Origin of the sequence: Stenotrophomonas sp. GD03794 (assembly GCF_029842145.1) — a bacterium.
Classification (GTDB): Bacteria; Pseudomonadota; Gammaproteobacteria; order Xanthomonadales; family Xanthomonadaceae; genus Stenotrophomonas; species Stenotrophomonas riyadhensis.
Map to the genome: position 1 here is coordinate 1 of NZ_JAOCFV010000001.1, position 224,678 is coordinate 224,678.

Sequence of the window (224,678 nt, forward strand, 5' to 3'; positions counted from 1 at the left end):
CGAGCATGGGCTCGGCTCTACAGGGGCTACAGGGGCTTGCCCGCGCGACGTGGACAAAGTTTCACCACACTTCGAAACGCCTGCGTGGCAACACTCCCACCCACTTGTCCACATCAAATCCCAACCACTCTCCACGACGGGTGTGGAAAACCTCTAACGGGCATGGACAAAAAACAGCCACGCCCTGAAACGCTTGCCACGTGCGGTTCGCAGGCACTTGTCCACATCAAACCCCCATCGCTTTCCACGCCGCGTGTGGAAAAAAGAACCCGGCACTCCCTTGCCGGGTTCTTCCCGCATCACCAGTTGTACGAAAGACCCAGCTGGGCACCGACATCGCGGAAGCCCATGCCACCGCTCTGCCGGCTCAGTTCACCCCAGCCGCGCCAGCCGCCGGACAGATCCACCTGCACGCCGGCCTTGGCTTCGTAGATGTCGCGCGGCAGCTGCCGCTGCAGCCGCTCGCCGTCCATTGCCAGGCCTGCGCCATTGCCACCGGACCACCAGTTCACCGCTACGTACGGGTGCACCTGGCCCTGCGCCGGGCTCAGCCCACGGCTGTAAAGGCGCAGGCCGAGGCGGGTACTGGTCTCGCCACCACCACGGTCCTCGACCACCGTGCCGTTGGCTTCGACCACGCGGTCGCTGTCATAGCGGCTGTGCACCACCTGCAGCTGGGGTTCCAGATAGACGCCGCGCTGCGCGCTGCGCTGAAGTGGCAGCACATAGCCAGCCTCGGCCGACGCACTCCAGCTGCGGGCGTCATAGCGCTCCTTCTGCAGGCCTTCGCCCTGCACGCTGTTGCGGAAGCGGCCGTATTGCAGCCAGCCATCCACATAGGCGCCGCCCTCCATGCGCGCATCCTGCAGCCAGGTGGCATAGGCACCCACGCTGGTGCCGGTGACCACGCCACGCGCGGTGTAGCCGGTCACCTGCGAGCGGCTGTCATTGCGCGCGCGGCCATGGCCGAGCATCGCACCTGCCTGCAGTTCGCCCGTGCCCCCCACCTCGAAGCGGCGTCCGCCGCCGACCAGCACGCTGCTGGTCTGGCCATCGACCTGGACCTGGCGGTTGCGGTCGTGGCTGTCGGGCTGCGCACTGCGAAGGTGCATCCAGGCCACGCCGTCACTGCTGGCACCGGCCTGGGTGGCGGGATCACCGGCGCGGTCGTGCAGGCTGTGCCGGAACATGCCCAGCGCGGAACTGCGGTTGGCCAGGTAGGCCGCCGGTTCCGGGCGTTCCACCTGCGGGCGCGGCGGATCGATTGGCGGCTCCGGCGGCAACGGCGGATCGATCGGCGGTTCCGGCGGAGCCGGTGGGTCGACCGGAGGCTCTGGCGGCTGTGGCGGGTCGACCGGGGGTTCCGGCGGATCGACCGGCGGCACGTATTCCGAGCGCAGGTACCAGTTGCCATCGTCCGGGGTCGACACGCCGCCCTTGAACAGGAAGTAGTCGTAGGCGCCGGCGACCGCGCGGCCCTGCAGGCTGAACTGTGCATCCGACTGGCCAGCCACGGTGATCAGGCGGATGCCCTCCTGGGTCAGCGCACCGGCGCCGCCGGCATTGCGCACGCTCACGCTGGCGGTGCCGCTGCTGTTGCCGTTGATCACCAGCTGGTCGCCCGCCGATGTGTCGTCGCCCAGCGCGCGGTTGAAGATCCACTGGCCCCCGTTGCCCACGTAGTCGCCGCTGACAGTGACGGTCTTGAAGCCGCCCGCCGCCGGCGCATCGAAGGCGATGGTGCCGGCGTGTTCGAGCGCGCCGACGCTGGAACTGTCACGCACGTTCCACTGGCTGCTGCCATCCAGCGCCAGCTGTGCGACCTGGTAGCCGGAATCGTCGCGCAGCGCACCGCTGAACTGCGTACCGTTGCGCAGCACCATGTGTACGTCAGCCGTTGCGCTGTCCACCACCACGTCGCCGCGCAGCGTACTGGCGTCGGCGCTGAAGTCGATGCGGCTGGTCGCCACGCTGCTGCCATCGGTGAACACGGTGTCGCTGACCCGCAGCAAACGGCCGCTGCCGTCGCCTGCGGTCACGTCGCTGCCATTGACGGTCAATGCGTGGTTGCTGCCCTGCAGCCAGAACGCGGCGCCACTGGCAGTCTCGATGTGGCTGTCATTGAAGGTGGCACGGTTCCAGTACGGGCCGAACGCGGTCAGGTAGGAGCGGTAGGCGCCGCTGTTGCTGCCGGTCATGCGGATGTCCAGGCGATCGGCCTGGGTCAGCCGCGCCGTGTTCATGTGCACGATGCCGAACACGTTCTCGCCGTCGCTGCGGATCGCAACGTTGTCGAGCAGCGCGGTGGCGGTGGAGCCGCCGATGAACACGCCGCCGCCGCCGTTGCCGCGCACGTCGATCACGCTGCCGTTCGCTTCGATGCGGCTGGCGGTGCTGCCGGTGGAACCGGTCACGCGCACGCCGTAGGTCGCATCACCGTGCGTGGTGATCCGGCCACCCTGCACGGTGGCGACGCCACCGGCGATCTCTACGCCGTAGCCGTAGGTGTCGGTCCAGGTATCGATGGTGCTGTTGGTCAGCTGCAGGCGCGACTCGTCGCTGGCCAGCCAGAATCCGGAATAGCCATCGCGTACATCGAACGCGGCGTCGCGGGCGGTCAGCTGGCCCCAGTTGTTGATGTTCACGCCATAGCCGCCGACGGTGTAGAAGCGGCCGCCGTTGATCACCGCGCTGGAATAGGTCTTGCTTGCACTGCTGCCGAGCAGGCGCATGCTGCCACCCACCGAGTGCGCTTCCACGTTCTCCAGCAGCACGCTGCCGCCGCTGCCGATGTCGAACCAGCCGCCGTCCATGTAGGTGTCGTACAGCTCGGCGCGGCTGCCCGCGCCATCGACCGCGATGCCGGCGAGGATGCCGCCGGGGGCGAGGGTGATCCGGCTGTTGCGGATGGTCAGCAGGCCGGCACTCTCGGCGCGCAGGCGCGCGCCGCTGTCGGCACTCATCTGCAGGTTGTCCAGATGCACTTCACTGCCCTTGCCGGAGGCGCCGACCAGAGTGCCGACGCCGCCGGTCATCGCAATGCGGCCACCGGTGTAGCGGATCACGCCTCCGTTGTAGGCCTGCACGCTGGCATAGCCGCTGCCGTTGCGGATGGTATCGATGTCGACATCGCGTGCGTCGATCACGCTGCCGGCACCATTGGCATACAACGCATAGAAGCCCGTGCCGGTTGCTGGTGCGATCGACAGTGTTGCGCCGCGCAGCTGTACCTGGCCGCCATTGGCGGCGGTCACAGCGCTGCCATTGCCGGTCACATTGATCCGGCTGCCGTCGATCAGTGCGTTGCTGCCGGTACCGGTGACGGTGAGTGCGAAACTGCCCGCGCTGTGATTGAGGACATCATCTGCGCCAAGCTGCAGGCTGTCACCGTCACTGACCTGCAGCGGGCCGGTGAGCTCTGTCGCATATGCAGGCAACGCCGCCCACAATGCGGTGGCCAGCAGGCTGGGGATGAGGGGCACGCGCGTGGCGCGCGCGCACCCGGACGCACGGCGCTGCCGTGTGGGGGAGGCATTCATGCTGATGGACTTCCTGTGGCAGGGCGCAGCGAGGCTGCGTGGACTGACGCGGCGACGCCGCGTCGCTGCGGAAGCCACATGTGACGGCGCCGGGAGGCGCCATCAGGCTTCCGTCCCCCAGGGTGATGCAGCGACAACCGGCAGGCGCACCATGGCGGGATGTGTCCAGCCTAGAAATCGGCGCTGTCCGATGGAATCAGGCGTTTCCTAAAGCCATTGCAGGCCCCCGTGCAGAGCCTGCGGGGTTCAGCCGGGAGTGGGCCTCAGGCGAACAGCGAGACCTGCAGGCAGTACTCGATCAGTGCCTGGTCGCTGTCCACGCCGAGCTTGCGCATCGCGCTGATCTTCTGCGTGCTGACCGTCTTGGCACTGCGCTGCAGCTGGCGCGCGATGTCGCGCACGCTCATGCCGCCGGTGAACAGCCGGATCACTTCCAGTTCGCGTGGCGACAGGCGTGCACGTACTCCATCGGCATCAGCGGGTTCGCTGGCGGCCACCGGGAGCAGTCCCGGGGGCCGGTAGATGCGGTCGGCCAGCACGACGCGCAGGGCCTGCACCAGGCTGCCCAGTCCATGGCTCTTGAGCACCACGCCGCCCGCGCCCGCTGCATACATCGCGGCCACCAGCGAGGGGTTGGAGACCATCGTCAGCACCAGCAGGCGCGTGTCCGGGTAGCTGCGGCGCAGGAACGAGATCAGCTTGATGCCATCACCGAGCTGGTCGCTACCGGGCATGCTGTAGTCGGTGATCACCGCCTGTGGCCGGGTCTGCGTCATCAGTTCGATCAGTCTGGCCGGGTCGGCGGCTTCGCCAACGATTTCCAGATCCAGTTCGCCGGCCAGCACATCGCGGATGCCGGCAAGCACGATCGGGTGGTCGTCGGCGATGAGGATCCGTGTGGTCATGGCAGGGTCGAGTCGTCAGGGAGGGAAGGGGGCGGGGCATCGGGCAGAAGATCCAACAGCCGCAGCAGCCTGCGCTGGAAACCGTTCAACGGTCCGGCCAGCTCGGCCAGCCCGTCGCCGCGTGCGATGCATTGCTCGATCTGCAGGCCACTGTCCACCAGCGCAGGCGCGCCAACGATGACCAGTGCGCCGCGGATGCGGTGCAGCACCTGTGCTACGTCTCCGGCGTCGGCTGCCGCGATGGTCTCACGCAGGCGGTCCAGATCGGCATGCATGGTCTGTACGAACAGTGCCCGCATCTTCGCGGGTACCTGCAGCGGAGGGTCGTGGTCGGTCGCTGTACTGGGTGCCGGGGCGTCCGCAGGTGGCGACGCTGCTGCGTCCCCGCTGCTGATCCGGCTCAGCAGGCGTTGCAGTGCTTCAAGCGTGATCGGCTTGACCAGCACACCCTGCATGCCGGCCTCCCTGCAGCGCTGTCGTTCGGCGGGATCGGCATTGGCAGTGGCGCCGTGGATCGGCACATCGGCCCCGCGCGCCCGAAGTGCGCGGGACAGCCCGTAGCCATCCAGCCCGGGCATGTTCAGATCGGTCAGCACCAGCCCGAACACACCCTGCTGCCAGTAGCCCAATGCTTCATTGCCATTGCTGGCGACCACGGCACGGCAACCCAGCTGTTCCAGCTGGTCGCGCAGGATCGCCTGGTTGATCGGATTGTCCTCGGCCACCAGGACCTGCAGGCCAAAGCGGCGCGTTGCCGGCAGTCGACCTTCGGCGCTGGCCGCCAACGGCTGGCCGCTGGCAGTCGCCAGTGCGGCCACAATGGCATCGAGGCGATGCAGGCCCACTTGCCAGCTGCCGTTGATCAGCTGCGCGCGCGCGCCTCCATCACGGCAGGCGAGCACGCGCGCACCGCCATTCCATGCCGGTGGTTCACCGTCCAGTACCAGGTCGAGCAGTACCGTCGCCGGTGGCAGGTGTAGCGTGATGTCCTCCCGGTAGACGCTGGCGGTCGCACCACGTTGCTGCAGTCGTTCGCACAGGGATTGCACCAGTTCACGCGCACTACCCCGGACCTGCACCTGCAGGTTTGCGGGCAGCCTTGGCTGGGGCGACTGCAGAGGGTCTGGCAGCGCCGGTGGCAGCGGCAGTTCAATACTGAAGCTGCTGCCCAGGCCACTCTCGCTCACCACGCGTAATTGACCTTCCATCAGTGCCGCGAGGTGGGCGCAGATGGCCAGTCCCAGCCCGGTTCCACGCATCGCATCGGTGCCTGGGTTGGCTTGGAAGAACGGTTCGAACAGATGGGACTGGTGCTCGCTGGCGATACCGATGCCGGTATCGGTCACCTGCCATTGCAACCAGCAGCGTTCCTCCTCCCAGCGTGCCGAGACGCGCACGACCACGCGGCCACTGTCGGTGAACTTCAGTGCATTGCTGATCAGGTTGTTGAGTATCTGGCGGATCCGAGCTGCATCGCCGCACACCGAAGTCGGTATGTCCGCATCGATGCAGGCATAGAACTGCAATCCCTTGTTCGCGGCCGCAGCGGCGTAGGAATCCAGCGCGTCTTCGCTCAGGCGCACTGGATCGAATGGGCTGGGCTCAAGGCTCAGTTGGCCGGCCTCGGCCTTGCTCACGTCAAGAATGTCGCTGATCAGTTGCATCAGCGTCGAGGACGAGCGCTGGATCGTGGCCAGGTAATCCTGCTGCTTCGCATCCAGTGGCGTCAGGCCCAGCAGTTCAAGCGTGCCGAGCACGCCGTACAGCGGGGTGCGGATCTCGTGGCTCATCGTCGCCAGGAACTGGCTCTTGGCCCGGTTGGCCTGGTCGGCGGCGCGCCGCGCCTGCTGCAGCACCTGCTCGGCTTCGTGCTGGCTGCTGAGATCGATGAACAGGCACAGTACTGCCGGCTCGCCGCGATAGCGTGCCGGTGTCGCCTTCACCAGCAGATGGCGGCCATCCGGTGTGGCGTAGGCCAGGCCATCGCCGAGCGTGGTGCCTCCTGCGGCGAGCACGCTGCGCCGCCATGGACCGTACCAGCCTCCCGCATGGTGATCTTCGCCCAGCCAGTTGCGGGCCAGGGCGTTGTCCAGCAAGACAGTCCCATCGGTGCGTCGCAGCAGGCACAGCCCGATCGGCGCGTTGTCCAGGATGGTGCGGCTGAAGGCTTCACTTTCCAGCAGGCGTGCATGGTTGCTGCGCAGTGGCTCGATGACCGAACGTCGATACGCACGCAGCACCAGCGTGCCACCCAGTGCCAGCAGCAGCGCAACCACCGTTGCCCCCAGCAATGGACCCTGTGGATGCTGCAGGACCTGCTGCCAGCTGACGTGGTAGACCGCCAGCCACCCTCGATCACTGCGCATGAGGAATTTCAGGCCGGCGATGCCGGCCTGCCAGGAGGTTCCCGCATTGCTGGCGTCGGTGGCATCGCCCAGCAGCGGTCGGCCATCGGGAGTGAACAACGACAGTTGCTGGAACACCGGCACACCCAGAACCTGCCGGTAGTCATCGACCCGCGCCGGATCGAGCAGGCAGGCCAGCGCCGCCAGTGAGCTGTCGCTGCTCTCGCCCCACAGGCGTGCATCCTGTGGGGCATGGGCGATGGCCAGCAGGCGGGTCTGTCCATCGCGCCACGGCACTGCGACCCAGGCGATACTGCCGCGCTGCAGGGCGGGCTGGCTGCGCATTGCCCGGTGGATTGCCGCGATCGCCGGGCGCAGGTGGTGCGGACTGTTCTGGCTCGCATCCGCACCGGACATCTGTACGGGTGCCAGCAGGCCGCGCGTGCCCTGTCCATCGACCAGCAGGCAGTGTGGTGGGGGATAGTGCGAAGCCGACCAGAACGTTCCGTAGAAGCGCAGGAAACGATCACCCAGCTCGGTCGGCGGTCGGGACGCCGCGCCGTCGCCCTCGTTGCCGATCAGCACGAAATTGGCGAACAAGGGTCCGCGCTGCAGTTCAACGCTGGCATCCGGCACCGGCTGGCCGCGCGCACCGACATCATGCAGTCGCCATTGGCGAAGGAACCTTTCCTGTTCGAGCAGGGTTCCATCCAGTCGGCGGAAGTGGTATTCGATCTTGCTGCGCTCTTCGTTCAACAGCTGGGTGCCGGTGGACAACAGCAATCCGGCCTGCAGGGTGGCCAGCACCACCACGCCGATCAGCAGTGCGTGGACGCGCAGGGAGCGGCGAGCGAGTCGGCGTACGGGAGCGGCCTCGGCCGGCATGGCAGGTCTCGGAGCAAGGGGCGGTCAGTGGCACTGTATGGCGCCCGGCGGGCGCCCGGTTCTGCTGCACAGACAGGATCGTCAATGCCACTTGATGGATCCGTGAAGCCGATGTGCAGCCGGCTTCAACGCAGGATGACCGGATGGACGTCGTCCATGCGCGGTGCCTCCTCGTCCAGCAGGCGAGTGAACTCATCTGACGGCAGCGCTTGCGAGATCAGGAATCCCTGCACCTGGCTGCAGCCGAGCCGGCGCAGTGCCGCCAGGTCGGCATCGCTTTCCACGCCTTCGGCCACGATGGTCAGGCCCAACTGGTTGGCCAGCGCGATGATGGTCGACAGCGTCAGATGCAGGGCCGGATCACGGGCACAACCGCTGACCAGTGCGCGATCGATCTTGACCTCGGTGAACGGCGTGTTGACCAGGTTGTGGACCGAACTCAGGCCCTGCCCGAAGTCGTCCTGTGCCAGGCCGAAGCCCTTCATGCGCAGGCGGCACGCCCCGGCATAGAAATCACTGACATGGCGTGTGGTGCTGTTCTCCATCAGCTCGAAACACAGTTCGCCAGGTGTGCCGCCCAGTGCCAGGGTCATCGCAAGCAGTTCATCGGGCAGGTCGGACTGCTCCAGCAGGTGCGGCGGCAGGTTGATGGAAACCGGTACCCGGAAGCCCTGCTTGCGCCAGCGGGCCTGCGCTTTGATGCTGGCCTTGAGCATCATCCGCAACAGTTCGCCCTCCAGCCCGTGGCGGCATATCGCTGGCAGGAAGCTGCCGGCGGCCAGCGTTCCCTGCAGCGGATGGCGCCAGCGCACCAGTGCTTCAGCCGCAACGACGCGCCCGGACTGCAGTGACTTCTTCGGCTGGAACCAGGCCGTGAGGCTGCCGTCGGCCATCGCCTGACGCAATTGCTGGACGTCGGGTTCGGCGAGTAGCGTACTGCGTGCCGGAGCGGCGTCCGCCGACGGACGTGACTGTGCCAGTGCTTCAAACAGAGCGTCGACGTCGGCGGCGGCAACCGGCTTGGACAGCAGGCCGATCACCTCCAGCCCGAGCGATTCGGCCATCAGGCGTGCCGAGGTCATCATGCGCCGGGACGCCGCGCTGACAACGGCAAGGCGTGGTGGGCGCGGTTGGGCGGCCAGCGCCTGGATGAACTGGATGCCGTCCTATCCCGGCATCAGCAGGTCGCTCACCACCAGATCGTAGGCTTGGCAGGCGCAGAGTGCGATCGCCGCTTCCACGTCCTCGCAGGCATCGACCTGCACCCCGTCGCTGCTGCCGAACAGATTGGCGAGGTAGCCTCGCTGGAAGGGCTGGTCTTCCAGGATCAGGATGCGCTGGGTCATGCGGGATCTCCTTGGCGCAGGACGGTGATCGCCTTGCGCAGGCGGGCGATGTCGATGGGCTTGCTCAGGTAGCCCTGCATGCCACTGGCCAGGCAGCGCTCGCGTTCTTCGGCCGTGGCATTTGCGGTGGCGCCGATCACCGGCACCCGGTTGCCGTCATCGCGCAGCTGTCGGGCCAATGCATGGCCATCCATACGCGGCATGTTGATGTCGGTCACCACCAGATCGAAGGCCTGCTCGCGGCACCGCTGCAGCGCGTCCATGCCGTCCTGGGCCAGTTCCACCTCGCAGCCGAGGGTGCGCAGCTGCTCGGCCAGGATCACCCGGTTGATTGGATTGTCTTCCACCGCCAGCACGCGCAGGTCCAACGGCATGTGCGGTGCCGCACTCCTGGTTTCCGGCAGTGCTGCCCGCTGTTGCTGGAGGCTGGCCAGAGCATTGCCGATCGCGGTCATGCCATGCAGGGTCACCACCAGGCTGCCATCGGCCGACACCATCGGCAGGTCACCGCCGTCGATGGAGGCCACGACCCGTGGGCCCGTCCATGCCAGTGGTGTGCTGGCTTCGCCGTCCATCAGGATCGCACCGTCATGGTCAAGCAGGGACGGATCACCCAGCAGGGGCTGGGCGTTGGCACCCCAGCGCTGCAGCCAGCCGCAGGCGCTGTCGACCAGTTCGCGGTCGCGGCCACGCACAAGGATCGGAGGTTCCGGCTGCAGCCGCGGACCATCGTCGGCCGCCGCCAGCACCGGCAGCGGCAGGCGAACGCTGAAGCTGCTGCCCAGCCCCGGTTCGCTGACCACCTGCAGTTCGCCGCTCATCAGGCGCACCAGCCGGTCGCTGATGGAAAGGCCGAGCCCGGTGCCCTGTGCACTGGCGGCGCCGCGGACCTGGCGGAACGGCTCGAACAGCCGCGCCTGTTCCTCGGCGGCGATACCTATGCCGGTGTCGGTGACCTGCCACGCCAGCACACTGGACTCACCTTCGCGCTGTACCTGGCGCACCCGCAGCACCACGCGGCCATGCTCGGTGAACTTGATCGCGTTGCTGAGCAGGTTGCCAAGGACCTGGCGGATGCGGTCGGCATCTCCCAGGACGCGCGTCGGCAGGCACGGGTCGGTGCAGACCAGGATCTGCAGGCCCTTGCAGGTGGCTGCTGCGGCAAAGCTGCGCAACACGCTTTCGGTCAGTTCGCGCGGCGAGAATGCGCTCGGCTCCAGGCTCAGCTGGCCCGACTCGATCTTGGAGACATCCAGCACATCGCTGATCAGCTGCAGCAGCACCGATGACGAACTTTCGATGGTACGCAGGTACTGCGACTGCCGCGCATCCAGCGTGGTATGGCCCAGCAGTTCCAGCGTGCCCAGCACGCCGTACAGTGGGGTGCGGATTTCATGGCTCATGGTGGCCAGGAACGCGCTCTTGGCCTGGTTGGCCGCATCGGCGGCCTGGCGTGCCGATGACAACGCTGCCTGCGCCTGGCGGTGCCGGGAAATGTCATGGAAGACGCACAGCAGCACGTCATCGCCCTGGTAGCGGCAAGCGGCGTGCAGCACCTGCAGCTGGCGACCATCGCGGGTGGTGAACTCCAGTCCACGTCCGCGCTCGCCAGCATGCCCGCGCCAGGGCGCCTGCCAGTCGCTGTGTTCACCTTCTTCGCCCAGCCAGTCGCGCAGCAGCTGGTTGGAGAGCAGCAACTGGCGGTCGCTGCGGCGCAGGACGCAGATGCCGACCGGCGCCATGTCGATCACCGTCGAGCTGAAATCCAGGTTCTCCAGCAGGCGACGGTGCTGCTGCAGTGCCGGCTGGATCAGCTGGCGGTCGACACGATGCCGCAGCAGGCGCAGTGCGAAGCCGGCCAGCAGCAGCAACAGCGTGCAGATCAGAAGAGGCACTGCCAGATCACCCAGCAGCAGCTGCGGCGGCAGGTGGTAGACCAGCCGCCAGCCGTCATTGCCGACACTCTTCACCAGCGCCACGCCGCGCGGCAGACCGCTGCTCCACAAGGTGCCGAAGCTGTCGTCCTGGCGTTCCCGAAGTGTCTTCCAGCCAGCGCTGTCCAGCCGGGGGGCCTGGCTCGACAGCGCAGGCTGTCCGCCACGATCGAGCAACGCATAGCCGCCGATGCCCTGGCCATCGATCATGCTTGCCGCTGCTGCACCATCGAGCAGCAGCAACAGCCACTGCGTCGGGTGGGGTCCGGCCTGCACCGGCCGGGCCAGTGCAACGCCGCTGTCCCCTGGGCGCAGCCAGTACACCGGGGCGTCGCCCTCAAGGCTGCCGCTGCGCGCCTGCAGCGCACGCAGCGAAGGCAGGTGCGCCAGGTCGACGTCGACCTCGCCGCCGGCCAGCCAATGCGCGCCCTCTGCATCGACCAGCATCAGGTACGTCTGCAGCGCCTGCAGCGTGTGTTCGGCGCGCGTCGACAGCAGCAGTCGCTGACCGGGCTGGCCGCCAGCACCATCCAGCGGCACCTGGCGCATGCCTTCGCTGTCTGCCGCAGGTGCATCCAGGTTACCGGTCAGCACCGAATCACCCAGGTACCGCAGCAGCGCTTCGCGCTGGTCGAAATAGATCTGTGCCTTGTAGGCCGCTGCATTCATCTCGCGGCGATGGGTCGAGATGTCCTCGGTGAACGCTGCGAGCAGGTAGAAGCCGGCCGCGGCGGCCAGGCAGATGAAAACACTCACGGTCAGGCAGCGCAGCAGCACCGACGCGGTGGTCGATGGCACGGCCTGCTGCAGCGAAGGGCGAGGGAAGCGGAACATGCAACGATGCTAGGGAGCGGTGCGGACGGCGCGGAATCAGCCGTTTCCTAAAATCTCCCGCGGGCCAGCCGCGCTGTCGCATGTGCGCGGGAACCGTTCAGGCGGCGGAAAAGAAGAACCCCCGCCGAAGCGGGGGTCTCCTGTATCGACGTTGGGCGGGAGCTTACAGCGCGCTGCCACCGAACTTGTGGGTGTACTGCAGGTTGATGGTGCGGCCGACGCTGTCGAACCAGGACACGTCGTAGTACGGATACGCGGTGTAGGTGGCGTCCTTCGGCGGCATCTTGTTGAACACGTTGACCACCGACAGCGACAGGCGCGAGTGGTCGTCGAAGCGGTACTGCAGCGACGCGTTGTAGCGGTAGGTTGCCTTGATGTACGGGCTGTCACCGCTGTCCCAGTCGAAGGTCTGGCCGTAGCTGTCATAGGTTGGCAGCTTGCCAAGTCGTGAACCGTAGACTGTCGCCGACCACGCAGCCTTCTCCCAGGTCACGCTCAGGCTGGTTTTGGTGCGTGGAATATCGAAACCGCTGTTGACCGCGAACTGATCTTCGATGGGGTCGCCGGGGTAGCGCTGGAAGTCGTGCTTCTTCACCCAGGTGTGGGTGCCGTTGAGGATGAAGTCGCCGATACCGGTCTGCAGGCGGTAACGCAAGCCGATGTCGATGCCGGAGGTGGATTCGCGGGCGACGTTGATCGGGGCGACACGCACGCCGTACAGGCGGCCATCACTGGTGCGGGTGATGCGGTCGAGCGCGTCCACGCAGGTCGGCGAGTTGATGTCGGCACTGCCGAGGCGGCAGTTCGCTTCGCTGGCCAGGATCGTGCGCACGTCCATGTCCTGCACCTGCTTGCGCATGTCGATGTCGAACCAGTCCACCGACAGATCCAGGCCGATTGCCGGCGACCAGACGAAGCCGGCACTCCACGAGGTGCTGGTTTCCGGGTCGAGCTGGCGATTGCCGGTGCGGCTGCGGATGATGCTGACGTCTTCGTCGCATTCGGTGCCATTGGCGCGACAGTCGTACAGATCCACTACGTCAGTCTCGTCGTTGCCCGGGCCGGCGAACACGTAGTGCAGGTCCGGTGCGCGGAACGCGGTGCCATACGAACCGCGGACCAGAAGCGTGTCGATCGGGCGCCATTCCAGGCCGCCGCTCCAGGTTGCCTTGCCGATGGTGTGGCCGGAATAACGGTACTGGTCGTAGCGGCCTGCCACGCTCAGGTTGACCGTCTCGTGCAGGGGCATGCGCAGTTCGGCCGCTGTGGCCCAGCGGTTGCGCGAACCGTTGCCGTCCGAATCCTTCCAGCTGTAGTAGTAGTACTGGGTCGCCAGCGGATCGGGATTGAGCGAGTACGCCTGCTGGCCCACTTCCACGGTCGCGGCGAAGCCGGCATCCCCCCCCGGCAGGCCGAACAGCGCGGAATTGGTCAGCGTTAACGCAGCCGTTTCGGTGCGCGACTTCGGGGTGTAGGTGGTGCGCGCTGCGATCGAATCGTACTCGGCGCGGGTCAGCGGCCGGTACAGGCGTGACGGGTCGGCATTGAAAATCGGGAATACGTTGCCTTCATCATCGGTGTAATCGCCCAACTGCGGGCCCAGGAACAGGTCATTGGCTTTGGCGGCGATGATCTTCGCCCAGCTGATCCGCGACTGGTACTGCGAATGGCTCAGCGCGGCCTCGTAGTCCCAGTTGCCGGTCAGATTGCCCTTGAAGCCAGTGGTCACGCTGAAGGTCTTCTGCGTGCTGCGCACCATGCCGTTGCGCAGACCGCCCATTTCCTCCGGCGAAAACTGGCGGTTCCAGGATTCGATCTGTTGATCGGCCTCCGTGCTGGCAATGTTTCTGAAATAGCCCGCTTCATTGCCGTCTGAGCTCATGTAGCCCCAGGACGTCACATCGCGCATCAGCGACATCGTGTGATAACCCAGCTGCACGTCGGCGAACCACTGCTGGCCGTTGTCGAAGTCGTAGCTCAGCGAGGCGTAGCCATTGGCGCCGCGGCGCTTGCTGAGGATGGTGCCGTAGCCGATTGACGTATCGCTGCCACAGTACCAGCCGGAGCGCGGCCGGTAGGCGTGGTAAGTACTGCCCTGGTTCTGCCCGGCGAGCGCTTCGCAGGTCGCTGCGCCTGGGTCCAGGTAGGCGTCGTTGTAGTCCGTGCGCAGATAGGCGCGACGAGCGGCACGCGTACGTTCAGTCGGTGCGTCCTGGGTCGAATCCTGGATGTCGCGCTCATAGGCCCACAGCGGGGTCTGCGACTGCAGCTCGACGCTGTACACGGCGTTGAAGTTGCCGCGGCTGAAGCCACTGGCCAGGCTCATGTCGAACGACTCGCCACCGCCTTCGCTGGTGGTGCCCATGCGCATGTCGACGGTGGTGCCGTCGGCCTTCTTCTTCAGGATGAAGTTGACCACGCCGGCGATCGCGTCCGAACCGTAGATGGCCGAGGCACTGCCGGTCAGCACTTCGATGCGCTCGATCATGCCCAGCGGGATGTTGGAGACGTCGGTGAAGTTGCTGCGGCCCTTGAACGGCATCGGGAAGTCGGCGATGCGGCGGCCATTGACCAGTACCAGCGTGTGGTTCGGGCCGAGGCCGCGCAGGTCCACCTGCTGGGCGCCCGGCGAGAAGTCGGCGCCGCTGGACGACTGCTGGCTCTGGGTCTCACCGCCGTTCTGGGTCATCGACCGCAGCACGTCGGGCACGGTGGTGAAGCCGCTGGAGCGGATCTGCTCGGCGCTGATCACCGTGATCGGGGCGGGACCTTCCACCTGGGCGCGCGGAATGCGCGAACCGGTGACCTGCACCGCGTCCAGTTGTTGAACCGAAGAGGAAGCCGGTGCCTGGGCCGCCGCGGAAGCAGCCACGCCCATCAACGCCAGCTGGATCGACCACGCCATCGCCTTTCTACGCATGAGGAATTCTCGGAAATGAAGCCGGCCCGCAGAGGAGGGGCCCTGTCCCCCATTCAGATTTCGGGAATGGGCGCGCGCATTTAACGCCTTTTTTATGTCCTTGACTACTGGGTCTCTATCTGGCAAAGAGTGAAAGCGCTTGCAAGTCGATTTTGTTCAGGGAGATCAAGATGCGACGCCTCCATCGGACCCTGCGTGCCCCCATCGCCTGGCTGGTGCTGCTGGTGTTGGCCGTGCCGTTGGCCGCCCCTGCGCAGGACCTGCAGGGCCCGGGCTTTGCCTACTACGAAGCCGGGGATCTCGACGCACCCCGCCCCGGCCCGCGCGCGCCAGCCATGATGTTGATGGGGGGCGGCGAATGGGTGCCGGAGGCCTTCCAGTGGTGGCTGAAGCAGGCCGGTAACGGCCGCGTGCTGATCCTGCGTGCTTCCGGCAGCGACGAACTGCAGGACCGGTTGTATCGCGAAATCGGCGGTACCACCGCGGTGCAGACCCTGGTGTTCGACAGTCGCCGCGGCGCCGACGATCCGGCCGTGCTGCGCGTGGTTGCCGCAGCCGACGCCATCTTCATTGCCGGCGGCGACCAGTCGCGCTACATCCGTTTCTGGAAGGGCACCGCGCTCAACCGCGCGCTCAACGCCCATGTGCGCGCCGGCAAGCCGATTGCCGGCACCAGCGCCGGGCTGGCCATCCTCGGCGGCTACGCCTATGGCGCCATGGATGGCGGCAGCATCACCTCCGCCGGTGCGCTGGCCGACCCGATGGGCAGTGCAGTGACCATGGACAGCGGCTTCCTGCAGATGCCCTATCTGCAGCGGGTGGTCACCGATACCCACTTCGACAAGCGCGACCGGCTCGGTCGCCTGATCGTGTTCGTGGCGCGTGCCGCACAGGACAGCGGCGACCCGGACATCGTCGGCATCGGCGTCGATGAAGACACCGCGCTGTGCGTGGAGCCGGATGGCCAGGCGCAGGTCTACAGCGCCGACGGCGAGGGCAAGGTCTGGGTGGTCAGCCCGGGCCGTGATGCCGATCGCCTGGTCAAAGGTGAGCCATTGCGCTTCCACGCGGTGCCGGTGACCGTGGTTGCCAGCGGCAGCCGCATGCGGTTGGACGACTTCCAGGCCGACGCGGACTATCAGGCGGTGGCCGACATCAGCGACGGCGAGATTGAAGTCGTCCGCCAATGATCGTCCTTCCCGGTAGTGCCGGCCGCTGGCCGGAAGCCGGTCTGCCCTGATGCAGCCCCTGCCGGCCAGCGGCCGGCACTACCCGTGCAAACCCTTCACTACACCTGCTGGAGACGTATCCGATGAAACTCCGCCTGGCGCTGTCCGCGCTGCTGTCCCTGCCATTGCTGGCCCAGGCCGCTCCGGCGACCTCGCCGTTGCTGGTCATCCACGGTGGCGCCGGCGTCGAGCGCAAGGACCTGTCGCCGGCCGAAGAGAAGGCTGCGCGCGATGCGTTGCGCGCAGCGCTGCTGAAGGGCCATGCCGAACTGGCGGCCGGTCGCCCGGCGCTTGCCGCGGTCACCGCGGCAATCACCGTGCTGGAGGACGATCCGACCTTCAACGCCGGCAAGGGCGCGGTGTTCACCCATGACGGCCACAACGAGCTGGATGCCGCAGTGATGGACGGGGCCACCCAGGCTGCGGGTGCGGTGGCCGGCGTGCAGCGGGTGCGCAATCCGATCCTGCTGGCACAGACCGTGATGCAGAAGTCCAGGCACGTGATGATGGTTGGGCAGGGCGCCGAAGCATTTGCGGTGGAGCAGGGCATTCCCCTGGTGGATCCGTCGTACTTCCGCACCGAGAAGCGCTGGCAGCAGCTGCAGCGCGCGCTGAAGGAAGAAGCCAGTGGCCAGGCGCATGCCGACCTGGAGACCGCAAAGCACTTTGGTACCGTGGGCGCGGTCGCCCTGGACGCACAGGGGCAGCTCGCCGCCGGCACCTCCACGGGCGGCATGACCAACAAGCGCTATGGTCGGGTGGGCGACTCCCCGATCATCGGCGCCGGAACCTGGGCCGACGCGCGCTGTGCGGTCTCGGGCACTGGCTGGGGCGAGTACTACATCCGCACCGCGGCCGCGCACGAGATCTGCGCGCGCATGCGCTACCAGGGGCAGACCCCGGCGCAGGCAGGCAGGGGCGTGATCAACGAGACGATTCCGAAGATGGGCGGCGACGGCGGTGCGATCGTGCTCGCCGCAGACGGCAAAATGGCCGCGCCGTTCAACACCCAGGGCATGTATCGAGGGTGGATTGGCGCCGACGGTGTCCCCCATGTCGCAATTTTCGCCAGCGAGACCCTGCCGGTCCCCGGTCAATAACCTTGCGTATCAATGGGTTTGCGACAACGTGTGAAAAAGATGGAAAAAAGCGTTGACAGCCCCCCGTCCCATCAGCAGAATAAGCGGCTCACCACCACACACCGCAACGCTTCGGCGGCAACGGAATGGGGTGGTAAGGAGGGATACCCAAGCGGCCAACGGGGGCAGACTGTAAATCTGCTGGCTTACGCCTTCGGTGGTTCGAATCCACCTCCCTCCACCAGTTTCACGTTGTGACATTCCCGGCGCGGGAGTAGTTCAATGGTAGAACCTCAGCCTTCCAAGCTGATGGTGCGGGTTCGATTCCCGTCTCCCGCTCCATTGGATGAACTTTGAATCTTATCGAGTTCATGTCATAATGCAAAACTCGGCTCACGTAGCTCAGTCGGTAGAGCACTTCCTTGGTAAGGAAGAGGTCGAAGGTTCGATTCCTTTCGTGAGCACCATCTTAAGCATCACCTCTCAGACGAATTCGAGATAAGCAGCCATGGCCAAGGGTAAGTTCGAGCGCACCAAGCCGCACGTCAACGTCGGCACCATCGGTCACGTCGATCACGGCAAGACCACGCTGACCGCCGCACTGACCAAGATCGGTGCCGAGCGCTTCGGTGGCGAGTTCAAGGATTACTCCTCGATCGACGCCGCGCCGGAAGAAAAGGCGCGTGGTATCACGATCTCGACCGCGCACGTCGAATACGAATCCCCGGTCCGTCACTACGCCCACGTCGATTGCCCGGGCCACGCTGACTACGTCAAGAACATGATTACCGGTGCCGCCCAGATGGACGGCGCGATCCTGGTGTGCTCGGCCGCTGACGGCCCGATGCCGCAGACCCGCGAGCACATCCTGCTGTCGCGTCAGGTCGGCGTGCCGTACATCGTCGTGTTCCTGAACAAGGCCGACATGGTTGACGACGCCGAGCTGCTCGAGCTGGTCGAGATGGAAGTGCGCGAGCTGCTGAGCAAGTACGACTTCCCGGGCGACGACACCCCGATCATCGCTGGTTCGGCCCGTCTGGCGCTGGAAGGCGACCAGAGCGACATCGGCGTGCCGGCCATCCTGAAGCTGGTCGACGCCCTGGACAGCTGGATTCCGGAGCCGGAGCGCGCGATCGACAAGCCGTTCCTGATGCCGGTGGAAGACGTGTTCTCGATCTCGGGTCGCGGCACCGTGGTGACCGGTCGTATCGAGCGCGGCGTGATCAAGGTTGGCGACGAAATCGAAATCGTCGGCATCCGTCCGGTGCAGAAGACCACCGTGACCGGCGTTGAAATGTTCCGCAAGCTGCTGGACCAGGGTCAGGCAGGCGACAACGCTGGCCTGCTGCTGCGCGGCACCAAGCGTGACGACGTCGAGCGTGGCCAGGTCCTGGCCAAGCCGGGTTCGATCAAGCCGCACACCAAGTTCGAAGGCGAAGTCTACGTCCTGTCGAAGGACGAGGGCGGCCGTCACACCCCGTTCTTCAACGGCTACCGTCCGCAGTTCTACTTCCGCACCACCGACATCACCGGCGCAGCTGCTCTGCCGGAAGGCGTCGAAATGGTGATGCCGGGTGACAACGTCAAGATGGTCGTCACCCTGATCAACCCGGTGGCAATGGACGAAGGCCTGCGCTTCGCCATCCGCGAAGGTGGCCGTACCGTCGGCGCCGGCGTGGTCTCGAAGATCATCGAGTAAGCCTGCAGTACCGGTGGTTGCATAGCGCCGCCGGTTACGCGAATGGCGGGCCGGGAACCTCGGTCCGCCTTCGCCGTCTAAGGGAAGGCAAGTTTTCAACGTACGCCAGTAGCTCAATTGGCAGAGCAGCGGTCTCCAAAACCGCAGGTTGGGGGTTCGAGTCCCTCCTGGCGTGCCATCTGCCCACCTTATCCAGCGGCCTGGGCCGCTAAAGCAGACACAGCCGGATGAATAGCAAGATCGAACACTCCAAGGACAACTCCGCCCACGGTGGAGATATCGTCAAGTATGTCGCCGCATCGCTGCTGGTGCTGGCCGGTCTGTTCGTCTGGTTCTGGTTCTCCGCCGACTCTGGTCGCGCCGCCCAGCTGGGTGCGTGGGCAGGTCAGCTGCGTGCGTTGGCGGTCGTGGTCGGTCTGGTTGGCGGTATCGGCGTGTTCATGCTGACCGGCAAGGGGCGCGACACCCGCGAATTCCTCTCCGAGTCGCGCTTTGAACTGCGCAAGGTGGTCTGGCCGACGCGCCAGGAAGCCATCCGCATGACCTGGGTCGTGATCGTCGTGGTGCTCATCCTCAGCCTGCTGCTGGGTGGCTTCGACTTCCTGATCCAGAAACTGACTCAGTGGTTCCTGAGCCGCTAAGGAGAATTGCATGAAGCGTTGGTACGTCGTTCACGCCTATTCGGGCTTCGAGAAGTCGGTGGCGCAGGCTCTGCGTGATCGCATCGTCCGTGACGGCATGGAAGAGCGCTTCGGCGACGTCCTGGTCCCGACCGAAGAAGTGGTCGAGATGCGCGCTGGCCAGAAGCGCCGTTCCGAGCGCAAGTTCTTCCCGGGTTACGTGCTGGTCCAGATCGAGACCCACGAAGAAGCCGGCATTCCGCGCATCGACAACGAAAGCTGGCACCTGGTCAAGGAAACCCCGCGCGTGATGGGCTTCATCGGCGGCACCGCCGATCGTCCGCTGCCGATCGCCGATTCCGAGGCCGAGGCCATCCTGAATCGCGTTCAGGAAGGTGTCGAGAAGCCGCGTCCGAAGGTGCTGTTCGAGCCGGGCCAGATGGTCCGCGTCACCGACGGCCCGTTCAACGATTTCAATGGCGTCGTCGAAGAAGTCAACTACGAGAAGAGCCGTCTGCGCGTCTCGGTGCTGATCTTCGGTCGTGCCACCCCGGTCGAACTCGAGTTCGGCCAGGTCGAAAAGGCCGTCTGACCGGTCTTGTAGAGTCGAGCCATGCTCGACTCCAGGCTCCGGATGGCGGTGCAGTCGAGCATGGCTCGACTCTACAAGGGGAACCGGGCTCTGCCCGGTTTCGTCCGTTTATGTGCCGCTTCAGGCATGTGAAGAAAAAACCTGTTATAGTGCGCGGCTCCCCGCTGGGAAGCCAGTGGGACGAGGCCGCCGCAAGGTGGCCTTCGGCATGATTTCAAAACGCGATGCCGGGACGCGTGATTCCCGGTCCGATGGGGAGCCTGTTGTCGAAAGGCGCTAGCACCCGGAGAGCATACTCATGGCAAAGAAAGTTGTCGGTTACATCAAGCTGCAGGTGAAGGCCGGTCAGGCCAACCCCTCGCCGCCGGTCGGTCCTGCGCTGGGTCAGCGCGGTCTGAACATCATGGAATTCTGCAAGGCGTTCAACGCTGCCACGCAGAAGCTCGAGCCGGGTCTGCCGGTTCCGGTGATCATCACGGCCTACTCGGACCGTACGTTCACCTTCATCACCAAGAGCACCCCGGCCACCACCCTGCTGAAGAAGGCCGCTGGCATCTCGTCGGGCTCCAAGCGCCCGAACACCGAGAAGGTCGGCAAGGTCACCCGTAAGCAGCTGGAAGAGATCGCCAAGGCGAAGGAACCGGATCTGACTGCCGCCGATCTGGACGCCGCCGTGCGTACCATCGCTGGCTCTGCCCGTTCCATGGGCCTCGTGGTGGAGGGTTAATAAGATGGCACAGACCAAGCGTGAGAAGGCCATCAAGGCCGCCGTCGTTCCGGGCAAGGCATACGCCTTCGAGGACGCGATCAACATCCTGAAGAGCGCCACCAAGGCCAAGTTCGTCGAGTCGATCGACGTCGCTGTGCGCCTGGGCGTCGATGCGAAGAAGTCCGACCAGCAGGTCCGTGGCTCCACCGTGCTGCCGGCCGGTACCGGCAAGTCGGTCCGCGTCGCCGTGTTCGCTCCGGCCGGTGCCAAGGCTGACGAAGCCCTGGCCGCTGGCGCCGAAGCCGTCGGTATGGACGATCTGGCCGAGAAGATGCAGGCCGGCGATCTGAACTACGACGTCGTCATCGCGACTCCGGACGCCATGCGCGTCGTCGGTAAGCTGGGCACCGTGCTGGGCCCGCGCGGCCTGATGCCGAACCCGAAGGTCGGCACTGTTTCCCCGAACCCGGGTGAAGCCGTGAAGAACGCCAAGTCGGGTCAGGTCCGTTACCGCACCGACAAGGCCGGCATCATCCACTGCACCATCGGCAAGGCCGACTTCGCCGAAGACGCGCTGAAGTCGAACCTGACCGCGCTGCTGCTGGATCTGATCAAGGCCAAGCCGGCCACCTCGAAGGGCACCTACCTGCAGAAGGTTTCGGTCAGCTCGACGATGGGCCCGGGCGTCACCGTCGACCAGTCGTCGCTGACCCTGAAGTAATTGTTTCAAGCGGTCACGGTACCTTCGGTGCCGTGACCGTGACATTTGAAGGCATCGCTGGCAGTGCATCGCCCGCGGTAGCCGTCAAAGACCGCAGGCGCGGTCGTGGCAATACCGGCGACGGGCACGGAAGCTCGATCTGGCAAGGAGTCGCCGCCGGAGCAGTCATGAGCGCTTAATCGATTCCCCGGAATCACCCTGCGTAGATGGTGCCCTTCTGGAGTTTTTCTGGTTCACGCACGTCTGGGTTTCCCAGGTTGGCCCACTCCAGGTCTAGAACGGCCCACCCCCGGAACATCATCCCGATGTTCCCGGCGTCCAGGACGGATGCCGCACAGGACCGCACACGGCAGGAGCCGTAAGCGGAGTTCAATAGGAGGAGTGCAATGGCTCTCAATCTGTCCCAGAAGCAAGAAGTAGTCGCCGAGCTGGCAGACGTCGCCGCCAAGGCCCACTCCTTGATCGCAGCCGAATACGCTGGCACCACGGTCGCCCAGATGACCGCGATGCGCAAGCAGGCTCGTGAAACCGGTGTTTTCTTGAAGGTTGTCAAGAACACCCTGGCTTCGCGCGCCGTTGAAGGCACCGAGTTCGCAGTCGCCCAGGACCAGATGGTTGGTCCGCTGCTGTACGCGTTCTCGCTCGAGGAGCCCGGCGCTGCCGGTCGCCTGATCAAGGAAGCCGCCAAGGGCAACGACAAGCTGAAGGCTAAGGTCGTCGCCATCGGTGGCGAAGTGTTCCCGGCAAGCCACGTCGACGTGCTGGCCTCGCTGCCGACCCGCGACCAGGCCCTGGCCATGCTGGCCCGCGTCCTGACCGAGCCGGTCACGATGTTTGCCCGCGCCATCAAGGCCGTTGGCGAGAAGCAGGGTGGTGGCGACGTCGCCGCCGACGCTGCCGAGCCGGCCGCCGAGACCGCCTGAGTTTCGACTTACCGTGGTTCCTGACGGAACCTCAACCCAGAAAATCATCCAAAGGTATTTATCATGTCCCTTACCAACGAACAGATCGTCGACGCCATCGCCGAGAAGTCCCTGATGGAAGTGATGGAGCTGGTCAAGGCCATCGAAGAGAAGTTCGGCGTCTCCGCCGCTGCTCCGGTTGCCGTGGCTGCTGCCGCTGGCCCGGCCGCTGCTGTTGAAGAGCAGACCGAGTTCACCGTCACCCTGAAGTCGGCCGGCGACAAGAAGGTCGAAGTCATCAAGGCCGTCCGCGCCATCACCGGCCTGGGCCTGAAGGAAGCGAAGGACCTGGCCGAAGCCGGTGGCGTCCTGAAGGAAGGCGCTTCGAAGGACGACGCCGAGAAGATGAAGAAGGACCTGGAAGCTGCTGGCGCGACTGTCGAAGTCAAGTAAGCAGTTACCTTGCATCGTCACCGATTCACGGCGATGCAGCCAAGGCTGGGGGCGTAAGCCCCCGGCCTTTGGTCGTTGTTGCAAGGTTGTAGATCCACGCCACGCGTGGATGTAACGAGCGGCAAAAAGCCCAACACGGGCTGCGGTCAGACCCCGGCAGGCCAGCGCAGAGCGCGGCAGCGGGGGAGTGGATGCAGACGAGTTGGCAGTTGGAAGTAGCGGGAGAAGGCGTGCTGGTGCCGGCAATACCAGCGACTTCCAACTGACAATTTCAAGTTCCCTTCGGATCGTGGGCGCACGATCCGCACAACAAGGTGGAAGACCTCATGACGTCCTATTCGTTCACCGAAAAAAAGCGTATCCGCAAGGATTTCGGCAAGCAGCGCTCGATTCTCGAAGTGCCGTTCCTGCTCGCCATCCAGGTGGATTCCTATCGTGAATTCCTGCAGGAAAACGTCGATCCGGCCAAGCGCACGGACCACGGCCTGCACGCTGCGCTGAAGTCGGTCTTCCCGATCGCCAGCTACAGCGGCAACGCTGCCCTGGAATACGTCGGCTACAAGCTGGGCGAACCGGTCTTCGACGAGCGTGAGTGCCGCCAGCGTGGCATGAGCTACGGCGCCCCGCTGCGCGTGACCGTGCGCCTGGTGATCTACGACCGTGAGTCGTCGACCAAGGCCATCAAGTACGTGAAGGAGCAGGAGGTCTATCTGGGCGAAATCCCGCTGATGACCGAGAACGGCACCTTCATCGTCAACGGCACCGAGCGCGTCATCGTCTCGCAGCTGCACCGCTCGCCGGGCGTGTTCTTCGATCACGACCGTGGCAAGACCCACAGCTCGGGCAAGCTGCTGTACAGCGCCCGCATCATTCCTTACCGCGGTTCCTGGCTGGACTTCGAGTTCGACCCGAAGGATGCGCTGTTCACCCGTATCGACCGTCGCCGCAAGCTGCCGGTGTCGATTCTGCTGCGCGCGCTCGGCTACAGCAACGAAGAGATGCTGGCCGAGTTCTTCGAGATCAACACCTTCCACATCAACCCGGATGAAGGCGTCCAGCTGGAGCTGGTGCCGGAGCGCCTGCGTGGCGAAACCCTGGGCTTCGACCTCGCCGACGGCGACAAGGTCATCGTGGAAGCCGGCAAGCGCATCACCGCGCGCCACATCAAGCAGCTGGAAGCCTCGGGCATCGCCGCCCTGGCCGTGCCGGACGACTACATCGTCGGCCGCATCCTGTCGCACGACGTGGTCGATGCTTCGACCGGCGAACTGCTGGCCCAGGCCAATGACGAGATCACCGACGAGCAGCTGCAGGCCTTCCGCAAGGCCGGTGTGGATGCCGTGGGCACCCTGTGGGTGAACGATCTGGATCGTGGCCCGTACCTGTCCAACACCCTGCGCATCGACCCGACCAAGACCCAGCTGGAAGCCCTGGTCGAGATCTACCGCATGATGCGTCCGGGCGAGCCGCCGACCAAGGACGCCGCGCAGAACCTGTTCCACAACCTGTTCTTCACCTTCGAGCGCTACGACCTGTCCGCGGTCGGCCGCATGAAGTTCAACCGTCGCGTGGGCCGCAAGGAAACCACCGGCGAAGCCGTGCTGTACGACCGCAAGTACTACGGTGAGCGCAACGACGAAGAGTCCAAGCGCCTGGTTGCCGCCCATGGCGACAGCTCCGACATCCTGGACGTGATCAAGGTCCTGACCGAGATCCGCAACGGTCGCGGCGTGGTCGATGACATCGATCACCTGGGCAACCGTCGCGTGCGTTCGGTCGGCGAAATGGCCGAGAACGTGTTCCGCGTGGGCCTGGTCCGCGTCGAGCGCGCGGTCAAGGAGCGCCTGTCGATGGCCGAGTCGGAAGGCCTGACCCCGCAGGAGCTGATCAACGCCAAGCCGGTCGCCGCTGCCATCAAGGAGTTCTTCGGCTCCTCGCAGCTGTCGCAGTTCATGGACCAGAACAACCCGCTGTCGGAAGTGACCCACAAGCGTCGCGTCTCGGCCCTGGGCCCGGGCGGTCTGACCCGTGAGCGCGCCGGCTTCGAAGTGCGCGACGTGCACCCGACCCATTACGGCCGCGTCTGCACCATCGAAACCCCGGAAGGCCCGAACATCGGCCTGATCAACTCGCTGGCCGTGTACGCCCGCACCAACCAGTACGGTTTCCTCGAGACCCCGTACCGCAAGGTCGTGGACGGCAAGGTCTATGACGAAGTCGAGTTCCTGTCGGCGATCGAAGAAAACGAGTACGTCATTGCGCAGGCCAACGCCCTGACCAATGCCGACAGCGTGCTGACCGAGCAGTTCGTTCCGTGCCGCTTCCAGGGCGAATCGCTGCTGAAGCCGCCGGCGGAAGTCCACTTCATGGACGTCTCGCCGATGCAGACCGTGTCGATCGCGGCCGCGCTGGTTCCGTTCCTGGAGCACGATGACGCCAACCGCGCACTGATGGGCGCCAACATGCAGCGTCAGGCCGTGCCGACCCTGCGTGCGCAGAAGCCGCTGGTCGGTACCGGCATCGAGCGCGCCGTGGCGCGTGACTCCGGTGTGACCGTGAACGCCCGTCGTGGTGGCGAGATCGTGCAGATCGACGCGGCCCGCATCGTGGTCAAGGTCAACGAGGATGAGATCGTTGGCGCCACCGACGCAGGCGTGGACATCTACAACCTGGTCAAGTACACCCGTTCGAACCAGAACACCTGCATCAACCAGCGTCCGCTGGTCCAGGTGGGTGACGTCATCGCCCGCGGCGACGTGCTGGCCGACGGTCCGTCCACCGACATCGGCGAACTGGCCCTGGGCCAGAACATGCTGATCGCGTTCATGCCGTGGAACGGCTACAACTTCGAAGACTCCATCCTGCTCTCCGAGCGTGTGGTGGAAGAGGATCGTTACACCACGATCCACATCGAAGAGCTGACCTGCGTCGCGCGTGACACCAAGCTGGGGCCGGAGGAAATCTCGGCCGACATCCCGAACGTCTCCGAGCAGGCGCTGAACCGCCTGGACGAGAGCGGCGTGGTGTACATCGGTGCGGAAGTCCGCGCCGGCGACATCATGGTCGGCAAGGTCACCCCGAAGGGCGAAAGCCAGCTGACCCCGGAAGAGAAGCTGCTGCGCGCGATCTTCGGCGAGAAGGCTTCGGACGTGAAGGACAGCTCGCTGCGCGTTCCGCCGGGCATGGACGGCACCGTCATCGACGTGCAGGTCTTCACCCGCGACGGCATCGAGAAGGACAAGCGCGCCCGCCAGATCGAAGAGTCTGAAATCAAGCGCGTCAAGAAGGACTTCGACGACCAGTTCCGCATCCTGGAAGCCGCCATCTACATGCGTCTGCGTTCGCAGATCGTGGGCAAGGTGGTCAACGGTGGCGCTGGCCTGAAGAAGGGTGACGTGATCACCGACGCCTTCCTCGACGGCCTGAAGAAGGCTGACTGGTTCGCCCTGCGCATGAAGGACGAGGACGCTTCGGAAGCCATCGAGCGCGCGCAGAAGCAGATCCAGGCGCACGAGAAGGAGTTCGAGCGTCGCTTCGCCGACAAGCGCGGCAAGATCACCGCCGGTGACGACCTCGCCCCGGGCGTGCTGAAGATGGTCAAGGTGTTCCTGGCCGTGAAGCGCCGCATCCAGCCGGGCGACAAGATGGCAGGCCGCCACGGCAACAAGGGTGTGGTCTCCAACGTGGTGCCGGTCGAGGACATGCCGTACATGGCCTCGGGCGAAACCGTGGACATCGTGCTGAACCCGCTGGGCGTGCCGTCGCGTATGAACATCGGCCAGATCCTGGAAGTGCATCTGGGCTGGGCTGCCAAGGGCCTGGGCCGCAAGATCCAGGCGATGATGGAAGCCCAGGCGGCGGTCGCCGACCTGCGCAAGTTCCTGGACGACATCTACAACCACGACGACACCAACGTGGCCAACCGTGTCGACCTGTCGCAGTTCAGCGACGAGGAACTGCTGCGTCTGGCCCGTAACCTCACCGACGGCGTGCCGATGGCCACCCCGGTGTTCGACGGCGCCACCGAAGCGGAAATCAAGCGCATGCTGGAACTGGCCGACCTGCCGAGCAGTGGCCAGACCCAGCTGTACGACGGTCGCACCGGTGAAGCGTTCGATCGCCACACCACCGTGGGTTACATGCACTACCTGAAGCTGAACCACCTGGTCGACGACAAGATGCACGCCCGTTCGACCGGTCCGTACTCGCTCGTCACCCAGCAGCCGCTGGGCGGCAAGGCGCAGTTCGGCGGCCAGCGCTTCGGTGAAATGGAAGTCTGGGCGCTGGAAGCCTACGGCGCGGCCTACACCCTGCAGGAAATGCTGACGGTGAAGTCCGATGACGTGCAGGGCCGCAACCAGATGTACAAGAACATCGTCGACGGTGAGCACGAGATGGTCGCGGGCATGCCGGAATCCTTCAACGTGCTCGTGAAGGAAATCCGCTCGCTGGCCATCAACATGGAACTGGAAGACAACTGATCCATGCCGGCGCGGCGGTCTCCGCCGCCGCGCCGCTGGCAGTCAACTGAAAGCCCATCGACACAGCATTCCTCCTTCTGGAGAACACCATGAAAGACCTGCTCAACCTCTTCAACCAGCAGCGCCAGACGCTGGACTTCGACGCGATCAAGATCGCGCTGGCCTCGCCGGACCTGATCCGTTCGTGGTCCTTCGGCGAAGTGAAGAAGCCGGAAACCATCAATTACCGTACCTTCAAGCCGGAACGCGACGGCCTGTTCTGCGCCGCCATCTTCGGCCCGGTGAAGGACTACGAGTGCCTGTGCGGCAAGTACAAGCGCATGAAGCACCGCGGCGTGGTCTGCGAAAAGTGCGGCACCGAAGTGACCCTGGCCAAGGTGCGTCGTGAGCGCATGGGCCACATCGACCTGGCCTCGCCGGTCGCGCACATCTGGTTCCTGAAGTCGCTGCCGTCGCGCATCGGCCTGATGCTGGACATGACCCTGCGCGACATCGAGCGCGTGCTGTACTTCGAAGCCTACGTGGTGACCGAGCCGGGCCTGACCGCCCTGGAACGCCGCCAGCTGCTGACCGAAGAACAGTACCTGCAGGCCCGCCAGGAGCACGGTGACGACTTCGACGCCGCGATGGGCGCCGAGGCCGTGTACGAACTGCTGCGCACCATCGACCTGCAGTCGGAAATGACCCGCCTGCGCGAGGAAATCGCTGCTACCGGTTCGGAAACCAAGCTCAAGCGCCTCACCAAGCGCATCAAGCTGATCGAAGCCTTCCTGGAATCGGGCAACCGTCCGGAGTGGATGGTCATGACCGTGCTGCCGGTGCTGCCGCCGGACCTGCGTCCGCTGGTTCCGCTGGATGGCGGCCGCTTCGCGACCTCCGACCTGAACGACCTGTACCGCCGCGTCATCAACCGTAACAACCGCCTGCGCCGCCTGCTCGAACTGAGCGCGCCGGACATCATCGTGCGCAATGAAAAGCGCATGCTGCAGGAATCGGTCGATGCGCTGCTGGACAACGGCCGTCGTGGCCGTGCCATCACCGGCACCAACAAGCGCCCGCTGAAGTCGCTGGCCGACATGATCAAGGGCAAGCAGGGTCGCTTCCGCCAGAACCTGCTCGGCAAGCGCGTCGACTACTCGGGCCGTTCGGTCATCGTGGTCGGTCCGTACCTGCGCCTGCACCAGTGCGGCCTGCCGAAGAAGATGGCGCTCGAGCTGTTCAAGCCGTTCGTCTTCGCCAAGCTGCAGCGTCGTGGCCTGGCCACCACCATCAAGGCCGCCAAGAAGCTGGTTGAGCGCGAAGAAGCCGAAGTCTGGGACATCCTGGAAGAGGTCATCCGCGAGCATCCGGTGATGCTGAACCGTGCGCCGACCCTGCACCGTCTGGGCATCCAGGCGTTCGAGCCGGTGCTGATCGAAGGCAAGGCCATCCAGCTGCACCCGCTGGTCTGCACCGCGTTCAACGCCGACTTCGACGGTGACCAGATGGCCGTCCACGTGCCGCTCTCGCTGGAAGCCCAGCTGGAAGCGCGTGCGCTGATGATGTCGACCAACAACATCCTGTCGCCGGCCAACGGCGAGCCGATCATCGTGCCGTCGCAGGACGTCGTGCTGGGTCTGTACTACATGACCCGCTCGCTGGAAAACAAGAAGGGCGAGGGCATGGCCTTCGCCAACATCGCAGAAGTGAAGCGTGCCTACGACAACCGCGTGGTGGAACTGCACGCGCGCGTCAAGGTCCGCATCACCGAGGTGGTGACCGACGAAGACGGCGTCAAGCAGAACAAGACCTCGATCGTGGACACCACGATCGGTCGCGCCCTGCTGGCTGAAATCCTGCCGGAAGGCCTGCCGTTCGCGCTGGCCAACACCGAGCTGACCAAGAAGAACATCAGCCGCCTGATCAACTCCAGCTACCGCCAGCTGGGTCTGAAGGACACGGTCGTGTTCGCCGACAAGCTGATGTACACCGGCTTCGCCTACGCGACCCGCGCCGGCGTCTCGATCGGCATCGACGACATGCTGATCCCGGACGAGAAGAAGGGCATCCTCACCGAGGCCGAAGCCGAAGTGCTGGAAATCCAGGAGCAGTACCAGTCGGGCCTGGTCACCGCCGGCGAGCGCTACAACAAGGTGGTCGACATCTGGTCGCGTACCAACGAGCGCATCGCCAAGGCGATGATGGACACCATCGGTACCGAGAAGGTGGTCAATGCCAAGGGCGAGACCATCGACCAGAAGTCGATGAACTCGCTGTACATCATGGCCGACTCCGGTGCGCGTGGTTCGCAGGCGCAGATCCGTCAGCTGGCCGGCATGCGTGGCCTGATGGCCCGCCCGGACGGCTCGATCATCGAGACGCCCATCAAGGCGAACTTCCGCGAAGGCCTGAACGTGCAGGAGTACTTCAACTCCACCCACGGTGCCCGTAAGGGTCTGGCCGATACCGCGCTGAAGACCGCGAACTCGGGTTACCTGACCCGTCGTCTGGTCGACGTGGCACAGGACGTGGTGATCACCGAGGTAGATTGCGGTACCACCGAAGGCCTGATCATGACCCCGATCGTGGAAGGCGGCGACGTGGTCGAGCCGCTGAAGGACCGCGTGCTGGGTCGCGTGGTTGCCGAGGACGTGTTCCTGCCGGGCAACGACGAAGATCCGATCGTCACCCGCAACACCCTGCTGGACGAAGCCTGGGTTGCCAAGCTGGAAGATGCCGGCGTGCAGACCATCAAGGTCCGCTCGACCATCTCCTGCGAATCGGCCTTCGGCGTCTGCTCGCGCTGCTACGGCCGCGACCTGGCCCGTGGCCACCTGGTCAACATCGGTGAAGCGGTCGGCGTCATCGCCGCCCAGTCCATCGGTGAGCCGGGTACCCAGCTGACCATGCGTACGTTCCACATCGGTGGTGCGGCGTCGCGAGCTGCTGCGGTCGACAACATCACCGTCAAGACCACCGGCTCGGTCAAGTTCAGCAACCTCAAGTCGGTCGAGCACGCCAATGGCTCGCTGGTGGCAGTGTCGCGCTCGGGCGAAATCTCGGTGCTCGATGCCCACGGCCGTGAGCGTGAGCGTTACAAGCTGCCGTACGGTGCGACCATCACGTCCAAGGACGGTGATGCGATCAAGGCTGGCCAGACCGTGGCCAACTGGGATCCGCACAACCACCCGATCGTGTCGGAAGTGGCCGGCTTCATCCGCTTCATCGACTTCGTCGACGGCATCACCGTCATCGAGAAGACCGACGAGCTGACGGGCCTCGCTTCGCGCGAAATCACCGATCCGAAGCGTCGTGGTACCCAGGCCAAGGACCTGCGCCCGATCGTGCGCATCGTTGATGCCAAGGGCAACGACCTGTCGATCCCGGGCACCGACCTGCCGGCGCAGTACCTGCTGCCGCCGCGTTCGATCGTCAACCTGCAGGATGGCGCCCCGGTGGGCGTGGGTGACGTCGTTGCCAAGATCCCGCAGGAAGCGTCGAAGACCCGCGACATCACTGGTGGTCTGCCGCGCGTGGCCGACCTGTTCGAAGCGCGCAAGCCGAAGGATCCGGCGGTGCTGGCCGAGCGTTCGGGCATCATCAGCTTCGGCAAGGACACCAAGGGCAAGCAGCGCCTGATCATCAAGGACACCGATGGTTCGGAGCACGAAGAGCTGATCCCGAAGTACCGCCAGGTCATCGTGTTCGAAGGCGAGCATGTCACCAAGGGTGAAACCATCGTGGACGGCGAGCCGAGCCCGCAGGACATCCTGCGCCTGCTGGGTGTCGAGCCGCTGGCGGCCTATCTGGTGAAGGAAATCCAGGACGTGTACCGCCTGCAGGGCGTGAAGATCAACGACAAGCACATCGAGGTGATCACCCGCCAGATGCTGCGCAAGGTCGAGATCACCGATCAGGGCAGCAGCAAGTTCCTGAACGGCGAACAGGTGGAGCGTCAGCGCGTTATCGAGGAAAATGCGCGCCTGTCGACCCGCAACGAGCTGCCGGCGCACTTCGATCCGGTCCTGCTGGGTATCACCAAGGCGTCGCTGGCGACCGAATCGTTCATCTCGGCCGCTTCGTTCCAGGAAACCACCCGCGTGCTGACCGAAGCGGCCGTCCGCGGCACCTCGGACAACCTGCGTGGCCTGAAGGAAAACGTCATCGTGGGTCGCCTGATTCCGGCCGGTACCGGTCTGGCGTACCACAGCAACCGCCGTCGCGGCGCTTCCGGTCTCACCGAGTCGGAAATGCAGACCCTGGCCGGTACCCCGGCTGCGGTCGAGGCGCCGGTGGTTGAAGCCGAAGCTGAACAGGCGTCGGGCGAAGAATGAGGTATCCGGTCCGGCCGCAAGGCCGGACCACCCCGTCGGTCCATCGATGGGAGTGGGAAAGGGCAGGGAGATCGTCCGCGATCGACCCTGTCAATCTGAACGGGGTACATGGAGGCCCCCCAGTAACGTTCCGGGATCAGGAACGGGCTTGACAGGAGGCGTTTGACTGCTTTCCTGGCAGGTTGCTACAATCGTCTGTCTCAGCAGGCCAGAATTTTGGCCTGCTTTAACATTTCCGCATCTCTGGCCGGATTTCCGGCCACCAATCAGAAGAACCTACTGATGGCGACGATCAACCAGCTGGTCCGCAAGCCGCGGCAAGCGACCACCTACAAGAGTGCCTCGCCGGCGCTCGACAAGTGCCCGCAGCGCCGTGGCGTCTGCACCCGTGTCTACACCACCACTCCGAAGAAGCCGAACTCGGCTCTGCGCAAGGTTGCCAAGGTCCGCCTGACCAACCAGGAAGAAGTGATTTCCTACATCGGTGGTGAAGGCCACAACCTGCAGGAGCACTCCGTGGTCCTGATCCGCGGCGGTCGCGTCAAGGACCTGCCGGGTGTGCGTTACCACACCGTTCGTGGCTCGCTCGACGCCGCCGGCGTTGCCAAGCGTCGCCAGGCCCGTTCCAAGTACGGCGCCAAGCGTCCGAAGGCATAAGGAGAGAGCACTATGTCGCGTAAGGGTAATACTCCGCAGCGTTCCGTCCTGCCCGATCCGAAGCACGGAAGCGAAACCATCGCCCGCTTCATCAACATGGTCATGCAGAGCGGCAAGAAGTCCGTCGCCGAAAAGATCGTGTACGGCGCCATGGACGTGATCACCGAGAAGAACAGCAGCGCCAACGCCATTGAACTGGTGCAGAAGGCTCTGGACAACGTCGCTCCGGCGGTCGAAGTCAAGTCGCGCCGCGTCGGTGGTGCCACCTACCAGGTGCCGGTCGAAGTGCGTTCGTCGCGCAAGATGGCCCTGGCCATGCGCTGGCTGATCGACTCCGCGCGCAAGCGTGGTGAGAACACCATGCCGAAGAAGCTGGCTGCTGAACTGATCGACGCCTCGGAAAACCGTGGCGGCGCCATCAAGAAGCGCGAAGAAACCCACCGCATGGCCGAAGCCAACAAGGCATTCGCCCACTACCGCTGGTGAGTTTGACGGCCTTGTAAAACAGGCAGGGCAGCACCACTTCGGTGCGTGCTGCCTCGCGGTCCCAGAAGGACTGCGCCAATCCGAAGGCCGCCGAAAGGCGGCGTTCGGCCATCCGAAATCCAAGAAATCTGAGAGGCTCCCGTGGCCCGTTCCACTCCCATCGAGCGTTACCGTAACTTCGGCATCATGGCTCACATCGATGCCGGCAAGACCACCACGTCCGAGCGCATCCTGTTCTACACCGGCAAGAGCCACAAGATCGGTGAAGTGCATGACGGCGCCGCCACCATGGACTGGATGGAGCAGGAGCAGGAGCGTGGCATCACGATCCAGTCCGCTGCCACCACCGCGTTCTGGAAGGGCATGGACAAGTCCCTGCCGGAGCACCGCTTCAACATCATCGACACCCCCGGGCACGTCGACTTCACCATCGAAGTGGAGCGCTCGCTGCGCGTGCTCGACGGTGCCGTCTTCGTCCTGTGCGCCGTCGGTGGCGTGCAGCCGCAGTCGGAAACCGTGTGGCGCCAGGCCAACAAGTACCACGTGCCGCGCATCGCGTTCGTCAACAAGATGGACCGCACCGGTGCCAACTTCCAGAAGGTCGTCGGCCAGCTGAAGGCCAAGCTGGGCGCGGTTGCCGTGCCGATGCAGCTGCCGATCGGCGCTGAAGACAACTTCAAGGGCGTTGTCGATCTGCTGAAGATGAAGGCCATCCATTGGGATGAGGCTTCGCAGGGCATGAAGTTCGAATACGGTGACATCCCGGCCGACCTGCAGGGCCCGGCTGAAGAGGCTCGCCAGTTCATGGTCGAGACCGCTGCCGAAGCCAGCGAAGAGCTGATGGAAAAGTACCTGGGCGGCGAAGAGCTGGCCGAGGCTGAAATCATCAACGCGCTGCGTACCCGCACCCTGGCCACCGAGATCGTGCCGATGTACTGCGGCTCGGCCTTCAAGAACAAGGGCGTGCAGGCCATGCTGGACGGCGTGATCCAGCTGCTGCCGTCGCCGGTCGACGTGCCGGACGTGAAGGGCGTGGACGTTGATGACGACACCGTCGAAATGACCCGCAAGTCGGACGACAAGGCTCCGTTCTCGTCGCTGGCCTTCAAGATCATCACCGACCCGTTCGTCGGCGCGCTGACCTTCTTCCGTGTCTACTCGGGCACCCTGAACGGCGGCGACACCGTGCTGAACTCGGTGAAGGGCAAGAAGGAGCGCATCGGCCGCATCCTGCAGATGCACTCGAACAACCGCGAGGAAATCAAGGAAGTTCTGGCCGGTGACATCGCCGCTGCCGTGGGCCTGAAGGACACCACCACCGGTGACACCCTGTGCGCTGTGGACGCCCCGATCATCCTGGAGCGCATGACGTTCCCGGAGCCGGTGATCTCGATGGCCGTCGAGCCGAAGACCAAGTCGGACCAGGAAAAGATGGGTCTGGCCCTGGGCCGTCTGGCGCAGGAAGATCCGTCGTTCCGCGTCAAGACCGACGAAGAATCCGGCCAGACCATCATCTCGGGCATGGGCGAGCTGCACCTGGACATCATCGTCGACCGCCTGAAGCGCGAGTTCAACGTTGAAGCCAACGTCGGCGCGCCGCAGGTGGCCTACCGCGAAACCATCACCCTGGCCGACGTCAAGTCGGACTACAAGCACGCCAAGCAGTCCGGTGGTAAGGGTCAGTACGGTCACGTCGTGATTGAACTGTCGCCGATCACCGCTGCCGACCGTGCCGATCCGAAGCTGGCTCCGGCCATCAAGGACGACTTCCTGTTCATCAACGACATCACCGGCGGCGTGATCCCGAAGGAATTCATTCCGTCGGTTGAAAAGGGTCTGCGCGAAACCATCACCAGCGGTCCGCTGGCTGGCTTCCCGGTCGTGGACGTCAAGGTGAAGCTGGTGTTCGGTTCGTACCACGACGTCGACTCCTCGGAAATGGCGTTCAAGCTGGCTTCGTCGATGGCCTTCAAGCAGGGCTTCGCCAAGGCCAAGCCGGTGCTGCTGGAGCCGATCATGAAGGTCGAGATCGTGACCCCGGAGGATTACCAGGGTGACGTGATGGGCGACGTCAGCCGTCGTCGCGGCGTGCTGCAGGGTTCCGACACCACCGGTGACGGCTCCGCTTCGATCATCAACGCGATGATCCCGCTGGGTGAAATGTTCGGCTACGCCACTGCGCTGCGTTCGCAGACCCAGGGCCGCGCCACCTTCACCATGGAATTCGATCACTACGAGCCGGCTCCGACCAACATCGCCGAAGCCGTCATGAAGAAGGGCTGAGCCTCGCTCAGCCTCTCTTGAAACCACTTACGAACAATCAAGGTATAGAACAATGGCAAAGGGTAAGTTCGAGCGCACCAAGCCGCACGTCAACGTCGGCACCATCGGTCACGTCGATCACGGCAAGACCACGCTGACCGCGGCACTGACCAAGATCGGTGCCGAGCGCTTCGGTGGCGAGTTCAAGGATTACTCCTCGATCGACGCCGCGCCGGAAGAAAAGGCGCGTGGTATCACGATCTCGACCGCGCACGTCGAATACGAATCCCCGGTCCGTCACTACGCCCACGTCGACTGCCCGGGCCATGCTGACTACGTCAAGAACATGATCACCGGTGCCGCCCAGATGGACGGCGCGATCCTGGTGTGCTCGGCCGCTGACGGCCCGATGCCGCAGACCCGCGAGCACATCCTGCTGTCGCGTCAGGTCGGCGTGCCGTACATCGTCGTGTTCCTGAACAAGGCCGACATGGTTGACGACGCCGAGCTGCTCGAGCTGGTCGAGATGGAAGTGCGCGAGCTGCTGAGCAAGTACGACTTCCCGGGCGACGACACCCCGATCATCGCCGGTTCGGCCCGTCTGGCGCTGGAAGGCGACCAGAGCGACATCGGCGTGCCGGCCATCCTGAAGCTGGTCGACGCCCTGGACAGCTGGATTCCGGAGCCGGAGCGCGCGATCGACAAGCCGTTCCTGATGCCGGTGGAAGACGTGTTCTCGATCTCGGGCCGCGGCACCGTGGTGACCGGTCGTATCGAGCGCGGCGTGATCAAGGTTGGCGACGAAATCGAAATCGTCGGCATCCGTCCGGTGCAGAAGACCACCGTGACCGGCGTTGAAATGTTCCGCAAGCTGCTGGACCAGGGTCAGGCAGGCGACAACGCTGGCCTGCTGCTGCGCGGCACCAAGCGCGACGACGTCGAGCGTGGCCAGGTCCTGGCCAAGCCGGGTTCGATCAAGCCGCACACCAAGTTCGAAGGCGAAGTGTACGTTCTGTCGAAGGACGAAGGTGGCCGCCACACCCCGTTCTTCAACGGCTACCGTCCGCAGTTCTACTTCCGTACCACCGACATCACCGGCGCAGCTGCTCTGCCGGAAGGCGTCGAAATGGTGATGCCGGGTGACAACGTCAAGATGGTCGTCACCCTGATCAACCCGGTGGCAATGGACGAAGGCCTGCGCTTCGCCATCCGCGAAGGCGGTCGTACCGTCGGCGCCGGCGTGGTCTCGAAGATCATCGAGTAATCTGGTAGTATCTGCGCCCCGATGTTGCCTGGGTAGGGCATCGGGGCGTATCAAATGGGAAAGCAGGCACAGGATGTGCCTTGTGTTCCCCGGACCAGGAAGGGTCAATGCCATTCAGGCGGCGTCAACAGGCGACTGTTGACAGCTGCCTTGCGTGCCATTATGCTTCTACGTCTGGGCAGGCCGGGTAACTGGTCTGCCTACGTTTTTGAGGTCTATGGAGTGACCTTGGCGGCCTGCAGGACTGTGGGTCGTCCGTATTCAGGAATTTCATGGGACAAAGCAACCCAGAGGCTTTGTCTGTCGCTCTTTTAACGAAGGAACCTACCGCCATGGCGGACCAAAAGATCCGGATCCGGCTGAAAGCGTTCGATCATCGTCTGATCGACCGTTCGGCCAGCGAGATCGTTGAAACGGCAAAGCGGACCGGCGCGCAAGTGCGTGGCCCGATCCCGCTGCCGACCAAGATCGAGCGTTACACCGTTCTCGTTTCCCCGCACGTCGACAAGGACGCGCGTGACCAGTACGAGACCCGCACGCACAAGCGCGTGCTCGATATCGTTGACCCGAATGACAAGACCGTGGACGCGCTGATGAAGCTCGAACTGGCTGCCGGCGTCGACGTTCAGATCAAGCTGACCTGAGGACTACGACCATGACGAAGAAGTATTCGTTGGGCTTCGTGGGCCGCAAGGCCGGCATGAGCCGCGTGTTCACTGAAGATGGCCGCTCCATCCCGGTGACCCTGATCGAAGCAACCCCGAACCGCATCGCGCAGATCAAGACCGTCGAAACCGACGGCTACAGCGCCGTGCAGGTGACCGTCGGCGCGCGTCGCGCTGCCCTGGTCAACAAGCCGGAAGCCGGCCACTTCGCCAAGGCGAAGGTGGAAGCGGGTCGTGGCCTGTGGGAATTCCGCGTTGAAGACGCGCAGCTCGGCGATTTCGCCGTTGGCGGCGAAGTCAAGGCGGACATCTTCGAAGTCGGCCAGATCGTCGACGTCCAGGGTGTCACCAAGGGTAAGGGCTTCCAGGGCACCATCAAGCGCCACAACTTCCGTATGGGCGATGCAACCCACGGTAACTCGCTGTCGCATCGCGCGCCGGGTTCGCTGGGTCAGCGCCAGACCCCGGGTCGCGTTTTCCCGGGCAAGAAGATGTCGGGCCACATGGGCGCGGTGCAGCAGAGCACCCAGAACCTGGAAGTGGTCAAGGTCGACGTCGAGCGCGGTCTGATCGCCGTTCGCGGCGCCGTTCCGGGCGCGGCGGGTGGCGACGTGATCGTCCGTCCGGCGAGCAAGGCATAAGGAGAGATGACGATGGAACTCGTTATCACGGGTAGCAACAACAAGGTCTCGGTCTCCGACGCCGTGTTCGGTCGCGATTTCAGCGAAGATCTGGTCCACCAGGTCGTCGTTGCCTACCGCAACGCCGGTCGCGCCGGCACCAAGGCACAGAAGACTCGCTCCGAAGTGGCTGGTACCACCAAGAAGTCGAAGAAGCAGAAGGGCGGCGGCGCGCGTCATGGCGCACTGACGGCTCCGATCTTCGTCGGCGGCGGTGTCACCTTCGCGGCCAAGCCGCGCAGCTTCGAGCAGAAGGTCAATCGTAAGCAGTACCGTGCCGCCATGTGCGCGATCCTGTCCGAGCTGAACCGTCAGGGCCGTCTGACCATCGTGGAGTCCTTCGACGTCGAAGTGACCAACACGAAGGGTCTGATCGCCAAGCTGGCCGGCCTGGAAGTGGGCAAGCGCCCGCTGATCGTCACCGAAGAAGCGTCCGAGCACCTGTACCTGTCCGCCCGCAATCTGCCGTACGTGCAGGTGCGTGACGTCCAGGGTCTGGATCCGGTCTCGCTGGTGGGTGCCGACACGGTCGTCATCACCGCTGACGCGGTCAAGAAGGTCGAGGAGTGGCTGGCATGAACAGCAACGAAAAAATCTTCAGCGTGCTGCGTGCCCCGCGTGTCTCCGAAAAGACCGCGCGCCTGCAGGAACTCTCCAACCAGTATGTCTTCGAAGTTTCGAACGAAGCCACCAAGGCCGATGTAAAGGCCGCGGTTGAGCAGCTGTTCGACGTCAAGGTCGAAGCCGTCAACGTGGTCAACGTCAAGGGCAAGAACAAGTCCTTCCGTAACCGTGCTGGCCGCCGCGGCGATTGGCGCAAGGCGTACGTTCGCCTGGCCGATGGCCAGTCGATCGATGTAACGGCCAAGGCCTGAGGTACATCCCATGCCATTGATGAAATTCAAGCCCACTTCCCCCGGCCGCCGTTCGGCCGTGCGCGTGGTCACTCCCGACCTGCACAAGGGTGCTCCGCACGCTGCGCTGGTCGAGTCGCAGAGCCGCTCGGGTGGTCGTAACCACCATGGCCGCATCACCGTGCGTCACGTCGGTGGTGGTGCCAAGCAGCACTACCGCATCATCGACTTCAAGCGCAACAAGCTGGGCATCCCGGCGCGCGTGGAACGCATCGAATACGATCCGAACCGCACCGCGCACATCGCTCTGCTGTGCTACGTCGACGGTGAGCGTCGCTACATCATCGCCCCGAAGGGCCTGAAGGCTGGTGATCAGGTGATCGCTGGTTCGGATGCCCCGATCAAGGCCGGCAACACCCTGCCGCTGCGCAACATCCCGGTCGGCACCACCATCCACTGCATCGAACTGAAGCCGGGCAAGGGCGCTCAGATCGCTCGCGCCGCTGGTGCGGCCGTGCAGCTGGTGGCTCGCGAAGGCATCTACGCCACCCTGCGCCTGCGCTCGGGTGAAATGCGTAAGGTTCCGGTCGAGTGCTGCGCCACCATCGGCGAAGTTGGCAACGACGAGCACAGCCTGGAAAAGCTGGGCAAGGCCGGTGCCAAGCGTTGGCGCGGCGTCCGCCCGACCGTTCGTGGTGCTGCCATGAACCCGGTTGACCACCCGCACGGTGGTGGTGAGGCCAAGGCCGGCCAGGGTAACCCGCATCCGGTCACCCCGTGGGGTGTCCCGACCAAGGGTTACAAGACGCGCCATAACAAGCGCACTCAGCAGTTCATCGTCCGCGATCGTAGGGGCTAATCGACCATGGCACGTTCACTCAAGAAGGGCCCGTTCGTCGATCACCACCTCGTCAAGAAGGTGGAGGCCGCTGCGGGCAGCAAGAAGCCGATCAAGACCTGGTCGCGCCGTTCGATGATCCTGCCTGACATGGTAGGCGTCACCATTGCCGTGCATAACGGCAAGAACCACATCCCGGTTCTCGTCAACGAGAACATGGTCGGCCACAAGCTCGGCGAATTTGCCATCACCCGGACCTTCAAGGGTCACGGTGGTGACAAGAAGTCGGGCAAGTAAGGAGAGATGACAATGGAAGCGAAAGCCATCCTGCGCACTGCGCGCATCTCCCCGCAGAAGGCTCGTCTGGTCGCTGACCAGGTGCGCGGTCTGCCGGCCGAGCGTGCGGTCAACCTGCTGAAGTTCTCGGACAAGAAGGCTGCCCACCTGATCAAGAAGGTGGTGGAGTCGGCAATTGCCAACGCCGAAAACAACCAGGGCGCCGACGTCGACGAGCTGAAGGTTCAGACCATCATGGTTGATGAAGGTCCGACCCTGAAGCGTTTCATGGCGCGGGCGAAAGGCCGCGGTACCCGCATCCTCAAGCGCACCAGCCACATCACTGTGGTTGTGGGCGCCGCCAAGTAAGCGGATAAGGAAAAGACCATGGGTCATAAAGTTCATCCGATTGGTATCCGCCTCGGCATTTCCAAGGACTGGAACTCCAAGTGGTACGCCAACAAGGCCGAGTTCGCTGGTTACCTGGCAGCCGACCTGAAAGTGCGCGAAATGCTGCGCAAGAAGCTGGCTCAGGCCGGCATCAGCAAGATCCTGATCGAGCGTCCGGCCAAGACCGCTCGCGTGACGATCCACACCGCCCGTCCGGGCGTGGTGATCGGCAAGCGCGGTGAGGACATCGAGAAGCTGCGCAAGGAAGTGAGCGAGATGATGGGCGTCCCGGCGCACATCAACGTCACCGAAGTGCGCAAGCCGGAACTGGACGCGCAGCTCGTTGCCGAGTCGATCGCCCAGCAGCTGGAGCGTCGCATCATGTTCCGCCGTGCAATGAAGCGCTCGGTCGGCAACGCGATGCGTCTGGGTGCCCTGGGCATCAAGGTCAACGTGGGTGGCCGCCTCAACGGTGCAGAAATCGCCCGTTCGGAGTGGTACCGCGAAGGCCGCGTGCCGCTGCACACCCTGCGTGCCGACATCGACTATGGCTTCGCTGAAGCCAAGACGACCTACGGCATCATCGGCATCAAGGTCTGGATCTACAAGGGCGAGGTCTTCGATTTCTCCCAGGTTGGCCAGGAAAAGCAGGACGACACCCCGTCGCGCAACGATCGTCACGATCGCGGCGACCGTGGTGACCGTCAGCGCCCGGCCCGTGAAGCGAGGTAACGACAATGTTGCAACCCAAGCGAACCAAGTACCGCAAGGTACACAAGGGCCGTAACGATGGCCTGAGCTGGAGCGCCAACGCTGTCAGCTTCGGCGAATTCGGCCTGAAGGCAACCGCACACGGTCAGCTGACCGCGCGCCAGATCGAAGCGGCCCGCCGCTCGATCAGCCGCTACGTCAAGCGCGGCGGCAAGATGTGGATCCGCGTGTTCCCCGACAAGCCCATCACCAAGAAGCCCATCGAAGTCCGAATGGGTTCTGGTAAGGGCAACGTGGAATACTGGGTGGCCCAGATCCAGCCCGGCCGCATGATCTATGAAATCGAGGGTGTTTCCGAGGAAGTGGCTCGCGAGGCGTTCCGCCTGGCCGCCGCCAAGCTCTCGGTCACCACCACTTTCGTGACCCGTACGGTGCGCTGATGGATATCAAAACTCTCCGTGAAAAGTCGGCTGACGAACTCAAGGCCCACCTGATCGACCTGCGTAAGGAACAGTTCTCTGTCCGTATGCAGCAGGTCACCGGCCAGCTGCCGAAGACCCACGACATTCGCCGGGTCCGTCGCGAGATTGCTCGCGTCAAGACCCTGCTCGGCAGCACGAAGTAAGGATGGCCGCTATGAGCGACAATACTGAAAAGAAGACGCTGCGCACGGTCGAAGGCCGTGTCGTCAGCAACAAGATGGACAAGACGGTTACCGTCCTGGTTGAGCGTCAGGTCAAGCACGCGCTGTACGGCAAGTACATCAAGCGCTCGACGAAGCTGCACGCCCACGATGCCGACAACGCCTGCAAGGAAGGCGATGTCGTCCGCGTGACCGAGATTGCTCCGATGTCCAAGACCAAGAACTGGCGCGTGGTGGAAGTCATCACGCGCGCGGCTGAATAAGGAGCTGAATCATGATCCAGATGCAGAGCTACCTTGACGTCGCGGACAATTCGGGTGCCAAGCAGGTGATGTGCTTCAAGGTGCTGGGTGGTTCCAAGCGCCGTTACGCCGGCATCGGCGACATCATCAAGGTCACCGTGAAGGATGCGATTCCGCGCGGCAAGGTCAAGAAGGGTGAGGTGTATGACGCCGTCGTGGTGCGTACCCGCAAGGGTGTGCGTCGCGCCGATGGCTCGCTGATCCGCTTCGACGGCAACGCTGCCGTTCTGCTGAACAGCAAGCAGGAGCCGATCGGTACCCGTATCTTCGGGCCGGTGACCCGTGAACTTCGTTCGGAGAAGTTCATGAAGATCGTCTCGCTCGCTCCCGAAGTGCTGTGAGCGACAGGAGATAATCATGGCTAACCGTATCAAGAAGGGCGACCAGGTTGTCGTCAACGCTGGCAAGGACAAGGGCAAGCAGGGCGAAGTCGTCCGCGTCGACGGCGACCGTGTGGTCGTCGCCAACGTGAACATCGTCAAGCGCCACACCAAGCCGAACCCGCAGGCAGGTGTTGCCGGCGGCGTGGTCGAGCGCGAAGCTTCGATCCATATCTCCAACGTGAATGTTCTGAACCCGGCTTCGGGCAAGGGCGAACGCGTTGGCTTCAAGGTGCTGGAGGATGGACGCAAACTGCGTGTGTTCCGCTCCAGCGGTGAGGCGCTCGACGCCTGAGGAATGAGAAGATGAGTTCCCGTCTCGAAAAGTTCTACAAGGACGAAGTGGTGCCGGCGCTGATGAAGCAGTTCGGCTACACCAATCCGATGGAAGTGCCGAAGCTGGTCAAGGTCACCCTGAACATGGGTGTCGGCGAAGCGGCCACCAACAAGAAGATCCTGGAAAACGCCGTCGGCGACATGACCAAGATTTCCGGCCAGAAGCCGGTTGTCACCAAGTCGCGTGTGTCGGTTGCGTCGTTCAAGATCCGCGATGGTTGGCCGATCGGCTGCAAGACCACGCTGCGTCGCCACAAGATGTACGAGTTCCTGGATCGCCTGATCAACATCTCGCTGCCGCGCGTGCGCGACTTCCGTGGTGTTTCCGGTCGTTCCTTCGACGGCCGCGGCAACTTCAACATGGGTGTGAAGGAGCAGATCATCTTCCCGGAAATCGACTTCGACGCCGTCGACGCGATCCGCGGTATGGATATCGCCATCACCACCACTGCGAAGACCGACGCGGAAGCGAAGGCGCTGCTGGCAGCGTTCAAGTTCCCGTTCCGTAACTGATCTGTCGAGGAAACCGAAATGGCAAAGACCTCCATGGTCAACCGCGACATCAAGCGGGAAAAGCTGGCAAAGAAGTACGCTGAAAAGCGTGCGGCTCTGAAGAAGATCGTGTCCTCCGTGGACGCGACCTACGAAGAGAAGATCGACGCCGCAACCAAGCTGGCCAAGCTGCCGCGCGATTCGTCGCCGAGCCGCCAGCGCAACCGTTGCGAGCTGTCGGGTCGTCCGCGTGGCGTCTACAGCAAGTTCGGCCTGGGCCGTAACAAGCTGCGCGAAGCCACCATGCGTGGCGACGTCCCGGGTCTGCGCAAGGCCAGCTGGTAATCCCAGCCGGCCCTGCGATCAGGAGCCCCTTCGGGGGTTCCTGAACCGGGCAGGGGAGGCGTTCAGCCTTCCCGACGCAAAAAAACCGAAGAGCCCGGCGCAAGCCGGGCTCTTTTGGCGTATACTCCCGCGTCTTGCCCTGTGCAAACAGGGTTGCAGGAGTGGGCTTCCGGCCCGCTGCATCAAGGGACCTGGCCCGTTTCCAGGAGACAACAGATTTTCGCGAAAGCGGATATCGGTGCACTCAAAGGTACTCATATGAGCATGACTGATCCCATCGCCGACCTGCTGGTCCGCATCAAGAATGCGGCCGCGGTTGGCAAGCAGACGGTGAAAGCCCCGTCGTCCAAGATCAAGGTTGCGATCGCCCAGGTCCTGAAGGACGAGGGTTACATCACCGACCTGCGCGTGACCCAGCTGGAAAACAACAAGTCCGAGCTGGAAATCGTGCTGAAGTATTTCGAAGGCAAGCCGGTCATCGCGACCCTGAAGCGCTTCTCGCGTTCGGGCCTGCGCCAGTACCGCGGCAAGAGCGAGCTGCCGAAGGTCATGAACGGCCTGGGTATCTCCATCATTTCCACCTCCAAGGGCATCATGACTGATGCGCAGGCGCGCCAGCTGGGCGTCGGCGGCGAAGTCCTGTGCTTCGTGGCCTAAGGCGAAAGGAGTAGAACTATGTCCCGCGTAGCCAAGAAGCCGATCGACCTGGGTAAGGTTGAACTGAACGTCCAGTCGGACAGCGTCACCGCCAAGGGCCCGAAGGGCTCCCTGTCGCTGGCCAAGCCGGCCGGTATTGCCATCAACGTCGACAACGGCGTTGCCACCCTGAGCACCGAGAACGCCGAGCTGGTCGCACTGACCGGTACCGTGCGTGCGATCCTGGCCAACATGGTCAAGGGCGTGTCCGAAGGCTTCGAGCGCAAGCTGGAGCTGGTCGGCGTGGGTTACCGCGCTGCCATGCAGGGCAAGGACCTGAGCCTGTCGCTGGGCTTCTCGCACCCGGTCGTGTTCGTGGCGCCGGAAGGCATCACCATCACCACCCCGACCCAGACCGAGATCCTGGTCCAGGGCGCTGACAAGCAGGTCGTCGGTGAAGTTGCCGCCAAGATCCGTGCGTTCCGCAAGCCGGAGCCGTACAAGGGCAAGGGCGTGAAGTACTCCGACGAAGTCATCATCCGTAAGGAAGCCAAGAAGGCGTAAGTGCGAGTCCCTCGCAAGAGCCCGCACATCCGTGTGCGGACTCCTCAGGGAAAAGCCCAACCTTCAGCTTTCAAGGAATAATCAAAATGAACAAGAACATCGCCCGCCTGCGTCGCGCCAAGTCGACCCGCGCCCACATCCGTGAGCTCGGCGTCGCCCGCCTGTCGGTGCTGCGCACCGGCCAGCACCTGTACGCCCAGGTCTTCACCGCCGACGGTTCCAAGGTGCTGGCTGCTGCCAACACCACCCAGACCGACGTCATGGAAGGCCTGAAGAACGGCAAGAACGCCGACGCCGCCGCCAAGGTCGGCCGTATCGTCGCTGAGCGCGCCAAGGCCGCCGGCGTCGAGAAGGTTGCCTTCGATCGTTCGGGCTACCGCTACCACGGCCGCATCAAGGCCCTGGCAGAAGCCGCCCGCGAAGCCGGCCTGCAGTTCTAAGGGATAAGGGCAGGGGACCTGTGGTCTCCTGCCCGCCTGCTCGCCAGCCTGAGTGAGGCTGGACGGCGCCACTCTTCTGCAGTGGCCCACCGGAACGACGCGTCACTCCACAACCATAAGCGGCCCCGAGCCGTACATACCCAAACAACCAAGGAATCAACATGGCAGAAGAGCGTCAGCAGCGGGGTCGCGATCGCGACCGCAACCGCGAAGAGAAGATCGACGACGGCATGATCGAAAAGCTGGTCGCGGTCAACCGCGTCAGCAAGACCGTCAAGGGTGGCCGCCAGTTCACCTTCACCGCCCTGACCGTTGTCGGCGACGGCGAAGGCAAGGTCGGTTTCGGTTATGGCAAGGCCCGCGAAGTGCCGGTCGCCATCCAGAAGTCGATGGAACAGGCCCGCAAGAACCTGGTCAGCGTTGACCTGAACAACGGCACCCTGTGGCACACCATCAAGGATGGTCACGGCGCAGCCCGCGTGTTCATGCAGCCGGCTTCGGAAGGTACCGGCGTCATCGCCGGCGGTGCCATGCGCGCCGTGCTGGAAGCGGTTGGCGTGAAGAACGTGCTGGCCAAGGCCACCGGTTCGCGCAACCCGATCAACCTGGTGCGTGCCACCGTGAAGGGCCTGTCTGCTGCGCAGTCGCCGGCCCGCATCGCGGCCAAGCGCGGCAAGAAGGTGGAGGAACTCAACCATGGCTAATGAGTCCAACAAGACTGTCAAGGTCCGCCTGGTGCGTGGCCTGCGTGGCACCCAGTCGCGTCACCGCCTGTCGGTGCGTGCCCTGGGCCTGAACAAGCTCAACGATGTGCGTGAACTGAAGGACAGCCCGCAGGTGCGCGGCCTGATCAACAAGGTTCAGTACCTCGTCCAGGTTGAGGAGTAATCGACCATGACTCTGCGTCTCAATGAACTGAGCCCGGCACCGGGCGCCCGCACCGAGCGTACCCGCGTCGGTCGCGGTATCGGCTCGGGCCTGGGCAAGACTGCCGGCCGCGGCCACAAGGGTTCGTTCGCCCGTAAGGGTGGCGGCAAGATCAAGGCTGGCTTCGAAGGCGGCCAGACCCCCATGCAGCGTCGTCTGCCGAAGATCGGCTTCCGTTCGCCGATCGCCAAGGACACCGCTGAAGTGCTGCTGTACGCGCTGGACAAGCTGCCGGCCGGTGAGATCGACTTCGCCGCCCTGCGTGCTGCCAAGCTGGTCCCGAGCACTGCAAAGAAGGCCAAGGTCGTCGTCAAGGGCGAAGTGACCAAGGCGTTCACCCTGAAGGGTGTTGCTGCCACGGCGGGTGCCAAGGCCGCGATCGAAGCTGCCGGCGGCAGCGTGACGGAGTAAGAAAATCATGGCGCAAGCTGGCATCGGTAACCTCGCGGGCGGAATGGGCAAGTTCACTGAACTTCGCCAACGTTTGCTGTTCGTCGTCGGGGCTTTGATCGTCTATCGCATTGGCTGCTACGTGCCGGTGCCGGGCGTCAATCCCGATGCCATGCTTGCCATGATGCAACAGCAGGGCGGCGGCATCGTGGACATGTTCAACATGTTCTCGGGCGGCGCCCTGCACCGTTTCAGCATCTTCGCGCTGAACGTGATGCCGTACATCTCGGCATCGATCGTGATGCAGCTGGCCGTGCACATCTTCCCCGCCCTGAAGGCGATGCAGAAGGAAGGTGAGTCCGGCCGCCGCAAGATCACCCAGTATTCGCGCATCGGCGCCGTGCTGCTGGCAGTGGTGCAGGGCGGTTCGATCGCACTGGCCCTGCAGGGCCAGGTCTCGCCGTCGGGCGCTCCGGTCGTGTACGCACCGGGCATGGGCTTCGTGCTCACCGCCGTGGTTGCGCTGACCGCCGGCACCATGTTCCTGATGTGGGTCGGTGAGCAGGTCACCGAGCGCGGCATCGGCAACGGCGTGTCGCTGATCATCTTCGCCGGTATCGTCGCCGGCCTGCCGGGTGCGGTCATCCACACCTTCGACGCATACCGCGACGGCAACATCCAGTTCATCCAGCTGCTGCTGATCGCCATCGTCGTGCTCGCCTTCACCTTCTTCGTGGTGTTCGTCGAGCGTGGCCAGCGCCGGATCACGGTCAACTACGCGCGCCGCCAGGGCGGTCGCAACGCGTACATGAACCAGACTTCGTTCCTGCCGCTGAAGCTCAACATGGCCGGCGTCATCCCGGCGATCTTCGCCTCGAGCCTGCTGGCCTTCCCGGCCACCCTGGCCATGTGGTCCGGCCAGGCCGCCAACCAGAGCAGCTTTGGCCAGATCCTGCAGAAGGTCGCCAATGCCCTGGGCCCGGGCGAGCCGCTGCACATGATCGTGTTCGCTGCGCTGATCACCGGTTTCGCGTTCTTCTATACCGCGCTGGTGTTCAACTCGCAGGAAACCGCCGACAACCTGAAGAAGTCGGGCGCGCTGATTCCGGGCATCCGTCCGGGCAAGGCCACCGCCGACTACATCGACGGCGTGCTGACCCGTCTGACCGCGGCCGGCTCGGCCTACCTGGTGATCGTCTGCCTGCTGCCGGAACTGATGCGCACGCAGCTGAACGCCTCGTTCTACTTCGGCGGTACTTCGCTGCTGATCGTGGTGGTGGTGGTGATGGACTTCATCGCCCAGGTGCAGGCGCACCTGATGTCCCACCAGTACGAGAGCCTGCTGAAGAAGGCCAACCTGAAGGGCGGCAACCGCGGCGGTTTTGCCCGCGGCTGATTGGCCTGTTATACTTTCGTCTTCCTGACGTGATGGTCCCTCCGCTTCGCGGACTCCGGCCACACAAACGAAGGGCGGCCCCCGCAGCGGTTCCGGGTGGGGGTGTGATGAGGTGGTCCCGCGCTGGAGTAGCGCGGGCGGCCCCGGGGGGAAACCCCAGGTCCAACCCCATCCGGCGCCGGAGCCTGGGCACACTCCCCAGGCCGGGTTCATGAAACCAATGGTTTCACGGGCTTCCATGTAAACCGGAACCTTGTTAGTATCGCTAGTTCACTTTTTTGATCCATCCTGCCGGATTGGCGTGCCCGAGGCGCGCTGTCGGCCATCACTCAGCTGGAGAACCGCGTCATGGCGCGTATTGCAGGCGTCAACCTGCCAGCCCAGAAGCATGTCTGGGTCGGGTTGCAAAGCATTTACGGCATCGGCCGTACCCGTTCGAAGAAGGTCTGCGAAGTCGCAGGCGTTGCTTCGACCACCAAGATCCGCGATCTGTCGGAGCCGGAAATCGAGCGCCTGCGCGCCGAAGTCGGCAAGTACATCGTGGAAGGCGATCTGCGCCGTGAGATCGGCATCGCGATCAAGCGCCTGATGGACCTGGGCTGCTACCGCGGCCTGCGTCACCGTCGTGGCCTCCCGCTGCGTGGCCAGCGCACCCGTACCAACGCCCGCACCCGCAAGGGTCCGCGCAAGGCGATCAAGAAGTAAGGGACTGAGAAATGGCTAAGCCCGCTGCTAAGACCAAGAAGAAGATCAAGCGCGTCGTCACCGACGGCGTTGCCCACGTCCACGCTTCGTTCAACAACACCATCGTCACCATCACCGACCGCCAGGGCAACGCTCTGTCGTGGGCGACCTCCGGTGGCGCTGGCTTCCGCGGTTCGCGCAAGTCGACCCCGTTCGCTGCCCAGGTGGCTGCTGAAAAGGCCGGTCGTGCTGCGCTGGACTACGGCGTGAAGTCGCTGGAAGTCCGCATCAAGGGCCCGGGTCCGGGCCGTGAGTCGGCCGTGCGTTCGTTGAACAACGTCGGCTACAAGATCACCAACATCATCGACGTGACGCCTATCCCGCACAACGGGTGCCGTCCGCCGAAGAAGCGTCGCGTCTAAAGGGAGCGATAAGAAATGGCTCGTTATATCGGTCCTACCTGTAAGCTCGCCCGTCGCGAAGGCGCCGACCTGTCCCTGAAGAGCCCGGCGCGTGCGCTGGACTCCAAGTGCAAGCTGGAGCAGAAGCCCGGCCAGCACGGCGCCACTGCCCGTAAGGGCAAGCTGTCCGACTACGCCACCCAGCTGCGTGAAAAGCAGAAGGTCAAGCGTATCTACGGCCTGCTGGAGCGTCAGTTCCGCAACTACTACAAGAAGGCCTCGACCAAGAAGGGCAACACCGGCGAGAACCTGCTGCAGCTGCTGGAAACCCGCCTGGACAACGTCGTCTACCGCATGGGCTTCGCCGTGACCCGTCCGGCTGCCCGTCAGCTGGTGTCGCACCGCGGCGTCACCGTGAATGGCAAGTCGGTCAACCTGGCTTCGTACCAGGTCAAGGCTGGCGACGCCATCGCCCTGTCTGAAAAGGCTGCCAAGCAGCTGCGCGTCCAGGAAGCCCTGACCGTCGCCGCCCAGCATGACCTGAGCCCGTCGTGGGTTGAAGTGGATTCCGGCAAGTTCACCGGCATCTTCAAGGCTGTTCCGGATCGTTCGGATCTGCCTGCGGACATCAACGAAGCGCTGATCGTCGAGCTGTATTCGAAGTAATTCACATTGGAGAGCCCCCGGCGACGGCCGGGGGTTCACTAGGAGAACCCGCAACATGACGGTTACCGCCAACCAGGTTCTGCGTCCTCGCGGTCCGCAGATCGAACGCCTTACCGACACCCGTGCAAAGGTCGTTATCGAACCTTTGGAGCGGGGTTACGGGCATACGCTGGGTAATGCCCTGCGTCGCGTGCTGCTGTCGTCCATCCCGGGCTTCGCCATCACGGAAGTCGAAATCGACGGCGTGTTGCATGAGTACACCACGGTCGAAGGTCTGCAGGAGGACGTGCTCGAAGTCCTGCTGAACCTGAAGGACGTGGCCATCCGTATGCACTCCGGCGACAGCGCCACCCTGTCCCTGTCCAAGCAGGGCCCGGGCGTTGTCACCGCTGCCGACATCAAGGTCGACCACAATGTGGAGATCCTGAACGGCGAACACGTGATCTGCCACCTGACCAAGGATACGGCGATCAACATGCGTCTGAAGATCGAACGTGGTTTCGGCTACCAGCCGGCTGCCGCGCGTCGTCGTCCGGACGAAGAAACCCGTGCCATCGGCCGTCTGGTCCTGGATGCCTCGTTCTCGCCGGTCCGCCGCGTCGCCTATGCCGTGGAAGCGGCCCGCGTCGAACAGCGTACCGACCTGGACAAGCTGGTCATCGATATCGAGACCAACGGCACCATCGATGCCGAGGAAGCCGTGCGCACCGCCGCCGACATCCTCAGCGACCAGCTGTCGGTGTTCGGTGACTTCACGCACCGCGACCGCGGTGCGGCCAAGCCGGCCAACAACGGCGTGGATCCGGTGCTGCTGCGCCCGATCGACGATCTGGAGCTGACCGTGCGTTCGGCCAACTGCCTGAAGGCTGAAAGCATCTACTACATCGGCGATCTGATCCAGAAGACCGAAGTGGAGCTGCTGAAGACCCCGAACCTGGGCAAGAAGTCGCTCACCGAGATCAAGGAAGTGCTGGCTCAGCGCGGCCTGTCGCTCGGCATGAAGCTGGAGAACTGGCCGCCGGCCGGTGTCGCCAGCCACGGCATGCTGGGCTGATATCGGTAATGCCTGAAGGCTCCACCGTTCGCGGTGGGGCCTTCAACGCAACACAACATGCCATGACGAACCCCAGGTTCGCGTGGCAGGTCGTCCAGGACGGGCGGCCAGGACCAACCGCAGTCCGCGCAGCAACGCCAGGATGGCGACAACGATCCGCACAGCCTCATCATTAACCAAGGAATATCACCATGCGTCACCAGAAGTCTGGCCGTAAGTTCAGCCGTACCAGCGCCCACCGCGAAGCAATGTTCAAGAACATGGCCGCCTCGCTGTTCAAGCACGAGCTGATCAAGACCACCCTGCCGAAGGCCAAGGAACTGCGCCGCGTTGCCGAGCCGCTGATCACCCTGGCCAAGGTCGACTCCGTCGCCAACCGCCGTCTGGCCTTCGCCCGCCTGCGCGACAACGAAGCCGTGGGCAACCTGTTCACCATCCTGGGCCCGCGCTACGCGAACCGTCCGGGCGGCTACCTGCGTCTGCTGAAGTGCGGCTTCCGCGCTGGCGACAACGCGCCGATGGCCTACGTCGAGCTGGTTGACCGTCCGGTCGTGGCCGAGGAAGTGGCCGAGTAATCGGACCGCTCCAATGCGACACAGCGAAAGCCCGGCCTCTGCCGGGCTTTTGCGTTTCCGGGGTCGGATCCCTTTCCGCAGGAGAGGGCTCTGACCCACACCGTTCCGACAGGCGTCACCTGTGGCGGTTCGAATGGCGCGCACTCTCGGTTACGCTTGGCGCCTGATCCATTCGAGCGTTGACGATGAATCCACTGCGCTGGCCCTTCCGCGCCCAGTTCTTCCTGGGCTTCCTGATCTGCGCGGGCCTGCTTGGCTACGCGATCTTCCTGCAGCTGAAGATGGGCCTGGAGCCGTGTCCGCTGTGCATCTTCCAACGCCTGGCGTTCGCCGCGCTTGGCCTGCTGTTCCTGATCGGTGCACTGCATGGTCCGTCCAACCGCCCGGGACGCGCGACCTATGGCGTGCTGGCGTTCATTGCCGCGGCCGTGGGTGTCGGCATCGCCGCGCGCCACGTCTACGTGCAGATGCTGCCGCCGGAAATGGGGTCCACCTGTGGCCCGCCGCTGGCCTTCCTGAGCGAGACCATGGGGCCGCTGGAAGTGTTCCGCACGGTGCTGACCGGCACTGGCAACTGCGGCAACATCGACTGGACCTTCCTCGGCCTGACCATGCCGATGTGGTCGGCCGTGTGGTTCGTGCTGCTGGCGCTGTGGGCGCTGGTGGTGTCGCTGCGCAAGATCAAGCGCTGAAAGCGAAACGGGGTCGGATCCCTTTGCATCGCAAAGGGCTCTGACCCCATTCCCGGTGCGGGGTCAGAGCCCTTTCCTGCGGAAAGGGATCCGACCCCTGTCTCCTCAGAAGTCCTGCTGCAGGCTCAGGTAGGCGCCGCGGCGCGGTCCCCATTGCGGGGCGAACACGCCGACTCCACCGCCATCGCGCAGCTGGTAGCTGCGGTCCAAAGCGTTGATCACCGCCAGCTGCACGTGCAGCGGATGGCCGCTGTCGACGTTGAAGTCGTGCCCGGCGCTGAGGTTCACCTGCAGGTAGGACGGCAGCTCGCCGCCGTTGGGCACGCCCTCGATGTCCGAACGCAGGCCGCTGCCGAACACGTAGTTGGCCCCGATCCGGTTGTGCCCGGCGAACGCGTAGCTGAGGCCTCCAGAGGAAGTGAGCTTCTGGTCGTGGTCGAGGTGGATCCAATGGTCGGCCACATAGGCCAGCGCATCCGGATCGAGGTTGTACTCGCTGGTGATGACCTGGGTGCCGATCGCCTTGTTGTAGGCCGCGTTGAAGTAGGCGCTGAACGGACCGTTGCTGTAGTCGGCACTGAACTCCAGGCCGCGGATATGGCCGCGGCGGTAGTTGAAGGTCGAGTAGATGTAGGCGGCGCCGAACTGGCCTTCGTCCTGCAGGCGCGCGACGCGGCGGTCGTAAGCGTCCAGGCCCAGGGTCAGGTGTTCACCCAGCTGCTGCGAGACGCCGATGTCGTAGTAGTCGCTGCGCTCCGCCAGTGGCGTGTTGTTGCCGCCACTGGGTTGCTGGTTGGTGGTGCCGTCATACAGGGCGATATCGCTGCTGGCGATCAGCTCACTGGCCGGTGGCGTGAAGTAACGCGAATAGCCGGCATGCACGGTGGTGCTGTCGCTGGCATTCCAGACCACCCCCAACCGCGGGCTGAGCTGACCCTCGGTGTGGCCGAAGGCCTTGTAGCGATCGCCGCGCAGGCCGTAGTTCACGGTCCAGTCGTCGCCGATCTTCCATTCGTCCTGCACGTACAGCGCCAGCGTACTGGCGTGGAAGGCGCTGCGATCCGGAATCAGCAGCGGCGTGGTGCTGGACTGCTGGCCGGCATCATCGACCGGAAACACCCAGCTGCTGTTGCTGGCCTGCGCGTTCTCGTAATTGCCGTACAAGCCGTAGCGCAGCGTGTGGTCGTTGCCCAGTGGTGTGGAGAAGTCGGCCTGCAGGGTGTTGGCACGGTTGCTGCGCTGCACCTGCGAGGCGACGCCACTGAACACCAGATCGCCGACGACGTCCGGGTTGAACGCTGCATCGCTGTAGCGCTGCCCGGCGGACAGTTGGTAGGCGGTGCTGCCCAGCGTGCCCTGCAGTACCAGCATGCCGAAGCGGGTGGTCTCGCGCTGGGTCTCATCCAGCTGGCTGGAATCGAAGGTGGTGGTGTCCAGGTAACCGAACTGCGGCGTCTGCCCCGGATTGACCGGAATCTGGAAACGGTTGTTGGCGAAACCGGCGAACACACTCAGGCGGGTGTTCTCGTTGACCAGGTAGGTCAGGTCGGCGAAGGCCTTGCCCTGGTGGGTATCGTCGTGCAGCGGCTTGCGCGAGTTGGTCGGATTCTCCAGGCCGACTTCGTTCTGGTCGTAGTTGCCGGTCAGGAACCAGCTCCAGCGTCCCTGGTTGCCCCACCAGGAGGCATTCGGGTTCACCTTGCCGAACGAGCCGGTGGTCAGTCCGGCGCTGCCACCGTTGCCCAGCTCGGCGCCATTGCGGGTGGTGATGTCGACCACCGCCGCGGTGCGCTCGCCGAACTGCGCTGGCAACGCGCCGTCCATCAGGCGGATGCTCTTGATGGTGCGCGCATCCAGGGTCTGGCCGAAGCCGGAAATCGACTCGGGCAGCAACACGCCGTTGATCCGGTACTGCAGGTTGGCGTGGTCGCCGCGCACGTGCACGCCGCCATAGGAATCCTGGACCACGCCGGGTGCCTGCAGCAGCACCTGGCTGAGCGGCGCGGAGGCGCCCAGCGGCTGCTTCTGGATGTCCTCGGCGGTGATCTGGTACTGGCTGCTGCCGATGTCCGGCGACAACGCGTTGCGGGCCTGGTCGAGCTGGGCGCTGACGGTGACCGTGTCCAGGTCCTTGACCGCAGGCCCGGCGCCATCGGCGGCGGCCGCGAAGGCGGGCAGGCTGGCCAGGGCCAGGGCGAAGGTGATGCCGGTAGCGAGGGGCGAGGGCTTCATGATGGGAAGAGTGATGGCAGGGCGTGGAAGGGGCCGGTCCATGACGTGGAAGTGTTACTCCGTAACAGATCATGCGCCTGCCTTGAGCGGCTGACCATGCTGGATCTGGCTGCTCGCATCGGCCTTTCCCTGCCGTTCAGGCGGCCTGGCCGAGCAGGTCGGCCCTTTGCGCCAGCGGCTGGCTCTGCGACCATGACCGCCCCCCATCCCGGAAGTCTGCAATGAGCCTGTCCGCCGTTCCGCCCGTGCCCGATCCCGCCGCAGCCGCCACTGGCGCCGCCTGGTCGCCGGAGAGCTGGCGTGGCAAGACCGCGCTGCAGATGCCGACCTACCCGGACCCGGTGGCGCTGGACGCCGCCCTGCACGAGCTGAAGCGGCTGCCGCCGCTGGTGACTTCCTGGGAGATCCTGGCGCTGAAGCAGCAGCTGGCCGAGGCGCAGGAAGGCAAGCGCTTCCTGCTGCAGGGCGGCGACTGCGCGGAGAACTTCAGCGACTGCGAATCGGGCACCATTTCCAACCGGCTGAAGGTGCTGCTGCAGATGAGCCTGGTGCTGGTGCATGGCCTGCGCCAGCCGGTGATCCGCGTCGGCCGTTTCGCCGGCCAGTACGCCAAGCCACGTTCGGCCGATACCGAGACCCGCGACGGCGTGACCCTGCCCAGCTACCGCGGTGATGTCATCAACGCGCCGGCCTTCACCGAAGCGGCACGGCTGCCGGATCCGAAGCGGATGCTGCAGGCCCACGCGCACTCGGCGATGACCATGAACTTCGTGCGTGCGCTGATCGACGGCGGTTTCGCCGACCTGCACCACCCCGAGTACTGGAACCTGGAATGGGTGAGCCATTCGCCGTTGGCCGCCGAGTACCAGAAGATGGTGGCCTCGATCGGCGATGCAGTGCATTTCATGGAGACCCTGGCCGGGGCCCGCGTGCACAACCTCAACCGCATCGACTTCTACACGTCGCACGAAGCGCTGCTGCTGCCCTACGAACAGGCGTTGACCCGGCAGGTGCCGCGCCAGCAGGGCTGGTTGAACCTGAGCACGCACTACCCGTGGATCGGCATGCGCACGGCCGCTCTCGATGGCGCGCACGTGGAATACCTGCGTGGCGTGCGCAACCCTATCGCGATCAAGGTCGGCCCATCGGTGACGCCGGACCAGCTGCTGCGCCTGATTGATGTGCTCAACCCGCATGACGAGCCGGGTCGACTGAGCTTCATTCACCGCATGGGTGCAGCGCAGATCGCCGAGAAGCTGCCGCCGCTGCTGGATGCGGTCAAGCGCGATGGCCGCCGCGTGCTGTGGGTGTGCGATGCGATGCATGGCAACACCGAAAGCACTGCCAATGGTTTCAAGACACGCCGCTTCGACAACGTGCGTGGCGAAGTGGAGATGTCGTTCGATCTGCACGCGGCCGCAGGTACGCGACTGGGCGGTGTGCACCTGGAGCTGACCGGCGAAGACGTGACCGAGTGCACCGGTGGCGCGCGCGAACTGACCGAACGTGACCTGGAGCGCGCCTACCGTTCGACGGTGGACCCGCGGTTGAACTACGAGCAGTCGCTGGAGATCGCGATGGCGATCGTGCGCAAGCAGGAGCAAGTGCGGTAAGGGGTTTTCGGCAGGGCTTGCAGCCCTGCGCCTGCTGTAGTGCCGGCCGCTGGCCGGCAACCTCAACAGCAACGGCAGAAGCGGATATTCCGTGGGATGGCGGGGCGGTGTGGGTAGTCAGGACACGCCGTAAACCCATCCATGGCGCCAACGGTCCTGCCTATCCACACCGCTCCGCCTCTGGCAGATTCCGGCGGCTGTTGGTAGGTGTCGACCTTGGTCGACACGGTAATCCACGCCATGCGTGGATGAATCACTATGGAAATCGAATGTTTCGATATCTGTGAGATTTGAGCCGAGCATGGCTCGGCTCTACAGAAGAGCGAACAGATCGCGGAAAACTGTCGAAGGCGGGGTGGGTCCGGTTGCGGGAGTTTCCGCGGCAGGGATGCCGCGGCCAAGCCCCCATGGGTGAGGGCGCTTTGCTTGCGAAGCACTGCTTCGCAAGCGCCCGAACGCACAGCCGCCAGCGGCTGGGCCGGACCGCGGAGCGGGGTCTACGGCGTCCCCCGCAACCGGACCCGCCCCGCCACCCCACAGGAAACCCGCTTCTGCTTCGGCTGTTGCTGTTGCTGTTGCTTCGGCTCGCAGCAGGTGCAGGGCTGCAAGCCCTGCCGACCAACACCCTTCTTACGAACGACTGACGTGACGCTCATGCGCCATGCGCGAGGCTGTCCGCTTGGCTGTTCGAGTGGAGGTGGCAACGGTGCACTGGCAAACCGCACAGGCCTACGCATGGCCGTTGGGATTGGCAGCAGTGGTGGGCGGCATCGGTGCGTGGCTGATCCTGTGGATCTATCACCGGCTGAAAGGGCGTGATCGGCGGCGCGCGCGCATCGGTCGCGTGCTTGGATTGCCGATGGCCACCGCATGGCCGCTGCTGCTGTTGATTCCAGCGCTGCAGGCCACGCCGCTGCAGGATCCCGTGCTGGGCAATCTGCAGCATGTGCTGCACATCGCGCTGACCGCCTGCTTCATCTGGTTGCTGGTACGCGCGGTGGCGGCGGGCGAGCGCGCGATCCTGCGCAGTCATCCCATCGATGTCTCCGACAATCTGGAAGCGCGCCGCATCCAGACCCAGACGCGGGTGCTCAGCCGCGTGCTGATGGGCGGCATCATCGTGCTGGGCGCATCGCTGGTGCTGTTGACCTTCCCGATGGTGCAGAAGATCGGCACCGCGCTGCTGGCATCGGCAGGCCTGATCGGCCTGGTGGCGGGTATCGCGGCCAAGCCGGTGTTCGGCAACCTGATCGCTGGCCTGCAGATTGCGGTGACGCAGCCGATCCGGCTGGATGACGTGGTGATCGTCGAGGGCGAGTGGGGCCGCATCGAGGAGATCGGCAGCAGCTATGTGGTGGTGCGCATCTGGGATGAGCGACGGATGGTGGTGCCGCTGACCTGGTTCATCGAAAACCCGTTCCAGAACTGGACGCGGCGCAGCGCCGATCTGCTCGGCACCGCCTTCCTGTGGTTGGACTACCGTGCGCCGATTGCCGCGATCCGCGCTGAGCTGGAACGCATCTGCCGTGGCGAAGCGCTGTGGGATGGCCGGGTCTGCGTGACCCAGGTGACCGAGACCAGCGAGCGTGCGATCCAGGTGCGCCTGCTGGTCAGCGCGCGCAGCTCGGGCGATGCCTTCGATCTGCGTTGCCTGGTGCGCGAGCGCATGCTCGATTTCCTGGCGCGCGAGCATCCGCAGTCGCTGCCGCAGGTGCGTGCGCGGCTGCAACACGAAGATGAGCTGGATATGCCGCGTGGTCCACGTGCACGCACCGCGGATGTGCGTTCGCCGGGTGCTGAAGATGGTGAGGCGGCGATCGTGCCGGTGGAGCCGGAACCCGGACGGTAGCGCCGGCCGCTGGCCGGCAACTCCGGATCTGCCGGCCAGCGGCCGGCACTACCGGATCACGGCTCGCCAGCGTCGATCAGTGCGTCGGTATCGAAGTGCGGTGGGCGCCGCGCGCGCGTGCGCTGTTCGTAGGCGTAGGCCATCTCGATCAGCTTCGGCTCGCTCCAGGCGGTGCCCATGAACAGCAGACCGACCGGCAGGCCATCGATCTGCCCCATCGGCACGGTGAGGCTGGGATAGCCGGCCACGGCGGCGGCGCTGTAGCTTTCACCGGGGAAGTCGTCGCCTTCGCTGCGGATCGGCCATGCCACGCCGGTGGTCGGCGCCACCAGCGCATCGAGCTGGTGGGCGGCGAGGGCAGCATCAATGCCTTCCGGGCCGGCCAGCCGGCGCGCATCGCTGCGGGCGCGGATATAGGCGGGGTCGGCCAGGCCGGCGGTGGCATCGGCCTCCACCAGCAGCTCCTGGCCGAACAGGCCCAGTTCCTGCTTGCTGTGCGCCTGGTTGAAGGCGATCAGTTCGGCCAGGCTGCGCAATGGTGCGCGGTGGGTGCTGAAATAGCGCTCCAGCCCGGCCTTGAATTCGTACAGCAGCAGCGTGCGCTCGGCCTCGGCCCAGGCGCCCTGGTTGGGCAGCTCCACCGGCACCACCACGGCGCCGGCGCGGCGCAGCTCGGTTGCCGCCTGTTCGATCAGTGGCGGCATGCCACGGTACTTCAGCAGCGGCGTCTGCAGCAGGCCGATGCGCTTGCCGCGCAGGCCCTGCGGGTCCAGTCGCGCGGTGTAGTCGTAGACCGCGCGGCCGGGCATGGTCGCGGTTGCCGGATCGGCATCGTCGCGGCCGGCGATCGCGGTCAGCACGGCGGCAGCGTCGGCGACGCTGCGTGCCATCGGCCCGGCAGTGTCCTGGCTGAAGGAGATCGGGATGATGCCGTCGCGGCTGACCAGGCCGACCGTCGGCTTCAGGCCGACCACGCCGTTGATCGCCGCCGGGCAGACGATGCTGCCGTCGGTTTCGGTGCCGATCGCCACGCTGGCCAGGTTGGCGGCCACGGCCACCGCGCTGCCGCTGCTGGAACCACACGGCGAATGGCTGATGCGATAGGGGTTGCGGGTCTGGCCGCCACGCGCGCTCCAGCCGGAGATCGAATCATTGCCGCGGAAGTTGGCCCATTCGCTGAGGTTGGTCTTGCCCAGCACCACCGCACCGGCGTCGCGCAGCCGGCGCACCAGGTAGGCATCGTCCGGACGGAAGCCCTGCAGGGCCAGCGAACCCGCACTGGTGGCCATCGGCGCGGCGTTGATGTTGTCCTTCAACAGCAGGGGAATGCCATGCAGCGGGCCGCGCAGGCGGCCGTCAAGGCGTTCGCGGTCGCGCGCGGCGGCTTCCTTCAAGGCATCGGGGTTGAGTTCGATCACCGCGCGCAGGCGCGGCCCGGTGCGGTCCAGCGCGGCGATGCGCTGCAGGTAGGCCTGGGTCAGGGTGGTGCTGTCCAGTTCCCCGGCGGTCATCCGCGCCTGCAGGTCGGCAACATCGGTTTCGGCGTACGGGAACGGCACGTTGCGGCTCGCAGGTTCGGCCGCATGCGCGCTGGGCGTGGCCGGGCTGCAGCCAGCCGAAAGCAGCGCCGGCAGCGCGGCGAGCAGGCAGGTCAGCAGAGGCGGCAAGGACGGGCGCATGGGGCGGCTTGGTCGGCTCCAATCCCCAGTGTAGCCGGTGCTCAGCGGTGGCGCTTGCGCAGGTCGCGGGCGAGCACGTAGACCACGATCAGGTTGATCGCCAGGATCGTCCACGACGGCCAGCCGGGGTGGCGGATGATCGCGAAGATGTCGAAGGGCAGGTACAGCGAGGCGGTCAGGCAACCCAGCCAGGAGGCCCAGGCCTTGGCGCGCCACAGGCCCCAGGCTTCGACCAGGTGCAGCAGGCCGTAGCCGATCATCCCCGCCGCGGCCAGGTGCACCGCGTCGGGGCTGATCATGTGCAGCAGCGAGGGCAGGGTGCCATGGTCCGGATCCAGGCTGAAACGCCGGATCAGGACCATGATGCCGTGCCGCAGCGGCTGCGGTCCGAGCACTTCCAGCCCGGTGGCAGCCAACAGCGCCAGCATCGCCTTGCTCGCTTCGAGCAGGGCGATGACATGGAGACCCGGATGCCGGTGTGGATCCGGGTTGTAGCCGCTCTGGTTCACGGGGTGCTGGCTCAGCCGCCGCGCGAAGCCTTCTTGCGGTCGCTTTCGGTCAGGAACTTCTTGCGCAGACGGATCTCCTTCGGGGTGATCTCGACCAGCTCGTCGTCTTCGATGAAGTCCAGGGCCTGTTCCAGCGAGTACTTGATCGCCGGGGTCAGCTGGATCGCATCGTCCTTGCCCGAAGCGCGCATGTTGGTCAGCGGCTTGGTCTTGATCGCGTTGACGGTCAGGTCGTTGTCCTTGGAGTGGATGCCGACCAGCTGACCTTCATACACGTTGTCGCCTTCAGCAGCGAACAGCTTGCCGCGTTCCTGCAGCGGGCCCAGCGAGTAGGCCGGCGTGGTGCCCGGCGCATTGGCGATCATCACGCCGTTGATGCGCTTGGCGATCGCGCCCTGTTCCTTCGGACCGTAGTGGTCGAACACGTGGAACAGCAGGCCCGAACCCTGGGTCAGGGTCTTGAACTCGTTCTGGAAGCCGATCAGGCCACGGGCCGGGATCGAGTACTCCAGGCGCACGCGGCCCTTGCCGTCCGATTCCATGTTCTTCAGCTGGCCCTTGCGGGTGCCCAGCTTTTCCATCACGCCGCCCTGGTGGATTTCTTCGATGTCCACCACCAGCTGCTCGATCGGCTCCATCATCTGGCCGTCGATTTCCTTGATGATCACTTCCGGACGCGACACGGCCAGCTCGTAGCCTTCGCGACGCATGTTCTCGATCAGCACCGACAGGTGCAGTTCGCCACGGCCGGAAACCAGGAACTTGTCAGCGTCTTCCAGCTGCTCGACCTTCAGGGCCACGTTGTGGACCTTTTCACGGTCCAGGCGGTCCTTGATCTGGCGGCTGGTCAGGAACTTGCCACCGGACAGGTCCTTGTTGCCGGCGAACGGCGAGTTGTTGACCTGGAAGGTCATCGAGATGGTCGGCTCGTCGACGGTCAGCGCCGGCAGGGCTTCCGGGGTGTCCGGGGCGCAGATGGTGTCGGAGATGGTCAGCTCCTGGATGCCGGAGATGGCCACGATGTCGCCGGCCTCGGCGGTATCCTGCTCGATGCGCTCCAGGCCCATGAAGCCCAGCACCTGCAGCACCTTGCCGTTGCGCTTCTTGCCTTCACGGTCGATGACCGCGACCTGCATGTTCTTCTTCAGGGTGCCGCGCTGGATGCGGCCGATGCCGATCACGCCGACGAAGTTGTTGTAGTCCAGCTGGCTGATGCGCATCTGGAACGGGCCTTCCGGGTCCACTTCCGGACGCGGCGCGTGCTGCATGATCGCTTCGTACAGCGGGGTCATGTCGCCATCGCGCACGGTGTCTTCCAGGCCGGCGTAGCCGTTCAGGCCCGAGGCGTAGACGATCGGGAAGTCCAGCTGCTCGTTGGTGGCGCCGAGCTTGTCGAACAGGTCGAAGACCTGGTCGATCACCCATTCCGGACGGGCGCCCGGACGGTCGACCTTGTTGACCACGACGATCGGCTTGAAGCCCATCGCGAAGGCCTTCTGGGTCACGAAGCGGGTCTGCGGCATCGGGCCGTCCATCGCATCGACCAGGATCAGCACGGTGTCGACCATCGACAGCACGCGCTCGACCTCACCACCGAAGTCGGCGTGGCCGGGGGTGTCGACGATGTTGATCCGGTTCTTGATACCGGTCTTCTTGTCTTCCCAGGTGATGGCGGTGTTCTTGGCCAGGATGGTGATGCCGCGTTCCTTTTCCTGGTCGTTGCTGTCCATCACGCGCTCGGCGAGGACGGTGCGCTCGGACAGGGTGCCGGACTGCTTCAGCAGCTGGTCGACCAGGGTGGTCTTGCCATGGTCGACGTGGGCGACGATGGCGATGTTGCGAAGATTTTCGATGGACATACGAAAGGGGGCCAGTCGGCGCCGGATTTGGAAAAAGAAGTCCAACATTATACGTCGAACTTGACGATTCGCGAAAAGGTGGATTTCACGCCCGTCACGGGGCCCATTCAGCTGGCGGTCCGCGGCGCCGGTCGAGGCCGCCTGGCCTGCACGGCGGGGCAGCCCGTCCCGTGGCTGAAGCCCGGATCTGCGCCCATGGTCGAAGCCGCCGCCGCCACGAGGCAGGTGTAAACTAGGTGGCTAGACGCGTTCCCCTCTGCATCAAGGATCTTCATGTCCCTCATCGCCACTTTCGACACCACCCAGGGCCCGATCAAGGTCGAGCTGTTCGCCGACAAGGCGCCGCTGACCGTGGCCAACTTCGTGAACCTGGTCAAGCACGGTTTCTATGACGGCCTGATCTTCCACCGCGTGATCGCCGACTTCATGATCCAGGGCGGCTGCCCGCAGGGTCGTGGCACCGGCGGCCCGGGCTACAAGTTCGAAGACGAGAAGAATGGCGTGAAGCACGAGGTCGGCTCGCTGTCGATGGCCAACGCCGGCCCGAACACCAACGGCAGCCAGTTCTTCATCACCCACATCAAGACCGACTGGCTGGACGGCCGCCACACCGTCTTCGGCAAGGTCCTGGAAGGCCAGGCCATCGTCGATTCGGTCAAGCAGGGCGACGTGATCCATTCGATCACCCTGGAAGGCGACGTCGACGCCGTGCTGGCCGCCCAGGCCGAGCGCGTCGCGGAGTGGAACAAGCACCTCGCCGCCTGATCCCCCTTCGAAACGGCCACCCACGGGTGGCCGTTTCCCTGTTCCCCGCCGCACGCCAGGCCTGCGTGGCCACGCCCGCGGCGTCCCATCAAACGCTTGCAAGCAAGAGGAAACCCCCATGAAAGCACCCGTTCGTGTTGCCGTGACCGGCGCCGCCGGCCAGATCGGTTATGCCCTGCTGTTCCGCATCGCCTCCGGCGAAATGCTGGGCAAGGACCAGCCGGTCATCCTGCAGCTGCTGGAACTGCCGGTCGACAAGGCCCAGGCCGCCCTGAAGGGCGTGATGATGGAACTGGAAGACTGCGCCTTCCCGCTGCTGGCCGGCATGGTCGGCACCGATGACGCCGAAGTCGCGTTCAAGGACGCCGACATCGCCCTGCTGGTCGGCGCGCGTCCGCGTGGCCCGGGCATGGAGCGCAAGGACCTGCTGCTGGAAAACGCCAAGATCTTCACCGCCCAGGGCGCGGCGCTGAACAAGGTCGCCAGCCGTGACGTGAAGGTGCTGGTGGTCGGCAACCCGGCCAACACCAACGCCTACATCGCGATGAAGTCGGCCCCGGACCTGAAGCCGGAGAACTTCACCGCCATGCTGCGCCTGGACCACAACCGCGCGCTGAGCCAGCTGTCGACCAAGCTTGGCAGGCCGGTCGGTGGCATGGAGAAGCTGGTCGTATGGGGCAACCACAGCCCGACCATGTACCCGGACTACCGTTTCGCCACCGCCGATGGTGCGTCGATCGCCGATGCGATCAACGACCAGGAGTGGAACGCCAACACCTTCATCCCGACCGTCGGCAAGCGCGGCGCGGCGATCATCGAAGCCCGCGGCTCGTCCTCGGCTGCCTCGGCCGCCAACGCAGCCATCGACCACGTGCGTGACTGGGTGCTGGGCAGCAACGGCAAGTGGGTCACCATGGGCGTGCCGTCCGACGGTTCCTACGGCATTCCGGAAGGCGTGATCTTCGGCTTCGCGGTGACCACCGAGAACGGCAAGTACACCCTGGTCAAGGATCTGCCGATCGACGACTTCAGCCAGAAGTACATCGACAAGACCCTGGCCGAGCTGGAAGAAGAGCGCGCCGGCGTCGCCCACCTGCTGGGCTGATGCAGGCGGTACCGGCCCTGGTCGGTACGCAGAAGACGGGGAAGCTTCGGCTTCCCCGTTTTTGTTTGGACGGATACGGAACCGCATGATCCACCTGCATTACATCGACGACGCGCTGCTGGTGGCCGAGAAGCCGGCCGGCCTGCTGTCCGTGCCTGGCCGAAGCGCCGAGAACCAGGACTGCGTGGTCGCGCGGCTGCAGGCGCTGTACCCGGATGCGTTGACCGTGCATCGCCTGGACCAGGTGACCTCCGGCCTGCTGCTGCATGCGCGTGGCAAGGACATGCAGGCAGCGTTGTCGATGCAGTTCGAGCAGCGCCAGGTTGGCAAACGGTATGAAGCGGTGGTGCAGGGGCTGCTCGAAGGCGATGCCGGCGAAGTGGACCTGCCGCTGATCGTGGACTGGCCGAACCGGCCGAAGCAGATGGTCGACCATGAGCGTGGCAAGCCGGCGTTGACCCGCTGGCGCGTACTGGCCCGTGATGTTGAGGCGAAGCACACCCGGGTGGCGTTGGAGCCGATCACTGGCCGCAGCCATCAGCTGCGCCTGCACATGGCCAGTCTCGGTCATCCCATCGTCGGTGACGTGCTGTACGGTGCAGCACCGGCGCTACGCGTGCACCTGCATGCGCGCAGCCTGCAGTTCACCCATCCAGTGACGGGCGAGGCGCTCGCGTTCGAGTCCGCGACTCCGTTCTAGGGGTTCGGCAGGGCTTGCAGCCCTGCACCTGCGGTAGTGCCGGCCGCTGGCCGGCAACAGCAACAGCAACAGCAACAGCATAAGCAACAGCGCGCATTCCGTGGGATGGCGGGGCACTGTGGGTGTGCGGGGACGCCGTAAACCCGTCCATGGGGGCTTGGTCGCGGCTTGCTCGTGTGCGCTGTCCTGCGCACACGGCAAGACCGGGGTTGGGCGTCCTGCCCAACCCGCCCGAGGCATGCCTCGGGCCCATGCCGCTCACACCCCGCAAACCCACAGTGCCCCGCCTTCGACAGGTTTCCGCGGCTGTTGGCAACTGCGGCCGTTGTTTCGCGCGGCTGTTGGTAGGTGTCGACCTTGGTCGACACGATTTTTCTGTCAGATATCGAGTGAATCATCCACGCATGGCGTGGATCTACCGTGTCGACCAAGGTCGACACCCACCAGAGCAATTTGCCGTTCCGGCAGATCGCGGAAAATTGTCGAAGGCGGGGTGGGTCCGGTTGCGGGAGTGTCCGCGGCATGGATGCCGCGGCCAAGCCCTCAAGGACGGGTTTACGGCGTCTCCCGCAACCGGACCCACCCCGCCATTCCCCAGGAAACCAGCTTCTGCTGTTGCTTGGGCTTCGGCCTCTGCAGGTGCAGGGCTGCAAGCCCTGCAGAACAAAACCCCACCCCCTACCAAGGTAGGGCGGCCCGCGCGGCAGCGCCGGACTATCCTCGAACCCATGACTTTGTCTGGGAGGGCTGCGTCATGAACTACGAGGAAACCTACCGTCGCTCGATCGACGAGCCGGAGGCCTTCTGGGGCGAGGAAGCCAAGCGCATCCATTGGCACAAACCGCCGCAGCAGGTGCTCGACTACAGCAACCCGCCGTTCCGGCGCTGGTTCGTCGGTGGTGAAACCAATCTCTGCTACAACGCCGTCGACCGCCACCTGGCCGAGCGCGCCGACCAGCTCGCGCTGGTCGCCATCTCCACCGAAACCAACAGCACCCGCGAGATCACCTATCGGCAGCTGTATCGCGAAGTGAACGACTTCGCCGCCGTGCTCAAGCATCTCGGCGTCGGTCACGGTGACCGCGTGGTGATCTACATGCCGAACATGGCCGAAGCGGTGTTCGCCATGCTCGCCTGTGCGCGCATCGGCGCCGTGCATTCGGTGGTGTTCGGTGGCTTCGCCGCGCACAACCTGGCGCTGCGCATCGACGATGCCAAGCCGAAGCTGCTGATCGCCGCCGATGCCGGCATGCGCGGTGGCAAGCTGATTCCGTACAAGCCGATGGTCGACGCCGCCTGCGCCGAAGCCACGTCACCGCCACCGCACGTGCTGATCGTGTCACGCGGGCTGGATGCGGCCCAGCCGCGGGTACCGGGCCGCGATGTGGACTACGCCACGCTGCGCGCGCAGATCGGTGAAGTCGATGTGCCGGTGCAGTGGCTGGAAGCGAGCGAACCGAGCTACCTGCTGTATACCTCCGGCACCACCGGCAAGCCGAAGGGCGTGCAGCGCGATGTGGGGGGCTATGCGGTGGCGATGGCACAGTCGATGGAAACGGTGTTCGACTGCAAGCCGGGCCAGGTGATGTTCTCCACCTCCGACGTCGGCTGGGCGGTCGGCCATTCCTACAATGTGTACGGCCCGCTGATCGGTGGCTGCACGTCGCTGCTGTACGAAGGGCTGCCGACCAACCCGGACCCGGGCATCTGGTGGGCGCTGTGCGAGCAGTACAACGTGCGCACGATGTTTTCATCGCCCACCGCCATCCGCGTGCTGAAGAAGCACGACGCCGATTTCATCCATCGCCACGACCTGGGGGCGCTGAAGTACCTGTTCCTGGCCGGCGAGCCGCTGGACGAACCGACCGCGCACTGGATCAGCGAAGCGCTCGGCAAGCCGATCATCGACAACTACTGGCAGACCGAAACCGGCTGGCCGGCATTGACCCTGCTGCCGGGCCTGGAGATGAAGCCGGTGCGTTTCGGCTCGCCCGGGTTCCCCAATCTCGGCTACCGGATGAAGGTGATCGACGAGAACACCGGCGAGGAAGTGGCACCGGGGCAGAAGGGCGTGCTGGTGGTGTCGCCGCCGCTGCCGCCGGGCTGCATGAGCACGGTGTGGAACGACGACAGCCGTTTCCTGCAGAGTTACTTCAGCCACTTCAAGGAACTGCTGTACAGCTCGCTGGACTGGGCGATCCGCGATGACGATGGCTATACCTTCATCCTCGGCCGTACCGACGATGTGATCAACGTGGCCGGCCATCGTCTGGGCACGCGCGAGATCGAGGAGGCCATCTCCAGCCATCCGCGCGTGGCCGAGGCGGCGGTGATCGGGGTCAAGGACGAACTGAAGGGGCAGGTGCCGCTGGTGTTCGTCACCCTCAAGCAGGGTCTCGAGGGCGAAGATCCGGCGCCGGTGGTGGCCGAGATGATGGCCACGGTGACCACCTCGCTCGGCGCGGTCGCACGCCCTGCGCATGTGCACGTGGTCAATGCGCTGCCCAAGACCCGCTCCGGCAAGCTGCTGCGGCGCTCGCTGCAGGCGCTGGCCGAACAGCGCGACCCGGGTGACCTGTCGACGCTGGACGACCCCAGCGCGCTGGAGGAGATCCGCCGCGCGCTGGGACGCTGATCCGGCAACCTCGGGAATCATGGGATTGCCGGCCAGCGGCCGGCACTATCCTCCGCGTCCAGAACATGCGCTAAGCTCGACCTGTCATCGACCTGCAATACGCGGCGCGCGCCGGGGAACGCGCGCGCCGCCCGGCGATGGCATACAGGGGAGCGTGCCCGCCAGGGCGCGCAGGCATTGCGCATCGAGGGAGGGGGAAGCAATGGCATTGCTGCACGCCAAGACGGCGGCTGGCCGTCAGGAAATCGAAGACCGGGGCCGGCGCCTGCCGGCGGCACTGCGTTCGATCCTGCTGATGGTCGACGGCCATCGCGACGACACCGAACTGCGCGGCCTGTTCGAAGGCCTGCGGGCACCGCCGGATGCACTGGAGCAGTTGGCCGCGCAGGGCCTGATCGAAGTGATCGGTGGCAGTGCCGAAGCCACACCGGCGCGCGGCATCAGTACCGGCCGCGAACAGGACCCGGCGCTGTACCAGCAGCTGTACGACGCGATGAGTGAGGCCGTGCGTCGGCATCTGGGCCTGAAGGGCTATTTCATGCAGTTGAAGATCGAACGCTGCACCGATGCGCTGGCACTGGAACGCCTGTGCCCGGAACTGCTGGCGGCGGTGGGCAAGGCACGCAGCCCGGCGCTGGCGCAGCGCTGGTGGCAGGAAACCCAGGCGGCCGTGGTCAATGGCGGCGGCGAGGTCGTGCAGGCCTGAGCCACCGCGTAAAGTGATCGGTTCACTTCCCCACAAGGAGTCCCGCGTGCAGGACGACCACGACGACACCGATACCCCCGGCTGGGACGCGATCAATGCGGCGCTGGCGCCGCTGTATGCCGGGCAGGAGCCGCGTCACTACGGCACCGCGCTTCCGTACACGCTCGGAGGCCAGGATCCGCTCGATGGCATCAGCGTGTACTGGGCGGATGCGCCGGTTCCACACTGGCATTACATCACTTACGGCTTCTCCGAGTTGTATGCCAAGGAGAGCAGCGATGTCGCCGCCAGCGGCTATGGTTTCGAGTTGACCTTCCGCCTCGCTGCCGAAACCGGTGAGGACGCCGGCAGTGCGCCGCCGGTGTGGCCGATGAACCTGCTGCAGAACCTGGCGCGCTACGTGTTCGGCAGTGGCAACGTGTTCGAGGATGGTCATCACCTCAATGCCAACGGCCCGATCGCGCTGGAGACCGACACGCGCTTGTGCCACCTGGCCTTCATTGCCGATCCGCAGTTGCCGGCGCGGGACACGGCCAATGGCCATCTGCAGTTCCTGCAGCTGGTCGGTTTGACCGATGAAGAGATGGAGGCGGTCAAGCGCTGGTCGACGCGCGGCGTGCTGCAGGCAGTGCAGCCGGCGATGCCGTTGTGGATCAGCGATCTGCATCGCGGCAATTTGCTGGACGATCCGGCACTGGCCGCACAGGTGCAGGCCGGCAGCGAGCGCGAGGGCTCCAGCACCGGCATGTTGTTCATCGAGACGCTGGACTGGCGCCAGGAGGGGGGCGTCACCACCCTGGTGCTCGGCGCTGGCCAGGTGGCCAGCGTGTGCGAGCTGCTGCCGCTACGGCTGCGCCACGGCAAATCGCTGGAACTGGTCAGCCGCGAGCGGCAATGGGAATTCATTCCGGCCGGACGCGGTGAAGTGGGTGACGTGTCCGCCGACAGTGTGCGCTGGGCACTGGACGAGTCGGGATTGCAGGCGCTGGCAGGCGTGCGGGCCGAGCGCGGGATCTACCCGGTGGCCGGGGCGCTGCGCATCGAAGTGGTGCCGACCTACCTGCGCGATGCCAAGGGTGAAGTGATCCGCCAGATCGGCTGAGTGTGACGATGGCACCGGTGGGTCAGAGCCGCCTGCTGTGCAGACGGATCCGACCCCGCCCTGGCAGCCGTGTCGGGGTCGGATCCGTTCGCCACGCGAACGGCTCCGACCCATGGTCTGGATCAGGCCAGGCCTTCGGCCTTCAGTGCGGCCTGTACGCCTGCATCGGCGTCCATGCGCGCCTTGTAGGCGGCCAGATTGTCCAGGCCGGACAGGTCGACCTTGGTGCCGGCGGCCCAGCGCAGGGTGATGTAGAAGTACGGGTCGGCGAAGCTGCGGAAGCCGGCCAGCCAGGGCTTGTCGGCCAGCTGCCTGTCGGCGGTCTCGAACAGGCCGCGAAGGCGCTTGTGCGCGGCGGCACGGATCGCGTCGTACTGGCCTTCGTCGGCAATGAACTTGCCCGGCGAGAACAGCGGCGAGAAGGCCGGATGCACATCGGAATTGACGAAGGCCAGCCAGCGGGTGGCTTCGGCGCGCTGGCGCGGGCTGCCGTCGCCGCCGAGGCCAGCCTGCGGGAAGCTGTCGGCGATGTAGCCCATGATCGCGGCGTTCTGCAGCAGCACGAAGTCGCCGTCGACCAGCGCAGGAACGGCACCGGCCGGATTGATCTTGAGGAATTCCGGGCCCTTCAGGGTGTCCTTGTTCAGCAGTTCAACCTCGAACGGCTGGCCGGTCCACTGCAGGGCGATGTGGTCGGCGGTGGAACAGGCACCGGGCTTGCTGTACAGCTTCATGGGAACTCCAGGTGATGCGGGCGGGAAACGCCCACTATCCCAGAGCTTGCCAGCGGGCGGCAACGCTGCCGCCAGCACGGATCGTTACGACTGCCGCGGCTTGAGGTTCTGCACCTTATAGAAGGTGTGATCGCCGATGGTGGCCACCTGGTAGGCATTGCGCCAGTTCGGGCTGGCGATGGACAGCGCAGCGAAGTGGCTGGCACCGGGCACGATCTCGCGGCGCTCGCCGGCCGGCAGCGCCCAGTTGCGCTCGGCGTCGAAGGCCACGTTCATCGCCTCGCTCCAGGCCGCATCATTGCCCAGCTGGGTGCCGGGCGAGACGATGGTCGGTGCGAACTGCTTGCGCGCGGTGACCACCTGGCACATGGAGTCGCCCCACAGGCCACTGTCGAGGCGGCGCAGGGCGACCTCGGCGACGGCCTGCTGGCCACGCAGGGTCTGGTCGCGGGCTTCCAGGTAAACGGTGGTGCTCAAACACAATGAATCAGCGGCCGGCTGAGGCAACAACTGCGACAGCCAGAGAATCCAGGCCAGTTTCATACAACTCCTTGCTCCGTGTGGGCCGCACCCTCCGGTTCCGGCCGCAGGGGCGACAGGAGGCGGGGCACGACTTGGCGTCATGGGGAGGCGGCCATCGGGGCCGCCCCGTGGGCAGCCCCAAAAGAAACGATCAATACCGATCGAGGGGGCTGCGCCGGCTCACCGGAAACTGGCTGGTGAGCGGAAAGATGGCGCAAGGTAGGGGGGCATAGCCGAACGCATCGTGAACCGTCCGGCTTGACATTCAGGTTCGGCAGGGGTGACGGAAATCACATTCCGCCCCCCATTCAGGCACCCATCAGAGCGCGGCGGCGACCCGGCTGCCCTGGTCGATGGCCCGCTTCGCATCCAGTTCGGCGGCCACATCGGCCCCCCCGATCAGCTGCGCGTTGATGCCGGCGGCCTGCAGTTCGGCCTGTAGCGCACGGTTCGGTTCCTGCCCGGCGCAGATCACCACGTGGTCGACCGGCAGCAGCTGCTCGCTGCCTTCCACGCGGATGCGCAGGCCTTCGTCGTCCACGCCCAGGTACTCGACGCCGCCGAGCATGCGCACGCCCTTGGCCTTCAGTGTGGCGCGGTGGATCCAGCCGGTGGTCTTGCCCAACCGTGCACCGGGCTTGCCCGGGCTGCGCTGCAGCAGCCACAGCCGACGCGGTGACGCTTCCACCTCGGGACGGGCCAGCGCGCCGCGGGCCTCGAACGCGCTGTCCACGCCCCATTCGGCCATCCAGCGCTGCGGGTCCAGCGAAGGCGACTCGCCGGCGTGGCTGAGGAACTCGCCGACATCGAAGCCGATGCCGCCGGCGCCGATGATCGCCGCATTGGTGCCTACTTCAACCCGGCCCAGCAACACGTCCAGGTAGCTGACCACTTTGGCGTGGTCGGCGCCGGGGAAGTCGACCCTGCGCGGGGTGATGCCGGTGGCCAGCACCACCTCGTCGAAGCCGGCCAGGGTGGCGGCGTCGGCGCGGGTGCCCAGGCGCAGCTGCACGCCGGTTTCGGCCAGCTTGTGGCGGAAGTAGCGCAGGGTCTCGTGGAACTCTTCCTTGCCGGGGATGCGCTTGGCCACGTTGAACTGGCCGCCGATCTCATCATTGGCATCGAACAGGGTGACCTGGTGGCCGCGCTGGGCAGCGACGGTGGCACAGGCCAGGCCGGCCGGGCCGGCGCCGACCACGGCGACCTTCTTCGGGGCCTGGGTGGGACGGTAGACCAGCTCGGTCTCGTGTGCGGCGCGCGGATTGACCAGGCAGCTGGCCAGCTTGTTCTCGAATACGTGGTCCAGGCAGGCCTGGTTGCAGGCGATGCAGGTGTTGATCGCTTCGGCGCGGCCGGCGCGTGCCTTGTTCGGCCACTGCGGGTCGGCCAGCAACGGGCGCGCCAGCGACACCATGTCGGCACCGCCACCCGCCAGGATGCGCTCGGCCACCTCGGGCATGTTGATGCGGTTGGTCGCCACCAGTGGCAGCGTGACATGCGGTTTCAGCTTGGCGGTGACACCGGCGAAGGCGGCGCGTGGCACCGAGGTGGCAATGGTCGGGATACGCGCTTCGTGCCAGCCGATACCGGAATTGATGATCGTCGCGCCGGCGGCCTCGATGGCCTTCGCCTGCTGCACGATCTCTTCCCAGTTGCTGCCGTCCTCCACCAGGTCCACCAGCGACAGGCGGTAGATGATGATGAAGTCCGGGCCACAGGCCTCGCGGATGCGGCGCACGATCTCGACCGCGAAGCGCATGCGCTGGTTGGCATCGCCGCCCCAGCGGTCGGTGCGCTTGTTGGTGCGCGGGGCGATGAACTCGTTGATGAGGTAGCCCTCCGAGCCCATCACTTCCACACCGTCGTAGCCGGCCTCGCGGGCCAGCTTCGCGCTGCGTGCGTAGTCGGCGATATGGCGCTCGACGCCACTGGCCGACAGTGCGCGCGGGGTGAACGGGTTGATCGGCGCTTTCAGCTTCGACGGTGCCACCGACAGCGGGTGATAGGCATAGCGGCCGGCATGCAGCAGCTGCAGGCAGATCTTCGCGCCATGCTGGTGCGCGGCAGCGGTGAGCTGCCGGTGCGGGCGTACTTCCCAGGGCCAGGACAGCTTGCCGCCGAACGGCTTCAGCCAGCCCACCACGTTCGGCGCGAAGCCGCCGGTGACGATCAGGCCGACGCCGCCCTCGGCGCGCTCGGCAAAGTAGGCCGCCAGCCGCGGGAAGTCGCGGGCGCGATCTTCCAGGCCGGTGTGCATCGAGCCCATCAATACGCGGTTGCGCAGCTGGGTGAAGCCCAGGTCCAGCGGGGCGAACAGATGGGGGTAGGCGCTTTCGTTGGCTGGCGACATGGTCGATACGCTTGCGTACGGAAGCGCGAAGCGTGCCGCGAAACGGCGGCCGGGGCAAGGGCTGCTTCGCTGGGAGGGGCTGGCCGCTGTCTGACGGTTTGGTAGTGCCGGCCGCTGGCCGGGTACGCTCGGCACATGCGTGCTGTCGCTCCCGCAATTCGCTGTGCGAACCGCGGGCCCCACTTACCGGCCTCCACGCCCCCGCGCCTGCGGCGCTGCCCCCGAACTCCGGGGGCAGTGCCGGCCGCTGGCCGGCATTCCGGTCAGCTCAGGGTGCTTGCGGTTGCCGGTCGGCGGCCGGCACTACCGGGGTGCGACCGATCCCGAACCAGCCCAGCGTGACACCACACAGCGGGCCGATCAGCAGGGCGAAGGCGAGGGTGCCGAGGCCGACATTGCCGCCCAGCCACCAGCCCAGCAGCAGGACGCTGCCCTCGATCAGGCTGCGCACCTTCCAGATCGGCCAGCCGGTGCGGGCGTGCAGGCCGGTCATCAGGCCATCGCGCGGGCCGGGGCCAAGCTTGGCTCCGATGTACAGGCCAGTGGCCAGCGCGACCAGCAGCATGCCGGCGCAGAACATCGCCAGCTGCCAGCCAAGACCGATTGCCGGCGGCAACAGCCACAGCCCGAACTGCGCAGACGGGCCGATCAGCATCACGTTGAGGACGGTGCCGACGCCTGGCTTCTGTCGCAATGGCCACCACAGCAGCAGCACCAGTGCGCCGATCACGTTGGTGGCCAACCCGAACGACAGCGGTGTCTGCGCGGCGATGCCCTGCGACAACACATCCCAGGGAGCAACGCCGATCGCGGCGCGGATCATCAGCGAGGCACCGAAGCCATACAGGAACAGGCCGACGATCAGTTGCAGCAGGCGCAAGGGCAGGGCGGTGGGCATGGCGGTCTCGGGGGAGGAGGATCTGTTCCCACCGTATCCCCACTTTTGCTTCATCCATAGATACAGATGCCGGTCAATCCGCTGGTACAGGCAGCGCCGATCCTGGATGTGGGGCTGTTCTGTAGAGCGAAGCCCATGCTCGGCTGCTTTGCCTGGCGCCGCCAGCCGAGCATGGGCTCGGCTCTACATGGGAAGCGTCACTCGCCCCAGCCTGCCAGCGCCAGCTTGCCCACCGTGCGCCCGCTGGCCAGGCGCTGATGCGCGATGTCCAGGTTGGCCGCAGTGATCGTGCCGAGCGTCTCGCTGAGCGTGCCACGCAGCTGGCCGGCGTCGATCATGCTGGCCGCGCGGCTGAGGATACGGTGCTGTTCGATGCGGTCGGCGGTGGCGAAGCGGGCGCGCGCGAACATGAACTCCCAGTGGATGCCGATGCACTTGGCCTTGTACGGATCACCGATGCGCAGTGCAGCGCGCGGTTCGACGATCAGGCCGACATGGCCCTGCGGCGCCAGCAGTTGGCCCAGTTCATCCCAGTAGTGGTCGGTGTCGGCCAGATTGAGCGCGACCTGTACCGCATCGATGCCCAGTGCCTGCAACTGGGGCAGCAGCGGCCGGTTGTGGTCGATCACATGGTGTGCACCCATCTGCCGGCACCAGTCGGCCGAGGATGTGCGGGAGGCGGTGGCGATCACCTCGAAGCCGGCATGCCGGGCCAACTGGATCGCCATCGATCCGACGCCGCCCGCACCGCCGATCACCAGCAGGCGCTGGCCGGTATGGCGGCGGTCATCCAACTGCAATGGCATGCGCTGGAACAGCAGTTCCCATGCGGTAAGCGTGGTCAGCGGCAGCGCGGCCGCTTCAGCGAAATCCAGCGTGGTCGGCTTGCGGGCGACCAGGCGTTCATCGACCCATTGGTACTGCGCATTGCAGCCCGGACGGGTGACATCGCCGGCGTAATAGACCTCATCACCGGAGGCGAACAAGCTGGCCTCTTCGCCGATGGCTTCGACCACGCCGGACGCGTCCCAGCCGAGCACGCGGGGCGCCTCCAGCGTGCTTGGGGCAGTGGCCGCGCGCTGCTTGCCATCGACGGGATTGACCGAGACCGCTTCGACCCGGATCAGCAGGTCGCGACCGCGGGGAGGCAGCGGCGGGGGCAGGTGGATATCGCGCAGTGCGGGGGCGGATTCACGACTCAGGGCGACGGCTTTCATCTCGGCTCCGGCTGGGTTCGTGGCCCCATCATAAGGTTCCTCACCTTTCCGCAAGCGCGCTGAACCGTGTGAAGCAATCCGTTGCGGAATATGTCGCTTTCCCCGCCTAAACACCGTCAAACCCTTGCAGCGCGAAGGTCTTGCGGATTTTCATCATCCTGTATAGGGTTTCAACGTCGGACCGGTGGAGGGTCGGGCACAACACTTCACATGTTACGGGACTGTTAACATGACCTTCACCCGCCTGAGCATAATGTTCGCGGCGGTGGCGTGCTGAATCGGCTGTCGAACATCGACGCAGTAGTGCTGGCCCATGCCTCTACCGGTTTCATACCCCCGAAATAGGAGCTGTACTCAATGAACAAGAAGATCCTTACTGCCGCGCTGCTGGGTGGTCTGGCTTTCGCCCAGGCTGCCTCCGCGCAGGAGTTCGATGACCGCTGGTACCTGACCGGTTCGGCCGGCTTCAACTTCCAGGACAGCGACCGTCTGACCAATGACGCTCCGTTCGTGACCCTGGGCCTGGGCAAGTTCATCAGCCCGAACTGGTCGCTGGACGGTGAGCTGAACTATCAGAACCCGAACTTCGATTCGAACAAGGACCTGAACTGGTCGCAGTACGGCGTCTCGCTGGACCTGCGTCGCCACTTCATCAAGGAAGGCCGCGGCTGGAACCCGTACATCGTCGGTGGCCTGGGCTACCAGAAGTCGGAAGAAGAGTACCCGGCGCTGAATGCCAACGGTCCGCGCCAGCGTAAGGACGGCAACGTTGCCGCCAAGCTGGGCGTCGGCCTGCAGACCACCTTCGAGAAGCGCGTTGCTGTCCGCGCCGAAGTGGCCTACCGCGCTGACTTCGACGACAAGAGCGTTGCCGCTCCGAAGGAAGACTGGTTCGGTGACGTGCTGGCTTCGGTCGGCGTCGTGATCCCGCTGGGCCCGGCTCCGGTCGCGGCTGCTCCGGCTCCGGCTCCGGTTGCCCCGAGCTGCGCCGACCTGGATGACGACGGTGACGGCGTCAACAACTGCGACGACAAGTGCCCGAACTCGCAGCCGGGTCAGACCATCGGTCCGGACGGTTGCCCGGTGCCGGTCTCCATCGACCTGAAGGGCGTCAACTTCGACTTCGACAAGTCGAACCTGCGTCCGGACGCCGTGGCGATCCTGAGCGAAGCCACCGAGATCCTGAAGCGTTACCCGGATCTGCGCGTTGAAGTTGCCGGTCACACCGACTCGAAGGGTACCGACGCTTACAACCAGAAGCTGTCGGAGCGTCGTGCTACCGCCGTGTACAACTACCTGACCAAGAACGGCGTTGACGCCGGTCGCCTGGTCGGCCCGATCGGCTACGGCGAGAGCCGTCCGATTGCTCCGAACACCAACCCGGATGGTTCGGACAACCCGGAAGGTCGCGCCAAGAACCGTCGTACCGAGCTGAACGTCCAGAACTAAGTTCTGACGCTCTGCCAGTAGGACACAGCAGGACCCGGCTTCGGCCGGGTCTTGTTGTTTCTGCGGCCCGGAATCCGCGTGTCCGTCGGTCCGGGAACAACCGTTCGTCGGGTTTTTATCCGTAAAACCAATGAGTTGCCGTATTCATTGAAAGTGGCGCTTGAAAGCTGTCGCGGCATTGCTAAACTCGCCGCGTCACTTCCTTTCCTGGATGCCCTTCATGCTGCGCTCTGCATCGGCCGCCTTCCTGGCGCTGGCCCTGGTTCCCGCCGCCCACGCTGCGGTCGATTGCTCGGTCAACACCAGCGCCTCGCCGCTGCCGTTGCCGGCCACGACCATCGCGCCGGTGGCCGACGAGCTGTACATCCGTGGCAACCAGCTGGGCATGCCGGCCGGCGTGCTGAGCAGCAGCTACGATCCGTCGCAGTCGCTGGACCAGGTGCTGCAGCGCCTGCGCATCGATGGCTGCCAGAACATCGCCAAGGCCATTCCGAGCGCACCGGCGGTGAAGCCGAACGATCCGGCGGCCTACAAGCCGCAGACCGAATTCGACAACACGCCCTGGCGCTTCGACATGAGCCAGAACGGCAAGCGCATGACCGCCGAAGAATTCGACGCCTGGATGAAGGCGCGCGGCGTGCGCGTGGTCAAGGCGCGTCCGGCTCCGGCCGCCACCCCGGCCCCGGCCGAAGCACCGGCTGAGACCAAGCCGGTCGACAAGAAGTAAGCGCCGCGGGGAGCAGAGGCTTGCGCACGCGCCGCCCACCTGCCGCCCCCGCTGCCCGCTCCCACGCATCGCGTGGGCGTGCGACTCCCGCTGCCGCAGCCGCCGGTGTCCGTCATGGACTGGCGCGCGTGCTGTCCAAGGCGGGCGTGTGCTCGCGCAGCGAGGCTGCGCGCTGGATCGCCGAAGGACGGGTGCGTGTCTCCGGCCGCATCGTGCGGGATCCCGAGTTCCCGATTGGCCAGCCGGCGCCGCCGATCGAGGTCGACGGCCAGCCCATGGGCGCGCCGCAGCGCCTGTACCTGATGCTCAACAAACCGCGTGGGGTGGTGACCACCGCGCAGGATGAGCGTGGCCGCGACACCGTGTATCGCTGCTTTGATGGTGCCGGCCTGCCGTGGATCGCGCCGGTCGGGCGCCTCGACAAGGCCAGTGAGGGGTTGCTGCTGTTCAGCAACGATCCGCAATGGGCGGCGCGCCTGACCGACCCGCAGACCGGGCCGGACAAGACCTACCACGTGCAGGTCGACCGCCTGCCCGATGACGCCACGCTGGCGGCCCTGCAGGCCGGCGTGGAGGACGAGGGCGAGTTCCTCGTTGCCCAGGCCGTGCGCGTGCTGCGCAGCGGCGACAAGACCGCGTGGCTGGAGGTGGTCCTCGACGAGGGTCGCAACCGCCACATCCGCCGCCTGTTGGCGGCCTTCGACCTGCAGGTGCTGCGCCTGGTCCGGGTTGCGATCGGCGGGCTGCAGCTCGGCGATCTCGGCAAGGGCCAGTGGCGGGTGCTGGAGGTCAGTGACCAGCAGCGGCTGGGGGCCGCTGCACCGGGCTGATCATCGCCCGCGGCCGGCGGTTGCCGGCCACCGTTCCAGGCGTAGGGGGCGCCTGGTTGCTGAATTTCCCGAACGGAGCCTGCCCATGTACCACCCGACCCTCAATCAAACCCTGCGCTGCGCAGGCCTGCTGCTGCCGATGGTGCTGTTGACCGCATGTGGCGGCCACAAGAAGGTGGCCAAGGCGGAAACGCCTGCCGAAACCCCGGTGGTGGAAGTGAAGACCCCGGAGCTGGATGGTCGCGGCAGCTACCGCTTCCTGATGAGCAACGGCGACAAGAAGATGACCGCCGACGAGTTCGATGCCTGGATGAAAGCCAATGGCATCCGCGTTGCCAAGGGCAATGGCCAGGACGCTGCCGCCAAGCCGGTGGTAGTGGCCAGCAAGGACGAGCCGAAGGGCAAGAAGAAAAAGAAGTAATGCCGGGAGGTGCCGACCTCGGTCGGCACGCCATCAGGCTCTGGTAGGTGCCGACCTTGGTCGGCACGCTTTGACAGGGGCGGAACCCTTTCCGCAGGAAAGGGATCCGACCCCGGTCGTGATCAGCCCTTGATCACGCCCAGCTCGACACCGATGCGGGTGAACGCATCGATCGCGCGGTCCAGATGCTCGCGGCTGTGCGCGGCGCTGATCTGGGTGCGGATGCGGGCCTGGCCCTTGGGCACCACCGGGAAGAAGAAGCCGATCGCGTAGATGCCTTCTTCCAGCAGGCGCTCGGCGAACTTCTGTGCCAGCGGCGCGTCGTACAGCATCACCGGGCTGATCGGGTGCACGCCCGGCTTCACGTCGAAACCGGCGGCGACCATCTTTTCGCGGAAGTAGCGGGTGTTCTCCACCAAGGTGCCACGCAGGTCGTCGGCGGCGGCCAGCATCTCGAATGCCTTGATGCCGGCGGCAACCACATGCGGCGGCAGCGAGTTGGAGAACAGGTACGGGCGCGAACGCTGGCGCAGCAGCTCGATCACCTCGGCGCTGGCGCAGGTGAAGCCGCCCAGTGCGCCGCCCATGGCCTTGCCCAGGGTGCCGGTGATGATGTCGATCTTCTCCAGCACGCCCTTCACTTCGGCCGAGCCGCGGCCGGTGGCACCGAGGAAGCCGGTGGCGTGGCATTCGTCGATGTGCACCAGGGCGTTGTACTTCTTCGCCAGCGCGGTGATCTCGTCCAGCGGGGCAATGAAGCCGTCCATCGAGAACACGCCGTCGGTGGTGATCAGCTTGGTCTTGCAGCCGGCGGCGTCGGCGGCCTGCAGCTGGGCTTCCAGGTCGGCCATGTCGCAGTTGGCGTAGCGGAAGCGCTTGGCCTTGCACAGGCGCACGCCGTCAATGATCGAAGCATGGTTCAGCGCATCGGAAATGATCGCGTCGTTCTCGCCGAGCAGCGGCTCGAACAGGCCGCCGTTGGCATCGAAGCAGGCGGCGTACAGGATGGTGTCCTGCTTGCCGAAGAAGTCAGCGATCTGCTTCTCCAGCTGCTTGTGCAGGTCCTGGGTACCGCAGATGAAGCGCACCGAGGCCATGCCGAAGCCGTGGGTATCCAGCGCGTCCTTGGCGGCCTGGATCAGGTCCGGATGGTCGGCCAGGCCCAGGTAGTTGTTGGCACAGAAATTCAGCACCTTGCGGCCGTCCTCGAGGGTGATCTCGGCCGACTGCGGGCTGGTGATGATCCGCTCGGACTTGAACAGGCCCTGGGCGCGGATGGCGTCCAGTTCCTCGGCGTAGTGGCGGGTCAGGGCGGAGGAGACGTCGGTCATGGCGTGGGCACGGCTCTGAACGGGGAAACCGCTGATTCTACCGGGCATCGTCGTCCACCGACCGGGCCGGATGGGGCGTCGCCACGGCCGGCACATGTTGCATCGCAATAGCAAACTGGTTAAGAATTCGTGAACCGGACCTGTCCCGTTCCGGTCGCTACACCCGCTCCCGCCTTCCACGCCACGCCACCGCCCCCACCGGAGACGCTCATGAAGCACGCCCGTGCCTGCCTCGCCATTGCCGCTGCCCTGACCCTGGCCGCCCCGTTCGCCGCCAGCGCCCAGGAAAACGAATCGCCGTACAGCTGGAACGTCACCGCTGTTTCCGATTACCTGTTCCGTGGTGTGTCGCAGACCGACGAGGATCCGACCCTGCAGGCCGGTTTCACCTACACCAGCCCGGTTGGCCTGTATGCCGGCGTTTGGGGTTCGGGCGTGGACTTCGGTGCAGGTGATCCGAAGACCGAGGTCGACTACCTGATCGGCTACGGCGTGGACGTCACCGAGCGCGTCAACGTCGACGTGCTGCTGAACCGCTACACCTACCTGAAGTCCAGCCACCAGAACTACAACGAGCTGATCACCACCACCACGCTGGATGACACCTACAAGCTGACGGTGGCCTACACCAACGATGTATGGAACAGCAGCACCGATGGCTGGTACTTCGGCCTGGGTGGCAGCTGGGGCCTGCCGAAGGACTTCACCCTGAATGCCAATGTCGGCCGCAGCACGTTTGAAGACGGCATTGCCAAGGATTACACCGACTGGAATGTCGGCGTTGAGCGCCAGTTCGGGATGGCCAAGGTCGGCCTGGGCTACTACGGTACCGACGGCAACGGCCGCGACAACTCCGGCAAGCTGGCGCACAGCCGCGTGCTGCTGACCGTGGCCATCGGCAAGTAACGCCGCAGGCGTTACCGGTAGTGCCGGCCGCTGGCCGGCAACATCGGGATGGCAAAGAAAAAGGCGCCCATCGGGCGCCTTTTTCAATTTCAAGGTGTGCCGAGCAAGCTCGGCACCCACCCATCGCGCGCGGCGAAGGGTCAATTCCAGCTGAGCACAACCTTGCCGGCCTTGCCTTCTTCCATCAGGTCGAAGCCCTTCTGGAAGTCGTCGATCGGCAGCTGGTGGGTCATCACCTTGCCGAGCGGGAAGCCGGACAGCACCAGCTGGGTCATCTTGTACCAGGTCTCGTACATCTTGCGGCCGTAGATGCCCTGCACGGTCAGGCCCTTGAAGATGATCTTGTCCCAGTCGCAGCCGGCGCCCTTGGGCATGATGCCGAGCATGGCGATCTTGCCGCCGTGGTACATGCAGTCGAGCATGTCGTTGAACGCGCGCGGGTTGCCGCTCATTTCCAGGCCGACGTCGAAGCCCTCCATGTGCAGTTCCTTCATCACGTCCTTCAGCGACTGGTTGGCCACGTTGACCACGCGGGTAGCACCCATGTCGGCGGCCAGCTTCAGGCGGAAATCATTGACGTCGGTCACCACCACGTTGCGTGCACCGATGTGCTTGCAGATGCCGGCGGCGATGATGCCGATCGGACCGGCACCAGTGATCAGCACGTCCTCGCCAATCACGTTGAACTCCAGCGCACAGTGCGCGGCGTTGCCGTAGGGGTCGAAGAACGCAGCCAGCTCGGACGGGATCTGGTCCGGGATCGGCCACAGGTTGCTGGCCGGCATCACCATGTACTCGGCGAAGGCGCCGTTGACGTTGACGCCGATGCCGACGGTGTTCGGGCACAGGTGCGGGCGGCCACCACGGCAATTGCGGCAGTGGCCGCAGACGATGTGGCCCTCGGCCGAGACGCGCTGGCCGATCTCGTAGCCGGTCACGGCCGAGCCGAGCGCGGCGACGCGACCGACGAATTCGTGGCCGATGGTCAGGCCCGGCTTGATGGTGCGCTGGCTCCACTCGTCCCACAGGTAGATGTGCAGGTCGGTACCGCAGATCGCGGTCTTCTCGAGCTTGATCAGGACCTCGTTCGGGCCCGGGGTCGGAACCGGAACTTCTTCCAGCCAGATGCCCTTGGCCGCTTCGCGCTTGACCAGGGCCTTCATCGTTTGCTGCGCCATCGGGGTGGAACTCATCAGGGGGAAAGCGCGGATTATAGGGTGCCGCGCGGATTTCCCATGTTGCGCTGCGGGTGCAGTGGCGGAACGAAAGGCGTGCGCCGGCGGGCGTTTCGAACGTACTGCGAACAGCGGAGTCGCTTCGCTCGCCGGGCATGGCTCGGCGCTACCGTCCGAGGCCAGGGGACTGTGGGGAGGCGAGAGGCCAGGCCGATGCAGGGCCGTGAGCGCCATGGATGGCGCGACCGAGCCCCCATGGGTGAGGGCGCTTTGCTTGCGGAGCACTGCTTCGCAAGCGCCCGAACGCACAGCCGCCAGCGGCTGGGCCGGGCCGCGGAGCGGGGTTTACGGCGTGTCCTGCATCGGCCTGGCCTCTCGCCTCTGACCGATCGCAATGGAGACGCTGAACGGTGGAAGCACCTGATTGCATGACTTCCGGGGTTCGGGCCGGGGCAGGGCGGCGGGCTACAATCGAGGGTTCCACTACCAGGGGCCGCTCCATGCGCTCGAACCTGCTTGCATTCTCCATCGTCGCCAGCCTCGGGCTGGCCCAGGTCGCCCATGCCGCTGAAGGCATGTGGGTGCCGCAGCAGCTGCCGGAAATCGCCGGCCCGCTGCAGAAGGCCGGCCTCAAGCTGTCCCCGGAACAGCTGTCCAACCTGACCGGCGACCCGATGGGCGCGGTCGTCGCCCTCGGCGGCTGCACCGCCAGCTTCGTCTCGCCGCAGGGCCTGGTGGTCACCAACCACCACTGTGCGTATGGCGCCATCCAGCTGAATTCGACCGCGCAGAAGAACCTGATCAAGGACGGCTTCAACGCGCCGACCCTGAAGGACGAACTGAGTGCCGGCCCGAACGCCCGCGTGTTCGTGCTCGACCAGATCACCGACGTCACCGCCCAGGCCAAGGCTGCCATTGCCGGCGCCGGCAACGACCCGCTGGCCCGCAGCCGCGCGCTGGACGCGTTCGACAAGGCCCAGGTCGCCGCCTGTGAAGCCGATGCCGGCTTCCGCTGCCGCCTGTACAGCTTCTCCGGCGGCAATACCTACCGCCTGTTCCGCAACATGGAAATCAAGGACGTGCGCTTGGTCTACGCGCCCCCGGGCAGCGTCGGCAAGTTCGGTGGCGACGTCGACAACTGGATGTGGCCGCGCCACACCGGCGACTTCTCGTTCTACCGCGCCTACGTGGGCAAGGATGGCAAGCCGGCTGCCTTCGCCGCCGACAACGTGCCGTACCAGCCCAAGCACTTCCTGAAGTTCGCCGACCAGCCGCTGGGCGCCGACGACTTCGTGATGGTGGCCGGCTACCCGGGCCGCACCAACCGCTACGCCCTGGCCGGCGAGTTCAACGAAACCGCCAGCTTCACCTACCCGACCATCGCCAAGCACTACAACGCAGTGCTGAAGATGATCGCCGATGCCGGCAAGGCCGACGCCGACGTCAAGGTGAAGTACGCCGCCACGGCCGCCAGCATGAACAACGTGGCCAAGAACTACCTGGGCCAGCTGGAAGGCTTCAAGCGCATCGACGCCGCCGGCCAGAAGCAGGCTGAAGAAGCCGCCGTACTGGCGTGGCTGAAGAAGCAGGGCGCTGCCGGCAAGCCGGCCCTGGCGGCACACGCGCAGCTGCTCAAGCATCTGGATACCAGCAAGTCGACCCGCGAACGCGACCTGTTCGTCGGCCAGTTCAACAACACCTCGGCCGTCGGCGCGGCGATCACCCTGTACCGCCTGTCGATCGAGCGCAGCAAGCCGGATGCCGAACGCGAAGCCGGTTACCAGGAACGCGACCTGACCACCATCGAAGGTGGCCTGAAGCAGATGGACCGTCGCTACGTGGCGAAGATGGACCAGCAGCTGCAGACCTACTGGCTGGACCAGTACGTGGCCCTGCCGGCCGCGCAGCGCGACAACGAAGTGCTGAACAAGTGGCTGGCCGGCAGCGATGCCGCTGCGGTCAAGTCGCTGGTGAACAAGCTGGGCGGCACCGAGCTGGGCAGCCTGGACACCCGCCTGAAGTGGTTCAAGGCCGACCGTGCCGCGTTCGAAGCCAGCAATGATCCGGTCATCCAGTACGCCGTGGCCGTCATGCCGGCGCTGCTGAAGCAGGAAGAGCAGCGCAAGATCCGCGAAGGCGAATCGCTGACCGCGCGTCCGCTGTACCTGCAGGCCGTGGCCGACTACAAGAAGAGCCAGGGTGAGTTCGTCTACCCGGACGCCAACCTGTCGCTGCGCATCACCTTCGGCAACGTCATGGGCTATGGCAAGGATGGCGTGAAGTACACCCCGTTCACCACCCTGGAAGGTGTGGCGGCGAAGGAAACCGGTGAAGATCCGTTCGATTCGCCGAAGGCGCTGCTCGATGCGGTCAAGGCCAAGCGTTACGGCGGCCTGGAAGACAAGCGCATTGGTTCGGTGCCGGTGAACTTCCTGTCCAACCTGGATATCACCGGTGGCAACTCGGGTTCGCCGGTGCTGGACGCCAACGGCAAGCTGGTCGGCCTGGCCTTCGACGGCAACTGGGAATCGGTCAGCTCCAACTGGGTGTTCGACCCGGTGATGACCCGCATGATCGCCGTCGACAGCCGCTACATGCAGTGGATCATGCAGGAAGTGGCGCCGGCGCCGCAGCTGCTGAAGGAACTGAACCTGGCGAAATAAACCGGTTGCGGTAGTGCCGGCCGCTGGCCGGCAACCTCGACCAGATAGCCGGAGTTTCCGAAACCCCGCGACCCACGTCGCGGGGTTTTTTCATGCCCGGCCCGGCCCGGTGCGCCGAACAGGTATCATCCCTGTTCCGCGCACTTCACAGGATGTGAACGAAACGCGGAAACCTCCTCCCCCCAGGACCCCTTGCACGCATGCGCATCCTGCTTGCCCGCCACGGCGAAACGCCGTGGAACGCCGAAGGCCGCTACCAGGGCCAGATCGATATTCCGCTTTCGCCGATCGGCGAAGCCCAGGCCCAGGCACTGGGTGCCCGCCTGGCCTCGGTCGACATCACCCGTGCCGTCGCCTCGCCGCTGTCGCGCGCGCAGCGCACCGCGCAGCTGGCGCTTGGCGCCGCCCGTGCCGACATGCTGCTGACCGAGCCGGAGCTGCAGGAAATCGCCCACGGTGAGTGGGAAGGGCTGCTGGCCAGCGAAATCAACGAGAAGGATCCGTCGCGCCTGCAGGCCTGGCGCGAGGAGCCCGATACCGTGCTGATGCCCGGCGGCGAATCGCTGCGCCTGGTGCTGGAGCGCAGCTGGCGTGGCCTGGCCCGTGCCACCGAAGGCCTCGGCGAGCACGACACGCTGCTGGTGGTTGCCCATGACGCGGTCAACCGCGTGATCCTGTGCAAGGTGCTGGGCCTGCCGATTTCCCGCCTGTGGACCTTCCGCCAGGCGCCGACCACGCTCAACCTGCTCGAAGGCGCCGACCTGGACAGCCTGGAAGTGGTGCGCCTGAACGACTGCGCCCACCACACGCCGTTCTTCGGCGAAGCCAAGCACCGCGCACTCTGATCCATCCCATCGAACCACCTGTTTCTGCTGGAACCGCTGCCGTGACGAACACCCCGACCACCCTGGCCGATTGGCTGGATTACATTGAACGCCAGCACCCGGCGAGCATCGACATGGGCCTGGAGCGCGTGCGCGCCGTGGCCACGGCGATGGGTCTTGGCGCCCCGGGCGGGCGCACCATCGTGGTCGGTGGCACCAACGGCAAGGGCTCCACCGTGGCCTTCATCGAGGCCATCGGCCGTGCTGCCGGTTGGAAGGTCGGCGCATACACCTCGCCGCATCTGCTGCGCTACAACGAACGTGTGCGCATCGATGGCCAGGATGTCGACGATGCGGCGTTGGTTGCTGCGTTCAATGCCGTCGAAGCGGCACGCGGCGACACCACGCTGACCTATTTCGAGTACGGCACGCTCGCTGCTTTGCAGCTGTTCGCCGAGGCAGAGCTGGACCTGGCCGTGCTGGAAGTGGGCCTGGGTGGCCGCTTGGATGCGGTCAACATCGTCGATGCCGACGTGGCGGTGATCACCACCGTGGACATTGACCACGCCGAGTGGCTGGGCGAGGACCGCGAGGCGATCGGTACCGAGAAGGCCGGCATCATCCGCGGCTGGAAGCCGGTGATCCTGGGTGAGACCGATCCGCCGTCGAGCGTGCTGGCGCGTGCCTATCTGGTCGGTGCCAATGCGATCCGCGGTGGCAGCGATTACTTCTACGAGCCGATCGACGCCCAGCGCTGGCGCTGGCGCGACGTCGGCCTGCGCATGGAGCTGCCGACCCCGGCGCTGGCCGGCCCGATCCAGCTGGCCAACGCCGGTGCCGCCATCGCCGCGCTGCGCGCGCTGGACAAGCCGGTGCCGCGTGCGGCGTGGGCCGTGGGTATCGCGGCAGCGCGCATCTCCGGCCGCATGCAGGCGTTCGAGCGTGACGGTGTGCAGATCCGCGTGGACGTAGGCCACAACCCGCAGGCCGCCGGCCAGCTGGCGCGCGCGCTGAAGGCCGAAGTGTCAGCCGGCCGCACCCTGGCGGTGTACGCCGCGTTGCAGGACAAGGACGCGGCGGGTGTGGTGCAGGCACTGCAGGACGTGGTGGGCGAGTGGACCCTGGCCGGGCTGGATGGCCCGCGTGGGCAGAGCGCCCAGCAGCTGCAGGCACGCCTGACCGGTACGGCTGCGGCCAAGGCACAGCGGGCCGGTACCGTTGAACAGGCGCTGGCGCAGGTGTTGTCACAGGCCGAGCGGGGGGACCGTGTGCTGGTGTTCGGCTCCTTCCATACCGCCGCTGCGGCCCTGCAGTGGCTGCAGGGCGACGCCTGATCCGCGTTCAGCCAACGCCGACGCCGGCCGGTCCGGCACCCGTATAATCGACGGCAATCTCCGGACAGTTGCCTGCCTCACGTGGATACGCCTCTGAAACAGCGTCTGATTGGTGCCATCGTGCTGGTGGCACTGGCCGTGATTTTCCTGCCGATGCTGGTCAAGGGACCCGCGCCCGACAGCGGTGTCGCCAATGTGCCGATCGCCGCACCGGATGCGCCGGCCGATGGCCAGTTCGAAACCCGTGAGTTGCCGCTGGTCGCCCCGGCGGGCGGTGCCACCGGCCTGCAGACCGGCCAGGCCAAGCCGCTGCAGGAGGCTGCCACGCCGGCTACGCCGCCGACCGTGGATACCTCGCCGGCGGTTGCCGCCGGCAACTACGCCGTCACCTTCGGCGCCTACGGCAGCAAGGCCGACGCCGATGCGGTGATCGCCTACCTGAAGCGCTCGCAGCTGCCGGGCTTCGCCGAAACGGCCACCATCAACGGCCGCCAGGCATGGCGCGTGCGCGTTGGACCTTACGCCGACCGCGCCCAGGCCGAAGCGGCCCGCCTGCAGGCGGTGAAGATCCGCGCCGATGTGAAGGCCGAAGTCATCGCCCTGGACGCAGCAGCGGGCAACAGTTCCGCCGTTGCCGCTACGCCGGCCCCGGCCTCACCCGGCACCAGTACTCCGGCCGCAGCCACCGCACCGTCGGCCAGTGGCAATCCCGTGCGCAGCGAAAGCCTGCCGCCGAGCACGCCGACCGCCACCACCACCCCGGCCGCCAAGCCGGAACCGCCGAAGCCGGCGCCGAAGCCGGAGGCTTCAAAGCCCGAGCCGAAGCCGGAGGCCACGGCCAGCAAGCCGGCCACGGCTCCGACCACGCCGGCAGCACCGGCCGCCAGCGGCGTCGGTTTTGCCGTGCAGCTGGGCGCGTTCGGTCAGGCCAACGATGCCAATGCCCTGCGCGACAAGGTCCGTGCCGCCGGCTTCAGCGCCTTCGTCGAGCAGGTGCGCACCGAAAAGGGCACCCTGCATCGCGTCCGCGTCGGGCCGGTGGCCAACCGCGCCGATGCCGAGCAGTTGAAGGCACAGGTCGCCGCCAAGGTCGGCGTGGCCGGCATGGTCCGACCGCACCCGTGATCCAGCGTGTTGCCCGCCGTCGTCACTGGCAGGAGCGGGCTGCGTGATCGATATCGTGCTGGGCGTGCTGATCGGCGCCTCCGTATTGTTCGGTTTCATCCGTGGCTTCGTGGGCACGGTGGTTGCGCTGGTGTCGTGGCTGCTGGCCGGCTGGATGGCCTTCACCTTCGGCAACGAGGCCTCGCACTGGTGGGCGGCACCGCAGCCACCCGGCACCGGCCACTACCTGGCCGGGTACCTCGGTGTCTTCGTTCTGACCGTCGTGGTGGTTGGGTTGGTCGGGCTGCTGCTGAAGGCCGCGATCAAGCTGACCCTGCTGGGCGGCGTCGACCGCCTGTTGGGCGGCACCCTGGGCCTGGTGCGCGGTTTGTTCTTCGCCAGCATCCTGTTGTTGCTGGCCGGATTCACTGCGTTGCCGGGCGAACCGGCCTGGCAGCAATCGCAGCTGCGGCCGCTGCTGCAGCCTGCGGTGGCGTGGATGCAGGCCCAGCTGCCGCATCTGGACAACGTGCTGCCGCAGTCGCTGCCTTTGGAGACCCTGCTGCCCGAGCGCCTGCCCTTGCCTCTGGACGAGATCACCCCATCTTCGCAGCAAGTGTTGGGCAAGCCGGCGGCGACAGGCGATAATGGCGTCCTCAACCAGGTAGTGGCGGGCGGCGGATGGCCGCGGCCCGTGGAGATGGAGCAGGAGCCGGCACGGGCCTCCACACTGCCCAGCAACATCGAGCCGGCGCCCGTGCGCCCGGCACGGCCCGCGCCAGCCGCGGACGGAATCCACGGCCAGGTACGGCCACCTTCCCTGTAACTGGGCGCAGCCCAGCGGAGACCTCGCACCATGTGTGGCATCGTCGGAATCGTCGGCAACCAGAACGTCGCCGGGCAGTTGTATGACGGCTTGACCGTTCTCCAGCATCGCGGCCAGGATGCGGCGGGCATCGCCACGGCCAATGGCAGCCGCCTGCGGGTGCAGAAGGCCACCGGCCTGGTCCGCGATGTGTTCGATGCACGCACCATGTCCACCCTGGAAGGCAGCGTCGGCATCGCCCATGTGCGCTACCCGACGGCCGGCTCGGAAGGCATGGACGAGGCGCAGCCGTTCTACGTGAATTCGCCGTACGGCATCGCGCTGGCCCACAACGGCAACCTGATCAACACCGAGGCGCTGCGCCAGCAGGTGTTCGAACAGGACCGCCGCAACGTCAACACCGATTCGGACAGCGAAGTGCTGCTGAACGTGTTCGCCTATGAACTGGAGCAGCAGCGCCAGCTGAGCCCGGAAGCCGCGATCCGCGCGGTGGCCGGCGTGCACCGCCGCTGCAAGGGCGGCTACGCGGTGGTCAGCGTGGTGCTGGGCCTGGGCCTGGTCGCCTTCCGCGATCCGCATGGCATCCGTCCGCTGGTGCTGGGCAAGCGCAGCCATGCCGAGGGCGACGAGTACATCGTGGCCTCCGAGTCTGCCGCGCTGGACGTGCTGGGCTTCCAGCGCGTGCGCGACGTACAGCCGGGCGAAGCGCTGGTGATCACCGCGCGCGGCGAGCTGTTCTCGGAAATCTGCGCCGAGCCGGCCGAGCACACCCCGTGCATCTTCGAATACGTGTACTTCGCGCGTCCGGATTCGATGATCGACAACGTCTCGGTGCACAAGGCGCGCATGCGCATGGGCATCAAGCTGGGCGAGAAGATCCTGCGCCTGCGCCCGGACCACGACATCGACACCATCATCCCGATCCCGGACACCTCGCGCGATGCCGCGCTGGAAATCTCCAACGTGCTGGGGGTGAAGTACCGCGAAGGCTTCATCAAGAACCGCTACATCGGCCGCACCTTCATCATGCCGGGGCAGGGCGAGCGCGTGAAGTCGGTGCGCCGCAAGCTCAACCCGATCCACCTGGAGTTCCGCAACCGCGTGGTGCTGCTGGTGGACGACTCGATCGTGCGTGGCACCACCAGCCAGCAGATCGTGCAGATGGCTCGTGATGCCGGCGCGCGCAAGGTCTACCTGGCCAGCGCGGCACCGCCGGTGCGCTACCCGAACATCTACGGCATCGACATGCCGGCGGCCGAGGAACTGGTCGCGCACAACCGCACCGTGGAAGAGATCGAAGCCCACCTGGGCTGCGACTGGCTGATCTACCAGGACCTGGAAGACATGGAAGCGGCGGTGAGCGAGGGCAACCCGGCGCTGCGCAACTTCGATTCGTCCTGCTTCAACGGCCACTACCCGACGGGTATCGAGCCGGGCTACTTCGAGCGCATCCAGCAGCTGCGTTCGGACGACGCCAAGCACAAGCGCCGCGCCTGAGGTCCAGGCGTGGTTGCGGTGCCCGATGTTGGAGGTGACCTGCTGCGCGCGGCGCAGCAGTGCCTGGCTGAAGCCGACCCGCTGCGCAAGGTCGCGCTGACCCAGGCGTATGCGGCCGCGTTCCGTGCCGGTCGCCTGAAGGTGGCCGCCGATGCGCCGCCGCCGGAGCCGATCTGCATGCCGGGCCGGCCGGCACGGCTGGTGCTGGTGCATCCGCGCGAAGTGCCGCGGCGCGGACTGGGCGGCGTGGAAGGGCGTGCCGCCTTCATCCACGCCATCGCCCATATCGAACTCAACGCGATCGACCTGGCCTGGGATGCGGTGTACCGCTTCCGCGGCCTGCCGTCGGCCTTCCATGCCGACTGGGTCAGCTGTGCCGACGACGAGTCGCGGCACTTCATGCTGCTGCGCGAGCGGCTGCAGGTGCACGGCCACGACTACGCCGATTTTCCCGCGCACAACGGCCTGTGGGAAATGTGCGAAAAGACGGCGCACGATGGCCTGGCACGCATGGCGCTGGTGCCGCGCGTGCTGGAGGCGCGCGGCCTGGACGTGACACCGGGCATGATCGAGAAGCTGCGCAATGTCGGTGATGGCGAAACCGCCGATGTGCTGGAAGTGATCCTGCGCGAGGAAGTGGCGCACGTCGCCGCCGGTTCCCGCTGGTACCGCTGGTACTGCGATCGCGCCGGTGTCGAGCCGCGTGCGCGTTTCAAGGAACTGCTGGTGGAGTACGCCGGCGGCTATCTGCATGGGCCGTTCAACATGGAAGCGCGCCTGCTGGCTGGCTTCGACGCCGACGAGCTCGCCAACCTGGTCGAACAGGCCGGCTGAGAAAAAGGGGACGGAGGGGATTAAGTCGTTTGTGCCACAAACGACTTAATCCCCTCCGTCCCCTTTTTCATGCGTTCGGCAGCACCACGCGCTTGCCATCCACTGTCGGCCGGTTGATGTAGAACAGGCCGGGACCCGGCCGGTAGGGCAGTTCGCTGACGCCGGCATCGGCGGCGTAGGTCAGTGCGGTATCGCCCAACGCATCGAAATTCCAGTGCGCGGACTGCATCAGGTAGCGTCTGCGCAGCAGCGCCTCCTGGGTCTGGGTCAGCGCCTGTCCGGCCACCAGCCGCCGTGCGATCGGCTGCAGCGCCGACGGCAGTTCCCAACCGGGAACATCGGCGGCGTTGGCGATCCATTGCACGCCTGCATCGATCGAATGCTGCTGCATCACCTGCAGCGCGATCAGCTGGTAACGCCAGTCGATGCGCCGACGCAGCACCACGGCAGCGGTGACGTACAGCACGGGTGACAGCAGCACACTGCGGCTGCCGGCGCGACGCTGCTGCTGCCACTGGTGCCAGACATCCACCCAGATCTCCTTTTCACCCACGCCCAGCTGCTGCCGCCAGCGTTCGGCGTCGGCCTGCGTTTCGGCGTAGGCCGTGGTGGCCTGCAGCAACGCCAGTGGAGGGACCTGGTAGTCGGAAACCGCTGGGCGACGCAGCTGCTGCCGGCGTGGACGGCTGAGCAGCTTGGGCCCTTCTTCCAGCTGGTTGTAGCCACCGCCGATGTTGGCGTGCACGCCGGGCAGGGCGATCTCGGTGAACGTTGGCGCGACGCTGGTCAATGGATAGTGTTGGCGATGCTCGTCGCGCGCGGCCAGTTGCACGACGTGTGCCGCGATGCCACTGCGCAGGGCGAGCTGCGGGTGTTCATCGGCGCGGCCACCATTGACTGCAACCACGGTGTCGAACAGTCCGATGAAGCGCAGCACCGGCGTGACGGCGGCGAAGTCCGCAGTGCAGGGCAGGCCGGCGCCCTGCAGCAGCTGGCGCCAGCGCGCGCTGTCCCAGGCCTGCAGCTGGTTTGCGATATCACGTGCCGCGGCAGCACCGCGCGAATAGCCGAACAGATCCAGCTGCACGCCACGCAGCGGTCGCTGCCAGCGCGCGGACAGCTCGGCCAGTGCCGCCGGCAGCAGCACCTGCATCGCGCGCTGCACTTTCGCGCGAACGCCACTGGCACCGATGCCGAAGGCCAGTCCGATCAGATCGTCATCGGCATCATCGCGGGTCCCCACGCCCTCGACATAGATCGACAGCGAAGGCGCGGCCATCGCATCGCGGCGGCTGTCCGGATACAGCTGCTGCAGGCGCGCGATGTTGGTCAGGCCGTTGTCGTAGCTGCTGGTCAGCCGGCTCTGGTAGGTCGAATCATCATCCGCGCGCAGCTGCGCCGGGCGTGGCTGCGGAACCTGTGGGCGACCGCGTGCCAGGTTGTGTGCGTTGTTGCGGGTGCCATCGAAGAACAGGCCGATCCGCAGCAAGTCGACATCTTCGTCCGTGTCCTGCGATGGTGCCATGTGCATTCCCCGTCGTGGCTGCGTCACGGTAGCGCGAAAGCGGTGTATTGGCGAAGTGTAGTGACGCTTTTGACCTTACTTAACGCAGATGCGGTCGATCACAGTTCCTGATTTTCATTCCCATCTTCTATTGAATTCACACGACCCGCGCAGGCCAGATGGCCAGACCCGGTAGACCCGGGCGTGCTGCATCAACGCTGTTCACATCATTCAAGGAGCGACGCAATGTTGTCCAGATCGATTGGCAAAGCGGCAGGTGGCCTGGTGTTGGGTTTGTCGGTGGCAGCGGCCGCGCATGCGGCACCGTTGTTCGAGCCGGTGACGGTCATCAGCCGCGCATCGGCAAACAGTGAGCCCGCGCTGGGCAAGCTGCTGGCCACCCCGTCCACCGCGACGGTACAGGAAGTGCGTGTCGACGCTGCTGCCACTGCGCAGCCGCAGCTGGAGTTCGAACTGCTCGGCCAGCGCGTGCAGGCGGTACGCAGCAAGGTTGAAGCACTGCCCGATGGCGGCAGCATCTGGTACGGCCAGTTGCGCTCGCCGTCCGATCGGCTGACTGCCGCCACTTCGAACGGCCAGGATGATCCTGGTAATTCAGTGATCCTGGTGCGTTCGGGCAACACCCTCACCGGTTCGATCCGCAAGGACGGCAAGCTGTATCGCCTGCGCCCACTGGGCAACCGCCATGTACTGGTGGAAGTGGATGAATCGCGGATGCCGGCCGACCATCCGGCCGACTACAACCAGCTGCCGAAAATCCCGATGGGCAACAATGACCGCATCGGCATCGCGCAGGCCTCGTCCGGTACCCCGGCCACCATCCGCGTGCTGGTGGTGGCGACCAATGCCGCCGTCGCCGCCTATGGCGGCAACATGCAGTCGCTGGTGCAGCTGGCGGTGGCCGAATCCAACCAGGGCTACGTCAACAGCAACGTGGGCATCACCCTGCAGCTGGCCGGCTATGAAACCACCAGCTACACCGAGTCGGGCAGCTTCGATACCGACCTGGCACGCTTCCGTGGCACCAGCGACGGTTACATGGACAGCATCCACACCAGCCGCAACAACACCGCAGCCGATGTTGGCGTGCTGCTGATCAACAACACCTCCTACTGCGGCCTGGCCTCGGGCATCGGCTCGACCGCCTCGACCGCGTTCGCGGCGGTGTACTGGGATTGCGCGACCGGCTACTACTCGTTCGCGCACGAGATCGGCCACCTGCAGAGTGCGCGGCACGATATCGCCAGTGATCCCAGCACGTCGCCCTATGCCTATGGGCACGGTTATCGCTACGAGCCGTCCTCCGGTTCGCGCTGGCGCACGATCATGGCTTATGACTGCTCGGCCGGCTGCCCGCGCCTGAACTACTGGTCCAACCCGAACATCAACTACAACGGCATCCCGATGGGCAATGCCAGCACCGCCGACAACCAGCGCGTGCTGGTCAATACCAAGGCCACCATCGCGGCCTTCCGCTGAGGCCAAACGCCGACCGAGGTCGGCGTCTACCCGGGTGCGTTCACCTGCCCTGGTAGATGCCAACCTTGGTTGGCACCCTGCGATCCATCATTCGCGCGGCAGGGTATCCAGCGTCCAGCCGCTGGCATCCACGCGCAGCACCGAACCCTGTTCGTACCAGTCACCCAGCACGATGCGGGTGCAGGCACGGCCACCGGCCTGCAGGCTGTGCACCGCCGGGCGGTGGGTGTGGCCATGGATCATGGTATCCACGCCATGGCGCACGAAGGTGGCATCGACTTCGGCCGGCGCCACATCGGTGACGGACTCGAACTGCGCACGATCATCCTGCTTCATTTCCGACTGGCGGGCCTGGCTGGCGTCGCGCGCTTTCTGCGCGAAGGCGATGCGTGCGGCCAGCGGCTGCGACAGGAACTGGGCCTGGAACACCGGATCGCGCGTCTGTGCGCGGAACTGCTGGTAGGGAATGTCGTCGGTACACAGCAGGTCACCGTGCTGCAGCAGTACCGGACGGCCGTACAGCTCGATCACGCAGGGGTCGGGCAGGATGCGCAGGCCGGCACGGCGCGCGTAGTCCTCACCGAGCAGGAAATCACGGTTGCCGCGGATGAAATACACCGGCACACCGCTGTCGGACAGTACCTTCAGCGCATCGGCCACCGCATCGGCAGCGGGCGAGGGCGTATCGTCGCCGATCCAGGCTTCGAACAGGTCGCCGAGGATGTACAGCGCGTCGGCGCCGGGCGCCTGCTCGCGCAGGAAGCGCAGGAACAGGTCGGTGATCTCCGGACGGCTGGGGTCCAGGTGCAGGTCGGAAATGAACAACGTGGTCATGCCCGCATTCTAGGCCATCAACGATGACGGTAGCGGCCCGGGCCGCGCCGTCAGGCCCGGCGGCGATCACACCGGCAGCGGCAACCAGGCCAGGCTGGCCGAGGCAAGCACGGTGGCGATGCCGGTGGCGGCAAGCACATCCGAGGGATAGTGCAGGCCGAGCACCACCCGCGACAGCGCGACGCCGGCGGTGAACGGCACCAGCAGCGGCGCCAGCCACGGGTAGTAGGCCAGCGCGACGATGGTGAACGACACCGCGTGCAGGGTGTGCCCGGAGGGGAAGCTGAATTCGTCCAGGGGTGCCACCCAGGCGCGGATACGCAGGTCCGCCGCGTACGGGCGCGGGCGCCGGGTCCAGCGCTTGAGGCCCTTGTACAGCAGCAGCGCGGCCAGGCCGGTGGCGGCCATGTGCACCGATGCGCGCAGGCCGTCGAAGCCATCAAGCAGCACCAGTGCCCCCATCAGCACATACCAGAACACGCCATCGCCGAGCCGGCTGATGACCGAGAACAGGCGGCGCACACGGCGGCGCCGGCAGTAGTGGTTGGCCCGTCGGCACAGGCGTGCTTCGCGGTCGGCCAGCAGCTCAAGCCGCGTGGTGCGCATGGCCGCTCCTCCGCGACAGGGCCAGTTCGGCCAGCAGGGCATCGAACTCCGCCACCACCTGCTGTGGATGCAGGCGCTTCATCGCGCGCGCGGCGTTGCCGCCCAGCATCTGCCGCTGCGCGTCATCCGCCGCCAGTTGCACCGCGGCTTCGATGAACTGCTCGTCGCTGTCCACCGCTGCGCCATTCTCACCGCTGCGCAGGTACTCACGGGCGGCGCCATAGTCGAAGGCCACGGTGGCCACACCGCTGGCCATGCTTTCCAGAGTCACGTTGCCGAAGGTCTCGCTGCGGCTGGGGAACAGGAACAGATCGCCGCTGGCGAAATGCCGGGCAAGCGCGTCGCCGCGCTGGATGCCGCAGAAGATGAAGTCGGGGTTTTCATGCGCCAGTTTTTCGCGGGCAGGGCCATCACCCACCCACACGAAGCGGGCCTTCGGACGGATCTGCTGCAACCGACGGAAGGCTTTCACGGCCAGACCGAGGTTCTTTTCCGCGGCGATGCGGCCAACATAGATCGCCACCAGGCCGTTGCCGTCCACGCCCCATTCCTCGCGCAGCGCAGGATCACGCCGGTTCGGATCGAACTGCTGGCTGTCGACTGCACGTGCCAGCAGGCGTACGCGTTCGAAGCCCTGCTCGCCGAGGAACTGCTGCAGCTCGCGCGTGGGCACCAGGGTCGCATCGGCCTGGTTGTGGAAGCGGCGCATCCAGCGCATCGCGGCTGCCTGCAGCCAGGCCACGCCGTAGTCGGGCAGGTATTCGTCGAAGCGGGTGTGGAAGCCACTGGCGACCGGAATGCCGAGACGCCGTGCGGTGCGCACGGCCGACCAGCCCAACGGACCTTCGGTGGCGACATACACGGCATCCGGCCGTTGTTGCTGCCAATGGCGACCGAGACGGATCGGTGCCGGCAGGCCGAAGCGCAGCCCGGGGTAGCGTGGCAGGGCGGCGCCGGGAACCAGCAGGGTGCCCGGTGCGGAGTCCAACGATTCGCTGGACTGGCGCGGCCGGATCAGGTCGATCTCATGACCGGAATTGCGCAGTCCCTGTTCCAGGCCCTGCACGGTGAGGGCAACGCCGTTCACTTCCGGCGGATAGGTCTCGGTGACGATGGCATAGCGCATGGCGGGCCTCCGGTTTTCCGGCATGCTCGGGCCTGGCGATGTAGCCGATATGACCACTTTGCGACCGCCAGATGACGCGGGTTGGGCCCGCGTGCCACCACGGCCCGGAAGGGCCGTGGTGGGGGACGCGTGCGGTGCGTGGATCAGAAGCGCTGCTGGTATTTCATGTAGATGAAACGGCCGATGTCGAAGCCACCGTAGTAGGAGAACAACGAGTGCAGCCTCAGGCCACGAACGGCCGGAACTGGATGCCCAACCCGGCGATGCCGTCGGTCTCGCCGATCAGGTCGGCGCGCAGCAGCGGACGGGCGTCGATGAAGGCCTGCGGCACGATCAGCGACAGGCGGTTGTCATCGGCGGTCAGTTCCAGCGCCGGCAGCGGGGCGTCCTCATGGGCACGGTTGAGCAGCACCGCCAGGCGCAGCAGGGCGGCCAACCGGCGTGCGGTCAGCAGCAGGCGCTCGGGCAGGGCGTCGAAGGCGGTCTTGGTCACGCTGCGGCGATGGCTGCGCACCAGGGCGGCCAGCATCTGCTGCTCCTGCCGCGAGAAGCCGGCGATGTCCGAGTGCTCCAGCACGTAGCTGCCATGCACGTGGTAACCGCTGTGGGCGATCATCAGGCCCAGCTCGTGCAGGCGCGCCGCCCAGCCGAGCATGCGCGCATCGTCGGCATCGAGCCGCCAGCGTTCCTGCACCTGTTCCAGCAGTGACAGCGCGGTGTCCTGCACACGGTCGGCCTGCACGGTATCGATGCCGTAGCGCTGGCTGAGCGCGGACACCGATTCATCGCGCAGGTCGTTCTCGCCAGCGCGGCCAACGATGTCGTAAAGGATGCCTTCGCGCATCGCCGCCTTGCTGACCAGCAGCTTCTGCAGGCCCAGCGCCTGGAAGGCGGCCTCCAGCACCAGGATGCCGCCGGCGATGATCGGACGGCGGTCGCTGGACAGCCCTGGCAACTGGATGTCGTCGATCTTCTTGGCCTTCAGCAGTTCGTCACGCAGCTGCGGCAGGGCCTCGGCAGTGATCGCCCCCTTGCTCAGCTTCATCGTCGCGCAGATCTCGCTGATCGCTTTGTGCGTGCCTGACGAGCCCAGTGCTTCCTGCCAGCCCAGCGCACGGTACTTGCTGGCAAAGGGCTGGAACTCGCGACCGATCTCGGCCAGCGCGTCCTTCCAGCGCTTCTTGCTCAGCTTGCCGCCGGGGAAGAAACGGCGGGTGCTGGCAATGCAGCCGGCCTGCAGGCTTTCGCGCTCCAGGGTCTGCATGCCCATGCCGATGATGAATTCGGTGGAGCCGCCGCCGATGTCGATGACCAGCCGGCGCTGGCCGGGCTTGGGTGGCTGCGCGTGGGCTACGCCCAGGTAGATCAGGCGTGCCTCTTCGCGGCCGCTGACCACTTCGATGGCGTGCCCCAATGCGGTTTCGGCCGGGACCAGAAACGACTGTGGCGAGCGCAGCTGGCGCACGGTGTTGGTGGCCAGTGCGCGCACCCGGTGCGGCGGTACATTGCGGATGCGCTGGCCGAAGCGGGCCAGGCATTCCAGCGCGCGCTGCCGGGCAGCGGAGGAGAGTCCACCTTTGCCATCCAGGCCGTCGGCCATGCGCACCGTCTCGCGCAGGCGGTCGATTACCCGCAGTTGGCCGAGCGTGTAGCGCGCGATGACCATGTGGAAACTATTGGAGCCAAGGTCGATGGCGGCCAGCAGGTCGCCATCCTGCAATGCGGGCGGAGTCGTGGTGGTGTGCGGCATGGACGAATGTTAGCCGAAGGGGCGGTGTGCTCGTCACCGCGCGGCCTTCACATTTTGGAAGAGGGGAGTGCGGCAGGGCTGCGCCCTGCACCCGCAGAGGCCAGAGCAACAGCAACAGCAACAGCAACAGCGGGCTATCCGTGGGATGGCGGGGCGGGTCCGATGGCAGGGGACGCCGTGAACCCGTCCATGGGGGCTTGGTCGCGCTTGCTCGTGTGCGCTGTCGTGCGCACACGGCAAGACCGGGGTTGGGCGTCCTGCCCAACCCGCCCGAGGCATGCCTCGGGCCCATGGCGCTCACGCCCCCGCAACCGGACCCACCCCGCCTTCGACAGTTCTCTGCGATCTGCCGGGACGGCGTTCTGCGCGGCTGTTGGTGGGTGTCGACCTTGGTCGACACCTACCGGGTCAGAGACCCTGCATCAGTGCCATCTGCGCAGAATGCGGTGCCTCGTCGTGGGCAGGCGCACGCTTGTGGTAGATGCCGTCGGCATCCAGTTCCCAGGCATTGAGGTTGTCGTCCAGGTAGTTCTGCAGGACCTCGCGGTAGACCCGCTTGGCCAGCTCCGGGTCGAGGATCGGGAAGCAGGTCTCGACCCGGCGCAGCAGGTTGCGTTCCAGCCAGTCGGCGCTGGCGCAGTACATCTCCGGTGCGCCGTCGTTGCCGAACCAGTAGACGCGGCTGTGCTCCAGGAAACGGCCGACGATCGAGCGTACCCGGATGTTGTCCGACACGCCCGGCACGCCCGGGCGCAGGGTGCAGGCACCGCGGATGATCAGGTCGATCTGCACGCCGGCCTGCGAGGCGGCGTACAGCGCGCGCACCACCTGCGGTTCGTTCAGGGCGTTCATCTTGGCGATGATCCGCGCGGGGCGGCCAGCGGCGGCGATGCGCGTTTCGCGCTCGATGCGGCCGAGGATGCCGGTGTGCAGGGTGAAGGGCGATTGCAGCAGGCGCTTGAGTTTCATCTTCGACGCCAGCCCGGACAGCTGCTGGAACAGCAGGTGCACGTCGTTGCCGATGTCCGCATCGGCGGTGATCAGGCTGATGTCGGTGTACGCGCGGGCGGTGCCGCTGTGATAGTTGCCGGTGCCCAGGTGCACGTAGCGGCGCAGCTTGCGGCCCTCGCGGCGCACGATCAGCAGCATCTTGGCGTGGGTCTTGTAGCCGACCACGCCATACACCACCTGCACGCCGGCCTCCTGCAGGCGATCGGCCAGGCCCAGGTTGGCCTCCTCGTCGAAGCGCGCACGCAGTTCGACCACGACGGTCACGTCCTTGCCGTTGCGTGCGGCCTGGATCAGCGCGTCGACGATCAGCGAATCCTTGCCGGTGCGGTACAGGGTCTGCTTGATCGCCAGCACGTTGGGATCGATGGCCGCCTGCCGGATCAGGTCCAGCACCGCGGTGAAGGCATCGAACGGGTGGTGCAGCAGCAGGTCCTGGCGCGCCGTGGTCTCGAAGATGCCGTCGCTGTCGCGCAGGGTGCGCGGGGTCATCGGCGGGTACTTCAGGTCCGGCTGCGCGATCAGGTCGTACAGCTGGATGATGCGGTTGAGGTTGACCGGGCCGTCGATGCGGTACACCGCGTTCTCGGTCAGGCCGAAGTTCTGCAGCAGGGTGCGCACGATGTCGCGCGGCATGTCCTGCGCGATTTCCAGGCGCACCGCCGGCCGGTAGCCGCGGTCGACCAGTTCGTCGCGCAGTGCCAGCGCCAGGTTCTCCACTTCTTCCTCGTCCACCACCAGCTCGGAGTTGCGGGTGACGCGGAACTGGTAGGCCCCCTGGACTTCCATGCCCGGGAACAGTTCATCGACGAAGGTGGACAGCACCGAGGACAGGAACACGAAGTTCTGCGGACCGCCGAGTTTCTCCGGCAGCTGGATGATGCGCGGCAGCGAGCGCGGCGCACGCACGATGGCCAGGTGGCCGGCGCGGCCGAACGCGTCGGTGCCCTTCAGCACCACCACGATGTTCAGCGACTTGTTGAGGATCTTCGGGAACGGGTGCACCGGGTCCAGGCCCAGCGGCGACAGCACCGGCATGATCTCGTTGCGGAAGTACGCACGCAGCCAGCGCTTCTGGCGATCGGTCCAGGAATGGCGGCCGAGCACGCCGATGCCGGCCTCCATCAGCGCCGGGCGCAGCGTCTCGTTCCAGCAGCGGTACTGCTGGTCCACCAGTTCCGCGGCGCGGTCATGGATGGCGTTGAGGATGGCCTGCGGGCTCATCCCGTCCGGCGCCGGCGGCAGGCCGAATTCCTGCGCGTGGCGTACGGCGGCGGCGCGGATCTCGAAGAACTCGTCGAGGTTGGTGCAGGAGATGCACATGAAGCGCAGGCGCTCCAGCAGCGGCACCTGCGGGTCCATCGCCTGCGCCAGCACGCGGAAGTTGAAATCCAGCTGCGACAGTTCGCGGTTGATGTACAGCGCCGGGTCGCGCAACGGATCGTTGTCCGGGCTCACGGGGAGGGGGAGGGATCCGAGGCTGCTCATGGCGTCATTCTTCGATGGAGGTCAGGGGGGCGGACTCGCGCGGGCGCACGTGGTCGGCATCGAAATGGCAGGAGAACACCGAGCCCTTGCCGACCTCGCTTTCAATCTCCAGCCGTGCGTGGTGCAGGCCGAGGATGTGTTTGACGATGGACAGGCCCAGGCCGGTACCGCCGCTTTCGCGGGAGCGGCTGCTGGAGACACGGTAGAAACGTTCGGTCAGGCGTGGCAGGTGGCTGGCCGGGATGCCGTAGCCGGAATCGCGTACCGACAGCACCGCGCCGTCGCCTTCGCGGTGGAACTCCACCGCGATGCGGCCACCGGCGGGGGTGTAGCGCACGGCGTTGGTGACCAGGTTGGAGAACGCGCTGTGCAGTTCCTTGGTCGAACCCTGCAGGTCCACACCCGCCAGATCGTCAATGCTGATCTGGTGGCGGCCCTGGCTGTGGGCCTCGGCCTCGCGGCGCAGGGTCGCCAGCATCGGCTGCATGGCCACGGTCTCATCCTCGCTGTGTTCCTGCGATTCGAGGCGCGACAGCGTCAGCAGGTCTTCCACCAGCTGGGCCATGCGCTGGCTCTGCTTGCGCATTTCTTCCAGCATCGGTCCGGTTCCCGGGAAATCCTCCGGATCCATCATGTCCAGATAGCCGTGCACCACGGTGAGCGGCGTGCGCAGTTCGTGTGAAACGTTGGCCACGAAGTCGCGACGCACCTGTTCCAGGCGCAGCAGTTTGCTGACGTCGCGGGCGATCAGCAGCCAGTAGTCCGACGAATACGGAATCAGGCGCAGGTTCAGGCGGATCGCAGGGTCGACCGGGGAGGGCACGTCGAGGATCGGTTCGGCATTGCGGCCTCCGGCCAGCCAATGCGCCAGTGGCATCGGCTGCAGGCGTTCGACCAGAGCTTCGCCGAGGTCGCCGGGATGGTGCAGGCCGAGCAGGGCGGTGGCGGCCTCGTTGAACCACTGCACGCGCTGGCTGTTGCGGTCCAGTACCACCACCGCATCGGGCAGTGCGGCGGCGGCAGCGCGGTAGCTGCGGAGCATGTCCAGCAGGCGCCGCTTGCGCACGCGCATTTCCACCTGGTTGCGGTACAGCAGGCGGTCCAGCTCGTTCCAGACGCCGGTGCCTTCCTCGGCGGTGTCCCAGCGCTGGCGGGCAGTCAGCCGGCGCAGCACGCTGCGCAGGCGCCAGTAATGCCAGGCCAGCGTGGCCAGTGCGCCAAGCGCGATGCACAACCACAGATGGCCCGTGAACCACCCCACCAGTCCGGAGAACAGCAGTACCGCGGCAACGGTGGCCAGGGTCTTCAACCAGGCAGAGCGGATGTGGCGGGGCATTGCGATCTCGTCGTTGAGGTGCGGCGGTTCACTGGGGTGAACCGAGGGTTATAGCAGAGTTGCCGGCGCCGGCACCCACGGGTGCGTGGCGCCGGCACGACGAGACTCAGGTGGCAGTGGAGAAGCGGTAGCCGGCGCCGCGCACGGTCTGCACCATGTTCTCGGCGTTGAACGGTTCCAGCGTTTTGCGCAGGCGGCGGATGTGCACGTCGATGGTGCGCTCCTCCACGTACACGCTGCCGCCCCACACATGGTCCAGCAGCTGGGCGCGGGTGTAGACGCGCTCGGGGTGGGTCATGAAGAAGTGCAGCAGGCGATATTCGGTCGGGCCGATCGGCACCGGCTGGTCGTTGGCGAACACGCGGTGGGCGGCACCGTCGATGCGGATCGGGCCGACGGCCACGCTGCCGTCCTCGTCGTCTTCGCGGGCACGGCGCATGACCGCACGGATGCGGGCCAGCAGTTCACGCGCCGAGAACGGCTTGACCACGTAGTCGTCGACGCCGGCTTCGAGGCCGCCGACGCGGTCGTTTTCTTCGCCACGGGCGGTCAGCATGATGATCGGCACTTCGCGGGTCAGCGTTTCCTTGCGCCAGCGGCGGGCCAGATCCAGGCCGCTGGTGCCGGGCAGCATCCAGTCCAGCAGGATCAGATCGGGAACCCGGTCGGCGATCGCGGTCTGGGCCTCACGGGCGTCGCCGGCGTGGACCGGTTCGTAATCGCCCTTGCGAAGGGCGAAGGCGACCATTTCACGGATCGCGGGCTCGTCATCGACGATCAGGATGCGTTTCTGCACGAGGACACCGTAGGGCTCGGTTACTGGAGTGGTGCCAGTAGACTACGGTTTGATGACATGTTTGTGACTACCTGGCCGGAACCGGTCGGGATTGCCATCGACCGGTCATGCAGCGCTCAGCGGCGGTCCAGATCCGGGTCCTGCACGCCCTGGCGGCGCAGCTCCAGCACGGTGGGGGTGATCGCTTCGATGCGCGCATCCACGCGGGCCCGGCCGACATAGTCCAGTGCCGGGTTGCGCTTGAGGGCCTGCAGCTGCATCAGTGACTGTTCGGGGCGGCCGCTGAGGAAGGCGGCCTCGGCATAGGCCTCGCTGGCCCGCACGCTGTCACCGGCCAGTTCGCTGGCGCGGGCGTATCGCTGCTGGAAGACTGGATCGTTACCACTTTGCGACAGCAGCGGCCGCAGCATCGCCTGCGCGCGCTGGCCGGCCTCGCGGCTGCCTTGTTCGTTCAGGATCTCGGCATAGGTCAGCGCCACCGGACGGCTGTTGGGGTGCTCGCGCAGCAGTTGCTCGAAGCGGTTGTTGGCCTGGGCGGCCTGGCCGGCGCGTGATTCGGCCTCGCCCAGGCCCAGCGCCAGCCACAGGTTGTCCGGCCGGGTCTGCAGCAGGCCCGCCAGGGTCTGCCGGGCCTGGGTGGCGCCGGCGCGACCACTGCGCATTGCCGCCAGCGCCTGGCCATAGCGCTGGGCGTCGTTCAGGCCGTCCTTCTGCCGCTTGGCCATGTCCGCATACTCGCGCTCCAGCTCGGGGGTGGAATCGGCGCTGAGCACGCGCAGGCGTTCACGCGCCCAGTCGAAATCACCGCTCGCTCCGCGGGCGAGCTGGCCCATCGGGATGCGCAGCACGCTGCTGGGCAGCAGCGGGTTGTTGCCGCGCAGCAGCGGCTCGGCCAGGCTGGGATCGGCCGGGTCGACCCGTTCCTTGCGCTCGCCGCTGGGGGTGCTGGTCGTGAGCAGCACCGTGTCCTTCTTCATCTGCTCGGCGCGGGCCTTGGCCTCGCTGATGCGGGTGATGTTGACCGGGTGGGTGCGCAGGAACTCCGGCACGCTGTAGCCGCCTTCGTTGCCACGCATCGCCGCCGACATCCGCTCGAAGAAGCCGGCCATGGCATCCACGTCGTAGCCACTGCGCGCCAGGGTGCGGATGCCGAGGCGGTCGGCCTCGGATTCGTTGGAGCGGGTGTAGTTGATCTGCCGCTGCTGCATCAGGCCCATGCCAGAGCTGATCGCGGCCATCGTCGCGTTGCCGGAGGAGGTGCTGTTGCTGGCCTGCGCGGCGACCACCGCCGCCAGCATGCCGAGCAGGATCGGGATCTGGTCGCGCTGGGCACGCTCGACACCGCGCAGCACATGCTGCTGGGTAACGTGGGCGATTTCGTGCGACAGCACCGCAGCGACCTCATCCTCGCGCTCGGCGGTCAGCACCAGGCCGGCATTGACCCCGATGTAGCCGCCCAGCGTGGCGAAGGCGTTGATCTGGCGGTCCTTCATGACAAAGAACGTGTAGGGCTGCCGCGGCTGGTCACTGTTGGAGCCGAGCCGGGTACCCATGGTCTGCAGCCAGTCGTTGACCAGCGGGTCATCCAGCAGGTAGCCGTAGTTGCGCAGCTCGCGCAGCATCATCGCGCCGTACTCGGCCTGGCGGGCCGGGGTCAGCAGCTCACCGGCCGAGGAGCCGATGTCGGGCAGCTTCTCCTGGGCCTGGGCCAGCGGCATGGCCAGGGCCAGGGTGACGGCGGTAGTCAGCAGCAGGGCTCGCAAGCAGGAGGTCCTCGGGCAGGGCGCGCCAAGCGTGGCAGGGTGGGGGGCAACCATTCGTTAATCCACAGTGTTGCGGCCGTGGCGTGGAAATTCCAGCGCACCGGTACCATATGTAGACCGTCGATCCATCGTGGAGTTTCCCGTGACAGCCCAGACCGCCGGCGGTGCCCCCGCCATCACCATCTATTCCACCGCCGTCTGCCCGTACTGCGTGGCCGCCAAGAACTTCCTGAAGAGCAAGGGCCAGCAGTGGACCGAGGTCCGCATCGACCTGGACCCGGCCGAGCGCGAGAAGATGATGGCGCTGACCCGCCGCACCAGCGTGCCGCAGATCTTCGTCGGTGACGTCCACGTGGGCGGCTACGACGACATGATGGCCCTGCACCGCGAAGGCAAGCTCGAGCCGCTGCTGGCCGGGCAGGGCCAGGCATGAGCGCGGCCGACGACGGCAGCAAGGACCGCATCGCCGAGTTCACCGAGTTCCGCAAGCGCATGAACGAGCGGATCCTGGGCGAGCCGAACCAGGTGGTGCGCCGCTTCTTCGCGCTGGACACGCAGACTTACCAGGCCGGCGCGCTGGATGTGAAGACCAAGGAACTGCTGGGCCTGGTGGCCTCGATGGTGCTGCGCTGCGACGACTGCATCAGCTACCACGTCGCCCAGTGCAAGGACGCCGGGGTGACCCGTGAAGAGTTCTTCGAGACCTTCTCGGTCGGCCTGGTGGTCGGCGGTTCCATCGTGATCCCGCACCTGCGCCGCGCGGTCGACTTCCTCGACCAGCTCGAAGGCGGCGCTGCCGCCCCGGAAGCGCACGCGCACTGAAGGGTAGTGCCGGCCGCTGGCCGGCATACCCTGAATCCGGAATGGCCGAGGTTGCCGGCCAGCGGCCGGCACTACCCGGCCTGCGAGGGGCCTTCCCCGCAATCCAACAGCCCAGAAGCCCCCTTGTTGTTCAAGGGGGCGCGCCGACAGGCGCGGGGATAAGGTGGGATGCGCGGGCAATTCTGCCTGAGCCGGGCACTGGGACCATGGTCTATTTGGGACCTCGGCCCCGGCTCAGGCATAATTGCCGGTGAAACTTCCTTTGCGCCGGCGTTTCCGGGCACGTCCGGACGGCGTTTTTCCCCCTGTTCGGAACATCGATCAATGACGCAGAAAATTACGGTCATCCGCGGCGACGGCATTGGCCCGGAAATCATGGACGCCACCCTGTTCGTGCTCGACCAGCTCAAGACTGGCCTGGAGTACGAAGACGCCGACGCCGGCCTGGTGGCCCTGGAAAAGCACGGCGACCTGATGCCGGCGGTGACCCTGGAATCGATCGCGCGCAACAAGGTCGCGCTGAAGAGCCCGCTGACCACCCCGGTCGGTGGTGGCTTCACCTCGATCAACGTCAGCCTGCGCCGTCACTTCGACCTGTACGCCAACGTGCGTCCGGCCCACACCTTCCCGAACACCAAGTCGCGTTTCGACAACGTCGACCTGATCACCGTGCGTGAGAATACCGAAGGTGCCTACCTGGCCGAAGGCCAGGAAGTGTCGGCCGACGGCGAGACCGCCTTCTCCGGCACCCGCATCACCCGCAAGGGCTCCGAGCGCATCGTGCGCTACGCCTTCGAGCTGGCCAAGAGCACCGGCCGCAAGAAGGTCACCGCCGTACACAAGGCCAACATCATCAAGTCGACCTCGGGCCTGTTCCTGAATGTCGCCCGTGAAGTGGCTGCGCAGTACCCGGACATCGAATTCCAGGAGATGATCGTCGACAACTGCTGCATGCAGCTGGTGATGCGTCCGGAACAGTTCGACGTGATCGTCACCACCAACCTGTTCGGCGACATCATCTCCGACCTGTGCGCCGGCCTCGTCGGCGGCCTGGGCCTGGCCCCGGGTGCCAACATCGGCAAGGACGCGGCAATCTTCGAAGCCGTGCACGGCACCGCGCCGGACATCGCCGGCCAGGGCAAGGCCAATCCGTGCGCGCTGCTGCTGGCAGCGGCGCAGATGCTGGACCATGTCGGCCAGCCGGAAAACGCCGAGCGCCTGCGCAAGGCCATCGTGGCGACCATGGAAGCCAAGGATTCGCTGACCGGCGACCTGGGCGGCACCGGCACCACCATGAGCTTTGCCCAGGCCATCGCCAGCCGCCTGTAAGCGGCCGGACGATTTCGCTTGGATCCACAGCGGGGCGCCTTCGGGCGCCCCGTTGCGTTTTCCCGCGCTTGTAGCCTCGAGCCATGCTCGACGGCTCTTCGATCGGGGCGCGCGTGGAAAGCCGTCGAGCATGGCTCGACCCTACAATGCCAGTCTGTGCACGATTCGCACAGATCATGTGCCGCTACACGGCTGGTTCGTGCGCCATGCGATCGGCATTCTGTGCCCACTTTCCACCGCACAGGAGCTTGAACATGAACCTCACCGCCTTTGGTCTGGCCAGCCTGATCGGCATGGCCACCGTTACCCCCGTCACCGCTGCCGAACCGGCTCATCCCACCATCCGCCACATGGCTGGCGCGCCCGTTGTGGCTTCGCTGGATGCGGCGAAGACCGCCGTGCTGGTGATCGACTTCCAGAACGAATACTTCGACGGCAGCGCTGCGCCGGGCTTCGCCGGTGGTCGCATGGTGATCCCCGATGGCGTGGCCGCACTGCGCCAGGCCAAGCGGGTGGTCGAATTTGCCGACGCCCATGGCATCCGCGTGATCCATGTGCAGCACGTGCTCCCGGCCGGTGCGCCGCTGTTCGCGCAGGGCAGCGTCAATGCCGCCTTCCACCGCGATCTGCAGCCGCGCAAGGGCGAGACCGTGGTGCAGAAGGACAACGTCAGCGTGTTCGCCGGCGACTCGGCGGCGGTGCTTGACCGGGTGCTGAAGGATGCCGGCATCGACACCCTGATCGTCACCGGCCTGCAGACCCATGCCTGCGTGGCCGGTGCCGCCCGCGATGCCGCGGCGGCGCCGCGTGGCTACCGCGTCATCGTGTCGTCCGATGCAACCGCCAGTCGTGATCTGGATCTTGCCGGAGGCCAGCGCATCGGTCATCGCGCGCTGCATGACGCCTCGCTGGCGCAGATCGAAGACACCTTTGGTGACGTTCTGGGCACCGATGCAATCCTGGCGCTGCCGGTACGCAAGGCCGGCGACGGGGCTTGATAAGCTGACGGGGCCCGCATGCCGCGGGCCCCGCCACCTGGAGCTGCCCGCCGATGGATCATTTCGCTGCCCTGCGTGCGCTGCGCGCCATCGTCGATGCGGGCAGTTTCACTGCCGCCGCCGAACGACTGGGTACCACCCATTCGGCGATGTCACGGCAACTGCGGCAGCTGGAAGAGCACCTGCAGGTTCGACTGCTCGATCGCAACAGCCGTCGCCTGTCATTGACCGAAGCGGGACGCGACTACTACCGCGAGGCAGCGTCGCTGCTGGATCGCCTGCAGGAGGCGGATGACCGCGCGCGCGCAGGGCAGGCACAGCCCAGCGGCACCGTGCGGATCAGCGTGCCGCAGGTGGTCGCCAGCCAGGAGCTGCCGCATTGGTTGCCGTCGTTCCTGCAGCGCTACCCACAGGTCACGCTGGATCTTTCCGCCGACGACCAGCTGGTTGATGTGGTCGGGGGTGGCTTCGATCTGGCCCTGCGCATCGCGCCTTCCTTGCCGGACAGCCAGCTGGTCGCCCGCGAGCTGGCCAGCTGCCCACGCATCCTGGTCGCCGCACCGGCCTATCTGGCGCGGCACGGTCTGCCCCGGCAGGCTTCGGACCTCGCACAGCACACGCTGCTGGGTTTCAGTCCCACAGCGGCGATGTCGCCCTGGCAGCTGCAGGGGCCACGCGGTGCCGCCGCGAGCATCGAGGCGGGGCAGCGCCTGCGGGTGGATGCGACGCCAGCGTTGTATGCCGCTGCGCTGGCTGGCATGGGCATCAGCCTGTTCACTGCACTGACCGTGCAGGAGGATCTGCGCGCCGGTCGTTTGATCCGCGTGCTGCCGGCCTGGCACGCCGGACAGCGGCGCTACTTCGCGCTGTATCCGCACGCGCGGGCGCTGGCGCCGAAGGTGCGTGCGCTGGTCGAGCACCTTGCGGCGCACTACGCTGCACAGGTGGGCGCGGCGGGGTAGTCGCGCGGCAGCAACCGAGGTGGTGATGGAGTCGGTGTATCTGCTGGTCGCGCTGGGCGCGATCGTCGCCGGATTCGTGCAGGGCCTGTCCGGCTTCGCCTTTGGCATGGTGGCGATGTCGTTCTGGGCATGGGGACTGGAGCCGCGGCTGGCGGCGACGCTGTCGGTGTTTGGTGCGCTGGTCGGGCAGCTGGTCGCGGTGTTCACCGTGCGCCGCGGTTTCAATCTGCGCCTGCTGCTGCCGTTCGTGCTGGGTGGGCTGGCTGGCATTCCGCTGGGCGTGATGGTGTTGCCGCAGCTGGATATGGACTGGTTCAAGGCCCTGCTGGGCGGCTTCCTGGCGCTATGGTGCCCGGTGATGCTGATGGCGCGCTCGTTGCCCCCGGTCCGCGTCGGCGGCCGTATCGGTGATGCGATCGCTGGCATGGCCGGTGGCGTGCTCAGCGGCATCGGCGGTTTCGCCGGACCGGTACCTACGCTGTGGAGCACCCTGCGTGGCTTCGGCAAGGACGAGCAACGTGCGGTCATCCAGAACTTCAACCTGGCAATGCTGGCGGTGACCATGGCCACTTATGTCGGCAGTGGCCTGGTGAGCCGGCAGATGCTGCCGTACTTCGCCATCGTGGCACCGGCAATGCTGGTGCCGGCCCTGCTGGGCGCGCGGGTCTACATCGGCATCAGCGAGGCGCGCTTCCGGCAGCTCGTACTGAGCCTGTTGACCGCTTCGGGCATCGCACTGCTGGCCTCGTCGTTGCCTGTGCTGCTGGCACGCTGACGGAAGAAAGGCAAAGGGCGCCATCAGGGCGCCCTTTGTCGTCTACGGCATGTTTCGGCTCAGCGCTGCTGGATTTTCGACAGCAGGCGCAGGAATTCAACGTACAGCCAGACCAGGGTCACCATCAGGCCGAATGCGCCATACCACTCCATGTACTTCGGCGCGCGCTGGGCCACGCCGGTCTCGATGAAGTCGAAGTCCAGTACCAGGTTCAGTGCGGCCACGACCACCACGAACAGGCTGAAAGCGATGCCCAGCCAGCTGGAGTCATGGATCACCGGCACGTTGATGTTGAAAAAGCCCAGCACGAACGATGCCAGGTAGAGCAGGGCGATGCCGCCGGTGGCTGCGACCACGCCCATCTTGAAGTTCTCGGTGGCCTTGATCACGCCGCTGCGGTACGCGACCAGCAGTGCGGCCAGCGTGCCGAAGGTCAGCAGCACGGCCTGGAACACGATGCCCGGGTACTTCATGTTGAACAGCGCCGAGACGGCGCCCAGGAACAGGCCCTCGACCAGTGCGTACATCGGTGCGGTGACCGGCGACCATTCCTTCTTGAAAATGGTGACCAGCGCCAGCACCAGGCCGCCGATCGCGCCGCCCATGGCATACAGCTTGGCCCCGGCCATGACCTGGCCGTACTCGTCCACGGACTGGTTCCAGGCGAAGGCCGCGGTCAGGACGGTCAACAACAGCAGGATGCCGGTCTTGTTGGCGGTGCCGTTGAGGGTCATCACCTGGTCGGGGCTGGTCACCACCGAGCCGCTGGCGAGGTCGAGGAAGGTCGACTCGGAAAGAGCCGGGTTGCCGCTGCGCATGCGAGTTCTCCGTGCGAATGAAGGTCGGGACGGCCATCCGGCCGATGACCGCGAGCATAGCCGATGACCACGCATGGCGCCGTGGCAGGTTCATGGCCGGTCTCGCCTGCGTTGACAGTTCGCGATGTGCTTGGCCACAATGAACGACTCCCCGGGCCCGGCCCGAGGGGATTGCAAGACCGGGGTATAGCGCAGTCTGGTAGCGCGCCTGCTTTGGGAGCAGGATGTCGGGGGTTCGAATCCCTCTACCCCGACCAATCCCACGCCACGTCGGATTGGACACCGTTCCGGTTCGGGCGCCCGTAGCTCAACTGGATAGAGCACCGGCCTTCTAAGCCGGCGGTTACAGGTTCGATTCCTGTCGGGCGCGCCATTGGCGAGCACCGGGATCGCATCGGCGGATGTGAAGAAGTGCTTGCAAAAGGGTAAAGACTCCACCAGAATATCGGACTCGCTTCGGCGGACCGGAACTTCGGTGACAGTCTCCAGGCAAAGGTTTGAGGTTCCAGCGTCAGCGGTATCGGCGATGGAGCAAAAGTTCCAGTGGTGGCTGTAGCTCAGTTGGTTAGAGTACCGGATTGTGATTCCGGTGGTCGGGGGTTCGAATCCCCTCAGCCACCCCACTGATTCAACCGCATCGGCGCAGCCGAAACGGTATTGCAATAAACAGAAAGCACGCTACAATGTGCGTCTGAGTTTCACGGGCCGTTAGCTCAGTTGGTAGAGCAGTTGACTCTTAATCAATAGGTCCAAGGTTCGAATCCTTGACGGCCCACCAAGACGGAAGCCACCTGGTACGCCAGGTGGCTTTTTTCTTATTAGTGTGACCCTTTCGTTTCGATGGATCACAGGTTGCAGAGCCCTGCCTGGCGTGGATCTGCAACGCAGCGGGATCGCAGTGCTGGTTTCAACGATGTTGAAGAAAGTGCTTGCACCCTCCGAGCGGATCGGGTCATAATTCGCGCCCCGATTTCGGGCTGTTAGCTCAGTTGGTAGAGCAGTTGACTCTTAATCAATAGGTCCAAGGTTCGAATCCTTGACAGCCCACCAGACGAAAGCCACTTGGTTCGCCAAGTGGCTTTTTTCTTGCCTGTGCGCCGGGTTGAGCGTGCGGATGCCAGTGCGCTGGCTGGTGTGGAGCCCCCTTGAGTCAAGGGGGCGCGGCGAAGCCGCGGGGATGTGGGGGCTGATGAAGTGGGGCCCGCGCTTTGCCGCGCAAAGCGTGGGGCTGCGGCGCGAATGCGCGGCAGCTTCCCACTTGGTTCGCCAAGTGGCTTTTTTCTTGCCTGTGCGCCGGGTTGAGCGTGCGGATGCCAGTGCGCTGGCTGGTGTGGAGCCCCCTTGAGTCAAGGGGGCGCGGCGAAGTCGCGGGGATGTGGGGGCTGATGAAGTGGGGCCCGCGCTTTGCCGCGCAAAGCGTGGGGCTGCGGCGCGAATGCGCGGCAGCTTCCCACTGGGTTCGCCAAGTGGCTTTTTTCTTGCCTGTACGCCGGGTTGCGCGTCATCCACGCATGGCGTGGATCTGCTGAAGCGATGCTGAAATCAGGGGCATACGCGTCATCGGTGTTTTCAATGCTGTGCGCTGCTTCTCAGCGCATCGCGTCCTGCATCGCACCCAATGGATCTTCCGCGCCGATGGCGCATGCACGAAGGAAGATGTTGATGGCTGGTATCAATCGATTGCACCGCACGCTGTGGGTTCCCTTCGCGTTGATGGTGCTGGCTGCCTGCACGCCGGGCAATGATCCTGCGCAGACCGTCGAACGCGATGCTGGCACGGAGAGCACTCCGGCGCGCCCGGTGGGTGACGCCATGCAGATGCAGCCGGCTCAGCCTGCGGAAGGGGAGGTCCTGCCCGACGCGGTGGACGTGCAGCGCAATGCGGAGGGTTCGGTGGATGTGCGCAAGGCCGCGCCGGAGTCGGTGGCCCTGCGCCGTACCGACGACGGGGGCGTGGAGATCCGCAAGGTGGATCCTGCGGCCGGGCAGGGGGCCGATACGGCGCCTGCCGAGGCCAGGCCGCAGCACTGAACCACCGCCGCCCCGGCTGAGCGGGCGCTCGCCGGGGCGGTCCCAGCGCGCCAGTCGCGCGCGGATGGCCATGTTCAGTTTTGTGCAGGTCTTCCGCTTCCAGCCCCTGCCTGCGACAATGAACGCCTGTGCCGGCCACGCGAAAGTGGCGGAATTGGTAGACGCCCTGGATTTAGGTTCCAGTGAGGGTGACCTCGTGCGGGTTCGAGTCCCGCCTTTCGCACCATCTGGCCGAGCACAGATTGCCTAAGTGATTGAAAAATAAGCTGGCGACGGTCAGTTGTCCTATTGGATTCCCGCTTTGGCAATTGATCCCTGTCTCGGAACGTCACCTGTTCCGTTCGAGGCGGCTGGGAGGCGGAACTGCTCCAGTGCAGACATGCCTTGGAGCGATTGCTCGGCCAGTACCTTCGCGTAGACCGCTGAGGTGGTCTGGATGTCGCGGTGTCCGAGCCACTCCTGCACGAGCTTGATGTTGCCGGTCGCCAGCAGCAGCCGAGTGGCGCACGTATGGCGGAGCGCATGCGGTACGCACTCCTTCTCGGAAGCGAGATGTGTCCCCTTGATGGCCCATTGCCACAGCCGGTCGGCGCGCGTGCGATTGAGCATCGTGAAGGGGCCGTCCGATGTGGCCGCCAGGGCGTCCTTGCGCCGCTGTAGAACCTCGGCGACACGGGCGGTGCAGGGTAGGGTGCGGGGACGCCCCTTCTTGAGCGTAGCGTGCCGCCAGAAGCGGACGTGGAGCCTTCCGCCCTGATCGACTACTTCGGACCACCGGATGCCGATGGCCTGGCTCATGCGGCAGCCCAGGTCGGCGAGGCACACGAACAGGTCGCGGTAGTCCGCCCCGTCGCGCACCCGTGGGTGCCCTCCGGCAGGGCCGTTCGGGAGCGTGTCCCACTCCAGCAGCCGCGCCAGGATCAATTCCTCGTCCTCAACGTTCAGGACGAACGTGCGTGCGTTGTCCCTCTCGTCGGCCAAGCTGTACTCGGGCAGCTCTCCCAAGAACCGGCCGGCCTTCCTCTCGCGTTTCAGTAGGGCAAGGAGGCACTGCATCTTGCGGTTCACGGTGGCGGGAGCCGCCTTGTCGGCGAGCATGCGCTGCGCCATGTCGTTGACCGCGGCCTGCGTGATGTCGTTGATGGGCGTTTCCTCGCCCAGGTAGCTCTGGACCACCTTGCAGTTGGTACGCACGGTGTCGATGGACCGGAGCTTGCCCCAAAAGTTGCGGTCGTCCAGCGCGTCGTCCATCGCGTCCTTGAGGGTGCGCTGGCGGACCTTGGCCTTCGCCACGGCCATCTGCACCGACCGGGACTTGCCCCGAATCAGCTCCCGCAGCGCGTCCTCTGCAATCTCGGGGTCGTCGCGCAGGGCGTCGAGGACCGCCTGCTCCTTGCGCTCGGCTGCCACGCGGTCGCGGGTGCCGGTGGACAAGCGCACGCGCCGGTATCCCTCCTGCACGTCGAGCATGTAGTAGCGCTTATCGGGCGCACCCGGCTTGGGCGCGGTCCCTTTGAGGCGAAGGGCCATGTGTATCTCCAGAAATGAAAAAGGCCCGCACTAGGCGGGCCTCGGGGCACAACGGGGTGTTGGGGGTTAGGCGGCTGCGACGCGCGCCGTCACCTTGCGGTTGACACGTTCTGCGAGCGAAGCCAGCCAGTGCAGCGCCTTGGTCGTCGGGAAGATCAGGTTGCGCTTGCGGTAGGCGGGATCAGGGCGCTGCTCTAGGAAGTCAGGCCCCGGCTCGCGGTTACGCTTGATAGACGACAGGTCGAGCACATTGCGGCTCACTGCGGAGGGAGAGAGTCCGCCGAGGACGCGCTCAAGGTCCACCTGCTGAATGCCCGGCTCGTCCACAACGGCGAGTAGGGTGAGGATGCGGGTGGCGGTGATGTCCTCGTCGATCTCTTCCCGGAAGGCTGACAGTGCGGTTGTGAGAATGGCCGTCAGTTCTTTCTGCGAGAGATTCATGGTGCGCTCATTTTCCGTAAGGGGATGGTTCCCCCTTGGGAAACCATCAGGGTCTATCTTGGAGCCGCAATGTAAGGATTACAAGGCCCAAGCCAATGTTGATGGCATTCTTGCCAATTTTGTCCATCCAGAAACCACGCTGCCAAGGCGTGGGGGAGGGGTCGATTCCGATCTCATATCCAAAGGCTTTCACGAACAGGTCCAGGTACTTCTGCCCTGCGAAGGGGCCGTCCTGTCCCCTGCTCACGGCGTTGTAATGCGCCGCCACCCCCGGCTGCGCTCCACAAAAAGGTCTTACGTTTCAGTGTTTTAAGAACGGTAGTGCCAGCATCGCCGCCAGGGTCACAATGGCCCCGACCACGGATGCAAAAAACAGTCCTTGCCCTACGCGGACTACCGCGCTGGCTATTGTCCGTCTCACCGTACTCATAGACTGAGAACGCCCCCCTGGTCGTCTGCGGATGCGCAGCCCGACAGCATGACGCTGCCGTCGGGCAGACTACAGGCCACAATGATGGCGCGTCCGTAGGAATCAAGTACCACGGGAGAGATTGATCCCGACTGGTGCAGTGAAGTCATGGCCGCGGGGTCTCCGTTGGGGCCGCGGGTGGGACCGGATACGACACCCGCCAGCCACAGTCCTCGGGGACGACCGAGAACTGGACGCGCTCGTTGAGTAGGCCGAGCATCGCGCGGAGAGCGCCGCGCTTCTCGTTATGGTCGAAATTGATGGTCCGAATCATTCGGGCACCTCGTAGGTCCGTTCATGCAGGACCAAAACCTCCCGCTCGAATACCAAGAACGGGCCGAACTGGTGGACGCGGAGGGCCACGTTGACGATCACCAGGGTCGAGTTTGCGGTGAAATCTGCGTTACGCATATGTAAGTCTCCTGTTATGCAAGTGCTACAAATGGAACAATGAGTGCCAAATATCGAGATTGGCCTTATGATTAGGGCTGAAGGGCGTGATCGCCACTCCCGACCCCAAGGACCGTTCGATGATTGACCCCCGCGTAGAAGTCGCCATTACGGCCCTTCACCTAGTCGTATGGGTGTGGACTAGCTCGGTGCCGGCGCATCGCACATACCTGTATTGGCGCAGGGTCTTGCGGAAGCGGCGTTAGCGGCTCCAGAAGTAGAAGCCGCTCACCTCAAACGCGTCACCGTTGAGCCGAATGTCGCGGCCATAGCTCTCGTAGTCGAAGTAGCGGGAGAGGGCGTCGGGCACGCCGTGGAGAAGCCCCGATTCGTCCACATAGTTCTCGGCAAAGTCGGCCCAGCTATCGAACTGGCCCACGTAGGCTTCGTGGAACTGCTCCACGGTCACATCGTCGAGGCCCTCGTGGTCGCAGAAGGCCGTGTAGGCAGCGCGTTCGGTGTCGTTGTGCAACTCGTCCAGCCGCTCTTGCAATGCGCACAGCTTGTCCAGGTCGGGGTGCTCGCCCCAGGTATCCCCGAACACGTCGTCGTAGTCGTGGACGGCCCACTCCTCGGCGCTGGCGACCTTGCCGCTTCCGCCACACGCCGTGCATTCCGCCCCGCCGAATACTCGGGGGACGTATGTGGTTCCAGTACCGCCGCAATCCGGGCAATCAACGGTCACGTTCGGGTGCGGCGACTCGCGCAGGATGCGGGCAATCTCATCGCGCACGTCGTCGGCGTCGCGTCCCTCCAAGTCGATCCACTCGCCGTGCAGGACGCCAGCGTTATATGAGGCAAGGCAGGCAACGTAGATTTGCATGGTGTGCTCCAGAAATGCGAAGGCCCGCACTAGGCGGGCCTCGGGATCAGGGGTGGTTATCGGTCAGTGCGCCCAATCGGGCTTGACGTTCAGCAGGTAGGCGGCGGCCACTGCGCGGGCGGTGTCCTCGTCGGCCACGTCGGCAATCCACCACCAGCGGTCCTTACCGGCCCAGCGGTAGACGCCCCAAAACTGCGCGGCCATCGGTGCGCAAGGCTCGACGCTCCCGTCGAACTCTTGGCGGGGACCGTAGGAGACCGATCGGTCGCCCAGGGTGACCAGCTTGTCACCGGCAGGTACAGCCAGCTCGTTGTCATTGCTCATTGCGACAGGCCCTTTGCGTGTTCGATGGCGCGATCCAGTGCGCCGGGGATGTTGTGAAAAATGCCGTGGCGTGTCGAGTGGGTGAGGCCGATTTTGTAGACCTCAAAATGGTTCGGCCCCTTGCGCAGCACCCATGCCTTTTCGGTCTCGAACAAGATGTCCTCCTCGCGGTAGCTCATCGCGCGGCTCCCATGCCCTCGGCGATCCATGCGCGGGCCTGCTGCTCGGCGCGGGCCACGCCATCGGCGGTCTCGTGGTTGATGCCGTTCCTCGACAGCCACCCGCCCAGCGGGTCGGCGATGTCGTAGGCCCAAACGCCGCTCCACTGCTCGCCGACCTCCTGCCAGAGGCGGTGCAGCATGCGCGCCACCTCGACAAGAAATTCGGAGTCCTCAATGCCCAGCGGCGCGGTGCTCATCGGCTCGGGCCACGTCCACCCGCTCGCCAGCTGCGCGAGGTCGATGGGGTCGAAGTCGGTATCCCTGATTGCGCGGTTGACCACGGTGGCGAACTCCTCGGCTTGCTGCGGCGTCATCGCGGTCGCCGCCAGTTGTTCGTGATAGCGCCCCGGCTGTGCCAGGAACACGTTGCGGGTTCCGTAGGTGCGCAGTTCCATCACAGCACCCCCAGCCCGCGCAGCACCGGCATCACCAGCGCGTTGGTCTCGTCGTTGTCGCTCCAGTCGCTCGCGGCGTCGTCCCCGTTCTCCCAAATCAGGAGCACAAACCCCGCCTTTGTTGCGTCCGGGCGGTAGAACCGCAGGTGATCGTGGTCGGTAGAGGCGAGGGCCTCCAACACTTCTTGCCGGTCGCGGCTGTGCCGCACCGTGGTTTCTTCGCCGTCGTAGACGCCGAGCGAGTAACCAGCGGCGAGGGCGGCATCCACCAGCGCCACGGCTATGCGCTTCGCGCTCTCGGGGGCGTAGTTGTCGAGGTTCATGGCTTTCTCCGGGCAACAAAAAAGCCGCCTTGCGGCGGCTGATGGGTTCGGGTTAAGCGCGGAGCGCGTCGCTGCACAGGGCTTCCGGGTATGACGAGTCGCGCATTGGCATGACGATCAAAGACGCGCACCTGATGCTCGGATCGGTGATGCCGCCAATACCGAACATGGCCGCCACGTCGCCGCCAGTCACCGGAATCAGTGAAGTGGCCTTGCCGCCGAATGCCTTGCAAATTACACCGGCCGCCTTCACTACGCCTTCGAGGACGGCAGGCGCGAATCCGGACAGCTTGAGTTCGTTCGGCTTGGACACCGCAGCACGCCAGTCCGGGTAGGTTCCATCAACGGCAGCAAACTCAATGGCCTGGCCTCCGCGCTCCGCCTTGAACCGGCTGGCATCGCCCACGGCGCTGAAATAGACATCGCCCTTCATCTTGGCGACCAGCTCGCACGCATTGCGCGGCACGATGATCTTGCCAATGTCCCACGGCAGGCTGGTACGCACCACAAGCATGCGGTGGCCGTCTGTAGCAACGATGATCGCACCATCGGCGTGCGACTCAATCAGCACGCCATTCAAGTAGAAGCGAACGTCATTCTTGGGGGCCACATGCAGAGCGGCGGCGATCAGGGCGGAAGGAATTTTGTTCATAGCTTTCTCCGGGCAACAAAAAAGCCGCCTTGCGGCGGCTTCGGGGGATTGGGGTAGGGCGCTGTTAGAGGAACAGCTTGGTCAGCGTGACGATGCCAGCCACAAAGGCCGTGGCGACCACCAGCGGATACCACCGGGTCTCCATCATCAGCTTGTCGCTCTCGCGGTTGATCTTGCGAATCTCAGCGGTGAGCTTGCGCACTTGCAAGTCCTCCAGTGGTCCATTGGTGCTCATGGTAGCTCCAAAAAAGACCCGCCGTCACACGTCGGCGGGGTGTGGAAAACCGGGTTGACGAAAGGGGATCAGATGACAACGGGGGATGGACAAGGCGCAACTTGGGTGCGGTTCTTGTGTGCCTGGCGCTCCCGCTCGTTGAGTCGGGCGCGGTGCTCGCGGATGCCGCGGCGGATGCAACCGGCCACGTAGTAGTCGCGGGCGGTCATATCAAACGGGATCATCGTCATGGGTTGCTCTCCAGTGAATCGGACCACCAAAACGCCCCATCACAACGGTAGGGGCGCTTTGGCGGTCAGACTCATGCTCGTAAGGCATGGAATCTGACCGTCGCCAGCTTCCGGGAGCGCCTCCAGCTCGCCTAGGAATCCCGTACAGATGGCCCCGCTCTTTCTGGCGGTGACCCGGTATCCGTGGCGGCCTTCATCGGCCCTTACACTTCCCGGCGCGGCTAGTGTTCCCAGCTCCCCGCGTTCTGCCGTGGGCGGCGCTCCTGCCTGCCCCTTTCCTGCTGTCCCGACCGCACCCTGCGGCCGTTGTTCGATGGTGGGCATTATGCCCTTTTGCTCCCGGTTTGTCAATCACTCCCGGTAGGGGGATGGTTGAGCCGGACGTTACCTGCGGTGCGCTTAGGGGCCTTTGGGGCTAGTCCTCAGTGCTGGCGGGATAAGCTCTAGGTGCTGTCGATCCATCGGTCGCACGTCTGTCGCCGCCTTTTCCGCTGCCGCCGTGTTGCTGGCGACGGGTATAGATTAGATCAATCCCCGCATGGCTGTCAATACCCCGATGGCAACGATTTTGGATGGTCGCAGGGAGCGCCTAGCGCGCGCGTGGGGAGCTTCTATAGGCGGGGCGGTAGGGGTGCCCGTGGCGGGCCTTGCGTGGGCCGTGGTGGCGCATTGGCTGGCCGTGGTGGGCGGCAGGTGGGCATAGGCCGGGCAGGGTGTGCCGAGGTGGTCGGCAGGTGTGCCGAGGTGGTGCCGAGGTGGGCGCGTGGCGGTCAGGGCAAAAAGACAGATAGGGACAGACAGGGGCGCGAACGTTTGAGCGCGGATGTCCGCAGGTTGCCCAGGTATCGCATGGGATTGCCTAGGCACTGGATACCTAATCCGGTGGTTCACCTTTGGAATCAGTAGGTTAGCCGAGGTGGTGACGCCGCAGGTGACGCGAAGGGGGCGCATCGTGCCTTACGCTACAGGGGGCGACCCCCTACGGGGGGTGATCGCGCCGTTCCAAGTAGTTGGATACTCCTTCGGAAATTTGCCGCAAACCTTTCGACCACCTCTGTCACTTCGAGGAGACGTTATGTACGCCCGCCGATACACGATAAGAACCGCTACCGCGATCACCGTCCTGGCCTTAGTGCTCGCAGGACTCCCTGCCGCGTACTTTCAGACCGGCGTAAGGAGCGCTGAGGAGTTGCGTTCCTGGAACGAGCAGATCATCGAGAACGACGCCTCGCCGCAGGTGTTGGTTGATGAGGCGGTGCGGACGTTTGACGCCGCGACGAATGACCTCATCAGCAACCGCAATTCCCGCAACCTGTTTCTCCAGCTCGCTTTGGGCATCCCGGCGCTCGCTTGGATTGGTGCGGGCGTGGTGCTATGGGTCATCAAGGATGGGACGGAGGTCTAGTCCGCCGCAGTGGCACCCAAGGAGGACAGAGGAACACCCCAGGAGTGCATAGGAGAACTGTAGCTCTACTTGATGGTGAATACCAATGAATAGAACTCTATAGTCCTGCTAGAGTAATACTTAGGTCTTACTATGATAGCACCCTTGTCAAGCCCTCCCAGTGCTCCGTGGTCGAATAAACTTAGCGGTTGGCATAGACATTACAACGAGCATCTATGGCATCGCTCAATACCCTCCTCATTCGCTTGGCGGCGCTGGTCACTGTCCTCTCGCTGGTCTGTGCTGGAGTGCCCGCCGCATATCAGCACGCGAAGCTTCGAGCAGCACGGGAGCTGGTCGAACGTACCCGCGAGGTCATAAACGATGACACGACCTCGTACAGCGTGGTGGCCGATGCGGTGCCAATTCTGGATTCTGCACTGACTGAGGCCGCGCAGCACGAGCACATGAGAGGCCTACTCGTGGAATTCACGATTGGCGTCCCGCTGATCGTTTGGTTTGTCGTCTTGGCTGTAATGTGGTGGTTCAAGGATGAAGAATTGGCGTGATAGCTGAACTGTTCACTTTCAGGTAGAGTCGTTTCCTGTCTTTTAACTGGCCGTCGTGTACGGTACGAACCGTTTGGGGAACGTAGGCGTGGGAGAACGCGCGATGGCTACGGATGCATACAGCCAGGGTCGGCTCGGCTCGTTGTTGGTCATGGAAGATGATCCTGACCTCTCAGGGATGTTGAAGGAAATCCTGGCGATGCAGGGTTACGAGGTCGATGTGGTCGCCTCCGCTGCCGATGCATTCGACCGCATAGAGGCGAAAGCATTTCACGCGGCGATCTTAGACATCCAGACGCAGGACGGAGCATCAATGTCCGTCGCCGATTACCTGCTGTCGCACCGAATTCCCTACATGTTCGCGTCCGGGGTGCCGAACCCGCAGCTCCCTGACGCTCACCAGTGGGCGACCTTTCTCCCGAAGCCGTACCGCATCAAAGAACTCATGAGCGCCCTTGATAGGACTCGCCAAATCGGCATTCCTGTTTAGGCGCGTCCATGCGCCAGTAGTTCAGGTCCGGCGTTTTAGGAAACGCTTTGTAACCGTGTCGTAGGTCTGCACCGGAGGACCGCTGTAGAGGTCCGTCGAGCAGGCCATGAGGACTGCTTCGGTCGCGTTGTGGCCTGCCTTCATGGCGGCCAGGGCAATCGCACCACCACTACCGGCGACGAGGAAGTCGCGCCGGAGGTCGAGAGGGAGACCGTCGTGGTAGAAGGCCACCGGGTTGTCCCGCAGGCCGACCACGAGGATCGTGTACTCGCCCTTGGTCAGTTCGTCGAATCCCTCCGACAGCTCGCGCACGGCTCGCTGGATGTGGGAAGTGGTGCCCGCGCCGAACACCACCAGGTCGCGCCCGGTGGTGTCGGTGGTGCGGTAGAACTTCTCCTCCTCGTACCGCAGATCACCAGCGGTGACCTGCGAGTCGATAGCAACGAGCCGGCCGTCAAAGGCCAGCGTGGTCACTGCTTGATGTGCTCCCGCCAGTAGCTCGGGGTGAACGCAGCCCACTCGATGTCGTTCACGTCATCCCACAGGCGCTCCGCGGCATTCCGCAGGTGCTCCCACAGGCCGCCGAGGACGACGTAGGGCAGCGCCAGGAACACGACGACGAACAGCCAGCCGGTGTAGGTGCGACGGGAGGTCTCGCGCAGGCGCTCCAGGAGCCACTGCGAGGCGAGGGCAATGCGTAGCGCTACGTACCCCTTAGCGCGCTCGTAGGCGCGCACCAGGCGCTCGCTGGCGCGGTTGTAGATGGTCTTGAAGTTCATGGGTTCCGGTTAGGTGTTGCGGATGGTTGCCAGGGCCTTCGCGTAGAGCGCGTCCCAGGTGTCACGGTGCGGCTTGCCCGGCCGCCAGTTGCGGACGTAGTAGTCCCATGCGGCCTGGGGGTTACCCAGGGCGGGCAGCGGACGCGGATCGGTGAACAGCAGCAGGCGAGCGAACGCACAGGCGAGCACGTCGTCGGAGGCGAGCGCCTCGTTGACCGCAGCGGTCGAGGGACGCTCCAGACGCGCGGAGACGAGCTGTGAGGCGCGTGCGGAGGTCGCCGGGTGACGGAGTACACCTGCGGTGCCGCCGCCCGCCTCGAACTGCCAGAAGCCGCGTGCGGGGCCTTTGATCTGCCTGCGGTGCTCGAAGCGAGATTCCTGGAGACCAATGGCGAGCAGCATGACCTTCGCTTCGGGAGTGAAGGCCACGCCGGGGAGCAGCCGGGCCGCCGCGGGGATCAGGTTGTCCCTGACCTCCACGAGGCTCGGCAGCTTTGCGTCGGTCATACCGGCGCGTAGGGGTTCGACTGGCCGCCCTGGGTGTGGCAGCAGGGAGCGTGGTTGCAGTCGCACGGCGTTACCGGCGCGGGTGCGCTCGGGCCGTCGTTGTCGTCGTCGTTCTTGCGGCGCAGGAACAGGTACAGCAGGCCAGCGGCGGCGAGCGCCATCAGCCACGCAGCGAGCGTGTTGGACATTGGGTCTCCTACAGGATGTCGAGGTAGTTGTCGGGTGACGGCATGCGGCCGGTCACGGACTGGATGAAGGAGGCGTACTCGCGGTCGAGCAGCTCCTCCAGGTAGCGCTGCTCCTCCTTGGACACGTCTCGGGAGAGCTGGTCGGCCCAATACTTCACGGCCATCGCCAGCGCTTCGAGGCGGTCGTCGTGGCGCAGTGCGCCGCGGTCGCGCGTGATGCGCGTCAGCTGGTAGCACAGCTGGTACTTCTGTTCGGACTTCTGATCGGCGCGGATGATCGAGGCATCGACCACCAGGCGGTGCTGGTTCAGCACCGGCTCCAGCACGTCGATGATTCGGTTCTCCTTCGAGGTGCCGTAGTGCTTCACCTCCTCGATGGAGCACGGGTACACGCGCGCCAGGACGCCGGAGAGCATCTTGGCGAACATGCCGTCACCGAAGTTCGCCTCAATGAGGACTGCGGAGACCTTCTCGGCGCGCGCGATGTGCGCCAGGGTCTCCAGCGTGTCGTCGTCGTAGCCGCCCTTGGTCGCACCAGCGCGGCGCGCGTAGAGCATGCCGCGAAGCATGCCGACGACCGCGTAGCCGGTTTCGTCGCCACCTCGGCCCGAGGGGTCGATGGCGAGTACCTTGCCGGTGAACTCCTCCATTTCCGAGGCGAGGTACATGGGCCGGTACAGGCGGTCGCCAGTGAAGCCCACGGACGGGATGTCGCTGACGATGTACTCCGGGCCGCTGCTGTAGACCACGCGGATCGGAGCGACCTCGCGGTCCACGTCCATCACGATCAGGTCGGACAGCTTGAGCGGGTACTTCTCGGCGTCGGACAGCGACGCATCGAGCATGAACTGGAGCATGAAGCCGGAGCGTCCGTAGGACGCCTCGCGCTCCATCAAGTCCTCATCGGAGAAGCGGACGCTCTCGCAGTTCTTCCAGGCGAGCTTGGGGTTCGCGTCGAACGCATCGGCGATCATCGGCGCGAGGCGGTCGCCGTACACCTGACGGTGCTTGGTGTCCTTCGGGTAGCGCGCAGGCCAGATGCGGATGACGTAGCCGCGCTCGGGCAGCTTGTTGTAGAGCGACTCCTCGGTCTGCGGAGTGCCGAGGTAGATGATCTCGCCGCCAGGCTTGAGCACCGCGTCGAACTCCTTGACCAGCTCGGCGAGCTTCTCGCGCTGCACGACGGTCATGGAGTTCTTTGGGACTTCGATGTCGTCCGCGATGATGGTGTCGGCGCGGGAGCCGGTGAGCTGGCCGTTGATGCCGACCGACTTCACCGAGGGCGACTGATCGGGCTGCGCGGGACCGACATCGAACGCCAGGTTCGAGTTGCGCTGGTCGGGACGCGGGCGCAGGTGTTGCAGCTCAGGCAGGGTTTCGATCAGGCGCTTGACGAACACCGAGAACGCATCGGCGCGTTCCTTCGATGCCGAGACCACCATGATCTTGTGCTGGGGGTCTTTCCAGAGGAGCCAGCAGACGTAGGCGGCCGTCACCCAGGACTTGCCGACGCCGCGGTACGCCATGATGACGCGACGGCGCGGGCCGGTTTTCAGGAACTCGCAGATGTCGTACTGGATCGGAGTGGGGCTTGGTAGCCCCAGCTCCTTCCAGACGTACCAGGCGAAGTTGCGGAAGTCCTCGAAAGGGTGACGAACGTGGAGGCTCGTCATGCCCTCCATCAGTTCAGCCGCCCATCCTCAGCGGGATCGAACGGGAACTCGGACACCTTGTCGGCCAGCTTGCCCAGCGGTGAGCCGGGCGGCGTGGCCGCAACGTCGATGCCGTTGTCCTTGAGAAACTGCCGGGCCACGTTGAGGATCGAGGCCAGGCCCTTCGCGTCCGACTCCATCGAGTCGATGGTGTCGGCGAGCTTGTCAGCGACTGCGGCGTGCAGTCGCTCCAAGGCATCCTTGGGGGCGGTCACTTGTTGACGACGCGGTTCAGTACGGTCTCCAGCGCGGACGTGCCGAGCGACGCCAGGATGCACGCGAGCGCGACCTGGGCGACGAAGGAGACGCCGGGGATGAAAATGACGATGGCACCAGCGGCAAGGCCGGTAGCGCCAGAGAGGATTGCGCGGCCGAGCGCCTGCTTCCAGGTGATCGGATCGTTCGACGTGAGCATCTTTGCGATGCCCACGATGAGGCCGACGCCCGCGAGAGCGCCGACCAGCTTCACTTCATCGTGCATTAGGTCTCTTGTAGGTGGTGGATGCGTTAGAGCGGACGACCGAAGCTGTACTCGTAGTTGCCGGTCAGGGTGATCTGCGTGACGCCATCGGTGACGACGACTGTGAACTGCCCCATGCGGGAGGTGTTCCGCCCAGAGGCGGTCACAGTGCCACCGAGGCCGCTGCCGGAGATCGACGCGCCGCCTGTGACGGAGCGGGAGACCACGGAGTAGTTGCCGGTGCCGCCCGAGCAATAAACGCTGAACGACTCGCTGACCGTGCCGTTGGTGGACTGAGGCCAGTTACCCATCAGGTAGCTCGGCGACAGCGATGCTTGGAACGGCGTCGCCTTGACCGCGTTGTAGAACTGCGAGGCGTAGATCGGGCCGCTCGTGGGGACGCCGTAGTTGGCCGGAACGTCGGGCACCAATCCACGTCCTCGGTAATACTGGTCCGCGTAGATCGGGTAGCCGCCGCCAAACTCGGCGCGGATCATTTCCCAGGAGATAGGGCCGGAGCCGGGGAGGGCCATCAGGCACCTCCCCCAAGGTCCGCGACGCGCTTACGCAGCGCCTGCACCTCAGCGATAAGGAAGGGAATAGCCTTCTCCCACTGGATCGTCTTGATGCCGTTTGCGTGCGTGGCGACCATCAACGAGTAGACCTCCTCGGCCTCCTGCGCGATGCCGCCGACCTCGTGATCCGCGCTCGGGTGGAACGTGGGATTCAGCTCGGCGATTGCCTTGGCATCCCAATCGAACTCGCGTACACGGAAGCGGTCGAAGAAGTCGGCCACCTTGGAGGCCGAGGCGTCCACGATGTTCTTCTTTAGACGCGCATCGGACGCATAGGCGACGATGTTGCCCGTGGCGACCCAATTGTTGCTGCCGTCGCGGTAGGCGCACCACGAGAAGGCGTTGCTGGCGAGGAAGCCGTGGTTGTTGTCGTTGCAATGGAGCCAGTGCGTGGTCCCGTTGTCGGAGTCGTAACAGGTGATGGTTGGCGAGTAGCTCTCCAAACGGAGGTCGCCACCGCTACCGCCTGGGCCAGCGATAAGGAATCCCTTGCCGCCGTAGGTGCGAACCCAGGTGCTGTCCTGCATCCAGATGCCGCCGCCGTGCGCTTCCGAGTACCAGCCGGTGCCGGACTGCTGGGAGCGGAACCAGCCAGCGTTGAGGTAAATCTGATCGCCGACCGTCAGGCGGCCCGCAATGTTCGCAGCACCGTTCCAGTACAGGTTGTACCAGCTGTTCGTGTTCACGCGGGTGATCGAGCAAACGTCATCGCCAGCGCCGTTCGTTCCGTGGATGTACGCGGTTCCCGCTGCACCCATGCCGGTCAACCGCAGCGGCGCGCCATAGGCCAGAGTGACCTGCCCGGTGAAGGTTGCGCCACCCAGGCTCGCCTTGCCGTCCAGTGCGGACTGGAGGCCGCTGACGTTTGCGATGGTGTGCGTGTGACCGGCGTCGGCCTTTCCTGCCGGGTTGAAGTTCGCCGAGGTCCAGACGGTGCCGCCAGCGTTGAGGGACGCGACGCCACCCGTGCCATCGCCGAATCGGAACTCCAGCGAGTTCGCAGCTGGCGGCACGTACACATAGCGATCCAGCGACCCCAGGTACATGACGCCGGACGTGGCCTCGCCGCCAAATCCCTGCACACGAATCTGCCCGGAGGCGAACGTCTTGACGCCACCGATGGACTGATCGTCGGTCACGTTGACGACGTTGGCGATCTCGGCGGCGGTATGCGTGTGGCCGATTGCCGACTTCCCGTCGAGCGCCGCTTGCAGCCCGGTTACGTTTGCGATGGTGTGCGAGTGGGACGCCGCCGCTTTGCCGTCGAGCGCGGACTGGAGGCCGGTCACGTTGGCGATGGTGTGCGTGTGCGTCGCCGCCGCCTTGCCGTCGAGCGCCGTCTGCGTCGCGGTGCTGATCGGCTTGTCGAGGTCGGCGGTATTGTCCACCTTGTCGAGGCCGACCTGCGCCTTGGTGTGCGTGTGGGTGCTCGGCGGGTAGGTCGTCGGCTTCCCGGTGACGTGGGTGTTGAAGTCCACGTCGTCGCGGGTCGCCAGCGCGCCCAGGCCGCCGATGTCGCCAGCCACGAGGGTCACGTCGCCCTGCTTACCGGCGACGCTGGTGACCTGATCGGTGTTGTCGATCTTCTCCCAGGTAGCGCCGTAGAGCGCCTGGTCGCCGACTCGCCAGTGGATGTCGCCCACAGTGCCTTCGCCGACCACCTTGTAGAAGTGACCCTTCACCGGGTTGGCCGGGAACGCACCAGTGCCGGCATCCCACGATCCCATGTAGACCAGCGAGCCAGTGACGGCAGCCTGCGCCTGGGCGGCCCAATGCTTCGCCGAGAACTCGCCCGGCGAGACCTCGGTGCCCTGCGGCGCGTTCGCGTACAGGCCAGCCTTGTCGCGGGCAGCCTCGGCAGCGGCCTTGGCCGACGATGCGGTCTGCGCCGAGATCGAGGCGGCAGACGCCGAGCCGGACGCAGCGGAGGCATGACCGGCTGCGGTGGTCGCCGAGCCAGCAGCCTCGCCAGCCTTGGTCGCCGCGGCGGACGCCTGGGCTTCCGCCCGGTTGGCCTGGGTGGTCGCCTGAGTGACCGAGGTCGCTGCGGCGGTCGCGCTGTCGGCGGCTGCGGCAGCCGATGCTGCGGCAGCGGTGGCGTCAGCTTCCGCGCGGTCGGCCGCGTCGGTCGCATAGCCCAGGATGGTCTGCGCCTGATCCCGTGACGTGGCGGCAGCAGTCGCCGCTGCTTGCGCGTCGGAACGCGCCTGACCCGCTGCGGTGGCCGACGTGCCCGCCTGGCTTGCGGAGCCAGCCGAAGCCAGCGCCGAGGTGGCCGAGGCCGTCGCCGAAGCGGCGGCGTCCACTGCGGAGCTTGCCGCCTCGGTCGCGCTGTCGGAAGCCTCGGCCGCCTTGGCAGCAGCGAAGGTCGCCGCGTCGGCGGTGGCCTGCACGTCGTCGTCGATGCTCGCGGCGGATTCCGCAGCGCGCACGGCGGATGCTTCGGCAGCGTCGGCGAAGCCAGAGGCGTCATCTGCGGACGCCTGCGCGGCGTTCGCCATGCCGGTTGCCACGGACACCAGGTCGCGCACCTGCACGACCGAGCCGGTCAGCTCGTCGGTCAGCCCGGCCACGTCCTTCTGGAGCTGCGGGAACGAGAGGAGGGTGTGGTTGTTGCCCAGGCCGTCCGTCACGACGACGGTGCCTTCCTCCTGAGTCAGCAGCGCGATCATCTGATTCTCGCGCCGGTTCCAGCGGTCTACCAGCGTCGAGAGGCGCGAGGCCAGCTCGGCGTTGGAGACGTAGCCGGGGGTAGTGCTCATGCGGTGCTTGGGTTCTCTCTGAGGGTTATCGGATGCCGAAGGCGAAGCCGCCAATCGACGTGATGAGGTAGTTCGGGTAGGCCGGGGCGTCGTAGCCGTGGACCTGCGGAGGCGGGCTGGATGCGCGGCACCGCACGCGGAATGCGCGGGCACCGCCTGTCCATGCGCCGGACGCCGAGAGCGTCACCGACTGCTCGTAGGTGTAGAAGTTGGACGCGGTGAAGGTGTTGCCGTCGCCGCCCATCTGCTGAATCAACGCGCGGTACATCGGCGGCTCGTGCGAGGCGATGACGACCCACACAGAGTCGCGCAGCTCCTCCAAGATGACGTGCAGCCCGTAGACGCGCGTGTTCGCGGTGACGGTCACCGACACGGAGGGCGTATGACCCTCGCCAGCCAGCACCGGAGCGCCGAGCCAGAACTCGTGGATCGCCACCCAATCGCCGAGCGGGATGAAGTTGTTGCCCGCCTGGTAGCAGAGGCTCGTTGCCCCGGTCCACCACACGCCGGTCGCCGACTGGAACTGCCCAACGATGTTGGGAGCATTGACGCGGCCTCGGAAGAACGCGCCGCCGTTGCGGTCCACGTAGAACACCGCGTTGTTGGCGTTCTTCGCGCCGGAGCCGACCCACAGGGGCCAGTCGCCGAGGTTGGAGATTTCCACGCGGAACTCGGCAGCGTTGACGATGTTGCCGTTGCCGTCGAGGGTGTGGGTCTTGAACGTGCCGCCGTTGATCGTGCCTGCGTTTGCCGTGAGCGCGGCCAGGGAGTTCACCCTGATCTTGTCCGCAGTGATCGTCCCGTCCACCACCAGCGCACCCTGGATGCCCACGGTGGACTGGCCGCCGACAGTGCCGATCACGAACGGATACTTGATGCTCGCCAAGGTGCCGCCCGAGGTGTACTGCGGGTGGACGAAGGCGAAGCGATCCGCGGTGACGATGAAGTCGCTGCCGGTCTGCGGGTTGGCGGAGAGGGCGATACCGGCGACCACGGGGACGCCGTTGATGGTGCCCGCGTTGATCTTGACCGAGTAGTTGGCCTGCCACTGACCGTACATGCCGGAGTGCTGCCCGGCGACCACGTTGAACTCCTGCCGGATGGTGGCGAAGTCGCCGTCCTTGAACGCCTGGACCTGCGTGGCCGCGATGGCCTGTGCCTGCTCGGCGGTGATCTTGGTGGTGTTGAGCTGCTGCACCAGCGCGCCGGTCGGAGAGGTGACATCCAGGTCGGCCTTGCGCCAGCCGGTGCCATCCCAAATCTGCGTCAGGTACGCGCCGGTCTGCACGGTCTTGACCCAAAAGGTCGGAACCTTGAAGCCGCCAGCGGGCGGGGAGGGCTGCGCGTCCGAGAAGATCGTCGGCGCGGTGCTGGTCTCCAGCGTGGATACCTGGGAAGCCAGGGCTTCGCGCGCGGACGCTTCGGTGTCGATGCGCTGCTCGAAGGCGGCCGAAACCGCCGACACCTGGCCGTCGATCTCATTGGCAATCCCCTGCGGCACGTTCGCGCCGTAGCTGGCCGCCATCTGCTGTCGGAATGCCGTGTTGGCACCCTCGGCGTCCGTCAGGGCTTCGGTGGTCTCGGCCAGGCCAGCGATGTTCTCGCCGTGGCGGACTACTGCCGTCTCAACGTCGGACACGCGGGCCTTGGTTGCGTCAACCTCGGCCATGACCGCGGTGCGGACCTGCGCCGCGCTGTCCTCGATCTCTGCGCCGAGGCGCTGCTCGGTGGCCGCACGCGCCGCTTCGGTGGTGCTCTCCACCTCGTCGATGCGCTGGTTGAGCGCTGCGGAGATCGTCTTGCCGTTCTCGACCACCTGGCCTTGCAGCTCGGTGATCGCCTCGACGCGCGCGGAGCGCTCGTCAGCGATGGCGCGATTGACCTCCAGGAATCGTGCCTGGCTACTTTGCTCGCCGTAGTCCACCCGCGCGAACAGGTCGATGATCTGCTGCGCGATGACCTTGTTGCCTTCGGTCAGCAGTCCGATCTCGTGGGTGGCCGTGCTGATCTTGTCGCCATAGTCGCGCTGCACGTCGAAGAACTCGTGCGAGCGCATGATTTCCTCCAGGATCGCCTCGGCGTTCACGTCGATAAGGTCGATGCGGGTCAGCAGGTCTTGGAGTGCTGGCGAGCGGAGGAGCTGCTCGATGATTGCGTTGAGGTCCGGGTCGCCACCGGGGTTACCGGGGCCGCCACCGGGGAGGCCGCTGCCACCACCGAACTCGGCGAGTTCCTGGTGTGCGTACAGCAGTTGGCGGAACGACTTGGACAAGTCGCGCGCCGGGAGGTTTGCGCCTTCCTTGTAGTTGACCAGGAGGGCGTCAATCGGCGTGAATCGCCGGATGGTCACAGTGTAGGGTGCGTCGAGCACGCCATCCTGCGACGGAATCTCGATGGTGCTGGCGTCCACCCACGACACGGAGACAGCGCGGGCCGCGTCCGGTTCACCGACGAACGCCCGGATGTGTTCGCGGGCGATGTACGGGAACGGCACGGTGAACCGCGTAGGGCCTCCCTCGTAGGTGTAGAGCACGAAGGAAAGGCCGCGCGATAGTTCGATCATGCGTCCTCAAAAAGGTGGAGGCCCCGAAGGGCCTCCTGGTTACGGTCGATCAGTCCCGTCCTTGCGGTCAGGGAACTGCTGTAGGGCTTGATCCGCGATGTTGCGGACGCCCGTCATGTTGTTGAACCACCAAATCTTCCAGAAGTCGCGCATCTGCTTCTCGGTGATCTCCTCATCGTCGCGGATGGCCGAACCGATCATCCGCGTGCTGCCGTAGACCTTGTTGAACAGGTCGATGGACGGGATGCCCATCACGCCGTTCTCCAGGCCGGTCGAGCGGTTGTTGGCGAACACCGGGTCGTTACCCAAGGCGTCCGCCCACACGGCGTCGGTGACCGCGGGGATCACGTTCGACCAGCTCGATTGCGCGACAGCGTTCTTGTAGAAGTTCTCCTGCGTCAGCTGCTTCTTCCGCTGTTCGGGGTTGCCCGCAGTGTTGATGTACGTGCGAGCCGCCCAGCCCATGCCTGCTGCCGAAGTGGACAGCACGACCATCGCGTAGGTGCGCCAGTCGTCGTAGTGGTGGACGGAGTTCAGGAAGTGGCGGGTGTAGCTGTTGACCATGAAGCTGCGGAACTGCGTGACGATGCGGCCGGTGGTGGAGTGCATCAGCTCGATGCTGTCCGAGGCGTCACCTTCGAGAACCTGGTGTCGCGTCACGCGGAACAGGAAGGCCGCCATGCGCTCGCGCGTCTGGAACGGCAGCTTGTCCGGGTCGATCTGCTCGATCTGCCGCTTGCCTTTGAGGTAGCCGAACACGTCGGCCTGGGCCTTCTCGTCGAGGCCCCAGGTGCGCAGGCGGGCCACTTCGGCGTCCGACAGCTTCTTGGCGTTCGCCATGTCCAGCAGCCGCAGCAGCGTGGCGCGACCGGCGATGCGTTGGAGCATCGTGTTGATCGGGGCCATGCCGGATGCGACCGAGGTGACGTGCGTCGCCATGTTCATCGCGTTGTCGATCTTCTCGCCGTGCTTGACGTTGAACGTCTGCGGCACTAGCGCATCCTCGTCCAGGCGCAGGAACGGCGGGTTGCGCAGCCAGTCGGTGCCGGGTGCGAACAGCCGCTCCATGACGCGCGCCTCCTGCGAGGACAGCTTGCCGTCAGCGCCGCGCACCAGGAAGTCGCGGGCGGCACCCACGGAGTTCCAGAAGTTGCGGAGACCGGCATGCGCGATGGTCGGGCCAAGCTCGGCGAACAGCGAGAAGCCGACCTGGTTCATCACGCGGGCGAAGTTCCAGTTGCGCAGGAACCGCGCGTAGCGTGCGCCTCGGCTGGCGGGATCGAGTTCGGTGCTGCGGCCGAAGGTGGACTTGAGGCCGATGTCGATCAGGCGCTCGATGTCCTTCACGTCGTCGCCGGACTTGCGGGCGTCGCTCTTGAGCTTCGACACGAAGCGGTCGAGCTGTGCGCGGTTCTTGATGCCAGCCTTCGACGACAGCGCCGACCAGCCGGTGATCTCGCGCATGTAGCGGGTCATCACCGAGTCCACGTCGTTGTCGAACAGGTCGGCCATCGAGACCTGCACGTCCTCGCCAGCCTCGTTGCGGATGGTGGTGGAGTAGGTCTCGTCGAGGTCGATGCGCTTCTTCGCGCGGTCGAGCTTGCCCGACTCGTAGGTCTTGCGCTCCAGCTTGGACAGTAGCTCTTGCGACCGCACGGGCGAGACGCCCGCCTCGGTCAGCATGTTGCCGATCTCCTCGACCGAATCGCTGTCCAGCGGGCGGACCAGCAGGTCCATCCCGTCGCCCTCGAAGTTCGCTTGGGCGCGCTTGAGGTAGGAGCGTGCAACCGCCCCGAGCAGCTCGTCGTCGATCTCGTCGCCTTCGTCGGTGGTGGCCTCCCAGGCGCGACGCATGGCGGGCTTGATGAGCTGCTCGATCACGTCGTCCTGGTGAAGCTGCATCTCGCCGAACAGGCGCTTGAAGCCCTTGCCACTCCAGTAGCGCGGCAGGTAGCTGCCGTTCTGCGCCACGTTGGCGAAGCCGTCGAGGTTGCTGTCCTGCGCCAGCTTGAGCGCATCGCGCATCGCCTTGGCGACGCTGCCGGCCGCCTTGGCGGCTTCCGGTGATACGTCAGGCGCACCGCGCACGGCACGGCCGACCTCCTCGTTGAACTTTGCGCGCTCGGAGAAGTTCCACCAATGGGTGCCTGTCCGTTGCTTGTAGGCGTCCCATGCGGCGTTCACTCCGCTCCGCCATTCCGTCTCCATGACGGCCAGGTGGCGCTTGGCGAACTCGCTGGTGGACTCCTGGACCGCGACGGAGCGATCGGTGTAGCCGACGCCATCGCGGAACAGCAGGCGGCCCGCCTCGCGCACCAGCGGCGACTTGGCGCTACCCATGCGGGCAGCAAGGTCGCGGCGGACGGTGGCGAAGTGGGGCGTGATGTGCGCGTTGACCAGCGCCTTGTCGGTGAACTCCTGCTCGAATGCGCTCTCGTTGCGCAGCGGGAGGACGCCTGGCGTGAGGTCGTTGGCGGCGGTGCCTGCCACGCGGGCGGCGGACAGCGAGTCGTCACCGGCCAGCCGCTTCACCACGTCAGGCTTCACCTCGCCGTCGAACAGGGCACCCCGGCGAGCGCCGAGGGCACCACCGAACGCGAACGACAGGGCGGCGCTCTGCACGCCATCCGCGAGCGTCTGCTCGGGGTCGTAGGTGGAGGTTGCGGCCGACATCAGCGCGGAGGTGCCCGCAGCCTGTAGACCGGAACGCACCGCGTTGGCGAGGCGTCCGGCCTTGGCTGCGTACCCCAGGCCGCCCGTGGCGAGATCGAGGCCGGTTGCCACCGGGTCGGTGAAGCCGAGGGCGATCTGTCCGCCCAGGCCGAACTGCGCCAGGTCGTCGTCCGCCATCTGATTCATAAAGGCCACGGATTCCAGATAGGAGAGGTGCTCGTCGGACGTGGCCCGGCCGAACAGCTCCCACTGCTCCGGGCGCAGGCCCATCGACTCCCAGCGCTTGCGCGCGTCTGCGGGAATGCGATAGCCCTGCTGCGGCTCGTAGCCCAGCTCGGTGATGAAGCGGTCGATGAAGCCGATGCCGCCCTTTGCCTGGGCAGCGCCCCATCCGTCCCATACGGTCGTCTGATCCTTCCGGCGCTCCGCGGCCTCTCGCTGCTCCTTGCGCTCGCGCACGGCTTGCACGATGGGCTGCTGGGTTGCCGGCTTGACGATGTTCTCGTCTGCGCCGGGTAGGGATTCAAACATGCGGTCTTACTTCCTCGTCAGGTACTCCAGGAAGTCCTCGGGGACTGCCGGGGTGGTGGTGGTTTGCTTGGTGCCCGCGTTGGGAACCAGCGGCTTGGTGAGGTCGAACTTGGGCAGCTCGAAGGCGGGAGCCTCGGCGGCGCTGGCGTCGCGCTTGGCGATGGCCGCAGGGACTTCCGTGGTCGCCGACTGCGAGCGCAGGTCGCGGATGTTCCGGGACTGGTCCGCCCAGGTGGTGCGCTGCTCGACCCGACGACGCGCCTGGGATTCCGCAAGGTCTCCCTTCCAGCGCTGGTGCTGTGCCGCGATGGCACGCGGGTCGAAACCGATGGCGCGGCCGGTGTCCGGGTCAGGGATCAGCCAGTTGTCGGGGCCGACGATCTGCCACTGCCCCGGATTGCGGGGATTGGGCAGGGCCGACAGCTCATCCGGGTCGCGGCCGAGCTTGCGCGCGACCGTCTGGATCAGCTCGTCTACCGCTGGCTCGGCACCCTGCGGCATGCCGATGTTTGGCACGCGGCGGCCGTTGACGGTCGTGCGCTGGGCGTCGATCTGACCGACCGCTGCACGGATGGCAGCTTCGCCGGACACTCCGCCACGCGAGGCGATGCGCTCGGCTTCCTGGCGGATGCGGTGCAGCTCACGCGGGTCACGCGGCTTGCCGTCGATCTCCAGGTAGTCCTTGATGCCGGACTTCCAGGTGTCGTTGATGACCGAGCGGGCCTCCTCGACTTCCCGCTTCGGTTGCGTCAGGACGCGAGCGGCCTCCTGGTGAGACTGACCGCTGCGCCGGGTGTCGTAGAGGTACTGGTCCAGCATTGCGGCAGCCTCGCCGCCAGCGACCGTATCGGCGTACTTGGGCGAGACCTTGCGGAGCTGTTCGTACAGCGTCGCGGCGTTCTGGAAGTTCTCCTGGAACGCCGGGTCAGCGCGCTTGAGGATGCGTTCGAGCTGGGGGATGACGATGCCCTGCCGTGCCCACTTCTGGAGCACCTGGCCGCGTGCGGCCTGCGGGGTTTCCTCCCACTCCTTACCGGCCTGCTTCTTGAGGTCGGCGTCGCTGATCTCGTAGGGATTGCCCCCGGCTACCAGCTTGCGGATGCGCTCCTCTCGGGCGCGCTCCTTCGCTTCCTGCTCCCAGCGGCGAAGCGTCTGCTCCTGCTGGTTGTTCCAGTATCGCTTGAAGGACTGGAGGTCGCCACCGCTCAGGCCGAATTTACTGGCCCAGGTGTCGATGGTCTTGTGGGTGAGCTGGCCGCGATCCGCGAGGCCCTGGAGCGTCCACTCTGCCTCGGCCATCGCCTGCTTGCGTGCCTCGTCCTCGCGGTGTGCGATCACGCGGGCACCAGCGGCAGCCGCCGCGCGCAGCTCGTCGCCGTGCTCGGTGTTCATCAAGCCGGGCTGGCCGTCGCCGCGGTCCTGCTCCAGGAACGCCAGGATCGACTGAGGATCGCGGTTGCCTGCGGCCAGCTCCTCCTTGGCGGCCTCGACGTAGAGTTCGTCCACGTCGCGCTTGTTGAGATAGGCGTACTCCTCCTGGTCCAGCATCGCGTACAGGCCGTTCATGCCCTCGGAAGTGAGGAACGTGCCGCCCTTGATGCCGTCGCGGATGATCGCGGTCAGCGACTCCTTCTGCCGGACCAGCATTTCCCGCATCGAGTCGGCCTGCCACTGCTGGCGGACCTGCTGCGCGGCGCGCATGGCGACCGGCATCAGGGCCTTGCGGACCTGCGGGTCTTGGAACTCGGGGTTCTGCGTCAGCGCAGCCATCCGCTCCTTGATGAGCGGCTCGATGTCGGTGCCGGGTTCGGCCTTGGCGATCTCTTTGGCCGCTTCGATCTGCCAGTCGCGGACGCGGATGATGCCGTCTGCCTTGAGGTAGCCGCGACGCCATGACTCCGACTGCTGGGCAACGAAGTCCTCGGCCTGCCGGGGCGTACCCTCGGCGTCCTCCTGCATACGTTGGGTCGCCGCGGCGCTGTACTGCTCGCGGCTGTTTGAGATCATCTGCGAGTTGACGGAATCCGAGACGCGCGTCAGCACCGCAGCGGCGGTGCGAGAGAGGACACCGGCACCAGCGGAGGACGCTTGGTCAGCCTGCACCGCCAGAACGGGGCGCTCGGCGAGACGCTGCGGCACCTGCGCGCGGCGGATGATCTCTTGGGGTTTCGTGCGAGCCACGGGTTACTCGTCTCCGGGAATGGAATAGCGCTTGTAGGTTTGGATGTTGCTGTAGGCATTCGCGCCTGACTGCATCACGCCGCCCAGCGCCTCGGCATTGCCGGTGCGGATACGAGCGCGTGCTTCGGAGCCGCTTTCGACGACTCCGTTCCTGCGGTTCTTCTCGATGAGGGCCACGTCACGGCCAGCCTGGGCCATGATGTCGTTCGCCAGCAGCTCGACCGAGTTGCCGGACACTGCCGCTTCTGCTGCGGAGGCGCGCATCGCGGATCGCAGTGCGCGGGCCTCCTCCATGCGCTGTTGGGTGCGCTCGGCGGCCTGGTCGTTGATCTGCTCCTGCTGACGCTCCGCGGCTTCCTCGATGGCCTTGTTGTTCTGATCCTGGCCGTACATGGTCGCCATCGCGCTGACTGCGGCGATACCGACCTGGACTGCTACGGGGTTGCACATGGGGTCTTGGTTACTCGGACGAAGGGTGTCTTGGCGAAGCCGTAGGCGGACTCGACGCCGCTCTCGCGGAAGCCAAGCCAGCCGAGCCATCGCCGCGTGGTGACGGCGTGGACATCGACGAAGTTGAAGATGGTGCCGAAGGTGGCCGACCACTCGTCGCTGATCCGCCGAGCTTCTCGGAGGAACGTGCGGCAGAACGTGGGAGCCACCAGGGCGTCGGTGCCCAGCAGCCAAACCGAGGCGATACCCTCGGCGTGCTGGCTGAAGCCGAAGATGCACACGGGGGAACCGTCGTGCATCGCGGCGAAACTGCGGTCGCTCGCGGTCACTGCAAATGCGAGCGCCTGGAGCGGGGTGTGACCATGCGAAGCCGCCACCTCCAGGATGTCCTCCTGCCGCATGTTCTCGGCGACGTGGAGGATGTCGCTGGCGGTGGGGCTTCGATAGGTCAGGGTCATACTCGGCTGCGGGAGACGAACATGCCGCGCCACTGTGCTGACTGGAACCAGCACTGGAACGGCAGGCGGTTGACGAGGTGCATGCGGACGCTGTTGGCGTCGCCCAGCACGGGGAACCGGCGAGAGCCGGAGTGGAACGTCGGGGCGCTGGTGCGGAACACCGAGTCGTTGAGGACGCGCGCGGTGTACGCACCGGAGTGCGACGCCACGTAGGTCTCGACGCGGCCATTGCCGTGCTGCTCGACCTCCAGCTCGAAGTACGCGCCATCCTTGTAGGCGACCTCGATGTCACGCACCTGCGTGCGGCCCACCAGCACGGCCTGGTTCTGCCCACCGCGAACGATGGGCTTGGTCAGGGTGAGGCGGTGCTCGTAGTCCATGCCGACGACCACGCGGCCCTCGGTGTGGTTACCGGGGAGCGCAAGGCGGGTGCGGGCGTTGTCCCAGCGCGCCTTGGTGATGTCCAGGTACGCGCCGGGGTCTTGCCAGTCGTCCGTCTTGAGGACGGTGACCGTCATGCCATCGGGCACGATGTAGGGCAGGTCGATCCAGGTCTCGTTGCCGAACTGCTGATAGGTGGGCTGCACCACCAGCATGCGGTCGAGCAGGAAGTTGTAGTCGCCCGTGGCATCCGTGTCGTGCTGGTTGAGCACCATGCGGAACTTGAGCAGCTCGCAGCCGCCGCCTGGGGCTTCCGCGACGGCGTACAGCACGTCGTTGATGGCGTGCATGTGGACGATGCGACCGACGCCGGAGATTGACCAGCGCGTCCATGCGGACTGCTGCTTCTCGTCGCCGATCCAGCGGACGAAGTAGACGTAGAGCTGCGCGTCGGTCGGCTCGTCAGGAGCGAAGAACACGCAGTCGGCACCACTTGCGCTCGCCATCGCTCGCATGCGGCCCGGCATCAGCTTGGGCACATGCGCCGTCACGTCGGCGGCGTCGCCGGTCACCGACAGGTCGTCGATGAAGTATTCGCGCACGCTGGCGTATGCGCCGCTGTCCTCGGTGAAGTACAGCGACTCGCCCATCAGCTTCGGCCGGATGTACGGCGAGCTGCTGTAGCTGTTGACCGGATCGCTCTTGACGTTCTTGGCGGCCAGGTACGGCTCGGCGGTCAGGAGGAACTGGCCGCCCGCAGCGGCAAGGAACAGGGCCGACTGGAACGGGACTGCGTGGTAGAGCGTGGTGACGCCGTTAGACCCGCTGACGCTCACGTCGATGGGGTCGGCGTCGAGCACCTGGGTCACCGAAGTGCGCCAGAGGTTGAACGGATCGGAGACCTCGGACATCAGCACGTTCTCCCCGGCCAGGAAGCCTAGGCGGTCCCGGTGCTTGAACACCTCGCGGATGCGCTGGCCGTCGATGGACGGGAACGGGTTGCTTTGCTCGTCACCCGCGAGGCGCGCGGTCCACTCCGGTCCACCGAAGGAGAACCAAAAGCCGTCCGCATGCACTGGATCGGGGATGCGCTTGAGGATGTGCGGCATCGTCTTGGCATCGAAGCGGTGCTTGATGCCCGGCCGGGCGACCTCCAGGTAGACCGAGGAGGACTGCTTCTGGACGTAGTAGTCGTCGAATTGCGATTCGGACGAGCCGATGATGTTGTAGATCGCGCCGGTCGGCACAACGGCCGAGCCTTTGTCGCCGGGCTTCGGCAGGTCGGACATCGTTTGCGCCGATCCGTACAGCGAACCGGGCGACAGCTCATCGCTCTGCTTCACGTCTACCAGCCGGTTGACGATGAAGGTGGTGTCGGAGAACGTCGCCAGCGCGAAGCACGACCACGCACGCTGTCCCTGGGTGTCCAGGTAGTTGAGCGCGTCGCCCGTGGCGTTGACGGTGTATTCCTTGCCGGTCTCGTGGTCGAACACGCGGATGCTGCGGTGACCCACGGCGACGATGTAGCGCTCGTTCTCATCGCGGACGATGGAGTGGAAGGCACAGTCGTGATCGAGGGTGACGCCAAGGCCAGCAACGAACTCGGCGGGCGGGCGCTTGCCAGCGCCCATTGCGGCATGCAGCCAGGCGTTGATCGCCTTGGTGAGCTGGTTCGGCGAGCGGACGGTATCGTCCTGCTGCGACTCGCCTCCCAGGAACGAGGGATAGTCCCCCGTGATTAGCGGCATCAGCGGTCCCAAATATCAGACACGTCCGTCGAGCCACTGAGGAAGTTGTGGCCGCGGGCGTAGGTGAAGTCGGCGTGCTCCTGCGCGAAGATGAGGTATGCCTCCTCCTCGTGCTTCTCGGTGAACACGTAGAGCTGGTCGCTACCCAGCACGCTCGTCTGGAACAGACGCGCAGCGCGCACGGCGATGTAGCGGCGGGCCGACTCGGGCAGCTCCTCGTAGGCGAGGAACCAGGTCACGAAGTCGGCGGTGGGGGCCGACGAGAACGTGTCGGCGAGGGTGAGCGGGTTGATGAGGCGCGTGCCTCGGATCACCAGCGGCTCGCTTCCGCGTGCGGGGACGAGCTTGAGGATCGACTGCGGCGGCAGCACCTTGCCTTCCGCGTTGAGCGTGAAGGTGAACGACTCGCTGGTGTTGAACCACCAGCCAGCGGTTTGGACCTCGCGGCTCACCGCGCGGAGGGTGTCGCGCGCCTGCGAGGCGTACAGGTTGCCGAGCGCTTCGAGGTCGCTGATCGGCGCTTCGCCGATAGCACCGAGCAGCACATTGACGGCTTCGAGTTCCGTGGTCGGAGTGAGTTCGAGGTTCATGGATTCGGGGCAAAAAAACGGGGGACACCCATGTGGATGTCCCCCGTAGATGGAGAGAGATTGAAGCGCCGCGGGATTTGCCCAACGGCGCGGTATTGCTTACGGGGCCTTCGACAGCTCGATGGCACCGCGCGGAGCCAGGATGCCGTGACCCAGCGCGTACTTCGCCAGCATCAGGGTGCCCTGCTTCTCGCCCTGGTACACGTCCTCCAGGGACAGGTCCAGCAGCTTGAGGGTGCCGACCGCCGAGCGGTGGAAGATCACGCCCACGGTGTCCGCGAAGTTGCCGCGGTACTTGGCCGGGATCGAGGCCAGGGCCGACTCATCGACACGCGGCATCGCGTTGATCTTCACCAGCGGGATGCGGGCGACCGAGGAAATGATCGCCTGGCCGTAGGAGCCGTTCGATTCCGCGTTGATGTCGCGGTCGATCAAGTCCTTGTTCTCGGTCAGCAGATACCACTGAGCCGGGGCCAGTGCGCCAGTGAACTCCTGCGGGTTGTCCGGCAGCAGCTTCTCGTCGAACAGCATGCGGGCGTTGCGGAACGCATCGGCCAGCACGGTCGGATCGGAGGCCATCGTGGCGGCCTTGATGATGGCACCACCCGGCTGGCCTTCGACCTTGCCTTCGGTGGTACGAGCGGCCAGGATCGCGCAGCGCAGCTCGTTCTGCATGCGCTTGAGCGCCAGCTCCGCACCCTGCTGACGGGTGTACTCGGAACGCACGTCGTAGTGGTTCATCGCCTCGTCGATGTTGGCGATGAAGGCGTGCGAGATCAGCATCGGATCGAGGGTGATGATGGTCTCGTTGTGCTCGACCACCAGGCCCTTGATCTCGGTGCCCGGCACATGGTACTCGGAGCCGATGGTGCCGACGTTCGGGAACGAGGCGGACTTGCCGCTCTCGATGTTGCGCACCGACACGCGGCCGTCCAGCTTGTAGTTCTCGACGAAGCTGGTGATGGTTTCAGCAGTGTAGTTCTGCTTGAACAGCGCCCAGGCGTCGCCGTTGGCCTGGGCTTGACCCAGGCGGGAGGGGATTGCGTCCGACATTTAGTCCTTGCTTGAGGTTGAGTGGATTACTTGAACAGCGGCGACACGGCCAGGCGGGCGGAGACTTCCGCGCGGTAAGCCGGATCACGGTGGTAGCGCACATCGCGCATCGCTTCGACGACCTGCGCCTGCGACTGGAACGGCTTGGGGCCTGCATCGGCGTTCGATGCGGTCTTGCCATTCAGAAGGCGGCCGTTGCCGCCACGGAGGGCGACGAGGCCCTGGACTGCCAGCGCTGCGCGGCCGGCGTCGCCGGACTGCACCGCTTCGTTGAACGCCCGCTTCTGCTCGGCGCTCAGGTTGGTCTTAGCCCACTGGACCAGGCCGTCGTAACCGGCCTTGCCACCTGCGGGCGAGTAGACGGCGTTCTCGTAGGTCTGCACGCGAGCGCGCAGGCCATCGACGTACACGTCCACCAGCTCCTTCGGATAGCCCGCGTCCTGGAGCTTCTTGTAGCTCTCCTCGGACAGCGAGCCGTTCGAGTTGAACTCGGTGGCGAAGTCGTCCAGGTTCAGGCCAGCCCGCGCCAAGGCGTCACGCGCGTCATCCGCGGTGGCGTCGTCGATGGTCGCGGGGCCGCCCTTGCCACCCTTGTCGTCGGCTGGCGTGCTCAGTTGTGCGTAGGCGGCTTCCAGCTCCTCCACGGTCTTGTACTTGCCGCCGAACAGGCGCTCGCCATCGGTGCCACCCTGCGCGCCCGGTGCGGGCTGCTGGGTGTCCTGGGAGTTCTGCGGCGGCTGCTGACCTGGGGTCGGCTGGCCGTTGATGCCGTCAAGGCTGACGGTCACTTCGGACTTGCCCGGCTGCGACATTACTTGTCCTCGGGCTTGTAGTTGACGATGACCAGGCCGTTCGTCTTGCGGGTGATCTCGGCCTTGCCCTTACGCTCGACGCTCGGAGCCTTCGGGGCTTCCTTGGTCGGCTTGGCGGGCTTCTCGGTGGTTTCGTTCGACATTGCGTCCTTCTCGGGGTTACGGGGTTTGGGTCATCGCTGAGGCGATATTCGGAGCGGCACGGACCATCGCCTCCTGCGCCGAGGCGTCCTGCTGCTCGGCAGCAAGCTCGTCGTCGGAGCGGATCAGGCCCTTGGTGGAAATGTCGGAAGCGGCGGCCAGTCGGGAGATCGCCTCGCCACTGTTGAGGCGGCGCGCCTTCTCCTCTGCGCCGACAAGCGCATCCACTGCCTGACCGAACTCGATCAGCTTGTTCAGGTCGTGGCCGCGGCCGAGGGCGGCGATGCCAACGGTGATGCGCGGCTTGATGAGTTCCTGCGGCAGCTCGGGCAGGCGACCCTGCTTCTGGAGCTTGTGCAGGCGGCGGCGGATCAGCGGCAGCAAGAGCTGCTCGCCCGACATCGCCATGAAGCCGCTGAGGGCGTCGTCGAGTTCCTGGGTGAGCACCCGGATTTCGTAGGCGGTCACGCGCTCGCCGGGGCGCTGCACGGCGGACTTCACGCCGAAGATCAGCTCCAGCGAGTTCGCCAGCCCTTCGGCCTCCTGACGCACGAAGTTCAGGTCGTAGGCTTTCTGGAGCTGGAGCGTGGTCACGTCGCTGGCCTCGCCACGCAGCACCGCGCCGGACTCGGCCTCGGTGAGCTGGCGCTCGCGGATCGTCGAGGTCGGCTTGAGGAACATGATGATCTTCGCCAGCGCGGCGGCACCCTTACGGATCGCCTTGCGCAGCGCCTCCAGCGACTCGAACGCGCCCACGTAGTCGTAGACCAAGCCCTCGCCGTAGTCGTCCACGAGGGACGGCGGCGCGCACAGGGGAATCCACGGGCAGGCGTCGATGGGGTAGGTGCCCACGGTCTCGGGGACTTCGACGCCCTCGACCTCCTGGACCACTTCCCACTCCTTGCCATCTTCCGAGCGACGCACCCAGGTGTAGAGGTTCACGTCGTCGTTCTTGGTCTTTTCGTCGCGTTCCTGGGCGAGCTTCTGCATCACCGCCGCGCGGATCGAGTCCGGCAGCATGGCCGGGGCGATCTTGTCGAGCGTGATGATCTCCAGCACGTTGCCCAGGCCGTCGCGGTCGGTCACGTAGGAGGTCAGCGGATACAGCTTAGGCTTGCCCTCGTCGGGGTCGTAGAGCAGGAAATTGCCGAGGACGATGGCGTGCTTGGCCGCCTCGCTGAGGACCGGGCGGACGCCGCTGGTCTCCAGGTCGTTGACGATGACCCGCTCCACGTCCACCAGCGCGGCCTCCAGTTCGGAGGTCTCCACGCCAGCCTGCTCGGCGATGTTCTCGGCGACTGCCTGGTCAGGCGCGAGCTTGAACACCGAGGCGTTCGGCGGGAGCCAGGCCAGCACGATCTTCGAGGCCAGGGCGTTGACGCACTTCGGGCCGGTGTCGATGTAGGCGGAACCGGGGGTACGCGATTTCGCGCCCTCGTCCACCCACAGGCGGGGCAGGGTAACCTTGGCGCAGCGCTTGGCGCGCGTCTCGGCTTCTTTGCGGTTGGACTTGAGATCGCCGTAGCGCTTCGCGGCCGTCTGCTTCTCGGCCGAGGTCTGCTTGGCGTCAGCCATTCGGAATGGTCAGTCCTTGGTACTGCGTTGCGTTGTTCAGGTCCAGTCGGACCTTGGACTTACGCCGCTGATCGGCCGCGTGGCCGGTCGGCTGGGTGTCCTGGCGGGTCAGCAGGATCGGGTCTTTCTCCTGCTGGTCCGGCATGTTGGGCTTGCTGCACATGATTAGCGGGCGCGGTGCTCCATCTGCTCGACCTTCCGCAGCGCCTTTAGCCGGAGGATCAGGCGGCGCTCGCCCTGCCGGAGCAGGAACTCCTCCTTCGGCTTGGCGGGGTCGTAGATCACTTCGGGGTGCAGTTCGTCCAGGAGGTCGATCAGGTCGTAGGAGTGCAGAGGGATTTGCATAGAACTCCTGGGTTATGAATAGGTGGGGAAACTGTCGTTTCCCCCGATGATGACCACTAAACCCTTAGAGTCGGGCCAGCGATTCCGCGACCATCCGCAGGCGGTGGATCGGGCCGTTGTTGTCGATCACGGTGTCGATCAGGTCGCCGTGGACGCCTGCCTCGGAGGCATGCGCCGAGACCGGGGCCGCGCTGTCGCGGAGCACCTGGACCACCTGGCCGCCCCACTCACGGATGAACTGCGCCTCGTTGTCGAAGCGAACGTCCGACACCACGACGCCAGCAGCGCCGTCGCGGCGGGCCTGACGGATCTTCTGCGCGACCACCTTGACCCACAGGTCGCGGTCGATCATTTCACGGCCCCACTCGGTGCCCACGGTCTGCATCAGGCGGCGCGGGGTCTGCCCGTTGAGCCAGTCGAGCGGCTCCTCCTTGAGCGGGCCGTCCTCCATCGCGGACACCGGCAGGCCGGTGATGTCCGCCACGAAGGCGCGGATCGGGGCCGCGAAGGACAGCTTCACGAAGCCGTGGTCGCTGACCAGGAACTCGGCCAGGGTGTCTTTGCCGCTGCGGGCGCGGCCGGTGATTCCGATGATCTTCATGGGGACTCCAAAAGAGAAACCCGGCCTTAGCCGGGTACAATTCGTGTTCGTTATGGAAGGAGACAGGTATGGCGAGTTCTACGCCGAGTAACACAAACGGAGCGGAAATCTCTGAGCTTGCACAGAAGCTCTATGGCCTACAGGAGGCGATGGATGCGCTCGTGGCATCAGGGCAAGCACAAGGAATTCAGCGAGAGCGCTACGATGCGGCCAAGCAGCTCATCACAGATAAGCTCACTGAGTTCAGCTGCACGTATGAAACGTTGACTACGCCGAAGGCGATCCAGCTTTGGGTTTTCAATAGCCGAGAACCCGTAAGTCGGAATCCGTCAGAGATTGCACACTGGAAGCAGTTCTACGTGGACGAGTTGCGGTAAGCAGGATCAGGTGGCTTGGTTGTCGTCAGGCGAAACACCGGGCGATCAGCCAAGCCGCGCCAGCAACGCCGACAGCGGCCGGCCACAGCTTGACGCTGCCAGCCGAGCGGTACAGGGTGCGTTCGAGGGTGTTGAGGCTGCGCCACCACAGCCAGGCAGCGCCGTAGGCGACGAAGGCGAACAGCACGGCCAGCACGGCGACGATGGTGATGAACAGGATCAGGGTTTCCACAGCTTCACTTCCTTGGTCTTGGGGTTGTAGTCGCCGTAGCGCAGGATTCGCGCGAGGCGTGCTTGGCGGATCGCATCGTGCTTCGACAGCGGCTCGGTGCCGCCGCGGGGGATGCGGGTGGTGTAGGTGGTGACGACGGTGTTCCACAGCGCGCCGAGGTGCTCCTCGACGGACGCATCGCGGTACGCCTCGTGGATGGGCATGAGCAGCTCGTCCGCGCCCTTGTGGCCGATGCCGGGGAAGCCGGGGTAGTTATCCACCTGGTCGCCCGTGAGCACCTGCTTCATCCAGAACAGGTCAGCGTCGTGAGCCGAGATCGGCCGGACGCCCACGTCGGGACGGTTGGGGTTGTAGAGACGGATGCCGGGGATCGTCTGCATGTCCTTGTCGATGGACACGACGATGCGGCTGCCTGGCGCGCGCTTCGGATTCGGGTGCGAGGCCAGCAGCCCCAGCACGTCGTCACCTTCCAGGTTCTCGATCTCCACGATCTTGTCGCCGAACTCGTCGTAGACGAACTCGTCGAGCACGTACCACAGGGCAGGCTTGTCCTTGCTGGCACGGTTGAGCTTGTAGGTTGGGTCGATGTCCTTGCGGAAGTTGTGCTTCTTGCAGGACAGGGCCAGCAGGTAATCACGCGCGCCGAACTTCTCGACGATCTCGTCGATGTAGTCCTCCAGCTTCGCCTTCGCGCGCTCGGGCTGGATCGCTTCGACCTTGTTGCCGTCGCCGTTCCAGTCGATGTTCGCGGTGTTCGAGAACGCGAGCTGGTAGCGCAGCACATCGGCGTCGATCAGTAGCAGGGGGCCGCGCTTGTTCATGCGTCCACCCACTGCCATCCCAGGAACGCCAGCGCGAACCAGCGGTGCAGCCAGTTCGGACGCTCCCGGACCTGCACGAAGAAGTTGCCGCCAATGACCCAGGAACCGGCCGCCTGCGGTGGCCGATAGGTGACGTAGGAAGTCATGGCCGCTTCTCCGGGTGGCGCTCATACCACGCCTGTAGCTCGGCGGCGTAGCGCTTCATTCCGGCCTGGTACTCCGGGCCGTCGCCGAGCGGGTACTCGTGCTCGTCGCACACGAAGTCGGTGGTCGGGATGGTGTACGGAATCTGCGTGCAGGAGTTCCCCGTACACATCGACTGCCACATGATGATGTAGGAGTTCTCGCTGTGCCCTTTCAGGCACGAGCCATAGTCCGCACTCGGCGGCCAGGGCTTCATATCGCACGCAGCGAGGCCAGCACACAGCGCCAGGATCAGGAGAGCGCGCTTCATACCATGCTCTCGTGTACGGCGACCCAGCACTTCTCGCTAACGCGGCGGATGAAGTAGGTCGCGGTGCTCCACTCCACGGGGCGCAGCATGCGCTCGGTGCAGCACGGGCACTTGGCGTTGTAGGCATGAACCTCGGGCTGGTGTTCGAGCACAGCCACGCGGTAGGTGGTACACGGATCGATCACGCGGACATCGCCGTCAGCGGGGCCGCCAATGAAATGCACGCGAAGCCGGTTCTCGTTCATCGGTTCGATTCCTTGAGGACTTCCAGGGCGCTCGCCTTGTCGGCGTTGCAACGCTGGAGGCCGTCCTCGGCGTTGCCGCCGAAGCGGTAGAGGTCGTAGGTGGTGGTGGTCGGGTCAGCCATCACGGCGTCGAGTGAGGAGTGCGTGCCCTCAATGACGGTCGGCTGGAGGAACTGCTCCGGCACGACTTTCGAGGTGTGCGCGGCGCAGCTCGTCAGGAATGCGGCGAGACAGGTAATCGCCAGTTTCCGGGTCAGCATTTGCTGCAATCTCCACAGAGCGGTTGGTGGTGGCGCGGGCGTTCCGCAGCGCTGCATCGAAGGCAGAGCGGCGCACGGCTTCGCGGTTGAGGGTCTCGACGGTCTGCTTGAGGTCGGCCAGTTCCTTTGCCGACTCCTCCAGCTCCGTCACGCGCTGGGCCATTGCGGTGTACTTCCAGGCTGCGAAGCCGCCTGCCGCGAGCGCGGCAACGACCAGCAGCGCCGCGAGGGCGCGCAGGATGTTGGTTGGGTTCATCGGTTCTCTTGGACGTAACAGGCGACTCGCAGAAGCTCCGAGGGAGTCGCGTCGGACTTGATCTGATTCGCGCGTGCGGAGATCACGCGCACGTTGCCCCGGACGTAGCCGAGGTCAGGTTCGATGCGGTCGAGCGTGGGTGAGTTGGGGCCTTGGGCCTTGCGCCCGACAGCGCGGTACAGCGGGATGCCCAGTGCCGGGCAGAAGTCGGGGACCACGATGTCGTCCGACGTGAGGTCGAACGGCAGTCCCTTCCTAGCTGCCCGGCGTTTCGCTTGGCGCACCAGGGCGAGTGCAATGTCCCGCTTGCCGCGGGTCAGTGCGTCTCGGCCCAATTCCTTCCGATCTTGAACTCGCCATCGAGCGGACAGCGGAAGCCGAAGTAATCGCCAGCCTTGCGGATGGCAGCCTGGGCGGTCTTGCCCACGAACTCGGCCTTGTCCTCGTCCACTTCGATTTGCCACTCGTCATGGACGTTGGCGAGGAACTCGTAGTGGACGCCCGGCACCAACCCTGCGGCTTGCAGGTCGGCGTCGAGGATCACCAGGGCTTTCTTCATCACCAGCGCACCGGCCGACTGGAGCAGGGTATTGAGCGCGGCGTGGTCGCTGCGGATGTGCAGCTTCCGGCCGTCGAGACCGATCAGGTATCCCTTCTCGGCCGCGCGCTTCTTGACCCCGCGTACCAGCTTCTCCAGCGCAGGCAGCCCGGCCAGGAACTTCGAGCGGAGCTTCGCCCCGGCCTGGCGACCCTTGCCAACGATGGAGCCGAGCTTCGCGTCGCCTGCCCCATAGAGGAAGGCGTAGATGAAGGTCTTGGCGTTGTCGCGGGTTGGCAGTCCTGCCGCCGATTGGTTGACGGAGTGGATGTCGCCTTCGAGGATGACCTTGGCGTACTCGCCGCCGTCGTGCTTTGCCATGAAGTGCGCCAGGCAGCGCAGCTCCAATCCCGAGGCGTCCGCGCCGACCTGGAGCTTCCCTGTTGGGACGCAGAACAACGAGCGGCACTCGAATCCGTAGCCGCCTTCCTGGCCCTTGAGGATTCCCTTCTCCTTCGAGTGCTGGACCTTCGGCACCTGAGCGATGTTCGGCTTCGAGTGCGTCATGCGGCCGGTCACCGCTGCGTTCTGATTCACGCTGCCGTGGATGCGGCCGTCCTTCTTGATGGCCTTGAGCCACGCCTCGTCGCCTTCGGCGAGCTGGCCGAGGCGCTTGTTGACGATGAAGTGCTCCAGCAGGAGCGGGATGATCGGGAACTTGAGCGCGCCCAGGACTTCTTCGTCGATCTTCGGCTGGCCCTTCTCGGTGAACTCCTGGGGCTGCCAGCCGTACATTGCAGTCAAGCGGTCAGCAATGTGCTGGCGGCTTGCCGGGTTGAACACCACGTCCTTGTAGGTCGTGACCTCCACGCCCTTGACGTAACCGCGGCGCTTGTCGTCGCGCTTCGGTACGAACTTGCGCTTCACCACCTTCCACGGCGGAATGACCTTGCGCAGCTCGGCCTCCAGCGCAGTGCGCCGGGACACGAGGATGCACTCCAGCTCACGCGCCTTCTCCTGATCGAACAGGTAGCCGTAGCGCTGCTGACGCGAGAGGATCGGCGCGACGGCCTGCTCCAGCTCGATGGCCTCGGTAGGGAGGCCCTTGCTCATCAGCAACGCGAACAGCGCTTGCGTGACCGCAACGTCCTGGTCGCAGTAGTCGTCCATTTCCTGAGACCACTGTGCCCAGGGATCGAGGCCGCGTGCGGCCATCTGCGCCGCGTAGTCGCCTTTCCAGCGACCGAGGCGGTAGCCCCACGCTTCGAGGGCGTGGCGGCCGATCAGCTTGCCCGGCAACACCGGGTTCGCTCCCTGCTTCTTGCGGGCCTTGAAGTCGCGGTCCTTGAGGTCCGGGTAGACCAGCGTGGACATCAGCAACGTGTCGAAGTACGCCTGGACCTTGAAGTCCGGGAACACCTTGGCGATAGCCGGAATGTCGAATCCGGCGATGTTGTGGCCGACAACGCGCTTGGCCTTCTTGAGCCTCTCGACGGCCTGACGGACTGTCATTTCGCCCGTGCCGTGATCGTTGGCGGACAGGATGGGACCGCGCGGTGCGCCGGTCTCATCTACCTCTTGGAGGGAAATGCAGTGGATCGTGTCAAGTTCGTCGAGGAGGCCATTGGTCTCGCAGTCGAATACGAGGATCAACGGCGGTCCTCCTTACGGGTAGCCGTGGTTGGTTACGGGGATTGCGCGGACGCGGCGGCGGGCGCGGAGGATGTACTCCGGCTCGGGGGCCTTCGGCGGCGTGTGGACGCCCTGCGGCGCGTGGCCGGGGAAGTCGTCGTCCTCGAACAGTTCGTCCTGCTCGGGCTGGTCGGGATGCAGCGTGTAGCCGTAATCCTCGACGTAGTGCGTGATGCGGCGGATGGTGCGCTCGGTGCCGTTGTTGTTCAGCACGAACAGCAGCTTCTCCGATGCGTCGGCAACCGCGCCTTCGAGGGATACGACCACCACCTCGTCGGTGCTGGGTTCGTAGATGGCGACGTGGGCGCAGCACCGCAGATCGAACCGGGCGCAGTGCTCGTGCGGCGTACCGAACTCGAAGCCGATCAGGCTCACGAGGTGACCCTCGGGCGAGCGGAAGTTGCGGATGCCGTTCGGAGCGGCCTCGCTGGTCCAGTCGTTACGGCCGCTCAGGTACGCGGCCACGTAGGTGTAGCTCGCCAGTGACACGAAGAAGCAGTCGATGTCCTTGATTTCGGTCCCGTCGTAGAACGCGCGCAGGCTTCCGCCACCCAGGATCACCAGGTGGCGGACTTCGGCCGGCAACACGTCGAACAGGGACCGAGCGTGTTGCTCGGCAGTCATGGTTGGTCCCTTAGCGGATCAGGTTGGTGAAGCGCTCGGCGACGCGCAGGGCGCGCTCGGCTTCTTCCTCGTGCTCGTCGGCCTGCGAGTGCAGGACATCGGCCTTGTCGCGCAGCGTCGATGCGGTGGCGATGCGGTCGGCGCTGATCTTGAACAGCTTGTCCACCTGGCCCTCCAGCACCTTCACCACGTCGGTCACGGTGTCCTTGCGGAACGGAGCGGTCAGCAGGTCGATTGCGATGGCGACGATCTCTTTCATTGGGGTAGTTCCTCGGCTTTGATGTGGATGACCACGCGCCGCCCAGGCTTGCCGTACATGACACGGCAGGCTTGGTCGGAGCGCGGGAGTTGGTAGGGGAGAACGAGGCTCTCAGCGAAGGAGAGCGGCGCATCAGCTGGGATGAAGCCGACGACCGAGCGGCCGTCAGTAGTCGGAGGTGGATACATCGGATGACTCGTCGGCGAAGTCGCCGTATTCGCCCGGAGCATCTGCATTGAGCAGGCGGCCGGATGCGTGGTCGTAGCTGTAGTAGAGAACCTGGCCGTTCGACTGGCCGGTGAAGCGATCCTTTAGGACGCGGAAGGTCGTGCAGTTGCGCTCGGCCTCGTTCTCGGCCTGCGTGTTGCGCTCCAGGCCGAACGCGAAGTGCGTCCAGAAGCCAATCGCGCGGCTGCCCTTGAAGTGGCGGAGCATCACGCGCCCGCCTTCCTCGTGTGGCTTGCCTTCCGGCGTGGCGAGGTGCGAGACCAGGTAGATGCAGATGAGGTGGCGCTGCGCGAACTGCGCGATCTTCGCCATCGTGTCCTCCAGCATCTTCCGCTCGTCCTCGGCACCGGCCGCAAACGACGTGAGGTTGTCGAGGACGATGTGCTTGACGCCCTCGGCGACGACCATGTGGGCCATCTTGGCTTCGATCACGTCCCACTCGGACGAGCCGAAGTGGTCGTAGATGAACACCTGGCCCTTGTCGAGAATCTCGAACGCGGCTTCCAGCTCCTCCTGCGTCCAGCTCCCATCGGGGACGTGGAAGCGGCGGCCAGCAACCTTGCCTGCCATGCGCTTCGCCGTCTCGACCGGCTGCTGCTCCAGGAAGAACAGGCCAACGCGGTCGCCGGTTTCCTGCGCGATGAAGGCTGCTTCCTCCATCAGCCAGTCGGTCTTGCCGATGCCGGTGCCCGCGCCGAAGGTGTAGACCTCGCCGTACCGCTTGCCGTAGGTCAGCGCGGTGAGGCGCGGGTCGTGCCAAGGCATGCCCATCGAGACCGGCTTGAGTGCCTTCTCCTTGAGGGAGCCGAACGTCACCACTCCATCGGGGCGCTTGGTCTGCGCTTCGTAGATGGCGCGGGTGATCGCCTCGGCATCGCCACGCTGGAGCAGCTCGTTCGGGTCTTTCGCCGGGAGCTGTGCGATCTTGGCCTTGCCGGGAGTCAGCAGCAGCGCCACTTCCTGCGCGGCGGCTTGGCCCGGTTCGTCCATGTCGAACATGAGCACAACCTCGTCGAAGCCGTTGACCCACTCCAGCTCGCGCTTGATGGACTTGGCCGCGCCTTGCGCTCCGTTCGGAACGGACACCACCGGCCAGCGGAGGCCGAGTGCCTGCGCCACGGAGAGCGCGTCGATCTCGCCTTCGGTGATGACGAGGCGTCGCCCCGGTTCGTAGAGGTGCTGGCCGAACAGCCCGCACGCCTTCGAGTCGCCGATGAATGAGAACTTCTTGTCGGGGTAGCGGAGCTTCTGCGCGACGATGCCGCCATCGCGCTTGTAGTTGGCGATCTGCACGGTCTTGCCGTGCTTGTCCTTGCCGATCCAGTAGCCGTACTTACGGCATGCTTCCTCAGTGATACCGCGCTTCGCCAGGGCTTGCGGTTCACCCTTCGCAAAGTCGCTCATGGTTTTCCTGCTGGTGGGTTGAGAGACCTCCTCGCCTTCGGCTGGCTCGTAGTGACCGCAGCCGAAGCAGTAGCCGTGCCCGTCGCTGTAGCGCGCAAGGTTGTCCTTGCTGCCGCAGTTCGGGCACGGCTCTTTGTGGAGGTATTCGGAGTCAGCGCTTTGCACGCTCCACGGACCACATGCGCTTGCGGTAGGAAATGCCGAGGCGACGATTCAGCGCACCCTTGACGGTGCGGCCCAGGCCGCGGAACGGCTTGTCGGCGCGCGCCCATGCGCGCTCGAAAGCCAGGCGCATCGCGGACGGAATGACGGTGGTAGCGGTGTTGGTCATGCGTTCTTCTCCAGCAGGAACTTGGTGAATGCGGCGACTTCTTCGGTCGCATCGTTGGCGTCGAGGCCCAGCTCGTCGGTGCAGTAGTTGCGATACAGCTGGAGCAGCGCATCGACGCGGTACTGCTTCGGAGCGCGGCGCGCTTCCAGGAGCGGAGCCTTGCTGCGGCGCTGACGGCGCGACAGGCGATAGCGCGTGTACCGCTGCCCCGAGGCGTCCTCGCAGGTCTGCGTTTCGATCTCGAAGCCAGCAGCGCGCAGCTCATCGACGCGCGAGGCGAGGCGGCGGATGCGGTAGACGCCTTCGGCCTGCCACGAGGTCAGGTGCGAGTGGCGACGCAGGTGATCCAGGACGACCTGGGTTTGCGGGGGCAGCGGTTTCACGTTGGGTTCTCCTATCGAGGGAAGTCAGGTGCCCACACGACGGGCTTGCCGTAGGCGGCGAGCAGGCGTCGCAGCGCGGCGTGTTGGGCTTCGGTGAAGTTGTCCTCGGGCTGCATGGCGTCGTTGACGCCGCCCAGGAGGCAGACTTGGTATGCGGATTGGTTGTGCTTACCGGCGAGAGCGCCGGGCTGATTCAGCGGGCGACCGTCGTAGATCGAGCCGTCACGTTCGATGACGAAGTGGACGGCGATCTTCGAGTAGCCCTGCGAGCGGTGCAGGCGTGCGAGTTCTTCGCCGGTCGTGACCTGCTCGGGGCGGGTCATGCTGGCGAGGACGAACAGCGCCTCTACCGATTCCAGAGGTTTGAGGCGCACTTAGAGTTTGTAGAGGTGGACTTCGGTGCGTGGTTCTTCGTCCGGCTGCGCCCAGCGCTTACCGGAGAGCAGCCACATGACTTGCTTGTCGTCGGCCCAATAGCCGGTGGCTTTGGTCACAACGTCCATCGGCCCCTTGGCGAGGTTGTCCACGTCGCCCTTGGGAAACGCGGCCTTCGAGGTCTTGGCGCGTTTGCATACCGCGATGATGACCACTAAAACCGGATCGGTCGGCGACAGGTCCAGATCACCGGCTGGCAGATGCTTCTCTGCGGCTTCCTTCCAGGTCTTGTAGGTCTTGCCGTAGTAGACGCCCCAGCGCGAAACCTTCGGGCGCGAGGCGGGCACCGGGTCAAACGGGAACGTGAGGGAGGCCAAATGCTTGGCCCCCCTCGCGGTGTTCACGATGACCGACAGCGGATCAGTAGTCGCCGTCATCGCCCTCGTCGTCGGAGTCGCTGTCGTCGTCCGAGTCGTCATCGCTGTCGCTGAACGGCGCGCTGTCGGCGGCCTCGTAGCCGTCCTCCTCGCCGAAGCCGTAGTCCTTGGCGTTGCGCTGGCCGAACTCGACCAGCTCGATCACCTGGACGGCGACCATGTAGCAGGTCAGGTAGAACTTCTTGGCCGATTCGACGAACGAGCCGCCGATCTCGTAGGAGACCTTGAGTTCGCTGCCGCCGCCGATCTGCGGCGGGTTGTCGATCTTCTTGCCGCGGGCGTCGAAGATGTCCGGGCGCATGGTGAACTTCTTGCCGGTGCGCTTGCTGACGCCGCTGGCCTTCATCTTGAACTTCACCAGCACGCGGCCGGTGTCATCGCCGTTCTCGTCGGTTTCTTCGGTGAACACCGGGGCCACTTCGGCACCCTTCTTCTTCTTCGGGTTCTCGCTCAGGAACTCCTGGAACAGCTCGTCGCGCCGGGTTTCCAGCTTCTTCGCCAGCGCCTTGAAGTCCTTGTCGTTCGGGTCGAACGCCAGGCTCACGGTGTATTCGCCTTCCGGCTTGAACTTGGTGTCCGGTTCGTTCAGGCGCGGCCACACGGCGGTGCCCTTGGGGGAGACGAATCGTTCGCGCTTCTTGGTTGCCATCAGTTGTCGGTCTCGTAGTTGGTCGGGAGATAGATGCCCGCGCGCCACAGGTCAGCGGCGGCGGTCAACGGGGTGTCGGCGGAAATGCCGAAGGCTTCGTCGATGTCGAAGCCGATGAGCGCCTCGTCGATGAAGGCGTCGGTGATCGGGTCACGCATCACGGGTAGTGCGGTTTCAGCTCGCGCTCCGCGTAGCGGCGCACGGCGTTGAGGGTGTTGACCTGCCGGTAGCGGCAGTCCTGCTCCATGCGCGAGACGACCCGCAGCACTTCCATCGGATCGAGGCCGAGCACTTCGCAGAAGTTCTTGAAGGCGCACGCCAAGCCGATCACCTGATCGGCCGGGTGGCCGAGGGACTGCACGCTGTCGATCACTACGAAAGCGCCGCGTGCGGCGCTCTCGGCAGAACGTGAGTGCAGTCCGTCGATGACGCGATCACGCACCTGCGTGCAGCTCCGTCATGCGGTGCTTGAACTCCTCGACCGTGCCGTGTTCGGCCGGGTTGTAGATGCCGAGGACCACACCGAAGTGGTCCTGGGCAACGTAGGTGTTCAGTGCGTGCTGGTAGTTGATGCTCATGTTGATGTTCTCGCTTGGGGTATCAATTGCCAAAGGGGGATGGACTAGGCAAAGAAATAGCGCGACTCCAGCACCAGGCTGAGGTCCAGGTCGCCATGCGGCGGGAGGGGTGGGAGTTTCTCTGCCGCTTCTGGCGGGAGCTGCTCGACGAGTTGCTGTCGGAAGTCGGCCAGTACGTCGCCGCTGTATTGATCGACGAACGCCTGCCGGAGTGCGGCGGCGAGGATTGCTGCCTGGCCCGCGTGCGTACCGTAGGAGTCGTGGATCATGGCGAACGACTCGATGCCGTTCTCTGCCGCGAGGCAGGTGGTCAGCATCATGTGGCTGGCGTCGCAGGAGTGGACGAAGTTCGGACTGATCCCGAGGGTCTGCCTGCGACGGTCGAGCTTAGTACCGCCGATGTTGACCACTAAATTCACCTCGCGGCCTCCGACGTGCGGCCGGATGCGGACGCCTTCCTCCTCGCGGTACTCCTGGAGGACCGGGAAGCCAGCGGGGGTCGTCCAGCTCACCGGCAGGTCGGCCGACGAGGCGACCTTGGAGGCGTCACGCAGCCAGTCCATCGCCGCGCGGGCTGCGATCACGACCTCGCCGATGCACTCCCACAGCAGGGTCGCCAGGTACTCGGCGGTCTCCCAATCGTCCTCCATGCCCAGCTTCTTGAACTTGGAGAGCACCTGGGCGCGCATGCCCGACTTCGTGACGCCGTAGGGCAGCGTCATCACCGGCTGCTTCACGATGTCGCGGGTGAGCTGGCCGTCCAGCTTGATCGCCAGCGGGTCGCCGCTCTCGGCACGGGCGCGCAGCTTCTCCTGGGCCACGTCTTTCACGCGCGAATAGATGTCGGCGGGCTTCGGCTGCGGGATCAGGTTGGTGGCTGCACCGCCCACGGAGTCGCGGAGCATGGCCGAGAAGTTCTGGAGGCCGTTACAGGAGCCGTCGAGCGCGATGGGCAGATGGGAGACGTGATCGCGGCCGTTGAGGCTGTAGCCGAGCCACTCGAAGCACGCTGCCAGCGCGCAGAACGGGCTGTCGGCGTCCATCCAGAAGCGTTGGCCGTCCAGCGGATCGAGGGCGCTGTCGAGAATCTGCTCCTCGTGCTCGCGCACCCAGGCCACGCGCTCCTCGAACGACACCTTGTCCACGCCGAAGCAGTTGGCGACGTGGATGGCGAGCCAGTAGGCACCGTCCTCGCCGAGCGGCACGCCTTGGGCGAACGTCAGCAGGCCCTTGGCCGCATCATCACCCTGCGGGGTCAGCGTCGGGGGCAGGGGGTAGCACCGGCCGCGGAAGTCGAGGTTGTGAGGGAAGTAGATCGCGGGGTACTCGGCGAACTTCTCCGCCAAGGCGATCTTCTGCGCGGCGGCGAGGCGGGTGGACACGCTGCGCGCGTTGGCCTCGTAGACCTTGGCGCGGTCGCGCTTCCATTCCTTGAACTCGTCGGCGTGGTGCTCCTTGAAGTAGTCCGGGTCGGTCTCCAGCAGGGCAGGGCGGCTCGGCAGGTCCATCAGTTCACGCTCCGGCAGCCCGGCGACACCGCCGCCTGCGTTCCACAGCTCGCGCATGACCTCTAGGACGGGCACGTTCACCTTCCAGGCGGTTGCCTGGATGGCGTTGAGGGCCTGGTAGACGTTGGGCATATCGACCAGCGCCAGCTCGCGCTTGTAGGCGCGGTTGCGGGTACGCACGAGGTCAGCCCGGCCGCCGATGTCGGTCAGGTAGCCGCCGTCGCGGGGCGTGGTCCACGGACGGGGCGGGACGACCATCGGCATCAGCACCGGCTGGTACAGGGCGGCGCTGTCGTGGGCCTTGGTCAGCCAGTCGAGCACCTTCTGATTCCCGGCGATGAGCAGGTGGCGCTTGCCGCGCTCGGCGACGGTGACCAGCTCGACCAGCCCGGTCGCCTCGACGAACAGCTCGATGAGCTTCATGCCCACCAGCAGCGCGTCCTTGTCGGACAGGTAGAGGCGCTTGTCGTCCTCGGGGGCGAACTCGGCGTCGGCGATGACGTGCCGCATGACGGCGGTGGAGTGCCGGGCCGAGGTGGACTTCTTGAGCTGCTCCTGGACGACCCGGTACAGGCCGGGGTGCTTCTCGCGGAGCAGGGAGAAGTTGATCTCGTTGGCGACCTCGTGGCCCAGGGTGATCGCCACGGACACCGCCTTGCGGTGATCGGCGACCAGCGCGTTGACGCAGGTGAAGCTGGTCAGATAGGCGAGGGCGTGGGGGTTCAGGTGGCGGATGAATTTGAGGGCGGCGTGGCGCTTGCCCGGCTTGCCGGTGTCGGCTTCGGCCACGAACGCCATGATCGCGGCGGCGGTGGCGTCGATGCTCTCCATGACCAGCTTGCGGCCGGGGCCGGTCTCGGCCTCCTGGCGCTGCTCCCTGATCTTCTCGTAGCGGGCAATGCCCAGGCTGGTGCTTTCCTTCTCCAGTTCGAGCTGGGCGGCGTGCAGGTCGTTCTCTTGCCAAGTCGTCATCGTTTGCCCTCGGGGGATGCAAAAGTCAAAACGGGAGGACCGCACCGGGGGCTGCCCGGTACGGTCCTGAGTGGTTCGGTTGTTGGTCCTGGGTGGACCTATGTGGAACTGTAGTAGTCCTCGGTGGTGAACAGCAATGAGTAGTTCTGAATGGTTGTCCTAGGAGGAGGTCCGCCGAAGATGACCACTTTATTCGGCGTCACCTGGTGTCACCTGTCGCGGCACCCGGCGTCACCTATATGTCACCCGAAGCGTCACCTGATAGACTGGAACGCTGTAAGTAGTTGAGTGGTCAGCACTAATCGGCAGGGGCTTCGGGATTTAGGTTCCAGTGCCGCAAGGCGTGGGGGTTCGAGTCCCCCCTTTCGCACCAGTGCCGGCCTGTCCCCGCCCTGATCGGGCCATCTGCGCCCACTTGACCGGCACGCGCTGGCAGTGCAGGCCGAATTGGGCGAAACTAAAGGGCTGCGGCAAGCAGGCGCGTCCCAGACGTCGTGTCCTTACAACCGTTTCATCCCAATCATCGAGCCGGGGGCCTGGGCCACCGGTGGCAGGAGTCAACATGCAAGCTTCGATCGAATCCACCGGCAACCTGGAACGCCGCCTGAGCTTCTCGCTGCCGGAAGAGCGTCTGCAGAGCCACATCGTCGGCCGCCTGGGCGAAATCGCCCGTACCACCCGCATCAAGGGTTTCCGTCCGGGCAAGGTGCCGGCCAAGGTGATCGAGCAGCGCTTCGGCGCGCAGGTCCGTGGCGAGGCGCTGGACGGCCTGCTGCGCGAAACCTTCGATGCCGCCGTGCGCGAGCACGACCTGCGCATCGTCGGCAGCCCGCGCATCGACAAGGGCGACGAGGGTGAATTCTCCTTCGTGGCCACCGTGGAAGTGGTGCCGGACTTCGGCGATATCGACGTCAGCAAGCTGACCGTCGTGCGCCACAGCGCCGAGATCACCGACGCCGACATCGACCAGATGATCGAGAACCTGCAGAACCAGCGTCGTACCTGGGCCCCGGTCAGCCGTGGCGCGCAGGACGGTGACCTGGTCGCGGTGGAAACCTGGTCGCAGGCCGGCGAAGAGCGCCTGCCGGCCGAAGGCACCGAGAAGGGTTCGATCGTGCTCGGCCAGGGCATGATGTTCGACACCATCGAAAAGGGCCTGGTCGGCCTGGCCAAGGGTGAAGAGAAGACCCTGGACGTCGAGTTCCCGGCTGACTGGCGCGTGCCGGTGCTGGCGGGCAAGACCGTGCAGGTCACCGTCAAGGTCGCTGAAGTGTCCGAGCCGGTCGTGCCGGCGGTCGACGAAGCCTTCATCAAGAGCTTCGGCGTGAAGGGCGGCGACGTCGAGCAGTTCCGCAGTGACATCCGTGCCAACCTGGAGCGCGAGCTGAAGGGGGCCCTGATGAACCGCCTGCGCCGCGAAGTGGGTGAGCAGCTGATCGCCGCCTATTCGTCGGTGGAAATGCCGCCGCGCCTGGTCGAGAACGAAGCCCGCGCCATGCTGGCCCAGCAGGTCGAGCAGATCCGCCGCAACGGCCAGAACGTCGGCGAGATCCCGGCCGATGCCCATGAAGGTTTCAAGGAAGCGGCCGCCAAGCGCGTGCTGGTCGGCCTGCTGGTCGGTGAAGTGGCCCGCATCAACGACCTGCGCCTGGAAGCCAAGCGCCTGAACGAAACGATGCGCCTGATCGCTTCGACCTACGAAGAGCCGGAACAGGTCATTGAGATGTACCGCAACGACCCCCAGCTGATGTCTGGCCTGCAGAACCGCGTGATGGAAGAGCAGGTGATCGACTGGATCGCCGAGCGTGCCCAGCACACCGAAGAGAAGCTGTCGTTCCAGGACGCGATCCGCCAGTAAGCCCGGGCGGATCACCGGATGCCCCGCGCCTTTGCCGGCGCGGGGTTGTTGCCCCCCAAGATAGGTACCTCACGTAATGGACAACCGAACCAAAGCCCTGAACCTGGTTCCGATGGTGGTCGAGCAGACCAGCCGCGGCGAGCGTGCCTACGACATCTATTCGCGCCTGTTGAAGGAGCGCCTGATCTTCCTCGTGGGCCCGATCGACGATCACATGGCCAACGTGGTGGTGGCGCAGTTGCTGTTCCTGGAATCGGAGAACCCGGAAAAGGACATCAACATCTACATCAACTCGCCGGGTGGCGTGGTCACCGCCGGCATGGCGATCTACGACACCATGCAGTACATCAAGCCGAATGTGAGCACCACCTGCATCGGCCAGGCCGCCTCGATGGGCGCCCTGCTGCTGGCCGCGGGCGAAGCCGGCAAGCGCTATGCGCTGCCGAACTCGCGCGTGATGATCCACCAGCCGCTGGGTGGCTACCAGGGCCAGGCCACCGACATCGACATCCACGCGCGTGAGATCCTGACCCTGCGTTCGCGCCTGAACGAGGTGCTGGCCAAGCACACCGGCCAGTCGCTGGAGACGATCGCCCGCGACACCGAGCGCGACAACTTCAAGAGCGCCTTCGAGGCGCAGGCCTACGGTCTGGTCGACCAGGTCCTGGAGCGTCGTCCGGATGAGTCGATCCAGGCCGGCTGACCGGCCTTCACGGGGCCAGGGAGGCCCCGTTCCTGCAGGGTCGGGCGGGACTGGTGTCCCCTCGGCCCTGTGCTATTCTCGAATCGAACCCCCGTTCAGCGGGTGGGGTAACTGGGTAAGCGAAGCATGAGCGAAGACCGCCAAGGTCGTTCCACGGACACCGGCAAGATCCTCTACTGCTCTTTCTGCGGCAAGAGCCAGCATGAAGTGCGCAAGCTGATTGCGGGTCCGAGCGTATTCATCTGCGATGAGTGCGTGGAGCTGTGCAACGACATCATCCGTGAGGAACTTGAGGAAAAGGCGCAGTCGGCGCGCAGTTCGCTGCCCAAGCCGCGCGAGATCCTCGAGGTCCTCGACCAGTACGTGATCGGCCAGAACCGCGCCAAGCGCACCCTGGCCGTGGCCGTGTACAACCACTACAAGCGCATCGAGAGCCGGCAGAAGAACGACGACGTCGAACTGGCGAAGTCGAACATCCTGCTGGTCGGCCCGACCGGTTCGGGCAAGACGCTGCTGGCCGAGACCCTGGCCCGCCTGCTCAACGTGCCGTTCACCATGGCCGACGCCACCACGCTGACCGAAGCCGGTTACGTGGGCGAGGACGTGGAGAACATCATCCAGAAGCTGCTGCAGAAGTGCGACTACGACGTCGAGAAGGCACAGCAGGGCATCGTCTACATCGATGAAATCGACAAGATCTCGCGCAAGAGCGAGAACCCGTCGATCACCCGCGATGTGTCCGGCGAAGGCGTGCAGCAGGCCCTGCTGAAGCTGATCGAAGGCACCGTGGCCAGCGTTCCGCCGCAGGGCGGCCGCAAGCACCCGCAGCAGGAATTCCTGCAGGTGGACACCAAGAACATCCTGTTCATCTGCGGCGGCGCGTTCGCCGGGCTGGACAAGGTGATCCAGGCCCGTTCCACCGACGTCGGCAGCATCGGCTTCGGCGCCAAGGTCAAGAGCAGCGAGCGCAAGCAGGAAGTGGGCAAGGTGCTGGCCGAAGTCGAGCCGGAAGACCTGATCAAGTTCGGCCTGATTCCCGAGTTCGTCGGCCGCCTGCCGGTGGTGGCGACCCTGGAGGAGCTGGACGAGCCGGCCCTGATCAAGATCCTGACCGAGCCGAAGAACGCCATCACCAAGCAGTTCAAGAAGCTGTTCGAGATGGAGAACGTCGAGCTGGAGTTCCGTCCGGACGCGTTGTCGGCCATCGCCAGGAAGGCGCTCAAGCGCAAGACCGGTGCCCGTGGCCTGCGCACCATCGTCGAATCGGTCCTGCTGGACACCATGTATGACCTGCCGTCGCAGGAAAACGTCAGCAAGGTGGTGGTGGACGAGTCGGTGATCGAGCACAAGTCCGAGCCGTACCTGATCTACCAGACCCCGGCGGCCCCTGAACAGAAGGCCGCAGGCGCCGAGTGATCCTTCCAGGTTGTTGATTGGAAAGGATTTTCAAGGAATGCCTTGCATCTGAAAGCCGATGGCCCCATAACGGGGCCATCGGCTTTTTTTGTCTCCGGAAGATGCCCTCCCGGAGGCGGTTTTCCCCTTCCCTGGAGCCCCCATGGCCCGTTCCCCAAGTGAAACCCTCGACCTGCCGGTCCTGCCGCTGCGCGACGTAGTGGTGTTCCCGCACATGGTCATCCCGCTGTTCGTCGGCCGTGACAAGTCCATGCACGCGCTCGAACAGGCAATGGAAGCGGACAAGCGCATCCTGCTGCTGGCGCAGAAGTCGGCCGAGACCGACGACCCGCATGCGGCCGACCTCTACCAGGTCGGTACGCTGGCGCAGGTGCTGCAGCTGCTGAAGCTGCCCGACGGCACCATCAAGGTGCTGGTCGAAGGCCTGTCGCGCGTGCAGGTCACCCACGTCGACGAGCGCAACGGCTCGCTGCATGGCCAGGCCGTGGAGATCGACGCCACCGACGAGCGCGAAGCACGCGAGGTGGAGGCGATCGCCCGCTCGCTGATGTCGCTGTTCGAGCAGTACGTGAAGACCAACCGCAAGCTGCCGCCGGAGCTGCTGCAGACGCTGTCGGGCATCGATGAGCCGGCCCGCCTGGCCGACACCATCGCCGCGCACATCAGCGTGCGCCTGGCCGACAAGCAGCGCCTGCTGGAAACGCTGGCCGTCGGTGACCGCCTGGAGATGCTGGTCGGCCTGGTCGACGGCGAGATCGACGTGCAGCAGATGGAAAAGCGCATCCGCGGCCGCGTGAAGTCGCAGATGGAGAAGAGCCAGCGCGAGTACTACCTCAACGAACAGATGAAGGCCATCCAGAAGGAACTGGGTGACCTGGACGATGCACCGGGCGAGCTGGAAGAGCTGGCCCGCAAGATCGCCGAAGCCGGCATGCCGAAGGCGGTTGAAGCCAAGGCACGCAATGAACTGAACAAGCTCAAGCAGATGTCGCCGATGTCGGCCGAAGCGGCGGTCGTGCGCAACTACCTGGAGTGGTTGCTGGGCGTGCCGTGGAAGAAGCGCAGCAAGGTGCGCAAGGACCTGAAGGCCGCGCAGGACACCCTCGATGCCGACCACTACGGCCTGGAGAAGGTCAAGGAACGCATCCTTGAGTACCTGGCGGTGCAGTCGCGCGTGAAGCAGATGAAGGGCCCGATCCTGTGCCTGGTCGGGCCGCCGGGCGTGGGCAAGACCTCGCTCGGCCAGTCCATCGCCAAGGCCACCAACCGCAAGTTCGTGCGCATGTCGCTGGGCGGCGTACGCGACGAGGCCGAGATCCGTGGCCACCGTCGTACCTACGTCGGTTCGATGCCGGGCCGCATCGTGCAGAACCTCAACAAGGTCGGCAGCAAGAACCCGCTGTTCGTGCTCGACGAGATCGACAAGATGTCGATGGACTTCCGTGGCGATCCGTCGTCGGCGCTGCTGGAGGTGCTCGACCCGGAGCAGAACAACGCGTTCAACGACCACTACCTGGAAGTGGACCTGGACCTGTCCGAAGTGATGTTCGTGGCCACCTCGAACTCGCTCAACATTCCGGGCCCGCTGCTGGACCGCATGGAAGTGATCCGCATCCCCGGCTACACCGAGGATGAGAAGCTCAACATCGCCACCCGCTACCTGGTGCCGAAGCAGATCAAGGCCAACGGCCTGCAGCCGGAAGAACTGGAGATCGGCAGTGATGCGATCCAGGACATCGTGCGCTACTACACGCGCGAATCGGGCGTGCGCAACCTGGAACGCGAGATCGCCAAGATCTGCCGCAAGGTGGTGAAGGAGATCGCGCTGGCTGGCCCGCAGCCGGTGAAGGCGAAGAAGGGGGCGAAGAAGTCCAAGGCGCTGGTCAGTGTGTCCAGCAAGAACCTGGACAAGTACCTGGGCGTGCGTCGCTTCGACTTCGGCCGCGCCGAGGAAGAAAACGAGATCGGCCTGGTCACCGGACTGGCCTGGACCGAAGTCGGTGGCGATCTGCTGCAGATCGAATCGACGCTGGTGCCGGGCAAGGGCCAGCTGATCCTGACCGGCCAGCTCGGCAACGTGATGAAGGAATCGGCGTCGGCGGCACTGTCGGTGGTACGTTCGCGCGCCGTGGGCTTTGGCATCGACAGCGACTTCCTGCAGAAGCACGACGTGCACCTGCACGTGCCCGATGGCGCCACGCCGAAGGACGGCCCGAGTGCCGGCGCGGCGATGGTCACCTCGCTGGTGTCGATGCTGACCAAGGTGCCGGTGCGCGCCGATGTGGCGATGACCGGCGAGATCACCCTGCGTGGTCGCGTCACCGCCATCGGCGGGTTGAAGGAGAAGCTGCTGGCCGCACTGCGTGGCGGCATCCGCACGGTCATCATCCCGGAAGAGAACCGCAAGGACCTGGCCGACATTCCGGCCAACGTCACGCGCGATCTGGAGATCGTGCCGGTGAAGTACATCGAAGAAGTCCTGGACCTGGCGCTGGAGCGTCCGCTGGCACCGAAGAAGGCGCGCAAGAGTGCGCAACGTGTCACGGTGCGCAGCAAGGCCAAACCGAGTGGAAGCGCGCGCGTCAAGCATTGACGCGCGCTGTCCAATGGCCCGAAACCCGCGTCGTTGCTGGCTTTTCACCTTGCGTGGGGGTAGGGCCGCTGGTATAAAAGCAGCACTCGCGAATGAGTGATCGCTGTCAGCGATCACTGAATCGGCGAACCGTTTCCACATGGCGGCCGCATGCAGAGCGCGTGCGGTTGCTTCCCTGTCGAATAAGCGGAACCCACCGCCAAAGGAGTTGTAGAGAATGAACAAGACCGAATTGATCGATGCCGTTGCTGAAGCTGCCGACCTGACCAAGGCCGAGTCCAGCCGCGCTGTCGATGCCGTCGTTGCTGCCGTCACCAAGGCGCTGAAGGACGGCGATGCGGTCACCCTGGTTGGCTTCGGTACCTTCCAGGTCCGCGACCGTGCTGCCCGCACCGGCCGCAACCCGAAGACCGGCGACACCATCAAGATCGCTGCTTCGAAGAATCCGTCGTTCAAGGCTGGCAAGGCCCTGAAGGATGCTGTAAACTAAGCGGCTCGCTGGGGTGCTTAGCTCAGCGGTAGAGCGTCTCCTTTACACGGAGAGGGTCGGGGGTTCGAAACCCTCAGCACCCACCACAGCACCGCGGTAAAAGTTTGAGTGTGGAGCGGTAGTTCAGCTGGTTAGAATGCTGGCCTGTCACGCCGGAGGTCGCGGGTTCGAGTCCCGTCCGCTCCGCCATTCAACGAGGCCTCCGGCCAAAAGCTGGAGGCTTTGTTTTCTTCCCGGTCCAGGCCGGTGGAAAACAAGCAAGGTAACAATGCGGAGCGGTAGTTCAGCTGGTTAGAATGCTGGCCTGTCACGCCGGAGGTCGCGGGTTCGAGTCCCGTCCGCTCCGCCATTACATCGAGGCCCCCGGCCTAAAGCTGGGGGCCTTGTCTTCTCACCGACAGGCTCGGGAAGAAGACGAAAGGGTTTTTGCAAGAACGGAGCGGTAGTTCAGCTGGTTAGAATGCTGGCCTGTCACGCCGGAGGTCGCGGGTTCGAGTCCCGTCCGCTCCGCCATTGCAGAATTCTTAAGTCCCTGTGAAAAAACTTTGAAAAAAGTGTTCATCGGGCTGGGTTTCCAGGAAGTCTTCGGATATACTGGGCGCCTGCAAAGTTTCAGCGCGGAGCGGTAGTTCAGCTGGTTAGAATGCTGGCCTGTCACGCCGGAGGTCGCGGGTTCGAGTCCCGTCCGCTCCGCCAACTTTAAAAGCCCTCGGCGCAAGCCGGGGGCTTTTTCTTTGTGTCGTTCGCGCGGTCGGACGTGAGGCATGCATCTACCAGTGACGCGTTGCTGCAAGGATGCGGCGCAGGCCGCGCCGGCGCTGCTTTTGGTCCCTGCGGCGAAGCGGGTTACACTGCCGGGCTCGCCAATCAGGCCTTGTGATTCCTCACCATGCTGCAGAAACTCCGCGACAAGACCTCAGGCTGGATCGTCACCGTGATCCTGGGGCTGCTGATGATTCCGTTCCTGTTCGTGATCGACAACAGCTACCTCGGTGGCGTTGGCGCACAGAACGTGGCCAAGGTTTCCGCGCCTCCGACCTGGTGGCGTTCGGCACCGTCGTGGTGGCCGGTGCGCATGCTGTGGCAGCACCACGAGATCAGCGCGCAGGATTTCCGCACGCGTTTCGAGCAGGAGCGCATGCGTGAGCGCCAGCAGCAGGGCGAGAACTTCGACCCGCGCGCGTTCGAAAGCACTGAGAACAAGCTGGCCGTGCTCGATCAGCTGATCGACGAGCAGGTCGTGCGCCTGGTCGGTGAACAGGCGGGCGTGGTGATCGGCGACGGCGCGGTGCGCGAGTACATCGCGACCATGCCGGCGTTCCTCGATTCGAACGGCAAGTTCAACGAGAACAACTACCGCCTGGCCCTGGCCGGTGGCAATCCGCCGCGCACCCCGACCCAGTTCCAGGAGCTGGTGCGCGAGAGCCTGCAGCAGTCGGTGATCCCGTCGGGCCTGCAGAACTCCGGCTTCGTCACCCAGTCCGAGACCGAGCGTCTGCTGAAGCTGCTGGGCGAAACCCGTGACGTCGAGCTGGCCGCGCTGCCGGAAGTGCCGGCCGATACTGCGCCGGTCACCGATGCGCAGATCAAGCAGTGGTACGACGGCCACGGCAAGGACTTCCGCCAGGCCGAGAGCGTGTCGCTGGAATACGTCGAGATCAACGGCGCCAACCTGCCGGCACCGACCGCGGCTGACGAAGCGACCCTGCGCAAGCGCTATGAAGACGAGAAGGCGAAGTTCACCTCGCCGGAACAGCGCCAGGCTGCCCATATCCTGATCACCGGTGACGGTGCCGAAGCCAAGGCGAACAAGCTCGCTGCCGAAGCCAAGGCGGCGGGTGCCGACTTCGCGGCGCTGGCCAAGGCCAACTCGGAAGACCCGGGTTCGAAGGACCAGGGCGGTGATCTGGGCTGGGTCGAGCGTGGCGCGATGGTCAAGCCGTTCGAAGACGCCCTGTTCGCCGCCAAGGCGGGTGACGTGATCGGCCCGGTGAAGACCGACTTCGGCTACCACATCATCAAGGTCGCCGCGGTGCGTGGTGGCCAGGGCAAGTCGTTCGAGGAAGTGCGTGACACGCTGGCCGCCGAGCAGCTGAAGGCCGATGGCGAGCGCGGCTTCAACGAGCTGGCCGGCCACCTGGTCGATGCCATCAACAAGAGCCCGAGCGACCTGGCCGCTGCCGCCAAGGAAGTGAACCTGCCGCTGCAGACCCTGGGCCCGATCACCCGCGCGACCGCCAGTGGCATCGCCGCTGATCCGGCCGTGCTGCGCGCCGCCTTCTCCGAAGTGCTGGTGCAGGACGGTACCGCCAGCGATCCGATCGCCCTGGGCGGTGCCACCAACCACAGCGTGGTCATCCGCGTTGCCGCGCATACCCCGGAACAGGCGATGCCGCTGGACAAGGCCCGCGAGCAGGTGATCGCCGCGATCCGCGCCGACCGCCAGCGCCAGGCCAGCGACAAGGCCGCTGACGCCGTGCTGGCCAAGCTGAAGGCGGGCGCCACCCTGCAGTCGCTGGCTGCCAGCGAGAAGCTGCAGCTGAGCCCGATGCCGGGCCTGCCGCGCAGCCAGCCGGTGCCGACCCCGGAAATCAACCGCGCGATCTTCAGCGCGCCGGTGCCGGCCGAGGGCAAGCCGAGCTACGGCAAGGTCGACGTCAATGGCCACGCGCTGCTGTTCGCGGTGAACAAGGTGAACCCGGGCGACGTGAAGGAAGTGACCGCCGAGCAGCAGAAGCAGCTGAAGGACCAGCTGAGCCAGATCGACGGCATGGCCGCGGCCAAGGCCTACATCGAGGCGATGCGCAAGAAGTTCGTGGTCCAGACCACCGAAGCGAACCTGTAAGCCCACCGGCTGCAGGTACGAAAGGGCCCGGCAATGCCGGGCCTTTTTTTTGTGCCTTCGCCTCGTTTGTGGCGCGCTTGAGCTCTGGTAGTGGTCGAGCTTGCTCGACCGCCTTTTGTAGAGTCGAGCCGGGCTCGACTGCATCTGCCGGGCGCAGGCATGAAAAAGCCGAGCATGGGCTCGGCTTTACAGGGAGGGCCTGGCTGGCGCGTCAGTCCTCGACGCGCAGTACCGCACCAGGCTTCAGCACGCTGCTGCCACTCAGGCCGTTCAGCGACAGCAGGGCCTTCACCGGCATGCCGTAGCGGCGGGCGATGGTCCAGGCCGATTCGCCATCACGCACCGTGTGGCGTCGGCTGCGCGGACGATCGGCGATCGCGGCGACGGTCTTGGCCACCTGCGGCGTCGGTGCGGCGGTGGCGACCGGCGCAGCGCTGGCGACCAGGGCCGTTGCGGTGTCCGCCACCGTCGCATTGGCGGCCGAGACCGGGGCCAGCACGCGGGTGGTGCCAGAGGCACGGCTGCCAGAGGCCAGCGCTGGGTTCAGGCGGGCGATCTTCGCCGGGTCCAGGGCGCGCTGTGCGGCCCACTGCTGGACGCTGGTGCCGGCCGGCAGGGTGTGGTCCTTCAGTACCGGCACGGTGCGGTCCAGCGAGGCCATCACGCCGGGCTGGTCTTCCACGTCTTCCAGCACGCAGGCCAGGGCATGCAGCTTCTCGACGTAGGCATGGGTCACCGGCGACAGGCCGGGCAGAGCCGACGGCTTGGCGTTCTGCGCGTTCATGCCGGCCTTGCGCATGGACTGCAGCACCCGGTATTCGCCGGCGTTGTAGGCCATGGTGGCCAGGCGCCAGTCGCCGCCGAACATGCCGTGCAGGGTCTTCAGGTAACGCACCGCGGCCTGGGTCGAATCGACCGCCGACAGGCGGCCGTCATAGCCGTTGGCCATCGGCACGCGGTGGTTGCGCGCCGTGGTGGCGATGAACTGCCACAGGCCGGTCGGGCCACTGCCGTTGCGGGCATTGGGCCGATAGCCGCTTTCCACGAACGGAATCAGCGCGAATTCGGTGGGCAGGTGGGCTTTGCGCAGCTCTTCGACCACGTAGCCGAACAGCACCAGCGCATCGTCATCCTGGTTGGCCAGGCGCGAGGGGGCATGGGCGAACTGCTTCTGCCAGCGCGGGCTGGTGGCCTCGGCGTCGCAGCTGGGCTCGGCCAGGCCGTCGCGGAAGCTGGTGAAGATCTCCTGGCCGTTGCGCACCGAAGCGGCGGGCAGCGCAGCCGGATCCAGCGGCAAGGCCGCAGCGGCGGTCAGGTTCTGGCTGATGCCGGCGCCCAGCGACTGCGCGCCCGCGGTTCCGGCCAACCCCAGGACAAGGCCCAGGGCCAGCGGCAGACTTCGGCGCATCATGCGCGGAAGCCGTCTTTCCAATGCCGGAGACCGGCCATCACGTCGACGTCGTCCACGACGTCACGGCCCAGGTGTGCAGACACCGACGCACGGATCGGCGCCGCGTGCACACGCAGGAAGGGATTGCAGTCGAATTCGTTGGCCAGGGTTACCGGCAGGGTGGAACGGTCATCGCGGCGCATGGCCAAAGCCTCCTCTTGGCGCTGCCACAGGGCAGCGTTGGCGGGGTCGACATGCCGCGCGAAGACGGCATTTGACACGGTGTACTCATGAGCGCAACAAAGCAGCAGTTGCGCGGGCAAGGTACCCAGCTTGCGCATCGATGCCAGCAGCTGGGACGGCGTACCTTCGAACAGACGTCCACAGCCCAGGCTGAACAACGAATCTCCGCTGAAAAGATGTTCAGCAGTGTGAAACGCGATGTGGCTGCGGGTATGCCCGGGCACGGATAGTACGTGGAACGTCCGGCCCAGTGCCTGAACGCGTTCACCTTCGCCGACCCGCTCGGTGGCCGTGGGGATGCGCTCTTCGACCGGCGCGATGACCCGTACACCGGGAAAACGTGCCTGCAGTGCGGGCACGCCACCGATGTGGTCGTCGTGGTGGTGGGTGAGCAGGATCGTGTCCACGCGCAGGCCCTGATCGGCCAGCGCGAGCACTGGCGCGGCATCGCCGGGGTCGACGACCACGGCAGTGCCATCGTCGGCGATCAGCGTCCAGATGTAGTTATCCGCAAATGCGGGCAGGGCAGTCAGTCGCATAGAATTGGACCATGCCCGCGCTGCAGAGCACCCGTCAAGCGAGCCAGACCCCGTGGTTCGACAGTGAACCGGCGGCAGCCTTGCGCGTGCTGGAGCGGCAATTGCTGCTGCCGCAGTTGTCATTGCTGCCAGCGCAGCCCTGGTTGTGGATCGCGCCGAGTGCGGCCTGGCTGGATGACGCGCAGCTCGGTGGACGCGGTCTGCGCCTGTATCGGCAGGGGCAGGGCTATGCAGGCGATACCCGCTGTGCGCTGCCGCTGCCGCTGGCCAATGAGAGTGTCAATGCGATCGTGCTGCAGCATGTCACTGCGGCCGACGCTGATCGGCTGCTCGACGAGTGCGAGCGCGTACTGATGCCGGGCGGCCATCTGTGGCTGAGCAGCCTCAATCCGTTCAGCCCGTATCGCACGCGCTGGCGCCAGCATGGACTGGTGGTGCGTACGCCACAGCGGATCCGTCTGCTGCTCGGCCGGCATGGGCTGGAGTGCGACGATATGCGTTACCTCGGTCCACTCTGGCGCGGGGCTGGCAGCCGCCGTGCCGATGGCTGGGCGCCACTGCGCGCGGCCTGCCTGTTCCATGCGGAAAAACGCACGCTGGCCCTGCCCGGGCCGAAACCGTTGCCGGTGCGTTGGCACGGCACCGTTGCTACCTGATCTGGAGTTGTATTGAAAACCATCGAAATCCACACCGACGGATCCTGCCTCGGCAATCCCGGCCCCGGCGGCTGGGCTGCGTTGCTGCGTTACAAGGGGCATGAGCGCGAACTGAGCGGTGGCGAAGCGCACACCACCAACAACCGGATGGAGCTGATGGCGGCCATTTCGGGGCTGGAGACGCTGACCGAGCCGTGCAACATCGTGCTCTACACCGATTCGCAGTACGTGCGGCAGGGCCTGACCCAGTGGATGCCGGGTTGGATCCGCAAGAACTGGAAGACCGCTGGCGGTGATCCGGTGAAGAACCGTGAGCTTTGGGAGCGGTTGCACGCGGCCACGCTGCGGCACCAGATCGACTGGCGCTGGGTGAAGGGTCATTCCGGCGACCCCGACAATGAACGCGTGGATACCCTGGCGCGCAACGCGGCGATCCAGATCCGCGACGCCAGCCCGGTAAACTGAGCCCATGCGTCAGATCATCCTCGATACCGAAACCACCGGCCTGGAGTGGAAGAAGGGCAACCGCATCGTCGAAATCGGCTGCGTGGAGCTGTTCAAGCGCCGCCCGACCGGCAACAACTACCACCAGTACATCAAGCCGGACTGCGAGTTCGAACAGGGCGCGCAGGAAGTCACCGGCCTGACCCTGGAGTTCCTGGCTGACAAGCCGGACTTCGCACAGATTGCCGACGAGTTCCTGGCGTTCATCGACGGCGCCGAGCTGATCATCCACAACGCGGCGTTCGACCTGGGCTTCCTCGACAACGAGCTGTCGCTGCTTGGGCCACAGTACGGCAGGATCACCGACCGCTGCACGGTGATCGATACCCTGGTGATGGCGCGCGAGCGCTTCCCGGGCCAGCGCAATTCGCTGGATGCGCTGTGCAAGCGACTGGGCGTGGACAACTCGCACCGTGCGCTGCACGGCGGCCTGCTCGATGCGCAGATCCTGGGCGACGTCTACATCGCACTGACCTCGGGTCAGGAAGAGATCGGCTTCGGATTGGGTGACGAAGAGGGGGGCGGGGCCGGTGCGGCGCTGCAGGCCTTCGACACCAGCAAGCTGCTGCCACGCCCGCGTGTGGTCGCCACGCCGTCCGAGTTGGAAGCGCATGCGGCGCGACTGGAGCGGCTGCGCAAGAAGGCCGGCCATGCGCTGTGGGATGGCCCGAAGGTGGAAGAGCCCGCCAGCGCGTAATGCCTGGGATGGGGGAGTGCCGGCCGCTGGCCGGCAGCGCCGCATCCACGCATGGCGTGGATCTACGGGTTAATGGCAGCGCACCAGGATCACGCTGATGTTGTCGCGGCCACCGCCGTCGAGCGCGGCCGCGACCAGCGTGTCCACGCATTCCTGTGCGCTGGCATCCTCAAAGGCGAGGGTGCGGGCAATGCCGCGGTCGTCCACTTCCTCGGTGAGGCCGTCACTGCACAGCAGCAGCTGCATGCCCGGGCGCAGCTCACCACTGGTGGTGGCCACGTTCAGATGCGCCGGATCGGTCACGCCCAGTGCCTGGGTGACCACGTTGCGATGCGGATGCGCGCGTGCCTGTTCGGCAGTCAGGTTGCCCTGGGCGACCAGCTCCTGCACCACGCTGTGGTCCTGGCTGAGCTGCGCCAGCTGGCCATCGCGCCACAGGTAGGCGCGGCTGTCGCCGACCCACGCCACTTCATAACGGTTGCCCTGTACCCGTGCGGCGACCACGGTGGTGCCCATCGGCAGCGTGTCGTTGCGCCGGCGCGAGGCGCGGATGATCTCTTCGTCGGCGGTGCGGATGGCCTGCGCCAGCGGCGCGCCACGGCGGATCTCGCGCACGATGGTTTCGCGCGCCAGCGCGCTGGCCACTTCGCCGCAGGCGTGCCCGCCCATGCCATCGGCCACCAGCCACAGGGCCAGCTCACTGTCACCGTAGTAGGTGTCCTCGTTGAGCTCGCGGCGCATGCCGGGGTGGGTGAGGTGTCCGAATTCGATCATGGGGGCTGTGGCGGGGTATTGCTGGGGAGATAGGCATCATCGGGTGGCTGCAGGCATCCGGCAAGGCATGCGCTCAGGAAATTTTCACTTCGTTGGCCGGAATGACTTGTCGTCGGCCCCACTTCCTCGTATGATGCGCGTCCCCGGTCCGCCGGGGACCACCCGGAGAGGTGGCAGAGTGGTTGAATGTACCTGACTCGAAATCAGGCAGGCGTTTATAGCGCCTCGGGGGTTCGAATCCCCCCCTCTCCGCCAGATTAGATGAAGCGCCCGCCAGTCAATGACTTGCGGGCGTTTTCATTTTTAGGCTCTTGGGCACTCGCTTGGACACTCTCATGCGATTGCCGAACTACCTTGTTCTATCCCCCACTGGGGTCTATCACTTCCGCTGGAAGGTTCCTAAGCGCTTCCAAGGCCCATTGGGCCTCAAGGTGGTCAAGCGCTCGCTCGGTACGCGTGATGCCCGTGTGGCGCATCTGCAAGCCCTTGTGCTCGCCTCCCGCTATGCTGTGGCCCTTCAAGGAGGGGATATGGCAAAGAGCGTGGATGAACTGCTCCGCAGCGCGCAGAAGGGGCAGGTTGACTTTGAAGTAGTAGCCGGTCCTCACGGTTACACAGTCAAAACGGACGGTTCGGCGCAGGACAACGCTGCCGCTTTGGAAACCGTCCGGTTGCTGAACGCGCAAGGGGTGGCCTCTGTTGGTGGTGCGCCGCTGTCCGCGTCCACTCGCATCGCCTTGGAGATGGCAGTCGAAAAATGGTCCAAGACCTTGACCAGCGGGGCCCGTAAGACTCCAGGCCAGAAATTGGAGGCCGTGAAAGCTTTTGTAGCGTGGAAGAACTCCACGCGTAAGCGCTCACCGGCGCGGGTGGCAATGGGCGATCTGTCCAAGACTGATTGCGCGGAATGGGTCATCAGTCTGAAACAAACTCCCGCAGCGCGGACCGGCAAGCCGCTGACGGATAGTTATATTGAAACAAAGACGCGTTGGCTGTCGCTGTTCTTTGACTGGGCCATGGCGGCAGGCTACTACCCCAAGGGTGACAACATTGCCCGAGGCCATATCAAGGTCAGCAAGAAAGCAAAGCGACTCCAGTCCAAAAAGACCGGTTGGCAGCCTTTTGAAGTCGCCCAACTCAAAATGATTTTCGCTTTCCCAGCACTGAAGGCTATGCGCCGACAGTCATCCCGCTGGGTCGCCATGATCGCGCTTTACACGGGCGCACGTTCCAATGAAATCGCGCAATTGGAATTGGCCGATTTCAAGATTGTGGATGGGGTCAAGTGCATCCATATTACGACCGAAGGCGCGGATAAGAGTCTCAAAACGGAGGCCAGTGAAAGGACGATCCCAATCCACCCGGACTTGCTCGCGCTGGGGCTGTGGAAGTTGGTCGAAAGGTTGCAAGATGATGGTGAGAGCAAGTTGTTTCCCAATCTGACTTTCGACGCCAAGAACGGCCCGGCCAATGGTCCTCAAAAGGCGTTCAGTCATCTGCTGAGCGATACGCTGAAAATCGCCGCTCGTGGCGATGGGCGTATTGGACTGCACAGTTTCCGCAAGACGGTCATTCAGCGGATGCAAGATGGCTTGGTGGGCAAGGAGTTTCGTGTCGCCTACGTCGGACACGAAGGAGGTCGTGACCTTGATGACGATCATTCGGCGGTCTATGGTAAGAAGGTGTCTCCGACCGTCTTGGCTGCGCAGTGTTTTCCAGCACTGGACTGGGCAAATTTGGGTGTGGTGAAAGTGGCGGCGCTGACGCCTCTGTTTGCTCCTGCCTAAAGCGCGGATGCGTGCGGGGCTCTGTCCCCGCCTGTTTTTATAATTCCATACCAGCCCGACAATCCCATTTGAGGGCGCGCGCACCGGCTTCATTTCATTACGCCCCTCCGGGCTTGTATTTTATTTATTGGCTTTCCATGGCACAGTAAAGCTTTACCACTAGAAAAACCTAGCTTTTCTAAAGTATTAGGTCGTTAGACTTAGGGGTGGATTTATCCACAATGTTGCTTTTAGCTTTGGCTTGAGGGTGTTCACAGATGTTATTCGTTTTCCCACAGGGAAAACTCCCCCAAGGGCAACGAACTTGTCTGTGAACACTCGGAATGTGATTTCAAACCCACCCTGCCGTAGCCCACAAGCAACACGCGGTTTATCGGTGTTGCCAGCCCTGTGCGCGGAATAAACTCCGCCTTGAACCTGGTCAGGGCCAGTGCGTCGGGGGGAAATCGTCCAGCCCTTCGTACCTAGTTATGCAGTGCGCCGTGTTCAATAATCCCCGCCTTGCGCGACAGTCCCGAATATTTGCGGCGTGGTTACTTGCCCCGTTTCTTCAATATCCGATGGCCTATCGGTTGAGCAGAGAAGTGGGCGAGAAAGGGGCTTGATTTTTTTGCGTTCGTTGCTACCTTGAAGGGGTAGGAGCAACTGCTTGGGTAGCGCAAAGTCTCTTTTTGCCTTACTCGCCACATGGTCTGTCAACCGTGTGGCCATGTATTCAACATAATAAACCTCGCTTGATTGTCAAGCGGGGTTTATTGTTTAATTGTCAATCAATCGCTATTGACATATTTCGCAGTGATGCTAGTTTGACCTTGTCGGCTCAATTTGCCCCACACGTGGGGCTTGAAATAGAAGAGTCAATGGCCGATAAAGTATTAAACTCAATTTCTTGATGATTGATGCGTATGAAGAAGGGGCCGGAAACGGCCCCTTTTTCAATGGGCGATTTCCCGTGTTTGAAGGGCGCACGATGAAACCGTTGCGGCGCTTGGCTATCAGCCATTTTTTCGTCTCAGATCGTCACACGCACGTGTACACGCCGAAATCCTTGCGGGGCAATGGTCTTGGGGTGATTTTTCAGAAAAACTGACACACGGCGTTACAACACCCTAGGTGCGACATGTGCATACGTTCAGGACAGTCACCAACACACACCCAATATCTATCGGCCCCTGCGGCTATTTCTATCTGACGCCCCGCGTCCACGCGCGTCCGTCCGCAACACCCGCTCGGTCCATCGCTGCGCCTCTTTCCATGCACTGCGCCAAGCATCCGCACCTGTGGCGGCGTTCGTGCTGAGTCGGCACTGCTGGGCGGTTTGGTACGTCATTCGCGCGCAGACGTTTGGCCGTTGCCACCCATTGCGCGCTTTCGTTTTTCTGTTTCAATTAAATTATGAAACAGAAATCACCCTCAGCCCTACATGCTTCAAACCATTTTCGGACGGTTATACCGTCCGAGAATGGGGGGAGTGTGGACGGGGTGGAGCGAGAGCGTAACCCCATAAGGCCACACGGGGGCACAGCCCCCTCGCTCGTTTCAGAATATGAAACGGGCGAACGTGCGCACGATGTTCGACCACTACCCCTGTGTAGTGGTTGGACGAGTAAGCACAAAGAAAAATTGGAACGCGATGAACAGTGGCACCGCAGGCAGGCCATTGCCACAGGTAAGCCGTGGACATTGGAAGCCGACAAGTACACGCGGAAGGTGCTGGCCGAGTGTCCGGAGCGCGCGCTAACGCTGGAAACGTCAACGGAGTACCGCCGCGTGTACACGAGATTGGTACGCGAGGGAGTTACGGCATGGGAGAAGGCGAACAGTGCGCAGCATTGGAACAAGTTGCGCACGGCGTGCCGCTGGGCAATGGCCGAGGATGTGCGGGCATGGCGCGCACTTGCCGAACAGGCGCGCAAGTCCGGCGACTTGGATCAGGCCCAACAGTGCACCGCAGAGGCATGGAGACTGGCTGTTGCGCTTGATGACCAATTTTTGGCGGCGGGTCGAAAGGCCTGGGCAGCGAAGGCCCTCAAAATAAAAACGGAGGGCGGCAAGCCGGTGGACAAGTCCAAGCGCCTCAGCGGCGCGCCGACAGCCGACACCGCTGCTTGTGCGCTGTTGGACAGCAGGCACCGTGGAACGCGGCTCCTAGAGCGGCACAGTGAGCGTCTGGCGCTGTTGGCGTTGACGGGATGCCGCCCGGCAGAGTTGATGGCCGGGGTTAGCGTGAAATTGTTGAGGGACAAGCATGGAAAGCCCAGCGGCATCGGTGTGGAAATAATTGGAGCGAAGGTGGACGCGTTACGGGGCCACGAAAAGCGCCGCTTGGCCTTCCCGCTGTCGGGCGGCGGCAAGGCTGTCCAAGGTCTTGCGTTGTTGTGCGCCGAGCGTGGCGGGCACTACACGCTTGCGACGACAGACGCCGACTACAGAAGTCTCAACCGAGCGCTTCAGGTGCAAGGCATGAGTTGTTACACCTTCCGCCATGCCGTCGGCAGCGACCTGAAGGCCGATATTTCAGACGGGAAGGCTACGCCGGAGACGGCTGCGAAAATCATGGGCCACCGTTCTACAGCATCCCTCATGTCCTACGGTACAAAACGGCGCGGCCGGGGTGGTCAGCGGCCGCGCGCGAGTGTGTCTGGTCCCATAAAGGACTTGGCGGTAACGAAGGCCGCACGAACAAAGATCAGAGCGGATGCGAAGGCAACGAAAGCAAAAGCAAAAGCAATTTCGGTGGGGGCTTCGCCCGCCCAGGTGCGCGCGCAGACGCGTGCGCCACAAACGCCACTGGCTAAGGGGCTCAGACCCAAAAATTGGTAGAATTCGACCCTAAAAGGGGGATGCCAATGAGTTCGATGAAAGAACAGGTTGTGGCTGGCGTGATAGTTGCCGCGATCGTTGCTGTTGCTGGAGCGATTGGGGCGAGTCTTGCGGGATGGTGGCCAAAGATTTTTGGTCTCATTGGCGGGGCGTGGAACTGGTTTGGCAGTTCGTCTCAACATCCCAACTGGTTGCTTCTTCTGTTATGGGGGGGTGTTCTCCTCGGGTTATTGCGTGTTTCAGTGCGGGTTTTCTATCATTTTCGTGGTTCTGGTGAGCCTGAAGTTACTTGGCGAAATTATCGTCGCGATCACTTCCATGGGGTTGACTGGCAGTGGAATTATACTTCTGGCGCTAACGCTAAAATAATTTCTCTGACGCCTCTATGCCCATCGTGCCAATGTATTCTTGTGCGTAAGGATCATGATTATTTCTCCAGCAACTATGCGTACGGCTTGTATTGCACGAATTGCAGTAGGAGCGCGGCAGATTTTAGGGAGGACTATCACCAACTTTGTCAGAGCACTGAGATCCTGATTGACCGGAAGGTCCGCACCGGGGACTGGAGGAATGTGGGTGGCTGAGTGGTCAAGGTGAGCAACTTGGCATTGTGCCGGGGGGCTGTTAACGTGGACACTTCCTTGGACACCTTGCGCGGGTGCCTCGGGCGCTAAGTCTTGCGCTGCAAGGGTTTTGGGAGTTGTGTGGCTTAGACTCCCCCCCTCTCCGCCAGATTAAAGAAAAAGGGCTGCCGAAAGGCAGCCCTTTTTCTTTATCTGGCGTGGGACGCGCCGCGCGTTGCGCGCGGCGCCCCACACGTTGCTGCGCAACCTGTGGGCCCCTCCCTTTGCCGGCCTCTCCCCGCCCCTGTCGGGGCAGCCCCTCAACAGAGGGGCTTGTTGCTCCAGATGGTTCCGTGCGTGGTGGAGGGGGCATCGATGGCTTTCTTGTCTCTGCAGGAACAGAAGAGGGCTGCCGAAAGGCAGCCCTTTTTCTTTAATCTGGCGTGGGATGCGCCGCGCGTTGCGCGCGGCGCCCGAGACGTTGCGCCACTTGTTGCCCGCTGGGAGCATCCACGCATGGCGTGCGAGGGGAGGCCATGCGCACAGGGTGGGGACCCCTGTCCTGTGCGAATGGCGTGTGCTCAGAACGTGTAGCCCAGTCCCAGCTGTATGCCGTTCTGGGTCTGGCCGTCGCGCCGTTCGCCCACATAATCGACCATCACCGACAGGCGCTTGCTGGCACGGCTGGTCACGCCCAGGTTCCAGGCCAGGACCTGCTCACCGACGGTCTGGCTGCTGGCACTGAACAGCAGGTCCGGGGCGGCGGCGAAGCCGTTGCTGTAGCGGGCCTGGGTATCGCCCAGTTCCTTCTGCCAGACCACGCGGGCACGCGGGGTGATGCGCTCGCCGTTGTTGCCGTCGAAGGTCTTGAACAACTGCAGGCCAGCGCCCACGCGGATGCTCTCCAGGCTGCCACTGCGGCCGACCAGTGCGGCCGCGTCCTGGCCTTCGTTGAAGCGCGTTGCCGAGGTGCGCGTGTAGTCGATCACCGGCAGCAGCGGCTGGATCACCACACCGTTGCCGGTGGTGAACGAGAACGCATGCTCCACGCGCGCGGAAATCGCGTCGTTGCTGTACTTCGCACGCAGCGGTGCCTGCAGGCCCTCGATCCCCTCGACGCTGCGACGGGTGTCGTGGCGAAGATCGGTGTAGCGGACAGCGGCGGACAGGTAGCCGCGCGAATAGAGCGCGTCCACGTAGCCGCCGATATCCAGCGCGCGGACATCGCCGCTGAATCCTGCACCTTCACTGGACCTGGTCGACATGTCGGCCGCGGCAAGGCTCACGCCCAATGTCACACGGTCGTCTGCCAGGCGGGTATCGGCACCAAGCACGATGCCGCCGATGGTGTGGCTCAGGCCGGCGACGCCAGCGTCACCCTCGATGCGACCGTGGCTGCCGAACCCCCGCGCCCAGAAGCTGCGGTTGCGTCCGGTGTCGCCCGCATCACTGCCCGCATCTGCCGGCGCGACCAGGTGCATCGCCAGCTGGTTGAACAGGCGACTGCCGGTCATTGTCGATTGCGCCGAGGCCGTCTGCGCGGCCTGTGCTGCCAGGCCATCCGCATCGCCACCGCTGCGCGATGCTGCCTGGTGCTGCTGCACGACGTTGCCGATGCTGCCGACCAGTGCGGTATCGGCCAGCCGCAGGCTGGCATGCGCGTCGCCACGCAATGCTCCCGCCTGGCGCGCGATGTCATCACGGTCAGCGAACTGCAGGGCGCCCAGCAGTCCGCTCATCGAGGAGGTGCGTTGCGCAGCCGCCTTTTGCAGTGCGATGCCCAATCCATCGCCGGATTGCGCGTTGGCGAACAGACCCGTGTCATCGAAAGATGGATTGGCGGTCAGCCACAGGCCGTTGCCGGTCTGGTTGACGGTGAAGCTGAGCAGCGAATTGTGGCGAGGGCGGAACACCGCGCCGGGAGCGGTGAGGTCCACCGCGCTGCCGGCCTCGCCACTGCGCTCGACGTACTGGAAGCGCCCTTCGATGAAGTCCGACACCGGCGCTGCGCGGGTCAGGGTATCGGGCGTAGCGGTGCGGCACCACAGGCCGGCGTACTCACCGTTCGACGGGCCGCAGGGGGCGACGGGCAGCTGCAGGGCGCTGGAATCCACCTGGGTTCCCACCAGGTGGTTCTGCTGCCCGGCCGGGAAGAACGCCTGCTTGACGTCCAGCGTCAGCCTGGCAGTGGGGGCAATGCTCAGCACGGCGCGGTTGATGTTGCCGAGCAGGTTGTAGTCACCGGACCGCCGGTCCTCATCAACCAGGAAGTAGCGGGCTTCTTCCAGTGTCAGTGCCGGTGCGGTGCGCTGGCTGTCGACCTGGAAGGCCAGGTTCGCGCCGTCGTTGAGGTTGATGTAGCGGCCTTTGCCGATCCGGAAGCGTTCGCTGGTGAACACGTCGTCGCCACCCGGAGCGAGCGCTTCCAGCGAGTAGGGACGCATGACGATGCCGGACGGCGCGAGCGTTCCGCCCTCGTTGATGTCGATCGTGGCATTCAACGAACCGTGTCCGGTCAGCACGCCGCCGCGTTCGATCACGGTCAGGCTGCGCAGTGCGCCCTGCTGCAGCTCGATGCGCCCGCCATTGCGGGCGCCGATGGCTTCGGCGTGGTGGATCCAGCCATCCTGCTGCAGGCGCAGGGTGCCGCCATCGGCCACCACATACTGGGCGGCAGAAGCGGTATCCAGCGACCAGACGCCGCCCTTGCCGATGCGGATCACACCGAAGGCGTCGTCCAGCCGGATGTCCGGGGCCGATTGCTGGAAGTAGCGCAGGTTGGCCAGCGCGTTGGTGTAGCGCCCGCGCACGGCCAGGTTCGGATTGAGATCGCCGCTGACCGCCGTGTCGACGGCGAGTACATCCCCAGGCATGACGTAGCCCGCCTCGGTGACGACACGGTCACTGTAGAAGGTAACGCCAGGATACGCGGTGCAGTTGCCGGCCGCGCTCTGGTCGCGAGTCGGGCAGAAGCGTGTGGCCACGGCCGTGGCATTCGGGTCGAAGTAGCGCAGGAACCCGGATTGCTCGGTCAGCTCGTAGTGTGCTTGGACGATGCGTGCCTCGATGACGGCGAAGTCGGTCGGGCCGAACATGTCCCGGTAGTACTTGATGTACTTGTCCTGCCCCGGGTAAGGGGTTGGGCCGTTCGGGCCGGATTCGCCATGGATGCCCAGCACGGTCTCCGTGTAGTTGCCGTGTGCCGGCAGCAGGCCGAACTGCGTCACCTTGCGCTTGACGCCGGCAACGAAGGCATCGGCGCAGGCCGAGTAGCAGCCGCCGTCCAGTACGGTTTCCAGCCCATGCTGGCGGATGATGGCGCCCATGCCCACGCCGCCGGAGGCGGCCCCGCCGGGCGAGTTGCGGAATACCACCTGGCGCAGCGGCGTCCCGCGTGCCTTGGCAGCAAGGACGTAGGCCTCCAGCGTCCCGGGGTCGGTCGCCAGCACGTTGCCAGTGTAGTAAAGCGTGTCTCCATTCACATGGAAGGCACTGGCACGGGCTGCGGGCGCGGCCGCCATGCCGAGGAGCGCTGCAAGAAGGGCGCTGCCGAGGATGGCTTTGCGGTGGGCGGGCAGGGCGGGAAATGGGGGCATGCGAAGTTCCACGGCAGAGGGGTGATGTGCGGTCCCGCCACTACCCGCTGCATGAACGTGCTGATATCGCGTGATATCAATGCGTTACGGCGTGGGCGCAGGGTGTGCCGCGCTGCAGTCCGTCAGGGTCGGGCCGGGAGAGTCCGGCGCGCGGGCCGTCTCTCCCGATCACTAACGGATGGACAGGGCGTTCTCCCCCAGTCCTGCCTTTGGGACCCATGCAACGAAGGGGCGAAGCGTCCGCGCGGCACGGGTTACCATGTGCGCATCACCTGTTGGAGCGTGCCCCCATGACCGCTGAAATCCTCGTCCCCGTGTCCTTCGGCGAGCTGCTGGACAAGATCTCGATCCTGCAGATCAAGTCCGAGCGCATCAGTGACGAAGGCAAGCTGGCCAATGTTCGCAAGGAGCTGTCGGCGCTGGAGCAGACCTGGATGGCACACCCGGTGGCGGTGAAGGACATCGCCAAGCTGCGGGCCGAGCTGAAGACGGTCAACGAGCAGTTGTGGGACATCGAGGACGACATCCGCCTGAAGGAAAAGGCGCAGGCGTTCGACCAGGGCTTCATCGACCTGGCGCGTAGCGTCTACCTGCGCAACGACGAGCGCGCGCGCATCAAGAGGGCAATCAACCTGGCGCTCGGTTCGGCGTACGTGGAGGAGAAGTCGTACCAGGATTACGCGCAGCGCGCGTAATCCCGGCCAAGGGGTAGATCCACGCCATGCGTGGATGGGGACTGCCGCTCACCCCAGGTGGTCGGCCACGTAACGCTCGAACGCAGCGATACCGTCTTCCACGGTGATCAGTTCCATCACGTCGTCGAACTCGATCTTGGTCCCCCACTTCAGATCGGTGGCCTGTTTGGCCAGATACTTGCGGGCGGCATCGTCATAGCGGTCCACGCAGTAACGGCGATCCGAGTACGGGCCACTGCGGTTCGGATTGCTGGCCGCATGCAGGCCCAGCACCTTGGCACCCATTGCATTGGCGATGTGCATCGGGCCCGAGTCCGGCGTCATCACCAGATTGGCGCGGGCCAGCAGCGCGGGCAGTTGCTTCAAGGTGTCCTTGCCGACCAGATCCAGTGCCGGGGTACGCAACTGCGCCTGGATGGCGTCGGCCATGCTGCGTTCGAGTTCACTGCGGCCACCGCACAGCACCACCCGCCAGCCACGCGTGAGCGCGTGGTTGGCCACGGCGGCGTAGCGGTCGGCGTACCAGTTGCGGCGTACGTGGCTGGAGCACGGCGAGATCATCAGCACCGGGCGGCCATCGTCCTGCCACTGCGCGGCGGCCCACTCATACGCAGACGGTGGCACCGCCAGATCCCAGCTGACCTCGGTCTGGCGCAGGCCCAGCGGCTCGCAGAAGCTGCCGATGGCATCGAGCACGTGGATGCCGGGACGATCTGGGATGCGCTCGTTGATGAAGAGACCGTGCAGGTCCTTCGATCGGCTGCGGTCGTAGCCGATGCGACGCTCTGCGGGAATGAAGGCCGACAGCAGGTTGGCACGGAACGCCACCTGCATCTGCAGCAGCGCTTCGAAGCGCCCCGGTGGCAGCTGCCGGCGCAGCTCCTTGACCCCGGCCATGCCGCTCTTCTTGTCGTAGGCATGGAAGGTGACACCGGGCAGGCCGTCGAGCAGCTTGTGGCCGGCCTTGTCGATGATCCAGTGGATCGGCGTATCCGGGCGCGCAGCCTGCAGGGTGCGCACCAGGGGCACCACATGGGTGACATCGCCGAGTGCGGACAGGCGCAGGAGGCACAAGGAGGAGGACGCTGATGCCATGTGTTGTTAGACTCAATGAAATGGTCGCATTCGACGCCAATGAAGCGCTGACGCCATGCCGCGAGGGTCGCGGCATCGGGGCCATTCTGTTCGACCGCGAGCGGCTGCGGCAAGCCGAGATCGGCCTGTTCTCGCCCCAGCACTGGGGCAGCAGGGCCCGGCCGGTAGGGGACGGTGGTCGTGGCAGCGCCTGGTTCATCGATGCGCCGTTCGGCGCCAGCGTGCTTCGCCACTACCTGCGCGGCGGCATGGCGGCCAGGATCAGCCACGACCAGTACCTCTGGCGCGGCGCGGACCGGACCCGCAGTTTCGCCGAATTCCGGCTGATGCGCGCCCTGCGCGAGAAAAAGCTGCCGGTGCCCCGGCCACTGGCGGCGTTCTACATGCGCGAGGGCCTGCGCTACCGGGCCGCGATCCTGATGGAGCGGATCGAGGGTGTCCGTTCGCTGGCCGACCGCGCGCTGGTCGCCGGCCGCGGCGCGCCCTGGGAGGAGACCGGACGGCTGATCGCCCGCTTCCACCGTGCCGGCCTGGACCATGCCGACCTCAACGCGCACAACATCCTGTTCGATGGCAACGGCCACGGCTGGCTGATCGACTTCGACCGCGGGGTGATCCGCATTCCGGCGACCGCCTGGCGCGAACGCAACCTCAAGCGCCTGCTGCGCTCGCTGGTCAAGCTGCGCGGCGAGCGCAGCGTGGAAGACGTGCAGAAGGACTACGCGCGGCTGCGCCGCGCCTATGACATGGCCTGGAACCGGGGCACCTGATGGACTGGTCGTTGCGTTTCCTCGGCGTCGGCAATGCGTCGGCGGTCGAGCTGGGGTCGCCGATGTCGGTGATCGAACGGGACGGTCGGCCGTGGCTGACCATCGACTGTGGCGGCGAAGGCCTGACCGCGTTCAAAGCGCACTACGGGCACATGCCGCAGGCGCTGTTCGTCACCCATGTGCACCTGGACCACGTGGCCGGCTTCGAGCGCCTGTTCGTGGACACCTTCTTCAATGCGCACCGGCGCGGCAAGGTACGCCTGTACGTGCCCGCCACGGTGGTGCCGCTGCTGCACAAGCGCATCGGTGATTATCCGAACGTGCTGGCCGAGGGCGGTGCCAACTTCTGGGATGCGTTCCAGCTGGTCGTGGTGGGCGAGGCGTTCTGGCACGAGGGCGTGCGCCTGGAAGTGTTCCCGGTGCGCCACCACTGGCCGGAGACGGCCTATGGCCTGCGCCTGCAGGGCGCGCTGACTTGGAGCGGCGATACCCGGCCGATTCCGGAGATGCTGGCCCGCTTCGCCAACGACAATGAACTGATCGCCCACGACTGCGGCCTGCACGGCAACCCGTCGCACACCGGCGTGGACGACCTGGAACGTGAGTACAGTGCCGAACTGCAGGCGCGGATGATGCTCTACCACTACGCCAGCGAGGCCGACGGCCAGGCGCTGGCCGCGCGTGGGCACCGCGTGGCGCAGCCGGGGCAGTGCGTGCCGTTGGCTGACCCGACCGCGCCGCACGTACTGGCGCAGGATCCACCGTGAGCGGAACCGGCCGGCCCGTCGATACGGCGCTGGCCGCCGAGCTGGAAACGCTGGAGCGCGCGCTGCATGCATCACCGGTGCGTGTCGACCGTGAGCGTCTTGCTGCATTGCTGGATGAGGATTTCAGCGAGATCGGAAGTTCCGGCCAGTGCTATGGCCGTGATGCGGCGTTGCAGGAGATCCCGCTGGAGCGCGCGCAGGTGCTGATCGAGTCCGATCAGTACGCGGTATGGCTGTTGGCCGAGGGTCTGGCCCAGGTGCGCTACCGCAGCCGCCATCACCTCGATGGCCATGCGCAACGCTGGGTGCTGCGCAGCTCGCTGTGGCGCCGTCACGGGGACGGATGGCGCATGGTGTTCCACCAGGGCACGCCGGAAGCGCAGTAGCTTGGGGCCATGTCCGGTGCGAACGGCATAAGGGTCAGAGCCCTTTGCCGGGCAACGGGATCTGACCCCAGTGCAGGAAAGGCGGTGGCCCCGCCGGCTGGCCTCGGCGCCCGCGTCGATCGATACCGTTGCTGCCTTCCGGCCCTGGCGGGGTTTTCGACCTAGCGTCGCGAGGGGCCGACGGGGCCACCATAGAGACGTTGGCCGCCCATGGGGCGGCCAGTTCACGGATCAGGGGAAGCAGCGCGTGTCGCGCCGGAGACCACAGCCGGACTGCACATCGGCTGGCCGATGGCAGACCGCAACTATAGCGCAGGCAGGTACATCGACGCCAGCTTCGTGCACTGAATCGGCTGTAACCCGCGTCTCCCGACAACGCCCCGCGCCGACCGGCGTTGCTAGAATGCCGGCCAGGAGGAACGACCTCCCCCACATCGGGAATCAATGACCAGGACGGCCTGGCCCTACCAAGAGGAGGGCCGTGCCATGGCCTGGATCTATCTGTTGTTTGCCGGCCTGCTGGAAATCGTCTGGGCCGTGTCCATGAAGCAGTCCGAAGGCTTCACCAGGCTCACCCCCACCGTGGTCACCATCATCGGCATGATCGCCAGCTTCTGGCTGCTGGCGGTGGCCATGCGCAGCCTGCCACTGGGCACCGCCTATACGATCTGGACCGGCATCGGTGCGGTTGGCGCGTTCGTGGTCGGCATTGTGTTCCTCGGTGAGCAGGTCAGCCCGATGCGGATCGGTGCGGCGGTGCTGATCGTTTCCGGCCTGGTGCTGATGAAACTCTCCAGCAGCTGAATGCATTTAGTTGAGCGGGGAATGGATTCCCCGCGTCCTGCAGGTATATGCATTTTCGGCAAAACCATTTTGTCCGCCCGTTTTATTTGACGCACGTCATGAAAATAACGAGCGTGATTCACATGCCGCTGGCGCCATCGGTCGCACAGTGCCGCCATTCGTCATGCGAAACCGGGGAGTTTTCGCCTTGACGGACACGCCGGCGCACCTTTTCCACGGGCGTCGCGTGAAGATGTGAAGATTTTCAGGAGTTAATGCCGCCACGCCTTGTTCCCGTATCGGGAGCCGGGATGGGCCGCATCGTCTTCAAAAAACCTGCCCGCAGTGCCATCCGGTCTTTTCATGGAGATTCACCGATGAACCGCATTTACCGTCTGGTTTTCAATCGCGCCCTCGGCGTAATGCAGGTTGCATCGGAGGTCGCCCAGAATCCTGGCGGAAGTGCGATTACCGCGAAGCGGCCACCGCGATTGCGGGCGCATCAGCTGACGGTTGCACTGGCGGCCACCCTGGCCAGCGGTTCGGCGTTCGCAGCGTGCACTACCGCAGGCACCACGGTGACCTGCGCGACTGGCTCCAATACCAATTCGCTGGCCAACAGCATCAATGGCGTGACGCTGGATATCCAGACCGGCGCTGTGCTCAGCGTGCCGCCGATCGTTGGCGGAAGTGCCGTGAATTTGAGCGGTAACGGCATCACCGTGAACAACCAGGGCACGATCGATCCCACCCTCAACGGTGGCCTGAGCCTGGCGGCGTCGGGCATGGTGCTGGGTAACAACTCCGTCGGTGGAAACACGATCAACGTCAACAACCAGGCGGGCGGGGCGATCAAAGGCCTGGTCAATATCGGCTCCATCCTCGGTTTCGGTGGACAGGCGCTGGTGGTGCAGAACGCTTCCGGCGGTGTCAGCAACATCGTCAACGCCGGCAATGTGGACATGTCGATTCTTGGCGCAGGCCTGTTGACCACGGCCGATGCGGCATCGATCGTCAGCTACGGTGGTGCGCAGACCAATCTCAACAACACCGGCACCATTACCGGCCGCATAGGGTTCCAGGGTTCGGCCACGGCGGGGGCCGGCAATACCTTCCTCAATGCGGGAACCATCAACGGCAGCGTGAACCTGGGCAGTTCGGTCACCGGCAACACCTTCACCGCCGTGTCTGGTTCCAGCGTCAATACCGCCGGTATCGGCGTGGCTGGGCAGGTCGGCGCGCTTGCGGTGAATCTGGCCGCGGCCGGCATCGTCGACGGTGGTTCGGCGTCCAACAACAGCCTGGTGCTGCAGAACAGCCCAACCGGCCCGGGCAGCGGTACCGGTGGGGCGGTGACCACGTTGGGCTGGAACCAGTACATCAACTTCCAGAAGCTCACCGTCAACAGCGGTACCTGGAACCTGCAGGGTGCGTGGGCTGGCGCAGGTACGACCACGCTCAATGATGGTCTGATCAATTTCAACAATGCCGGTTCCTTCGGCACAGGACTGTTCACCGCCAATGGCGGTGCCATCGCCTCCTCCACGGCCGGTCTGAACCTGGCCAACGCTTTCAGCCTCGGTGGCAATCTATCCTTGGCAGGGACCAATGCGTTCGGCCTGGGCGGCGTGCTGTCCGGTACTGGCGGGCTGACGGTCAACAACACCGGCATCGTTACTCTCGGCGGCGCAAACCTGTTCTCCGGCGGCGTCAACCTCAATGCCGGCGGCCTGGTACTGGGCGATGCCGGTGCACTGGGCAGCGGCAACCTGACCGTCGGTGGCAGCGCTTCGCTGGATACGACGGCGGGCTTCACCCTGGGCAACAATCTGGTGATCAATGGCGGGGGCTCGCTGAACCTCGTGGGCAGCAACGCGTTGTCATTGAACGGTTCGATCTCCGGTGCCGGCAACCTGACCAAGAACGGTGCCGGCACGCTGACCTTGAACGGCGCCAATTCGCTGACCGGCAACTTCAACCTGGCCGGAGGCGCGTTGGCGCTGGGCGCGGGCGGCAGCCTGTCGCCCACCGGTGCGATCACGGTCGGCGTCGGTACCACCCTGAACCTGTCGGCGGCCGCCGACCAGACCATCGGTTCGCTGGCGGGCCTCGGCGGTTCGGTCGACCTTGGCAGCCATACGCTCACTCTCGCCGGGCTGGGCGATACCAGCTACAGCGGCACGTTCGCCGCAGGCACGGGTGGCCTGGTCAAGCTGGGCACCGGCGTGCAGACCTTGTCGGGCGTGAACAATCTCAGTGGCGGCGTGGCACTCAACGCCGGTGGCCTGCTGCTGGGCAATGCTGCTGCGCTGGGCAGCGGTACGCTCTCTGTTGGGGGCAGCGCCACACTCGACGGCACGACGGCGCTGGCGCTGACCAATACAGTCAACCTCGGTTCGGGTGCCAGCCTCAATCTGCTCGGCAACCAGGCGCTGACGTTCAACGGCGTGATCGGTGGCACCGGCAGCCTCGCCAAGAATGGTGCGAGCACGCTGACACTCAACGGTGCAAATACCTTTGGTGGTGGGCTGGCGCTCAATGCCGGTGGCCTGGTCCTGGGCAATGCCGGCGCGCTCGGAACCGGCGCGTTGACTGTTGGCGGTGTGACAACGCTCGATGCCAGCGCGGCGCTGAGCGTGGGCAATGGCATCAACCTCGGTGCGGGTGGCCTGCTCAATGTACTGGGCAGCAATGCACTGACGCTGGGCGGCGCCATCGGTGGCACCGGCAGCCTGGTCAAGAACGGTGCCGCCACGCTGACGCTGGGTGGCGCGAATACCTTCACCGGCGGCCTGGCGATCAATGCTGGCAAGGTCGCGGTGGGCAGCGGCGGAAGCCTGTCGGCCGGCGGTGCGGTCAACCTGGCCGGCGCTGGCGCGGACCTGGACATCTCGCTCGGCGGCAACCAGACCATCGGCGCGCTGTCCGGTATCGCCAGCAGCACGGTGACGCTGGGCAGCAGCACGCTCACCTTCGGTGATGCCACCAACCAGACGTTCGCGGGCGTGATCGGTGGTACCGGCGGCCTGGTCAAGCAGGGCACGGGCATCCAGACGCTGAGCGGCGCCAACACCTTCAGTGGCGGCGTGAATCTGACAGCGGGCGGCCTGCTGCTGGGCAACAACAGTGCGATCGGCAGCGGGGCGTTGACGGTCAGCGGCAACAGTTCGCTTGATGGCAGCGCTGCATTGAACCTGGCCAATGCCATCAATCTGGGCGCGGCGTTGACGTTGCCTGGCGGCCAGAACCTCAGCCTCGGCGGCAACATCACCGGCACCGGCAGCCTGACCAAGAACGGTGCCTCGCTGCTGACCCTGAATGGCACCAACACCTTCAGCGGGGGACTGAATCTCAACGCGGGCGGGTTGTTGCTTGGCAATGGCGGCGCGCTTGGCAGTGGTGCCCTCAACGTGAGCGGCAGTGCGTCGCTCGATGGCAGCGCGGCGCTGAGCCTGGCCAACAATGTGACCCTGGGCAGTGGGGCCGTGTTGTCGCTGCCGGGTTCGCAGGCGATCACGCTCGGCGGTGTGGTTTCCGGCGCGGGCAGCCTGGTCAAGAACGGTGCCAGCACGCTCACGCTCAACGGTGCCAACGCATTCACCGGAGGCCTGGTACTCAATGGTGGCGGCCTGATGCTGGGCAATGCCGGCGCGCTGGGAACCGGACTGCTTGCAGTCGGTGCAAACGCCACCCTCGACAGTTCGGTGGCATTGAACCTGGGCAACGCCATCGATCTCGACACCGGTGCGCAGCTGAGCCTGGTGAGCAACCAGAACGTCACGCTGGGCGGACTGATCACCGGCACCGGTGGCCTGGTCAAGACCGGTAGCGGTGTTCTGTCATTGAACAACAGCAATACCTTCAGTGGTGGCCTTGCGTTGAACGCGGGCAGTGTGTCAGTGGGCGCCAACGGTGCGCTCGGTACGGGGGCGCTGAACATCGGCGGCAATGTTTCGCTCGATGCGGGCGCAGCGGTTTCGCTGTTCAATGCGGTGAACCTGGGCGCCAACACGCTGACCCTGCCGGGCAGCAACAACCTCACCCTGACCGGTGTGGTGGGAGGAACCGGTGGCCTGATCAAGAACGGCGCCTCGACGCTGACGCTGTCCGGTGCGAACACCTTCCTGGGCGGTGCCACGGTCAATGCCGGCACGCTCGCGCTTGGCGCCGGTGGCAGCCTTGCCGCAACCGGTGCGGTGGACCTCGCCGGTGCCGGCGCGACGCTGGACATCTCCGCGGCGGGGGCCGGGCAGACCATCGGTGCATTGAACGGCATCGCCGGCAGCCATGTGGCGCTGGGTACGCAGACGCTGACCTTCGGCGGCGCCGGCAACGGCAGCTTTGCCGGCCTCATCGATGGCAGTGGTGGATTGATCAAGGCTGGCGCGGGCGTGCAGACGCTGTCCGGAGCCAATACCTTCAGTGGCGGCGTTGCGCTCAATGCCGGCGGCCTGGTCCTCGGCAATGCCGGGGCGTTGGGTACGGGGGCGCTGGGCATTGGCGGCAACGTCAGCCTGGACACGACGGCTGCGCTGGATCTGGCCAATGCGGTGAACTTCGGCGCGGGTTCGCAGCTGACGCTGGGCGGCAGCAATGACCTCAGCCTGGCGGGCGTGCTGGCCGGTGGCGGCAGCCTGGTCAAGAACGGTACGGGCCTGCTGACCCTCAACAACACCAATACCTTCGGTGGCGGCCTGACCTTGAACGGTGGTGGCCTGGTGGTCGGCGCCAATGGTGCGCTCGGTACCGGCTCGCTGGCGGTGAATGCCAGTACCACGCTGGACACGAGTGCTGCGGCGACGCTCGGCAATGCGGTCACGCTGGGCTCGGGCGTTGCACTGACGTTGCCGGGCAGCAACGCGCTGACGCTGTCGGGTCCGATCACTGGCAACGGCAGCCTGATCAAGAATGGTGCGACGACGCTGACGCTGTCCGGTGCCAATCTCTACAACGGTGGCACCACCATCAATGCCGGTACGCTGGCACTCGGTGCGGGTGGCAGCCTTGCCGCAGCGGGTGATGTCACTCTCGCCAACGCCGGTGCGGTCTTCGATATCTCCGCTGCAGGCGGCAGCCAGACCATCGGCGCGCTCAACGGCGTGGGTGGCACCACACTGGCCCTGGGCGGAAACTCGCTGACCTTCGGTACAGCGACGAACGCCGCGTTCGACGGCGTGATCAGTGGCGGCGGCGGTCTGGTCAAAGTGGGCGCGGGCGTGCAGACGTTGTCCGGTGCCAACACGTTTGGCGGCGGCGTGACGCTCAACGCAGGCGGGCTGGTGCTCGGCAATGACGCGGCGCTGGGCACGGGTGCATTGACCGTCGGCGGTGCCGCCACGCTGGATACCACCGGCCTGGCAACGCTGGCCAACAACATCGCGCTCAATGCCGGGCTGACCGTGCTCGGCAGCAATGCGCTGACACTCAACGGTGTCCTTTCCGGGGCTGGCAGCCTGACCAAGAATGGCGTCGCGACGCTGACCTTGAACGGGATCAACACCTACACCGGTGGCACCAACATCAACGCCGGCACGCTGGCGCTGGGTGCCGGTGCCAGCCTGGCGGCGAGCGGTACCGTGAACCTCGCCACCGGCGCCACCCTGGATCTGTCTGCCGGCAGCGGCACGCAGGTGTTCGGCACCCTGGTCGGCAACGGTACGGTGAACCTGGGTGCCAACTCGATCGCAGTCGGCGGGGCCACCAATGGCACGTTCAGTGGCTCGATCGCAGGCACGGGTGGCCTGACCAAGGTCGGTTCGGGCATTGAAACGCTGACCGGCACCAATACCTATACCGGCGGCACCTTCATCAACGCCGGCACGCTGGCGATTGGTCCGGGTGGCAGCCTTGCCGCGACCGGGGCGGTGAACGTGGCTGCACCCGGTGCGGGCTTCGACATCTCGGCCTCCGGTGCCAACCAGACCATCGGTTCGCTGTCCGGCGTGGCCGGTGCGACGGTCAGCCTGGGGGCCAACTCGCTGACCCTTGGCGGTGCCGGCAGCAGTACCTTCGACGGTGCGATTTCCGGTACCGGTGGACTGGTCAAGAACGGCGCAGGCATTCTCACGCTCGGCGGCGCCAACCTGTTCAGCGGTGGCGTTGCATTGAACGGTGGCGGACTGGTGGTCGGCAACAACGCTGCGCTCGGCACCGGTGCGCTGACGGTGGGCGGCAACGCGACGCTGGATGCATCGACAGGCGTCAACCTGGCCAACAACATCGGGCTTGCAGCGGGCGCCAACCTCGACCTGCTGGGTAGCCAGGCGCTGACACTGGGTGGCGTGATTTCCGGTGCCGGCGGCTTGATCAAGGACGGTGCGGCCACCGTTACCCTGAGCGGTGCCAACACCTACACCGGTGGTACCACCATCAACAACGGCACGCTGGCGATCGGCGCCGGTGGCAGCCTGGCGTCGACCGGCGCGGTGAACCTGGCAGGTGCCGGTACCCTCGATATCTCCGCGGGCAACCAGGCCATCGGTTCGCTGGCCGGCGTGGTCGGCAGCACGGTGGCACTCGGTGGCAGCACGCTGACCCTGGGCGGCACGGTGGACAGCAGCTTCAACGGTGCGATCAGCGGCAACGGCGGCCTGATCAAGAACGGCGCCGGCGTGCAGACGCTCAATGGCGCCAGTACCTTCAGCGGTGGGGTAACGCTCAATGCCGGTGGCCTGGTGGTCGGCAACAATGCTGCGCTGGGCACCGGCGCGGTAACGGTGGGGGGCAATGCCACGCTCGATTCGAACACCGCGGTGACGCTGGCCAACAACTTCATCCTCAATAACGGGTTGACTGTACTCGGCAGCAACAACCTCACCCTCAACGGCAGCCTGAGTGGCACCGGCAGCTTGACCAAGGAGGGGGCCGCAACGCTGACCTTGAACGGCGTCAACACCTATACCGGTGGCACCAACATCAACGCCGGCACGTTGGCATTGGGCGCGGGCGCGAGCCTGCACGCCAGCGGCGTCGTCAACCTGGCTTCGGGGGCGACCTTCGACCTGTCGGCGGGCAGCGGCACGCAGCAGTTCGGCACCCTGATCGGCAACGGTACGGTGAACCTGGGCGCCAACACGCTGACGATCGGTGATGCCAGCAACGGCACGTTCAGTGGTTCGGTGGCCGGCTCTGGCGGCCTGGTCAAGGAAGGATCGGGGACCCAGACGCTGACCGGCACCAACACGTTCACCGGGGGTACCACCATCAATGCCGGTACGCTGGCGATCGGTGCAGGCGGCAGCCTGGCGGCAACCGGCGCGGTGAACCTGGCCAATGCCGGTACCGCCTTCGACATCAGCGCGGGCGGCGCGCAGACGATCGGCTCACTGGAGGGCGTGGCCGGCTCGGCCGTGGCGCTGGGCACCAGCACGCTCACCCTCGGCGGCGTCGGCAACACGACGTTCGCCGGCACCATCGGGGGGACCGGTGGCCTGGTGAAGAACGGTGCAGGTGTGCAGACCCTGAGTGGCAGCAATACCTTCAGCGGCGGCGTGGCACTCAACGCCGGTGGCCTTGCCCTGGGCGACAACGCTGCACTGGGCACCGGCACGCTGACCGTGGGCGGCGACGCCAGCCTGGACGCCACCACCGCGCTGACGCTGGCCAACACCGTGCAGTTGAGCAGCGGCACGCTGACCCTGGCGGGCAGCAATCCGCTGACGTTGAATGGTGCAATCAGCGGTGCCGGCGGCCTGCTCAAGGACGGTCCGGCGACGGTTAGCCTGGGCGGTGCCAGCACGTATACCGGCACCACCACCATCAACAGCGGCACATTGGCGGTGGCGGCCGGTGGCAGCCTGTCCGCTGCCAGCACGGTCAACCTGACCGGTGCCAGTACGCTGGATATCAGCGCAGGTGGCAGCCAGAGCATCGGCGGCCTGGCCGGTGTGACCGGATCCAGCGTGGTGCTGGGCGGTGCAACCCTGACCACCGGCGGCAACAATGGCAACACCGTCTTCGGCGGCGTGCTCAGTGGCACCGGCGGCCTGGTGCAGAGCGGTACCGGCACGCTGACCCTGAGCGGCGACAACGTCTATACCGGCGGCACCACCATCAACGGTGGCAGCACGCTGCAGATCGGCAACGGTGGCAGCACCGGTTCGGTGCTGGGCGACATCACCAACAACGGCAACCTGGTCTACAACCTCGGCACCACGGCAACCGTGGGCGGCGTGGTCAGTGGCAGCGGTGGCCTGACCCAGGCCGGCAGCGGCACGCTGGTGCTGACCGGCAACAACACCTATACCGGCGGTACCACCATCAATGCCGGCGGTACGCTGCAGATCGGCAATGGCGGTGCGACCGGTGCGATCGTTGGCGACATCACCAACAATGGCGCGCTGGTATCCAGCGTGGCCGGCAACACCACGCTGGGTGGCACCATCAGCGGCAGCGGTGGCCTGACCCAGGCCGGCGCCGGCACGCTGACCCTGACCGGCAACAACACCTATACCGGCGGCACCACCATCAATGCCGGTGGCACGCTGCAGGTCGGCAATGGCGGCGCCACCGGTGCCATCACCGGCAACGTCGCCAACAACGGCAGCCTGGTCTTCGACGTGGCGGGCAACACCACCGTCGGTGGCGCGATCAGTGGCAGTGGTGGCCTGACCCAGGCGGGCAGCGGCGTGCTGACCCTGGTCGGCAACAACAGCTACACCGGCGGTACCACCATCAATGCCGGCGGCACGCTGCAGGTCGGCAACGGCGGGGCAACCGGCGCCATCGCCGGCGACATCACCAACAATGGTGCGTTGATTTCCAACGTGTCCGGCAACACCGCGCTGGGCGGCACCATCAGCGGCACTGGCGGCCTGACCCAGGCCGGTAGCGGTACGCTGCTGCTGACCGGCACCAACACCTACACCGGCGGTACCACCATCAATGCCGGCGGCACGCTGCAGCTGGGCAACGGCGGTGCGACGGGCTCGATCGTTGGCGATGTCACCAACAATGGCACGCTGCTGTCCAACGTGGCCGGCAACACCACGCTGGGCGGCACCATCAGCGGCAGTGGCGGCCTGACCCAGGCCGGCAGCGGCACGCTGACCGTGACCGGCAACAACACCTATACCGGCCCGACCACCATCAACGCCGGCGGTACCCTGCAGGTCGGCAATGGCGGCGCCACCGGTGCGATCGGCGGCAGTGTGACCAACAACGGCAGCCTGGTGTTCAACGTGGGTGGCAACACCACCGTGGGTGGCACCATCAGTGGCAGCGGTGGCCTGACCCAGGCTGGCAACGGCACCATTACGCTTACCGGAAACAACACCTACACCGGCGGCACCACCATCAATGCGGGCGGCACCGTGCAGGTCGGCAACGGTGGGGCCAGCGGTTCCATCACCGGCAACATCACCAACAACGGTGGCCTGGTCATCAACACCGGTGGCACCACCACGCTGGGCGGCACCATCAGCGGTGGCGGCAGCATCGTGCAGGCAGGTCCGGGCGGGCTGAATCTCGGCGGCAACAGCGGTGGTTTCAGCGGCACCGGCCAGGTCACCGGCGGTGGTCTGAATGTCACCGGCACTATCGGCGGCCAGTGGACCATCGGCAGCGGAACCACGCTGTCCGGCACCGGCACCATTGGTGGCACAGGCGGCGGGGTGACGGTGTCCAGCGGCGGCGTGCTGTCGCCGGGCAATGGCCCAGGCAACGGCAGTGGTGCGGGCAATGGCACTGGCACGATCACGGTGGGCGGCAACTTGACGTTGTCGCCGGGCAGCACGCTGGGTATCGATCTCGGTGCCACCGGCAGCGACACGGTGCAGGTGGGCGGCAGCGCCAACGTGGGCGGCAGCACGGTGCAGGTGAACACCATTTCGCCGAGCACCAGCTACCAGCAGGGCCAGCAGTACACGGTGGTCAATGCAGGCGGTGGCGTGAGTGGGCAGTTCGCCTCGGCAACCTCGCCGTCGGCCTTCCTGACCATCACCCCGGTCTACACCGCCAACACGGCCAACCTGCAGATCGACGTGGCGCAGACCGCAGCGTTCACCACCGTGGCCAACACGCGCAACCAGTACAACACTGCTGCGGCGCTGGACAGCCTGCCGCAGAGTGGTCCGGCGCTGGGCCTGTACAACACGGTGCTGATGTATGACGCCGGCACCGCGCGCAGCGCATTCGACCAGCTGTCCGGTGAAGTGCATGCGGCCAGCCGCGCGGTGCTGCTGTACGACAACTACCTGGAAGAGGGCATCCGCCAGCGCCTGGGCAGTGAGCTGCCGACCGTGCGTGGTGAGCGCGCCTCGGCCTGGTTGGCCGGCAGCGGCAAGGTGTTCAAGCAGGATGGCGATGGCAACGGCGATGAGATCCGCTCCAACCGCAATGCGCTGATGGCCGGCGTGGACTGGCAGCTGGGCGAGCACGTGGTGCTGGGTGCAGCGGCCGGCAATGAACGGCTGGATACGCGCCTGTACGATCGCAGCTCGCGGGCGCGCCTGCGTGGCAACACCTTCGGTGTCTACGCACAGGGCCAGTGGAACAACGGCTTTGCGGTCGGTGGCAGCGTATCGCGCGGTGACTACCGCACGCGCACCACGCGAGAGGTGCCGCTGCTGGGCCAGACCCTGTACAGCCGCCAGGATTCGGATGTGACCATCGCGCAGGTGGAGGGCAGCTGGACCTGGACCCACGGCAGGACCCAACTGCAGCCGTACGTGCAGTTCACCAAGCACTGGGTCGACAGCGATCGCGCTGTGGAGCAGGGCGGCACTGCTGCGCTGGAGCTGGAAGGCGGCAAGGACACGCTCAATGTCAGCACCGTGGGCGTTCGCGGGCGCTGGGACGTGGGCAGCGGCGAGCGCTTCCCGGCACAACTGACCGTCGGCCTCGGCTGGCAGCATGCTTCGGGTGACACCGATGTGGCCAGCCGCAACCGCTTCGCGGTCGGCGGCAATGCCTTCGACGTCTACAGTGCAGTGATGGCGCGCAATGCACTGGTCAGCCAGGTGGGCGTGGCAGTGGGACTTGGCCGCAACAGCCAGCTGTCGATGTTCGTGCAGGGCCAGCACGGCGATGGTCGCCGCGATGTCGGTGGCCAGATCAATCTGCGCGTGGGCTTCTGAGCAGGGGAGGCCAGCGGTAGATCCACGCCCCGCGTGGATCTACCTGCTGCGCGAGGCTACAGCACCCGTTCCATGTCCACGGCGTCGATTCCGGCGCCATGGCCATCGCTCACCACGCGCGTCACCTGGAAGCCCAGGCCGGCATAGAAGCCCTGGGTGTGCTGGCTGGTACTGAGCGTGACGCGATCGATCGATGGATCGCCTTCAGCCTGGCGCAGGCGCGCCAGCGCCAGTTCGCGTCCCAGACCGTGCCGGTGCAGCGCGCGCTGCACCATGCCCCAACAGAAGCCGGCGCTGCCGTCGCCACGGCGCGACAGGCCGCCGCAGGCCACGACGCGGTGATCGCGCTCGATCACCTGGAAGGCGCAGTCCATGGCCTGCTCGCGCAGGAAGCGTTCGAAGTCGTTGCGTTCTTCAGGCGCGAAGTAGGTGGGCACGTTGCTGTCGAAGATCGACAGGCAGGCGGGTGCGTCGGCGGGCTGGTAAACGCGAAGGCTCATGCGATCACCATAGCGTGCTGCGGGACCTGGTTGCATCTGGGCTATGCTGTCGGGCGACGGGAGTGACCGTGCGGGAGGAACCCGCCGCCCCCGTTTGTCTTGCCCTACGCAAAGGAGTTGGCCAGTGGTACCGGAAATTCCCCTGTCCCGGACCGGTGAGATCGTGCGCGGTCTGCTGTTCGGCATGGTCGGTGTACTGATGCTCGTCGTTGTCGCCTTCGAGTTGAACCATCGTCTTGAATTCCTACAGGTCGCGCGGAGTGCCGATGGCCATGTCGAGCGCTTGAACGCGGGTGGCTCACATCCGGAGGTGGCGTTCACCACCGACAAGGGCGAACAGGTCTCCTATCCGCAAGGGGGCATGATCTTCGGATACAAGCCCGGGCAGGCGGTACGCGTGTTGTATCGACCTGCGCAACCGGCTCTGGAGCCGGTGATCGATACCTTCGGCGCGCTGTGGGGGATGACGCTCATGGTGGCGGTGATCGGGCTGACGTTTGTCTGTATATGCGTGCGGGCACTGATCAAGCGCAGGTGATCGGTACCCGGCTGAGTGCTGCCACCCGACGGGGCGGTCATTGGCTACAGGCCCCGCACTCAGGCTGAAATACCCGCCAGCACCGCATACATCACCACGAAGCTCACCAGGAACAGGTAGACGCCGCCGATGGCGAGGTAGCGCAGCACCGTCAGTGCCTTGTTGCCGCCGTACACGCGTTGCTGCATCCACAGCAGGTAGACCGGAACCGCCAACCACAGCAGTGCATACAGCCATTGGCTGGCGGCGGCGAAGGCGGGAGATGCGAGCGCGCTGTTGATGCCCGCGACGAGAAAGGTTGCCAGCAGCACCATCATCAGCCAGCAATGGCTGTACAGCGCCACCACCAGATGTTCCAGATAGCCCATTGGCCGCGGGACGTAGGCGATGCGCAGCACCAGCGCGAACACCGGCATCAGGAAGAACAGGGCGCCCGGCAGTGCAGTCAGGATCGCTTGCATGTACAGGTCGGTCTTGCCGCCCATGCGCTGGATGTTGGCGTTGCCGTTCTGCAGGCGCTTGTTGAGCCAGTTGTTGGCGAACTGTGGCCAGCCGTTGAGGACGATGGGATTGCTGTTCGCGTCCCACGGCTTGCCGTTGACGGTGTGGCTGAAGAAGGTGCCGGGCTCGATTGCGGTGGCGTCCTTGCGGGTGCCGGTGAGCTCGGCCCTGCGCTGTGCTGCCGCCGCGTTCACCGCAGCCCTGGCCATCGCGAAGCCGGCGTTGCCGGTGGCGGGTGAGCTGGCCTGCTGTTGGTCGATCATCATCAGCTGTTGCGTGCGTGCGGCTTCGACCTGTTCAACCGTTGTGGCCTTGGCGTACAGCGAATCGCCGCCGCCCATGCGGATGTCGTCGACGTGCACGAACAGCTTGCCGATGAAGAACGTAAACAGGGTGAGGATGACGAACAGCCGCAAGGGCTGTACGTATCCGACCCGGCGGCCCTTGAGGTAGTTCTGCGTGATGCGGCCGGGCACCCAGAGATCGCGCAGCGTGCGGAAGATGCGCCCGTCCAGATGCCAGAACGATTCGAACACTTCCTCGATGGCGTGGCCCACGTGCTTGAGCGGGTTGTGCGCCGATTGCCCGCAGCGATGGCAGTAGTGGCCCTGCAGGGCGGTGTTGCAGTTCTCGCAGTCGGCGTGAGCGCTGTCGGTCGAGCTCATGGGCAATGGGCCAAGCGTCGGTTGAAGGCGCCTACCATAGCGAATTTTCAGGTTTCGTTCAGTTTTGTTTTGGGGTGCCTGGAGCGTGCGGAAGCCGATCAAAAGCATCCCCGCGTGGCGTGGGTCTACTGATCGGTCTGCGACAGCGTCGAAGGGGGGATTGTCGGCCGTGCATCCATGCATGTCGCGCATCTGGAGGAACAAGCCCCTCTGTTGAGGGGCTGCCCCGACAGGGGCGGGGAGAGGCCGGCAAAGGGAGGGGCCCAAAGGTTGCGCAGCAACGTTTGGGGCGAAGCGCGCGCAGCGCACTTCGCGTCCCGCGCCAGATAACTGAAAAACGCCGCCCCCAAGGGCAGCCTTTTTCGGTTATCTGCGCGGAGGGGGGATTGTCGGGTGCATCCATGCACCCGATCCCGGCGCGCGTTGCACCCCGGGACCCGCCTGCGGCGGTCTGCCCGTGCATGTCGCGCATCTGGAGGAACAAGCCCCTCTGTTGAGGGGCTGCCCCGACAGGGGCGGGGAGAGGCCGGCAAAGGGAGGGGCCCAAAGGTTGCGCAGCAACGTTTGGGGCGAAGTGCGCGCAGCGCACTTCGCGTCCCGCGCCAGATAACTGAAAAAGGCCGCCCCCAAGGGCAGCCTTTTTCAGTTATCTGGCGGAGAGAGGGGGATTGTCGGGTGCATCCATGCACCCGATCCCGATGCGCGTTGCGCCTCGGGACCCGCCTGCGGCTGTCCGGTTCTGCTCCTGCAGAACCGTCGAACCCCGGCGGGGCTTCTCACCACCCATCCCATCCGCCAGACAAACGCAAAAGGGCCACCCTGTGGGCGGCCCTTTTGCGTTTGTCTGGCGGAGAGAGGGGGATCCAGTTGAGACCGACCCAACCCCTTGAACCGCTTGGCATTCACAAATCGGGAGTGTGCCCTGTTTTGTGCCCCGGGCATTGTAGCCGTTCGCTCTGCCGGATGGCACCTTGAGTTCTGTGTCCTACGGCGGCAGTGAATCTTTGAGGGCGTCCAGGTCGGACGGGCTTGTCGAGGTGCGCAGGGAACTCTGATAACGGCCGTGCCATCAGTGGTCCAGCGATACCTGACCAGCCCATTCCAGTGCTATCAATGCAAAGCCTTGCTGGAAGGCTCTTTCAGGGAGTGGAAGGATGCGCAGGTTTGGAGCGGCAGGTGGGGGGCTTACCCACGTCAGGGAATGGAAGAAGTATTTTCGGCAGCTGACGGCCCTAGGTGCCTGGCTTTGCTGTGTGCTGTTGGTGGGGCTGTCCATCGTGCCGCCCGTAAGCGCGCAGACCGTCACTTACATTCATACCGATGCGCTTGGTTCTGTTGTTGCAGAGACCGATGCCAATGGCAAGGTGATCAAGCGCTATGACTATGAGCCCTATGGGGCGGTGGTCGGTGGCCACGTCACGGATGGGCCTGGATACACAGGACATGTGAGTGATGCGGCTACCGGGCTAAGTTACATGCAGCAGCGGTATATGGATCCGCAGTTGGGTGTCTTCCTGTCCGTAGACCCGGTGACGGCGTATGAGCAGCCTGTGGGGCAGTTCAATCGGTATCGGTATGCGAACGGAAATCCATACAAATTCAAAGATCCGGACGGTCGCATCGTCGAAACCGTGTGGGATGTTGCGAACATAACCTTGGGGGCAACCAGCGCCTACTCAAACTTTAGCGAAGGCAATATTGGTGCAGGTGTCGTTGATTCGATTGGCGTGGCCGTGGATTCTCTGGCGGCTGCTGTCCCATTTGTGCCAGGAGGCGCCGGGGCAACGATCAAGGCCGTCAGGATGGCCGAGAACGCGGCGCAAGGCGCTCAGGCTGAAAAGGCCGTAGCCCAGGCGTTTGGTGAAAAGGTGGCAGGCCAGCGCGTTACACTGGAAGCATCTACCGGTCAACGAAGCGTGGCGGACATCGTGACGAAGGATAAGGGTGTTGTGGAGGTAAAAAGCGGTAATGCTCAATTGAGCTCCGGTCAAAAAGCGGTCAAGGCGGACATTGATGCAGGCCGTCCGGTGACGCCTAGGGGAGCGAACGCGGAAAAAGCGGGGCTTGAGCCAGGAAAGCCGACGCAAATGAAGTGCTATGACGTGAAGCGTTGCTGATGAGTGCTACTGGACATTGCGATGCGGCCTTCAGGAAGGCTGTTCTACTCAAGTGCTATGAGGCGCTTGAGGTGGAAGGATTTACGCGCTATCGAATGCAGGATGTGGACTGGCCGATGGAACATGGCTTCCATTGCTGGGTTGGGCTCAATACTGGCTTGGAAAGAGAGTATCTCGATATTAATCCATTCGTCGGCGTTCATGTGGTGCCGATCATGAAACTTTATACCTCCCTTGAGGGGCGGAAATACAGCCGAAGCACATCCACCTATGCGGTTCACATGGGAGAGCTGGCACCCAAGGAGCAGGCTTTTCGTTTTACTCGGGAAACTGATGTTGCAGCGCAAGCGGCTCGGTTGGCGCGTTTGTATTCGGATGCCGGCTTGTCATATGCGTTGTCCATCGGCACCTATGAACGACTACTTCCCTTGTTGCAAGAGCGTGTGCCTATGCTCGGTGCTTATCCGGAACGGGTGGCATCTTGCCTGTATCTGATGGGCCGTAAGGAAGAAGCGAGGTTGTTCGCTGAAGAGTTCTTGCAGGATCATCGAGATTACTTTGAAGGCTTTGCAGTTCCGTTCTTGAGGATTTTGAACGGCCAATGACAGCCAGGTCGGGTCGGGCAAACGCGGGCCGCACGCCTGCAAGTCCGACAGAGCGCAATTTGAGGTGCACTGGAGTGAAGCGCCGGGGGTGTGCCCTGTATTGTGCGCCGGACATTGTAGCCGGTGGCTGCGTTGGGCAGCTACTGCAACGGTTGGAAAGCGAGGCCCCTGCGAATGCAGGGGCCTCAGTATGTCGGCGGGAAAAACAGCTCTTTCTAAGCCACCCGTAGGGCGGTGAACACCCGGCTGACGCTCCCAACTTAAAACAGCACAACGCGTTGTCAACCCATTGATCGGCGGGCAAGGCTGCCGCGCATCTTCCCCGTTTTCTTACCTTCCTTAGCTGCATTGGCGGATTTGCGCTTTTTCTTCATGGTTCGGCGGAGGCTTCTGCCACTTGTGTCGTAACCGGCGGCTTTCAGCAGCTTGTCGGCAGCGCGTTCCACTGCAAAGCGAGTGAGTTTGTCCATCCCCAGTGTTTAACGCGTTTTCGCCGGTGCGCAAGCCCGGCGGCGCTCCTGCGCCGCCTCTTGCCTTTCCCCTCCAAGGGTAGCCGAGCGGTAGCGAGGCCAGAAGGGCGGCGGAGCCGCCCGTGGTTTTGCTGTTGAACCCAGGCGCAGCCCGCCCAGCGACGAAGCCCGTGCGCGTGTTTTCCTGGTAGTGTCCCCTCGGCCGCGAAAGGCGCCAACGGCGGTCTTGAGCAACGGGGGGCGCTGGCAGCGCGCCCCCCAGCGACCCCCCGGCTGCCGAGGACCGTCGCCGGAGGCGTCGGCCTCGGCCTTGGGTTCGCCTGTTCAAAACGCTTGGCGTTTTGGGTGGGCAACCCGCATTGCGGGTCGCAGGGGCACGAGCCCCCCACCCGTGAGGGCCAGGAACAACGAGATGGTCGGCCCGCGGTTGAAGTGCCTTGCGGCTGCAGGTGTGCCGGCGAGGAACGACCCCGTAACGGCCCAGCGTGGTTCACAGCGTCGCCGCTGCTGCCCCCGGTCCACGCCGCCCACGGTCTGCTGTAGGCGTCTCTCTCGGGCTGCGGCTGAGCCAGCGTTCGCCTACGGTCTCACGTAGACCCAAGTTACGCGGGTGCTTTACTCCTTGCCCGCAGTCCTCGGTTGCCGCGCGTTTGCCCAATGATGGGCTGACCAGCAGAACCGTTTGATGGCTACGAACCACCCCCGCCTAGTGCTGATCACGCAGGCCGTCCAAGCGGGAGCGAAGGGAGGGCGAGAGGGAGGGCTTGCCAGATGGCCGAGGCTTGTTGCGCTGACCTCAAGGGGTCATTGCCTGGGCTTGTGTAGCTGCCTTCTACCTTGCTCGCCTCCGCGCCGGTCAAGCTCGGGGGCCATGAATTCAAACTATGGCACCCTTGGCCGTTGTCAAGCCAAGGGTGTCTTTGTATCCAAGGAGGACGCGTGAACCCAGCAACCTACATCTCTATGTCGACTGTCCGGCTACTGTGTGGGAGCAACGGTGTGTCAGTGTCGGTGGGCACCGGATTCTTCTATCTAGTCGAAATTGATACGCCGGAAGGGAAAGGGAACTTCCCCCTAGTTTTCACGAATAAGCATGTCGTAAACGGGCACAACGAGATCCGTATAACTGTGACAACCCGTAGTTCATCGGACGATGTTAGCGAGCAGGTGGTTGCGCCGGGCGATGTGCACCGGACATTCCTCATTCCAAACTGCCAGCAACGAATAGTGTTCCACCCAGATGCAGACGTCGATCTGTGTGCATTTTATGTCGGTGATGTCTTCGAGGCCGTACAGAATAGTGGGTTATTCATCAGGAATACATTTCTGCACAAGAATTTCCTTGTTCCGCATGATGAAAGGAAAAGCGTTCGCGCAATCGAGCCCATTATGATGATTGGCTACCCTAACGGACTTTGGGATGAACATAACAATCGCCCGCTAGCGAGGCGAGGAAGTACGGCGTCACATCCATTTTTGAAATGGAATGGAAGGCAAGAATTTGTTATTGATGCGGCCTGCTTTCCAGGATCGAGCGGGTCGCCCGTTTTTCTTTTCGAAGACATAATGTTCAGAACAAAAGACAATTCATACACGCCTGGGACGCGCGCTCAGTTGCTCGGCGTATTGGCCTCAGGACCGCTCTTTACCAACGAGGGCACACTCGTTCAACGGGACATCCCTACGGCGACGGCAATAGTTCCAGTGGTTCCGTCGATGATGAATTTGGGTAACGTAGTGCATGCGGATGCACTCCAGAAAGTTATTGATTTGGCTTCCGCGGCCTCAGTGGAAGGTCGGACCTTTGCGCGGGCCATCAGTGTTTAGGGTTAGTTCTTCCCGCCCTCGGAATTCTGGTCGAGCGAACAAAATGGTAGGCGCACCCACCTAAAACAGGAAAAGCCACGTGAACGGGCAAAAGCAACAGCCCTACCACCGCTGCCAGGCCCCGGACTTGCGTGGGATTGGGAAGCACATCGGCAAAGCCAGCGACTAAAAACACCAGCACTTGGGCCGCGATGACCGCAGCCCAAGTCCAAAGGAAGCCCCTCCAGAAGCCCCCGCGGGGGAGGCCCTGTTCAGCGTAGTGGGGGAAGGGCTGGCGGTTGATCCACGTCCGTCGTCGGTTGGCCCGATGGGTGATCCAGGAAAGGAAGGCCAGCACCAGCCAGGTGCCAATGCCTCCCAAGACCGCCAGCCACCCAAATGAGCTTCCGTTCTGGAGCATCTCCAAGCCGCCACCGAGCAAGACGAGACCTGATCTGGCTCCCCGTCAGCGGACGCCAAGAAGCGATACTTTGATCGCACTTGGAGGTCCTTTATGTCCCGTATTACCCGCCGTAGCTATACCGATGAGTTCAAGCACCAGGCCGTGGAGTTGGCCGAATCGCTTGGCCCAGCCGCAGCGGCCCGCCAGCTGGAAATGTCCGTCAAGACGCTGGCAAATTGGATTGACGCGGTCCGTGCTGGGCGCTCGTTGACGTCTGAGGCTCGCAGGCCGGCCACTGACCTGGAAAGCGAGATCAGCCGCCTTCGGGCCGAGAACGCCAATCTGAGGATGGAGCGAGAAATCCTAAAAAAAGCGGCGGCGTTCTTTGCCAAAGAGTCCAAGTGAGGTACGCCTTCGTCGCCCGTCATAGGACTCGTTACCCGACTCGGGTGCTGTGTCGTGTTCTCGGCGTATCGGTCTCTGGTTTCCATGATTATCTGCACCGACAGTCCGCCCGAGCCGCGCCAACCGAGCCGGTGAGGCCCGTGCAGCAGCACGCTGGCGGGTGCTGATCCTCTCAGCGGGCGAGGTCGGATTGGCGCAGCACATGGCCGAGGTCGGCAAGCAGGCACGGGCGGGGCAGTCCGTGCGCCTGGCCGACGTACCGGCCGAGGCCGAGGGCGGGCATGGTGTGTTTGAGCGCCTGCACGATGCCAGCGACGGTGCCGCGCTGTCGGCCCTGCTCAAGGACGCCGCCGCGCGCACCTATGGAGCACCGTGGCCGCTGTGGATGGGTTACCTCACCCAGCAGGACAGCCCGACGCTGACCGCCCAGCTGCGCGAATCCACGGACCGATTCCTGGCCACCTACGTACCCGAAGATGCCTCCGGCGAGGTGCGCCGCGTGGCTGAGCGCTTTGCTGTTGTCGCCTTTGCCGGGGAGTTGGCCAGCAGCTGCCGCCATCGCATCACCGGCTGGCCCAAGGGTGAGGCCACACGCGGTGTCGCCGCGTGCTTCCAGGCTTGGCTGCAACGTCGGGGCGGTTCCGGTAGTGCCGACACCGATGCGCTGCTGTCGCGCGTGCGTGCGTTCTTTGAAGCGCACGGCGAAAGCCGTCTGGAGCCGTTGCGCTACGGCCAGGAAGCGCCACCGGTCCGTGATCGGGCCGGCTTCCGGCGTTTCGATGAGGTGGGGGTCACCGAGTACCTGGTGCTGCCCGAGGCGCTGAAACGGGAGTTGTGTGCAGGCTTCGATCCTCGCCAGGCCACCCGTGAGCTGATCGCAGCGGGTTGGCTCAAACCCAGCACCGATGGCAAGTCCTCCCAATCAGTGCGTGTCCCAAGCCTCGGCTCCATGCGCCTGTATGTCTTTGACAGCCGCAAGGTTCATGACAGCGCGCTGTAGGTCGCGCCGTCTTTCCCATAGCTCGCCGACACAGTGTCGGCGAGTCCCCCCAATCGTTTTAACGGAGATTCAACATGAGCGACATCCAGACCATCACCACCACTACCTCCGAACCGGCTATTCAACCCGTCGACGGGGCCGAGGTTGCGGCGGTGTCGGAGAATAGGCGGCGGCTGAACGAGCTGGCGCAGCAGTTGGCCAGCGTGATGCAGCGCAAGCGCGCCCTGATGGGCAAGGTCGATACGATGCAGCGCGCCAAACAGGCTGCACAGGGTGATGCCGCCGCTGCCCGTCAGCAGTGGGGGGCGAAGCTGCGCGAGAGCGATGGCACGCTGACCCGTGACATTCAGAAGCTACGCGCTAACGAGCGCTCGGCACTGTCTCTGGCCGAGGAATATGAGGCGATGCAGGGCGAGATTGCGGCCGAGCTGCCGCGCCTGGAGCTGGAATTGGCCGAGGTGGCGGGCTACTGTCTGAACGCAAGAAGCACCGTCACTTGGGAATTGGCCGATCAGGCCTACGAGCAGTTGCTGGCACAGGCCGGGGATAGCCTGGCCTTCGCATTTGCGTTGTTCTCGAGAGCGACAAACTCCGACGATGCAGATGCACTGGCCAGCCGATTCTTTGGTCGCCTCGGCAATGCGGTGCGCCGTCGCCTGGACGATGCCGCAGTGACGGAACAGGTGACGCAAGTGTTGGCGCTGCCGTCGATGGACCTGAGCGCGGTGGATATGCAGCTGGTGCGTAGCCCGATTCGTCTTTCACAGTTGCGAGAGAAGATCAGTGCTGGGGAGGCAGCGTGATGCATTCCCCTGCCGATGCTGCTATCGGTGAGGTCGTGCCCGCGCGTAGCGTGGGCACTGCCGGAGCTGTCACAAGCTTTTCCTTTGGCGATCCAACGCCCGTGTTGGACTCGCGCGGGTTGTTCGACTACCTGGAATGCTGGCGCAACGGTCGCTATTACGAGCCGCCGATCACCCTCAGTGGTCTGTCGCGCACAACGCGTTCCAATCCGTTCCTGCACAGTGGTTTGATCTTCAAGCGCAACATGCTGGTGCGCACCTTTGTGCCGCATCGACTGCTGGACCGCACCGCGTTCTCGCAGTTGGCGCTGGATTACCTGGTCTTCGGCATGGCATACCTGGGGCGGCAAGTCTCGCACTCCGGGCGGCTGTTGCAGCTACACCCATTGATGGCGCAGTACATGCGTCGTGGTGTGCAACCTGGTGAGTTCTTTCAGGTCCGAGCTGGCAGGGCCGAACACGAGTTTGCCCCCGGTTCGGTGCACCAGCTCCGTGAGGCCGATACCGATCAGGAAATCTACGGCATGCCGGAGTGGCTGGCCGTCGTGCAGTCGGCGTTGCTTAATGAATCGGCGACGTTGTTCCGCCGCAGGTACTACACCAACGGTTCGCATGCGGGCTTTATTCTTTACATGACCGACCCGCAACCGGAGGGCATGGACGTGGACGCCTTGCGTGAAGCCCTGCGAGACTCGCGCGGGCCGGGCAATTTCCGCAACCTGTTCGTGCATTCGCCCAATGGCAAGAAGGATGGGTTGCAGCTGATCCCGATCAGCGAAGTGGCCGCCAAGGATGAATTCACCGGTATCAAGCGCGTGACTCGCGATGACATTCTGGCCGCGCTGCGCATACCGCCGCAGCTGCTCGGCATCGTGCCTCAGAATGCTGGCGGCTTCGGCTCGATTCGGGATGCGGCTACCGTGTGGGCGTCGATGGAACTGGCACCACTGCAATCGCGGCTGGCCATGGTCAACGAATGGATCGGGGAACAGGTCATCACTTTTGCCCCCTTCGAAATAGAACGTTCAGCGAACTGAGTGCCTATCCCTGAAAGGGCGAGGTCAAGCTACTGCTTCAGTCGAAACAGGGGCGACAGGGACAAGGTCAATACCTGTCGCCCTTGGGGGCGATCCCAGTGTGAGTAGCCGCGGCTGGATCGAACTTAATTCCAGATCACGATGGTTCCATCTGGACTATTCAACTGCATCGCCTCTGGACCAGAGTAGCCGTCGTCACTTAAGTCGACCGTGAGTGAGGCCCCGCTAGAAAACTGCGCAACCATTGTCTGGCGATCGAACCGGCAATCCTGCAGCACCAAGCTCAGCGTTGAGGGCGGGGGGGGCTCCGCAATGCCATCGCAGTGAAGGCTGAAGGAGTTGTAGATATGCAGTTCCCAGCCATCGTCCGTACCGATGGTGGCCATGCCGTCTTCCATTCGCAGTTTCACATTTTTCCCGATCAATGGCCGGAGGGTTTCCGCCTGGTGGTCGATCATGTTCAGGCCTATCTGACTGGGAAGTGAGACTTCGAATTAGGGAGCGTTTTCCCGGAGAGCGGATCTACGCCTTGCTTTCCAGCATTCTCGTACTTGATATAGCCAGCTGGATATCCAGGACTGTTTCCCCTGGGAGGGGTTGGGTCCATCATCCGCATGGTGGCTACTTGCCCATTACTGCCTCCGGCACCCCCAGTAAATGCGACGCCGGTCTGTTTTCCTGCGGGGTTGATGACCGGAGTTGGTCCGCTCGCCCCTGTGGGCACCGGAAATGCTGTCCCGTTCGACGAGATGACGTAGCTCGGGCCAGAAGGTGTCGTCGGGGCAGCGGCAGGAGTTGGCGCAGAGGGCGCTGCTGGTGCTGGTGCTGGCAGGGCCAGTGGTTGCGCCGAATTAATGGAGCCAGATATTGCTGATGCAGCAGCAGGCCCAACAACTGGCGTCGCGCGCACAATCGCTGTTGTTACGGCAAGTGCTGCGGGGCCGAACGTATCATATGCCGAGGGTGTGTTCGCCACCGAGTCGGCATGTCTTTCCGCCGCCCGTTCCTGGCGACCATCAGGATCGACGAACCTATAGGGATTGCCCGCAGCGTAACGATAGCGGTTGAAGGCGGAGCCCGGTTTGTCGTTTGGTGAGACGGGATCTACAGAGAGAAAGAGTCCTAGTTGGGGGTCGTAGTAGCGCTGCTGCATGTAGCTCAGCCCCGTGGCAGCATCGCTCACGTGCCCCGTGTAGCCAGGCCCATCCGTAACCGGTCCGTCCACGACGCCCCCGTAGGGCTCGTAGTCATACCGTTTGATCGCGTTGCCACTTTCATCGGTTTCGGCAACGACCGAGCCAAGTGCATCAGTGTGGATGTAGGTGACCGTCTGAGCAGTTGCGATTGGCGGCAGTGCCAAGCCCACCAACAGCAGCCAGCAGAGCCAGACGCCCAAGGCGCTCAGCTTGCCGAAATGCGTTCTCATCCCCTTTCGGCGGGCCGACGCGCGGCACGCAATTCTCTCAAGCCGTTCCATCCTTCCAATCCCTGAAAGAGCCTTCCAGCAAGGCCTTGCCTTCATATCACAGTCCCCGTCGGCGTGACGACCGAAGTCGGCGCCAAGGGTGGGTGGGCAGGTCTTCAGGGTTCGTCGCGGCGGGTAGGCTGTAACACCGGTAACACTTGTGCTACACCTTGGTCGAGATCGGTGGTGGCATAACCATTTGATTTAAATGGAATGTTCGGCTGGCGTAACACCTGTCACACTTGTAACACTGAAAAATATCAATGTCGGAAACTGTTGCTGGAATGTGGGTGTCAATCTGACGGCAGAGATGGCGGGAAAGCGCTGTGCCACAAGGCATTCCAAGGAAATAGTTGGCAAATCTGCTGGTGCGATGCCTGATACACGTTTTCTGTTACAGACCCTCAATTCATAGCGTTCCTGAAACATTGTAAGTAGTGGGTGTTTTCTTCTTGGACACTATTGGATGCCTCGTTTTCGCCACTACCTGTCCACTGCAAATCTGGCCTCCATCTGGCCGCTCAGTGCTCCGTCAAATACCCCCTTTGGTGCAGGGATTCGCGGGGTTCGGCATGCCCTCTCAATGCCCCCGACAGCCATGCTGGGCCTGTTCTTGCCCCGTGTGCAGGTAGTGCAGAAAAAGCACCCTATGAAGTGCGCAGGCGTGGCGGGGAGACGAGTGCGCACGCCGGGGTACGCACGGCGCTGGGCCTCTGCGCCCTCCTATCTGCTCCACTGCCTCTCAACCGCTTCTACTGGCCGCTGACGCGCAGCGCGCAGCAGCTCCTGGCGGTTGGTGGCTTGCCTGGGCGCTGATGCTGCTACGCGCGCTCATGGCCTTGCGCACGCGCCTCCTCATTTCGTTACGGCTGTCAGAGGCGGTGGCGTGGGAGCGGCGTACTTCCCAATGCACGCAGGCTGGTCATCTGGAACTGCTTGCGTGCACCGTCACGTCCCCAGGTGCTGCCCTCTTGCGACTGCCGTAAGCGGCACTCATACGCGCAGGTCGCGCTGCTGATAGGCCAGCAATCAACGGATTGACGAAGTATGGGGCGAAGTATGGGGCTACATACGAACCCAAGAAAAAAGCCCCTGAAATCAGGGGCTTAGTTCGCAACTTGGCGGAGAGAGGGGGATTCGAACCCCCGAAGCGCGGTTTAGACGCTTACACACTTTCCAGGCGTGCTCCTTCAACCACTCGGACACCTCTCCGGATCCCTGCCATCGGCAAACGCCTCAGCAGGGGCGCAGATTCTAGCGGGCTGCGCGGCACTTCACAAGCACCCCGGTCAGGAACCTGCGAAGGACGTGCCGGAGGCGAGGGGGCTGGACAGGCATGGCACAATGGAACATCCGATGGAAAACGGTGGCCTGATGTCCTATCTCGTCCTTGCCCGCAAGTGGCGTCCGAAGCGTTTTGCCGAGCTGGTGGGCCAGGAACACGTGGTCCGTGCGCTCAGCAACGCGCTGGACAGCGGCCGGGTCCACCATGCGTTCCTGTTCACCGGCACCCGCGGCGTGGGCAAGACCACCATCGCGCGCATCTTCGCCAAGTCGCTCAACTGCGAGCAGGGCACCAGCGCAGACCCATGCGGTCAGTGCGCGGCCTGCCTGGACATCGACGCCGGCCGCTACATCGACCTGCTGGAAATCGACGCCGCGTCCAACACCGGCGTGGATGACGTGCGCGAGGTGATCGAGAACGCGCAGTACATGCCCTCGCGCGGCAAGTACAAGGTCTACCTGATCGACGAAGTGCACATGCTGTCCAAGGCGGCGTTCAACGCGCTGCTGAAGACGCTGGAAGAACCGCCGGAACATGTGAAGTTCCTGCTGGCCACCACCGATCCGCAGAAGCTGCCGGTCACCGTGCTCAGCCGTTGCCTGCAGTTCAACCTCAAGCGACTGGACGAGGATCAGATCCAGGGCCAGATGACCCGCATCCTGGCGGCCGAAGAGATCGAGGCCGATGGCAGCGCGATCGTGCAGCTGGCCAAGGCCGCCGACGGCAGCCTGCGCGATGGCCTGTCGCTGCTGGACCAGGCGATCGCCTATGCCGGCGGCGCGCTGCGTGAGGACGTGGTGCGCACCATGCTGGGCACCGTCGACCGCACCCAGGTGTCGGCCATGCTCGATGCGCTGGCCGAGGGCGATGGTCCGCGCCTGTTACAGGTGGTGGCTGCGCTGGCCGAATTCTCGCCGGACTGGAGCGGCGTACTGGAAGCGCTGGCCGAAGGCCTGCATCGCATCCAGGTACAGCAGCTGGTGCCGGGTGCCGCAGCGGCTGCCGAAGGCCTGGACGCGACGGCGTTCGCCGAGCGCCTGCGTCCGGAAGTGGTGCAGCTCTGGTACCAGATGGCCTTGAATGGCCGCCGCGATCTGCCGCTGGCGCCGAGCCCGCGCGCCGGCTTTGAAATGGCCGTGCTGCGCATGCTGGCATTCCGTCCGGCCGCAGCGGTACCGCCGGTACCGAAGTCGGTGGAAGGTGCTGCGGGTGGCAACGTTGCCGGTGGTGGCAGTGGAATCGGTACCCAGGAGGCGCCGCCGGCTGCTGCCGCAGCGTCGGCCAGCCCCGCCGTGGCGCAGGTGGCCGCTCCGGTGCAGGCCGCGCCGCGCGAACCTGAACCCGAACCTGAGCCGGCTCCGCAACCCGAACCGGACCCGACGCCGGAGCCCGAGCCGGTTCCGGTGGAAGAGCCGGTGTCACCGCCACCGGTAAAAGCCGAAGCGCCGCCGCCGACCGCCAGCGCAGAGACCAACGACGACCTGCCGCCGTGGGCCACCGACGAAGCTGCGGCCCGCGACGAGGCGCTGGCGGCGGAGATGTCCGGCCCGGACGCCGCCATGGCTGCGCCCTGGCACGAGCCGCCGGCCCTGCCGGTAGCAGCGCCGGCCGAAGCGGCGCCTGCCGAGCTGGAGCGCCCGTTCCGTGCCGATGGCATCGCCATCGCGCCGGTCGAACCCGCGCCAGTGCAGGAGGCCGCGCCGCTGGAAGGTGTCAGTGATCTGGCCAGCGCCGAGGACTGGCTCGATCTGGTCGCCAACAGCGGCCTGAGCGGCCCGTCGCGGCAGTTGGCCGCCAACGCTGCTTTCATCAGCTGCCAGCACGGGACCTTGAAACTGGGCCTTTCGCCCGGATTTGAATACCTGCGTTCGGAGCGCGCGCTGGCCGCCTTGGGCGAGATGCTGGAGAAGGCCCTCGGCCAGGCGCCGAAGATCCTGGTCGAGACCGTGGAAATCGAACACGTTCCGGCTGAGACCCTGCACCAGCGTGCCGACCGCCAGCGTGGCGAGCGGCAACAGGTGGCAGAGGCTGTTTTCATGGACGATCCGGAAGTGCAGGTGCTGATCCAACAGCACGGTGCCCGGGTTGTTTCCGATTCCATCCGTTCTTTTGACGAGTAAGACACTATGCGCGGCAACATCGCCCAACTGATGCAGCAGGCCCAGAAGATGCAGGAAAACCTGCAGAAGGCCCAGGAAGAAATCGCCAAGATCGAAGTGACCGGCAGCGCCGGTGGCGGCATGGTCAGCGTGACCCTGACCGGCGCCAAGGAATGCCGCAAGGTGCGCATCGACCCCTCGCTGGCCAGCGACCCGGAGATGCTGGAAGACCTGATCGCCGCCGCCTTCAACGATGCGTCGAACAAGATCGATGCCGAGTCGAAGTCGAAGATGGGTTCGGCCACCGCCGGCATGCAGCTGCCGCCGGGCATGAAGCTGCCGTTCTGATTTCTGGCGGGGCGCCTGTCGCAGCAGGCGCCCCGTAGCGTCGAGCTTGCTCGACGGCTCCACCCCCCAGTCGAGCATGGCTCGACTCTACACGTAGCCGTCGAGCCTGCTCGGCGCCATCAAAGCATGCCGCCGTGTCCGCACCCCTGCTTGAACAATTGATCGACGCACTACGGGTGCTGCCTGGCGTAGGCCAGAAGACCGCGCAGCGCATGGCCTACCACCTGCTCGAGCGTGAGCGCGAAGGTGGCCAGCGCCTGGCCGAAACCCTGGCGCTGGCGGTGGAACGCATCGGTCACTGCGCGCAGTGCCGTGACTTCAGTGAAACCGAGCTGTGCCCGACCTGCGCCAACAGCAGCCGCGAACGCAGCCAGCTGTGCGTGGTTGAATCGCCGGCCGACCGCCTGGCCATCGAGAACGCCACCGGCTTCCGCGGTGTCTACTTCGTGTTGCAGGGGCGTCTGTCGCCGCTCGATGGCATCGGCCCGCGCGAACTGGGCCTGGAACAGCTGGAACAGCGCCTGGCCGAAGGTGAGGTGCAGGAGTTGATCATCGCCACCAGCGCCACCGTCGAAGGTGAAGCCACCGCGCACTACCTGGCGCAGCTGGCACGCGCACGCAGGGTGCAGCCCAGCCGCCTGGCGCAGGGCCTGCCGCTGGGCGGTGAGCTGGAGTACGTCGATCGCGGCACGCTGTCGCACGCGTTCGGGACGCGCAGCGAATTCCGCGATTGAGCGAAGGCCAGGCATGGCCTGGCGCGGGCGGCCTACAATGCGGACGACATTCCCGCCGAGGCCGACCATGAGCAACGAAACCCTCTTCAGCAAGATCATCCGTCGCGAGATCCCGGCCACCATCGTCTACGAGGATGACGAGGTGCTGGGCTTCAAGGACATCGCACCGCAGGCACCGGTGCACGTGCTGTTCATTCCGAAGAACGAGATCATCCCGACCCTGGATGACCTGCAGCCATCGCAGGCGCACCTGATCGGCAAGCTGGCGCTGGCTGCCGCCGAGTACGCGCGCCGCGAGGGCTTCGCTCAGGACGGCTACCGCATCGTGATGAACTGCCGCGAGCATGCCGGGCAGACCGTGTTCCATATCCACATGCATCTGCTGGCCGGTGCGCCGCTGGGGCATTTCGGTACCCCGGGGCGTTGAGCGCCCGGCATCCACGCGCGGTGTGAACCCACTGGATGAAAAAAGGCCGCCCGAGGGCGGCCTTTTCCGTCATGCCTGTGCGGTGGCGATCACCACCAGCCCCAACGGCCGTAGCCGCCCCAGTACGGGCCGTACGGACCCGGGCCCCACGGGCCATAGGGGTAGGGCACCACGTCAACCTGGCGCTGTTCCGGCCACAGGTAGATCACGTCGGCCGACAGCTTCGGCAGGCGGTAGTCGTAATCACCGATGCGGGTGTTCTGGTAGCCGTCGATCTTGCCGATGAAGGTCACGTCGCGGCCGGCCTCGAACACAGCCGGGTCGTAGAAGCCGGCACGGCAGGCGATGAAGCGGCCGTCGCTGGCGTCGGATGAAGTGGTATTCGGGCGGCCACTGCCATTGAGCGGGCGCGAGATGATCTGGAAGCAGGTCTCGCCCTGGCCGGGCTTGGTTTCGATGATGCGGCCGCCCCAACGGACCGGCGTGCCGACCTGCTGGGTGGCGACCGAGTCGCGCGGGGAGACCAGGCTGAACTGTCCCTGCAGCGGCTTGGGGGCCGTGGCGCAGGCCGACAGGGCCAGCGTGGCCACAGCGGTAAGAAGGAACTTGGTGTTCATGGGGAGGCTCCGGAAGTCGGGCGATGCCTGCGCAGGTCCCGCAATAATGAAGCGAGGTCGGTGCAAGTTCCAGCGTAACGCGCATCAGCGAAACGCTGGCTGAGCGCGAGCAGGGCGGGATCGGGGTGCTGGGCGTGCACCCGACGCGCCCAGTCCCCTGCGGTTTCATGGGGGTGCCGCGCCCACCCGAGGCGGGCATAGCGTCGGCCCAGTCCATGCCAGGCACGCAGCAGGGGATCGCGTTCGCGCTCGCCGCGGGCCAGCAGCCAGGCCATCCACGCCAGTGCCAGCAACGCAGCGACCACGAAGCCGGTGACCAGCTGTCCCGGCCCGAGCTCGTCCAGCCCGAATGGCTTGAGCAGTTGCTGCTGGCGGCGTGCATCGAAGGACAGTACCAGGTCGTTCCAGCCGCGGCGCAGCCAGTCGCCCATCTGCCCCAGCTGCAGCCAGCGCTGCTGCAACGGGCTGTCAGTGCCGGCCTGCAGGCGGTCGTCGAGGGTGTCGAGGATGCGTTCCGGTGCCACGGCGGCGGTGGGATCGATGCGCACCCAGCCACGCTGGGGCAGCCAGACCTCGGCCCAGGCGTGGGCGTCCATCCGGCGTACGACCCAGTAGTCGCCAAGGCGGTTGCGGGTGCCGCCGGCAAAGCCGGTCACCACGCGTGCCGGAATGCCGGCGTTGCGCATCAGCACCACGAAGGCGGCGCTGAAGTGTTCACAGAAGCCGGCCTTGTAGCCGAACAGGAACTCGTCGACCGGATCGCGTCCCGCCGGCGGCGTTTCCAGCGTGTAGGAGAAATCGGTGGTGATCCATTGCAGCGCGCGGCGGACGATGGCCTCGTCATCGCTGCCGGCGTCCTGCCGCCACTGATGGGCCAGGGTCGCCGTACGTGGATTGAAGCCGGCGGGCAGCTGCAGTGTGGCGCGGCGCAGGTAGGGCGACAGTGAGCTGTCGAAGCGTTGCGGTGGCGCCGAATGCAGTCGCCAGCGGCTGAGCGAGGCCAGCGAACGTTCACTGCTCAGGCTCATGTCCGCGTCCAGCATACTGCCCGCAGGGGCACGGCTGGGCAGGTCCAGCGCCACCAGCTGGCGGCGGTCGGTGGGCTCGTAGTCGATCTGGTAGTCCCAGCCCTGCGCACCGGCATCGACCACTGCCGCGGGCCGTCGCGCGCTGGCCCGGTCGCGCGTCCAGCGCCGGCCATCGAAGGCGGTCAGTACCGGCCCGCGCCAATAGCGCTGCGCCGGCTCGGGCACGGCACCGAAGAACTGCACGCGCAACGCCGGGGTGTCATCGGCCATCAGGTCCAGCCATTGGCCGGGTTCCATGCTGTCGGACAGCCCCGGTGTGCCGACGGCGCGCTCGGGAACGCCCCACAGCGGCGTTGCCAGGCGCGGGAACAGCCAGAAGCAGGCGAGTGCCAGCGGCAGGCCGATCGCCAGCAGGCGGCCGACCCCGCGCAGCTGCCCGCGCAGTGGCAGGCGGCCGGCATGGCCTTCATCCTGGGCCAGGCGTTGCAGGGCGAGCAGCGCGCTGACCCCGGCCAGCGCAGCCAGCGCCGTGGTCAGCGGCCCCTGGTCGAGCAGGAAGGCCGCAAACGGCGAGAACAGCGCGAAGCCGAGCAGGCTGCGCGCATCGCGCAGGCTGCGCAGTTCGCTGGATTTGATCGCCAGCATCGCCGCCAGCAGGGCGCAGCCGGTATCACGGCCGGGGCGCACCATGCCCATCTGCCAGATGATGGCGGCGAGCATGGCCAGCACCAGCAGCAGGCGCACCGGCATCGGCAACAGCGTTCGCCATGACAGGACCGCCGTGACGATTGCCGCGGCTGCGATCACGCCCGCCAACAGCGGTGGCAGCTGCAGCAGCAACGGCAACAGCGCCAGCGCCGCGCTGGCCAGGGTCCAGTTGCGGGTCGTGCGGTCGAGCAGGAGAGTGGGGTCAGTCATGCGGCATCAACGCCAGCGCACGCAGGCACAGGTGGTGGTGGCTGGCGCCCTGGCCGGGGCCGAAAGGAGGATGTGCTGGCAGCAGCAGGGTGTAGCGGCGGCCTTCGCGCTCGGCCATGTCCACCCAGCGTGCCAACCGCGCGATGCGTGCTTCATGGCCCAGCGGCGCCAGCGTGCGCCAGTCCAGAAGGACTTCGATGCCGATCGGCTTTTCATATTCGCGAACCAGCAGGCTGTCGCGGCGCGCCGAATGCTTCCAGGAAATGCTGCGCGGGGCATCGCCCGCGCGGTACGGCCGCAGCTGGTGCAGCTCTTCGCCGCTGGCATGGGCGCGGGTGTGCAGCGGATCGCTGCCGCTCTCCGGTAGCGTGGGGCTCAGTGCTTCGGCCAGTGGATAGACCAGCAGTGGCTGTTCCGGCCAGACCCACGACCATGCCCGCACCAGGCCCAGTGGCTGCGTGGTGGACAGGCGGATGCGCGGCAGCTCCAGCCAGCCGCGGCGTTCGCTGGGTACCTGCAGTTCCACTTCGCCGCGGCCGTGGGCAGGCAGCGAGGTCCAGGCCTCGCTGTCGCCCAGTTGCAGGTGCAGGCCGTGACGTGCACGGGGATCGCGCAGTGACAGGTCCACGCGCAGGCGCAGCGGTTGCCCGGCTGGAACCGGTTCGGCGGCGATCGCGTCGATCTGCACGCCGGACAGCTGCAGGTGCGCGGCGATGGCACTGGCGATCGCTGCGGCTGCCAGCAGCAGGGCCAGCAGCAGCGCCGGGTTGTTGTTGTAGTTCAACGCGCCCAGCAGCATTGCTGCCAACAGGGTGGCGACGAACAGGCCGAAGCGGGTGGGCAGTACGTAGATGCGGTGGCGGTCCAGCCGCTGCGGCAGCGCTTCGGGCCTGCGCGGGCGAGCCATCAGCTGCAGTCGTGCCCAGCGCGTGGCCACGCTCAGTCGACCGCAACGGTCTGCAGGATCGCGCGTGCCAGTGCCGGTCCCGAGCTGGACTCGGCTTCCGCCACCAGTCGGTGACCGGCCACCGCCACGAACAGGGTCTGCACGTCTTCGGGCACCACATGGCCGCGCCCCAGCAGCAGTGCATGTGCCTTGGCTGCGCGCAGCAGCGCCAGGCCCGCACGTGGTGACAGGCCCACGCGCACACCGGCATGCTGGCGGCTGCGGGTCAGCAGCGCCTGTACATAGTCGATCAGCGCGTCGCTGGCATGCACCTGGTTCACCGCGTCGCGCAGCGCACGCACCTGGGTGTCATCCAGTTTCGGTACGGCACGCGCGATCAGGTCGCGGCGATCGGTGCCGCGCAGCAGCTCGCGCTCGGCCTGCGCGCTGGGGTAACCCATCGCCAGTCGCAGCAGGAAGCGGTCCAGCTGCGAATCCGGCAGCGGGAACGTGCCGGACAGATCCACCGGGTTCTGCGTAGCGATCACGAAGAAAGGATCGGGCAGGGCGTGGGTCTGTCCATCCAGGGTGACCTGTTGTTCGGCCATCGCCTCCAGCAGTGCGCTCTGCGTGCGTGGCGGCGCACGGTTGATCTCGTCGGCCAGCAGCACATGGGTGAACACCGGGCCCGGGTGGAACTGGAACTGGCGGCTGCCTGCTTCATACACCGAGACGCCGAGCACATCGGCGGGCAGCAGGTCGGAGGTGAACTGCACGCGCTGGAAGCCGAGGCCGAGGCTGCTGGCCAGTGCATGCGCCAGTGTGGTCTTGCCCAGGCCGGGCAGATCTTCGATCAGCAGATGGCCGCCGGAAAGCAGGGCGACGAAAGCCAGCCTGACTTCCGGCACCTTGCCCAGTACCAGTGCATTCACCTGATCCTGTGCCTCCCGCAGGGCCTGACGCAGTTGATCGGTTAGCATGCTGGGATTGGGGGACGAAGCTGTCATGATCGTCTCAGATCTGGAATCCACACGATTATCCATAGAGCAATGCAAGGCGAACAGCGCGCACGAACGATATTTCTCTGGTTATGGACGCTGGTCACAGCGGCCAAGCTGGTGGTCGCTGCGCGCCTGCCGCTGTTCGTCGATGAAGCGTTCTACTGGCAGGAAGGCCAGCACCTGGCGGCCGCGTATTCGGATCTGCCCGGGCTGACCGCATGGCTGGCACGGCTGGGCGTGGAGATCGGTGGCCATCATGTGCTTGCCCTGCGCCTGCCGTTCCTGGCCATCGGCGCGCTGCTGCCATTGCTGGTGGTGCGCACGGCCACGCGCTGGTTCGGCAATGTGGCGGGATGGCAGGCGGGCAGCCTCACGCTGCTGATGCCGTTGTCGGCGACGCTGGGCCTGCTGGCAGTGCCGGATGTGCCGATGGCGCTGGCGGCAGTGATCTGTCTGCACGCCGGCGCGCGGCTGCTGCACAACGTCGACGCATCGTCGGCGATGAAGCTCGCGCTGGGCCTGGCGATCGGTGCGCTCAGCCACTATCGCTTCATTGGTGTCATCGGCGTCGGCTTCATCGCGCTGCTGGCGCTGCCGCAGGGGCGGCGCATGCTGGGTGATCCACGCGTGTGGGTGGCACTGGCGGTGGGCGTGCTGGCATGGCTGCCGCTGCTGGCGTGGAATGCAGACAATCACGATGCCGGCCTGAAGTTCCAGGTGGTCGAGCGCCATCCCTGGACATTCGAGTGGGGTGGGCTGTGGTTCCTGGTGATCCAGCCGATGCTGGTCACCCCGATCCTGTGCATGGCGATGTGGAAGGTGGCGCTGGCCGGTACCCGCAGCGGCGGTGGCGCGCGCGTGCAGTGGCGCTACTTCGGGCTGGTGGGGGGCGTTTCCACGCTGGGCATCTTCCTGCTGGGTTTCTTCACCGACGTCGAGCGCATCAGTTTCCACTGGCCGCTGCCGGGCTACCTGGCGTTGCTGGTGGCCGTGCCGGTGGTGCTCAACGGGTGGCCGCGCTGGCTGCGGCGCACCGGCTGGTGGCTGGCAGGCGCAGGCATGGTGCTCGCGTTCGGCTACTACCTGATGGCGTCCACGCCTTCGTTGCGCGAAGAGTTGGCGGGCAGCAAGTACTACCCGCGCAATTTCGCCGGCTGGCAGCCGTTGGCGGTCGCCGTGCACGACGAGTTGCGCCAGATGCCGGAGGGAACGCGCGTGCTGGCGGGCAACTTCAAGGTTGGCGCCGAACTTGGGTTCCAGCTTGGCAACGGGAATATTGAAGTGTTGCCGCATCCGCTCAATGACAAGCATGGACGCACCGCGCAGCTCGCGCAGTGGGGCTTGTTGCATGAAGGCGAGCGCACGGTGCCGATGCTGTTGGTCCTGTCGCCCAGCGATCAGCGCTATCGCGAACTGCTTGAGCGCTATCACGCCATCTGCGAGCAGGTGGGGCCATTGCCCGCGCCGCGGGTGGTCAGCAGCGACCATGGGTTCCAGCGTTTCCTGCTGTTCCGGTTGCCGGTGCAGCGGGCAACCGGGCCGTGTGTGACCCCGGCGATGGCCTGGCTGGATGCACCCGCCAATGGCGAGACGGTGTCCGGCATGTTCGCGGTCAAGGGCTGGGCGTTCAAGGACGGTGTCGGTCTGGCACGGGTTGAAGTGCTGGTGGATGGCCGCTCGATCGGTGATGCGCGCTATGGACGCGCCTTCGATGTGCGCCAGACCTGGCCGGACAGCACCGACCCGCAGCATCCCGCAGTCGGCTTCGATGCCTCATTGGACACGACGACGCTGGCACCAGGGCGGCATTGGCTGGGCCTGCGCCTGTACGGCCGCGATGGCAGCGTGGAGGCGTGGCAGGAGCAGCCGTTCGAGGTTCGTTGACGCCTGCTTTTGTGGAGTCGAGCCATGCTCGACTGCTTTTCCCGGGCCACCTGCCATCTACAGCAGAAGCAGTCGAGCATGGCTCGACTCTACAGTTCAAGGTGGTGCACCCCGCAGTTCAGGGCACCGCGAAACCTGCCTTGCGCAGCAGTCCGCACACCGCGATCAACGGCAGGCCGACCAGCGCGGTCGGGTCGCGGTTGTCGATCGCTTCGAACAGGCTGATGCCCAGGCCCTCGCATTTGAAGCTGCCAGCGCAGTCCAGCGGCTGTTCGGCGGCGACATAACGGGCGATCTCATCCCGTTCCAGCGCGCGGAAGCGCACTTCGGTCAGGTCGATGGCCGTGAACGAATCTCCATCGCGGCTGAGACAGACGGCCGTATGGAAGCGCACGGTCTGCCCGGCCATCGCCGCCAGCTGAGCATGGGCGGCCTCGACCGTGCCGGGCTTGCCCAGCGACTGCCCGTTCAGGTCGGCCACCTGGTCCGAGCCGATCACCCAGGCGCCCGGATGGCGGGCAGCCACCTCGGCGGCCTTGGCCGCAGCCAGGCGCGTGGCCAGAGCCTGCGGGGCCTCGCCGTTCAACGGGGTTTCATCCACCTCCGGGCGGGCGCAGTCGAACGGCAGGCCCAGCCGTTGCAGCAGTTCGCGGCGGTAGCGGGAGGTGGAGGCCAGGACCAGTGACATGCGACAATACCGGGGCAGGGCGCGGCAGTCTGGCCCGTCCGCAGCGCCAGCGGCAAGTCCTGTATGGCGGGCATTTGACAGCCGCCGCCCCGATCCTTAGTATTCAGCGGCTTATGTCCGCGAACGTGCCCGAAACGCTGGATGCCTGGCGGATGGTTGTAGCGCGAAGGCGCTTCGACGGTCAGGTCTCCCTGGCTGAATTGACCCGCCTGCAGGGGTTGGTCGCAGATACCGACGGCGAGTGTGCCTACTCGCTTGAATTCGGTCGCGACGACGTCTTGCGGGTATCCTATGTGGAACTGACCATCGACACCGCGTTGCCGCTGACCTGTCAGCGCAGCATGCAGCGATTCCTGTTGCCGGTGAAGGTGACCCAGAGGCTTGGCCTGATCCGCGACGAGGACGAGGAATCGTCCTTGCCGGAGGAATACGAGGCGTTGCTGGTGCCGGAAGACGGCCAGCTGCGTCCGTTGGACCTGGTCGAGGATGAGTTGGTGCTGGCAGTGCCGGTTGTACCGCTGTCGCCCGATGGCGAAGCAGTCGACAAGGACTGGGCGCCGAGCGAAGAAGAAACGAAGAAGGCCAACCCGTTTGCGGCGTTGGCGGCACTGAAGAAACAATAGCAGCCGGATTGTCGTCGGCGGCTGCGGCGAAAGCGAAAGTGTGCTGGGCGCTGGCGTCCTGCGCGACGATACGACGAAGCAAAACGAACCGAGTTTGGAGCAATCCCATGGCTGTGCAGAAATCCCGTGTCACCCCGTCCCGCCGCGGCATGCGTCGTGCCCATGACGCCCTGAGCGCCAAGCAGCTGTCGACCGACCCGACCACCGGCGAAGTGCACCTGCGTCACCACATCACTGCCGATGGTTTCTACCGCGGCAAGAAGGTCATCCAGACCAAGACCTCGGCCGTCGAAGAAGATTGATGTGCCGGGAAGGCCGCTGCCTCCGGGCAGCGGCCTTTGCCTTCTTTCCCGGGCGTGCCGGTGATCGGCGGCCCGCGCAACAGGAAACATGATGAGCAAGCGGATCTACTCGAGGATCGCGGGCACCGGTAGCTATTTGCCGGAAAAAGTCCTGACCAACGCCGACCTGGAAAAAATGGTCGAAACCTCGGATGAGTGGATCCAGTCGCGCACCGGAATTCGTGAACGGCACATTGCGGCCGAAGGCGAAACCACCAGCGACCTTGGCTACAACGCCGCCCTGCGCGCGCTTGAAGCCGCAGGCATCGATGCCTCGCAGCTCGACATGATCGTGGTCGGTACGACCACGCCTGACCTCATTTTCCCGTCCACCGCGTGCCTGATCCAGGCAAAGCTCGGTGTGGCCGGATGCCCCGCCTTCGACGTCAACGCCGCCTGCTCGGGTTTCGTGTTCGCGCTGGGCGTGGCCGACAAGTTCATCCGTTCCGGCGACTGCAAGCACGTGCTGGTGATCGGCACTGAAACGCTGACCCGCATGGTCGACTGGAACGATCGCACCACCTGCGTGCTGTTCGGCGATGGTGCCGGCGCTGTCGTACTCAAGGCCGACGAAGAAACCGGCATCCTCAGCACCCACCTGCATGCCGATGGCAGCAAGAAGGAACTGTTGTGGAACCCGGTCGGTGTCTCGACCGGCTTCAAGGATGGCGCCAACGGTGGCGGCACCATCAACATGAAGGGCAACGACGTGTTCAAGTACGCCGTCAAGGCGCTGGACTCGGTCGTGGACGAGACCCTGGCCGCCAATGGCCTGGACAAGTCCGACCTGGATTGGCTGATTCCGCACCAGGCCAACCTGCGCATCATCGAAGCCACCGCCAAGCGCCTGGACATGTCGATGGACCAGGTGGTGGTCACCGTCGACAAGCACGGCAACACCTCGTCGGGCTCGGTGCCGCTGGCGCTGGATGCCGCCGTGCGTTCCGGCAAGGTCGAGCGCGGCCAACTGCTGCTGCTGGAAGCCTTCGGTGGCGGCTTCACGTGGGGTTCGGCCCTGTTGCGCTATTGATAGTGCAAGTTACGACAACGTGAAGCTTTGTCGTTACGGCCCCTCTGGGGCCGTAACGCGTTCTAAGGAGGACCTGTCATGGTTGAGCCCATCGTCATCGAAGGGCAACGTGCCTGGCTGAAGCAGTACGGCAAGGGAAGCCGAGCAGTTGCCCTGGGCCTGCTCAATTTTGTTGCCCGCCGTTTCCATCTCGATGCCCTGCGCCCGCCACCGCACCGCGGCGGTGATGCAGCGCGCGAAACCGAAGCCCGTCGCCTGGGGGAACTGCAGGCGCAGGGCGTGAACGTGCCCGACGTGCTGGGCACCGGCCATGCCGCGCTGGTGATCGGCGACAACGGCAATTCGTTCAATGCCTGCCTGCGCCAGGCCGATGAGGCCGGTCGCGACCGGCTGGTGATGGCGGCGATGCAGGCCATTGCCGACGCTCATGGACGCGGCGCTTATTTCGGCCAGCCGCTGCCGCGCAACCTCACCTGGGATGGGCAGCAGGTGGGCTTCATCGACTTCGAGGAAGATCCGCTGGAAGTGATGGATCTGTCCGAAGCCCAGGCCCGCGACTGGCTGATGTTCGGCTACGGCGTGGCCAAGTACTACGCCGACCGCCCCGAGCACCTGCAGGCGATGATGGCCGAGGCGATGGGCGACGTTCAGGCGCCGGTACGCGAGCACGTGCACGCGGTCAGCGGCCGCCTGCGCAGCCTCGCCCGGGTCTGCATGAAGCTGGGCCGTTCGGCGCGCGCGCTGGCCCATTCGATCTTCATCACCCATGGCGCCAGCACCACCGGCGTGCTGATGCTGGTGGGCCTGTGCGTGGATTTCCTCGCCGACGGCGATCTGGACGTCCTGCAGCTGTTCTGCTGATGGCTGATAGGTGTCAGATCCCTTTTCCGCAGGAAAAGGGATCTGACCCCGTTGGGCTTGCCCGGCCACCCACCATACGCGTGCATACGCGCACGTACAGACGACACGGCATGTTCCCCCTTATCATGGCCCGCTTCGATTGCAACAAGCGGATGACCGCGTGACCGTATCCACCCTCGCTTTTGTCTTCCCCGGCCAGGGCTCGCAGTCTGTGGGCATGGTGGCCGAGCTGGCCGAACTGCACCCGCAGGTGCGTGAAGCCTTCACCGAGGCATCCGATGGTGCCGGCGTCGACCTGTGGGCGCTGTCCCAGGGCGGCCCGGAGGAAATGCTGAACCGTACCGAGTACACCCAGCCGGCCCTGCTGGCCGCAAGCATCGGCGTGTGGCGCGCCTGGAACGCCGTGGGCGGTCCGCGCCCGTCGGTGCTGGCCGGTCACAGCCTGGGCGAGTACACCGCGCTGGTCGCGGCTGGCGCGCTGAGCCTGCATGACGGTGCGCACCTGGTGCGTCTGCGTGGCCAGCTGATGCAGGAAGCCGCACCGGCCGGTGTCGGCGCCATGGCCGCCGTGCTCGGCGCCGAAGACCAGCTGGTGCTGGACGTCTGCGCTGAAGCGGCAGGCAGCCAGGTGGTGGTGCCGGCCAACTTCAACTCGCCGGGCCAGATCGTGATCGGTGGCGACGCCGATGCGGTTGACCGTGCGCTGGCACTGCTGGCCGAGAAGGGCGTGCGCAAGGCGGTCAAGCTGGCCGTCAGCGTGCCCTCGCACACCCCACTCATGCGCGAAGCCGCCAACCGCCTGGCTGAAGTGATGGCCGGCCTGGCCTGGCAGGCGCCGCAGCTGCCGGTGGTGCAGAACGTTGACGCCAAGGTGCATGACGGCATCGACGCGATCCGTACCGCGCTGGTCCAGCAGCTGTACCAGCCGGTGCAGTGGACCGGGTGCGTGCAGGCACTGGCCGGCCGTGGCGTCACCCGGATCGCCGAGTGCGGCCCTGGCAAGGTGCTGACCGGCCTGGTCAAGCGCATCGACAAGGCCATCGACGGCCGTTCGCTGGCCACTCCGGGCGACTTTGAAGCTGCCCGCGAGGCATGGTCGGCCTGATCCCCCTTGTTCCTGCCGACCGTACCGGTGGCCGCTGCACGCGGCACGGGTGCGGCGGCCGCCCCAGCCTGAGGAAAACATCATGAGCAAGCCCCTGCAGGGTGAAATCGCACTGGTCACCGGTGCCAGCCGTGGCATTGGTGCCGCCATCGCCGATCTGCTGGCCGCCCAGGGCGCCACCGTCATCGGCACCGCCACCACCGAATCCGGCGCCGCTGCGATCGGTGAGCGCCTGGCTGCCCACGGCGGCCACGGCCGCGCGCTGAACGTCACCGACGTGGCTGCGCTGGACAGCGTGCTGGACGGCATCGCCAAGGAATTCGGCCCGATCTCGATCCTGGTCAACAACGCCGGCATCACCCGCGACAACCTGCTGATGCGCATGAAGGACGAGGACTGGGCGTCGATCATCGACACCAACCTGACCAGCGTGTTCCGCACCAGCAAGGCGGTGATGCGCGGCATGATGAAGGCGCGCAAGGGCCGCATCATCAACATCGCTTCGGTGGTGGGCGTGACCGGCAATGCCGGCCAGGCCAACTACGCGGCCGCCAAGGCCGGCATCATCGGCTTCAGCAAGTCGCTGGCCAAGGAAATCGGTTCGCGCGGTGTCACCGTCAATGTTGTCGCACCTGGCTTCATCGACACCGACATGACCAAGGCGTTGCCGGAAGAAGCGCGTGCCGCGCTGATCAACGACATCGCCCTCGAACGCCTGGGTTCGCCGGAAGACATCGCCCATGCGGTGGCGTTCCTGGCCAGCCCGGCTGCCGGTTACATCACCGGTGAAACCCTCCATGTGAACGGCGGCATGTACATGCCGTAAGCAAGGGGCGCAGGGATTGCGCCGCAAGTGGTTGATCTGCCGGGTTTTTTGCTGCGATGCAAGGCCGCGCCGGTTTCCACTACACTATCCCACGGCCATCGCCTTTGATGGCGACCACTTTTGAACCACAACTCCATCTGGAGCGAGATCCCATGAGCACCATCGAAGAACGCGTCAAGAAAATCGTCGTCGAACAGCTTGGCGTCAAGGAAGAAGAAGTCACCAACAGCGCATCGTTCGTCGATGACCTGGGCGCTGACTCGCTGGACACCGTCGAGCTGGTGATGGCCCTGGAAGAAGAATTCGAGTGCGAGATCCCGGACGAAGAAGCCGAGAAGATCAGCACCGTGCAGGCCGCCATCGACTACGTCAAGGCCCACGTCAAGGCCTGATGTCAGACGGCAGTGCGCGTGCGGGTTGATCCTCGCCGCGCACCGCACCCCATGGGGCCGCTGTTGCGGCCCCGTGTGTTTGGGCATCACATCGAAGCAAACCGAGTTACCCGTAGAAATCATCCGGGTCAGGAGAAACAGCAATGAAGCGTCGCGTCGTCGTAACCGGCCTGGGTATCGTCTCGCCGTTGGGCAATGATCTGGCCAGCAGCTGGGAAGGCATCACCCATGGTCGTTCGGGCATCGGTCCGCTGACCAACGTTTCTGATGCCTACCTGGATCGGTTCACCACCAAGATTGCAGGTGAGGTCAAGGGATTCGACATCACCGCCGACAATGAACTGTTCGGCAGATTCCGGGTCAGCGGCAAGGATGCCAAGAAGATGGACCCGTTCATCCATTACGGCCTCGGTGCCTCGTTCATGGCCCTGCACGACTCGGGCCTGGAGATCACCGACGCCAATGCCGAGCGCATCGGCGCCATCGTCGGCGCCGGCATCGGCGGCCTGCTCGGCATCGAAGAGCAGACCATCGAGTTCCACGAGGGCAAGAAGATCTCGCCCTTCTACGTGCCCAAGACCATCATCAACATGCTGCCGGGCCAGCTGAGCATCATCACCGGCC

212 protein-coding genes, 17 tRNA genes and 1 other RNA gene (1 of these 230 running past the window's edge) are annotated in these 224,678 nt (G+C 65.2%); 130 read left to right on the forward strand and 100 right to left on the reverse strand.

Annotated elements, in window-relative coordinates; all coding sequences use genetic code 11:
* Positions 1-299: 299 nt before the first annotated feature.
* The 7 genes from N5D91_RS00005 to N5D91_RS00035 all read right to left on the reverse strand — a co-directional run bounded on the left by N5D91_RS00005 (position 300) and on the right by N5D91_RS00035 (position 14,708).
* The gene (locus tag N5D91_RS00005) at positions 300-3,539 is read right to left on the reverse strand and encodes an autotransporter outer membrane beta-barrel domain-containing protein (protein WP_153856349.1); all 3,240 of its coding nucleotides are present in this window, start codon (positions 3,537-3,539) and stop codon (positions 300-302) included.
* Positions 3,540-3,802: 263 nt separating this feature from the next.
* Positions 3,803-4,444, reverse strand: a complete 642-nt coding sequence (locus N5D91_RS00010) for a response regulator (protein WP_110711138.1) — start codon at positions 4,442-4,444, stop codon at positions 3,803-3,805.
* Positions 4,441-7,674 carry a hybrid sensor histidine kinase/response regulator gene (locus tag N5D91_RS00015; protein WP_164162549.1) on the reverse strand — a complete coding sequence of 1,078 codons (3,234 nt, stop codon included), beginning with the start codon at positions 7,672-7,674 and terminating at the stop codon, positions 4,441-4,443. The genes N5D91_RS00010 and N5D91_RS00015 overlap by 4 nt, the downstream gene beginning before the upstream one ends.
* Before the next feature lie 125 nt (positions 7,675-7,799).
* Positions 7,800-8,759: an EAL domain-containing protein gene (locus N5D91_RS00020; protein ID WP_258011572.1), complete on the reverse strand. Its 960-nt coding sequence runs from the start codon at positions 8,757-8,759 to the stop codon at positions 7,800-7,802.
* Positions 8,760-8,840: 81 nt separating this feature from the next.
* Positions 8,841-9,020 carry a response regulator gene (locus N5D91_RS00025; protein ID WP_258011571.1) on the reverse strand — a complete coding sequence of 60 codons (180 nt, stop codon included), beginning with the start codon at positions 9,018-9,020 and terminating at the stop codon, positions 8,841-8,843.
* Entirely contained in the window at positions 9,017-11,788 is a 2,772-nt protein-coding gene (locus N5D91_RS00030) for a response regulator (protein WP_164162551.1), read from the reverse strand. Before N5D91_RS00030 ends, N5D91_RS00025 begins: the two co-directional genes overlap by 4 nt.
* A gap of 163 nt (positions 11,789-11,951) precedes the next feature.
* Positions 11,952-14,708 carry a TonB-dependent receptor gene (locus tag N5D91_RS00035; RefSeq protein WP_180854764.1) on the reverse strand — a complete coding sequence of 919 codons (2,757 nt, stop codon included), beginning with the start codon at positions 14,706-14,708 and terminating at the stop codon, positions 11,952-11,954.
* A 170-nt stretch (positions 14,709-14,878) separates the two neighbouring features.
* Between N5D91_RS00035 and N5D91_RS00040 the strand changes: the two genes are divergently transcribed.
* From N5D91_RS00040 to N5D91_RS00270, 47 genes are all read left to right on the forward strand, one after another.
* Positions 14,879-15,898, forward strand: coding sequence for a cyanophycinase (locus N5D91_RS00040; protein ID WP_153856353.1), 1,020 nt, complete (start codon positions 14,879-14,881; stop codon positions 15,896-15,898).
* Between the two features lie 122 nt (positions 15,899-16,020).
* The gene (locus N5D91_RS00045) at positions 16,021-17,037 is read left to right on the forward strand and encodes an isoaspartyl peptidase/L-asparaginase (protein WP_164162552.1); all 1,017 of its coding nucleotides are present in this window, start codon (positions 16,021-16,023) and stop codon (positions 17,035-17,037) included.
* A 137-nt stretch (positions 17,038-17,174) separates the two neighbouring features.
* Positions 17,175-17,260: transfer RNA gene (locus N5D91_RS00050), tRNA-Tyr, on the forward strand.
* Between the two features lie 24 nt (positions 17,261-17,284).
* Positions 17,285-17,358 (forward strand) — tRNA-Gly (locus N5D91_RS00055).
* A gap of 49 nt (positions 17,359-17,407) precedes the next feature.
* Positions 17,408-17,483, forward strand: a tRNA-Thr gene (locus tag N5D91_RS00060).
* A gap of 41 nt (positions 17,484-17,524) precedes the next feature.
* Positions 17,525-18,715 carry an elongation factor Tu gene (gene tuf, locus N5D91_RS00065; RefSeq protein WP_004154360.1) on the forward strand — a complete coding sequence of 397 codons (1,191 nt, stop codon included), beginning with the start codon at positions 17,525-17,527 and terminating at the stop codon, positions 18,713-18,715.
* A gap of 102 nt (positions 18,716-18,817) precedes the next feature.
* Positions 18,818-18,893, forward strand: a tRNA-Trp gene (locus N5D91_RS00070).
* A 49-nt stretch (positions 18,894-18,942) separates the two neighbouring features.
* Positions 18,943-19,356: a preprotein translocase subunit SecE gene (gene secE, locus N5D91_RS00075; protein WP_004154361.1), complete on the forward strand. Its 414-nt coding sequence runs from the start codon at positions 18,943-18,945 to the stop codon at positions 19,354-19,356.
* Positions 19,357-19,366: 10 nt separating this feature from the next.
* On the forward strand, positions 19,367-19,927 hold the full coding sequence (gene nusG / locus N5D91_RS00080) for a transcription termination/antitermination protein NusG (protein ID WP_004154362.1): 561 nt from the start codon (positions 19,367-19,369) through the stop codon (positions 19,925-19,927).
* A 298-nt stretch (positions 19,928-20,225) separates the two neighbouring features.
* Positions 20,226-20,654 carry a 50S ribosomal protein L11 gene (gene rplK / locus N5D91_RS00085; RefSeq protein ID WP_004145248.1) on the forward strand — a complete coding sequence of 143 codons (429 nt, stop codon included), beginning with the start codon at positions 20,226-20,228 and terminating at the stop codon, positions 20,652-20,654.
* 4 nt (positions 20,655-20,658) lie between these two features.
* On the forward strand, positions 20,659-21,357 hold the full coding sequence (gene rplA, locus N5D91_RS00090; RefSeq protein WP_004154350.1) for a 50S ribosomal protein L1: 699 nt from the start codon (positions 20,659-20,661) through the stop codon (positions 21,355-21,357).
* 386 nt (positions 21,358-21,743) lie between these two features.
* Complete coding sequence (gene rplJ / locus N5D91_RS00095; RefSeq protein ID WP_005408203.1) at positions 21,744-22,280, forward strand: 50S ribosomal protein L10; 537 nt, start codon at positions 21,744-21,746, stop codon at positions 22,278-22,280.
* A gap of 63 nt (positions 22,281-22,343) precedes the next feature.
* A complete protein-coding gene (gene rplL, locus N5D91_RS00100) occupies positions 22,344-22,712 on the forward strand; it encodes a 50S ribosomal protein L7/L12 (RefSeq protein WP_010480374.1) in 369 nt (122 codons plus the stop codon).
* 326 nt (positions 22,713-23,038) lie between these two features.
* On the forward strand, positions 23,039-27,193 hold the full coding sequence (gene rpoB / locus N5D91_RS00105; RefSeq protein WP_180854763.1) for a DNA-directed RNA polymerase subunit beta: 4,155 nt from the start codon (positions 23,039-23,041) through the stop codon (positions 27,191-27,193).
* A gap of 89 nt (positions 27,194-27,282) precedes the next feature.
* The gene (gene rpoC, locus N5D91_RS00110) at positions 27,283-31,506 is read left to right on the forward strand and encodes a DNA-directed RNA polymerase subunit beta' (protein ID WP_049446767.1); all 4,224 of its coding nucleotides are present in this window, start codon (positions 27,283-27,285) and stop codon (positions 31,504-31,506) included.
* A gap of 282 nt (positions 31,507-31,788) precedes the next feature.
* On the forward strand, positions 31,789-32,163 hold the full coding sequence (gene rpsL / locus N5D91_RS00115) for a 30S ribosomal protein S12 (RefSeq protein ID WP_004145320.1): 375 nt from the start codon (positions 31,789-31,791) through the stop codon (positions 32,161-32,163).
* Positions 32,164-32,175: 12 nt separating this feature from the next.
* A complete protein-coding gene (rpsG, locus tag N5D91_RS00120) occupies positions 32,176-32,649 on the forward strand; it encodes a 30S ribosomal protein S7 (protein WP_004145321.1) in 474 nt (157 codons plus the stop codon).
* 141 nt (positions 32,650-32,790) lie between these two features.
* A complete protein-coding gene (gene fusA, locus N5D91_RS00125; protein ID WP_088024548.1) occupies positions 32,791-34,932 on the forward strand; it encodes an elongation factor G in 2,142 nt (713 codons plus the stop codon).
* 52 nt (positions 34,933-34,984) lie between these two features.
* Complete coding sequence (tuf, locus tag N5D91_RS00130) at positions 34,985-36,175, forward strand: elongation factor Tu (protein ID WP_004154360.1); 1,191 nt, start codon at positions 34,985-34,987, stop codon at positions 36,173-36,175.
* Positions 36,176-36,507: 332 nt separating this feature from the next.
* A complete protein-coding gene (gene rpsJ, locus N5D91_RS00135; RefSeq protein WP_005408208.1) occupies positions 36,508-36,819 on the forward strand; it encodes a 30S ribosomal protein S10 in 312 nt (103 codons plus the stop codon).
* An 11-nt stretch (positions 36,820-36,830) separates the two neighbouring features.
* Positions 36,831-37,481, forward strand: a complete 651-nt coding sequence (rplC, locus tag N5D91_RS00140; RefSeq protein WP_004145336.1) for a 50S ribosomal protein L3 — start codon at positions 36,831-36,833, stop codon at positions 37,479-37,481.
* Positions 37,482-37,493: 12 nt separating this feature from the next.
* Positions 37,494-38,099, forward strand: a complete 606-nt coding sequence (gene rplD, locus N5D91_RS00145) for a 50S ribosomal protein L4 (RefSeq protein WP_004145337.1) — start codon at positions 37,494-37,496, stop codon at positions 38,097-38,099.
* On the forward strand, positions 38,096-38,395 hold the full coding sequence (gene rplW, locus N5D91_RS00150) for a 50S ribosomal protein L23 (protein WP_004145338.1): 300 nt from the start codon (positions 38,096-38,098) through the stop codon (positions 38,393-38,395). Before rplD ends, rplW begins: the two co-directional genes overlap by 4 nt.
* Positions 38,396-38,405: 10 nt before the next feature.
* The gene (gene rplB / locus N5D91_RS00155) at positions 38,406-39,233 is read left to right on the forward strand and encodes a 50S ribosomal protein L2 (protein ID WP_004145339.1); all 828 of its coding nucleotides are present in this window, start codon (positions 38,406-38,408) and stop codon (positions 39,231-39,233) included.
* Between the two features lie 6 nt (positions 39,234-39,239).
* Entirely contained in the window at positions 39,240-39,509 is a 270-nt protein-coding gene (gene rpsS / locus N5D91_RS00160; RefSeq protein ID WP_004154485.1) for a 30S ribosomal protein S19, read from the forward strand.
* Positions 39,510-39,521: 12 nt separating this feature from the next.
* Positions 39,522-39,857, forward strand: a complete 336-nt coding sequence (gene rplV, locus N5D91_RS00165; protein WP_004145348.1) for a 50S ribosomal protein L22 — start codon at positions 39,522-39,524, stop codon at positions 39,855-39,857.
* 18 nt (positions 39,858-39,875) lie between these two features.
* Positions 39,876-40,610, forward strand: a complete 735-nt coding sequence (rpsC, locus tag N5D91_RS00170; protein WP_004145350.1) for a 30S ribosomal protein S3 — start codon at positions 39,876-39,878, stop codon at positions 40,608-40,610.
* Positions 40,611-40,615: 5 nt separating this feature from the next.
* Positions 40,616-41,029 (forward strand): 50S ribosomal protein L16, encoded by a 414-nt coding sequence (gene rplP, locus N5D91_RS00175; protein ID WP_110711150.1) that lies wholly within the window; start codon positions 40,616-40,618, stop codon positions 41,027-41,029.
* Positions 41,029-41,214: a 50S ribosomal protein L29 gene (gene rpmC / locus N5D91_RS00180; RefSeq protein WP_004154487.1), complete on the forward strand. Its 186-nt coding sequence runs from the start codon at positions 41,029-41,031 to the stop codon at positions 41,212-41,214. Before rplP ends, rpmC begins: the two co-directional genes overlap by 1 nt.
* An 11-nt stretch (positions 41,215-41,225) precedes the next feature.
* Positions 41,226-41,495 (forward strand): 30S ribosomal protein S17, encoded by a 270-nt coding sequence (gene rpsQ, locus N5D91_RS00185; protein ID WP_004154489.1) that lies wholly within the window; start codon positions 41,226-41,228, stop codon positions 41,493-41,495.
* 11 nt (positions 41,496-41,506) lie between these two features.
* On the forward strand, positions 41,507-41,875 hold the full coding sequence (gene rplN / locus N5D91_RS00190; protein ID WP_004145357.1) for a 50S ribosomal protein L14: 369 nt from the start codon (positions 41,507-41,509) through the stop codon (positions 41,873-41,875).
* Between the two features lie 16 nt (positions 41,876-41,891).
* Positions 41,892-42,209: a 50S ribosomal protein L24 gene (rplX, locus tag N5D91_RS00195; RefSeq protein ID WP_004154490.1), complete on the forward strand. Its 318-nt coding sequence runs from the start codon at positions 41,892-41,894 to the stop codon at positions 42,207-42,209.
* Between the two features lie 11 nt (positions 42,210-42,220).
* Entirely contained in the window at positions 42,221-42,763 is a 543-nt protein-coding gene (gene rplE, locus N5D91_RS00200; protein ID WP_004154491.1) for a 50S ribosomal protein L5, read from the forward strand.
* A gap of 18 nt (positions 42,764-42,781) precedes the next feature.
* The gene (rpsN, locus tag N5D91_RS00205) at positions 42,782-43,087 is read left to right on the forward strand and encodes a 30S ribosomal protein S14 (RefSeq protein WP_005408209.1); all 306 of its coding nucleotides are present in this window, start codon (positions 42,782-42,784) and stop codon (positions 43,085-43,087) included.
* 258 nt (positions 43,088-43,345) lie between these two features.
* Complete coding sequence (gene rpsH / locus N5D91_RS00210; RefSeq protein WP_005408210.1) at positions 43,346-43,744, forward strand: 30S ribosomal protein S8; 399 nt, start codon at positions 43,346-43,348, stop codon at positions 43,742-43,744.
* A gap of 18 nt (positions 43,745-43,762) precedes the next feature.
* Positions 43,763-44,287: a 50S ribosomal protein L6 gene (gene rplF / locus N5D91_RS00215; RefSeq protein ID WP_010483977.1), complete on the forward strand. Its 525-nt coding sequence runs from the start codon at positions 43,763-43,765 to the stop codon at positions 44,285-44,287.
* Positions 44,288-44,367: 80 nt separating this feature from the next.
* Positions 44,368-44,727: a 50S ribosomal protein L18 gene (gene rplR / locus N5D91_RS00220; protein WP_024957318.1), complete on the forward strand. Its 360-nt coding sequence runs from the start codon at positions 44,368-44,370 to the stop codon at positions 44,725-44,727.
* A 161-nt stretch (positions 44,728-44,888) separates the two neighbouring features.
* Positions 44,889-45,431, forward strand: a complete 543-nt coding sequence (rpsE, locus tag N5D91_RS00225) for a 30S ribosomal protein S5 (RefSeq protein WP_005408213.1) — start codon at positions 44,889-44,891, stop codon at positions 45,429-45,431.
* Positions 45,424-45,615, forward strand: a complete 192-nt coding sequence (gene rpmD / locus N5D91_RS00230) for a 50S ribosomal protein L30 (RefSeq protein ID WP_005408214.1) — start codon at positions 45,424-45,426, stop codon at positions 45,613-45,615. Before rpsE ends, rpmD begins: the two co-directional genes overlap by 8 nt.
* Before the next feature lie 6 nt (positions 45,616-45,621).
* Entirely contained in the window at positions 45,622-46,065 is a 444-nt protein-coding gene (gene rplO, locus N5D91_RS00235) for a 50S ribosomal protein L15 (protein ID WP_110711154.1), read from the forward strand.
* A gap of 7 nt (positions 46,066-46,072) precedes the next feature.
* Complete coding sequence (gene secY / locus N5D91_RS00240; protein ID WP_004154499.1) at positions 46,073-47,440, forward strand: preprotein translocase subunit SecY; 1,368 nt, start codon at positions 46,073-46,075, stop codon at positions 47,438-47,440.
* Positions 47,441-47,788: 348 nt separating this feature from the next.
* Complete coding sequence (rpsM, locus tag N5D91_RS00245; protein WP_004154500.1) at positions 47,789-48,145, forward strand: 30S ribosomal protein S13; 357 nt, start codon at positions 47,789-47,791, stop codon at positions 48,143-48,145.
* A gap of 11 nt (positions 48,146-48,156) precedes the next feature.
* Positions 48,157-48,546, forward strand: a complete 390-nt coding sequence (gene rpsK / locus N5D91_RS00250; RefSeq protein WP_004145443.1) for a 30S ribosomal protein S11 — start codon at positions 48,157-48,159, stop codon at positions 48,544-48,546.
* A gap of 15 nt (positions 48,547-48,561) precedes the next feature.
* Complete coding sequence (gene rpsD, locus N5D91_RS00255) at positions 48,562-49,191, forward strand: 30S ribosomal protein S4 (protein ID WP_004145446.1); 630 nt, start codon at positions 48,562-48,564, stop codon at positions 49,189-49,191.
* A 55-nt stretch (positions 49,192-49,246) separates the two neighbouring features.
* Entirely contained in the window at positions 49,247-50,245 is a 999-nt protein-coding gene (rpoA, locus tag N5D91_RS00260) for a DNA-directed RNA polymerase subunit alpha (protein ID WP_010483975.1), read from the forward strand.
* 191 nt (positions 50,246-50,436) lie between these two features.
* Complete coding sequence (rplQ, locus tag N5D91_RS00265; protein WP_005408217.1) at positions 50,437-50,820, forward strand: 50S ribosomal protein L17; 384 nt, start codon at positions 50,437-50,439, stop codon at positions 50,818-50,820.
* Between the two features lie 185 nt (positions 50,821-51,005).
* A complete protein-coding gene (locus N5D91_RS00270; RefSeq protein WP_180854762.1) occupies positions 51,006-51,512 on the forward strand; it encodes a disulfide bond formation protein B in 507 nt (168 codons plus the stop codon).
* A 105-nt stretch (positions 51,513-51,617) separates the two neighbouring features.
* Here N5D91_RS00270 and N5D91_RS00275 read toward each other — a convergent pair whose 3' ends face one another.
* A complete protein-coding gene (locus N5D91_RS00275) occupies positions 51,618-53,744 on the reverse strand; it encodes a TonB-dependent receptor (protein ID WP_180854761.1) in 2,127 nt (708 codons plus the stop codon).
* A 221-nt stretch (positions 53,745-53,965) separates the two neighbouring features.
* Here N5D91_RS00275 and N5D91_RS00280 point away from each other — a divergent pair, with 221 nt between their 5' ends.
* Together N5D91_RS00280 and N5D91_RS00285 are read left to right on the forward strand one after the other, a co-directional pair.
* Complete coding sequence (locus N5D91_RS00280) at positions 53,966-55,357, forward strand: 3-deoxy-7-phosphoheptulonate synthase class II (RefSeq protein WP_180854760.1); 1,392 nt, start codon at positions 53,966-53,968, stop codon at positions 55,355-55,357.
* A 661-nt stretch (positions 55,358-56,018) separates the two neighbouring features.
* Positions 56,019-57,206 carry a mechanosensitive ion channel family protein gene (locus N5D91_RS00285; RefSeq protein WP_219635080.1) on the forward strand — a complete coding sequence of 396 codons (1,188 nt, stop codon included), beginning with the start codon at positions 56,019-56,021 and terminating at the stop codon, positions 57,204-57,206.
* Positions 57,207-57,262: 56 nt separating this feature from the next.
* Here N5D91_RS00285 and N5D91_RS00290 read toward each other — a convergent pair whose 3' ends face one another.
* From N5D91_RS00290 to typA, 3 genes are read right to left on the reverse strand one after another with little or no spacing between them, the layout of a single operon-like run.
* On the reverse strand, positions 57,263-58,885 hold the full coding sequence (locus N5D91_RS00290) for an amidase (RefSeq protein ID WP_180854644.1): 1,623 nt from the start codon (positions 58,883-58,885) through the stop codon (positions 57,263-57,265).
* Positions 58,886-58,926: 41 nt separating this feature from the next.
* Entirely contained in the window at positions 58,927-59,394 is a 468-nt protein-coding gene (locus N5D91_RS00295; RefSeq protein WP_005415426.1) for a DUF2127 domain-containing protein, read from the reverse strand.
* 11 nt (positions 59,395-59,405) lie between these two features.
* Positions 59,406-61,253 (reverse strand): translational GTPase TypA, encoded by a 1,848-nt coding sequence (gene typA / locus N5D91_RS00300; protein ID WP_032129766.1) that lies wholly within the window; start codon positions 61,251-61,253, stop codon positions 59,406-59,408.
* 273 nt (positions 61,254-61,526) lie between these two features.
* On the opposite strand from typA, the gene N5D91_RS00305 reads away from it, so the two are divergent.
* The 6 genes from N5D91_RS00305 to N5D91_RS00330 all read left to right on the forward strand — a co-directional run bounded on the left by N5D91_RS00305 (position 61,527) and on the right by N5D91_RS00330 (position 68,266).
* Positions 61,527-62,018 (forward strand): peptidylprolyl isomerase, encoded by a 492-nt coding sequence (locus N5D91_RS00305; RefSeq protein ID WP_004153629.1) that lies wholly within the window; start codon positions 61,527-61,529, stop codon positions 62,016-62,018.
* A 118-nt stretch (positions 62,019-62,136) separates the two neighbouring features.
* Positions 62,137-63,123: a malate dehydrogenase gene (locus N5D91_RS00310; protein WP_180854643.1), complete on the forward strand. Its 987-nt coding sequence runs from the start codon at positions 62,137-62,139 to the stop codon at positions 63,121-63,123.
* Between the two features lie 85 nt (positions 63,124-63,208).
* Positions 63,209-63,823 (forward strand): RluA family pseudouridine synthase, encoded by a 615-nt coding sequence (locus N5D91_RS00315; protein ID WP_180854642.1) that lies wholly within the window; start codon positions 63,209-63,211, stop codon positions 63,821-63,823.
* A 754-nt stretch (positions 63,824-64,577) separates the two neighbouring features.
* Positions 64,578-66,458: a propionate--CoA ligase gene (prpE, locus tag N5D91_RS00320; RefSeq protein ID WP_110711168.1), complete on the forward strand. Its 1,881-nt coding sequence runs from the start codon at positions 64,578-64,580 to the stop codon at positions 66,456-66,458.
* 202 nt (positions 66,459-66,660) lie between these two features.
* Positions 66,661-67,164 carry a hypothetical protein gene (locus N5D91_RS00325; RefSeq protein WP_110711170.1) on the forward strand — a complete coding sequence of 168 codons (504 nt, stop codon included), beginning with the start codon at positions 66,661-66,663 and terminating at the stop codon, positions 67,162-67,164.
* A gap of 46 nt (positions 67,165-67,210) precedes the next feature.
* Entirely contained in the window at positions 67,211-68,266 is a 1,056-nt protein-coding gene (locus N5D91_RS00330) for a suppressor of fused domain protein (protein ID WP_279907093.1), read from the forward strand.
* Between the two features lie 122 nt (positions 68,267-68,388).
* Here the strand turns inward: N5D91_RS00330 and N5D91_RS00335 are convergent, their stop codons facing one another.
* The 5 genes from N5D91_RS00335 to N5D91_RS00355 all read right to left on the reverse strand — a co-directional run bounded on the left by N5D91_RS00335 (position 68,389) and on the right by N5D91_RS00355 (position 73,987).
* Positions 68,389-69,000 (reverse strand): glutathione S-transferase N-terminal domain-containing protein, encoded by a 612-nt coding sequence (locus N5D91_RS00335; protein ID WP_110711174.1) that lies wholly within the window; start codon positions 68,998-69,000, stop codon positions 68,389-68,391.
* 84 nt (positions 69,001-69,084) lie between these two features.
* Complete coding sequence (locus N5D91_RS00340; RefSeq protein WP_004154513.1) at positions 69,085-69,543, reverse strand: cell wall hydrolase; 459 nt, start codon at positions 69,541-69,543, stop codon at positions 69,085-69,087.
* 298 nt (positions 69,544-69,841) lie between these two features.
* Positions 69,842-71,872, reverse strand: coding sequence for an NADPH-dependent 2,4-dienoyl-CoA reductase (locus tag N5D91_RS00345; protein WP_180854640.1), 2,031 nt, complete (start codon positions 71,870-71,872; stop codon positions 69,842-69,844).
* A 268-nt stretch (positions 71,873-72,140) separates the two neighbouring features.
* A complete protein-coding gene (locus N5D91_RS00350; protein ID WP_180854639.1) occupies positions 72,141-72,770 on the reverse strand; it encodes a hypothetical protein in 630 nt (209 codons plus the stop codon).
* 197 nt (positions 72,771-72,967) lie between these two features.
* Positions 72,968-73,987 (reverse strand): zinc-binding alcohol dehydrogenase family protein, encoded by a 1,020-nt coding sequence (locus N5D91_RS00355; RefSeq protein WP_153856566.1) that lies wholly within the window; start codon positions 73,985-73,987, stop codon positions 72,968-72,970.
* Positions 73,988-74,344: 357 nt separating this feature from the next.
* On the opposite strand from N5D91_RS00355, the gene N5D91_RS00360 reads away from it, so the two are divergent.
* The 4 genes from N5D91_RS00360 (at position 74,345) to N5D91_RS00375 (ending at position 77,414) form a co-directional block, all read left to right on the forward strand.
* A complete protein-coding gene (locus tag N5D91_RS00360; protein ID WP_110711182.1) occupies positions 74,345-75,436 on the forward strand; it encodes an OmpA family protein in 1,092 nt (363 codons plus the stop codon).
* 220 nt (positions 75,437-75,656) lie between these two features.
* Positions 75,657-76,163, forward strand: coding sequence for a hypothetical protein (locus tag N5D91_RS00365; protein WP_110711183.1), 507 nt, complete (start codon positions 75,657-75,659; stop codon positions 76,161-76,163).
* Between the two features lie 20 nt (positions 76,164-76,183).
* A complete protein-coding gene (locus N5D91_RS00370; RefSeq protein ID WP_180854638.1) occupies positions 76,184-76,993 on the forward strand; it encodes a pseudouridine synthase in 810 nt (269 codons plus the stop codon).
* Positions 76,994-77,078: 85 nt separating this feature from the next.
* Entirely contained in the window at positions 77,079-77,414 is a 336-nt protein-coding gene (locus N5D91_RS00375; protein ID WP_005412356.1) for a hypothetical protein, read from the forward strand.
* A gap of 122 nt (positions 77,415-77,536) precedes the next feature.
* Here N5D91_RS00375 and kbl read toward each other — a convergent pair whose 3' ends face one another.
* The gene (gene kbl / locus N5D91_RS00380) at positions 77,537-78,745 is read right to left on the reverse strand and encodes a glycine C-acetyltransferase (protein ID WP_180854637.1); all 1,209 of its coding nucleotides are present in this window, start codon (positions 78,743-78,745) and stop codon (positions 77,537-77,539) included.
* 210 nt (positions 78,746-78,955) lie between these two features.
* Here kbl and N5D91_RS00385 point away from each other — a divergent pair, with 210 nt between their 5' ends.
* Positions 78,956-79,651, forward strand: a complete 696-nt coding sequence (locus N5D91_RS00385) for a TorF family putative porin (RefSeq protein ID WP_180854636.1) — start codon at positions 78,956-78,958, stop codon at positions 79,649-79,651.
* Positions 79,652-79,791: 140 nt separating this feature from the next.
* Here N5D91_RS00385 and tdh read toward each other — a convergent pair whose 3' ends face one another.
* On the reverse strand, positions 79,792-80,814 hold the full coding sequence (gene tdh / locus N5D91_RS00390) for an L-threonine 3-dehydrogenase (protein ID WP_010483949.1): 1,023 nt from the start codon (positions 80,812-80,814) through the stop codon (positions 79,792-79,794).
* Positions 80,815-81,326: 512 nt separating this feature from the next.
* Between tdh and N5D91_RS00395 the strand changes: the two genes are divergently transcribed.
* From N5D91_RS00395 to N5D91_RS00425, 7 genes are all read left to right on the forward strand, one after another.
* Positions 81,327-83,489 (forward strand): S46 family peptidase, encoded by a 2,163-nt coding sequence (locus tag N5D91_RS00395; RefSeq protein ID WP_164162713.1) that lies wholly within the window; start codon positions 81,327-81,329, stop codon positions 83,487-83,489.
* Between the two features lie 200 nt (positions 83,490-83,689).
* Positions 83,690-84,334, forward strand: coding sequence for a histidine phosphatase family protein (locus N5D91_RS00400; RefSeq protein ID WP_010483945.1), 645 nt, complete (start codon positions 83,690-83,692; stop codon positions 84,332-84,334).
* Positions 84,335-84,375: 41 nt separating this feature from the next.
* Positions 84,376-85,647, forward strand: a complete 1,272-nt coding sequence (folC, locus tag N5D91_RS00405; RefSeq protein ID WP_180854635.1) for a bifunctional tetrahydrofolate synthase/dihydrofolate synthase — start codon at positions 84,376-84,378, stop codon at positions 85,645-85,647.
* An 81-nt stretch (positions 85,648-85,728) separates the two neighbouring features.
* The gene (locus tag N5D91_RS00410; RefSeq protein ID WP_110711192.1) at positions 85,729-86,772 is read left to right on the forward strand and encodes an SPOR domain-containing protein; all 1,044 of its coding nucleotides are present in this window, start codon (positions 85,729-85,731) and stop codon (positions 86,770-86,772) included.
* A 43-nt stretch (positions 86,773-86,815) separates the two neighbouring features.
* Positions 86,816-87,577 (forward strand): CvpA family protein, encoded by a 762-nt coding sequence (locus tag N5D91_RS00415; RefSeq protein WP_180854634.1) that lies wholly within the window; start codon positions 86,816-86,818, stop codon positions 87,575-87,577.
* Positions 87,578-87,607: 30 nt separating this feature from the next.
* Positions 87,608-89,074 carry an amidophosphoribosyltransferase gene (gene purF / locus N5D91_RS00420; RefSeq protein ID WP_005408246.1) on the forward strand — a complete coding sequence of 489 codons (1,467 nt, stop codon included), beginning with the start codon at positions 87,608-87,610 and terminating at the stop codon, positions 89,072-89,074.
* Between the two features lie 9 nt (positions 89,075-89,083).
* Entirely contained in the window at positions 89,084-89,908 is an 825-nt protein-coding gene (locus N5D91_RS00425) for a ferritin-like domain-containing protein (RefSeq protein WP_110711196.1), read from the forward strand.
* A 67-nt stretch (positions 89,909-89,975) separates the two neighbouring features.
* On the opposite strand, the gene N5D91_RS00430 is transcribed toward N5D91_RS00425, so the two are convergent.
* Complete coding sequence (locus tag N5D91_RS00430; RefSeq protein ID WP_180854633.1) at positions 89,976-91,433, reverse strand: DUF2235 domain-containing protein; 1,458 nt, start codon at positions 91,431-91,433, stop codon at positions 89,976-89,978.
* A 225-nt stretch (positions 91,434-91,658) separates the two neighbouring features.
* On the opposite strand from N5D91_RS00430, the gene N5D91_RS00435 reads away from it, so the two are divergent.
* A complete protein-coding gene (locus tag N5D91_RS00435) occupies positions 91,659-92,912 on the forward strand; it encodes a zinc-dependent metalloprotease (protein ID WP_180854632.1) in 1,254 nt (417 codons plus the stop codon).
* Between the two features lie 87 nt (positions 92,913-92,999).
* On the opposite strand, the gene lpxH is transcribed toward N5D91_RS00435, so the two are convergent.
* The 8 genes from lpxH to N5D91_RS00475 all read right to left on the reverse strand — a co-directional run bounded on the left by lpxH (position 93,000) and on the right by N5D91_RS00475 (position 103,673).
* Positions 93,000-93,746 carry a UDP-2,3-diacylglucosamine diphosphatase gene (gene lpxH, locus N5D91_RS00440; protein WP_110711202.1) on the reverse strand — a complete coding sequence of 249 codons (747 nt, stop codon included), beginning with the start codon at positions 93,744-93,746 and terminating at the stop codon, positions 93,000-93,002.
* Positions 93,747-93,812: 66 nt separating this feature from the next.
* Positions 93,813-94,352 (reverse strand): phosphatase PAP2 family protein, encoded by a 540-nt coding sequence (locus N5D91_RS00445; RefSeq protein WP_110711204.1) that lies wholly within the window; start codon positions 94,350-94,352, stop codon positions 93,813-93,815.
* Entirely contained in the window at positions 94,333-95,478 is a 1,146-nt protein-coding gene (locus N5D91_RS00450; RefSeq protein ID WP_153856558.1) for a glycosyltransferase family 1 protein, read from the reverse strand. Before N5D91_RS00450 ends, N5D91_RS00445 begins: the two co-directional genes overlap by 20 nt.
* A gap of 223 nt (positions 95,479-95,701) precedes the next feature.
* Positions 95,702-97,228, reverse strand: a complete 1,527-nt coding sequence (gene ppx, locus N5D91_RS00455; RefSeq protein WP_110711208.1) for an exopolyphosphatase — start codon at positions 97,226-97,228, stop codon at positions 95,702-95,704.
* A 408-nt stretch (positions 97,229-97,636) separates the two neighbouring features.
* Positions 97,637-99,724 (reverse strand): polyphosphate kinase 1, encoded by a 2,088-nt coding sequence (ppk1, locus tag N5D91_RS00460; RefSeq protein ID WP_153856557.1) that lies wholly within the window; start codon positions 99,722-99,724, stop codon positions 97,637-97,639.
* Between the two features lie 4 nt (positions 99,725-99,728).
* Positions 99,729-101,060 carry a phosphate regulon sensor histidine kinase PhoR gene (gene phoR, locus N5D91_RS00465; protein WP_164162938.1) on the reverse strand — a complete coding sequence of 444 codons (1,332 nt, stop codon included), beginning with the start codon at positions 101,058-101,060 and terminating at the stop codon, positions 99,729-99,731.
* Between the two features lie 106 nt (positions 101,061-101,166).
* On the reverse strand, positions 101,167-101,856 hold the full coding sequence (phoB, locus tag N5D91_RS00470; RefSeq protein WP_005408258.1) for a phosphate regulon transcriptional regulator PhoB: 690 nt from the start codon (positions 101,854-101,856) through the stop codon (positions 101,167-101,169).
* 116 nt (positions 101,857-101,972) lie between these two features.
* Positions 101,973-103,673: a M48 family metalloprotease gene (locus N5D91_RS00475; protein ID WP_180854631.1), complete on the reverse strand. Its 1,701-nt coding sequence runs from the start codon at positions 103,671-103,673 to the stop codon at positions 101,973-101,975.
* Positions 103,674-103,761: 88 nt separating this feature from the next.
* Between N5D91_RS00475 and grxC the strand changes: the two genes are divergently transcribed.
* The 6 genes from grxC to N5D91_RS00505 all read left to right on the forward strand — a co-directional run bounded on the left by grxC (position 103,762) and on the right by N5D91_RS00505 (position 108,505).
* The gene (gene grxC, locus N5D91_RS00480) at positions 103,762-104,052 is read left to right on the forward strand and encodes a glutaredoxin 3 (RefSeq protein WP_004154541.1); all 291 of its coding nucleotides are present in this window, start codon (positions 103,762-103,764) and stop codon (positions 104,050-104,052) included.
* Positions 104,049-104,441, forward strand: coding sequence for a carboxymuconolactone decarboxylase family protein (locus N5D91_RS00485; protein ID WP_032129080.1), 393 nt, complete (start codon positions 104,049-104,051; stop codon positions 104,439-104,441). The genes grxC and N5D91_RS00485 overlap by 4 nt, the downstream gene beginning before the upstream one ends.
* 324 nt (positions 104,442-104,765) lie before the next feature.
* Positions 104,766-105,770: an isocitrate dehydrogenase gene (locus N5D91_RS00490; RefSeq protein ID WP_032129081.1), complete on the forward strand. Its 1,005-nt coding sequence runs from the start codon at positions 104,766-104,768 to the stop codon at positions 105,768-105,770.
* Positions 105,771-106,024: 254 nt separating this feature from the next.
* The gene (locus tag N5D91_RS00495) at positions 106,025-106,768 is read left to right on the forward strand and encodes a cysteine hydrolase (protein WP_164162787.1); all 744 of its coding nucleotides are present in this window, start codon (positions 106,025-106,027) and stop codon (positions 106,766-106,768) included.
* A gap of 53 nt (positions 106,769-106,821) precedes the next feature.
* Complete coding sequence (locus N5D91_RS00500) at positions 106,822-107,730, forward strand: LysR family transcriptional regulator (RefSeq protein WP_164162788.1); 909 nt, start codon at positions 106,822-106,824, stop codon at positions 107,728-107,730.
* Between the two features lie 25 nt (positions 107,731-107,755).
* Positions 107,756-108,505 (forward strand): sulfite exporter TauE/SafE family protein, encoded by a 750-nt coding sequence (locus N5D91_RS00505; protein WP_180847926.1) that lies wholly within the window; start codon positions 107,756-107,758, stop codon positions 108,503-108,505.
* Between the two features lie 59 nt (positions 108,506-108,564).
* On the opposite strand, the gene N5D91_RS00510 is transcribed toward N5D91_RS00505, so the two are convergent.
* Positions 108,565-109,323, reverse strand: a complete 759-nt coding sequence (locus N5D91_RS00510) for a Bax inhibitor-1/YccA family protein (RefSeq protein ID WP_110711220.1) — start codon at positions 109,321-109,323, stop codon at positions 108,565-108,567.
* A 180-nt stretch (positions 109,324-109,503) separates the two neighbouring features.
* Here N5D91_RS00510 and N5D91_RS00515 point away from each other — a divergent pair.
* The 7 genes from N5D91_RS00515 to N5D91_RS00545 all read left to right on the forward strand — a co-directional run bounded on the left by N5D91_RS00515 (position 109,504) and on the right by N5D91_RS00545 (position 111,580).
* Positions 109,504-109,580 (forward strand) — tRNA-Pro (locus tag N5D91_RS00515).
* A gap of 39 nt (positions 109,581-109,619) precedes the next feature.
* Positions 109,620-109,696, forward strand: a tRNA-Arg gene (locus N5D91_RS00520).
* Between the two features lie 173 nt (positions 109,697-109,869).
* A tRNA-His gene (locus tag N5D91_RS00525) sits at positions 109,870-109,946 on the forward strand.
* Between the two features lie 79 nt (positions 109,947-110,025).
* Positions 110,026-110,101, forward strand: a tRNA-Lys gene (locus tag N5D91_RS00530).
* A 196-nt stretch (positions 110,102-110,297) separates the two neighbouring features.
* Positions 110,298-110,373, forward strand: a tRNA-Lys gene (locus N5D91_RS00535).
* A 612-nt stretch (positions 110,374-110,985) separates the two neighbouring features.
* Positions 110,986-111,354, forward strand: a complete 369-nt coding sequence (locus N5D91_RS00540; RefSeq protein ID WP_180854630.1) for a hypothetical protein — start codon at positions 110,986-110,988, stop codon at positions 111,352-111,354.
* Positions 111,355-111,493: 139 nt separating this feature from the next.
* Positions 111,494-111,580: transfer RNA gene (locus N5D91_RS00545), tRNA-Leu, on the forward strand.
* Between the two features lie 59 nt (positions 111,581-111,639).
* On the opposite strand, the gene N5D91_RS00550 is transcribed toward N5D91_RS00545, so the two are convergent.
* The 11 genes from N5D91_RS00550 to N5D91_RS00600 all read right to left on the reverse strand — a co-directional run bounded on the left by N5D91_RS00550 (position 111,640) and on the right by N5D91_RS00600 (position 117,447).
* Positions 111,640-112,884, reverse strand: a complete 1,245-nt coding sequence (locus tag N5D91_RS00550) for a site-specific integrase (protein ID WP_049417433.1) — start codon at positions 112,882-112,884, stop codon at positions 111,640-111,642.
* A 66-nt stretch (positions 112,885-112,950) separates the two neighbouring features.
* Positions 112,951-113,325 (reverse strand): hypothetical protein, encoded by a 375-nt coding sequence (locus N5D91_RS00555; protein ID WP_005412378.1) that lies wholly within the window; start codon positions 113,323-113,325, stop codon positions 112,951-112,953.
* Between the two features lie 739 nt (positions 113,326-114,064).
* The gene (locus N5D91_RS00560) at positions 114,065-114,205 is read right to left on the reverse strand and encodes a hypothetical protein (protein WP_005412379.1); all 141 of its coding nucleotides are present in this window, start codon (positions 114,203-114,205) and stop codon (positions 114,065-114,067) included.
* Between the two features lie 241 nt (positions 114,206-114,446).
* On the reverse strand, positions 114,447-115,067 hold the full coding sequence (locus N5D91_RS00565) for an antirestriction protein ArdA (protein WP_032961789.1): 621 nt from the start codon (positions 115,065-115,067) through the stop codon (positions 114,447-114,449).
* A 63-nt stretch (positions 115,068-115,130) separates the two neighbouring features.
* Positions 115,131-115,391 carry a hypothetical protein gene (locus N5D91_RS00570; protein ID WP_032961791.1) on the reverse strand — a complete coding sequence of 87 codons (261 nt, stop codon included), beginning with the start codon at positions 115,389-115,391 and terminating at the stop codon, positions 115,131-115,133.
* Complete coding sequence (locus N5D91_RS00575; protein WP_032961794.1) at positions 115,388-115,570, reverse strand: hypothetical protein; 183 nt, start codon at positions 115,568-115,570, stop codon at positions 115,388-115,390. The genes N5D91_RS00570 and N5D91_RS00575 overlap by 4 nt, the downstream gene beginning before the upstream one ends.
* Positions 115,567-116,007 carry a hypothetical protein gene (locus tag N5D91_RS00580; RefSeq protein ID WP_005412383.1) on the reverse strand — a complete coding sequence of 147 codons (441 nt, stop codon included), beginning with the start codon at positions 116,005-116,007 and terminating at the stop codon, positions 115,567-115,569. The genes N5D91_RS00575 and N5D91_RS00580 overlap by 4 nt, the downstream gene beginning before the upstream one ends.
* A complete protein-coding gene (locus N5D91_RS00585; protein ID WP_005412384.1) occupies positions 116,007-116,330 on the reverse strand; it encodes a hypothetical protein in 324 nt (107 codons plus the stop codon). Before N5D91_RS00585 ends, N5D91_RS00580 begins: the two co-directional genes overlap by 1 nt.
* Before the next feature lie 52 nt (positions 116,331-116,382).
* The gene (locus tag N5D91_RS00590) at positions 116,383-116,982 is read right to left on the reverse strand and encodes a hypothetical protein (RefSeq protein WP_005412385.1); all 600 of its coding nucleotides are present in this window, start codon (positions 116,980-116,982) and stop codon (positions 116,383-116,385) included.
* Between the two features lie 64 nt (positions 116,983-117,046).
* Entirely contained in the window at positions 117,047-117,217 is a 171-nt protein-coding gene (locus N5D91_RS00595; RefSeq protein ID WP_004154558.1) for a hypothetical protein, read from the reverse strand.
* 68 nt (positions 117,218-117,285) lie between these two features.
* Entirely contained in the window at positions 117,286-117,447 is a 162-nt protein-coding gene (locus tag N5D91_RS00600; RefSeq protein ID WP_154267699.1) for a hypothetical protein, read from the reverse strand.
* A gap of 1,075 nt (positions 117,448-118,522) precedes the next feature.
* Between N5D91_RS00600 and N5D91_RS00605 the strand changes: the two genes are divergently transcribed.
* The 3 genes from N5D91_RS00605 to N5D91_RS00615 all read left to right on the forward strand — a co-directional run bounded on the left by N5D91_RS00605 (position 118,523) and on the right by N5D91_RS00615 (position 119,890).
* Entirely contained in the window at positions 118,523-118,852 is a 330-nt protein-coding gene (locus tag N5D91_RS00605; RefSeq protein WP_032961796.1) for a hypothetical protein, read from the forward strand.
* A 215-nt stretch (positions 118,853-119,067) separates the two neighbouring features.
* Positions 119,068-119,400 (forward strand): hypothetical protein, encoded by a 333-nt coding sequence (locus N5D91_RS00610; protein ID WP_043033726.1) that lies wholly within the window; start codon positions 119,068-119,070, stop codon positions 119,398-119,400.
* Between the two features lie 103 nt (positions 119,401-119,503).
* A complete protein-coding gene (locus N5D91_RS00615) occupies positions 119,504-119,890 on the forward strand; it encodes a response regulator (protein WP_005409127.1) in 387 nt (128 codons plus the stop codon).
* A gap of 21 nt (positions 119,891-119,911) precedes the next feature.
* Here N5D91_RS00615 and N5D91_RS00620 read toward each other — a convergent pair whose 3' ends face one another.
* The 23 genes from N5D91_RS00620 to N5D91_RS00730 all read right to left on the reverse strand — a co-directional run bounded on the left by N5D91_RS00620 (position 119,912) and on the right by N5D91_RS00730 (position 142,975).
* Positions 119,912-120,364 (reverse strand): hypothetical protein, encoded by a 453-nt coding sequence (locus N5D91_RS00620; protein WP_005412387.1) that lies wholly within the window; start codon positions 120,362-120,364, stop codon positions 119,912-119,914.
* Positions 120,361-120,669, reverse strand: coding sequence for a hypothetical protein (locus N5D91_RS00625; RefSeq protein WP_005412388.1), 309 nt, complete (start codon positions 120,667-120,669; stop codon positions 120,361-120,363). Before N5D91_RS00625 ends, N5D91_RS00620 begins: the two co-directional genes overlap by 4 nt.
* 9 nt (positions 120,670-120,678) lie before the next feature.
* The gene (locus N5D91_RS00630) at positions 120,679-121,176 is read right to left on the reverse strand and encodes a hypothetical protein (protein ID WP_065426719.1); all 498 of its coding nucleotides are present in this window, start codon (positions 121,174-121,176) and stop codon (positions 120,679-120,681) included.
* The gene (locus N5D91_RS00635) at positions 121,173-121,364 is read right to left on the reverse strand and encodes an LPXTG cell wall anchor domain-containing protein (protein WP_005412390.1); all 192 of its coding nucleotides are present in this window, start codon (positions 121,362-121,364) and stop codon (positions 121,173-121,175) included. The genes N5D91_RS00630 and N5D91_RS00635 overlap by 4 nt, the downstream gene beginning before the upstream one ends.
* Before the next feature lie 8 nt (positions 121,365-121,372).
* Entirely contained in the window at positions 121,373-123,037 is a 1,665-nt protein-coding gene (gene terL / locus N5D91_RS00640; protein ID WP_032961836.1) for a phage terminase large subunit, read from the reverse strand.
* Positions 123,038-123,045: 8 nt separating this feature from the next.
* Positions 123,046-123,270 (reverse strand): hypothetical protein, encoded by a 225-nt coding sequence (locus N5D91_RS00645; RefSeq protein ID WP_005412392.1) that lies wholly within the window; start codon positions 123,268-123,270, stop codon positions 123,046-123,048.
* Between the two features lie 17 nt (positions 123,271-123,287).
* Positions 123,288-123,557 carry a hypothetical protein gene (locus tag N5D91_RS00650; RefSeq protein WP_005412393.1) on the reverse strand — a complete coding sequence of 90 codons (270 nt, stop codon included), beginning with the start codon at positions 123,555-123,557 and terminating at the stop codon, positions 123,288-123,290.
* 26 nt (positions 123,558-123,583) lie between these two features.
* Positions 123,584-124,069 carry a hypothetical protein gene (locus tag N5D91_RS00655; RefSeq protein ID WP_126411773.1) on the reverse strand — a complete coding sequence of 162 codons (486 nt, stop codon included), beginning with the start codon at positions 124,067-124,069 and terminating at the stop codon, positions 123,584-123,586.
* The gene (locus N5D91_RS00660; RefSeq protein ID WP_049427184.1) at positions 124,069-126,873 is read right to left on the reverse strand and encodes a tail fiber domain-containing protein; all 2,805 of its coding nucleotides are present in this window, start codon (positions 126,871-126,873) and stop codon (positions 124,069-124,071) included. Before N5D91_RS00660 ends, N5D91_RS00655 begins: the two co-directional genes overlap by 1 nt.
* Positions 126,874-126,898: 25 nt before the next feature.
* Positions 126,899-129,436, reverse strand: coding sequence for a phage tail fiber protein (locus N5D91_RS00665; protein ID WP_005412396.1), 2,538 nt, complete (start codon positions 129,434-129,436; stop codon positions 126,899-126,901).
* 39 nt (positions 129,437-129,475) lie between these two features.
* A complete protein-coding gene (locus N5D91_RS00670) occupies positions 129,476-132,640 on the reverse strand; it encodes a hypothetical protein (RefSeq protein ID WP_005412397.1) in 3,165 nt (1,054 codons plus the stop codon).
* Between the two features lie 6 nt (positions 132,641-132,646).
* Complete coding sequence (locus N5D91_RS00675; protein ID WP_032961810.1) at positions 132,647-134,821, reverse strand: hypothetical protein; 2,175 nt, start codon at positions 134,819-134,821, stop codon at positions 132,647-132,649.
* A gap of 3 nt (positions 134,822-134,824) precedes the next feature.
* Entirely contained in the window at positions 134,825-135,223 is a 399-nt protein-coding gene (locus N5D91_RS00680; protein WP_032961812.1) for a hypothetical protein, read from the reverse strand.
* A 32-nt stretch (positions 135,224-135,255) separates the two neighbouring features.
* On the reverse strand, positions 135,256-135,729 hold the full coding sequence (locus N5D91_RS00685) for a hypothetical protein (protein ID WP_005412400.1): 474 nt from the start codon (positions 135,727-135,729) through the stop codon (positions 135,256-135,258).
* Positions 135,726-137,858 carry a hypothetical protein gene (locus tag N5D91_RS00690; protein WP_005412401.1) on the reverse strand — a complete coding sequence of 711 codons (2,133 nt, stop codon included), beginning with the start codon at positions 137,856-137,858 and terminating at the stop codon, positions 135,726-135,728. The genes N5D91_RS00685 and N5D91_RS00690 overlap by 4 nt, the downstream gene beginning before the upstream one ends.
* Positions 137,858-138,448, reverse strand: coding sequence for a hypothetical protein (locus tag N5D91_RS00695; RefSeq protein WP_005412402.1), 591 nt, complete (start codon positions 138,446-138,448; stop codon positions 137,858-137,860). Before N5D91_RS00695 ends, N5D91_RS00690 begins: the two co-directional genes overlap by 1 nt.
* Before the next feature lie 99 nt (positions 138,449-138,547).
* Positions 138,548-139,501: a phage capsid protein gene (locus N5D91_RS00700; RefSeq protein ID WP_005412403.1), complete on the reverse strand. Its 954-nt coding sequence runs from the start codon at positions 139,499-139,501 to the stop codon at positions 138,548-138,550.
* Between the two features lie 26 nt (positions 139,502-139,527).
* Positions 139,528-140,313 carry a capsid assembly protein, putative gene (locus N5D91_RS00705; protein ID WP_005412404.1) on the reverse strand — a complete coding sequence of 262 codons (786 nt, stop codon included), beginning with the start codon at positions 140,311-140,313 and terminating at the stop codon, positions 139,528-139,530.
* A complete protein-coding gene (locus N5D91_RS00710) occupies positions 140,313-140,456 on the reverse strand; it encodes a hypothetical protein (RefSeq protein WP_004154577.1) in 144 nt (47 codons plus the stop codon). The genes N5D91_RS00705 and N5D91_RS00710 overlap by 1 nt, the downstream gene beginning before the upstream one ends.
* Positions 140,457-140,472: 16 nt before the next feature.
* Positions 140,473-142,029 carry a portal protein gene (locus tag N5D91_RS00715; RefSeq protein ID WP_005412405.1) on the reverse strand — a complete coding sequence of 519 codons (1,557 nt, stop codon included), beginning with the start codon at positions 142,027-142,029 and terminating at the stop codon, positions 140,473-140,475.
* Positions 142,022-142,174 (reverse strand): hypothetical protein, encoded by a 153-nt coding sequence (locus N5D91_RS00720; protein ID WP_005412406.1) that lies wholly within the window; start codon positions 142,172-142,174, stop codon positions 142,022-142,024. Before N5D91_RS00720 ends, N5D91_RS00715 begins: the two co-directional genes overlap by 8 nt.
* A gap of 20 nt (positions 142,175-142,194) precedes the next feature.
* Complete coding sequence (locus tag N5D91_RS00725; protein WP_005412407.1) at positions 142,195-142,374, reverse strand: hypothetical protein; 180 nt, start codon at positions 142,372-142,374, stop codon at positions 142,195-142,197.
* 64 nt (positions 142,375-142,438) lie between these two features.
* Positions 142,439-142,975, reverse strand: coding sequence for an adenylate kinase (locus N5D91_RS00730; protein ID WP_004154581.1), 537 nt, complete (start codon positions 142,973-142,975; stop codon positions 142,439-142,441).
* A gap of 68 nt (positions 142,976-143,043) precedes the next feature.
* Between N5D91_RS00730 and N5D91_RS00735 the strand changes: the two genes are divergently transcribed.
* Positions 143,044-143,352 (forward strand): hypothetical protein, encoded by a 309-nt coding sequence (locus N5D91_RS00735; RefSeq protein WP_032961816.1) that lies wholly within the window; start codon positions 143,044-143,046, stop codon positions 143,350-143,352.
* A 25-nt stretch (positions 143,353-143,377) separates the two neighbouring features.
* On the opposite strand, the gene N5D91_RS00740 is transcribed toward N5D91_RS00735, so the two are convergent.
* The 21 genes from N5D91_RS00740 to N5D91_RS00840 all read right to left on the reverse strand — a co-directional run bounded on the left by N5D91_RS00740 (position 143,378) and on the right by N5D91_RS00840 (position 155,598).
* Positions 143,378-143,584, reverse strand: coding sequence for a hypothetical protein (locus N5D91_RS00740; RefSeq protein WP_005412408.1), 207 nt, complete (start codon positions 143,582-143,584; stop codon positions 143,378-143,380).
* Positions 143,572-144,405 carry a hypothetical protein gene (locus tag N5D91_RS00745; protein WP_004154583.1) on the reverse strand — a complete coding sequence of 278 codons (834 nt, stop codon included), beginning with the start codon at positions 144,403-144,405 and terminating at the stop codon, positions 143,572-143,574. The genes N5D91_RS00740 and N5D91_RS00745 overlap by 13 nt, the downstream gene beginning before the upstream one ends.
* Complete coding sequence (locus tag N5D91_RS00750; protein WP_005412410.1) at positions 144,402-144,551, reverse strand: hypothetical protein; 150 nt, start codon at positions 144,549-144,551, stop codon at positions 144,402-144,404. Before N5D91_RS00750 ends, N5D91_RS00745 begins: the two co-directional genes overlap by 4 nt.
* Entirely contained in the window at positions 144,548-144,859 is a 312-nt protein-coding gene (locus N5D91_RS00755; RefSeq protein WP_043033722.1) for a hypothetical protein, read from the reverse strand. The genes N5D91_RS00750 and N5D91_RS00755 overlap by 4 nt, the downstream gene beginning before the upstream one ends.
* Positions 144,856-145,104: a hypothetical protein gene (locus N5D91_RS00760; RefSeq protein WP_005412412.1), complete on the reverse strand. Its 249-nt coding sequence runs from the start codon at positions 145,102-145,104 to the stop codon at positions 144,856-144,858. The genes N5D91_RS00755 and N5D91_RS00760 overlap by 4 nt, the downstream gene beginning before the upstream one ends.
* Positions 145,101-145,226, reverse strand: coding sequence for a hypothetical protein (locus N5D91_RS00765; RefSeq protein WP_005412413.1), 126 nt, complete (start codon positions 145,224-145,226; stop codon positions 145,101-145,103). Before N5D91_RS00765 ends, N5D91_RS00760 begins: the two co-directional genes overlap by 4 nt.
* 28 nt (positions 145,227-145,254) lie before the next feature.
* A complete protein-coding gene (locus tag N5D91_RS00770; RefSeq protein ID WP_005412414.1) occupies positions 145,255-145,620 on the reverse strand; it encodes a hypothetical protein in 366 nt (121 codons plus the stop codon).
* On the reverse strand, positions 145,617-145,955 hold the full coding sequence (locus tag N5D91_RS00775) for a hypothetical protein (RefSeq protein WP_050483582.1): 339 nt from the start codon (positions 145,953-145,955) through the stop codon (positions 145,617-145,619). Before N5D91_RS00775 ends, N5D91_RS00770 begins: the two co-directional genes overlap by 4 nt.
* Entirely contained in the window at positions 145,937-147,811 is a 1,875-nt protein-coding gene (locus N5D91_RS00780; protein ID WP_049417451.1) for a DNA polymerase, read from the reverse strand. The genes N5D91_RS00775 and N5D91_RS00780 overlap by 19 nt, the downstream gene beginning before the upstream one ends.
* Before the next feature lie 12 nt (positions 147,812-147,823).
* Positions 147,824-148,474 (reverse strand): hypothetical protein, encoded by a 651-nt coding sequence (locus N5D91_RS00785; protein WP_005412416.1) that lies wholly within the window; start codon positions 148,472-148,474, stop codon positions 147,824-147,826.
* Between the two features lie 10 nt (positions 148,475-148,484).
* Positions 148,485-148,733: a hypothetical protein gene (locus N5D91_RS00790; RefSeq protein WP_005412417.1), complete on the reverse strand. Its 249-nt coding sequence runs from the start codon at positions 148,731-148,733 to the stop codon at positions 148,485-148,487.
* Positions 148,734-148,898: 165 nt separating this feature from the next.
* Positions 148,899-150,365, reverse strand: coding sequence for a toprim domain-containing protein (locus N5D91_RS00795; RefSeq protein ID WP_005412418.1), 1,467 nt, complete (start codon positions 150,363-150,365; stop codon positions 148,899-148,901).
* Positions 150,366-150,516: 151 nt separating this feature from the next.
* Entirely contained in the window at positions 150,517-150,696 is a 180-nt protein-coding gene (locus tag N5D91_RS00800) for a hypothetical protein (RefSeq protein WP_004154591.1), read from the reverse strand.
* Positions 150,693-151,079, reverse strand: coding sequence for a helix-turn-helix domain-containing protein (locus tag N5D91_RS00805; protein WP_004154592.1), 387 nt, complete (start codon positions 151,077-151,079; stop codon positions 150,693-150,695). The genes N5D91_RS00800 and N5D91_RS00805 overlap by 4 nt, the downstream gene beginning before the upstream one ends.
* An 11-nt stretch (positions 151,080-151,090) precedes the next feature.
* Positions 151,091-151,453 (reverse strand): N-acetylmuramoyl-L-alanine amidase, encoded by a 363-nt coding sequence (locus tag N5D91_RS00810; protein ID WP_004154593.1) that lies wholly within the window; start codon positions 151,451-151,453, stop codon positions 151,091-151,093.
* Positions 151,454-151,891 carry a RusA family crossover junction endodeoxyribonuclease gene (locus tag N5D91_RS00815; protein WP_157178715.1) on the reverse strand — a complete coding sequence of 146 codons (438 nt, stop codon included), beginning with the start codon at positions 151,889-151,891 and terminating at the stop codon, positions 151,454-151,456.
* Positions 151,875-152,540 (reverse strand): hypothetical protein, encoded by a 666-nt coding sequence (locus N5D91_RS00820; RefSeq protein ID WP_004154595.1) that lies wholly within the window; start codon positions 152,538-152,540, stop codon positions 151,875-151,877. Before N5D91_RS00820 ends, N5D91_RS00815 begins: the two co-directional genes overlap by 17 nt.
* Complete coding sequence (locus tag N5D91_RS00825; protein ID WP_154267700.1) at positions 152,540-152,698, reverse strand: hypothetical protein; 159 nt, start codon at positions 152,696-152,698, stop codon at positions 152,540-152,542. Before N5D91_RS00825 ends, N5D91_RS00820 begins: the two co-directional genes overlap by 1 nt.
* Positions 152,698-152,982: a hypothetical protein gene (locus tag N5D91_RS00830; protein ID WP_005412421.1), complete on the reverse strand. Its 285-nt coding sequence runs from the start codon at positions 152,980-152,982 to the stop codon at positions 152,698-152,700. The genes N5D91_RS00825 and N5D91_RS00830 overlap by 1 nt, the downstream gene beginning before the upstream one ends.
* Positions 152,975-153,118 (reverse strand): hypothetical protein, encoded by a 144-nt coding sequence (locus N5D91_RS00835; protein ID WP_005412422.1) that lies wholly within the window; start codon positions 153,116-153,118, stop codon positions 152,975-152,977. The genes N5D91_RS00830 and N5D91_RS00835 overlap by 8 nt, the downstream gene beginning before the upstream one ends.
* A gap of 44 nt (positions 153,119-153,162) precedes the next feature.
* Complete coding sequence (locus N5D91_RS00840; RefSeq protein ID WP_005412423.1) at positions 153,163-155,598, reverse strand: DNA-directed RNA polymerase; 2,436 nt, start codon at positions 155,596-155,598, stop codon at positions 153,163-153,165.
* Between the two features lie 562 nt (positions 155,599-156,160).
* Here N5D91_RS00840 and tig point away from each other — a divergent pair.
* From tig to N5D91_RS00895, 11 genes are all read left to right on the forward strand, one after another.
* A complete protein-coding gene (gene tig / locus N5D91_RS00845) occupies positions 156,161-157,456 on the forward strand; it encodes a trigger factor (protein WP_049400909.1) in 1,296 nt (431 codons plus the stop codon).
* Between the two features lie 76 nt (positions 157,457-157,532).
* Positions 157,533-158,159: an ATP-dependent Clp endopeptidase proteolytic subunit ClpP gene (gene clpP, locus N5D91_RS00850; protein ID WP_004146318.1), complete on the forward strand. Its 627-nt coding sequence runs from the start codon at positions 157,533-157,535 to the stop codon at positions 158,157-158,159.
* 126 nt (positions 158,160-158,285) lie between these two features.
* Complete coding sequence (gene clpX / locus N5D91_RS00855) at positions 158,286-159,575, forward strand: ATP-dependent Clp protease ATP-binding subunit ClpX (protein ID WP_004154600.1); 1,290 nt, start codon at positions 158,286-158,288, stop codon at positions 159,573-159,575.
* 142 nt (positions 159,576-159,717) lie between these two features.
* Entirely contained in the window at positions 159,718-162,168 is a 2,451-nt protein-coding gene (gene lon / locus N5D91_RS00860; protein WP_049422624.1) for an endopeptidase La, read from the forward strand.
* A 217-nt stretch (positions 162,169-162,385) separates the two neighbouring features.
* Complete coding sequence (locus N5D91_RS00865) at positions 162,386-162,658, forward strand: HU family DNA-binding protein (RefSeq protein WP_004146343.1); 273 nt, start codon at positions 162,386-162,388, stop codon at positions 162,656-162,658.
* Positions 162,659-162,669: 11 nt separating this feature from the next.
* Positions 162,670-162,744: transfer RNA gene (locus N5D91_RS00870), tRNA-Val, on the forward strand.
* A 26-nt stretch (positions 162,745-162,770) separates the two neighbouring features.
* Positions 162,771-162,847: transfer RNA gene (locus N5D91_RS00875), tRNA-Asp, on the forward strand.
* A gap of 83 nt (positions 162,848-162,930) precedes the next feature.
* Positions 162,931-163,007, forward strand: a tRNA-Asp gene (locus tag N5D91_RS00880).
* Between the two features lie 87 nt (positions 163,008-163,094).
* Positions 163,095-163,171: transfer RNA gene (locus tag N5D91_RS00885), tRNA-Asp, on the forward strand.
* A 106-nt stretch (positions 163,172-163,277) separates the two neighbouring features.
* A tRNA-Asp gene (locus N5D91_RS00890) sits at positions 163,278-163,354 on the forward strand.
* A 193-nt stretch (positions 163,355-163,547) separates the two neighbouring features.
* The gene (locus N5D91_RS00895) at positions 163,548-165,503 is read left to right on the forward strand and encodes a peptidyl-prolyl cis-trans isomerase (protein ID WP_110711225.1); all 1,956 of its coding nucleotides are present in this window, start codon (positions 163,548-163,550) and stop codon (positions 165,501-165,503) included.
* 211 nt (positions 165,504-165,714) lie between these two features.
* Here the strand turns inward: N5D91_RS00895 and N5D91_RS00900 are convergent, their stop codons facing one another.
* Together N5D91_RS00900 and gloB are read right to left on the reverse strand one after the other, a co-directional pair.
* Positions 165,715-166,914, reverse strand: coding sequence for a lytic transglycosylase domain-containing protein (locus N5D91_RS00900; RefSeq protein ID WP_110711227.1), 1,200 nt, complete (start codon positions 166,912-166,914; stop codon positions 165,715-165,717).
* Positions 166,911-167,675 carry a hydroxyacylglutathione hydrolase gene (gloB, locus tag N5D91_RS00905; protein WP_005412427.1) on the reverse strand — a complete coding sequence of 255 codons (765 nt, stop codon included), beginning with the start codon at positions 167,673-167,675 and terminating at the stop codon, positions 166,911-166,913. The genes N5D91_RS00900 and gloB overlap by 4 nt, the downstream gene beginning before the upstream one ends.
* Positions 167,676-167,686: 11 nt before the next feature.
* Between gloB and N5D91_RS00910 the strand changes: the two genes are divergently transcribed.
* The 3 genes from N5D91_RS00910 to dnaQ are packed head-to-tail and all read left to right on the forward strand — an operon-like array spanning position 167,687 to position 169,532.
* Complete coding sequence (locus N5D91_RS00910; RefSeq protein WP_153856517.1) at positions 167,687-168,331, forward strand: methyltransferase domain-containing protein; 645 nt, start codon at positions 167,687-167,689, stop codon at positions 168,329-168,331.
* Between the two features lie 12 nt (positions 168,332-168,343).
* Positions 168,344-168,796 carry a ribonuclease HI gene (rnhA, locus tag N5D91_RS00915; protein ID WP_005408275.1) on the forward strand — a complete coding sequence of 151 codons (453 nt, stop codon included), beginning with the start codon at positions 168,344-168,346 and terminating at the stop codon, positions 168,794-168,796.
* Between the two features lie 4 nt (positions 168,797-168,800).
* Positions 168,801-169,532, forward strand: coding sequence for a DNA polymerase III subunit epsilon (gene dnaQ / locus N5D91_RS00920; protein ID WP_110711231.1), 732 nt, complete (start codon positions 168,801-168,803; stop codon positions 169,530-169,532).
* Between the two features lie 69 nt (positions 169,533-169,601).
* On the opposite strand, the gene N5D91_RS00925 is transcribed toward dnaQ, so the two are convergent.
* Positions 169,602-170,306 (reverse strand): PP2C family serine/threonine-protein phosphatase, encoded by a 705-nt coding sequence (locus N5D91_RS00925; protein ID WP_005408277.1) that lies wholly within the window; start codon positions 170,304-170,306, stop codon positions 169,602-169,604.
* Positions 170,307-170,470: 164 nt separating this feature from the next.
* On the opposite strand from N5D91_RS00925, the gene N5D91_RS00930 reads away from it, so the two are divergent.
* From N5D91_RS00930 to N5D91_RS00945, 4 genes are all read left to right on the forward strand, one after another.
* Positions 170,471-170,561 (forward strand) — tRNA-Ser (locus N5D91_RS00930).
* Positions 170,562-170,641: 80 nt separating this feature from the next.
* Positions 170,642-172,093, forward strand: a complete 1,452-nt coding sequence (locus N5D91_RS00935) for a site-specific integrase (RefSeq protein ID WP_005408278.1) — start codon at positions 170,642-170,644, stop codon at positions 172,091-172,093.
* Between the two features lie 892 nt (positions 172,094-172,985).
* Positions 172,986-173,183, forward strand: coding sequence for a hypothetical protein (locus N5D91_RS00940; RefSeq protein ID WP_152904905.1), 198 nt, complete (start codon positions 172,986-172,988; stop codon positions 173,181-173,183).
* Positions 173,184-173,716: 533 nt separating this feature from the next.
* Positions 173,717-174,916, forward strand: a complete 1,200-nt coding sequence (locus tag N5D91_RS00945; RefSeq protein WP_104920605.1) for a hypothetical protein — start codon at positions 173,717-173,719, stop codon at positions 174,914-174,916.
* 1,144 nt (positions 174,917-176,060) lie between these two features.
* On the opposite strand, the gene N5D91_RS00950 is transcribed toward N5D91_RS00945, so the two are convergent.
* Positions 176,061-179,075: an autotransporter domain-containing protein gene (locus N5D91_RS00950; protein ID WP_279907036.1), complete on the reverse strand. Its 3,015-nt coding sequence runs from the start codon at positions 179,073-179,075 to the stop codon at positions 176,061-176,063.
* 290 nt (positions 179,076-179,365) lie between these two features.
* On the opposite strand from N5D91_RS00950, the gene N5D91_RS00955 reads away from it, so the two are divergent.
* The gene (locus tag N5D91_RS00955; protein ID WP_180854053.1) at positions 179,366-179,770 is read left to right on the forward strand and encodes a DUF6165 family protein; all 405 of its coding nucleotides are present in this window, start codon (positions 179,366-179,368) and stop codon (positions 179,768-179,770) included.
* A gap of 48 nt (positions 179,771-179,818) precedes the next feature.
* On the opposite strand, the gene N5D91_RS00960 is transcribed toward N5D91_RS00955, so the two are convergent.
* Positions 179,819-180,865: a glycosyltransferase family 9 protein gene (locus tag N5D91_RS00960; RefSeq protein ID WP_032127782.1), complete on the reverse strand. Its 1,047-nt coding sequence runs from the start codon at positions 180,863-180,865 to the stop codon at positions 179,819-179,821.
* Between the two features lie 20 nt (positions 180,866-180,885).
* Between N5D91_RS00960 and N5D91_RS00965 the strand changes: the two genes are divergently transcribed.
* Genes N5D91_RS00965 through N5D91_RS00975 form a run of 3 tightly spaced genes read left to right on the forward strand, consistent with a single transcriptional unit; the run spans position 180,886 to position 182,788 of the window.
* Positions 180,886-181,635 carry a 3-deoxy-D-manno-octulosonic acid kinase gene (locus tag N5D91_RS00965; RefSeq protein WP_110711233.1) on the forward strand — a complete coding sequence of 250 codons (750 nt, stop codon included), beginning with the start codon at positions 180,886-180,888 and terminating at the stop codon, positions 181,633-181,635.
* Entirely contained in the window at positions 181,635-182,402 is a 768-nt protein-coding gene (locus N5D91_RS00970) for an MBL fold metallo-hydrolase (protein ID WP_110711235.1), read from the forward strand. The genes N5D91_RS00965 and N5D91_RS00970 overlap by 1 nt, the downstream gene beginning before the upstream one ends.
* On the forward strand, positions 182,399-182,788 hold the full coding sequence (locus N5D91_RS00975; RefSeq protein WP_180854054.1) for a nuclear transport factor 2 family protein: 390 nt from the start codon (positions 182,399-182,401) through the stop codon (positions 182,786-182,788). Before N5D91_RS00970 ends, N5D91_RS00975 begins: the two co-directional genes overlap by 4 nt.
* Before the next feature lie 93 nt (positions 182,789-182,881).
* On the opposite strand, the gene ffs is transcribed toward N5D91_RS00975, so the two are convergent.
* Positions 182,882-182,972, reverse strand: an RNA gene (gene ffs / locus N5D91_RS00980) — signal recognition particle sRNA small type.
* Between the two features lie 302 nt (positions 182,973-183,274).
* On the opposite strand from ffs, the gene sugE reads away from it, so the two are divergent.
* Entirely contained in the window at positions 183,275-183,592 is a 318-nt protein-coding gene (gene sugE / locus N5D91_RS00985) for a quaternary ammonium compound efflux SMR transporter SugE (RefSeq protein ID WP_005415486.1), read from the forward strand.
* Positions 183,593-183,948: 356 nt separating this feature from the next.
* A complete protein-coding gene (locus N5D91_RS00990; RefSeq protein ID WP_279907039.1) occupies positions 183,949-194,646 on the forward strand; it encodes an autotransporter-associated beta strand repeat-containing protein in 10,698 nt (3,565 codons plus the stop codon).
* A gap of 56 nt (positions 194,647-194,702) precedes the next feature.
* Here N5D91_RS00990 and N5D91_RS00995 read toward each other — a convergent pair whose 3' ends face one another.
* On the reverse strand, positions 194,703-195,146 hold the full coding sequence (locus N5D91_RS00995; protein ID WP_153856516.1) for a GNAT family N-acetyltransferase: 444 nt from the start codon (positions 195,144-195,146) through the stop codon (positions 194,703-194,705).
* A 163-nt stretch (positions 195,147-195,309) separates the two neighbouring features.
* Between N5D91_RS00995 and N5D91_RS01000 the strand changes: the two genes are divergently transcribed.
* Positions 195,310-195,684, forward strand: a complete 375-nt coding sequence (locus N5D91_RS01000; RefSeq protein ID WP_164162445.1) for a DUF3592 domain-containing protein — start codon at positions 195,310-195,312, stop codon at positions 195,682-195,684.
* 59 nt (positions 195,685-195,743) lie between these two features.
* Here the strand turns inward: N5D91_RS01000 and N5D91_RS01005 are convergent, their stop codons facing one another.
* Positions 195,744-196,850 (reverse strand): DUF3667 domain-containing protein, encoded by a 1,107-nt coding sequence (locus N5D91_RS01005; protein ID WP_180846520.1) that lies wholly within the window; start codon positions 196,848-196,850, stop codon positions 195,744-195,746.
* A gap of 1,154 nt (positions 196,851-198,004) precedes the next feature.
* On the opposite strand from N5D91_RS01005, the gene N5D91_RS01010 reads away from it, so the two are divergent.
* Both N5D91_RS01010 and N5D91_RS01015 read left to right on the forward strand, forming a co-directional pair.
* Positions 198,005-198,967 (forward strand): RHS repeat-associated core domain-containing protein, encoded by a 963-nt coding sequence (locus N5D91_RS01010; protein ID WP_239506118.1) that lies wholly within the window; start codon positions 198,005-198,007, stop codon positions 198,965-198,967.
* Positions 198,967-199,572, forward strand: coding sequence for a hypothetical protein (locus tag N5D91_RS01015; protein ID WP_110711247.1), 606 nt, complete (start codon positions 198,967-198,969; stop codon positions 199,570-199,572). Before N5D91_RS01010 ends, N5D91_RS01015 begins: the two co-directional genes overlap by 1 nt.
* A gap of 281 nt (positions 199,573-199,853) precedes the next feature.
* On the opposite strand, the gene N5D91_RS01020 is transcribed toward N5D91_RS01015, so the two are convergent.
* On the reverse strand, positions 199,854-200,042 hold the full coding sequence (locus tag N5D91_RS01020; RefSeq protein WP_110711249.1) for a hypothetical protein: 189 nt from the start codon (positions 200,040-200,042) through the stop codon (positions 199,854-199,856).
* A gap of 939 nt (positions 200,043-200,981) precedes the next feature.
* On the opposite strand from N5D91_RS01020, the gene N5D91_RS01025 reads away from it, so the two are divergent.
* From N5D91_RS01025 to N5D91_RS01045, 5 genes are all read left to right on the forward strand, one after another.
* The gene (locus N5D91_RS01025; RefSeq protein ID WP_180854056.1) at positions 200,982-201,869 is read left to right on the forward strand and encodes a serine protease; all 888 of its coding nucleotides are present in this window, start codon (positions 200,982-200,984) and stop codon (positions 201,867-201,869) included.
* Between the two features lie 493 nt (positions 201,870-202,362).
* On the forward strand, positions 202,363-202,656 hold the full coding sequence (locus N5D91_RS01030; RefSeq protein WP_110710651.1) for a transposase: 294 nt from the start codon (positions 202,363-202,365) through the stop codon (positions 202,654-202,656).
* Positions 202,657-202,816: 160 nt separating this feature from the next.
* Positions 202,817-203,656: a hypothetical protein gene (locus N5D91_RS01035; protein ID WP_239496521.1), complete on the forward strand. Its 840-nt coding sequence runs from the start codon at positions 202,817-202,819 to the stop codon at positions 203,654-203,656.
* Between the two features lie 74 nt (positions 203,657-203,730).
* A complete protein-coding gene (locus N5D91_RS01040; RefSeq protein ID WP_180854057.1) occupies positions 203,731-204,459 on the forward strand; it encodes a hypothetical protein in 729 nt (242 codons plus the stop codon).
* Complete coding sequence (locus N5D91_RS01045; RefSeq protein ID WP_219631363.1) at positions 204,459-205,496, forward strand: phage portal protein; 1,038 nt, start codon at positions 204,459-204,461, stop codon at positions 205,494-205,496. Before N5D91_RS01040 ends, N5D91_RS01045 begins: the two co-directional genes overlap by 1 nt.
* A 125-nt stretch (positions 205,497-205,621) precedes the next feature.
* Here the strand turns inward: N5D91_RS01045 and N5D91_RS01050 are convergent, their stop codons facing one another.
* From N5D91_RS01050 to N5D91_RS01060, 3 genes are all read right to left on the reverse strand, one after another.
* Complete coding sequence (locus N5D91_RS01050) at positions 205,622-205,954, reverse strand: hypothetical protein (RefSeq protein ID WP_239496522.1); 333 nt, start codon at positions 205,952-205,954, stop codon at positions 205,622-205,624.
* Between the two features lie 8 nt (positions 205,955-205,962).
* On the reverse strand, positions 205,963-206,973 hold the full coding sequence (locus N5D91_RS01055; RefSeq protein ID WP_219634919.1) for an RHS repeat-associated core domain-containing protein: 1,011 nt from the start codon (positions 206,971-206,973) through the stop codon (positions 205,963-205,965).
* A gap of 1,107 nt (positions 206,974-208,080) precedes the next feature.
* Positions 208,081-208,173, reverse strand: a tRNA-Ser gene (locus N5D91_RS01060).
* Between the two features lie 144 nt (positions 208,174-208,317).
* Between N5D91_RS01060 and dnaX the strand changes: the two genes are divergently transcribed.
* The 4 genes from dnaX (at position 208,318) to N5D91_RS01080 (ending at position 211,854) form a co-directional block, all read left to right on the forward strand.
* Positions 208,318-210,366 carry a DNA polymerase III subunit gamma/tau gene (gene dnaX / locus N5D91_RS01065; protein ID WP_180854058.1) on the forward strand — a complete coding sequence of 683 codons (2,049 nt, stop codon included), beginning with the start codon at positions 208,318-208,320 and terminating at the stop codon, positions 210,364-210,366.
* A gap of 6 nt (positions 210,367-210,372) precedes the next feature.
* Positions 210,373-210,693, forward strand: coding sequence for a YbaB/EbfC family nucleoid-associated protein (locus N5D91_RS01070; RefSeq protein ID WP_004154630.1), 321 nt, complete (start codon positions 210,373-210,375; stop codon positions 210,691-210,693).
* A gap of 134 nt (positions 210,694-210,827) precedes the next feature.
* Positions 210,828-211,427: a recombination mediator RecR gene (gene recR / locus N5D91_RS01075; RefSeq protein WP_110711279.1), complete on the forward strand. Its 600-nt coding sequence runs from the start codon at positions 210,828-210,830 to the stop codon at positions 211,425-211,427.
* Between the two features lie 67 nt (positions 211,428-211,494).
* Positions 211,495-211,854, forward strand: coding sequence for a histidine triad nucleotide-binding protein (locus N5D91_RS01080; protein ID WP_014036181.1), 360 nt, complete (start codon positions 211,495-211,497; stop codon positions 211,852-211,854).
* Positions 211,855-211,943: 89 nt separating this feature from the next.
* Here N5D91_RS01080 and N5D91_RS01085 read toward each other — a convergent pair whose 3' ends face one another.
* The 4 genes from N5D91_RS01085 to N5D91_RS01100 are packed head-to-tail and all read right to left on the reverse strand — an operon-like array spanning position 211,944 to position 216,310.
* A complete protein-coding gene (locus tag N5D91_RS01085; protein WP_088024728.1) occupies positions 211,944-212,471 on the reverse strand; it encodes a Slp family lipoprotein in 528 nt (175 codons plus the stop codon).
* The gene (locus tag N5D91_RS01090) at positions 212,468-214,417 is read right to left on the reverse strand and encodes a DUF3488 and transglutaminase-like domain-containing protein (protein ID WP_180854059.1); all 1,950 of its coding nucleotides are present in this window, start codon (positions 214,415-214,417) and stop codon (positions 212,468-212,470) included. The genes N5D91_RS01085 and N5D91_RS01090 overlap by 4 nt, the downstream gene beginning before the upstream one ends.
* A complete protein-coding gene (locus N5D91_RS01095) occupies positions 214,410-215,324 on the reverse strand; it encodes a DUF58 domain-containing protein (RefSeq protein ID WP_180854128.1) in 915 nt (304 codons plus the stop codon). Before N5D91_RS01095 ends, N5D91_RS01090 begins: the two co-directional genes overlap by 8 nt.
* 32 nt (positions 215,325-215,356) lie before the next feature.
* Positions 215,357-216,310, reverse strand: coding sequence for a MoxR family ATPase (locus tag N5D91_RS01100; RefSeq protein WP_153856512.1), 954 nt, complete (start codon positions 216,308-216,310; stop codon positions 215,357-215,359).
* 42 nt (positions 216,311-216,352) lie between these two features.
* On the opposite strand from N5D91_RS01100, the gene N5D91_RS01105 reads away from it, so the two are divergent.
* The gene (locus N5D91_RS01105; protein ID WP_164160984.1) at positions 216,353-218,188 is read left to right on the forward strand and encodes a glycosyltransferase family 39 protein; all 1,836 of its coding nucleotides are present in this window, start codon (positions 216,353-216,355) and stop codon (positions 218,186-218,188) included.
* A 118-nt stretch (positions 218,189-218,306) separates the two neighbouring features.
* On the opposite strand, the gene N5D91_RS01110 is transcribed toward N5D91_RS01105, so the two are convergent.
* On the reverse strand, positions 218,307-218,876 hold the full coding sequence (locus tag N5D91_RS01110; protein WP_110711288.1) for a Maf family nucleotide pyrophosphatase: 570 nt from the start codon (positions 218,874-218,876) through the stop codon (positions 218,307-218,309).
* Between the two features lie 113 nt (positions 218,877-218,989).
* Between N5D91_RS01110 and N5D91_RS01115 the strand changes: the two genes are divergently transcribed.
* The 8 genes from N5D91_RS01115 to fabF form a co-directional block, all read left to right on the forward strand.
* Positions 218,990-219,499 carry a YceD family protein gene (locus tag N5D91_RS01115; RefSeq protein WP_094001990.1) on the forward strand — a complete coding sequence of 170 codons (510 nt, stop codon included), beginning with the start codon at positions 218,990-218,992 and terminating at the stop codon, positions 219,497-219,499.
* A gap of 107 nt (positions 219,500-219,606) precedes the next feature.
* Complete coding sequence (gene rpmF / locus N5D91_RS01120; RefSeq protein WP_004154640.1) at positions 219,607-219,801, forward strand: 50S ribosomal protein L32; 195 nt, start codon at positions 219,607-219,609, stop codon at positions 219,799-219,801.
* Positions 219,802-219,892: 91 nt separating this feature from the next.
* Positions 219,893-220,870 (forward strand): beta-ketoacyl-ACP synthase III, encoded by a 978-nt coding sequence (locus N5D91_RS01125; protein ID WP_049434317.1) that lies wholly within the window; start codon positions 219,893-219,895, stop codon positions 220,868-220,870.
* A 78-nt stretch (positions 220,871-220,948) separates the two neighbouring features.
* On the forward strand, positions 220,949-221,731 hold the full coding sequence (locus N5D91_RS01130) for a serine/threonine protein phosphatase (RefSeq protein WP_180854060.1): 783 nt from the start codon (positions 220,949-220,951) through the stop codon (positions 221,729-221,731).
* 160 nt (positions 221,732-221,891) lie between these two features.
* Entirely contained in the window at positions 221,892-222,836 is a 945-nt protein-coding gene (fabD, locus tag N5D91_RS01135) for an ACP S-malonyltransferase (RefSeq protein ID WP_032127764.1), read from the forward strand.
* Between the two features lie 82 nt (positions 222,837-222,918).
* Positions 222,919-223,662 carry a 3-oxoacyl-ACP reductase FabG gene (gene fabG / locus N5D91_RS01140; RefSeq protein WP_180846515.1) on the forward strand — a complete coding sequence of 248 codons (744 nt, stop codon included), beginning with the start codon at positions 222,919-222,921 and terminating at the stop codon, positions 223,660-223,662.
* Positions 223,663-223,814: 152 nt separating this feature from the next.
* Positions 223,815-224,054: an acyl carrier protein gene (gene acpP / locus N5D91_RS01145; protein ID WP_005408313.1), complete on the forward strand. Its 240-nt coding sequence runs from the start codon at positions 223,815-223,817 to the stop codon at positions 224,052-224,054.
* 143 nt (positions 224,055-224,197) lie between these two features.
* Positions 224,198-224,678: the 5' end (the start) of a beta-ketoacyl-ACP synthase II gene (fabF, locus tag N5D91_RS01150; RefSeq protein WP_110711294.1), read on the forward strand. 782 nt of this gene lie beyond the right edge of the window; 481 of the gene's 1,263 nt are visible here — the first part of the coding sequence; the start codon lies at positions 224,198-224,200; the stop codon falls past the right edge of the window.

Bases quoted from the DNA above. Each gene is read 5' to 3' on its own strand.
- tuf (WP_004154360.1), top strand. From the start codon at position 17,525: ATGGCCAAGGGTAAGTTCGAGCGCACCAAGCCGCACGTCAACGTCGGC.
- N5D91_RS00400 (WP_010483945.1), top strand. From the start codon at position 83,690: ATGCGCATCCTGCTTGCCCGCCACGGCGAAACGCCGTGGAACGCCGAA.
- typA (WP_032129766.1), bottom strand. From the start codon at position 61,253: ATGTCCATCGAAAATCTTCGCAACATCGCCATCGTCGCCCACGTCGAC.
- N5D91_RS00820 (WP_004154595.1), bottom strand. From the start codon at position 152,540: ATGGCAACCAAGAAGCGCGAACGATTCGTCTCCCCCAAGGGCACCGCC.
- N5D91_RS00435 (WP_180854632.1), top strand. From the start codon at position 91,659: ATGTTGTCCAGATCGATTGGCAAAGCGGCAGGTGGCCTGGTGTTGGGT.
- N5D91_RS00595 (WP_004154558.1), bottom strand. From the start codon at position 117,217: ATGAGCACCAATGGACCACTGGAGGACTTGCAAGTGCGCAAGCTCACC.
- N5D91_RS00510 (WP_110711220.1), bottom strand. From the start codon at position 109,323: ATGCGCAGCGGCAACCCGGCTCTTTCCGAGTCGACCTTCCTCGACCTC.
- N5D91_RS00690 (WP_005412401.1), bottom strand. From the start codon at position 137,858: ATGCCGCTAATCACGGGGGACTATCCCTCGTTCCTGGGAGGCGAGTCG.
- N5D91_RS01095 (WP_180854128.1), bottom strand. From the start codon at position 215,324: ATGGCTCGCCCGCGCAGGCCCGAAGCGCTGCCGCAGCGGCTGGACCGC.
- rplA (WP_004154350.1), top strand. From the start codon at position 20,659: ATGGCACAGACCAAGCGTGAGAAGGCCATCAAGGCCGCCGTCGTTCCG.
- N5D91_RS00815 (WP_157178715.1), bottom strand. From the start codon at position 151,891: ATGACGGCGACTACTGATCCGCTGTCGGTCATCGTGAACACCGCGAGG.
- rplB (WP_004145339.1), top strand. From the start codon at position 38,406: ATGCCATTGATGAAATTCAAGCCCACTTCCCCCGGCCGCCGTTCGGCC.
- rpsS (WP_004154485.1), top strand. From the start codon at position 39,240: ATGGCACGTTCACTCAAGAAGGGCCCGTTCGTCGATCACCACCTCGTC.
- clpX (WP_004154600.1), top strand. From the start codon at position 158,286: ATGAGCGAAGACCGCCAAGGTCGTTCCACGGACACCGGCAAGATCCTC.
- N5D91_RS00360 (WP_110711182.1), top strand. From the start codon at position 74,345: ATGAACAAGAAGATCCTTACTGCCGCGCTGCTGGGTGGTCTGGCTTTC.
- rplN (WP_004145357.1), top strand. From the start codon at position 41,507: ATGATCCAGATGCAGAGCTACCTTGACGTCGCGGACAATTCGGGTGCC.
- secE (WP_004154361.1), top strand. From the start codon at position 18,943: ATGAATAGCAAGATCGAACACTCCAAGGACAACTCCGCCCACGGTGGA.
- N5D91_RS00325 (WP_110711170.1), top strand. From the start codon at position 66,661: ATGGCATTGCTGCACGCCAAGACGGCGGCTGGCCGTCAGGAAATCGAA.
- N5D91_RS00345 (WP_180854640.1), bottom strand. From the start codon at position 71,872: ATGTCGCCAGCCAACGAAAGCGCCTACCCCCATCTGTTCGCCCCGCTG.
- rplQ (WP_005408217.1), top strand. From the start codon at position 50,437: ATGCGTCACCAGAAGTCTGGCCGTAAGTTCAGCCGTACCAGCGCCCAC.
- N5D91_RS00500 (WP_164162788.1), top strand. From the start codon at position 106,822: ATGGATCATTTCGCTGCCCTGCGTGCGCTGCGCGCCATCGTCGATGCG.
- N5D91_RS00445 (WP_110711204.1), bottom strand. From the start codon at position 94,352: ATGCGCACCACGCGGCTTGAGCTGCTGGCCGACCGCGAAGCACGCCTG.
- N5D91_RS00960 (WP_032127782.1), bottom strand. From the start codon at position 180,865: ATGGCATCAGCGTCCTCCTCCTTGTGCCTCCTGCGCCTGTCCGCACTC.
- N5D91_RS00925 (WP_005408277.1), bottom strand. From the start codon at position 170,306: ATGATCGAATTCGGACACCTCACCCACCCCGGCATGCGCCGCGAGCTC.
- rplK (WP_004145248.1), top strand. From the start codon at position 20,226: ATGGCAAAGAAAGTTGTCGGTTACATCAAGCTGCAGGTGAAGGCCGGT.
- N5D91_RS00685 (WP_005412400.1), bottom strand. From the start codon at position 135,729: ATGACCCTGACCTATCGAAGCCCCACCGCCAGCGACATCCTCCACGTC.
- rpsK (WP_004145443.1), top strand. From the start codon at position 48,157: ATGGCTAAGCCCGCTGCTAAGACCAAGAAGAAGATCAAGCGCGTCGTC.
- rplJ (WP_005408203.1), top strand. From the start codon at position 21,744: ATGGCTCTCAATCTGTCCCAGAAGCAAGAAGTAGTCGCCGAGCTGGCA.
- N5D91_RS00485 (WP_032129080.1), top strand. From the start codon at position 104,049: ATGAGCGCGGCCGACGACGGCAGCAAGGACCGCATCGCCGAGTTCACC.
- N5D91_RS00555 (WP_005412378.1), bottom strand. From the start codon at position 113,325: ATGAATCTCTCGCAGAAAGAACTGACGGCCATTCTCACAACCGCACTG.
- N5D91_RS00935 (WP_005408278.1), top strand. From the start codon at position 170,642: ATGCGATTGCCGAACTACCTTGTTCTATCCCCCACTGGGGTCTATCAC.
- N5D91_RS00725 (WP_005412407.1), bottom strand. From the start codon at position 142,374: ATGCAAATCCCTCTGCACTCCTACGACCTGATCGACCTCCTGGACGAA.
- N5D91_RS00040 (WP_153856353.1), top strand. From the start codon at position 14,879: ATGCGACGCCTCCATCGGACCCTGCGTGCCCCCATCGCCTGGCTGGTG.
- N5D91_RS00540 (WP_180854630.1), top strand. From the start codon at position 110,986: ATGGCTGGTATCAATCGATTGCACCGCACGCTGTGGGTTCCCTTCGCG.
- acpP (WP_005408313.1), top strand. From the start codon at position 223,815: ATGAGCACCATCGAAGAACGCGTCAAGAAAATCGTCGTCGAACAGCTT.
- N5D91_RS00770 (WP_005412414.1), bottom strand. From the start codon at position 145,620: ATGAACCCAACCAACATCCTGCGCGCCCTCGCGGCGCTGCTGGTCGTT.
- N5D91_RS01040 (WP_180854057.1), top strand. From the start codon at position 203,731: ATGAGCGACATCCAGACCATCACCACCACTACCTCCGAACCGGCTATT.
- N5D91_RS00660 (WP_049427184.1), bottom strand. From the start codon at position 126,873: ATGAGCACTACCCCCGGCTACGTCTCCAACGCCGAGCTGGCCTCGCGC.
- N5D91_RS00970 (WP_110711235.1), top strand. From the start codon at position 181,635: ATGGACTGGTCGTTGCGTTTCCTCGGCGTCGGCAATGCGTCGGCGGTC.
- N5D91_RS00760 (WP_005412412.1), bottom strand. From the start codon at position 145,104: ATGAACGAGAACCGGCTTCGCGTGCATTTCATTGGCGGCCCCGCTGAC.
- N5D91_RS00755 (WP_043033722.1), bottom strand. From the start codon at position 144,859: ATGAAGCGCGCTCTCCTGATCCTGGCGCTGTGTGCTGGCCTCGCTGCG.
- N5D91_RS01105 (WP_164160984.1), top strand. From the start codon at position 216,353: ATGCAAGGCGAACAGCGCGCACGAACGATATTTCTCTGGTTATGGACG.
- N5D91_RS00025 (WP_258011571.1), bottom strand. From the start codon at position 9,020: ATGACCCAGCGCATCCTGATCCTGGAAGACCAGCCCTTCCAGCGAGGC.
- N5D91_RS00765 (WP_005412413.1), bottom strand. From the start codon at position 145,226: ATGGCTGACCCGACCACCACCACCTACGACCTCTACCGCTTCGGCGGC.
- N5D91_RS00665 (WP_005412396.1), bottom strand. From the start codon at position 129,436: ATGATCGAACTATCGCGCGGCCTTTCCTTCGTGCTCTACACCTACGAG.
- nusG (WP_004154362.1), top strand. From the start codon at position 19,367: ATGAAGCGTTGGTACGTCGTTCACGCCTATTCGGGCTTCGAGAAGTCG.
- rpsN (WP_005408209.1), top strand. From the start codon at position 42,782: ATGGCAAAGACCTCCATGGTCAACCGCGACATCAAGCGGGAAAAGCTG.
- N5D91_RS01090 (WP_180854059.1), bottom strand. From the start codon at position 214,417: ATGACTGACCCCACTCTCCTGCTCGACCGCACGACCCGCAACTGGACC.
- N5D91_RS00605 (WP_032961796.1), top strand. From the start codon at position 118,523: ATGTACGCCCGCCGATACACGATAAGAACCGCTACCGCGATCACCGTC.
- N5D91_RS00965 (WP_110711233.1), top strand. From the start codon at position 180,886: ATGGTCGCATTCGACGCCAATGAAGCGCTGACGCCATGCCGCGAGGGT.
- N5D91_RS01085 (WP_088024728.1), bottom strand. From the start codon at position 212,471: ATGAACACCAAGTTCCTTCTTACCGCTGTGGCCACGCTGGCCCTGTCG.
- N5D91_RS00940 (WP_152904905.1), top strand. From the start codon at position 172,986: ATGATTGATGCGTATGAAGAAGGGGCCGGAAACGGCCCCTTTTTCAAT.
- N5D91_RS00350 (WP_180854639.1), bottom strand. From the start codon at position 72,770: ATGCCCACCGCCCTGCCCTTGCGCCTGCTGCAACTGATCGTCGGCCTG.
- lpxH (WP_110711202.1), bottom strand. From the start codon at position 93,746: ATGACCACGTTGTTCATTTCCGACCTGCACCTGGACCCCAGCCGTCCG.
- N5D91_RS00385 (WP_180854636.1), top strand. From the start codon at position 78,956: ATGAAGCACGCCCGTGCCTGCCTCGCCATTGCCGCTGCCCTGACCCTG.
- N5D91_RS00995 (WP_153856516.1), bottom strand. From the start codon at position 195,146: ATGAGCCTTCGCGTTTACCAGCCCGCCGACGCACCCGCCTGCCTGTCG.
- N5D91_RS00590 (WP_005412385.1), bottom strand. From the start codon at position 116,982: ATGAACAAAATTCCTTCCGCCCTGATCGCCGCCGCTCTGCATGTGGCC.
- rplF (WP_010483977.1), top strand. From the start codon at position 43,763: ATGTCCCGCGTAGCCAAGAAGCCGATCGACCTGGGTAAGGTTGAACTG.
- purF (WP_005408246.1), top strand. From the start codon at position 87,608: ATGTGTGGCATCGTCGGAATCGTCGGCAACCAGAACGTCGCCGGGCAG.
- N5D91_RS00730 (WP_004154581.1), bottom strand. From the start codon at position 142,975: ATGAAGATCATCGGAATCACCGGCCGCGCCCGCAGCGGCAAAGACACC.
- gloB (WP_005412427.1), bottom strand. From the start codon at position 167,675: ATGCGACTGACTGCCCTGCCCGCATTTGCGGATAACTACATCTGGACG.
- rpoC (WP_049446767.1), top strand. From the start codon at position 27,283: ATGAAAGACCTGCTCAACCTCTTCAACCAGCAGCGCCAGACGCTGGAC.
- lon (WP_049422624.1), top strand. From the start codon at position 159,718: ATGGCCCGTTCCCCAAGTGAAACCCTCGACCTGCCGGTCCTGCCGCTG.
- N5D91_RS00700 (WP_005412403.1), bottom strand. From the start codon at position 139,501: ATGTCGGACGCAATCCCCTCCCGCCTGGGTCAAGCCCAGGCCAACGGC.
- N5D91_RS01080 (WP_014036181.1), top strand. From the start codon at position 211,495: ATGAGCAACGAAACCCTCTTCAGCAAGATCATCCGTCGCGAGATCCCG.
- rpsD (WP_004145446.1), top strand. From the start codon at position 48,562: ATGGCTCGTTATATCGGTCCTACCTGTAAGCTCGCCCGTCGCGAAGGC.
- N5D91_RS00610 (WP_043033726.1), top strand. From the start codon at position 119,068: ATGGCATCGCTCAATACCCTCCTCATTCGCTTGGCGGCGCTGGTCACT.
- rplP (WP_110711150.1), top strand. From the start codon at position 40,616: ATGTTGCAACCCAAGCGAACCAAGTACCGCAAGGTACACAAGGGCCGT.
- N5D91_RS00010 (WP_110711138.1), bottom strand. From the start codon at position 4,444: ATGACCACACGGATCCTCATCGCCGACGACCACCCGATCGTGCTTGCC.
- N5D91_RS01070 (WP_004154630.1), top strand. From the start codon at position 210,373: ATGCGCGGCAACATCGCCCAACTGATGCAGCAGGCCCAGAAGATGCAG.
- rpoA (WP_010483975.1), top strand. From the start codon at position 49,247: ATGACGGTTACCGCCAACCAGGTTCTGCGTCCTCGCGGTCCGCAGATC.
- N5D91_RS00750 (WP_005412410.1), bottom strand. From the start codon at position 144,551: ATGACTTCCTACGTCACCTATCGGCCACCGCAGGCGGCCGGTTCCTGG.
- rpoB (WP_180854763.1), top strand. From the start codon at position 23,039: ATGACGTCCTATTCGTTCACCGAAAAAAAGCGTATCCGCAAGGATTTC.
- N5D91_RS00335 (WP_110711174.1), bottom strand. From the start codon at position 69,000: ATGAAGCTGTACAGCAAGCCCGGTGCCTGTTCCACCGCCGACCACATC.
- N5D91_RS00900 (WP_110711227.1), bottom strand. From the start codon at position 166,914: ATGATGCGCCGAAGTCTGCCGCTGGCCCTGGGCCTTGTCCTGGGGTTG.
- N5D91_RS01005 (WP_180846520.1), bottom strand. From the start codon at position 196,850: ATGAGCTCGACCGACAGCGCTCACGCCGACTGCGAGAACTGCAACACC.
- N5D91_RS00315 (WP_180854642.1), top strand. From the start codon at position 63,209: ATGATCCACCTGCATTACATCGACGACGCGCTGCTGGTGGCCGAGAAG.
- N5D91_RS00020 (WP_258011572.1), bottom strand. From the start codon at position 8,759: ATGATGACCTCGGCACGCCTGATGGCCGAATCGCTCGGGCTGGAGGTG.
- N5D91_RS01050 (WP_239496522.1), bottom strand. From the start codon at position 205,954: ATGATCGACCACCAGGCGGAAACCCTCCGGCCATTGATCGGGAAAAAT.
- N5D91_RS00270 (WP_180854762.1), top strand. From the start codon at position 51,006: ATGAATCCACTGCGCTGGCCCTTCCGCGCCCAGTTCTTCCTGGGCTTC.
- rplW (WP_004145338.1), top strand. From the start codon at position 38,096: ATGAACAGCAACGAAAAAATCTTCAGCGTGCTGCGTGCCCCGCGTGTC.
- ppx (WP_110711208.1), bottom strand. From the start codon at position 97,228: ATGCCGCACACCACCACGACTCCGCCCGCATTGCAGGATGGCGACCTG.
- N5D91_RS00840 (WP_005412423.1), bottom strand. From the start codon at position 155,598: ATGACGACTTGGCAAGAGAACGACCTGCACGCCGCCCAGCTCGAACTG.
- N5D91_RS00275 (WP_180854761.1), bottom strand. From the start codon at position 53,744: ATGAAGCCCTCGCCCCTCGCTACCGGCATCACCTTCGCCCTGGCCCTG.
- N5D91_RS00030 (WP_164162551.1), bottom strand. From the start codon at position 11,788: ATGTTCCGCTTCCCTCGCCCTTCGCTGCAGCAGGCCGTGCCATCGACC.
- secY (WP_004154499.1), top strand. From the start codon at position 46,073: ATGGCGCAAGCTGGCATCGGTAACCTCGCGGGCGGAATGGGCAAGTTC.
- N5D91_RS00715 (WP_005412405.1), bottom strand. From the start codon at position 142,029: ATGGCTGACGCCAAGCAGACCTCGGCCGAGAAGCAGACGGCCGCGAAG.
- N5D91_RS01045 (WP_219631363.1), top strand. From the start codon at position 204,459: ATGCATTCCCCTGCCGATGCTGCTATCGGTGAGGTCGTGCCCGCGCGT.
- phoR (WP_164162938.1), bottom strand. From the start codon at position 101,060: ATGCCCCGCCACATCCGCTCTGCCTGGTTGAAGACCCTGGCCACCGTT.
- N5D91_RS00490 (WP_032129081.1), top strand. From the start codon at position 104,766: ATGACGCAGAAAATTACGGTCATCCGCGGCGACGGCATTGGCCCGGAA.
- rpsC (WP_004145350.1), top strand. From the start codon at position 39,876: ATGGGTCATAAAGTTCATCCGATTGGTATCCGCCTCGGCATTTCCAAG.
- N5D91_RS00475 (WP_180854631.1), bottom strand. From the start codon at position 103,673: ATGGTTGCCCCCCACCCTGCCACGCTTGGCGCGCCCTGCCCGAGGACC.
- rplC (WP_004145336.1), top strand. From the start codon at position 36,831: ATGACGAAGAAGTATTCGTTGGGCTTCGTGGGCCGCAAGGCCGGCATG.
- rpsH (WP_005408210.1), top strand. From the start codon at position 43,346: ATGAGCATGACTGATCCCATCGCCGACCTGCTGGTCCGCATCAAGAAT.
- N5D91_RS00795 (WP_005412418.1), bottom strand. From the start codon at position 150,365: ATGAGCGACTTTGCGAAGGGTGAACCGCAAGCCCTGGCGAAGCGCGGT.
- N5D91_RS00655 (WP_126411773.1), bottom strand. From the start codon at position 124,069: ATGGCCCTCCCCGGCTCCGGCCCTATCTCCTGGGAAATGATCCGCGCC.
- N5D91_RS00355 (WP_153856566.1), bottom strand. From the start codon at position 73,987: ATGAAAGCCGTCGCCCTGAGTCGTGAATCCGCCCCCGCACTGCGCGAT.
- N5D91_RS00005 (WP_153856349.1), bottom strand. From the start codon at position 3,539: ATGAATGCCTCCCCCACACGGCAGCGCCGTGCGTCCGGGTGCGCGCGC.
- N5D91_RS00705 (WP_005412404.1), bottom strand. From the start codon at position 140,313: ATGTCGCAGCCGGGCAAGTCCGAAGTGACCGTCAGCCTTGACGGCATC.
- N5D91_RS00285 (WP_219635080.1), top strand. From the start codon at position 56,019: ATGCGCGAGGCTGTCCGCTTGGCTGTTCGAGTGGAGGTGGCAACGGTG.
- N5D91_RS00550 (WP_049417433.1), bottom strand. From the start codon at position 112,884: ATGGCCCTTCGCCTCAAAGGGACCGCGCCCAAGCCGGGTGCGCCCGAT.
- N5D91_RS01110 (WP_110711288.1), bottom strand. From the start codon at position 218,876: ATGTCACTGGTCCTGGCCTCCACCTCCCGCTACCGCCGCGAACTGCTG.
- N5D91_RS00895 (WP_110711225.1), top strand. From the start codon at position 163,548: ATGCTGCAGAAACTCCGCGACAAGACCTCAGGCTGGATCGTCACCGTG.
- fabG (WP_180846515.1), top strand. From the start codon at position 222,919: ATGAGCAAGCCCCTGCAGGGTGAAATCGCACTGGTCACCGGTGCCAGC.
- N5D91_RS00720 (WP_005412406.1), bottom strand. From the start codon at position 142,174: ATGCCGGACCAGCAGGAGAAAGACCCGATCCTGCTGACCCGCCAGGAC.
- rplX (WP_004154490.1), top strand. From the start codon at position 41,892: ATGGCTAACCGTATCAAGAAGGGCGACCAGGTTGTCGTCAACGCTGGC.
- N5D91_RS00395 (WP_164162713.1), top strand. From the start codon at position 81,327: ATGCGCTCGAACCTGCTTGCATTCTCCATCGTCGCCAGCCTCGGGCTG.
- N5D91_RS00305 (WP_004153629.1), top strand. From the start codon at position 61,527: ATGTCCCTCATCGCCACTTTCGACACCACCCAGGGCCCGATCAAGGTC.
- rpsJ (WP_005408208.1), top strand. From the start codon at position 36,508: ATGGCGGACCAAAAGATCCGGATCCGGCTGAAAGCGTTCGATCATCGT.
- N5D91_RS00800 (WP_004154591.1), bottom strand. From the start codon at position 150,696: ATGACCAACACCGCTACCACCGTCATTCCGTCCGCGATGCGCCTGGCT.
- N5D91_RS00045 (WP_164162552.1), top strand. From the start codon at position 16,021: ATGAAACTCCGCCTGGCGCTGTCCGCGCTGCTGTCCCTGCCATTGCTG.
- N5D91_RS00450 (WP_153856558.1), bottom strand. From the start codon at position 95,478: ATGCGCTATGCCATCGTCACCGAGACCTATCCGCCGGAAGTGAACGGC.
- N5D91_RS00650 (WP_005412393.1), bottom strand. From the start codon at position 123,557: ATGCACGATGAAGTGAAGCTGGTCGGCGCTCTCGCGGGCGTCGGCCTC.
- N5D91_RS01010 (WP_239506118.1), top strand. From the start codon at position 198,005: ATGCGCAGGTTTGGAGCGGCAGGTGGGGGGCTTACCCACGTCAGGGAA.
- N5D91_RS00015 (WP_164162549.1), bottom strand. From the start codon at position 7,674: ATGCCGGCCGAGGCCGCTCCCGTACGCCGACTCGCTCGCCGCTCCCTG.
- N5D91_RS00825 (WP_154267700.1), bottom strand. From the start codon at position 152,698: ATGCGTGACCCGATCACCGACGCCTTCATCGACGAGGCGCTCATCGGC.
- rpmD (WP_005408214.1), top strand. From the start codon at position 45,424: ATGGCTAATGAGTCCAACAAGACTGTCAAGGTCCGCCTGGTGCGTGGC.
- N5D91_RS00280 (WP_180854760.1), top strand. From the start codon at position 53,966: ATGAGCCTGTCCGCCGTTCCGCCCGTGCCCGATCCCGCCGCAGCCGCC.
- N5D91_RS00670 (WP_005412397.1), bottom strand. From the start codon at position 132,640: ATGTTTGAATCCCTACCCGGCGCAGACGAGAACATCGTCAAGCCGGCA.
- N5D91_RS00365 (WP_110711183.1), top strand. From the start codon at position 75,657: ATGCTGCGCTCTGCATCGGCCGCCTTCCTGGCGCTGGCCCTGGTTCCC.
- rpmC (WP_004154487.1), top strand. From the start codon at position 41,029: ATGGATATCAAAACTCTCCGTGAAAAGTCGGCTGACGAACTCAAGGCC.
- rpmF (WP_004154640.1), top strand. From the start codon at position 219,607: ATGGCTGTGCAGAAATCCCGTGTCACCCCGTCCCGCCGCGGCATGCGT.
- rpsL (WP_004145320.1), top strand. From the start codon at position 31,789: ATGGCGACGATCAACCAGCTGGTCCGCAAGCCGCGGCAAGCGACCACC.
- N5D91_RS00565 (WP_032961789.1), bottom strand. From the start codon at position 115,067: ATGCAAATCTACGTTGCCTGCCTTGCCTCATATAACGCTGGCGTCCTG.
- N5D91_RS00955 (WP_180854053.1), top strand. From the start codon at position 179,366: ATGACCGCTGAAATCCTCGTCCCCGTGTCCTTCGGCGAGCTGCTGGAC.
- tuf (WP_004154360.1), top strand. From the start codon at position 34,985: ATGGCAAAGGGTAAGTTCGAGCGCACCAAGCCGCACGTCAACGTCGGC.
- N5D91_RS01020 (WP_110711249.1), bottom strand. From the start codon at position 200,042: ATGGACAAACTCACTCGCTTTGCAGTGGAACGCGCTGCCGACAAGCTG.
- rpsG (WP_004145321.1), top strand. From the start codon at position 32,176: ATGTCGCGTAAGGGTAATACTCCGCAGCGTTCCGTCCTGCCCGATCCG.
- N5D91_RS00950 (WP_279907036.1), bottom strand. From the start codon at position 179,075: ATGCCCCCATTTCCCGCCCTGCCCGCCCACCGCAAAGCCATCCTCGGC.
- prpE (WP_110711168.1), top strand. From the start codon at position 64,578: ATGAACTACGAGGAAACCTACCGTCGCTCGATCGACGAGCCGGAGGCC.
- N5D91_RS00695 (WP_005412402.1), bottom strand. From the start codon at position 138,448: ATGAACCTCGAACTCACTCCGACCACGGAACTCGAAGCCGTCAATGTG.
- N5D91_RS00910 (WP_153856517.1), top strand. From the start codon at position 167,687: ATGCCCGCGCTGCAGAGCACCCGTCAAGCGAGCCAGACCCCGTGGTTC.
- N5D91_RS01015 (WP_110711247.1), top strand. From the start codon at position 198,967: ATGAGTGCTACTGGACATTGCGATGCGGCCTTCAGGAAGGCTGTTCTA.
- kbl (WP_180854637.1), bottom strand. From the start codon at position 78,745: ATGACCGACGTCTCCTCCGCCCTGACCCGCCACTACGCCGAGGAACTG.
- N5D91_RS00710 (WP_004154577.1), bottom strand. From the start codon at position 140,456: ATGTCGAACGAAACCACCGAGAAGCCCGCCAAGCCGACCAAGGAAGCC.
- rplE (WP_004154491.1), top strand. From the start codon at position 42,221: ATGAGTTCCCGTCTCGAAAAGTTCTACAAGGACGAAGTGGTGCCGGCG.
- N5D91_RS00990 (WP_279907039.1), top strand. From the start codon at position 183,949: ATGAACCGCATTTACCGTCTGGTTTTCAATCGCGCCCTCGGCGTAATG.
- N5D91_RS00375 (WP_005412356.1), top strand. From the start codon at position 77,079: ATGTACCACCCGACCCTCAATCAAACCCTGCGCTGCGCAGGCCTGCTG.
- ppk1 (WP_153856557.1), bottom strand. From the start codon at position 99,724: ATGAGCAGCCTCGGATCCCTCCCCCTCCCCGTGAGCCCGGACAACGAT.
- N5D91_RS00625 (WP_005412388.1), bottom strand. From the start codon at position 120,669: ATGAACTTCAAGACCATCTACAACCGCGCCAGCGAGCGCCTGGTGCGC.
- rplO (WP_110711154.1), top strand. From the start codon at position 45,622: ATGACTCTGCGTCTCAATGAACTGAGCCCGGCACCGGGCGCCCGCACC.
- N5D91_RS01115 (WP_094001990.1), top strand. From the start codon at position 218,990: ATGTCCGCGAACGTGCCCGAAACGCTGGATGCCTGGCGGATGGTTGTA.
- rpsM (WP_004154500.1), top strand. From the start codon at position 47,789: ATGGCGCGTATTGCAGGCGTCAACCTGCCAGCCCAGAAGCATGTCTGG.
- rplD (WP_004145337.1), top strand. From the start codon at position 37,494: ATGGAACTCGTTATCACGGGTAGCAACAACAAGGTCTCGGTCTCCGAC.
- tdh (WP_010483949.1), bottom strand. From the start codon at position 80,814: ATGAAGGCCCTGGTCAAGCGCGAAGCGGCCAAGGGCATCTGGCTGGAA.
- N5D91_RS00340 (WP_004154513.1), bottom strand. From the start codon at position 69,543: ATGAAACTGGCCTGGATTCTCTGGCTGTCGCAGTTGTTGCCTCAGCCG.
- rplL (WP_010480374.1), top strand. From the start codon at position 22,344: ATGTCCCTTACCAACGAACAGATCGTCGACGCCATCGCCGAGAAGTCC.
- dnaX (WP_180854058.1), top strand. From the start codon at position 208,318: ATGGAAAACGGTGGCCTGATGTCCTATCTCGTCCTTGCCCGCAAGTGG.
- N5D91_RS01030 (WP_110710651.1), top strand. From the start codon at position 202,363: ATGTCCCGTATTACCCGCCGTAGCTATACCGATGAGTTCAAGCACCAG.
- N5D91_RS00570 (WP_032961791.1), bottom strand. From the start codon at position 115,391: ATGAGCAATGACAACGAGCTGGCTGTACCTGCCGGTGACAAGCTGGTC.
- rpsQ (WP_004154489.1), top strand. From the start codon at position 41,226: ATGAGCGACAATACTGAAAAGAAGACGCTGCGCACGGTCGAAGGCCGT.
- N5D91_RS00505 (WP_180847926.1), top strand. From the start codon at position 107,756: ATGGAGTCGGTGTATCTGCTGGTCGCGCTGGGCGCGATCGTCGCCGGA.
- dnaQ (WP_110711231.1), top strand. From the start codon at position 168,801: ATGCGTCAGATCATCCTCGATACCGAAACCACCGGCCTGGAGTGGAAG.
- N5D91_RS00310 (WP_180854643.1), top strand. From the start codon at position 62,137: ATGAAAGCACCCGTTCGTGTTGCCGTGACCGGCGCCGCCGGCCAGATC.
- N5D91_RS00575 (WP_032961794.1), bottom strand. From the start codon at position 115,570: ATGAGCTACCGCGAGGAGGACATCTTGTTCGAGACCGAAAAGGCATGG.
- N5D91_RS00560 (WP_005412379.1), bottom strand. From the start codon at position 114,205: ATGCGTAACGCAGATTTCACCGCAAACTCGACCCTGGTGATCGTCAAC.
- N5D91_RS00680 (WP_032961812.1), bottom strand. From the start codon at position 135,223: ATGGCGACCATGTACGGCCAGGATCAGAACAACAAGGCCATCGAGGAA.
- N5D91_RS00835 (WP_005412422.1), bottom strand. From the start codon at position 153,118: ATGAGCATCAACTACCAGCACGCACTGAACACCTACGTTGCCCAGGAC.
- rpsE (WP_005408213.1), top strand. From the start codon at position 44,889: ATGGCAGAAGAGCGTCAGCAGCGGGGTCGCGATCGCGACCGCAACCGC.
- N5D91_RS00430 (WP_180854633.1), bottom strand. From the start codon at position 91,433: ATGGCACCATCGCAGGACACGGACGAAGATGTCGACTTGCTGCGGATC.
- rplV (WP_004145348.1), top strand. From the start codon at position 39,522: ATGGAAGCGAAAGCCATCCTGCGCACTGCGCGCATCTCCCCGCAGAAG.
- N5D91_RS00785 (WP_005412416.1), bottom strand. From the start codon at position 148,474: ATGACTGCCGAGCAACACGCTCGGTCCCTGTTCGACGTGTTGCCGGCC.
- N5D91_RS00290 (WP_180854644.1), bottom strand. From the start codon at position 58,885: ATGCGCCCGTCCTTGCCGCCTCTGCTGACCTGCCTGCTCGCCGCGCTG.
- N5D91_RS01055 (WP_219634919.1), bottom strand. From the start codon at position 206,973: ATGGAACGGCTTGAGAGAATTGCGTGCCGCGCGTCGGCCCGCCGAAAG.
- tig (WP_049400909.1), top strand. From the start codon at position 156,161: ATGCAAGCTTCGATCGAATCCACCGGCAACCTGGAACGCCGCCTGAGC.
- N5D91_RS00745 (WP_004154583.1), bottom strand. From the start codon at position 144,405: ATGAACAAGCGCGGCCCCCTGCTACTGATCGACGCCGATGTGCTGCGC.
- N5D91_RS00865 (WP_004146343.1), top strand. From the start codon at position 162,386: ATGAACAAGACCGAATTGATCGATGCCGTTGCTGAAGCTGCCGACCTG.
- N5D91_RS00630 (WP_065426719.1), bottom strand. From the start codon at position 121,176: ATGACCGACGCAAAGCTGCCGAGCCTCGTGGAGGTCAGGGACAACCTG.
- N5D91_RS00790 (WP_005412417.1), bottom strand. From the start codon at position 148,733: ATGAAAGAGATCGTCGCCATCGCAATCGACCTGCTGACCGCTCCGTTC.
- N5D91_RS00035 (WP_180854764.1), bottom strand. From the start codon at position 14,708: ATGCGTAGAAAGGCGATGGCGTGGTCGATCCAGCTGGCGTTGATGGGC.
- N5D91_RS00495 (WP_164162787.1), top strand. From the start codon at position 106,025: ATGAACCTCACCGCCTTTGGTCTGGCCAGCCTGATCGGCATGGCCACC.
- N5D91_RS01100 (WP_153856512.1), bottom strand. From the start codon at position 216,310: ATGACAGCTTCGTCCCCCAATCCCAGCATGCTAACCGATCAACTGCGT.
- N5D91_RS00600 (WP_154267699.1), bottom strand. From the start codon at position 117,447: ATGACGATGATCCCGTTTGATATGACCGCCCGCGACTACTACGTGGCC.
- N5D91_RS00635 (WP_005412390.1), bottom strand. From the start codon at position 121,364: ATGTCCAACACGCTCGCTGCGTGGCTGATGGCGCTCGCCGCCGCTGGC.
- N5D91_RS00585 (WP_005412384.1), bottom strand. From the start codon at position 116,330: ATGAACCTCGACAACTACGCCCCCGAGAGCGCGAAGCGCATAGCCGTG.
- N5D91_RS01130 (WP_180854060.1), top strand. From the start codon at position 220,949: ATGGTTGAGCCCATCGTCATCGAAGGGCAACGTGCCTGGCTGAAGCAG.
- terL (WP_032961836.1), bottom strand. From the start codon at position 123,037: ATGACGAGCCTCCACGTTCGTCACCCTTTCGAGGACTTCCGCAACTTC.
- N5D91_RS01125 (WP_049434317.1), top strand. From the start codon at position 219,893: ATGAGCAAGCGGATCTACTCGAGGATCGCGGGCACCGGTAGCTATTTG.
- sugE (WP_005415486.1), top strand. From the start codon at position 183,275: ATGGCCTGGATCTATCTGTTGTTTGCCGGCCTGCTGGAAATCGTCTGG.
- N5D91_RS00735 (WP_032961816.1), top strand. From the start codon at position 143,044: ATGGCGAGTTCTACGCCGAGTAACACAAACGGAGCGGAAATCTCTGAG.
- N5D91_RS00580 (WP_005412383.1), bottom strand. From the start codon at position 116,007: ATGGAACTGCGCACCTACGGAACCCGCAACGTGTTCCTGGCACAGCCG.
- N5D91_RS00615 (WP_005409127.1), top strand. From the start codon at position 119,504: ATGGCTACGGATGCATACAGCCAGGGTCGGCTCGGCTCGTTGTTGGTC.
- clpP (WP_004146318.1), top strand. From the start codon at position 157,533: ATGGACAACCGAACCAAAGCCCTGAACCTGGTTCCGATGGTGGTCGAG.